We start from the raw sequence: 230686 nt of genomic DNA, 5'->3' as shown, positions 1-230686 counted from the left end.
ATGACTGTCAGATCAGCATGCTGAGCTAGCTCTTTCATCAAGAGCTCGAGCTGTAATTGTGCTGCCTCAATAAAAGCAGGGCGGAGGAGTAAGTCTTCTGGGGGATAGCCGGTGAGCGAAAGCTCAGGAGTTACAACAAGTTTGGCGCCTTGTGAGTAGGCATCTAGAGCGGCTTTGTGAATGAGTTGCGCGTTGCCAACCAAATCACCCAGTAATGGGTTGATTTGGGCTAAGGCAATTTTTTGCGTGCTCACTCCGAATCACAAAGCCTTTTCAATAAACTAAAAATTACTTGTTCTCTTTGTTGTAGCGCTCGATGCCTTCAAGAATTTCTTTATGAGCATCAGCAACACCACCCCAGCCTCTCACTTTTACCCATTTACCTTGTTCGAGATCTTTGTAGTGCTCGAAGAAGTGTTGAATCTGATTCAAGCGCAATGGGTTCATATCTTCTGGTTTTTGCCAGTGTGTATAGATAGGCAAGATTTTGTCTTCTGGAACGGCCAGCAACTTGGCATCTTCACCGCCTTCATCTTCCATTTGCAATACGCCAATAGCGCGGCATGAAACAACTACGCCTGGAATGAGTGGAAATGGAGTAATTACGAGAACGTCAACAGGGTCACCATCACCAGCAATGGTTTTATTGATGTATCCGTAGTTACATGGATAGTGCATTGCAGTGCCCATAAAACGGTCAACGAAAATTGCGCCAGACTCTTTATCCACCTCGTACTTCACTGGATCAGCGTTCATTGGGATTTCAATAATGACGTTGAAGCTTTCAGGGATCTTTTTACCTGGCTTGACTTTTTCGAGACTCATAAATACTCCGAATAGTGATTAGTAAATACCCTGATCCTATCAAGGGAGCGCAGGGGTGATTCTGTTACATACTGATACAGCTTAAAGACCATAGTTTAAAGCTTTCGGAAACCAGGTCTACCTAAGTGCAGTTATACAAAACAATAAAGATTAACTTTAGGGAGTTCAAGCATGAGTAATGTCACTTTAGGCTTGTATTTTGCCTTGGCGTGCGGTGTCCTAGCCGTGATTTACGGTTTTGTGATGCGCGGCTGGATTTTGAAGCAGAGTACAGGCAACGCCAAAATGCAAGAAATTGCCGAGGCGATTCAGCAGGGGGCGGCTGCGTATTTGTCGCGCCAATATAAAACGATTGCCGTGGTTGGGGTAGTTCTGACCATTCTCATGGCGCTCTTCCTTGATTTTGCGACCGCAATTGGCTTTGTTATTGGCGCTGTACTTTCCGGCGCTTGTGGCTTTATTGGTATGAATGTCTCAGTACGCGCAAACGTACGGACAGCGGAAGCAGCAACCAAAGGGATGAACGAGGCGCTCAATGTGGCATTCAAGGGTGGTGCCATTACCGGCATGTTGGTAGTTGGATTGGGTCTCTTGGGCGTTGGCCTCTTCTTTATGTTCCTTGTATCGATTGGCGCTGGACAAGATCTCTCTTCTGTATTGCATCCCCTCATTGGTTTGGCATTCGGTTCTTCCTTGATTTCGATCTTTGCGCGTTTAGGTGGCGGCATCTTTACTAAAGGTGCAGACGTAGGCGCTGACTTGGTGGGTAAGGTTGAGGCTGGGATTCCGGAAGATGATCCACGCAATCCTGCGGTGATTGCTGATAACGTTGGCGACAACGTTGGTGACTGCGCAGGCATGGCAGCAGACTTATTTGAAACTTACGCGGTTACGCTGATTGCAACCATGGTGCTGGGATCCTTAATGGTTTCTAGTGCACCAGTGGCTGCGATTATTTATCCATTAGTGCTGGGCGGCGTTTCTATCATCGCCTCCATCATTGGTTGCTCATTTGTAAAGGCAACACCTGGCATGAAAAATGTGATGCCTGCTTTGTATAAGGGCCTGATCATTGCCGGTGGTTTGTCATTGATTGCTTTCTACTTTGTAACTAACTTCATCATGCCGGATGATGCATTAGGTATCCCTGGTAGCCAATGGCGTTTGTTTGGTTCAACCGTAGTGGGCTTGTTGCTTACAGCAGGTTTAGTATGGATTACCGAGTACTACACCGGTACTCAGTTCAAGCCAGTGCAACATATTGCTGAAGCCTCAACCAAAGGTCACGGTACCAATATCATTGCTGGCTTAGGTATTTCGATGAAGTCAACTGCTTATCCAGTTCTCTTTGTTTGTGCAGCGATTTTTGCAGCGTATTGGTTGGCTGGTTTATATGGCATTGCGATTGCAGCAACAGCGATGTTGTCCATGGCAGGTATTGTGGTTGCGCTTGATGCATATGGCCCAATTACAGATAACGCTGGTGGTATTGCAGAGATGGCAGGCTTGCCACAATCTGTTCGCGATATTACCGATCCATTGGATGCAGTTGGCAACACTACTAAAGCAGTTACTAAAGGCTATGCAATTGGTTCAGCTGGTTTGGCATCACTCGTTCTCTTTGCTGACTACACCCATGCCTTAGAGGGTATGGGCCAACAAGTATCTTTTGACTTGTCCAATCACATGGTCATCATCGGCCTCTTTATCGGCGGCATGATTCCTTACTTGTTTGGTGCGATGGCGATGGAAGCAGTAGGTCGTTGCGCTGGTGCGGTGGTAGAAGAGGTGCGCCGTCAGTTCCGTGATATCCCTGGAATCATGGAAGGTACTGCGAAGCCAGAGTACGGCAAAGCGGTAGATATGCTGACTTCTGCTGCTATTAAAGAAATGATCGTTCCTTCCCTCTTGCCAGTAGTTGCCCCAGTTGTCGTTGGTCTCTTGTTAGGGCCGGCTGCATTGGGTGGTTTGCTCATGGGAACTATCGTGACTGGCTTATTCGTAGCGATCTCGATGTGTACAGGTGGCGGTGCTTGGGACAACGCGAAGAAATATATCGAAGAAGGTCACTTCGGCGGCAAAGGTTCTGAAGCTCACAAAGCTGCCGTAACTGGCGATACCGTTGGCGACCCTTACAAAGATACTGCGGGCCCTGCCGTTAACCCACTGATCAAGATTATTAACATCGTGGCATTACTTATCGTGCCACTCTTGCCAATGGTCTCTCGTTAAGCAATGAGTAGTCATTAAATGCAGTAGCAATCAGACTGCAGCAAATAAAACGCCTAGCAATGCTAGGCGTTTTTTTATGTTGACGCCACTTGACAAAGAGTAGGCCATTGGCCTACTATAGGGTCAATGGATTTTGAATGGGATTTGGCTAAAAGTAACTCATGCCAGATCTCTCGAAATTTTGATTTCGCATATGTGATATCAATTTTTAAAGATCCTACGATAGTTATTGAGCATGACCAAAGATGGGATTACGGGGAAGAGCGGTATCGCGCAATAGGAGCAATTGATAAACGAGTCTTCGTAGTTGTGTTCACCAGAAGAGTTAAGGCCATCAGAATTATTTCAGCAAGGAAAGCTAATAACAGGGAGGTCAAGCGATATGAAAAAAATAGTACGAGTTAGCGTTGATCTAAATAACCCTAAAAGTTTCCCCAAGGGGGTTGTAGATAAGAAGCTATTAGATGCAACTTCTGAGCGCCTCATAAAGCTACACCAACGGCAAGACGATGACGAAGCCATGCAAGATGCTGCAAAATATGCAAAGCGAGTTCGTGAACGGATTGGCTTATCTCAACAAGAGTTCTCAAGTCGTATAGAAGTTTCTTTAGAAACTATTCGAAACTGGGAGCAGGGAAAAAGAAGTCCTACAGGCGCAGCAAAGGCGCTGCTAAAGATATTGGATCGTGCCCCTGAGGTGGCTTTACTGGCCTTGAGCGTATAAGAAAGCTCAAACAAAAACGCCTAGCATTACTAGGCGTTTTTTATTTCATACTTATTTAAAGTTCTAAGCAAATAAAACTTACTCCAAAGTTTCTAAGTAACGCTGCGCATCCAGTGCAGCCATACAGCCTGTGCCAGCACTAGTAATCGCTTGACGATAGATATGATCTTGAACGTCGCCGGCTGCAAATACGCCAGGGATATTAGTAGCAGTGGCGTTGCCTTCAAGGCCTGAATGGGTCTTGAGGTAGCCATTGTTCATATCGAGCTGACCAACAAAGAGTTCGGTATTCGGTTTGTGACCAATGGCAATAAAGGCACCGGTTACGGCAAGATCTTCAGTACTGCCATCTTGTTTCTTGATGCGCACACCAGTAACGCCTTTTTCATCGCCTAGAACTTCGTCGAGAGTGGAGTTCAGTTTCAGCTCCACTTTGCCTTCAGCAACTTTTGCCATGAGGCGATCATTCAAGATTGGTTCAGCACGGAACTTATCGCGACGATGAATCACGGTTACTTTTTTAGCAATACCAGTAAGGTAGAGCGCTTCTTCAACTGCAGTGTTGCCACCACCGACAACGCACACATCTTGATTACGGTAAAAAAAGCCATCGCAAGTTGCGCAACCAGAAACACCGCGACCCATGAATGCTTCTTCACTGGGTAAACCAATATATTGAGCAGAAGCGCCAGTGGAAATAATCAAAGCATCGCAGGTATAGGTTCCGGAATCTCCAACCAAGCGAATTGGTTTTTCTTTCAGGGCTGCCGTGTGAATATGGTCAAAAATGATCTCAGTATTAAAGCGTTCAGCATGCTTTAAAAAACGCTCCATCAGTTCTGGGCCTTGCACACCATCGGCATCCGCAGGCCAGTTTTCGACGTCGGTGGTGGTCATTAATTGACCGCCCTGAGCTAGGCCAGTGATGAGGGTGGGGCTTAAATTGGCTCGGGCTGCGTAGACGGCTGCTGTATAGCCAGCAGGGCCGGATCCGAGGATCAGAACTTTGGAGTGTTTTGGGGTATTTGTAGTCATATTCAAATTATAGATTTGCTTGATTACAATCGGTAGAACATGGCAAGAACCGCATACCCGAAGTCCAAGGCTCCAATGAGCCCCCAGCCCCCAGATAATGGCCCGCAGGGCAGGATGCCCCGCCTCTTATTAGAGGCTCGTTGGTTCATCTCTCTAGGCTTGTGCCTAGGCTTATTTGCCATTTTGCTGACCTATTCCAAGGCTGATCCAGCTTGGTCCCATGCCAGTTTTGAGGCCCCCAAGAACTTAGGGGGTCGTTTTGGGGCCTATTTAGCTGATTTAATGCTGTATATCTTTGGTGTTTCTGCTTTTTGGTGGGTTGCTCTCTTTGGGCGCCGCGTCTTAAATGGCTGGCGTGAGCTTTGGAGCATTCCTTTGCCACCCGACCCGGATGCTAAGCCAGACTCCCTAGTAATGCGTTGGTTGGGCTTTGGCTTAACTCTCATTTGCAGCATGGGCTTGGAGTCTATCCGCATGCACTCCCTGTCCTGGCAGCTCCCAAGGCCTCCTGGAGGCATTTTGGGCGAGTTGATTGGTGATCCATTGCAGATGTCGCTCGGATTTACCGGTTCCACCCTGGTTCTCTTATTTGGTCTTTGTGCTGGGCTCTCCTTGTTTTTGCATTTCTCGTGGCTGGACGTTGCTGAAAAAGTAGGGCGTTTCTTGGAGGTGTCTTATCACCGCATCCGCGAACGTCGTGATAGCGAAGAAGATCGCAAGTTAGGCGAAGCTGCTGCAGAAGAGCGTGAAGAGTTTGTAGAGGAGTTTCGTGGTCGCGTTGAAGTTGCAGCACCAGTGCAAATCGTTCGTGCCCCGATTGAGATTCCAAAGAGTGCTCGTGTAGAGCGCGAGAAACAGCAGCCCTTGTTTGTGGATATTCCGGATTCTGAATTACCACCACTGGCACTACTTGATCCAGTACCTGAAGCAAAAGAAACCATTTCTGCTGACGTGCTGGAATTTACTTCACGCTTAATCGAACGTAAGTTAGCCGAGTTTAATGTTCAAGTGAAGGTAATTGCCGCCTATCCTGGCCCAGTAGTGACTCGCTACGAGATTGATCCAGCGATTGGTGTGAAGGGCAGCCAGATTGTGAACCTCTCACGTGACTTGGCGCGCTCACTCGGCGTTGTCAGTATGCGTGTAGTGGAAACCATTCCTGGTAAGACTTGTATGGCTTTGGAGTTACCAAACCCAACACGCCAGTCGGTTTACTTGTCAGAGATTCTGACTTCGCAGGTTTATAACGACAACCATTCATTGCTTACTCTAGCCTTAGGTAAAGACATCTCTGGTAGCCCAATGGTGGCTGACTTAGCAAAGATGCCTCACTGTTTAGTTGCGGGTACTACGGGTGCCGGTAAGTCTGTTGGTATTAATGCCATGATTCTGTCGCTACTCTTTAAGGCTAAGCCTGATGAAGTGCGTTTGATCATGATTGATCCAAAGATGCTCGAGATGGCCATCTACGACAAGATCCCGCATTTGTTGTGCCCAGTTGTAACGGATATGAAGCAGGCATACAACGCACTTAACTGGGCGGTAAATGAGATGGAGCGCCGTTACAAACTGATGAGTAAGTTTGGTGTGCGTAACCTAGCTGGCTTTAATAAAAAGATTCTGGAAGCAGAGGAAAAAGGTGAGAAGCTCACCAATCCATTTAGCTTAACTCCAGATGATCCAGAGCCAATCTATAAAGCACCAGTCATTGTCATCGTGATTGATGAGTTGGCTGACTTGATGATGGTATCAGGCAAGAAGATTGAAGAGTTGATTGCCCGTATTGCGCAAAAGGCGCGTGCCGCAGGTATTCATTTGGTATTGGCAACACAGCGTCCAAGCGTTGATGTCATTACCGGCTTGATTAAAGCTAACGTACCAACCCGTATCTCATTCCAAGTCAGTAGCAAGATTGATAGTCGTACGATTTTGGATCAGCAGGGTGCAGAAGCATTGCTGGGTATGGGTGACATGCTCTATATGGCACCAGGTACCGGCCTGCCGGTTCGCGTGCATGGCGCGTTCGTATCGGATGATGAAGTCCATCGTGTTGTGGAATGGCTCAAAGAGAAGGGCGAAGCCAATTACATTGATGGCGTACTCGAAGGTGCTGATGAATCCAATGTGGATGCATTAACTGGTGAGGGCGGCGGTGAGGCAGACCCTCTTTATGACCAAGCCGTTGCTATTGTTCTGGAAAATAAACGACCATCGATCTCATTGGTACAGCGTCACCTGCGTATTGGTTACAACCGTGCCGCACGCCTACTCGAGGATATGGAAAAAGCAGGACTTGTATCCAAGATGGGTAATGGTGGCAATCGCGAGATTCTTCATCGCCCTTCAGAGTAAGGCAGTCATTTTGCAAAGATTCCTATCTGTAGTATTGCTTGGAACAGTCATTCTGTTTTCAGGCGCCGCTCATTCGCAAAGTGAAAGCGGTTCAGAACAGTTGCGTCAATTTGTACGGAACTCCAAAACTGCAGAGGGAGATTTTGTGCAGCAGCAGTTACGCGCACCTAAAGCTAATGAATCACAAGACAAGGGCTTGAAAGTCCTCCGTCAAACCCAAGGTCATTTTGTGTTTCAGCGTCCGGGGAGATTTATCTGGGATACCCAAAAGCCTTACGAGCAAAAGTTAATTGCTGATGGCAAGCAACTAGTCTTATGGGATAAAGATTTAAACCAGGCGACTTTTCGTCCAGCGGGTCAGGCCTTAGCTTCGACGCCGGCGGCTATTCTGTTTGGTGAGACTTCACTAGAACAGCATTTTGACTTGGTTGAAGGCGATGAGCGTTTAGGAATGAAGTGGGTGGCTTTGATTCCTAAAAAAGATCCCAATGCCAAAACTAAAAATGACCTGCCTTATACAAAGATCTCAATTGGTATGGCTAATGGCTTACCCAAAGCTTTGGAGTTAACCGATGGGCTTGGAAGCGTGGTCCTGGTGACTTTGGATAAGATCCAACTCAATGTTAATTTGCCCGCCAATCGCTTTACTTTCACTCCGCCAGCCGGAGCCGAAGTCTTGCGCTTAAACTAGAGCCCGTATAAAACTAAAACCTAGAACCCCTAATCTACAGAGCATCACATGATTGATCCGCAATTACTCCGTAAAGACATCGTCGCAGTTGCTGCACGTTTAGCAACTCGCAAATTCCAGCTCGACGTTGAGAAATTCAATACCCTGGAATCAGAGCGTAAATCTTTACAAACCCGTACTGAAGAATTGCAAGCCAAGCGCAATCAATTATCCAAAGCCATTGGCATGAAAAAAGGTAAGGGCGAGGATGCATCTGCCGAGATGGCTGAAGTTGCACAAGTTAATGCTGATATGGAATCTGGTGCAGCCAGATTGGGCACCTTGCAAGCAGAGATTGCTGATTTCTTGATGGGTATTCCCAATCTACCAGATGAGTCGGTGCCTGCTGGTAAAGATGAAACAGAAAACAAAGAGGTAAAGCGTTGGGGTGAAGAGCCTATTTTTGATTTTGAGATCAAAGATCACGTTGATCTCGGCGGTCCACTCGGTTTGGACTTTGAAGTGGCAGCTAAGATTAGCGGTTCACGCTTTGTCGTTCTCAAGGGGCCGATTGCCAGATTGCATCGCGCTTTGGCGCAATTCATGATTGATACGCATGCTACAGATCACCATTATCAAGAGGTATATGCACCTTACATGGTGAATGCTGCTTCTATGCGCGGTACTGGTCAGTTGCCGAAGTTTGAAGAGGATCTATTTAAAGTTCCCCGTCAAATGGGCGGTGAAGACGAGGGCGGTGAAGCGAAGACTGAAAACTTTTACCTTATCCCAACCGCAGAAGTGCCCGTAACGAATTTAGTCCGAGACGAAATCGTTAATGCTGATAGCTTGCCAATGAAGTTTGTGGCTCACACACCATGTTTTCGTTCAGAAGCCGGTAGCTATGGTCGCGATGTCCGAGGCATGATTCGTCAACATCAGTTTGACAAAGTTGAGTTAGTACAAATCACTAAGCCAGAAGATTCCATGCAAGCCTTGGAAGAGCTCACGGGCCACGCTGAGCGTATTCTGGAATTGCTCGAGTTGCCATATAGAAAAGTATTGCTCTGCACGGGTGATATGGGTTTTGGTAGCACCAAGACTTATGACTTAGAGGTTTGGGTGCCTTCACAAAAAGCCTATAGAGAAATTAGCTCCTGCTCCAGTATGGGCGATTTCCAGGCAAGACGGATGCAAGCCAGATTTAAATCAGGTCAAGGCAAACCAGAATTGGTGCACACATTAAATGGTTCAGGCCTTGCAGTTGGCAGAGCATTGGTTGCATTGCTTGAGAATAAGCAGCAAGTAGATGGCAGTATTGCTATTCCGAAGGCACTACAACCTTACTTGGGTGGCTTAGAGGTTCTCAAGCCAGCTTAAGCAAAAACCACAAAACCACCCCAAAGCTATAATTGGCTTTGGTTCGGAGAGGTGGCAGAGTGGTCGAATGTACTTGACTCGAAATCAAGCGTAGGGTCAAACCTACCGTGGGTTCGAATCCCACCCTCTCCGCCATTTAGATTCTATATTTGTTTTATAGAGAAAATATTTAAAGAGCCCCGCGTGACGTGGGGCTTTTTATTTATATTTAGTTTGTAATCCGCAGGTATTGAATAAGACAAGGGAGTATTACTTTTGCAGTCGAGCCACCAAGTTCTTCATGATGTTTTCGGCTTTGATCAATTCCGTGGTGCTCAAGAGTCTATTGTTAGACATGTAGTGGCGGGCGGCGATGCTTTGGTTCTGATGCCCACTGGTGCCGGTAAGTCGCTGTGCTATCAAATTCCCTCGCTTGTTCGACGGGGTGTAGGGGTAGTGGTGTCGCCCTTAATTGCACTAATGCAGGATCAAGTTGATGCATTAACCCAGTTAGGTGTTAAGGCCTCATTTTTAAACTCGAGTTTAGATGCGGCTACTTCTCAAAAGGTTACCAGTCAGTTGCTGGCTGGAGAACTTGACTTAATCTATGTAGCGCCTGAGCGTCTCATGAACCCTGGTTTTCTATCAATCCTTGATAGGCTCAATGCGGGCCCCGGAATTGCCTTGTTCGCGATTGATGAGGCGCACTGTGTCTCTCAATGGGGTCATGATTTCCGCCCAGAATATCGTCAGTTAACTGTTTTGCACGAGCGCTTTCCTAAGGTGCCTCGTATCGCCTTAACGGCTACTGCGGATGCGCCAACCCGAGCAGAAATTGTGGAGCGTCTGTCGCTCGAATCTGCCGAGCAATTTGTCTCCAGCTTTGATCGCCCCAATATTAAATATCGAGTTCTGCAAAAGCAGAGTGCTAAACAACAGTTAGAGCACTTTTTAGATGCTGAGCATGCCGATGACTCGGGAATTATTTATTGCCTATCGCGTCGCAGTGTAGAAGAGACTGCTCAATGGTTGGTAGACCGCGGCTGGGATGCTATGCCTTATCACGCAGGCTTAAGCGTAGAAACACGCAGCGCCAATCAAAAACGCTTCTTGCGTGAAGAGGGCGTCATCATGGTCGCAACCGTAGCGTTCGGCATGGGCATTGATAAACCTAACGTACGCTTTGTAGCTCACCTAGATCTTCCAAAAAGCATGGAGGGTTATTACCAAGAAACAGGGCGTGCTGGACGTGATGGCTTACCTGCAAATGCCTGGATGGCCTATGGATTTGGGGATGTAGTGAGCTTGCGGCAAATGGTAGATTCTGGCGAAGCATCTGAAGACCGCAAGCGGGTAGAGCGCCAAAAACTCAACGCACTACTGGGCTATTGTGAATCCACATCATGCCGCCATCAAACAATCTTGCGCTACTTTGGGGAGGCGCATCCGGGTGGCTGTGGGAACTGTGATAACTGTCTAGAGCCCGTGGCGACTTGGAATGCCACACAGGAAGTACAAAAAGCATTGTCCTGTGTTTATCGGACAGGTCAGCGTTTTGGCGTGACCCATTTAATTGATGTGCTCCTGGGTAAGGTTACTCCCAGAGTGAAGCAGTACTTTCATGAGCAGGTCAGTACCTTTGGAATCGGTGCAGAACTCAATCAGGCCCAATGGAATAGCATTTATCGTCAATTGGTAGCAGGCGGTTATTTAGATGCGGATATTGCCCTGCATGGTGGCTTAAAGCTGGTGGATGAAATCGCGTTACCTGTGCTGCGTGGCGAGCAAGAGGTTTGGTTGCGTAAAGAAACGGGCTATTCCAAGACTAAGGCTACGAAATCGGGAGCAAAGAAAAGTTCTACGCATCCCTTTAGTAATGTTGCAGATGAAAAATTGTGGGAGGCACTCAAAGCTAAGCGCACTGAGCTAGCACGTGAGCAAGGGGTCCCGCCCTATGTGATTTTTCATGACAGCACTTTGCAGGAGATGGTTAGGTCTACGCCAAAGACCTTAGATCAATTTAGCCATATTGGCGGGGTGGGGCAGGCCAAGTTAGAGCGCTATGGCGAACACTTTATTGAAGTCATTCAGGAAAACCTAGCGAATCCCGCATAAATCGCTATATTTACTGGGATTGCTATTAAATGAATTTCATTCATTTAAAGCGCTCGATAGCTTATCTATTAAGTGTCATTTGAGTGATTAATGTCCCTAGGCATGCAAAAAACGCTGTTTTTAGGGTGTCATAGGGCTGTCATATAGCTGTCACATTCCATCCGTATCGTTCTTATATCGCGCTGTTGCGCATATTCAATCTAAGGACCGGTTAAATGAAATCTTTCTTGAAAAAAGCCCTCGTTATTGGCGCTATTTCACTTGCTCCAGCAGCATTTGCAGTAGACATGACAGGTGCTGGCGCAACCTTCCCGTACCCAATTTATGCCAAATGGGCCGAAGCCTTTAAAGCCAAGACCGGTTCGAATTTAAATTACCAGTCTATTGGTTCATCTGGCGGTATCAAGCAGATCAAAGCTAAAACAGTGGATTTTGGCGCAACCGACAATCCAGTGAAGTTTGAAGATTTAGAAAAAGATGGCATGGTTCAGTTTCCAGCCATTATTGGTGGTGTAGTGCCAGTGATTAACGTGGATGGTGTGAAGCCAGGCGAGATCAAGTTAGATGGCCCAACATTGGCTGACATTTTCCAAGGTGTTATTTCTGATTGGGGTGATAAGCGTATTGCCATCATGAACCCAGGCGTAAAGATTCCAAGCGGCCCAATTACTGTCGTTGTACGTGCTGACGGCTCTGGTACTACTGCGATCTTTACTGATTACTTGGCTAAAACTAGCTCATTATTTAAAGATGGTGTTGGTTCTGGTGCATCAGTTAAGTGGCCTGCAGCCTCTACTGTTGGCGGTAAAGGCAACGAAGGTGTTGCGGCAAACGTAACTCGCGTAAAGAACTCAGTTGGTTATGTTGAGTACGCATATGCTAAGAAAAATAAGATGACCTTTATTTCTTTGAAGAACAAAGATGGTCAATTCGTAGCTCCTGATGATCTAACTTTTGCTGCAGCTGCTGCAAGTACTGATTGGGCGGCTATTCCAGGTATGGGTACATTTATTACCAATGCCCCTGGTGCTAAATCATGGCCAATTACTGGCGCATCATTTATCTTGATTTACAAGAACCCAGAAAACAAAGCTAACGTTGCTGAAGTTATTAAGTTCTTTGACTTTGCTTTCAAAGACGGCAAGAAGATGGCTGAAGAATTAGATTACGTACCAATGCCTGACAAAACTACTGAATTCATTCGTAAGAATGTATTTACTAAGATTGCTACAAAGTAAACTTTGCCAATCTACTTAGCTATACCAAAATCAAACAGCTCCACTAAGGTGGGGCTGTTTGGCTGTTTAAATATGTACAAATAATGATAGATAACGCCCAATCCCATTCAGCCCCGACGCCTCAGGCACTCAGAATCGCTAAGATTCAGCGGGTTCAGGATTTCTTATTTCATGGCATTACACAGTTTTTTGCCTGCAGCGTCTTAATTGCCTTGCTGGGAATCATTATTTCTCTGGTAATTAATGCTTGGCCTGCGCTACATACTTTTGGTTTAGGCTTTTTCTTCACCCAAGAGTGGGATATCGTGAATGGTGAGTTTGGTGGCTTAATTGCCATCTATGGCACCTTAGTGACATCAATTATTGCCTTGTCAATTGCTGTGCCCCTAAGTTTTGGTATTGCCGTCTTTTTAACCGAACTATGCCCGGGCCCATTACGCAGACCTCTAGGCACTGCAGTGGAATTACTCGCTGCAGTTCCCTCAATTATTTATGGCATGTTCGGCTTATTCATTTTTGCACCTCTATTTGCCGAATACGTTGAGCCGGCACTTGCGGCAACTTTGGGAAAAATTCCCGGCTTGGGAATCCTATTCTCAGGCGCTTTCAACGGTATTGGTGTTCTTTGTGCTGGATTGATTCTAGCGATGATGATTCTGCCGTTCATCGCCTCAGTAATGCGCGATGTATTTGAAATCGTTCCTCCTGTCTTAAAAGAGTCAGCCTACGGTATCGGCTGCACTACTTGGGAAGTCGTGAAGAACGTGGTGCTTCCTTATACCAAGGCTGGTGTTATCGGTGGTGTGATGCTCGGATTAGGTAGGGCACTTGGGGAAACGATGGCTGTGACCTTTGTAATTGGTAATGCACAGCGTTTATCCCCATCTTTGTTTGCACCAGGAACATCCATTGCCTCTACGCTAGCGAATGAGTTCGGCGAGGCTGAAGCAGGCAACCATCTCTCCTCTTTATTTGCACTTGCTCTCGCACTTTTTATTATTACCTTCATTGTTTTGGCATGCGCTAAGTGGATGCTGAACAATATGGAGAAGAAGCAGGGCTTGAAATCATGAATAGCACTAGCAACATTAATCCAGAGGTGTTTGCTCGTCGCAAACGTGCGAACAAGATTGGCTTAACTTTATCCATGGGTGCTATGGCACTCGGAATGATTTTTTTATTGTGGATCCTCAGCGTATTGGTAATCAAGGGGTTCTCTTCGATTAATTTAGATCTCTTTACCCATAGCACTCCGGCACCTGGATCTGATGGCGGCGGCCTTGCCAATGCGATTGTTGGTAGCTTGATGTTGATTGGCTGTTGCACCTTAATTAGTACACCGGTTGGAGTTCTTGCTGGTCTTTATCTTTCTGAGTATGGGGATCGTAGCAAGGTGGCCGCAGTAACCCGTTTCGTCACTGACATTATGTTGTCGGCACCTTCGATTGTGATCGGCTTGTTTGTGTATGCCTTTGTGGTGGCTCAAGTGCGTCACTTTTCTGGCTGGGCAGGTACGATCGCTTTGGCATTAATTGCAGTACCGGTAGTTGTTAGAACAACGGAAAACATGCTGCGCTTGGTTCCAGGAAGTTTGCGTGAGGCAGCCTATGCACTTGGCACTCCAAAATGGAAAGTCGCTTTCATGATCACATTGCGTGCTGCTCAGAGTGGCGTCATGACCGGTATCTTGCTGGCACTTGCTCGTGTCAGCGGTGAAACAGCGCCTTTGTTGTTCACCGCATTAAACAATCAATTCTTTTCAACGAATATGAATGCGCCAATGGCGAATTTGCCAGTGGTTATTTTCCAATTTGCTATGAGCCCATATGACAACTGGGTTGATCTTGCATGGGGCGGTGCTTTATTGATTACCTTTGCTGTGCTTGGACTAAATATCCTTGCTCGTGTGGTATTCCGAGAGAAGGTGCAGGGATGATGAGTAATATGAAAACAATGTTTGACTTGAATCAGATAGATAGTCAAGGGGGTAGAGTGGATACATTAAATCAAGAACCGCAAAATGCGGCAGTAAATGCCATTGAAGTGCGTAATCTTAATTTTTACTATGGCGCGTTTCAAGGCTTGAAAAAAATTAACCTGGATATCGAGCAAGGTAAGGTAACTGCTTTTATTGGCCCATCAGGTTGTGGTAAATCGACTTTACTCAGAACTCTCAACCGAATGTATGACCTCTATCCAGGTCAACGTGCCGAAGGCGAAATTAACTTCTACGGCCAGAATATTCTCGAGCCAGGCCAAGATCTAAATCTACTGCGCTCCCGAATTGGTATGGTTTTTCAGAAACCAACCCCATTCCCGATGTCCATTTATGAAAACATTGCTTTTGGTGTGCGTCTCTATGAAAAGCTCTCCCGCTCTGAAATGGATGAGCGCGTAGAGTGGGCCCTGAACAAAGCAGCCTTGTGGAATGAAGTGAAAGATAAGTTAAACCAGAGTGGCTTATCCCTTTCTGGCGGTCAACAGCAGCGATTGTGTATTGCGCGTGGCGTGGCAGTGAAGCCTTCAGTCATCTTGCTGGATGAACCAACATCAGCCTTGGACCCTATTTCTACCGGCAAAGTAGAAGAGTTGATCCATGAGCTCAAGAATGACTACACGATTGCCATTGTGACCCATAATATGCAACAAGCAGCCCGTGTATCAGACTACACAGCTTACATGTATTTAGGTAGCCTGATTGAGTACGGCAAAACGGACGAGATATTTATTAAGCCTAAGCGTAAAGAGACCGAAGACTACATTACCGGTCGCTTCGGTTAATTGGAGAAATGTATGCCAGATAAACACCTATCATCACAATTTGATGCCGATCTCAATTCTCTTTCAAGCCGCTTGCTTGAAATGGGTGGCTTAGTCGAATCCCAAATCGCAACAGCGATGCGTGCTTTTACGCAAATGGATCTCGATACCTGCAATGTAGTGATCGAAAATGAAAAGTTAGTCAATGACTTGGAGATTCAGATCGACTTGGCTTGTACTGAGCTGATTGCACGCAGACAGCCAACTGCTCGAGACTTGCGTTTGGTAATGGCGGTATCTAAAGCCATTACCAATCTAGAGCGTGCTGGTGACGAGGCTGAGCGTGTAGCTAAGCGTACTAAGCGCTTAATTGAATCCGGCTTGCCGCACAACATTAACGTTGCGGAGATTCGTCTTTCAGGTCAAATGGCAATTTCCTTATTGCGTCGTAGCCTGGATGCTTTTGCTCGTCTAGATACTATTGCAGCCGCTGATGTGGTCCAGGAAGACCGTCAGATTGACGAAGAGTTCAGAGGCTTTGTTCGTAAGCTCATCACCTATATGTCTGAAGATCCACATATGATCAGTACAGGCTTGGATATGCTGACGATTGCGAAGGCAATTGAGCGTATCGGTGATCACGCCAAAAATATTGCAGAGTTCGTCATCTACATTGCTAAGGGGTCTGATGTACGTCACATCCCGCATGAAGATTTAGTCCGCGAAGCCAACAGACAATAATTAGGGGCCCCTAATAATGACTCACCGCATACTCATAGTAGAGGATGAGCCATCAATTGCAGAATTGATTGCGATTAACCTGTCACATGCAGGCTATGAAGTTGAAAAGGCCATGCAAACCGATCTCGCATTGACGATGATGAAGGATCAGCTACCTAATCTGATCATTCTGGATTGGATGTTGCCTGGCAAATCTGGCGTCCAGTTTGCAAAAGAGCTGCGCTCTAATGAACGCACTAAGGCATTGCCGATTTTGATGCTGACCGCCAAAAGTGAAGAGTCTGATAAGGTTCTTGGCTTGGACTCGGGCGCCGATGATTATGTTACTAAGCCATTTTCTCCAAAAGAATTAGTGGCTAGGGTGAGGGCAATCCTACGGAGGCAGATGCCGATCGAGGATACCGGTCCACTGACTGTTGGTCTATTAAAGCTGGATCCAAGCTCTCATCGTGTACTGACTATCTGGCCGAATCAGGAGCCTAAATCCATCGCTCTTGGGCCAACAGAGTTTCGATTGCTTCAGTATTTCATGGCCAATCCTGAGCGTGTTCACTCTCGGGGCAGCTTGCTAGATAAGGTGTGGGGTAGCGAGGTTTATATCGAAGAAAGAACGGTTGACGTTCATATTAAGCGCTTAAGAGCAGCTCTCGCTCCGTTTGACTGTGACCGCTATATTGAGACAGTGCGTGGTAGCGGCTACCGCATAACCAAGACTCCAACCGAAACTTAAGCCCGTATTTGTTGATTTTATTGGGAATCTCCAAGGATTTTTGGAGATGCTCTAATATTGCATCATGCTATCTGTACTCACCCGTTTCTTTGTCATTATTTGCGTCGCATTTGTATTGGCGTTCACAACATTGTCTTTATGGGGTGCGCAGTGGGCTATCGCAGTGGGAATATCTGTACTCTCCATTCCGCTGGTCTACGCTTACATTAACTTAGCCCGCCTGAGAAAATATACCCTTGCTGATTCTGTTGAAAGCATGCCCTTACCCAGTGGCTTTTGGGAAGAGGTATTTTTTAGGCTTCAGCGTCTAGTCAGAAACCTAAAGCAACATATCCGAAGTATTGAGCAGCAACACGAGCACTTTATTGAGGCATTCCAGGCATCCCCAAATGGAATTGTCATGCTCGATGAGAGCGACCAGATTGAATGGTGTAACGGTATTGCTGAGAGATTCTTTGGACTCATCTTTAAACGCGATGTCATGCAGCGTATTAATTTTTTGATACGACGCCCAGAATTCATACAGTATTTAAATAAGCGTAATTTTGATGAGCCTTTGCTAATGGAGCGCATGGGGCCCGATGGTAGCTTGAGTTTGATGTTGCAAGCTTTCCCCTTTGGTCAAAAGCGCAACCTTCTTTTGATTCAAGATGTAACTGATTTGCAAAAAGCCGATGCGATGCGGCGTGATTTCGTAGCCAATGTTTCTCACGAAATGCGCACACCGATTACTGTGCTGATGGGCTTCTTGGAGACTGTCCAGTCCCTAGAGCTTAAGAAGGATCAGCAGGATCAATACTTTGAAATGATGATGTCGCAGGCACAGAGGATGAAGAGTTTGGTTGAGGACTTATTGACCTTGGCAAACCTCGAGTCAAATGCATTGCCAGCCACAAATACGGTAGTCAAAGTCGAGACTTTAATGGCGCTGCTGAAGAATGATGCTGAAGCGCTTTCTCAAGGCAAGCACACCTTTAATTTTGATGTGCACTCAAAACAGAATTTATTGGGAGATGAAAGAGAAATTCTTTCTGCATTCAGTAATTTGGTATCCAATGCCATCCGCTACACACCAGATATTGGGTCTATCGGCGTTGTGTGGAATGTTAACGAGCAAGGGCAGGGTGAGTTCTCCGTTGCTGATACGGGCCCAGGCATTGCATCTGAGCACCTGTCAAGGTTAACTGAGCGCTTCTATCGTGTAGATCGAAGTCGGTCAAGAGATACGGGTGGAACAGGTTTGGGATTAGCTATCGTGAAGCATATTGCCAATCGGCACCAGGCTCAGCTGATAATAGAAAGCACTCCGGGAAGAGGTAGTAAGTTTATGCTCCGATTCCCTAAAGAGCGCGTTACTTCTTAAGTCTTAATCTTTTTTCTTTTTCTTCTTCTTTTTGGATTCTTTAGGTAGCTTCTCGGCTTTGCCGTTGGCATAAAGACACCAAACCTTAATTTCCTCAAGTAGTTCTACTAGATCTTCATGGGGGAGGTTTTTTAAGTCCGCCAATCCAATGCTGCCAGACTCTTGTAATTGTTTTACAGCGTCTTCGTATAGGTATTTGCTCATATTTTTTCAACTAAGGATCAAGATGGAGCCAATCCTAGCAAACAAATATGACAAAACTATTTTTCTGATGTCTTCAATTGGGCTTTAATCCGACTCCCTAGATACTTCAGAGCCTCGTTTGACGCCTCTCACCCTAGAGACAAGTTTCTCGAGAGGGCCGCCTATTACCAGCGTTAGTAAAATAGCAGCCAGACTAAGTCCGCCTAAAGCAAATTGACCCGCCCCAAAAGCGGCGCCAATTAATGCGCAGGACCATATGCTTGCCGCAGTAGTGAGCCCGTGAATTTTTTGTAATCTCTGCTCGCGAATAATGACGCCGGCCCCTAAAAATCCAAGGCCGGTTATCAGACCTTGTAAAACACGGCTGACAGATTGCGCATCATCTTGAACAAAGTCGCTAATGAGTAAAACAGCGGTTGCCGAACCAATGGCTACTAACGAATGCGTGCGAATGCCTGCTGATTTGTGGTGAAGCCAGCGGTTTAGACCCAGAATGGTACCCACAAGCAAAGCTAGACCCAGTCTTAGGGCAATAGCCCCATACATTTCCCATTCAGTCATATAACTTCCTTTGTAAGAGTAAATCCCTTTAATACCCAGTGTATATCAGACACTTTGCATTTAGAGATCGCAATGATTGCTTAATAAATCTGCATTGACACAATATTGAAATAATTCTGGTTCACTATTACATTGTGAATAAGACCAACTATCTCCAATCTATCGTTACCTGCCCCCATTGCCAGGCTTCCGAGCTTATTAATTCCGAAGAAGGTGCTCAGCACTTGTATCGCTGCCGCTCATGTAGCGCTATCTTGAAGCCAAAATCTGGCGATTGCTGCATTTTATGTAGCTTCGGTAATCGCGATTGTTCTAGCTCAGAGCAAAACTTAGCAGCCTAAACAAGGCTCGTATATCCCAGCCACAAAGGCTTGCTGTTGATTTCATCAGGATGTCATGGTTTTTACATAAAATAGACATAATTGATACAGCATTCCATTTTTGGGGAATATTTTGGCCAGCAATCCCGTAGATCCTTTAGTTCATTCAGAAGACCTTGTGGCTGCGGTCGATTTAGGATCGAATAGTTTTCGCATGTTGGTAGCCCAAGCGGTAAATACCCCCTCTGGCACACAGTTACGTCCTATTGATACCTTGCGTGAGACAGTTCGCTTGGCTGCTGGTCTCACTGAGAACAAGTTACTTGGTAATGACGCCTATCAACGGGGTTTGATTGCTATTCGGCGCTTTGGAGAGCGCATTCGCGGCTTTGATCCTGGCAATGTTCGCGCGGTAGCAACTAATACTTTGCGCGTTGCTAAAAATTCTCAGCAATTTATTGAAGATGCACAAGTAGCCCTAGGGTTCCCGATTGAAGTCATTGCTGGAGTTGAGGAAGCTCGACTCATCTATATTGGCGCAGCACATGAAGTTCAAGCAGTTCAAGGTAATAGATTGGTTATTGATATTGGCGGCGGTTCTACTGAATTCATCATTGGCAAGGGTTATGAGCCAAAGTTGATGGAAAGTCTCTATATTGGTTGCGTATCTCATAGCATGCGTTTTTTCCCCAAGGGAAATATCGATGCCCATGCTTTTAAAGAGGCTGAGTTGGCTGCACGCCGTGAAATACAGGTTATATCAGGAGCTTATTTAAAAAGTGGTTGGAAGCAGGTTATTGGCTCTTCCGGTACCGCTAGAGCTTTAGCTGATCTCATAGGAGCCAATCATTTCAATGGAAGTGGTGACGGCTTAACGATGGGCCGCGTCAATAGCTCGAGTGGAATGATTACCCGCGAAGGCCTTAAGAATCTCAAAAAACACCTTCTCAAGTATGAGCATGTAAATCAAGTAGAGCTAGAGGGTCTGAAGGATGACAGAAGATCTGTTTGGCCAGGCGGTTTAGCGATTATGTTGGCGGCATTCGATGAATTAGGCATTGAAGAGATGGAGGTAACGGACGCTGCATTGCGAAGTGGTGTCTTGTATGACTTACTTGGCCGATCACAACATCACGATATGCGCTATGTGACTGTAGAGCAATTTATGCAACGCTACACCGTCGATCGAGAGCAGGCAGATCGGGTTGGTAAATTAGCTGCAGATTTTTTACAGCAATTGCCAAAACCTGAATCGGAGAGCAGGGCGGATAACGTGGCGTTATTGCAGTGGGCAGCCAATTTACATGAAATCGGCTTATCAATCTCCCACAACGGTTATCACAAACATTCTGCCTACATAGCAGGCAATGCAGATATGCCGGGATTCTCTAAAAATGATCAGGCCAGGCTTGCCGCATTACTCATTGGGCATACTGGCAAGCTAGGCAAGTTGGCGAATAATGCTAGCTTTGAAGATTGGCGCATGCTCTTTTGTTTGCGACTGGCTCAAGTGCTGTGTCGCGGCCGAAATGACACCAATTTTCCTAAAGTAAAAGTTTCTGAACACGATGGTTCGTATTTAGTTAGCCTTCCAAAGGAATGGGTTGCCGAGCATCCCTTGACTGAATTTAGCCTTCTGAAAGAGGCGGCAGAATGGGAAAGGGTAGGGCGTTCTTACCAAGTCAGCTTTAAGTAAATATATGTCTCGGAATAAAAAAGCCACTTCTATTCGAAATGGCTTTTTGTTTTAGGGCTGATCCTAGACTATTGCAAACCTAGAAAATGCTTTGCGTAACGAGGGTTGATTTCTGAAAGGCGGAGCATCGTCAATAAGTCAGCTGTATTGAAGTCTGGATCCCAGGCTGGGGAGCTGCAAATTTTTGCCCCCAGTTTTAGGTAGCCCTTGATTAATGGTGGGGGCTGCACATCTAAACCGCCATTTAATTTATCCAAAGGTAAAGGCAAGCGCGGGAAAGCATGAAACTCTGTTGGAGCCATTTGATCATTTCCTAGGGAGTTATAGAGACTCGCTGCAAAGTGGCCGCCATCTGCCATTGGAATACTGGCACAGCCAAGCATGATTTCGTAACCGTTCTTTTGCATGTACTGAGCTAAGCCACTCCATAGCGCCATGATGACTGCTCCTGAGCGATAGTCTTGGTGTACACAGGATCTGCCAAGCTCAACCAATTTAGGGCGCAGGTGATCAATACGGGATAAATCAAACTCGGAATCAGAATAGAGGCGACCAATTTCTTGTGCCTTATGTGGGGGCAATACGCGATAGGTACCAACTACTTTCAGGCTATCTTGATCACGAATCAATAAATGATCGCAATAGGAATCGAATTCATCAACATCTAAGCCTTCAGCGTTCTTAGGGAGGTTGGCACCCATTTCTTCGGCGAATACTTTATAGCGCAATCTTTGTGCTTCTTTAATCTCGCTCGGTGTGCTTGCCCAAACAATTTGAAAGGCAGGCTTTTTAGGTTTATCAATCTGAACCGCAGGAACAGGTGTTACTTCTCTGAGCTCAGCCCTGGTCTTTGTCACAAACTTCTTGCCAAATAGCTTTTTAGCTAATTTTTTAGAGAGCTTTTTAAGCGGGTTTGGCTTATTTCTTTTTAATGCTTTGACTTTCTTAGGGGTAAAAATCTCAAATGAACCAATTGGATTAGGGATATCAGACATGGCTGGCCTTAGTAGGTAATTAAAGTTTCAGGAGTAAGGGGATGCAAACTGCAGCCCAGAGTAGAGTTGCGACAAATAGCGCAAGCATGACGGCGGCACTACCAAAATCTTTTGCCCTTTTGGAGAGATCATGATGTTCGAAGGAGATTCGATCGATCGCTGCTTCCACGCTGGAGTTCAATAGTTCAATAACCAGCACCATCATCAAAGAGGAAACTAGTAATGATTTCTCTAGCAGTGTGATCGGCAACAAGAGGGCAACTGGTATTAGCAATGCAAATAAAGTCAGCTCTTGTCTAAAGGCACTCTCTTCCTTAAATGCATAAACCAAACCACACCAAGAGTTCTTGGCCGCATGCCATGCTCTGGCAAGGCCTCGATTACCCTTATGGGGGTTCTGATCTATGTGATATGGGGAGTTCAAGATGGGTCTTCTTAGGCTAGAGCCGTTACATGAACTTCTGTTGTTGGGACAGGCTTAAGGTGATTGGCAAATTGCTCTGAAGCCGCTCTCCAGGAGAATTTCTCTGCATGTGCGCGTGCTACTTCGCGAGGAATCTTGAGGGCCTGCATGCAAGCCTCACGCAAGTCTTCGTTCATGGCGCCAGAATTAGAATTTCCCAGTACATCAATCGGACCGGTTACTGGATAGGCTGCTACTGGTGTTCCGCAAGCCATTGCTTCCAGTAACACTAAACCAAAGGTATCGGTCTTGCTAGGAAATACAAAGACATCTGCTGCTGCATACACTTTTGCTAACTCATGCTGCTGAAGCACTCCCAGATAGTTCACTTCTGGATATTTTTCTTTGATTCCAGCCATCGCTGGACCGTCTCCTACCACCCACTTTGAACCTGGTAAATCAATTTCTAAAAAAGCGTTGATGTTTTTCTCAACAGCAACTCTGCCAACGTATAAAAAGATGGGATGCGCGGTATTTAAGGCTTTGGAATCTTGCATCTTAAAGATATCCAGATCAACACCTCTTGACCACAACACCACGTTATTTAGACCATAAGCTTCCAGATCATCCTTTACGACAATCGTTGGCGCCATGACAGCCATTGACGGTTTATGAAACCAGCGAATAAATGCATAGGTAATTGCTAGAGGAATGCCGGTACGGGCTTTGACATATTCCGGGAAGCGAGTGTGATAAGCAGTAGAAAAAGGCAGGCGATTTTTAACTGCGTAGGCGCGAGCAGATAAACCTAGAGGACCTTCTGTTGCAATATGCATTGCATCCGGTGCAAATTCTTTAATGCGACGAGCTACTTCTTTGCCCGGGAAGAGTGAGAGGGCGATATCAGGATAGGTTGGGCAGGGAATCGATTTAAAGCCATTGGGAGTAATCATCTCTACTTGATGCCCCATGGCAGTTAATTCAGCGCGGGTTTGTTTCAGGGTGCGGACAACACCATTTACTTGTGGATCCCATGCATCTGTAATGATCATAATTTTCATAGCGCAGCCTCTTTGATGAGTGATTCGATAGCAGGTTGAAGAGTGATTTGAGGTGACTCAACTGGCTCACCCTTGATCTGTGTCCAGTGAATAATTTGGAGTTCGCCTGTTTGTGTTTCAACTAAGGCAGTAAGGCTCTCGACCCAATCACCATCGTTGCAATACAGCAAGCCATCGATCTCGCGAATTTCTGCTTTGTGAATATGTCCACAAACTACGCCATCACAGCCTCTTAAGCGGGCCTCTCTGGCCATGATGTGTTCAAAGTCTGCGATATAGCAGACTGCATTCTTTACTTGGTGTTTAAGGTATTGCGATAGCGACCAATATTGCAGCCCCATCTTGGCGCGCATCATATTGAAATAACGATTTACGTAAAGAATGAGCGAATAGAGGTTGTCACCAACGTATGCAAGCCACTTGGCGTATTGCATGACTCCATCAAACTGATCGCCATGGGTTATCCATAGCTTTCTACCATCTGCGGTTGTGTGAATGACTTCTTCAACTATCTTGACATCACCAAAAGACATTCCAAAGAACTGTCTGGCGCTTTCATCATGGTTTCCGGGAACATAGATGACTTCGGTGCCCTTGCGCGCTTTACGTAAGAGCTTTTGAACAACGTCGTTATGTGATTGAGGCCAGTAGAAAGACTTCTTCAATCTCCAGCCGTCAATAATGTCGCCAACTAAGTAGAATTTATCTGCTTCGTTGTGCTTAAGGAAATCGAGAAGGTAGTCTGCCTGACACCCTGATGTTCCTAGGTGTACGTCTGAAATCCAGATGGCTTTGTAATGCATCATGAAACAGTATTAAGCCTACTGAGTATGAAACCAGCATGACAGTTCTAAGACAGTTTTATGACGATGCAATTATTTTTAGTAATTGATTTATATTCTTAACCCATATGAGTCAGAATCAGCCTCCGAAACATTCCCCTGTGCAATTTGGTACAACTGCATGGTCGTGGGTTCTGGTGTGGTGTCATGTGATTGCTGGATTGGCGACTCTGTCTTTTCAGTTTCCATTTGCCACTCAGGAAGCTAAAAATAGGCATATTCAGAAGTGGTCAAGAAGACTGCTAGCTATTTTTGGTATTGAATTAAGACTCAGGAATCCAGAAATTCTTCCTGCCACACCCTATCTACTGGCATCAAACCATATCTCTTGGATGGATATCCACGCTATCAATGCTTTTAAACCTATTCGCTTTGTAGCAAAGTCCGATGTAGAGGGTTGGCCTATATTTGGATGGATGGCCAAGCAATTGGGTACGGTATTTATCAAGCGTGATAGTGCTCGTCATGGAAAGCATGTTGCTAACGAAGTGAGTGATGTACTTAAAGCTCAGTCTGTTTGCATTTTTCCAGAGGGCACCTCCACAATAGGTAAGGGCGTCCTACCATTCAAGCCTAATTTATTTGAATCTGCTGTTATTGCTCAGGTGCCGGTCTATTCCCTTGCAATTGCCTATAGATCCTTTTCATCTGGTGAGAGAAGCGAAGTGCCGGCATTTGTGGGTGAGATGGGTTTACTGGAATCCATGGCTAAGATCTTGAAGGATCGGAAACTGATCGTGGAGCTTACCTTTTTGTCACCTTCGGGAGCTAGTCCTGAGGCTTCCAGAGACCGAAAATGGCTGGCATTGCATAGTCAAGAGGCGATTTCTAATCAATTAAAGGGCAATCAGCCTTCTATGTAACAAAAGTGTCATTTTCCCCCGCTATAAGTATTATTAGGGAAACAATATGACATCAAAACATAACGAAATGGCCGAGTGGTATCGCCGTGCACAAGAAGAGATTCTGGACAGCATGGATGAAGAGCTTGAAATGGAGCTCGATGATGATCGCCTTTCTCCTGATGGTGACAGTCACTCACAAATTCCACGTAATGTTTACTTCAGAGAACTCTTTAGACTCCAGGGAGAGTTAGTAAAGCTTCAAGACTGGGTGGTAGAGAACAAGCTTAAGGTGGCAGTCCTATTTGAAGGTCGAGATTCTGCTGGTAAGGGTGGGGCGATTAAGCGCATTACCCAGCGATTAAATCCCCGGGTTTGTAAAGTAGTTGCTTTGCCCGCACCTAATGAACGCGAAAAGACGCAGTGGTACTTTCAACGATATATTTCCCAGTTACCTGCTGGCGGCGAGATCGTTCTATTTGATAGAAGCTGGTACAACCGCGCTGGCGTTGAAAAGGTGATGGGTTTCTGTACTGATGAAGAGTATGAAGAATTTTTAAGAACAGTTCCTGATCTTGAGCGCATGATGATTAGTTCAGGCGTTATCTTGATTAAGTATTGGTTCTCCATTTCTGATGACGAGCAGTACAACCGCTTCATGATGCGTATTCACGATCCATTAAAGCAGTGGAAGTTAAGTCCAATGGATTTAGAGGCAAGAAGGTTGTGGGAGGCCTATACCAAGGCCAAGGAGACCATGCTTGAACGTACGCATATTCCTGAGGCGCCTTGGTGGGTAGTTGCCGCCAATGACAAGAAAAAAGCACGTCTAAATTGCATTACGCATTTATTGGACCAAATCCCGTATAAAGAGATTGATCATCCAGTGATTACCTTGCCAAAACGCGTTCATAACCCGGATTACCTACGAGGGCCAGTACCGCCTGAAATGTATGTTCCCGAGGTTTTTTAAGGACTTATTTTTCGAGCTTAGATAGTTTGCCGTCCCATTTGAAGACGACATCCTTATCAGCCTTCAGCAAGCCTTTATCTTTTCCTGGGTATGAAACTCGAGATAGAAGATCCTGAATCATATTAAGATGAGCAACTTTTTTATCGTTCGCCTTCACAACGATCCAGGGCGCATCTTTAGAGCTGGTTTTTTCTAGCATGTCATTTCTGCACTTGCTATAGGCATCCCAGTTTTTCTGCGCTTGCTGATCAATCGGGCTAATCTTCCATTGCTTGAGTGGATCTTTAGCTCTATCTGCAAGACGAACAGCCTGTTCCTTTTTAGAGATATCTAAATAGTATTTGAGAATCGTTATGCCAGAGCTGGTCAGAATAGACTCAAGTTCATTTACGGTTCCCATGAAGTTGGCGTACTGTTCCTTCGTACAGAAATTCATGACCACCTCAACGCCGGCACGGTTGTACCAGCTGCGGTTGAAGAGAACAAACTCACCTTTTTTGGGTAGTTCGGCTACGTATCTCTGAAAGTACCATTCCGCAGATTCGGTATCGGATGGTTTTCCGAGGGCAACCACGCGAGTTTCCCTGGGGCTTAAGTGTTGGGTGATCACTTTAATAGTGCCATCCTTGCCTGCTGTATCACGACCTTCAAGAATGACCAGTATTTGATCGCCTTTGCTGATCAGACTATTTTGCAGTTTGACCAACTCAATCTGCAATGAGCGAAGCTGATCGTCGTAACTAGATTGCTCTAGCTTATCTTTGCCTTTTTGACCCATTAGCTTGCTTCATTTGTGGTGGCGGGCTTTGGAGCGGCAGCTTTTTTAGCGGGTGCTTTCTTTGTGGGTGCCTTCTTAGCGGCAGCTTTCTTTGCAGGCGCCTTCTTAACAGGAGCCTTTTTCGCCGCAGCCTTCTTGGCTGGAGTTTTTTTGGCGGCTACTTTTTTATCCAGCTTATCCAATGCTTTTCCAAGCTTGTCGATGAGCTTTTCTCTGTCTGACTCTAATTTATCGAGCTTTTTTAATAGCTGCTTAACTAATTTCTTTTGGCTCATGCTGATTCCTGGGTTGATTGTGAATTCGTTGTATTGGCGTATCTTCAATCAATCCTACGTTTAATTTTCTCTATTTTCAAGCAAATATGACACATATATGTCAGTTATGTGACATTGATTGTCACTATTATGAAATATATATTTCGATACAATTGGAAATATGAAAAATACTGATGCCATCAAAGCATTCCTGGCTCTGGGTCAAGAGACCCGCTTGAATATTTTTCGCTTGATAGTTCAGCGTGGTGACACCGGATTAACGCCTAGCGAGATGATTGAAAAACTAGGAGTTGCTAATGCCACACTGAGTTTTCACTTGAAAGAACTGGTAAGCGCTGATTTATTGTCAGTAGAGCGTCAAAGTCGCAATCTCATCTATCGACCCAATGTAGGCTTGGTGCAAGAGTTAAGCGGATTCTTGCTTGAGAACTGCTGTGGTGGCAAATCATGCGCTCCAGTATTAATCTTGAAAAAGGCGAAGGCTAAATGAAGCAATTCAATATTCTCTTTTTATGTACCCATAATTCTGCTCGGTCCGTTTTAGGGGAGGCTCTTGCCTCAACTCACGCTAGCGGAAAGTTTGTAGGTTATTCAGCAGGATCTACTCCGGGCAGTTCAGTAAATCCCTTTGCACGTGAGCTGGCTTTGCAGATGGGTTACGACCAATCTAAGTTACGCTCCAAATCATGGGATGAGTTTAGTTTGCCAGAAGCTCCAAAGATGGATTTCATCATCACCGTTTGTGACAATGCTGCTGGTGAGGTATGCCCATTCTGGCCCGGTAAACCGGCTACCGCCCACTGGGGCTTCCCGGATCCATCACAAGTGCCTGGCACGGATGACGACAAACGCCGCGCATTTAAAGAAGTCATGATTGGCTTAAAAAAACGCATTGATCTTTTGGCGGATATGCCTTTAGATCGACTCAATTCACTCAGTCTTCAAGAAATTCACGCCAAATCATGAGTACAGTTACCAGCAAACTTTCCTTTTTAGATCGATACCTCACAGTTTGGATTTTTACTGCCATGGCTGCGGGCATTGGCTTGGGATATTTTGTTCCTGGCGTAGAGGGGTTCATTAATTCATTTCAATCTGGCACTACCAATATCCCAATAGCCGTTGGATTGATATTGATGATGTATCCACCATTTGCCAAGGTGAAGTACGAAGACTTGCCGGATGTCTTCAGAGACAAGCATATCTTTGGTTTGGCATTCTTGCTCAACTGGATTGTGGCACCTACCTTGATGTTCTTCTTGGCCATCCTCTTTGTTCCCAATCAGCCAGAATATATGGCCGGCTTAATACTCATTGGGATAGCGCCTTGTATTGCAATGGTGATTGTGTGGAACGATATTGCCAAAGGCTCTACAGAGTATGCGGCTGGCTTAGTGGCATTTAATGCGGTATTTCAGGTGTTGTTTTTTAGTGTTTATGCCTATTTCTTCTTAACAGTTCTGCCGCCATATTTTGGCTTTGCAGGCTCTGTTGTCAGCATCACGATTGGCGAGATCGCCAAGACAGTTGCTATCTATCTAGGGGTTCCTTGCGTGGCTGGCTTCCTGACTAGATACATTGCACTCAAATTTGTGTCGAGAGAGTCATATCAAAATACTTTCGTTCCCAGAATAGGCAAGCTCACCTTGGTGGCGCTACTCTTTACGATTGTCGTCATGTTTAGCCTGAAGGGAAAGTTGATCCTTCAGCTGCCAATGGATGTCGTCACCATTGCGATTCCGTTGCTGGTCTTCTTTGTTGTGATGTTCTTGTTGACGTTCTTTATCACCATCAAAATGGGCATAGAGTACAAGCGTTGCTGCACTTTATCGTTTACAGCATCTAGCAACAACTTCGAGTTAGCTATTGCAGTAGCTATTGCGGTATTTGGAATTAACTCTGGAGCAGCCTTTGCAGCAGTGATTGGACCCTTGGTGGAAGTGCCTATTATGGTTGGTCTTGTCTCGGTTGCTCTCATACTTAAAGAGAAGTTCTTTCGGGCTTAATGCAGTAAATTCCCGGTTTTTATAAGTTGGGATAAGATAGAATTCATTCATCTTCTATCTGTTGGGCAGCATTCAAAATGTTAAGTCGCTATTTATTTCTACTAATATGTTTGCTATTAGCAGCCTGCTCCACACCAGTCAGTCAGTTTGGTGTGTACAAGCAATCAGATGGCACGGTTGGGGTTCATGCGCCTAAGGACGCAAAAGAAAATGAAGCGCAGGAGGTTGCGTTGGAGGAGTGCAAAAAACTAGGAAAGAGAACTGCGACGATCCTAGAAAGCAGAAAAACGGTCAATGACCGTTTTCCCTTAACTTATATCTACCTTTGCAGATAGTGGCGACTAGTTCATTCGCCATTGATTGATGCTTAGCTAAGCAACCATTTCTTAATCGACTTGTTGACGCACATCGCATCTAAAGCAAGACCAAAGAACTCAGAACCATTGGTAACCATGCTTTCGATTGCTTCCACCTTGCCAGACTTGATGCCACGCAAATAGGTTGCAGCACGGTAACGCAAGAAGTGCTCAGTTTCACCACTTTCATTCTCGGTTGGGCAGATCTCTAGGCTGCCATAGCGAGTTTCTGGGTTAATGTTGAGAACAGCTAGGCTCAAAGCTCCAACCAATTTCTCGGGCACTGGGATAGGCACATAGGAGTAGAGGGAGATCATCATTTCCTCTTCATCTACTTCAATGATGTGATCAATATCCAGTACATCTTTTTCGGTTAATTCAGTCTCGCCAGAATCACCACCACCAAATGTAGACTCAAACTGCAACATAGCAGTATTGCTTCCCTTGGAGATCTCGATCATGTCAGGGTAGCCAAGCAAACCTTTCCACCAATACATCAGCGAGAAAGTGCAGGGCTTTACTTCAACCAATCCCTTGTTAGTAGACTTGGCAAAGTACAGACCGTAAAACTCATCATCTTGCTCAAGACCATATTGGTCTACTTTAGGTGATTTAGATGAAGCAGGTTTTGCAGTCTTCTTGGCAACTTTCTTCGCTGCTGGCTTTTTGGCCGCAGGTTTCTTTGCCGCTAATTTTTTAACTGCTACTTTTTTGGCAGCAGGCTTCTTTGCAGCCACTTTCTTGGCCGCTGGTTTTTTCACTACCTTTTTGACTGTCTTTTTGCTTGCTACTTTCTTAGTGGCAACTTTCTTGACAGCTTTTTTAACAGGGGCTTTTTTTACCACCTTGGTAGCTACTTTCTTTTTTGCTGGAGACTTCTTTGTAGCCATGGTTTATTACCCTTCTTTCGGTAGTTATTATGCTTGATGCACTATCTGATATTACTGCAAATTCCCTCGGGAATGCGCCTTTCCTATATGGGGTTTTTCCTGCAGATTACAAGGGTTGGGGTGAAATAAATAGATGGACGTAGCCATTGTTCTTGCAATGCAGGGTTGCTACACTAAAAGCGTGAAGTTTTGTGTAACCCAAATATCAAGAGGATCTATGTTTCCTGAATATCGTGAACTCATTACTAAGTTGAAAACGTCTGATCGTCATTTCTCACATTTATTTGATAAGCACAATAATTTAGATCAAAAGATCCAAAGAATGGAGTCCCATTCAGAGCCGAGTACTCCAGAGGAAATCGAGATCTTGAAAAAGGAAAAACTCCTTTTAAAAGATCAGATTTATGCAGTCTTAAAGAAGGCAAGCACCTAAACTTTCGTGGAATGGAAAAGCCTAGATTCCGATAGCACTAGGCTTTTTTCAGGAAGCATGCTTTGAGTAGCATATTGCCCGCTTCTGTTTTGCAGTCAACCTCATGATCGCCTGATACCAGGCGAATCCCTTTAATCTTGGTGCCAACCTTCAGGGTAGTGGATGAGCCTTTGACCTTGAGGTCTTTGATGAGGGTGACTGTATCGCCATCTGCTAGAAGATTGCCATTGGCATCTTTCACAATGAGCCCAGCCTCAGCCTCTTCTGCAACAGCAGCAATAGGCCATTCATGGCCACACTGGGCACAAACGTAATTTTCCCCGTCGGGGTAGGTCATATCTTCCTGGCAGGCAGGACACTTCGGTAGATTATCTGTGCTCATTGCTTCATTTTAATCTAGGGGTGATGAGTCTTGGCCCCGATCTAGCACTCGATTTAGAATGGGTAGGTGAATAAAACCTTGAAAATTTCTCTGATTGCCCTGATGGGCTGTCTTGCCATAATGGGTTTGGGCGCATGGTACGCGTCGTCTTTTGTTAATCCTGCCCAGGTAACTAAGCTCCTGAGTTCTTCGGTCAAAGAGGCTACTGGGCGTGAGTTGAAAATTACCGGGCCAGTCAGCCTGAGTCTTTTCCCATCAATTAGCGTAAAAGCCGAACAGGTATCGTTGAGCAATGCTTCATGGGCAAGCAATCCTGATATGTTTATATTCAAGCACATTGAATTAGACATTAGGATACTCCCACTGCTAAAAGGTAGTGTTGAAATCAGCAGAATTGGCATAAGGGGTTTAGAGGCAAACTTGCAAACCAATAAAGCCGGGGAGGGTAATTGGGATCTCACTCCGCCTACGCTAGTTACCAGTGGTACGGCTATACAGTCTGCGCCCGGCGACTCTTCTAGTAACGCACTTGTCTCCATTAATACTGTTGATGTCGTAGATGCGCATATCAATTATCAGGACGGAGAAAAAGCAACCAGTTCGATTGGTATTCCTAAGCTTTCTTTAGATGGTGGCGATGGTAAGTCTACGTTGCTGGTGGATGTTCAGCATGCTAACTACACCTTAAATCTAAAAGGTAAAACAACTTCACTGCGTAATGCTTACTTCGCTTGGAATCAGTCGCCAGTCAAAATGGATCTCGATTTGGTCCTGAACTTAAACGGTAAGTCGCTTGCGATTACGGGCGAGATTGATAAAAAGCCAGATCTTTTACCAAAATTTAATATCAATCTCAATTCAAAGTCCTTTGATTTGGCGCCCTTATCGGGTTCTGTTGCTGCTGCTGGATCAGCTGGAAAAACTTCCCAAGCATCTACACATAAGGCCCAAGGTAAGTATTTATTCTCCGATGACGCACTGCCTTTTGACCTTTTACCTTTAGCTGATGGCCTTATTCATATCAATATTGCTGAGCTTGGGATTCCCCATCAGGCGCCGTTTACTAACTTCAAAACGACACTCCAATTTCAGAAAGATAGGATTGATGCAAGCGATGTCAGCTTTAATATAGGCAAGGGAAGTGCCCAAGCGCAACTTTTCATTACTCAGTTCACCAGCCCTGCGCCTAAGATTTCTGTGAAGGGTATTGCTAAGGACTTTACTTTAGAGCAAATTATTGCCGTCACCGATTCAAGTGCTAAGGTTTCTGGGGGCGATACAAAAGTGGCCTGGAACTTACAGGGAAGCGGTGTGAGTCCGCATCAAATGGCTAGTCGAGCCAATGGGGCTATTCAGCTTTCTGTGGGGCAAAGTAAATTAGATTCGAAGTTCATCAATAAAGGCGGGGACTTTGTCATCACTGTAATAGATGAAATCAATCCGATGTATAAGAAATCCAATCAAACTATTTTGAATTGTGCTATTGCCTACTTGCCCATCAATAGCGGGATGGTAAATATTCAGAATTCAGTTGGAATTGAGACGGATCGTCTCGATATCACCTTGGCAGGCTCAATCAATCTTGCCAACGAGGCTCTCAATATTAGTATTAATCCAAGAGAAAAATCAGGCCTTACAACGGGCTTGGATCTGGCCGGACTTGTAAAGATTGAGGGAACATTACAAAACCCGAAAGCTGGGGTGAATAAGGCGGGGGTAGTGAACAGCGCCGTCTCTATTGGATTGGGCTTCTTAACCGGCGGCATTAGTATCGCCGCAGAGAATGCTAAATCATTGGCGACCAAGTCGCAGCCATGTAAAACAGCGCTGCACTCTTGGTCTGATATCTATCCTGCAAGTAAGTAAGAGAAACTAAGCCTAAGAAAATTTCTTAGAAAACTAAGCCACTCACAAAAAGGCTAAATAGAGAAATAAAGATGCTGGCAAAAAATGCCGTCCAAAAGCTGGAGATCGTAAAGCCACTTACCACTGCAGAAACCAGCATCAATACCAAGGCATTAATCACGAGCAAGAAGAGACCCATGGTTACTACCGTTAATGGTAGCGTGAAAAGAACGAGCAAAGGCTTAACGATGGCATTGGCAAATCCCAACAGAAGGGCGGCAATTAATAATGAGCCACCATCCGCAAAGCGCAAGCCACTAAAAATATAACTGGCGACCCAAAGGGATAAAGAAGTCAAGCCCCACTGGACTAGAAATAGAGTTAAGTTGCTCATGGATGATTCCTTTGCTGGTGTTGTAAGGGGTTTATGCCTAATGGCTATATTAGCAGTTGATTAATAGTGTGGGGGGATTTCATCTTGAGGGCTTGCGCCGCCGCCTCCGCTACCACTGGCTTGTTCTTTAATTGCCTTTAATTCGCGATACAGAAATTCGATTTGCTGTTGTTGCTTATAGACGGTCTCATTGAGCTTCTCAATGAGGTCTTCTGTGAAGCTCAATTTGATTTCTAGGTTGGTGATGCGTTCTTCTGACATAACTGACTTTCTATTCTGAGATAAGCTCAAAGCGCCCATCTTCCATTTCTATTTTGGGTCTAATCCAAAAATCATGAGATTGCATGGATTCGTAAACGTAGGCTGGCTCGAGGTTTGCCTCAACGTTAGCCAAGAGGATCACTTTATAAAATCCACCAGTTTTAATATGCCGCAATTTGCTGCCTGGCTTAAAGAGGCCATCGTCGGGATCGGCCATTTTGGGTTTACTCATGTCAACAATGCACTTTCTCGGTATGATCTAGCGATGGCAAATTCCATCCCATACTCCATTCTAGATATATCTCCCATTCCCCAGGGTTTTACTGCTGCCGATGCACTTCGCAACTCCTTGGATGTAGCAAGGCATGCCGAAAAATGGGGCTATACCCGCTATTGGGTGGCTGAGCATCACAATATGACGGGCAATGCGAGTTCTGCGACGGCAGTCCTAATTGGCTATATTGCTGCTGGCACCTCTTGTATCCGGGTGGGCTCTGGTGGAGTCATGTTGCCAAATCATGCTCCCTTGGTGATTGCTGAGCAATTTGGCACCCTAGAATCTTTATACCCGGGAAGAATTGAGCTTGGTTTGGGTCGCGCACCTGGAACCGATCAAATGACTGCGAGGGCATTGCGCAGGGATTTATTGGGTAGCGACGATCGTTTTCCTCAAGATGTCCGTGAGTTGCAACATTATTTTGGTCCACTACAAGAAGGGCAATCTGTAAAAGCGATACCAGGAATGGGCACCAATGTCCCCATCTGGATTTTAGGTTCTAGTTTGTATGGTGCTCAGTTAGCTGCTCACTTTGGCTTACCTTATGCCTTCGCTTCTCACTTTGCGCCAGAGCAACTCTTGGAGGCAATGAAGATTTATCGTGAGCTCTTTAAGCCATCAGATCAGCAAGCTAAACCTTATTCAGCATTTGTGATGAATGTAGTTGCTGCGGATACCGATGAAGAAGCTCAACATCTATTTACTACCCTGCAACAAAATGTTGTCAGAATGCGGCGCAATACTCGCGGACAATTACCATCCCCAATTGCTGACATAAATGAATTTTGTGAGCCTCATGAACGAGCAGCTGCAGATCATACCTTGCAGGTTTCAGTAGTGGGTTCGCTAGAGACGGTAAAGAAGGGGATGCGACGTTGGTTGGATCTTACTGGTGCAAACGAAATCATCTTGACTGGACAAATTTTTGATCATCAGGCTCGTCTCAGATCTTTTGAGATTGCCGCGCAGGCTGCGCAAAGCCTATAAGATCGCTGCGTTGTAATCTGCGGTAATGAATACTTGTTCTTTTGCAGCCTGATTCGCAAATCGCAGTACTGCATTGTCTTTGCTGAATAAGATGCATGGCTTTGCAGTGTAAGCAAGATCTAAAAAGACTTGGTCATCCGGATCTTGGCATATCCAAGGCGCGTTGACTAAGTTTTTATCATCCCTCAGCCTCGCTAAACCCTGCCATTGCAGGCGGGTTCGCTCTATTTGAACTTCATCGAGTGCAAATAGGGGGCGAGCAATCACATCGGCAAATTCTTCTAGAGTATTTGGGGTTGCCAGAGCATCTATTTCGCCTTCGATCAGCGCTTGCTTTAAATGAAGCGCTCTAAAGTCGTTGAAGACAAAAAGATCTAGTAAGACGTTGGTATCGAAAACTACTACCTTCATTTTTAATGCCTATTGATTATTTCGCCAAATCTCTGGGGTAATAGTGACCTGCCCTTTATCCGAGGAAACGTAAGCTTCACCATCTTGAACATTGACATGGATCACCATACTGCGCTCAACCAACTTGTTCAGCTCTTCCGCTTGTTCTGCTGGAATGGAGATTACTTGTAAATTGCGAGCACGATTCAGTTTATTGACAATACCATCCCACCAGATTTTGCTGGTATGTCCGCCATAGCAATAGACGATCACTTGATCAGAACGACCACAGGCTTTCAGAATACGACGCTCGTCTGGTTGGCCGATTTCAATCCATAATTTGATTGCGTCGGTAAGATCTTTAATCCAAAGATCGGGTTCGTCGGTATCGCTCAAGCCCTTTGTAAATACTAAGTCCTCATTTGCCTGCAGAGCAAAGGCGATAATGCGGATCATCATCCGCTGCTCGGTCTCAGAAGGGTGCTTAGCAATAGTTAAAGAGTGGCTGCCATAGTAGTGGCGGTCAGAATCTGCGACATGAAGGTCGGCTTTGTGGATAGTTGCGCGTAGAGCCATGACGTATTATCGCCTTTATGAACCAACTCCTGGCCTGAGCTAGCTTATAACCAGTATTATTTGGCTTGGGACTCCTGATGAGCCTCGAAATGCCTCAAATTACTGTGTACCGTAAAAACCCATGATCCGTATTACTGAATTACGTCTCCCAATTGACCATGCTCCAGAAGCTTTGGAAAAGGCGATTTTGAAGCGTCTCAATTTAGACACTAAAGACTTAATTCGATTTGAGGTCTTTAAGCGTAGCTACGATGCTCGAAAAAACGTTGCGCTGTCTTTTATCTACACTGTTGACTTATCTGCAAAGCATGAAGACGTTCTTCTGAAGCAATTTTCTGGAGATATTCATGTAAGACCATCTCCTGATACGAGCTACCACTTTGTAGCAAAAGCCCCTGAAACTATAGATTCTGGAAAAGCACTGCGCCCAGTAGTCATTGGATTTGGCCCATGCGGTATTTTTGCCGCTCTAGTTTTGGCGCAAATGGGTTTTAAGCCAATCGTCCTTGAGCGGGGCAAAAAAGTTCGTGAGCGCACTCAAGATACTTGGGGCTTATGGCGTAAGAATGTTTTAAATCCAGAATCCAATGTGCAATTTGGAGAGGGTGGGGCTGGTACGTTTTCAGATGGTAAGTTGTACAGCCAGATCAAAGATCCTAAGTTTTATGGACGCAAGGTTATTCATGAGTTTGTGAAAGCTGGCGCTCCCGCAGAAATTACCTATGTAGCTAAGCCGCATATTGGCACTTTCCGTCTAGTTGGTGTGGTGGAGAAGATGCGTCAAGAAATTATTGACTTAGGTGGTGAGATTCGGTTCTTACAAAAGGTGATTGGCTTTGATATTGAGAATGAGCAAATTACCGGGGTCAAGATTGAAGGGCAGGAAGATTTACCTGCCAACCATGTCATCTTGGCTTTGGGGCACAGTGCGCGGGATACCTTTGAAGCCTTGCATCATGCCGGCGTCTTCATGGAATCTAAACCTTTTTCTGTCGGCTTTCGGATTGAGCACCCCCAATCACTGATCGATAAGGCGCGTCTGGGACCTCATGCGGGTAATGAGTTAATTGGTGCTGCGGATTACAAATTAGTCCACCATGCCAAAAATGGGCGCTCAGTCTATAGCTTCTGCATGTGTCCAGGTGGCACAGTAGTTGCCGCTACCTCCGAACCTAATCGAGTGGTTACTAATGGTATGAGTCAGTATTCTCGCAATGAGCGAAATGCCAATGCAGGCATTGTTGTTGGTATTACCCCAGATGATTACCCTGGTGGTCCATTAGCAGGCATTGAGTTTCAGCGCGCTATAGAATCAAAGGCTTTTGAATTAGGCGGCAGAACTTATGAAGCACCAGGCCAACTGATTGGCGACTTTTTAGAAGGCAAGCCTTCAACTCAGTTCGGTAGCGTCATGCCGTCATATAAGCCCGGCGTTCATTTAACGGATCTGGCGGAAAGCTTGCCCGCTTATGCCATTGAGGCCATTCGTGAAGCAATCCCTGCTTTTGAAAAGCAAATTAAAGGCTTTTCTATGAAAGATGCTGTTTTAACTGGCGTGGAGACCCGCACTTCCTCACCTTTACGAATTACTCGAGGCACAAACTATCAAAGTCTAAATATCAAAGGTCTTTACCCAGCAGGTGAGGGCGCAGGATATGCCGGTGGAATCTTGTCTGCAGGTGTTGATGGGATTAAAGTAGCAGAAGCAGTCGCGCTAGACTATCTGTCAAAGTAAATATCACATAAGAACCTCATGAACTCTGCAGTAACTCATTCATCGACCGAAGAAAAAGAAGTTCTTTTTCATCCGGAGTTATTGAAGAGGTTTGATATTAATGGACCACGCTATACCTCTTATCCAAGCGCCGATCGTTTTCGGAGTGACTTTTCTGAGGCTGATTATCTTAGAGCATTGGAACGGGTAGCTAAAGCAAACGAGCCGCTATCCTTATATTTCCATTTACCATTTTGTCCTAATATTTGTTATTACTGTGGCTGCAACAAGATCATCACGAAGGATCATGGACGTAGCGCTAAATACATCAAGTATCTCGCTAAAGAAATGGCCATGGTTACTAAAGCCATGGGCTCTCAGAAAAAGATTCCGGTAACGCAATTGCATTGGGGTGGTGGTACCCCCACTTTTCTATCGCATGAAGAGATGACTGAGTTGATGCAGCACACTCGCGAGCATTTTGAGCTGCTGCCTGGTGGTGAGTATTCGATTGAGATTGATCCGCGCCGTGTTGCAGAGGAGGATATTGCGCTCTTGGCTGATCTGGGCTTTAACCGCATTAGCTTGGGTGTGCAGGATTTCAACTTGGCAGTTCAAGAGGCTGTTCATCGCGTACAAACGATTGAAGAGACTCAGGCAGTCATGGATTGGTCTAGGAAGTATGGATTCAAATCCAGAAGCGTTGACTTGATCTATGGTCTGCCTAAGCAAACGCCAGAGACTTTCAAGGAAACAGTCGATGCAGTATTGGCAATGAATCCGGATCGTCTTTCTGTTTATAACTACGCACACTTGCCGCATATCTTTAAGCCGCAGCGCCGTATTGCTGAGACTGATTTGCCGCCAGCGGCAGATAAGTTGGATATTCTCTCTAATACTATTACGCGTTTAGGTGAGGCTGGCTATATCTTTATTGGCATGGATCATTTTGCTAAGCCTGACGATGAATTGGCTATCGCCCAAAAGGAAGGTAAGCTTCATCGCAATTTTCAGGGTTACTCCACCCAGGCAGAATGCGATCTTCTAGCATTCGGAATTTCCTCCATCGGAAAAGTGGATGATTGCTACTCGCAAAACGTGCGTACATTAGACGAATACTATGAAGCCCTCGATAACAGTCATCTACCAGTGCTGCGTGGTTTGCAGCTCGATAAAGACGATCTTTTACGCCGTGAACTCATCGGTGAGTTGATGTGCCAATTTGCCTTAGATACCAAAGCGTTCGCTATATCGCATCACATTGACTTCCTGAGCTACTTTAAGACTGAGATAGAAGAGTTAAAGAATTTAGAGGAAGCCGGGCTTCTCAATTGGAAAGGCGAAAGTATTTTAGTTCCTCCAAAGGGTCGTCTCCTGGCTAGACGAGTGGCCATGACTTTTGATCGTCACCTCCGGGAATCTCAGGCAAAAGGCACTTATTCAAAGGTTCTGTAAGGGTAAGTCAGAGGTAATTTGATCTAGATCAAATAAGCCCAAAAACTCTGTTGCTTTTTAACCAATAAAAAATCTCTAGCCTCAGTCAATTTGATTTACATCAAATTGCACCCCCTTCATCAATTCGAAAATGATTTCATCGAAATTGATAACAAAAAGGGAAACCATCATGCGTATTAAGTCACTCGTAGCAGCAATGGCTGCAGTAGCATCCTTAGCCCCAATCGCGGCTCAGGCGCAAGCACAAGAGAATCCTTGGATGGTGCGTGTACGCGCGGTGGATCTGCTTTGGCAAAATGGACAGTCTGGCTTGGTTCAAGCCGCAAACGTAAAAGCTAAAAATCAAGTTATTCCTGAGTTTGATGTTTCTTACTTTTTCACAAAAAATATTGCAGCTGAATTGGTATTGACATGGCCGCAACAGGTGAATATTACTTATGGCCCAGGTAATGCCAACGCCGGTAAGATTTCAGCTTTGCCGCCATCGCTTTTAGCCCAGTACCACTTTACTGATTTAGGTGCTTTTAAACCTTATGTTGGCGCTGGTATCAATTACACCATCTTTGGAAATCGTCAAAATTTCCCTGCGCTTGGAAATCAGGTACAAGTTGATCAGTCAAGCTTTGGTTTTGTTGGTCAAGTTGGCATGGATTACATGTTGGATAAAAATTGGGGTTTAAACGTTGACGTGAAATATGCAACTATGAGTACCAATGTAACTGGTAGCGGAGCGCTTGCCGGTGCATCTGGCAAGTTGACATTAAATCCTTGGATGCCGGCTGTTGGCGTAACTTACAAGTTCTAAGAATTCAGTTCTTAGGTCTTGAGATAGAGCTCCTTTGGGGGCTCTACTTTTTTTGTCTCCAATTTACCGAGATAAGTCATCAATGAGTTTTTCAAACGCCTCTTCATTAAATGCGAAATTATTAAACCGATGCAATGTAGTGTGGTCTGGAGGCTCTATTCTCCGCTTAGCATATTGATCCCAGTGAGCAAGCTTCCATTCGTCTCTTGGGTCAGCTCGTTTCTCCATCCGCTTTTTGGCTTCAGACTCCTCTAGGTCAATCCAAGCAACCTGAATAGAGGTCTGTGGGGGCACCCCCAGTTTCCGCGCGTCAAACATTTTGCCGCTCTGTATCTCCTTCGAGAATGGGCCTATTAAAATGACATTCACTCCCAAAAGCAAATTCTCCCTGGCTATGTCAATCAGACCTTGATACTCCCAATCACGCAGGTTCTCAAGGTAGAAGGGGCTGTCACGGTCATTGGGGTTCTGGGTAGTGAGCTCCATAACATGGGCACTGAAGGCGCCATATACAGTGTCTTTATCTAAAAAGAAAAAATCTTCTCCAGTTTTCTCAATAATCAGAGGCAGAGCCTTTTCGGCTAAAGTCGACTTTCCAGTGCCGGCATGTCCCGCAAAGAGGATCAGGCGGGGCGCAGAGGGGGTTAATTTACAGACCATAAGTAGCTAGTCTCGCAGAAATAAGAGGAAATATCTCCCCTTTTAGGGAAGTGACGATAATGTCGCCATGGCTTTAATCGTACTCACTGATGCAAAACTGGCTTTTGGCCACGTTGACCTCCTCGCAAACACTGCTTTTTCACTGGAATCTGGTGAACGTGTTGGCTTAATTGGCCGCAATGGCACTGGTAAATCTTCCTTGTTGAAGATATTGGCCGGCATAGAAAAAATGGATGATGGCCTGTTGCAATATCAGCAAGGCCTCAGAATTGCTTATGTCCCCCAAGAGCCTATATTTGAGGCGGAAGAGACTATCTTCGAAGCGGTATCCAAAGGCGTTGCTCAAGCAAAAGCCTTGCGGGAGGAATACGAGGCCCTCAGCGTTGGCGAGTGGGATGATGCCTCCCATGATCGCCTCGACGAGGTGCAATCGCAATTAGAGGCTTTGAGCGGCTGGAATTGGGAGCAACGAGTCCATGAAACATTGGATCGTTTGCACTTAGAAGCTGATCTCAAAATCAATACGCTTTCAGGCGGCACCAAGAAACGGGTTGCCCTAGCGCGTGCATTAGTCGAGATGCCTGAGGTGTTGCTGCTTGATGAGCCAACCAACCATTTGGATTTAGATTCGATTGCTTGGCTGGAAGAACTCCTTAAGGAGTATCAAGGCTCAGTGATTTTGATTACCCATGATCGTGCATTCTTGGATAACGTCTGCACTCAGATTGTCGAACTAGACCGCGGTATTTTGCGCAGCTATCCTGGCAACTTTACGCAATATGAAGTTTTAAAAGAACAAGAATTGAACTCTGAATCCTTGGCCAATGCTCGCGCCGATAAATTATTGGCGCAAGAAGAGGTTTGGATTCGTAAAGGGGTTGAGGCACGCCGCACTCGAAGCGTTGCCAGAATTGCTCGCTTGGAAAATTTACGAAGTAGCCGTGCTGAACGCAGAGATGCGATGGGGCAGGTGAAGCTAGCTGTTTCTGCTGGAGACCGTAGCGGCAAGATTGTGGCTGATCTTCAAAACGTCAGCAAAACCTATGATCGTCCGATTGTGAAGGATTTCACGGCAACGATTTTGCGCGGTGATAAGGTGGGTTTACTGGGTCCTAATGGCGCTGGTAAAACAACTTTACTGAAATTGATTTTGGGAACTATTGCGCCAGACTCCGGTACTGCGACTATGGGTACGCGTATTGAGGTTGCTTACTTTGACCAAATGCGTGAAGGTTTAGATCTGAATGCCTCTTTGGAAGATTACATTAGCCCAGGTAGTGAGTGGATTGAAATCAATGGCAATAAAAAGCACGTTAAGAGTTACCTAAGTGATTTCTTATTTGCGCCTGAGAGAACTAATTCCCCGGTAAGCACTTTGTCGGGCGGCGAACGTAATCGCTTATTACTGGCGCGCCTATTTGCGCGGCCTGCAAACGTCTTGGTCTTGGATGAGCCAACGAACGACTTAGATATTGATACTTTGGATTTGCTTGAGCAACTTTTGCAAGACTATAAGGGCACGGTCTTTTTGGTAAGCCATGATCGTTACTTCTTGGATAACGTGGTCACCAGCATTATTGCCAACGAAGGCGATGGCTTTTGGCGTGAATATGAGGGTGGTTACGAGGATTGGAAAATTCAAAAAGCGCGCTCAGACAAAATTCGTGCTGCCAATGGCAATGCCAACACAAAATCTGTAGATAAGCTTGAGGTCAAAGCAGAGGCAAAGGTAGAAGTTAAGACAGAAGTTAAGCCTGTAGCTAAAAGTGGAGTTCAGAAACTCAATGGCAAAGAGCGCCAAGAGCTAGAAGTTTTACCATTACAGATCGAGACATTAGAAACAGAGCAGGCCGACATTGGCATTGCAATGAGTAACCCCGATCTTTATAAAAATGAACCGGAGTTGGCGGCGAGCATGCAAGCTCGACTCAGTGAAATCACTGCTGACTTAGATCAAAAGCTACAGCGCTGGGAACAGCTTCTAAGTCGTTCAGAGTCTTAGTGGTACAGCCTAGTCGCGCGGTAAACGAGCGCGCAACTGGGCGATTTCATCAAGCAGGTCTAGCGCCAAGGCAACCCCAGGCACATTCAACTCGAGATCATGGGTGAGGTGTGCCGCGGTTTTTGCTCTTCGCAAAGAGTCGCCACTAAAGCGCCAATCTTGAGGTGATGAACCAGCTGGACTTAAGACGCCTTCCGATACCCAAGTCATGATGAGATCTTCTGGTGTGCGCGATGCATGAGCGAGCTCAACAATCGTCATGTGCACCTCATTCTCTACAACGGCACCCTCGATCCAAGTGATATTGGTTTGTTTCATATTCATCATCCCTTCAAGTGAGATCTAGGATTGAAATCAAAAGCCTTTGCAAATGTTTGATAGGCTTCTTTTTGTGATTCAGTGTCGGCAGGTGGTAGGGCGATAGAGGGCACCACATATAAATCACCTGGCTCTGAGCTTGGTATGCCTTTGCCTTTGAGGCGCATCTTACGACCAGCAACAGTTCCTGCAGGGATCTTTAATTCTAAAGTGTTGCCTGCGGGAGTGGGGACGTTGACAGTAGTGCCCAGTGCTGCCTCCCATGGGGTCAAAGGAATGTCTATGAAGACATCTTTTCCGTCTACGCGATAAATAGGGTTAGGATGAAATTCAATTTCGAGATAGAGGTCACCAGCAGGGCCCTCGCCAACACCAGGGCCACCTTGTCCAGAGAGTCGCAGATTTTGGCCAGCCTTAATGCCTTTAGGGACGCTGACGTCTAGCTTGCGTTCTTGGGTGCTGACGTGGCCGCTTGCATCTTGCACGGGCATATGCAATGCAATAGTGCGCTTAGCTCCGTTATATGCATCAGCGAGATCAATCAAAATTTTGGCGTGATGATCTTGGCCTTTGAAATTCATACCCTGGCGAGGATTGCCACCACGACCACCTTGGCGATGTTTGCCGCGACCGAACAGAGATTCAAAGAACTCACTTTGATCACCTTCAAAGCCACCACCATAACCTGGATGACCACCACCAAAACTGTCATCAGAATATTCAAAGCCTTCATTCCAATTTGGGGGAGGGGTGAAGTCTTGACCGTTTTTCCAGTTCTCGCCAAAGCGATCATAGGCGGCACGTTTCTCAGTGTCCTTTAAAACGGCATAAGCTTCGCCGATTTGCTTGAACTGCTCTTCAGCACCAGGCTCTTTATTGACATCGGGATGGAACTTGCGCACCATCTTGCGATAGGCTGATTTAATCTCAGATTCAGTGGCGCCGCGAGCAACACCGAGCGTTTCGTAGTAATCCTTAAATTTCATAAGCCTATTTCAGTCCGGTTTCTGTCTGGGTTGAGCTAATACGATTAATTCTACAGTTCTATTAGCTCATAACCCCAATTTGCCAGGGAACAAATTCATAGTCTCCCAGGCCAAGAAGTTCACTCTTGGAGGCCTCTCCTGAGGCGGTGCGCAGAAACAACTCAAATATCCGTTGCCCCATTTCCTGAACGGAGACAGTGCCATCCAAAATCTCGCCGCAATTAATATCCATATCCTCGGTGAGGCGTTGATACATTGGGGTGTTAGTGGCTAGCTTGATGCAGGGCGCAGGCTTAGAGCCGAACATGGATCCACGGCCTGTAGTGAAGGCAATGAGATTAGCGCCTCCAGCAATCTGGCCGGTGGCAGATACAGGATCAAATCCCGGGGTATCCATAAATACAAAGCCTTTAGTGCTCACGGGCTCTGCATACTTATAGACCTCCATGAGAGGGCCGGTGCCACCCTTCATGGAGGAGCCTAGGGACTTCTCAAAAATATTGGCCAAACCACCAATTTGATTACCGGGACTAACTTGCCCGTTAATTTGCACATCCCTACCAACAGAGTATTCATCCTTCCACCAGCGAATTCGCTTAATGAGTTTTTCACCCACTTCTTTACTAACGGCGCGGCGGGTAAGGGTGTGTTCCACACCATAAATCTCTGGTGTTTCTGAAAGAATGCCAGTGCCCCCATGACGGGACAAAATATCAATCGCGGCACCTAGTGCGGGATTGGCTGTAATTGATGAAAAGCCATCGGAACCACCACACTGCAAGCCAACAGTCAGGTGACTTGCTGACACTGTTTCCCGTTTAGCTTGATTGGCCGCAGGCAGAAGTGCTTTGACAGCTTCGATACCGGCCTCAATGGTTTTGCGTGTGCCACCCGATTCTTGCATGATGAAGGTATGTAAGGTATTTCCTTCGGCCAGGTCTTCCTGCTCCATCAAGCCTTTCAATTGATTGCGCTCGCAACCAAGACCCACAATCAGAGCAGCCGCTAGGTTGGGATGACGAGCATATCCAGCCATAGTGCGGCGAAGCAATTGCATCGGCTCACCACTCATTTCCATCCCGCAGCCGATATCATGACTAAACGCCACGACTCCATCTACATTGGGAAAATCTTTCAATCTTTCGGGGGTAAACCAGTCTGCAATTTTGTTCACAACGGTTGCTGAACAGTTTACTGTCGATAAGATGCCGATGAAATTTCGTGTTCCTACTTTTCCATTGGGCCTTACATAGCCCTGAAAGGTAGCACGTTGTTCTTCAGGCAATAACTGGGTCGGCTTATATTCACTTGCATAAGCATAGTCACGATCAAACTCGCGAAACTCGGTATTGTGACTATGTACCATCGTGCCGGGTTCAATGTCGGTATTCGCAAAACCTACCGTCACGTTATATTTTAGAATGGGCTCGCCCTTGAGGATCTTTTTGGTGGCAATCTTGTAGCCAGCAGGCACTTGGCTGCGACTTGTAAAGTTCTCGCTAGGAACTTCAGCACCAATTCCAACATCAACCCGTGCGACCACAATATTGTCATTAGGATGCAGACGAATGATAGGGCCAGCCAGTTTTTTTTCAGAGATTTCAATCATGAGTTTCTTTCGATTCAATAGTTTAATTATTCAGCAGTTGCGCCAGATTTCTTAACAATAGGGGCCCACTTAGCCACTTCGGACTTAATGTAGTCACCCAGATAGTTTGGTGTACTGGTGACCACTTCAAAGCCCTTGCTATTAATTTGCGCTTTGATTTCTGGATTGCTAAGTACGCTGATGAGTTGCGTATTAAGTTTGTCAATAATCGCTTTTGGTGTCCGTGCTGGTGCGACGATGGCGTATACAAGCTCAACATCAAACTTAGGCAGGTACTCTGAGATCGCTGGAATTTCTGGGGCACTTGGGGAGCGTTTAAGACTGGTAATTCCTAACGGGATCAGTTTTCCAGAGCGCACATAGGGTAAAGCAGCAGGAGTGCCGACGAGCGCAGTTTCAATTTGACCACCAAGTACATCAGTTAATGCTGGAGCAGCACCTTTGTATGGGACATGCAGAATATCGGTTCCTGCTTGAGCATTAAATAGCTCACCACCCAGGTGAAGTGGTGTCCCGGCGCCTGATGAGGCAAAGCTCACTTTATTGGGGTTGGCTTTTGCGTAGGCAATGAGTTCTGGAATTGTTTTAAAAGGTGCTGATGGGTTGGCGACAAATAATAGCGACGAAGATGCGACCAAGCTTACTGGAGCAAAATCTTTAACAAGGTTGTAGTTTAGTTTTTTATAAAGCGTTTCGTTAATCGCTTGGGTGCCTACCATCATCAGAAAAAGCGTGTAGCCATCGGGTTTGGAATTGGCCACATACTCAGCTGCAAGATTAGCGCCCGCGCCCGGTTTGTTTTCAATAATGATAGGTTGACCAAGATTTTCGCCAAGTTTGGGGGTAAAGCCTCTCGCCAAAACATCAGAAGGCCCACCCGCAGCAAATGGAACGATTAACTTAATGGGTTGAGTAGGGTAGCTCTGCGCCTGTATGCTGTTGGTAAAGCCAATGCTAACTAGCGATAATGCAATAAAGATTTTTCTCATGTAATGTTCTCCGTATTCTTATTGTTTATTCTTATATAAATGTTGTGTAAAAAAATGAAAATCACTCAGGTAACTATCTTTCCACTTTCAATTCCACTCATTGAGCCAATCAAGATGGCTAAAGAAGTGATTGTGGACGCTAAAACCGTATTGCTTTGCCTTACTGATGAAGGGGGTCGCCAGGGTTGGGGTGAGGCGTCTGTTGCACCTCTCATGACTGGTGAGACTCTCGAAAGCTTGTTGGCGAGCGTAAAGTATTTGGTAGAAAAGGCGCGCGCAATTGAGTGGGGCGATCCTAAGGATTTTTCTAAACTATTTGATGCAATTTTGTATGGCAATCCATCAGCTAAGTCTTGTTTGGAGATGGCATTACTTGATCTGTATACACAGAAAAATTCGATCGCGTTATGGAAATACTTGCGCTCATTTGCTGTAGGTGTCGCTTCACCGGAGGTGGCCGAGATTCCCTTGCTGCGCATGCTTGGCGGTTCACTAGAAAAAGAAATCGCTGACGCTAAATCATTTCGTGAGGCAGGATTTAAGCATTGGAAAATAAAGATTGGTTCTTTATCGGTTGAAGAGGATTTACGTCGTGTCAAGGCGCTCTCAGATCTGCTAGAGGGTGACGTTATTTCAGTGGATGCTAACGGCGCAATGTCATTAGAAGAGGCTATAGAGTTTTGCACCTCAAAGCAGGCATGCAAACTGTCATTTGCTGAGCAGCTGATTAACGCAGATTCTGCAATGGCTGATTTTGTCTTGCTCAAGCAGCGATCCCCAATTCCAATTGGCTTAGATGAATCTATCCATGGCACAGATGAGATAGAGGAGTTTGTGAAAGCTAAGGCCCTTGATGGCGCTAGTCTAAAACTCATTAAAACTGGTGGTGTACTGGCTGCCTGCAAAAGCGCACAAACCTTGCGAGCAAACAATCTAAAGCTTAACTTAGCTTGCAAAGTGGCAGAAACATCCCTAGCGGGAGCTGCAACAGCATCCATCGGTTTTGCAATAGGGGATGTGCCTTGGGGATTTAGCATGTCAAATCAATATCTACGCTTTGATATCTGCGATCGTCCATTAACGGCAACGCGTGGCCATCTTGACATCGCTCAATTGAGCTCTATTGGCATCGGGATTACTCCCAACCTCGATCGCGTGAAAGATGCTGTAGCTCAAGGTTGCTCAATCATTCAATATTGAGAACGTCAAAAGCCGCTTTCAGCCTACGGGAGTAGGAGTCAGAAACAGTTTTGATTTCTTCCTGGGTCCACTTTCTAAATCCTTCCCCAGCTTTCATGCCTGTTTTCCCATCGGCCATGAGTTGAACTACTTTTGGAGGCAGGGCAGTGATGTTGGAGAGTGAGGGATAAATTTCCTTAGCGGCATTCGCCATTCCATCCCAGCCTGAAATTTCTTTTTGTGTCATCGGGCCTACAGCGGCGTAACGGAAGCCAAAGCTATATCTCACCGCATCATCAATATCGGCTGGCGTAGCAATTCCTTCTTGTACGAGCGAGAGTGCCTCTCTCATCAAAGCATGTTGAATACGATTCGCTAAAAATCCAGGAATATCCTTCTTCACCAGGACAGGCTTCTTTTCAATAGCCCTATAGAGTTCGCAAGCTTGCTCCGCATATTTGAGTTCTGTTTTTTGTCCCATGACAATTTCAACGAGTGGAACAACTTCTGCAGGCATGAAATAGTGCGCACCCATCATGCGGTTTGCAGTTTTGAGCCCCTCTGCAATTTTGCTAATGGGGAAGCCTGAGCTATTGCTGCCAATAGGAATATCTGCTGGCACTACTTGATCAAGGTGTTGGAAAACTTTTTGTTTTAATTCTAAGTTCTCGGCAACAGTTTCAATCACCCAGGAGAATTGGTCCCAGTCTTGCCAATCCTCTAGGATCCCAATGAATTGCTGCTTCTTAATATCAACTTCATCTTTAGTGGCGTTGTCTCCAACCATGCCAATTTTCTTAGCAAGACTGATGGCTTTATCTAAACACGCATCAGCCTTGTCTTTAGTTCTGCCTAATATCACTACGGGTATGTTTTGAGCAATAAATCCGGCTGCAATGCCAGCACCCATGATTCCGGTTCCTATAACAGCTACAGATTTCATATTTTGCAACCTATTCGGTTAAGTTATAAAAAGCTTAAATTAATTTTGATCAACAAGGACTTAAGGTTATCATTATTTATGGTTTAATTGTTTAATAATAAAACATACTTATCCGTATAACTTACCCTAGGAGATCTCCCCATGACGATGCATAACCCTTTCCAGCCCGTTGAGAAAATAAAAACGGAAGTGTTTTCAACCATGCCAGAGAAGTTTCGCAAAAAATCCCGTACCGGATGGTCCGATCCTAATCGTCAAGGTGCAGAGGTTGAGTGCTTTTTAGAGGGGCCTTCATTCGATCGTGAAGGTAATTTATGGTTTGTTGATATTCCCTTTGGCCGCATTTTCCGCATTGACACCAAGGGCGAGTGGGAGTTGATTACTCAATATGATGGTTGGCCAAACGGCATGAAGTTTCATAAAGATGGTCGCGCTTTTATTTGTGACTACAAAGCAGGCTTGCTAGCGCTTGATCCAAAGACTGGAAAAATTGAAACTATCTTAGGGTCAATGTATAGCGAAAACTTTAAAGGTTTGAACGATCTACACTTTGCCTCGAATGGCGATTTGTATTTCACGGATCAAGGTCAGACTGGTATTGCTGATCCAACAGGCCGCGTATTTAGATTGCGCGCCAATGGCCAACTAGATCGCTTGGCACTTAATGTGCCAAGCCCAAACGGCATTACTTTGAATACTCAAGAAAAGCATGTATTCGTAGCAGCCACTAGATCTCAGCAAATCTGGAGATTGCCATTGATGGCTGACGGCTCTGTTTCCAAAACAGGTGTAGCGATACAGTTAACAGGTGGTGTTGCGGGTCCAGATGGTATTGAAATGGACTCAGAGAATGGCTTGTTGGTATGCCACCTCGGTATTGGAATCTGGAGATTTGATAACAATATGTTGCCAACCCACTTGATCTACTCTGAGAACCCACATCATCATCATTTGGCTAATATGTGTTTTGGTGGGGCAGACGGAAAAGATCTCTACATTACCGAGTCTTTATCTGGCGATATTCTTAAAGCACGTCTGCCAGTCGCTGGCAAAAAAATGTTTGGACTTTCTTAAATTGAGTGAACGATCACCGTTATATAAGTCTCTAGCCAAAACGCTAGAGCAGCGTATTTATAACGGTGATTGGCCAGTGGGATCCGTCTTGCCTGCCGAGGCGGATCTTTGTCGGGATTTTCAGTCTAGTCGGCATACATTGCGGCATGCACTACAAATTCTGGAAGCTAATGGCCTGATTTATCGCCATCAAGGCGCGCCTACAAAGGTGGTGTCTAGACAGCGCTTACGCCGTTTCACCCAAAGCTATAACTCTCCAATTGATATTCTGAGTTATTCACGGGATACCTATCGTCAGAACATAGTCGAAGAATTCATTGAGCTAGATAAGTCTCTAAGTCAGATTGTTGGCGCACCGATTGGATCATCTTGGTATCACATTGGCGGAATTCGAAAGCGTCAACAGGCAGAGGAGGTCATAGCCTGGACGGATATTTATATATTGCCCCAGTTTGCTTCGTTGACTAAAGATCCAGAACATACCCAGGTAATGGTGTACGAGCAGATTGAGGAAAAATATGGCGCTCGTATCGAGAGGGCGGAAGTGGATGTATATGCCTCTCAAGTGTCGCCAGAGATTGCAGAAAAACTCCACATCAAGCCTGACACTGCATGTCTGGTCATTATTCGCCGCTATTTTGATGATCAGGATAAGTTATTTGAAGTGACGGTAACGCATCATCCGGAGAATAAATATGTTTACAGCATGGAATTTAAAGCAAGCTCAGAGGCTTAAATCACAATGAATTATTTATCTATATCGGATGCCGAGCAATTTATCTCGAGCGCACTGCAAGCGGAGAAAGTTCCCGCAAGTGATGCAGTCATCATTGCTGGCCTCATGGTGCAGTCTGACCTTGTTGGTGCGGATGGACATGGCATTTTTCGTTTGCCTGCCTATTTAAAAAGAATTCGGGCTGGCGGCGTGAATTTGCATCCCAATATTCATATTGAGCGCGAGCAGGGTGCAACTGCGTTGATTAATGGTGACAATGCCTTAGGGCATTTGGTTATGAATAGAGCTGTAGACCTTGCTATTGAAAAAGTGAAACAGCACAGCGTATGTTGGATTGGCAGTCACTACGGCAATCATTCAGGTGCCGCTTCGGTATATGTTCGTAAATTAGCGGAGCAGGGTTATATCGGTATTTATATGGCTGTTGGTAATGCAAATCATATGGCGCCATGGGGTGGCATTGATTTATTGTTATCAACCAACCCAATTGCAATTGCGGTGCCAGCAGGCGATGGGCCTACAGTGCTTTTGGATATTGCAACTACTGTAGCGGCTTACGGCAAAGTAAAAGTAGCCGCGCAAAAGGGAGAGTCCATTCCAAATGATTGGATGATTGATCGACAAGGTAGGCCAATAACGGATCCTAAAAAATCTGCCGAAGGATCTTTATTGCCCATTGGTGGATATAAGGGTTATGGCTTAGCAGTCATGATTGGCTTGCTTGCAGGCGCACTTAATAATGCGGCAGTTGGCAAAGGAACAATCGATTTCAATGCGCATCACGACTTGGTTACAAACACGGGGCAAACGATTATTGCTGTCGATCCAAGTGCATTTGGAAACACGGAAGAGTTTATTAACAGAGTAATTACTTTAGTTAGTGACCTCAAAAATTCGTCAACATTGCCTGGCGTTAAAGAAATTCGTGTGCCAGGTGAAGGCGCAGCAAAAACAATGGCAGAGAGAAGTGAAAGGGGTATCCCTGTCTCGCCCGAGTTACTAGAGGCATTGAATGCTTGCGCTCAGGAATGCGGCATCCCCGCTTTAACGTTTTAAAAAATACTAAATTACTGGAGGAGACATATGTTTAAAAAACTAATAAAAAACATAGTAATAAGTGCGGTAGTTGTTCCAGTATGTGCGGGGGCAGCTTGGGCTGCCTACCCTGATAAACCGATCAAGATGATGATTGGTTATGCGCCAGGAAGCTCTACTGATATTGTCGGCAGGATGATTGCCAATGATCTCAGTATTGCTTTAAAGCAGCCCATTATTGTTGAGAATCGTGGTGGCGCAGCAGGTAGCCTAGCAGCAGATGCGGTAGCAAAAAGCGCCCCTGATGGCTACACCATCTTGTTCGCACAAAATGGCCTGGCTATTAATGTGGCAGCCAATCCAAGACTGCCGTTCAATGGCCAAAAAGATTTATTGCCAGTCGTTGGGGTCGCGGCAACTCCTCACATTCTGATTGTCAATAACAATTCACCAGCCAAGAGCGTTGCAGATTTAATGGCAATGCTTAAAGCCGAGCCCGGTAAATTGAGTTTTGGCTCTTCAGGAATTGGTAATTCCGATCATATGGCTGGTGAATTGTTTTTAGCTACTACTGGATTACAAGCGATTCATATTCCGTATAAGGGTGGCTCACCCGCTGCTACAGACTTAATGGGTGGGCAGATCGACTTTTATTTTGCAGGCATGCCAGTAGGTCTTCCTTTATATAAAGGTGATAAGGTAAGGGCATTGGCTGTCACCAGTAAAAATCGTTTCAGTGGCGCTCCAGAATTAGTAACAATTCAGGAGGCAGGAGTTAAAGGTTATGAGATGGCTTTGTGGCAGGGAGTATTTGTCCCTGCTAAAACGCCTCAAGGCGTCATCAAGGAGCTGAATAACTCTATTTTGAAGATCCTAGAAACTCCTGAGATGAAAGATCGTTTTCAAAAGGCTGGAGTACAAATTGCCCCAATGAATACTCAGCAATTCTCGGACCTGTATTTCTCTGATATTGCTCGATGGAAAACAGTGATTGAAAAGGCCAAAATTAAGTTAGATTAGCTCTGGCCCTTCAGAAATACGCTAAGCGCTGAGGTCAAATACTAAGACTTCGGCGCTTTTTCCATGAGAGAGTGCTAATTGGTTTTCCTCTTGTATTAAGAGGGCGTCACCGCCATTTAAAACGTGGCCGTTCACATCAAGTGAACCACGAATAAGGTGCACATAGAATTTTCTACTGGGATCTAATGCTAGTTCGAATGATTGATTCTGATCAAAGAGTCCAGCATACACCTTGGCGTCTGCATAAATTTTCACAGCACCATCATTTCCGGTAGGGGAGGCAATGATGCGCAGCTTTCCATCTTTTTCTATTTCTGGGATGGATTTTTGTTCATAGCTCGGCTCAATTTCCAAAACATTGGGCTCTATCCAGATTTGTAAAAAATGAGTAGTTTGATCTTTTGCGTGATTAAACTCGCTATGCGTAACTCCACTACCCGCGCTCATGCGCTGGACATCCCCAGTTGGAATGCCTTTGATGTTGCCAATGCTATCTTCGTGGGCCAACTCTCCCGATAGTACGTAACTAATAATTTCCATATTGCGATGGCCGTGCTTACCAAACCCCATTCCTGCGGCTACGCGATCTTCGTTAATGACGCGCAGATTTCCCCAACCCATAAAGCGGGGGTCGTGGTAGCCGGCAAATGAGAAGGAGTGAAAGCTTTTAAGCCAGCCATGGTCGGCATAGCCGCGATCCTGGGATTTTCTAAGATTTATCATGTTTTAAGGGTGTTAAAAGACCAATTGAAGGAATCAGAATAAGCCTATTATCATTATCTTTAATGATATTTGCCGATCGGTAGCGCATGGGAAGCTTTAAACAAGACATTCAAGAAACGTATCTAGGGCTTTCTGAGAGCGCTCGGGAGAAATGGGATGACTTTACCCAGTTCCTGCAGGAGGCTTGGCCACTTCTCATTCTCTTGCTGACAATACTCATTGGGATCTGGTGGTATGCGGATCCGCCGCCCCCAAGACATGTTCTCATGGCCACCGGATCATCAGGCAGCTCATACGAAGCCCTTGGGAAAAAGTACGTAGAGTTTTTCAAGGAAAAAGGGATTACCCTCGAACTCGTAGCCACTACGGGGGCACAAGAAAACATTGATCGCTTATCTGATCGCGATGACCCCGTACAAGTTGCTTTTGTTCAGGCCGGTGTAGACCATTCCAAGGAAGTGACTGGTATTCAGTCTTTGGGTGCAATCGCCTATGACCCGATTTGGTTTTTTTATCGAGGTTCGGAGTTAAAGTCTACCGAGTCCGATTCGGTTGGTGTTGTACTTCAACATTTTGCCAATAAAAAGATTTCTGTGGGAATTGAGGGCAGCGGTACCTATGCTCAGTCAACCAAAATACTGAAAGCCGCCGGCTATGAAAAAGGAGTGCAAGTCCTTAATCTTGCTGGGCATGACGCAGTTAAAGCGCTACAGGCAGGTGAGATCGATGGAACCTTTATCGTAGATTCTTACGAGGCGCCTAATGTGCAAGCCTTGTTAAACGACAAGTCGTTGCATTTAGTCACTTTTAAACGTGCGGCAGCCTATGTCAAATTAATGCCTTATCTCAATATTTTGGATGTCCCTCAAGGGGCTTTTAATTTGCCGCGTAACTTTCCATCAACTGATATGAAGTTGTTGGCAACGACAACAAATTTATTGATTGATGATCGTATGCATCCAGCAATTCAATTTCTATTTTTAGAGGCCGCCAGAGAAATTAATGGCAAGGAATCGTTCTTCTCTGAGCGCGGAGAGTTTCCATCATTCAAGGATTCCATGTTGCCTGAAAGTCCCGTTGCAGTTCATTACGAGAAAAATAATTACCCCCTATTGGTGGCCTATTTGCCGTTTTGGGTAGCAGAGCTCATTAGCCGCCTCATTTTTGTGTTGCTACCTTTCTGTGTTTTGGGATACCCGCTTTTACAGGCTCTACCAGGATATCGCGCTAAGCGAATGCAAAATAAGATCAATCGCTTATATGGCTCTTTGAAATCTTTGGAGCAAGAATTGCTCAATGGTTTTGACAATCAACAGCGTGATGAGTATTTGAAGAGGCTGAATTTGCTTGAGTATCAAGCTTTGAAAATTAAAGTTTCTAAACGCCTGTCTAGCGACTACTACGCCTTGCGAGCCAGTATTGATTACGTCCGTAATTGCTTAAATAGGGGCGTGCACCCCTATCAATTTGATGAGGGAGGGGGTATCGAGCCCCTCTTATAGGGCTTTATTCACTTTCCCCTTTTCGGCTGGGGAACTTAAATGAAGCGTAACGAACAACAGCATTAGCCAGGGCCAAAATGAGGATGGTCAGGCCCATAAAGAGGATGGCCATATCGGCCTCATGCTTGGTATTAACCAAGTCAATGATGAGGCGAGTAACGGCGGTGATCGCTACATAGATCAAAAAGCGTACTGGCATATGGTTGGTCTTGAAATAAATGCCAACCATGGCTCCAATTTCGAGGTAGATAAAGAGCAACAGCAGATCTTCAATCGAAGCTGAACCTTTGTTGACCATTCCTAAAAATGCAACAGCCGCAGACCAAACTGTTGCTGCGCCGATTCCAAATAAGGCAATCCGATGAAATAAAGAGACAAATAAATTTCCAATGGGGACGGTCCATCTTTCAATGGCATCTTCTAATTTTGATGCATCTTTTGGTGAAGTAGGGGTCATGTTCATTAAGCCTCCGAATTTTTAATCTGTTTTCCTCAGTATAGGTATCTATGCGGCCATGTAAACAAAAAAAGAGGCGTTAAAGCCTCTTTTTTTAGAAGTATTGACTTGGATCAACCCAGGCTGTCTGCCCAAATATTGTGAGCCCAGCCCCAGGCATAAACCCCTTCTAAAGTCGATGGAGCAGGTGATAGGCCACCAGAGCCTGGTACGGGCTTGAAAGTTTTTTCCGCGGCGATGTATTGATGGACGCTAGCAACGTGAACCACTTCTCGGTCATTTACAAAGCTATAGCAGGTATTGGTGAGAACTGGTGCGGGATTTACTTCCCAATTGCTGAGTTCGGCCACAATTGCGGCAGCAGCTACCTTGGCGTGTTGGTTAGCCATATGACCTGATTTAGGCATTGCATAGGCAACTTGAATCGAATCCCCTAAAACATGAATATCTTTTTGTGCGGTAGATTCAAAGTTGAGGAAATTCACATTGACCCAGCGGCCATTAGAATTGGCCAAGCCCGTTTTAACGGCAATCTCACCTGCACTCATGGCGGGAAGTAAATTTAAAACATCCGCTTTAATGTCATCTTGTACTTCTAGCTTAACTGTTTTTGTTTTTGCATCGACAGCTGTGACATTGTGCTTTGGTAGGTACTCAATCAATCCAGGGTATTGCTCAGCCCATACCCTTTTAAATAGAGCCCCCTTTGAGGTGACATCTTGATTGGCATCCAGAATCAGGACCTTAGACTTAGGCTTATTGTGTTTGAGATAGTTTGCGACTTGGCATGCGCGCTCATAAGGTCCTGGGGGGCAACGATACGGCGCTTCCGGAATGCTGATTGCAAAAGTACCGCCATCACGCATAGAAGCGAGCTGCTTATGTAGGGCGGCAGTCTCAGGGCCCGCCTTCCAGGCTTGCAAAGTCACGCCTGCTTTATTAGCTTGCGCTAGTCCTTCAATACTATTCATTATCAAGGTGACGCCAGGTGAAACTACTGCTTTATCGTAGCGCAAGGTTTTGCCAGAAGCGAGTTTGACTGTTTTCTTATCGGGATCCATGCTGGCGACACTATCTTGAATGATCTTGATCCCGTGACGTTTGCTGAGATTGTCATACGAGCTGGTGATATCAGAGAGGGTGCGTGAGCCACCTACAACCAAGTTTGAAAGTGGGCACGAAATGAACGTAGGGTTTGGTTCAATCAAAGTCACCTTGGCGGTGTTATTAGAAAACAGACGTAAATACTTGGCAGCGGTAGCGCCGCCATACCCTCCGCCAATGACGAGGATTTCCGCTTTTTGTAAATTGGCCTTCGCTTGGCCCGAGAAGCCAGCAAGCAAACCGATGCCGGCTGCGCTATTCCTAATAAAGTGTCGACGATCCATGATGTGCTTCCTTATTATTTTTTGCCAAGTTGATTGGCAATGGTTTCGAGTTGCTCGTCTGAGTAGCCTTTAGCTAGTTGAGGCATGATGGTGCCTTCACGTGCGCCAGATTTAAACGCCTTCAGTTGAGTCAATATTTGAGCGCTGGTGAGGTTATTGATCAACGGCATCCCCCCATCAACCACACCCTTACCATCCGTTCCATGACAGTTTGCGCAGGTGGCAGCTAAGCTACTTTTATACAAATTGCTTGCCTCGTTGTTTTGGGCAAGAGCGGTACCACTCCAATGGTTGATGGCAATATAAATTGACAACAAGATTGCGGGTTTTAAAGGCTTAGCTCGCATTAAGACTATCTCCGTTTGGAATATTTCTGGGTAATAAATTGCGTATTGCTTTTTTAGTATCTTAAACAAGAAGGTATAGGAATGGGTTATTCATTTCAGATCCATTTTTCATAAGCTCATTCGAAAATCTAGTTGACACCATTTTTGTTCGAGTTTCTAGTAAGCCCTATAAACTATAGGCATGCGAGCTTCATTTTCTTACCGTTCCACCTTATTGATACTGCTTTTAGGTGTATTTACCTACCTTTATGGTTTGGATAGCCGGTTTGCGCCAAAAAACGGTGATGAGTACCCTTATATGCATATTGTGCGCATGACGGCAGAGTCCGGCCAATGGCTGCCACTGCAGTCTGAAATGGACGGCGTCAAAAATACTAAGCCCCCGCTTATTTTTTGGCAGGGTATTGCTAGTACGCATTGGGCAAGCGAATGGAGTCTGGCTAATTTGCGTTGGCCTAGTGTTTTGTATACCGCGCTTACAGCATTTTTCTTATTTTTAGCGGTCCGACGTTTTAGTGGCAAAACGCAAACTGGAATATTGGCAGCATTAGTTTGGCTTTCCTTTTTTGCAACCTATCGCTATGGTCGACCATTCTTAGCAGATCCCCCGGAAATATTTTGGATATCGCTACCATTTATGGCGATTTTGTATTGGGGTAAGAGTGCGTTTGAATCTAAATTCTTTTTCCCATTGATGGCGGGAGTCTGTTTTGGTCTTGCGCTATTTGCAAAATCTTTTGCCTACATCGTTCCTGCTACTTTTGCTTTGGGACTGTATTACTGGCGCTGGCGGCAGTGGAGTATTCCTCAGGTACTTATCCGCGACCTATATAAATTAATCCTGATTGCCGTACTTGCCCTGGGCGTATTTGCCTTGTGGTTTGCCATGGACCCTTATCCAGAAGCCGTTTGGAAAGAATTTGTAATGGGCGAGAATGCTGGTAAGTTTGCTGCTCGCCAGTCTAGTTATTTCATGGATTTGCTGCGTGGCGGAGACAGTATTTGGCTCTTAATTTTGACGACGATTGCTAATGCGGGCTTATTTAGTTTTGTGTTGATATCGAGTTTGATGCAATGCTGGCGTACACGTCGCTTTCTGGATTTAGAGGAGGTTCTTTTGCTACTGTTGATAGCAGCGTTCTTCATTGTGTTCAGTCTGCCTAGTCAGCGTTCAGGTCGCTACCTTTTGCCAGTGATGCCAGCCTTTGCGGCACTGATTGCCTTGTATTGGGAAAGGTTGCCTTTATGGGGCTTTCGCGTTGCCTTGCTTTTGCAATTACTGGTGTTTTCGCTCTTATTATGGATTGGTATCAATCTTCAGTTCTCACAATTTATGGGTGATGTCGGCGCATGGACTTACTCCTATTGCCATTGGATCCTCATGGCGGCAGGAATATTGCTGACCTTGCTTGGCTTACTGAATCGACGTTTTACTAAAACCATTTCTTTGGCAGCCTGCTTTTTGGTTTATTGCGGGTTGACTAGTAGTCTTGCTCCATTGGAAGGGCGCTTAGGGCGCTACTCGGTAGAAGCGATTTCTCAGCTGCAAGGCAGGGAGGTATGGATTCCTTGTGACTATCGAGCCAAGGATGAAGAGTATCGATTATTGTTGCCAGGTACAAAGCTGCATGGCTATTTAGCTAAAGATGCTAGTGATGTTGCAACTCTGACATCCACCTATCCTCTGGTTGCGGTGCACACTCCTTTAAATATTCGGCCTGTACTCTGTGATGCTTGTCAGATTGTTGGGCAAAGAATGGAGATGAGGGCCCGTCACACTAATGAAGAAATTCAGGAAATGTTGATGGGGCAGGTTGGCAAACATTTATTTGTCAATGAGTACCTAATCTCTACGCCGGTAGCGAACCCAGATTTATCGAACCTAAAGGATGTTTGTAGATGAGTCGTGTCATTGCTCTTTGTTTTTTGTTGCTTGCTGCAGTGATTGGCTTTCTGCATATTGATAGTCGTCCAGTGTGGGCGCCGTTTGCCGCTCCCTCATTTCAGGCAGACGAAGTGCTTGATGAGCCTGCAGTAACGAAGGCAAAAGGTTCAGTCAAGACTAGTATTCCGGCGCCTCAGTCTCATTGGCTTCCTGATACTGGCGCTCCCTCAGTCCATGCAGCCTCAATGATTGCCCTTAAGGATGGTGCAGTGAGAGCGTTTTGGTTTGCCGGTAGTCGCGAAGGAGCTGCTGATGTATCGATCTACAGCTCCGTATTTGACCCCAAGTCTTCTAGCTGGAGTGCGCCTATTGTTGTGATGGATCGCATTAGTGCGGAGAAGGGGCTTTCACGTTATATCGCTAAGTTGGGCAATCCCGTCCCCACTAGATTGGCTGATGGTCGTCTGCAATTGTTCTTCGTCACCGTCTCTATTGGCGGTTGGGCGGGTAGTTCAATTTCTGCAATAACTTCGCATGATGAAGGTTTGACCTGGACCAATCCACAACGCCTCATTAGCTCACCGTTACTGAATTTAAGCACCCTCGTGAAATCCCCTAATGTGATGTTCTCTGATGGTCTACTAGGCTTACCCGCCTATCATGAGTGGATAGGACGTTTTGGCGAGTTCCTAAGAATAGATGCAGGACAAGTAATTGATAAACGTCGTATGAGCTCTGGACGCGGTGCGATTCAGCCACTCGTATTTGTCAATGACGCGCAAGATGCTAGTGCTTATTTTAGGCAAACACGCAGCTCAGGATTGCCAAAGCAAATTCCTGTTAGCCACACCCAAAATGCAGGTCAAACATGGCAACAGTCAGAGGATCTGGCGATTGCCAACCCTAATTCTGCAGTTGCTGGACTCGCCCTCAAAAGCGGCGCTCGGATTTTGGCTTTAAACAATATTGAAAATGGGCGTTATCGTTTGGTCTTATTAATGAGTGATGCCAAATCTGGGCGGTGGCAAATCATTGAGATATTGGAGGACGATGAAGCTTTGCCAGATACTCAACGAAAAGAATTCTCATACCCTTACTTAATTACCGTTGATGGTGATGATGCGCACTTGGTTTATACCTGGGATCGCAAGAAGATTCGGCATCATTATTTTTCTGGCGCTTGGTTGAAGCGCGCATATCAGCAAGTTAACACCGCTGAAGCAGATGCGGCTCATCAGGAGGTGCAGTAATGAACCAGTTTATGCAAATCATAGCTTTGATTGAATTGTCTATTTCTTGTGCGGTAGTGGGTGTTTGGGCCTTGCAAAGGCTTTCTCCAAATACCTTTCCATTTGCTATAAAAGTATTTTTAGTCCTTCTGATTGGAAATATTCTGTTTTGGCCGTTGGGTATGAATTTACCGATGGTTGCCTATGTGCGTGGCTTTACGGGTGATCTGAGTGTCGTCGCGACTTTATTGCTATGGAGCTCATTGTTGCCAGCTAGCAAGACTGTGCCCATTGTTTTCAAATCTGCCATGGCAATCATTTCCGTATGTTTTTATCCATTTGCTTTGGGCTTGGGCATGGTCGACCCTTATACATGGGGTTATGGATCCACTGCATTCTTAGTTGCAGTCCTATTATTTGCCTTAGTGTGCGGCTTGGTAAATTGGACGAAGGGCGTCTGGATTATTGCTGTCGGCATTCTGGCCTGGTCAGTCCATTGGCATGAATCGGCTAATCTTTGGGATTACTTACTAGATCCATTCTTGGCTATTTGGGCAATATATGACTGTATTGGAATGATCTATAGAAGAAAAAAGGACAAAGCTCGCTCTGGATATTTGTTTAGACCAGGTTGATGCCGATTTAAATGTAAAGTAGTAGAGAGAGATTAATACTGGGGCAGATATGAAGCAGAAAAGTCAACAAAGTATTCCTGCGCTGAGCAAGAAGATGGGGTTGTTAACGCTGGCAATAATCACTTTCGGATCTCTTCTCGATGGATGCGTTATGAATCCCGGACCTTATCAAGAAAGTGGGTATTACCCTCAGGGTTATGCTCAAGGCGGGGGATATGGTGGTGAGGGCTACAGTGCGGGCCCACAAACTATTTCATCAGAGCAATTGCAGTCACTAGTCTCGCCAATAGCGCTGTATCCCGATTCTTTGCTTTCATTGATGCTGCTGGCCTCAACGTATCCGTTAGAGGTTGCGGAAGCCTATAACTGGCGAACTAGCCATGCTTCATTAAACGGCGACGATCTGCAAAATGCGCTCAAGGCGCAATCTTGGAATGACAGCGTGAAATCTTTAATGTCATTTCCAAAAGCATTCAATATGATGGGTAGAAAATTAGAGTGGACCCAGAATCTAGGTAATGCATATAAGCTCCAGGCAGCAGACACCATGAAAGCAGTTCAAGCTCTCAGAAAAATGGCTGTTCAAGCTGGTACCCTGAAGTCTAATAAGCAAATTAATGTAACCACTGATGTAAACGGAAATATCTTAATTGGCCCAGCTAATACAAAAGTAGTTTATGTCCCAATCTATAACCCCACACTTGTTTATGGGCCATGGCCTTATCCAGAGTACCCACCATACCCTATCTATGACCCTGCTTGGGGTCTGATGACTTTTGGTGTGGGCTTTATGATCGGCGATGATTTTTGGGCGCAACCCAATTGGAATGATGGCACGATTAATTCTACGAATATCAATGCATCTGGGCGCATACCCTCTCGAGCGATTATCGGGCCAGCAAACGTTGTCAACCAGCAGCGCCTGCTGAACGACTGGAAAAATAAAGCCACCCCAGAGGAGAGGCAGGCGGCCAGGATGGATGGCCAACGCGCCAATAACGCTTTTCAGAAGGACGCAACTCCTGAAGAAAGAAATCAGGCGGCGCGTCTAAATCAAGAGGCGCGTAATGATGCGCAGATGGATAGGGCCAATCCCAATGTATATCGCGAGGCCGCCCAAGAAAACACTTTACGAGATCAAGCCCGCTTTGATGGCAACCAAGATCGCTCACGTAACTTTGATGAGGGTGGGCGAGATGGTGGATTTGGCGGTGGTCATATGGGTGGATTTGCCGGCGGTGGTGGCGGACATATGGGCGGATTTAGTGGTGGCGGCGGCCATATGGGCGGTTTTGGTGGTGGCCACATGAGTGGTTTTAGGCGTTAACTTTTATTTAGAGAAGAGAATCATGAAAATATTCACAACAACATTCATACTCATTGCATCCATTTTTTCCTTCGCTCCAAGTGCATTTGCGCAGAAGGATCTCCCAGTGGATGATGCTAGTACCGCTGCCTTTGTTGAGCTCTGCAAAAATCCCGATGATGAGCAAGGCCGCAGTTTTTGTTTTGGCTTTGGCGAGGGCGTATATCAGGGATACTTGGCGAATCGTCGTCCAGATGCTAAGCCAGCGATATGCTTTGTAAATAAGAGTGAGACCCGCAATGAGGTCTTGCAAAAGTTCCTAGCATGGACCAAGACAAACCCTCAGTTTAATAAAGAGAAAGCAGCCAAAACTTTAATGCGTTTCTTTACAGACAATTACCCCTGCAAATAAGAACTCAGCATAATAAAAAAGCCAGCGAGATGCTGGCTTTTTTATTTCTAAGGTAACTCCTTAATCAGCATAGGCCCCAGCCTTACGAATTACAGGGCCCCATTTGTTAATCTCAGCTTCAAGATGTTCTTGTAAGCCTTTTGGTGTTCTCTTAGCTGGTGAAGCAATTTCAATATTGGACTCTGCTAAACGAGTCTTGACTTCAGGATCATTTAAAGCAACATTAAGCGCCTTATTGATTTTATTGACAACTGCTGGAGGTGTGCCTTTAGAGACATACATGCCGTGCCAAACTTTTACTTCAAAACCTTTCAAGCCCTGCTCATCCAAGGTGGGTATGTTCGGTAAGGCTGGCAGGCGTTTTGGAGTGGTAACACCATAGGCTTTTACTAAACCATCCTTAATATAAGGAACGGTCTGTGTAGTTTGATCGCAGAGTAGGTCAACCTGGCCGCCAAGCAAATCGGTTAATGCGGGACCAGTTCCTTTGTAAGGAACGGTTGTTAATTCCACCCCTTCGCGAGACATAAATAAAAGGCCGCATAACTGAGACACCGCACCAGGACCAGCGTTTGCCAGCGTCACTTTATCTTTATTGGCCTTGATGTAAGTCTCTAATTCTTTAAAGTTGTTTGGTGGGAAGTTCTTGCGACCCAAAAGTACCATTGGCACATCCACGACTTGGCCGATGTATTCAAAGTCCTTCATCGGATCAAAGTTCAATTTTTTATACAAAGCCGGTGCAGTAGCCATACCCATGTGATGAATAAAAATCATGTAACCATCTGGAGCGGAGCGCGCAACACGGGTAGCCGCAATGGTGCCACCAGCACCAACAGTATTTTCAACAATAACGGTTTGGCCCAATTCTTTACCCATAGGCACGGCAATCAGACGAGCAACAGCGTCTGTAGGTCCGCCAGCAGCAAATGGCACAACCAAGGTGACGGGCTTATTTGGATAAGGATCTGCAGCTAACGCATTACCTGCAATAAATCCTAGGGTGGCGATTGCATAGAAACCGGCAAATAGCGATTTACGTAATTTCATTTTAGTCTCGAGTAGTAGTTATAAAAATTATATGAGTGCAAAACAACTCAGAGTTATTTTGCCAGTTTTGCAACTCTTTAGACAGAGGAAACTCTTAGTGTTTACCAGCAATTGCCAGGGTTCTTTTGGCCAGTAATACCACCGGGCGATCAATCATGCGACCATCCAGTTTTACAGCGCCGCCCTTGGAGGCTATATCCGCCTCAACCACCCGTTGGGCCCAGGCTAGTTCTTCTTCAGTTGGCGTAAATGCCTTGATGACGATAGCCACTTGTTTTGGGTGAATACAGAGTTTTCCGCCAAAACCCATACGCTTTGCGCGTTCTGCGTCGTCGGTAATGCGCTCAATGTCGTCAGTGGAGGGTGTAACCCCATCAATAGGAGGGGCAATCTGTGCAAGTCGTGATGCTAAAACGATCTGAAACCGAGCTGTTTGCAATTCAGTCTCTTGGCGATCGCAAACCATGCCCAGATCCGCTTGTAAATCTAAATTACCCAAAGCAAGACGAATCACTTGATTGGAGTTTGCAATTTCTTTTAGTTTATCCAGCCCAATTGCCGTTTCAATCATGGGAATAATTGCGGTATTGGGAAGTATGAGGGCGGCGCCATTAATTTGGTCGAGCGATTCACTCTTGGGAATTAATAGGCAGGCAACTTCAAGTTGTTGAGCAAGGATTAGATCGGCCGAATAAAATTTACTTCCAGGCGAGTTTGTACGAATGACTAGACGCTTCTTTTGCTCAGGGCTAAAGCTAGGCCATGCTGTACGAATGGCATCACGCGCATTTTCTTTATCCTCCTCTGCAACGGCATCCTCTAGATCCAAGACAACGGCGCTGGCACCACTATCGAGGGCTTTCATAAAACGTTCAGGACGAGTGCCTGGTACAAATAGAAAGTTAGTGCTAAAGCCTAATGGTGTATCAAGTGGGTTCATATCAATCTAGAAAATAGGAGGGCGAGTAGTGGGTTTACTTATGCAGACGGCAGTAGAAAGCCTATCTTGGCTTGTTTGCGGATATTCCACAAGAGATCAATTGCGTTGCTCATCTCTGTTGGGCTAGCACCCCCGCTAAAAGCGGCTAAGCGCATTGCTTTATCAGTAATCTCTGCGCGAGATAGGGTATTGCCAGGGTCGCCTTTAGGTTCATCTACCCGACCATCCAGAATTTGCCCATTGTTCAAGTGAACTTTGACTTTGCCAATCCAACGTTGCGGATAAGCGCCATCCACCTCTGGATCTAGCGTCATAGAGACGCGCTCACGGAAGGCACAGATTGCATCATCATGAAAGTGCTGATCAAATTCTTGTAAGCCAGCAAATTGGTAATGTGCAACCAAAGCGAGTACCGTTCCCATAGAGAACTTAGACTGATGAACGGTAGTAGGGTCAGTTACCGGGCCCAATACATCAATAGCTCCTTGGTGAACCAAGGTTTCCACTTTAGCAATATCGCTTGGCGATAGTTTGTTTGCCAATATGACTTGAAGTAGGGCATCCGCGGCGGGGTGAGTATGACGACAGGAGGCGTAATACTTAAAGCTTGTTTCCGCTAAAGCCCAGCGAGTACCTAAACGATCAACCAATTTACTGGGGTCACTATCGCTTGACATACCTGCCGCTAATCCCTGCTTGCCTTCCAGGATATGTTCAGCGCCTGTAAAGCCGGCTTGCGAAATATAGGCAGACATTAAGCCAGTAGAAGCTGCGTGTGCCGTATGCAATTGCTTGGAATCTGCAGCATCGTGCAGAAACTCCCAGAGGCCCGCTGACTGCGTGCCCGCAGAACCGAAGGCATGAAGCATCTGATCTGGGTTTAGTTTGAGAAGGTGACCAACTGCCGCAGCTGCAGCTAATGTGCCAGCCGTTCCGGTGGTATGAAACACTTTGTAATGAGAACGCCCTAAAAATTCACCGACTCGAATACCTACCTCGTAGCCTGCTACTGCGGCAACCAATAAATCTTCACCAGATGCGCCAATAGCTTGAGCGCATGCAAGCGCAGATGGAAATACTACCGTGGCCGGATGAAAAACTGAACCATTGTGGACATCGTCTTGTTCTGCAACATGTGATGCTGCGGCATTGGCCATTGCCGCTAAAAATGGGCTAGAGGTTTTTCGAGAAACTAAAACTTCAGAGGGGCCAGCGTGTGTTGCATCAAACCCACTCATATTTTGCGCAAACTGAGTAATGAGTTCGACTGGGCGTGAACCCTTACCGGCAATAGTAGAACCAAACCAATCGACTAGTAGGTCCTCGGCTCGGTTCATGACATCACTTGGAATATCTGCAACTTGTAAATTGGCAGCAAAGCTTGCTAGCTCGCGAGAAAGGTGTTGAGTGGTCATCAGTAAACCTTCTTGTGTTTAGGCTAGAACAGCGGTTGCTTGCATAGTGAGCCAGCCTTCATGATCCTCAGCCCAAATGGAAATGGTTTTTCCACTCGGATCTTTTTCTAGCTCAGGCTTAGCATTGACTTTAAAGATATTGATATCAAACGTAGGGCGAATCGCGCGGAACTCAAAACTCTTAAGTTTGCATCCTGGAATGCTCTGGCGCACTAGATCAACTAATAGAGTCGCAATCAAAGGGCCGTGCACTATTAAACCGGGGTAGCCTTCAACCTCAGTGACATATTTACGATCGTAGTGAATGCGGTGACCATTAAAAGTCAGCGCTGAATAACGAAACAGAAGTACATCATCTGGCGTAATCGTTTTGCTCCACTGAGCATCCGTAGGTGCGGGGGTGGGGGCAACAGGCTTATCGTCTGGCCCTGGTGCATCGCGATACACAATGTCATGCTCTTCAATAATTGCTAGACCGTTCTGATTGGAGATTTTGTGATTGACCAACACGAAAATTAAATCGCCAGTGCGACCTGCTTTATGCGTGACGGATTCAATCGTGGAAACGCGTTCAATTTCATCGCCAACACTAAGTGGTTTTAACCATTCAATGCGGCTACCTGCCCACATACGACGCGGCAGTGGAACTGGCGGAAGAAAGCCGCCACGTTTTGGATGACCATCAGGTCCGATTTCGGATTCACGAGCGTGAGGTAGAAAATACAACCAGTGCCACAGCTCAGGCAAGAAAGTACCCTTACTTGGGGCGGCATCATCGCGATCCAAGGTTGCGGATAGTGCGCGCACGGGGGCTACTGTGACAGTGTCTTGCAGAGACTCGGTTTTACCAAGCCATTCTTGCAGGTGGGTGATAGTTTGAGGTTCGATTCGCATAAGTTCCATTATGCCAATCTTGTGAAAAAACTCACCCTATCAAAATAGAGATGTAATAGAAGAGCAATCCAGCCAAGGCTGACCCACTCAATACCGAAAGAACACCCTTTTGAAACTTAAATAAAGCTAAACCAGCTAAGGCGCAGATCAAAATCGAGATCCAAGAGATCGAGCCGCCAAAGCCTCTTGGTAAAAAGACGTGATAAGCAAAGAAGAGGCCTAAATTAGCAATGACGCCAACCACCGCTGCTGTGATTGCTGTTAGCGGAGCTGTAAATCCGAGTTTGCCATGCGTTGATTCAATTAACGGACCGCCTACTAGGATAAAAAAGAAGGAAGGTAAAAAAGTAAACCAAGTAGCAACACAAGCACCCAGCACCCCAAACCAAAATGGATTGGTATAGCCAATGAGGTGTTGGATATGTCCTGCAAGGTAGCCAACAAAAGCCACCACCATGATCAATGGGCCTGGCGTAGCTTCGCCAAGTGCTAAACCATCAATCATTTGGTTGGCGCTGAGCCAATGAAAGTGCTCGACTGCTCCTTGGTATACGTAGGGCAGAACTGCGTAAGCTCCTCCAAAAGTCAGAAGGGCGGCTTTGGTAAAGAACCATGCGATATTTGGGTACAAGGTCTTCCAGTCAAAGATAGCTATCAATGCACCAATAGGAAGTAGCCAGAAAGTAAATGCTACAAGGCTATGATGGACTGCTTTTGAATAAGTAAATTTGGCGTGTTCGGGAGTAGGGGTGTCATCATCAATGACGGCGCTACCAAATTGTTTTGCTTCTTTCGTGCTATGACCGCCAGCTTGTTGGAAATGTTCTGGATAGCGTTTACCACCCCAGTATCCGATTCCTGCTGCAATAAGCACGATGATTGGAAAAGCGAGATTTAGAATAAAGATGGCAAGAAAAGATCCAAGGGCGATCCATTGGAGTGCTTGGTTATGAATTGTGCGTTTACCAATTCGCACTGCAGCATGCAATACGATCGCAGTCACTGCAGGCTTGATGCCAAAAAAGATTGCAGCAATCCAAGGGACTTGTCCGAAGGTGAGATATACCCATGACAAGCCAATTAAAATGAATAAGGAAGGTAGCACAAAGAGCGTGCCAGCCAGGATGCCACCCCAGCTGCGATGCATCAGCCAGCCAATATAGGTCACTAATTGTTGGGCTTCGGGCCCAGGCAATAGCATGCAGTAGTTCAGTGCATGTAAAAAGCGCCGCTCAGAAATCCAGCGACGCTTTTCAACTAACTCTTGGTGTAGAACGGCAATCTGTCCTGCGGGCCCACCAAAACTGATGAAGCCTAGCTTAGCCCAAAATTTCAGGGCCTCGCGTAGTGGAATGCTCAAACTTCATCCATTCCGCCAACCACTTGACTAAAGCCGTTATCAACGTAAATGATTTCAGCAGTAATACCATTGGCTAAGTCAGACAATAAGAATGCCGCGGTGTTACCTACGTCATCAATAGTCACGTTGCGACGCAGGGGCGCAGTTTTTTCAACCGCTTCTAAAATTTTGCCAAAGCCTTTGATGCCAGAAGCGGCTAAAGTTTTAATTGGGCCAGCAGAGATACCGTTAGCGCGAATGCCTTTAGGGCCAACTGAGCCAGCGAGATAGCGAACAGAGGCTTCAAGCGATGCCTTTGCTAAACCCATAGTGTTGTAGTTAGGAACATTCTTCATAGAGCCTAAATAGGTCAATGTGAGCAATGACGATTTGTCGCGCAACATTGGAAGCGCTTCTTTTGCCATTGCTGGAAAGCTGTAAGCAGAAATATCGTGAGCAATCTTGAAGCCTTCGCGAGAAAGACCATCCAAGAAATCGCCGGCAATTGCCTCGCGTGGAGCGAAGCCGATGGCATGTACAAAACCATCAAATTGGGGCCAGGACTTGGCTAAATCCTTAAAAAGGCCGCTGATTTGCTCGTCACTACCTACATCGCAGTCAAAAATCAGTTCGGTGTTGAATTCTTTTGCAAAATCAACGATACGGTCCTTAAAGCGTTCACCTACATAGGTAAAGGCTAGTTCGGCACCTTCGCGGTGGCAGGCCTTGGCTATGCCATAGGCAATAGAACGGTTAGAGAGGAGGCCGGTAATGAGGATTTTTTTGCCGGTGAGAAAGCCCATGTTTTGTCCTTTACTTCAAATATGATTAGCTATCTACAATTGTTGCATATATGCCCACCCTAAAGCCCATTCGACAAATTGCCTATTTCTTGCTGCTAGCCCTGCTAGCGGGCCTTGGGGCCAATTTAGCTCATGCAGGACAGGGAATTGCACAATACGGCAAACCCAAATATCCCGAGGGATTTGCTCATTTTGATTATGTCAATCCCAGCGCCCCCCGTGGTGGAACCCTGGTCTTGCCCAATCCAGGGCAGAGAACGAGCTTTGATAAATTCAACCCATTTACTCTGCGCGGCATTACAGCGCCAGGTATTGATCTCATGTTTGAGTCCTTGGCAGAAGGAAGTGCGGATGAGGTCTCTAGTATTTACGGCTTATTGGCAGATGATATTCAAGTAGCCAAAGATCATAAGTCGGTTACTTTCCATATTCGCTCTGAGGCAAAATTTTCTGATGGCAGTCCAGTTTTGGCTGCTGACGTTAAATATAGTTTTGATACCTTGATGAGCGGTAAGGCGCATCCGCGCTATAAAACCACTTTTGCGGATATTAAAGAAGCGGTTGTTTTGTCTGATCGATCCATCCGCTTTGATTTTAAAAATGACAATGCTGAACTACCAATCTTGGCAGGAACCTTCCCAGTGTTCTCGCGTAACTGGGGTAAGCAAGCGGACGGGTCGGTCATTCCGTTTGAGAAGCTTGCCTTTGAAGCGCCAATCGGTAGTGGGCCTTATTTGATTGAATCGTTCAAAGCGGGCAAATCGATTGTTTTTAAGAAGAATCCAAACTACTGGGCTGATCAACTCGGCAAACCGTTAAATGTCCGCGTTGGCTTTTATAACTTTGATCGTGTTCTATACAAGCTTTATAGCGATGATGCTGTTAGGCTGGAAGCCTTTAAAGCGGGGGAGTTTGATGCTCTGGTTGAGTATCGCGCCAAGATCTGGGCTAAAGGGTATGTAGGCTCTAAGTTTGATCAAGGTGTTCTCTTAAAGAAAGCGTTCTTAAATCACAATGGCGCTGGCATGCAAGGTTTTGCCATGAATGTACGGCGTCCTATTTTTAAAGATGCGCGTGTACGTGAAGCATTAGGCTATGCACTCGATTTTGAATGGCTCAATCGCCAAATATTTTTTGATCAGTACAGCCGCATTAATAGTTATTTCACCAACAGTGATTTGAGTGCAAACTTTGATGGCCCTCGTAAACCAACTGAGTCAGAGTTAAAGCTACTCAAGCCCTTGAAAGCAAAATATCCGCAGTGGGTTCCGGATGCTGTGTTTGACCCAATGCTGGCAGCGCCATCGACAAAACCACCCGGTAGCTTGCGTCAAAATTTGAAGAAAGCCCGTGAGCTTCTTCTTCATGCGGGCTGGCAATATCGTGACGGTGCATTACGCAATGAAAAGGGTGAGCCATTTCGCTTTGAGATAGTCGAAGACGGTGGATTCTTCTTAAGGGTGATTTCTGCTTATGTACGCAACTTAGAAAAGTTGGGAGTGCAAGTAGACATTCGGACCAGTGATTTTGCTTTGCATCAAAAGCGTATGAATGAATACGACTTTGACATGACTACTGTCAGGTTTCAGGACTCCCAAAATCCAGGCAATGAACTCTGGGACCGCTTTGGCAGTCAGGCCGCTAGAGAAAAAGGCTCTGATAATGTGATTGGTGTGCAGTCTCCCGTGGTAGATGCTTTGATTGATGAAATTACCAAAGCACAAAATCGGGAACAGTTAAGAACCGCAACGAGAGCCCTAGACAGAGTTCTGTGGAATAGTTATTACGTTGTGCCGCAGTGGTACAACCCAACCCATCGCGTTGCCTTCCGCCACGAGATGCGCTATCCGGAGCCTCCTTTGTATTACTCAGCCGAGGCATGGATCATGCAAAATTGGTGGAAAGAAGAGGCCAAATAATGCAAGGTCAAATGCGCGCCTATATTTTTAAACGTTTGCTCCTAATGATCCCGACAATCTTGGGGGTGCTAACTCTTACCTTTGCAGTGGTGCAATTTGTTCCGGGTGGTCCAGTAGAGCAAATGGTGTTGGAATTAAAAGGGAAGGGTGGCGCTGCAACAGGCGGCTCAGAATCCTCAGGCTCTGGATCAACCTATCGCGGTCGTCAAGGCGTCGATGCGCAGCGTTTAGAGGAAGTCAAAGCTTTATACGGTTTCGATAAGCCGCCACTCGAACGCTATTTCATGATGTTGGGCCGCTTTGCCAGATTTGACTTGGGTGAAAGCTACTACCAACACGAAAGCGTTTGGACTTTAGTGGTCTCTAAGTTGCCAGTCTCAATCAGCATTGGACTGTGGACCTTCTTCATCACGTATTTGGTTTCGATTCCCTTGGGTATTGCCAAGGCAGTCCGTGATGGCTCACGCTTTGATGCCGTCACCAGCAGCATGATCCTAGTGGGTTATGCGATTCCTGGATTTGTGCTGGGCGTCTTATTGCTTGTTCTCTTTGGTGGCGGTAGTTTCTTACAGCTATTTCCGCTAAGAGGGCTTACCTCAGACAATTGGAGTGATCTGAGTTTAGTTGGCAAAGTCATGGATTACTTGTGGCACCTAGTGTTACCGATTACTGCTTCAGTATTAGGTAGCTTTGCCGTAGTCACGATGTTGACTAAGAATTCTTTTTTGGAAGAGATTCGTAAGCAGTATGTTTTGACTGCGCGCGCAAAGGGCCTTACTGAAAAGCAAGTCTTGTGGAAGCATGTATTCCGTAATGCGCTCTTACCTTTGGTGACTGGATTCCCGGCTGCATTTATCGGCGCATTTTTTACTGGCTCACTATTAATTGAAACGCTTTTCTCATTAGACGGACTTGGTTTGCTTTCATACGAGTCCGTAATGCGTCGCGACTACCCAGTAGTCTTTGGCACTCTGTATTTATTCACTCTGATTGGCTTATTTACCAAGTTAATCTCGGATCTTTGCTATGTTTATGTAGACCCACGCATTCAGTTTGGTGCAGGAGGCGGCTCATGAGTCGTTGGCAGCGCTTCAAGAATAGTCGCATGGGGTATGCAAGCCTATGGATCTTCATGGTCCTGTTTGGTTTATCGATGTGCGCCGAATTGATTGCGAATGACAAGCCTTTGGTGGTGCGCTATGAAGGTCATTTCTATTTTCCGATTGTGAAGAGTCAGCCAGAAACTGTCTTTGGTGGTGACTTTGCGACTCCAACTGATTTCTTAGATCCCGATATTCGCCAAAACATTACTAGCAATGGTAATTGGGCTATCTACCCGCCGATTCACTATAGCTATGAAACACTCAATTACTTTTCACAAGCACCCAATCCAGCGCCACCTTCTTGGGAAAACTGGCTAGGAACCGATGATCGTGGGCGCGATGTTTTGGCGCGCCTGATCTATGGTTTCCGCTTATCCATTCTTTTTGGTCTTGCGCTAACGATCGTTGGTGTGAGTGTGGGCATCATCACTGGATCCTTAATGGGTTTCTTTGGTGGCAAGTTTGACTTAGTCTCGCAGCGCCTTATAGAGATCTGGTCAGCTATGCCGGAGTTATATTTGCTGATTATTTTTGCTTCGATCTTTAATCCCAGCGTTTCCCTGCTGATTATTTTGTTGGCTGCTTTTGGTTGGATGGGTTTATCAGATTACGTCAGAGCTGAGTTTTTCCGGAATCGTGCCTTGGAATATGTACGTGCAGCACGAGCCTTGGGCTTAACCAATTTGCAAATTATGTGGCGTCACATCTTGCCTAATAGCTTGACGCCAGTGATTACCTTTTTGCCATTTCGCATGAGTGCCGCTATTTTGTCGCTAACCAGTTTGGACTTTTTAGGATTAGGTGTACCCCCGGGCACTCCAAGTTTGGGCGAACTACTCTCTCAAGGTAAAAGCAATCTTGATGCCTGGTGGATCTCTCTATCAACCTTTGTTGTCTTGGTCGCAACTCTGTTGCTATTAACTTTTATGGGTGAAGCACTGCGTAATGCTTTTGATTCTCGCAAGGCTAGTGTGATGAGCGGAGGTCGCTCATGAGCTTGCTCCGTTATGAAGATCTGTGCATTTCATTTGGTACGGGTCGTCGTGAAAAGTTTGCGGTCAATCATCTTAATTTGGAAATCGGTATTGGTGAGCGTGTGGCATTAGTTGGGGAATCTGGCTCAGGTAAGACGCTGACTGCATTGGCGCCGTTACGTTTAGAGCCAGAGGGCGCCAAAGTCTCTGGAAAGATTCTCTGGAATAAAAAAGATGGGAAGGGCACTGTAGACTTGCTCTCGATGTCTATCCAAGATATTCGGGAGATTCGCGGTCGTGAAATTGCAATGGTGTTTCAGGAGCCGATGACGGCCTTGAACCCACTCTTTACTGTTGGCAATCAAATCATCGAGGCAGTACAAATCTATCAACCTTTGATATCTAAAGCGGATTCGATTGATGCTGCAATTGATTTACTCAGAAAGACGGGCATTCCAGAGCCTGAGCGCCGCTTTCATTCTTATCCGCATCAACTCTCAGGGGGCCAAAGACAGCGCGCCATGATTGCAATGGCTTTAGCATGTAAGCCGCGACTATTAATCGCCGATGAGCCTACGACAGCTTTAGATGTGAGTTTGCGTTTGCAAATCTTGGATTTACTCAAAGAGCTCCAAGAAGAATCCAAAGATCATGGCGGGATGGGTATTTTGTTGATTACCCATGATCTCAATTTGGTGAAGCATTTTGCACAACGTGTGGCCGTGCTCAATCAAGGTAACTTGATGGAGGCAGGGCCGACCAAGCAAGTATTTGAACACCCAGAGGATCCTTATACGCGCGCACTGGTCAATAGTGAGCCAGTGCGTGATCTGGCACCTCCGATGCCCTTGGCTCCAGTGTTGTTGAAAACAGAGGACCTCTCGGTTGCTTACCCGAGCTCAGAATCAGTCTCTTGGTTTAAAAAAGCGCCATCACATAAAGTGTTGAAAAAAGTCAGCTTTGAACTAAAGCAAGGGCAGACCATTGGTGTGATTGGAGAATCTGGCTCTGGCAAAACTACTCTAGGCATGGCTGTGCTCGGCTTACTGGGTGATTCAATGGCGGAAGTGACTGGCAATGTTGATGTGCTTGGTAGCGACTGGCAAACACTCAAGCCCATTGAACGACGTGCTATGCGTTCTAGCTTGCAGGTGATCTTTCAGGATCCCTTTGGCTCGCTGTCACCGCGCATGAACGTATTGCAGATTATTTCTGAAGGCTTGGATGTGCATTTTCCAAAACTGTCTACTGCGGAACGCGAGAGTCGCGTAATGGATATGCTGAAAGAAGTTGGTCTAGATCGTTCTGCGCTTCTGCGCTACCCCCACGAATTTTCTGGAGGACAACGCCAAAGAATTGCGATTGCGCGTGCCTTAATTTTGCGCCCACAAATTTTGGTATTGGATGAGCCCACCTCGGCATTGGATGTCTCTATTCAAAAGCAGGTGCTTGCCTTATTAACCGAGCTGCAAAAAAAGTACAACTTGGCCTATCTTATGATTAGTCATGATCTGGCGGTGATTAGGGCAATGTCTCACGAGGTGATGGTTCTCAAGGGGGGCAAGGTAGTGGAATTTGGCGATACCGAAACCCTGATTAAGCACCCCCGTCAGATCTATACGAAAGAGCTATTTGCGGCTGCTGAGCTGACTTAGATGGTGGGCCAAAACCCCCTGGAATGGGCTAATTTGGTGCATTTGCCCTGATTTAAAGCAAATTTATCTTTATAAACAATGACTTAAGAATAGACTCAAGACTTGGTTAATTAGGGGTTCTTTGTTAAACTGATCCGATGTCATTGAAAAAAGTACTACTTTTAAAACTACTGGGCCTGAGTTTAGGTGCCATCATCTCTGTATCCGCCTATGCGGCTGATGCGGCGGTAGAGACATCCTCGGATGCGGTAGTTCCTAAAGAAAGTATGTTCCAGGCCGGTCGCTCCTATATCGCCCGAGTATCGGACCGCTTGGCCGATACCGTGACTGGCAAATCAGAGGAATTAATTAACCGCGCTATGGAAGTCATTGGTGTGCGCTACCGCTGGGATACGGAATTGCCGCAGTCTGGATTGGATGGCAGTAGCTTTGTTGGCTACGTCTTCAAAGATAAGTTGGGATTCTTGTTGCCGCGTAAGTCAACGCAAATGAGCCGTGTTGGTAAACCGATTACCCGCGAAGAATTACAACCAGGCGATCTCGTATTTTTTAATACGATGCGCCTCACTTTTTCGCACGTCGGAATTTATGTGGGCGACAACAAATTCATTCACTCACCTTCTAAAGGTACCAATGTTCGAGTGGATGATCTCGGTAGTCTCTATTGGGATAAACGTTTTGACGGAGCGCGCCGTTTGGATGGTAGCGACAATCTCGATGACTCTGAACGGCAAGAACTTCTTAACGAAGTCAAAAATCTCAAGCGTAACTCACGCAGCCTTTAATCAAGCGCTCTGCAGCCTGATGGTTGCTAGCCCTTTAACTTCTCTTTAATTAAACCCATTTGTTCCTGCGCCGCAGCTTCACCGGCGAGTATGGCGGCATTTCTGGATTTGAAATCACCACTACCCATTTGCTTTAACTGCGGCTGAATCACGATATCGGCGCTTTTGAGTTCGTACTGATTAATGCTTCTCTGCATGATGGAAATAGTTTGCTGCAAAACGCCTAAGGTTCCGCTGGCATCTTGATGAACCGGCTCGGAAGAAATATTTACTGCAATGACTAAGGTTGCCCCCATCTGTCTTGCATAGCTTACTGGTACTGGCGCTACTAAACCACCATCGACATATTCTTTGCCGCTGATCACTGCTGGCTGAAATACTCCGGGTACGCTACAAGATGCACGAACGGCTAAACCGGTATTGCCCGTTCTAAATAGAACCCCTTTGCCAGATTGCAATTCAGTAGCAACAATTCCTAAGGGGATGCGCATTTGTTCAATCGATTTGTTTTGCACTTCTCGATTCACCATATTTTGCAGGGCATCACCCTTGATGAGTCCGCCAAATCGGCCGGCAAATGGGAGGCCCCAGTCGGCAATCGTGGCCTCATCTAGATTGAGAGCTAAGCGATTGAGATCATTCCCAGTGGCACCAGATGCGAGTAGGGTGGCAATCACGCTGCCAGCGCTACTACCAACAACAATATCGGGTCTGATGCCCTGGGCTTCTAATGCTTTAATGACGCCTACGTGAGCAAAGCCTCGGGCTGCTCCAGCACCTAGAACCAGGCCAACGACCGGTTTTTTACTCCCAACAAGGCTGCAAGAGCTCAAACCTACGCCCCCAAGGAGGGCGCCCATGCCAATTCCGAGGCTGAGGAGTCGACGTCGCTCCATGGAATCTATGTCCTTAGGCAAGGATAAAGGGGGTTTGGTGGAATTCTTATGCATGTGGCTATTGTATTGAGCCTACCTTATAATGGGGGTAAGGTGAACGAAAAGTACTTCGTTTCAGCGCGGGCATTTCCCAAGAAGAATTGATGAGATGGATTGTCCGTAGTAGCTTGAGAACACCAAAACCCATTACTAAATACCTTTTAAAGCCTAGTCAGGATTACTCCTGGTAGCCCGAATTTTATGGACGATCACAATAAGCGCGTCATTGAAACAGCCCTCCTGTGCGCACAGGAACCACTCACCGTTGCTGATTTGTCTCGCTTATTTATAGAAGACATCACTACGGCAGATATCGATGAAGCATTAGTCGAGCTGCAACGCGCTTGGGATGACAAGGGTATGGAATTGGTCCATATCGCAACTGGTTGGCGTTTTCAAAGCCGTCTTTCAATGCGCGAGTACCTTGATCGCCTGACTCCAGAAAAGCCGCCGAAGTATTCGCGTGCTGTCATGGAAACTTTAGCCATCATTGCTTACCGTCAACCTGTCACCCGTGGTGAGATTGAAGAAATTCGTGGTGTTGCAGTGAGTAGCAACGTAATGAAGCAGTTAGAAGATCGTGGTTGGGTTGAGGTGATTGGGCATAAAGAAACCGTTGGCCGCCCAGGCTTGTATGCCACTACCAAGCAATTTTTAGACGATCTTAGTTTGACCAATTTACAAAGCTTGCCGATTTTGGAAGATGCTGCGCCAATGGCTGCTGCAGCACAACTAGGCCAAGCGGTAATGGAGTTTGACCCATCTGCCACGGTAGAGACAGTAGTAATTGATGCTGATGCTCAAGAGGTGAGTGAGATTGAAGAAGAGACAACTGAGGTTACTGTAGAAGAAACCAGCATTGAAGTTTCTGAACAAGATGCTGAAGAAGTTACCCCCGAGTCTGAAGACAACCCAGACGAAACAAAATAATAATTAATGACAAGCTCTAACGAAAACGATTCATCCCCGGTAGTAAATCCATCGGCAACCCCTTCTAATGCAGACGCTGCACCATCGAACTCTGATGGCCAAAAGTCTGAAGGCGGAGAGCGTGGTGAACGTCGCCCGCGCCGCCAAGGTTCCGGAGGCAGTAAACACCCATTTAATAAGAAGCGCCCATTTAATAAAGATCGGCCACGCCGTGAAGGTGGTGATGCCAATGGTCCGCGCGAAGGTGGTAATAATCAAGGCAATAATCAATCTTCTAAATTAGCTCCCAATCCAGCTGAGAGTGAGGCTTTGTTTGCTTCAGTTGTCTCTGGTGAGTTTGATGCTGCTTTAGATGCGCCTGAAGTTGAGGAATTAAAAAATCCTGATGGTGTGAATGAGAATGAGGTGTCTCATCAAACTGGCGCTGAGCGTCGTGCGCAGCGCGCACAACGCTCACGCGAAGATGAAGATTCAGATGCACCAACAGAAGAAGAGATGAGTAGTTTGCAATTTGCAAACGTTGATGACCTCCCACTCAGTTTGCGTGATGAAGTGTGGTCTGACCTCGATGGTTTAGATGATGATGCTGACGATGAAGATACTGTTAAGTTGCACAAAGTATTGGCTGACGTTGGCATGGGCTCTCGTCGCGATATGGAAGACTTGATTATTCAAGGGCGGGTATCGGTTAATGGATTGCCAGCTCATATTGGTCAGCGCATTGGACCAACCGACCAAGTGCGCATTAATGGCAAGCCAGTACATCGCAAGATCCAGACTAAGCCGCCGCGCGTGATCATGTATCACAAGCCTGCAGGCGAGATCGTTAGCCAGTCAGACCCAGAGGGTCGTCCAACCGTATTTGATCGTTTGCCAAAGCCGCGTCAAGGACGCTGGATTGCAGTAGGTCGCTTGGACTTTAATACTGAAGGTCTTTTGTTGTTTACCACTTCTGGTGAGTTAGCAAATCGTTTAATGCATCCCCGTTACGGTGTCGAGCGTGAATACGCCGTGCGTATCTTAGGTGACTTGAGCCAAGAAAATACTTCGCTATTAAAGAGCGGCATTACGCTCGATGATGGCCAAGCTAAATTCTTGCGCCTAGCGATGGGTGGTGGCGAAGGCGCTAACCGTTGGTATCACGTTGCATTAAGCGAAGGTCGGAATCGCGAAGTGCGTCGTATGTTTGAGGCGGTTGGTCATGTGGTATCTCGCCTGATCCGAACCCGTTATGGCATTTTCTTGCTGCCCCCACGCTTAAGACGCGGCAAATGGGAAGAGATTGAGGCCGGTGGCATCTATAACTTAATGAAGTCTGCTGGTTTAAAAATGCCACAGCCTCAAGATAAGGGCCGTAACCCTAATTCGAACAATCGAGATCGTCGTCCAGTTGGGGAAGATTTCCAGCCGGATCCAATGCAGACCTCCGTTTCTTACTGGGGATCCCGTGATGCTTTAACCCTTGCTAGTGGCCATAACGGCCTAACGCATCAGGGCAGGGGTGGAAAACCTGGTGGCGGCAGTGGTTCTGGCGAAGGGCGTGGACCTTTCCGAGGTCGCACCCAAGGCGGAAGACCTGGTCAAGGCCAAGGCGGTCGAGGTGGTCAAGGCGGACAGGGTAGCCAAGGTGGTCAGGGTCAAAACCGTAGCAAAGGCGGCAAAGTTCATCACGGGCAGTCTGCTTTTGTGACCGGCAATCCTCAGACTCCTGGGAATGGCCCTAAACGTAGCGCACCAAAAGGACGCAAACCCTTTAATAAAGGACCTAGAAAACCCCGTAATCCGGGCGAAAGCTTCTGATTTGTATCAGTTTTCTGCCAAATAGGCTATAATTTTGGTCTTACGGCAGGATCCTGCTGTTTTTAGTGGTTACCGACTGATGTTGCGATCAACGTAAGTCGGCCTGTTCTGAATTTCGAGAATATGGGCTTTGAAGCCCATTTTTTTTTGCCATTTTGGTATGAAGGGGTGTCGTGAAGGATCAGCAGGTTATTTCTGCAGAGCTGGAAAACTTGGGTTACACGCTAGTTGAGATAGAGCGTGAAGCCGGAGGATTGCTGCGCGTCACGATTGAAAACCCAGATTACGAACGCTTGATTTCTGTTTTGGATTGCGAGAAGGTGAGTCATCAGCTGAGCTACACCTTGCCAGTTGAAAATATTCCTTATGAGCGTTTAGAGATTTCATCTCCAGGATTGGATCGTCCGGTAAAAAGTGCCGCTGATTATGAGCGCTTCGCTGGAATGCAAGTGGATTTGAAGCTGCGTATTGCCGTTGGTAATCGCAAGAATTTTCGTGGTGAGTTGCAAGGTTTGCTGAGTGGTGAATTGAATTCACCGGATGCAAAGTTTGGTTTGGTATTTGAGGGTGCTGATGGTCAGCCCTCTCAATTGGAGTTCTCTTTAGCCGAGGTCGATAAGACTCGGTTGGTCCCCGTTATTGATTTCAAAGGAAGAAAGTCATGAGCCGAGAAGTTCTCATGTTGGCAGACGCGTTAGCGCGTGAAAAGAACGTTGATCAAGCGATCGTATTTGAAGCGTTGGAGATGGCTTTAGCCTCTGCGACTAAGAAGCGCTACGCTACAGAAGACGTGGATATCCGCGTTTCGATTGACCGTGAAACTGGTGAATACGAAACCTTCCGTCGCTGGTTGGTTGTGCCCAATGAAGCTGGTTTGCAAGAGCCGGATAAAGAGATTCTTCAATTTGAAGCCCAAGAGCAACTCGCTGACATGGAAGTTGGTGACTACATCGAAGAGCAAATCGAATCTTTAGCGTTTGGTCGTATCGGTGCACAAGCTGCTAAGCAAGTGATCTTGCAACGCATCCGTGACGCTGAACGCGAACAGATTTTGAACGACTACCTTGAGCGTGGCGAAAAAGTCATGACCGGTACCGTGAAGCGTGCTGACAAGAATGGCCTCATTATTGAATCTGGTCGGGTTGAGGCATTGCTCCGTCGCGATCAAATGATTCCAAAAGAGAACTTACGTTCTGGCGACCGTGTTCGCGCATACATCCTTAAAGTGGACCGTGAAGCACGTGGTCCACAAATCGAACTCTCCCGTACTTGCCCAGACTTCTTGATTAAGTTGTTTGAGAACGAAGTTCCTGAGATGGAGCAGGGCTTGTTAGAGATCAAAGGCGCTGCCCGCGATCCTGGTATCCGCGCAAAAATTGCAGTAATTACTTATGACAAGCGTATTGACCCAATCGGTACCTGCGTTGGCGTACGTGGTACACGGGTTACTGCAGTTCGCAATGAGGTTGCTGGTGAAGCAGTAGACATCGTGTTGTGGTCTGAAGACCCAGCTCAGTTTGTGATTGGTGCTCTGGCTCCAGCTCAAGTGTCTTCTATCGTGGTTGACGAAGAGCGTCATGCAATGGACGTAGTGGTTGACGAAGAAAACTTGGCAATCGCGATTGGCCGTAGCGGACAGAACGTTCGCCTGGCGAGTGATTTGACCGGTTGGCAGATCAACATCATGACTCCTGAAGAGTCTGCTGAGAAAACAGAAAAAGAAGCTTCCTCTGTACGTCAATTGTTTATGGACAAGTTGGACGTAGACCAAGAAGTGGCTGATATTTTGATTGAAGAGGGTTTCAACACATTGGAAGAAGTGGCCTACGTACCATTGTCTGAAATGTTAGAGATTGATTCATTTGATGAAGATACCGTGAATGAGTTGCGTACACGCGCTCGTGATTCTTTGTTAACCATGGAGTTGGCAAAAGAAGAGCGTATTGGCGAAGTGTCACAAGACTTGCGTTCCTTAGAGGGAATGACCACAGAACTGATTGCCAAGCTTGCTGACAATCAAGTACATACCCGTGACGACCTTGCTGAACTAGCTGTTGATGAGCTAGTTGAGGCGACACAAATTGACGAAGAAACTGCGAAAACGCTCATCATGAAAGCGCGCGAACATTGGTTTACTTCATGAGAGGAAGTAGTGCATGGCAACAACAGTAAAAGTACTCGCTAAAGAATTAAAACGTACCGCGCCAGACCTCTTGGAGCAGTTGAAGGCGGCCGGTATCGAAAAAGGTTCTGAGGACGATAGCATTACCGAAAAGGACAAAACCGTCCTGCTTGAGCATTTGCAAAAAGAGCATGGCAGCGCAGATACTGGCGCGCGCAAAAAAATCACCTTAATCAAGCGTGAGAGTTCAGAAATTCGTCAAGCGGATTCTGCTGGACGCACTCGTACCGTGCAGGTTGAAGTTCGCAAAAAGCGTGTGCTCGTTAAGGCCGGTGATAAGGCGTCTGAAGAGACTCCAGTTCCAGCGGCTAAAGAAGTTGCTCCAGCAGCGCCAGCTAAGCCCGTTATTTCTGAAGAAGAATTAGAGAAGCGCGCGGCAGAAGCAACACGCCAGGCTGAGCTGTTGGCTCGTCAAGAAGCGGAAATGAAGGCCGCTGAAGAAGCGCGTCAAAAAGAAGTAATAGCTCCAGTAGTTGCTAAAGAAGAAGCGCCTGTAGATCAGGCGCCAGATGCTGCTGTAGCTGCTGCAGAGAAAAAAGCAGCGGCGGATAAAGCTGCAAAAGATTTGGCTGCCAGCAAAGAAAAAGAGTTGGCTGATATTCGTGTTCGTCGTGCTGCTGCTGAAGCTGAGGCTTTGGCGATTCGTGACATGATGAGTGCCCCTGCACGTGTTCTTAAAGCGCCAAGTGAAATTGCTGCTGAAGAAGCGAAAAAAGGTACTTTGCACAAGCCTGCGAAAGTTGAAGGTGCCGATGATAAGAAGAAGGCTGTTGCCAAAGTTGGCGGCAAGACTATTAAATCTTCTGAGACATCATCCACTTGGCAAGAAGAAGGCGCCAAGAAACCTGGCGGCCTAAAGACTCGCGGTGATTCCTCTGGTGGTGTTGGTGGTTGGCGTTCAGGCGGTGGTCGTAAGAAGCAACGTCAAATTGCTGAGGCGAACGTAGATACCAACTTCCAAGTACCAACAGAAGCTATAGTGCGTGATGTTCACGTACCAGAAACCATTACTGTTGCTGAGTTAGCTCATGCAATGGCGGTGAAGAGTGCGGAAGTGATTAAGTTGCTGATGGGTATGGGCCAAATGGTCACCATTAATCAAGTGCTTGATCAAGATACTGCCATGATTCTCGTAGAAGAAATGGGTCATAAGGCCTTTGCTGCGAAATTAGATGATCCAGATTTAGATCTTGGTACTGATGGTCACGATGCAGAGTTGTTGCCGCGTCCCCCAGTAGTTACGGTGATGGGTCACGTTGACCACGGTAAAACTTCCCTGCTCGATAAGATTCGTGCTGCCAAAGTGGCTACCGGTGAAGCTGGTGGTATTACTCAGCACATTGGTGCATACCATGTGGAAACTCCACGCGGCATGATTACCTTCTTAGATACTCCGGGTCACGAAGCATTTACGGCAATGCGTGCTCGCGGTGCTAAGGCAACGGACATTGTGATCTTGGTTGTTGCGGCAGATGACGGTGTAATGCCGCAAACGAAAGAAGCCATTCACCATGCGCTTGCAGGTGGCGTTCCAATTGTTGTGGCAATTAACAAGATTGATAAGCCAGAGGCCAATTCTGAGCGCGTCAAAACTGAGTTGGTGGCCGAGCAAGTGGTTCCTGAGGAATACGGTGGTGATGTGCCATTCATTCCGGTGTCAGCAAAAACTGGCGAAGGTATTGATGCTTTGCTAGAGAACGTACTCTTGCAGGCTGAAATCTTGGAGTTGAAAGCGCCTAAGGATGCGCCGGCTCAAGGTTTAGTCATTGAAGCGCGTTTGGATAAAGGTAAGGGCCCTGTAGCAACCATATTGGTTCAATCAGGCACGCTCAAGCGTGGAGATATGTTGTTGGCGGGTTCAACTTATGGTCGCGTCCGCGCCATGCTGGATGAAAACGGTAAGCCATGTAATGAAGCAGGCCCATCTATTCCTGTGGAAATCCAAGGTTTAGGGGATGTTCCTGCAGCTGGTGAGTCAGTACAGGTGGTTCCTGATGAGCGTAAGGCTCGCGAAATCGCATTGTTCCGTCAAGGCAAGTTCCGTGATGTGAAGTTGGCGAAACAGCAGGCATTCAAACTTGAAACCATGATGGAAAACATGGAAGAAGGTGCAGTTGAAGCTAAATTGTTACCGCTGATCATTAAGGCTGACGTACAAGGCTCTCAAGAGGCTTTGGCACAGTCATTGATGAAGCTTTCTACGCCAGAGGTTAAGGTTCAAATTGTTCATGCAGGTGTTGGTGGCATTACTGAAACTGACGTGAACTTGGCTGTTGCTTCTAAGGCGGTTATTTTTGGCTTCAACTCCCGTGCGGATGCGGCAGCTCGCAAGTTAGCTGAGAACAATGGTGTAGATATTCGTTATCACAACATCATCTATGACGCAGTGGATGAAGTGAAGTTGGCTCTGAGCGGCATGTTGACCCCAGATAAGAAAGAAGAAATCACTGGTCTCGTTGAGATTCGTCAAGTCTTCTTAGTATCCAAAGTTGGCGCTATTGCGGGTTGCTTGGTGGTTGATGGAATTATCAAGCGCACATCTAGTGTTCGTCTCCTGCGTGACAACGTCGTTGTTTGGACTGGTGAGCTGGACTCTCTCAAGCGCTTCAAAGATGATGCCAAAGAAGTTCGAGCTGGTGTTGAGTGCGGCCTGTCATTAAAAGGCTACAACGACATTAAAGAAGGCGACCAGCTTGAAGTGTTTGAAGTTACTGAAGTTGCACGTTCACTCTAAGCAATATGCATAAAACTAGCCCGCATCGTAACCAGCGTCTCGCCGATCAAATTCAGCGAGACCTGGCCGAACTTATTCCTCGTGAATTGCGTAGTCCGAGTTTGGGTTTGATTACTTTGCAAAGTATTGAGCTCACACCGGACTTAGCCCATGCCAAAGTGTTCTTTACGGTTTTAGGTGCTGAGCCTGAGCATGCCTTAAAGGCGCTTCAAGAAAAAGCTGGGTATTTACATTCACTATTGTTTAAGCGTTTGCATATTCATACTGTTCCTACCTTACATTTTCACTATGACAGCTCGGTTGAGCATGGCATTGAAATGTCTCGATTGATCGATCAAGCAGTAGAGAGCGATCATAAAGACGAGACTAAGTAATTCATGTCAATACGGATCGACGGCGTAGTGCTACTAGATAAACCTGCTGGAATGAGTTCACAGGGTGCAGTTACCGCTGTTAAGCGTGCCTTTAATGCCGACAAGGCTGGGCATACCGGCACTTTGGATCCAATGGCGACAGGTCTATTGCCCATCTGCTTAGGCGAAGCAACCAAGTATTCACAGGATCTACTTGAGGCTGATAAGACCTATATCGCACAAGTAAAGTTTGGCTCGCGGACCGATACCGGCGATGCTGAGGGTCTCATTATTGAAGAATTACCTTTACCGGCATTTACCAGTGAAGTTGAACTACAGTCTGCATTAGATGCTTTGCTCACAAAATTTTCGGGGCCTATTTCTCAAGTGCCGCCAATGTATTCCGCACTCAAGCGTGATGGTAAGCCTTTGTATGAATATGCTCGTGCTGGTGTTGAGTTAGAGCGCGCTCCACGGGATATCACCATACATGCCATTCGTTGGACTGATATTACTTGGCCCGAGGCTACTTTAGAAGTTAGCTGCAGTAAAGGAACATATATTCGTGTTCTGGCCGAAGACATTGGTAATGCTTTAGGTTGTGGTGCCCATTTAGTTGGCTTACGTCGTACCGAAGTAGGGCACCTGAATCTGGAGCAGTCCTTTACGATTGAAGCGATTCAAAGTGGACTTCAAAATAGCGCCGACTACATATTGCCTGTTGATTCTTTACTGCAAACATTGCCTCACTTAACGGTGGATGAGCAACAAGCTAAACGTCTTGAAATGGGGCAGCGTGTTCCCTTGAACCTGCCTTCTATTGAAGCATTGGTACGCATTTATCGCGCGACTGCTGCTCCGCATAACTTTATTGGTACTGCTGATTGGCGTTCTGGTGTTTTGCATCCAAAACGCTTAATTTCGCAGGCTCATTAATTAATCATTATTTATAACCCTTTTACTTATCTTTAACTCAAGAAGCTTCACATGACTAAACGCGCACTTCGTAACATCGCCATCATCGCCCACGTTGACCACGGAAAAACTACTCTGGTTGACCAACTCTTGCGCCAATCTGGCACATTCCGTTCAAATGAAAAAATGACCGAACGCGTCATGGACTCAAACGACTTGGAAAAAGAGCGTGGTATTACTATTTTGTCCAAGAACTGTGCGGTGGAATATGACGGCACACACATCAACATCGTTGATACTCCAGGACACGCGGACTTTGGTGGTGAAGTAGAGCGCGTCCTCTCGATGGTTGACGGTGTATTGCTCTTGGTTGATGCGGTTGAGGGGCCAATGCCACAAACCCGCTTCGTTACCAAGAAAGCCCTGGCATTAGGTTTGAAGCCAATCGTTGTGATTAACAAAGTTGACCGTCCAGGCGCACGTTGCGACTACGTGATCAACGCAACCTTTGAACTGTTTGACAAACTAGGCGCCACTGAAGAGCAGTTGGATTTCCCAGTGATCTATGCATCAGGCTTGAATGGTTATGCGGGAGAATCAGAGGATGTGCGTGAAGGTACTATGCGCCCATTGTTTGATGCTGTTCTGAAGCACGTTCCTGTGCGTGATGACGACGCAGAAGGCCCCTTGCAATTCCAGATTTCTTCAATTGACTACAACAGCTATGTTGGCAAGATCGGTGTTGGCCGTATTAGCCGGGGACGCGTTAAGTCAGGCATGGAAGTAGTCTGCATGAATGGTCCTGATGGCACGCCATTCAAGGGTCGTATCAACCAAGTATTGAAATTTAAAGGTCTTGAGCGAGAAATCGTTGACGAGGCAGTTGCTGGTGATATCGCCCTTATCAATGGTATTGAAGATTTGGCTATTGGCACAACAGTATGTGCAGTTGATAAGCCAGATCCATTGCCAATGCTCAAGATCGATGAACCTACTTTAACCATGAACTTCATGGTGAACACCAGCCCATTAGCTGGTCGCGAAGGTAAGTTTGTAACTAGCCGTCAAATTCGTGAGCGTTTAGACCGCGAATTAAAAGCCAATATGGCTCTGCGCGTAAAAGAAACTGATGATGACACCGTATTTGAAGTATCAGGTCGTGGCGAGTTGCATCTCACCATCTTGGTAGAGACTATGCGTCGTGAAGGCTACGAGATGGCCGTTTCCCGTCCACGCGTTGTCTTTCATGAAGAGAATGGCGTCAAAATGGAGCCGTATGAGAACTTAACGGTGGACGTTGAGGATGCTACTCAAGGTTCTGTGATGGAAGACTTGGGTAAGCGTAAGGGTGAGCTGCAAGATATGGTGAGTGATGGCAAAGGCCGCACCCGTCTTGAGTACCGCATTCCTGCGCGTGGTCTGATTGGCTTCCAGGGTGACTTCATGACCATGACTCGCGGTAATGGTTTGATGAGTCATACATTTGATTCTTATGCTCCAGCGAAAGATGGCATCTTGGGTGAACGTCATAATGGCGTATTGATTAGTCAAGACGATGGCGAAGCAGTTGCCTACGCTATTTGGAAGTTACAAGATCGTGGTCGTATGTTTGTTAGCCATGGTGATCCTGTATACGAGGGAATGGTTATTGGTATCCATAGTCGTGACAATGACTTGGTTGTTAACCCAATCAAGGGTAAGCAACTAACCAACGTTCGCTCTTCAGGTACTGACGAAGCAGTTCGCTTGGTAACACCAATTGATTTGACCTTGGAATATGCGGTTGAATTCATTAGTGATGATGAGTTGGTTGAAGTAACGCCGAAAAGTGTACGTATCCGTAAGCGCCACCTGAAAGAGCATGATCGTAAGAAAGCATCTCGCGAGTAAGCTCTTTCCAGTTACACAACAAAAGTCACCTCCGGGTGGCTTTTGTTCTTCATTGAAATCAAAACTATAAATTAACCATTTGTAAGTTAAATAAATAAAACTAGATATACATGCTGCCATCAATTGAACAACGTCTTGCCCAAGAACTTGCTGCTAAACCTGCTCAAGTAGCTGCTGCTATAGCTCTGATGGATGAGGGGGCCACCGTGCCATTTATCGCTCGTTACCGTAAAGAAGCTACCGGTGGCTTGGATGATACGCAGTTACGTTTATTAGAGGAACGTCTTAGCTATCTTCGTGAGCTAGAGGATCGACGCAAGACAATCGTTGCTTCTATCGAGGAGCAGGGCAAGATGACGCCAGAGTTGCTGAAGGCCATCATGTTGGCAGAGGATAAGACTCGCTTAGAGGATCTTTATCTGCCGTATAAACCTAAGAGAAGGACTAAGGCGCAAATTGCCTTAGAGGCTGGCTTAGAGCCATTGGCAAATGATCTGCTCAATAACCCCAGGCTCGATCCTGAAACAGAGGCTGCAAAGTATCTTAAGGAATCGTTTCAGGTGGATGGCACCGATAATCCTGGTGTAGTAGATACCAAGGCGGCACTTGAGGGTGCACGTCAAATTTTGATGGAGCGCTTTGCAGAAGATGCAGCATTGGTGCAATCTCTTAGAGAGTACTTACAAGATCATGGTGTAGTCGAATCTAAAGTGATTGCTGGTAAAGAGCAAGAGGGAGAGAAGTTCGCTGATTACTTTGATTATTCTGAGCCGATTAAAGCCATTCCATCTCATCGCGCCTTAGCTTTATTTAGAGGTCGTCGGGAACAGATGTTAATGGTGAGCCTGCGCCTAGATACTGAAGAAGAAAAGCCAAAATGGGATTCTCCTCACAATCCTTGTGAAAACCGGATTGCCAATCATTTCAAGATCAAAAACGAGGGGCGACCTGCCGATGCGTGGTTGGCGGATACAGTGCGCTGGACTTGGCGTATTAAGTGCTCACTGCATTTAGAGTCAGAGCTGATGACAGCGCTTCGTGAGCGCTCTGAAACCGAAGCAATTAATGTATTTGCCCGCAATCTTAAAGCCCTCTTGCTGGCAGCGCCTGCTGGCCCAAGGGTAACTATCGGTCTCGACCCCGGAATGCGCACTGGTGTGAAAGTAGCCGTAGTGGATGCTACTGGAAAAGTGGTGGATACCGAAGTGATTTACCCGCATCAACCAAAAAATGATTGGGCTGGTTCACTGCATACCCTGGCTAAATTAGCTGAGAAGCACAATGCCACCTTGATCTCGATTGGTAACGGTACCGCATCTCGCGAGACTGATAAATTAGCCCAAGAACTGATTAAAGCTAAGCCAGAACTCAAACTCACCAAGATTGTTGTTTCTGAAGCGGGTGCTTCTGTTTACTCTGCATCTGAATACGCCTCAAAAGAATTGCCCGGCATGGATGTATCGCTTCGCGGCGCAGTATCGATTGCACGTCGCTTACAGGATCCCTTGGCTGAGTTAGTGAAGATTGATCCTAAATCGATTGGCGTAGGTCAGTACCAGCATGATGTCATGCAAACCCAGTTGGCTAAATCATTAGTCGCAGTTGTAGAGGATTGTGTGAATGCTGTCGGCGTTGATGTGAACACGGCCTCAGCCCCATTGCTAGCAAGGGTTTCCGGCTTAAGCTCTACTGTGGCTGAAGGCATAGTGGCCTATCGCGATAGTAAGGGAGCATTTAAATCTAGAGCAGATCTCAAAAGTGTGCCGCGTCTCGGCGATAAAACATATGAGCAGGCTGCCGGCTTCTTACGCATCATGAATGGCATTGATCCACTAGATGCTTCAGCAGTTCATCCCGAATCATATCCTTTGGTAGAAAAGATTCTGAAGGACATCAAGAAAGGCGTGAAAGAAGTGATTGGTGATGCCAGCTTGCTGAAGTCGCTTTCACCTGAAAAGTATGCTGATGGCCAATTTGGTTTGCCTACTGTTACTGACATCATTAAAGAATTAGAAAAGCCAGGTCGCGATCCGCGTCCAGAATTTACTACCGCTACATTTAAAGATGGTGTCGAGAAAATTAGTGATCTTAAGACGGATATGATTTTAGAAGGCGTAGTGACTAACGTTGCCGCCTTTGGTGCTTTTGTGGATATTGGTGTACATCAAGATGGCTTGGTACATATCTCCGCTTTATCTAATACCTTTGTAAAAGATCCTCATAGCGTGGTGAAAGCAGGGCAGGTAGTAAAGGTCAAAGTGCTGGAGGTAGATGAAAAACGCAAACGTATCGCGCTAACGATGCGTTTAACAGATGAAGCCCCAAGAGAGGGTGTCAAACCTGAGCAAAGAGCTCCTAATCGCCCTAGAGCGCCTGAAAACAGAAAGCCGCATGAAGATAGAAGGCAAGCGCCCCCAATGAATAGTGCTATGGCAGCTGCCTTTGGCAAGCTTAAGAAATAATTATTTATTAGAGATTTTCTCCCCATTGGGGTGTCAAATTCTCTAAACTATTACTTTGTATGTTTAACCACGAATGACAAGGATTTCCGTGAAAATGTCTCGATCAATTTTCCGTATTGCGGCGATTTCGCTGTGTGCACTAGGCGTAAGTATTTCTGCTGCAAAAGCGGCTGATTTTCCTGGTGATCGTCCGATTACTTTAGTGGTCCCATTCTCAGCTGGTGGTCCAACCGATAAGGTGGCTCGTGAGCTGGCCTTAGCAATGGGTAAGCAACTCAAAGGTCAGGTCATTGTGGATAACAGTCCTGGTGCTGGTGGCACGATTGCGGCTAAACGTGTCATTAACTCCAAAAATGATGGTTACACATTACTAATTCACCATATTGGCATGTCTACAGCCCCGGCTTTGTATAAGAATTTGGGTTTTGATCCAATGACTGATTACGAATACGTTGGTCAAGTTGCCGACGTTCCGATGATTTTAGTTGGCAATAAAAATTTGCCGCCTAAGAACTATCAAGAACTTCTGCCGTATATGAAAGCAAACGTAGGCAAGATTGCGTATGCCAATGCGGGCGTAGGTTCTGCTAGCCACTTGTGCGGCTTGCTTTTTATGAGTCGTATTCAGTTGGATTTAACCACTGTGCCATACAAAGGTACTGCGCCTGCCTTGACTGATTTAATCGGTGGCCAAGTGCAATTGATGTGCGATCAAACAACTAACCTTTCAGGTCAGTTGGCAACTAATGCAGTAAAGCCTTACGGCACAACCACCATGCAGCGCATCAAAGCCTTTGAAAAGATTCCAACTCTCAATGAGCAGGGCTTGAAGAACTTCGAAGTGAAGGTGTGGCATGGTGTTTATGCTCCTAAGGGCACTCCAAAAGCGGAGATGGATAAGTTAGCCAAAGCGCTGCAAGGAGCTATCCAGGATCCCCTTTACAAGCAGCACATGGCGGAGTTGGGCGTTGAAATTCCATCTCAAGCAAGTGCTACTCCAGAAGGTTTGAAAAAGCATCTGAAGGCACAGATTGATTTATGGACACCAATCATTAAGGCTGCAGGTATCTACGCAGACTAAGATGTAAGTAGTGCACTCTTCAAGTAATAAAACCGCCTTCGGGCGGTTTTTTATTGGGAAAAAAGGGCGCCTAAGAGTTAATAGGCATTACCGTTACAGCTACCTCTAACGTATGGTCTGCTCCACCATGGATCACCCCGCGAATAGGGGAGACATCTGAGTAATCTCTTCCTTGAGCCAAGTGAACATAATCTTCCCCAGGAGTTCCGTAGCCCCAGCGATTATTGGTTGGATCTAGATCACACCAAATGCCCTTACCTAAAATACTGCTTTCATCCATGCTAGGAACATAAACCGATACCCAAGCATGCGAAGCATCTCCGCCAATCAGTCTTGCTTGACCGGGTGCAGGATTGGTCAGAATATAGCCGCTCATATATTTTGCGGGGATGCCGATACTGCGGAGCGATGAAATCAAAATATGTGCAAAGTCCTGACATACCCCCTCTCGCTTATTCAGCGCCTCTAGTGCAGGGGTGTTGATATCGGTACTTTTGCTAACGTAATGAAATTCACTATAGATGCGTTTCATCAAATCAATTGCCGCATCCAATATAGGTCTACCAGCTGTGAAATTGGCCCTCGCAAATTCTGCGAACTCTGGTCTCAAAGTAATGAATGGAGATGTAAATAGAAATTCTGAGGCAGCATCCCATTGGGTATTGGAGTGATAACGGAAATATTCTCGTACCAGCTCCCAGGGTGCAGTTTCCTGGGGCTTAGGGCCATATTCAGTAGCTGTAGTCTCGATCAGTGATTTGGCTGTAATGAGTAATTCACTGTGCCTATTCTGCAAAGAAAAGAAGGTGCAAACATTTCCATGGCTATCTCGATTTTCTTCGCTCCAAGAAGGCCTCGGGCTCACCTGAACTTCGGACTTTAATACTCGTTGTGTTTCTAGATCTGCTGGTTTGAGGTGAGCAAAATGCTGCGCAATCTCTACATCAGGATCGTAAGAGTAGCGGGTATCGTGGGTAATTTCTAGCAACATCATTGGCGCATTACATTTGGATGCTGTATTCATTAGAGTGAATCAGATTGAAATAGCGTGCGCTAATTTCATCAGAAACATTCCAGGCAGACTGCGAGCAATTGCGCAAACAATTTCTGAGATCCGAGAGGTTGCCAAATCCATCAGCTGTGGATAGTGAAAACAAGTCGTAATCCAGCAAGTTAATGACGCTGCGTGTCAGCTCATCAGGATTATTGCGTTCGGTACCCGCTAGCTTTGATAGGCGAGCTCTAAGCGCCTTGCTAACCCAAGCAAGTGATCGTGGATTTTCATCATCCATGACTAGTAAGCTAATTAAAGGGGCTATCTCGCGACTTTGTTGGTGCTGTGCATGAAAGGTGATCGTGCTATCAAATAAATTGAGTAGAGCGGTATAACCTGAGCTGTCTGCATTTGGATTATTAAGTAAGCCAGAAACGATAGCTGAATCTAATGCATTTGTCAGAAAGGCCAGCCTCTCAATATGTCTTCCAATGGAAAGTAGTTGCCAGCCATCATCACGTGTCATACGGTCAGTTTGAGCGCCGGTTATCGCCGCCAAGCAGCTACTCGCGCCATTTAAAGCATCGATAGCGAGCGAAGCGGAAAAATCATTAAAGGTATTGGCTTTATGGCAATCAGACTGAAATTGCTCAATGCAATGATTGATGGTGCTCCATTGTTCCGGGGAGAGTCGCTCTCTCACATTAGAGGCAGTGCGTTTCATGGCGTTCAGGTTGTAGCCCACGCTGGTGACGCTGTCGCTGGCATTGAGAGAGTTAATTAAAGTACGCTCAAAAATTCGGTGACGCATATCACTCTGGTCAAAATTACTTGGTACACCTTCAGGCACAAGCCCGTAGTGGTGACATAGGTTTTCTAACCAAGACCATAATGACCGGGAAGGGGTGTATTCACTATTAATATTTTCAAGATAAAGCTTGGCTAAGCGCAGAATATTTTCACTACGCTCGGTATACCGTCCAAACCAATAGAGATTCTCAGCTGCGCGGCTGGTAACTAAGCGCTTACGCATCACTTTTTCTGGGGTTTGCATTGGATGCTGTGGTTGTTGCCCTTGCTCTTGGGAGGGCTGTGGGCTTTGAACCCAAACATCTGCACTACTACCGCCTCGTTGCATAGAAGCTATGCCTGAATCAGTGCTTGCGATACGGGCAAGTCCACCAGGCAATACTTGCCAGCTGTTAGAGCCATCACTCAGTGCAAAGACGCGCAACATATATGAGTGGGGCTCAATCAAAGAAGCATCATTGAGGTTGAAGGCATTTAACCAGGTTGGCATTTGTGCCAATGGAATGTAGGTTTGCACAGTATGCTCATCAGGCTGCCTAGTAATACGTCCAACCCATTCATCTAGCTGAGCCTGATTTAGATCGCAACCTAAAGTAGATTCGTAACTTTGATGACCTGTGCCATTCGGAAAGGTTGGCTTAATGGCGCTATGCCCTAAATTCGGAATAGCAGCTTCTAGTGCGGCGCGTTCACCGCACCACCAGGTATCCATTGCTGGAAGCTGAACTTTTTCATTTAAAAGTCTCTCGCTAATCGACGGCAAGAATCCTAATAGTGCAGGTGATTCTAGGAAGGCCGAGCCAGGAGCGTTTGCCAAAACGACGTTACCGGCGCGTATCACTTGTAATAGACCGGGGACGCCTAGAGTGGAATCGGAGCGCAGTTCTAGTGGATCTAAAAACTCATCATCCAAACGCTTCAGCAAAATATGTACAGGCTCTAAACCACGTACCGTTTTCAAAAATAAGTGTTGATCGCGTACCGTTAAATCACCACCTTCAACCAGAGTTAGGCCGAGATAACGAGCTAGATAGGCGTGCTCAAAGTAGGTCTCGTTATAAGGTCCCGGAGTAAGCAGGGCGATATGGGCATTAGCACCTGCCGGGCTTTCAAGCTTCAATGCATCGATTAAGTCTCTATAGGCATTGGCTAGTGGGGCAATCTGCATGAGCTCATATGCTTTGGGAAATTGTCTTGCAATCAGATTACGATTTTCCAAAAGATAACCAAGACCAGAAGGTGCTTGGGTGCGCTGAGACAGTACTGACCATGATCCATCAGGCGCTCTTGCTAAATCAAAAGCCATGATGTGAAGATGTTTTTTGTTATTAAGCTCGATACCATGCATAGAGCGTAAATAACCAGGATGTCCATGGATTAATGCCGGAGGAATCCATCCTTCCTTCAGCAGGGTTTGGGGCCCATACACATCCACCATGATGGCTTCAAGTAAACGCGCACGCTGTAAAACTCCGGACTGAATTTTTTGCCAAGAATCAGGGCTAATAAGGAGGGGAAATAAATCTACTGACCAAGGGCGCTGTGGACCAAACTCATCGGCATAGACGTTATAGGTAATGCCGTTATCCCGAATCTGCCTATTGAGTTCTTGGGTGCGTTGATCAAGATCGCTTAAACCAGAGGGGCCAAGGGATTCAAAAAAAGTTTGCCATTGGGGTAGTAGAGACTCTGATTCCCCTCGTAACTCATCAAAGTGCCCCTCTTTGGGTGTGGGTGATAGACGGTTGATATCCTCCACCAGCGTAGGGTTGCTGGCGTCTTTCAAGGAATGAGTCTGAGGGTTGTCCACAAACTATTGTCTCACCGCCGCATATCCAGCGTAAATGGAAATTCCTTACTAGCCGGGAGGTCAATGTTTGCCTGAACCCCTTCAACAGTTCCTGGGGTATGACCCATCCTAAAGAAGCGAGAAAGTCGCCGACTCTCTGCCTCATAGGCATTGATAGGGAAGTTGTCGTAGTTTCGGCCACCAGGGTGGGCAACGTGATATTGGCAGCCCCCCACAGAGCGTTTATTCCAGGTATCGATCACATCAAAAATCAATGGAACATGAATACCAATACTCGGGTGCAGGCTAGATGGAGGATTCCAAGCCTTATAACGAACACCTGCTACATACTCTCCTGCAACTCCTGTTGGTTGAAGTGGCAAAGGCTCGCCATTGCAGGTGATGGTGTAGCGACTTTGGTTTAGGCCGGTAACACGTAATTCAATTCTCTCTAATGAGGAGTCAACATAGCGTGCAGTTCCGCCTGCTGCATTTTCTTCACCCATAACATGCCATGGTTCAAGTGCGTTGCGTAAGGTAATTTCTGTGCCCATCGTTTGCACTTGTCCAATGAGCGGGAAGCGGAACTCAAGGTGAGGTGCAAACCACTCAGGCTTAAAGTCGTAACCGTACTTTTGCATCTCTTGAATGACATCATCAAAGTCCATTTTGATAAATGTTGGCAAGAGACAGCGGTCATGGAGTTCAGTTCCCCAGCGCGTCATTGGTGCCTCATAAGGCTTATCCCAGAAACGAGCTATCAAGGCGCGAATGAGTAATTGCTGAACGATGCTCATATGTGCATGCGGTGGCATTTCAAAAGCGCGTAATTCTAATAAGCCTAAGCGACCTGTTTGACTGTCTGGTGAATACATCTTATCAATACAGAACTCGCTGCGATGCGTATTGCCGGTGACGTCAATCAGGATATTGCGTAGAGTTCTATCTACCAGCCACGGCGGCATGCTTTGGCCAAACTTCTTACGATTCTCATGAATTTCTTTCAGCGCGATTTCTAACTCGTAGATTTGGTCATTGCGCGCTTCATCTACTCGAGGCGCTTGACTGGTTGGTCCAATAAACATACCGCTAAATAGATAGCTCAAGCTCGGATGGTTGTGCCAATACAAAATCAGACTGGCCAAGAGCTCAGGTTTACGTAAGAACGGACTATCAATCGGTGTCGCACCACCCATTACAAAGTGATTGCCACCACCTGTACCGGTATGACGACCATCTGCCATAAATTTCTCAGCAGAAAGGCGAGATTCAAAAGCAGCTTGATATAAGAATTCCGTATGCTCAACTAGCTCGCCCCAGTTATGGGCTGGATGAATATTGACTTCAATAACGCCTGGATCTGGTGTCACCTGTAATAACTTCAAGCGTGGGTCGCGTGGTGGGGTATATCCTTCCAGCACAATTTGAAACTGAAGTTCTTCAGCGGTAGCTTCTACCGCCTCCAATAAATTGAGATAGTCTTCAAGACGAGCGAGTGGGGGCATAAAGACATACAGTACGCCCGACTTACCACCATGCTCATTCTCAGCCTTAGGTCCATTGGAGCGCATTGGATCACGCGCTTCTACGCACATCGCTGTTCTGGTAACCCATGCAGCTGATTCTTGACGTTTTGGATGTCTTACTTCTTGCGACTGACTCCAAATCGTTTTACCAGACGCTGTAAATTCTTTGCGAGTTGGTTGTTGTTGGTGAACAATTGACGCTTGACTGTTTAATGGCGGTCTAGGAGTAAATGGATCTTGCTCAATGAGATAGGGATAATCTGCTTTACTAACCCAGGGTAGTGACTCCAGGGGGAGTCGATAGCCCATTGGCGAATCGCCTGGTAGCAGATAAAGACGATCATCACGACATTCCCAAGGACCCGTCTTCCAAGCGGTATCTAGGTAATTCTTTCCTTCATTCGCTTCGATAGGGAGGACATAACCCACCACAGAATCTAATTTTTGGGTGAAGACCCGCTTTAAGCGAGTGCGCTCCATCTCATCGTCTAGGTTTGATTTGAAGGGATCAACGTTGACTGGTAGCTTGGATTCCCGCCAGAGGTAATAGAAAACATCCTCATAAGCGGGTTCGATAAATTTATCCGCTAAACCTAATTTTTTAGAAAGTGTGTAGACAAATTTCTCAGCATCTTTGCTGGTGTAGTTCGTAGGGTGGCGTTCATCGGCAAATAGTTTTGGGTTTTTCCAGATAGGCTGTCCATCAGCCCTCCAGTAGATTGACAAAGCCCAACGAGGGAGTTGCTCTCCTGGATACCATTTGCCTTGACCGAAATGAAGGAAACCACCATCGCCGTATTCCTTGCGAAGTTTTTCTACTAAATCGGTTGCGTAACCCCGCTTCGTTGGCCCTAATGCATCTACATTCCATTCACGTTCATCACGTCCATTAACGGATACAAAAGTAGGCTCACCACCCATGGTCAAGCGAACGTCGCCCGCAACCAATTGCTTATCAACTTGATGGCCTAGATCAACAATCGCTTGCCACTGTTCTTCGGTATACGGTTTGGTTACTCGGGGCGCTTCATAAATGCGAGTGACTTCCATGGAGTGAGCAAATTGCACTTCACATTCGTCAACACCACCTTCAATCGGGGCTGCACCTGAAGGTTCGGGGGTGCAGGCAACAGGAATATGGCCTTCGCCAGCAAATAGGCCGGAAGTCGGGTCTAAGCCAATCCATCCCGCACCTGGCAAATACACCTCACACCAGGCGTGCAAGTCTGTGAAATCTACCTCTGTTCCACTTGGTCCATCTAGCGCTTTGACATCTGGTTTAAGCTGAATGAGATAGCCTGAAACAAAGCGCGATGCGAGTCCGCAAAGACGCAAGAGATTCACCATTAACCAAGCAGAATCTCGACAAGAACCACTGCGAAGTTTTAATGTCTCTTCTGGGGTCTGTACTCCAGGCTCCATGCGAATGGTGTAGCTAATATCCTTGTGAACTTTTTGATTGATCGCAACTAAAAAATCGATCGTGCGCATCTTGCTGCGATCAACCGTTTTAAAATATTTGTTGATGCCGTCATTGCGCTTTTTACCTAGGTAAGGGCGCAACTCTTTCTTAAGATCTTGGCTGTAGGTAAAGGGGTAGTCTTCTGCATCTGGTTCTAGAAAGAAATCAAATGGGTTGTATACGGCCATTTCCGTAACAAGATCGACCGTTACTTTAAAGTGCGTCGTAGGTTCAGGAAAAACCAAACGAGCTTGATAGTTTGAAAATGGATCCTGTTGCCAGTTAATGAAATGACCTTCAGGCTCAATTTTGAGAGAGTAAGAAAGAATATGGCTGCGGCAGTGAGGTGCCGGTCGCAAACGAATTACCTGTGGCCCCAGTTTGACTGGGCGGTCATATATGTATTCGGTGACGTGGTGTAGGGCGGCGTGTATAGACATGACTCAAAGTCTATAAGTTCACCACAAGGGTGCATTATTACGGCGCACAAGATGGGTGCGTAAAGGTGAGGTATGCCCAGATTTGGGTAGAACATGTCAAAAATAGGGCATTTGGCTACCAATCCTTATTTCAGGGGGAATAAGTTGTAGTTGTACCTCATTTGAAAGTTCTTATGCCTAAGCAAACTACCTTGACGATTAGTAGCAAAAATTATTCTTCATGGTCATTACGCGGTTGGCTGATGCTCAAGCTTTCTGGCTTACCTTTTCAGGAAGTGCAGGTTCATCCGGATGATGTGGATAACCGAGCAGAACTCTTGCTCTTGTCACCCTCCATTCTGGTTCCGCGATTAGATCATGATGGTTGCAGGGTTTGGGACACCATGGCTATTGGTGAGTATCTGAATGAATTAAATCCCAAAGCGCATCTGCTACCAAAAGATCCAGCAGCAAGAGCCCATTGCCGCTCCATCTGTGGCGAGATGCATTCCGGCTTCTCTGCCTTGCGCGCTTCTTTGCCTATGAATGTCAAAGCCAAATTTGAGTCATTCAAGGTTTGGTCAAAAGCACAAATCGATATTAATCGTGTCCTAGTCATCTGGCAGGACTGCTTAACAACATACGGTGGGCCTTTCTTATTTGGCAAGGAACCCACTTTAGCTGACGCTATGTTTGCGCCAGTGGTCACAAGATTCTTGACGTATCACGTAGAGCTGGACAAGGCGAGCAAGGATTACTGCACGCACATCATGGCGATGCCTGAGATGAAGGAATGGGTGATGGGCGCCCTCGAAGAACCCGATGACATTGAAGAACTTGAAGTGGAGTTTTAAAAATGAACGCACCCGTAAAATTTAAAAGTGATACCGAGTTTTCTCATGTAAAACCTGCCGATACTCAGTTTTTACCAGGCGGCCTTAGGGATTTTTTTCTCTATAAAGATTTGGGTGTCGCTAAGGCAACCAAAGGTAAGGTCATTGCCCATCTCGTGAAGGCCAATAAACCCCCAGAGAATGGTACCGGCTGGCACTATCACGTAGCAGAGTTCCAGATTGTCATCATGACCAAAGGCTGGGCTAAGTTTATGTATGAAGATAAGGCTACCTTGGTTGAGGCGGGTGATGTTGTTCATCAAATGCCGGGCATCACCCATTTCCTCTTCGACTATTCACCCGACATGGAGTATCTCGAGATAGTGGGCCCTGCGGACTTTGAAACTATCCCGGTTTCTGTTGCTCCAGCCGAGGTCCCAGGGGTAACTCCATGGAAGTAGTCAAAAACAATGCGCTGGCATCAGACTTTGCGGTCTTGTTTCAGCGGATTATGACAATTGCTGAGGAGCTCGATGGTATGAGGAGTTACTACCGCGATCTTTATCAAAAGATAGAGGCTGGCGAAGTTGCTTCAGGCGATGAAGAGCTGCCAGATCTTCTCAAAACTTTTAATGTTGCTGGTTTTGTGAATTTATCCATCGTGGCAGCACGTGCAGCGCAAACCGCAGCCATTATTGCCAATGATGTGTCTTTGAGTAGGGTATTTGACCCAGCACTCAGAACTACAGAACGAGCATTGCGTCACATAGAAAGCGGTGCCCATAGATGATGTACAAAGCTTATCAAACCTTTGCTAATTTGCATAATCCGGTTCGGATGTTTGCAAAAGCGTCAGAGCGCGTCTCTACTAATTGGTTTGGAAACTTTTCCCTAAATCCTATGCAGCGATTAGCTGCACACTATGAGCAAATTTCTTTGCTTGGATTTACGCATACAAGACCTGATTTTAAAATTCAATCTGTCATGGATTCATTTGGGGTGGAGCAGCCCGTTACAGAGGAATTAATTTACTCAACGCATTTTTGTAACTTGATTCGATTTTCAAAGCCCAATATTTCTGGTCAACCTAAGATTCTCTTGGTTGCTCCAATGTCAGGACACTTTGCTACTTTGTTAGCGGGAACCATTAAGACACTTCTAACTGATCATGAAGTTTATGTAACTGATTGGTTGAACATTCGTGACATTCCATTGAGTTGTGGCGACTTTGACTTTGATGCTTATGTCGAGCACATCATTAACTTCTTGCGGGTGATCGGACCTCAAACCCACCTGATGGCGGTATGTCAGCCAACAGTAGCCTGCTTAGCAGCCACAGCCATCATGTCTGAAGACAAGAGTCCCTATGTCCCGGCAAGCTTGACCTTGATGGCTGGGCCGATTGATGTCAGTCAAAGCCCAACAAAGGTCAATGAATTAGCTACCAGCAAACCCATGTCTTGGTTTGAAGAAAAGCTCATCGGGGTTATTCCAAATCAATTCAATGGCACTGGTCGAAAAGTCTACCCAGGTTTCTTGCAGCTTATGGCATTTATGAGTATGAATCCCGATCGCCACGCAGAGTCCTTCAGAAAGCTATATGAGTATCGCGTTAATGGTGACGATGAGAAGGCGGATGTGATTCATGATTTTTATGAAGAATATTTTGCAATTATGGATTTGTCAGGACCTTTCTATTTAGAAACCATTAAAAAAGTATTTATGGATCGCGATCTAGCTAATGGAACTTTGACATACCAAGGTAGGCTAGTGAATCCAAAACTGATTAAGAAAACATTTCTGCTCACCGTTGAAGGTGAGCGAGATGATATCTGTGGCATTGGACAAACTTTAGCAGCGCAAGATCTCTGTTCTGGTCTCCCTGGATACAGGAAGTCACATCACTTACAAGCGGGCGTCGGCCATTACGGGGTATTTAATGGGAAACGCTGGGAAAGCCAGATTTATCCAGTAGTTCGCAACCACATTCAGTCAGCACTTTAACCAGGAGGAAATATGGTCGTCTATATCACTCGAAACATCATTGCCAGAATGCGTCGTAATGACGGTACGGATAATGGCTGCAGACCTCTAAATCCTGGAAAATATGAGGCTAACAAGACCAATGATGGTGCGCTGGAAATTCTTCAGGATGCTGGGGAGCCGGTCTATCTTTTACCCTTTATCTGGTGGGAGAAGATGGAGCTAGGTGATATTTTGATTGCGGCTTAATACGCAGACAACCAAAAATAATAAATAAAGAGACAGCGCATTGAACTATCAATACATCAAAACCGAACAGGCAGATTTAATTGCCACAATTCGCTTTAATCATTATGAAAAGCGTAATGCATTAAGTGAGTGCTTAATCGAAGAAATGCATCACGCCTTGGAAGAGTTCGGTAAACAGGATGTGCGCGTATTGGTTTTGCGTGCCGATAAGAAAAATAAAGTTTGGTCTGCAGGTCATGATGTGATGGAATTACCTAGATCAGAGCGGGATCCCTTGCCCGCTGATGACCCTGTTATGGTTTTGCTTCAATCTATCAGGGCGTTTAGAGCGCCAGTGATAGCCATGGTAGATGGTTCGGTATGGGGCGCTTCGACTGATTTAATTATGAGTTGCGATATTGCCATTGGTGATCACGACTCGACCTTTGCGATTACACCGGCCAAGTTGGGACTCCCTTATACCGCGAGCGGAATTTTGCATTTCATGTCACGCATGCCCTTGAACGTTGTTAAAGAGATGTTCCTGACTGCCGATCCTATAGGCGCTGATCGTGCCTTGCAGATTGGCATCCTGAATCATCTCTACGTCTCTGGTGAATTAGAGTTAAAAACTTACCAAATGGCTCGAACTATTGCTTCGCGTTCACCTCAGGCTAACTCTGTGCTCAAAGCCCAGGCACAAATGCTCTCTGATGCCGCAGTCATGAATCCCGCCGTTTTTGAACACTTGCAATCCTTGCGTAAGAATGTGTATATGGGAAGCGACTACCGAGAGGGGATTACCGCCTTCCTAGAAAAGCGCGACCCAGTATTTGGTCAGGCCAAATAAAGCGACGCCAATTACGCTCTGGCAAAAGCATAAAATAGAGCTCCAAACTATGGGGCACTATGAGCACACAAGTTAATTCAGAAGGAGTCTCAGCATCGCGGGTGTATTTGCCTGCAAATCAAACCCATCTGAATTTGCTGGCCTTTTTCATAGCGCAATTTCCCCATATACAAGCTACTGAGTGGGAGCTTCGTTTTAATGAGGGCCTTATTCTAAATATGGAAGGACGGCCTCTTAATGTGGCTGATCCATATCAACCGAATACTCATCTGATGTACTTCAGGAGGCTGACTCGCGAGCCAGAGATTCCATTTGAAGAGCAGATTCTCTATCAAGATGAGCATATTCTGGTTGCAGATAAACCGCATTTCTTGCCAGTAACGCCAAGCGGACTTTACCTGCATCAAACCTTATTAAATCGACTCAAGAAAAAAATAGGCATACAAACGCTCAGTCCCATTCATCGAATTGATCGTGATACAGCGGGGCTAGTTATCTTTTCAGTTAATCCAAATGAGCGAGCTCAATACCAAAATTTATTCAGGGATAGAGCGGTCAAAAAAGTCTATGAAGCGATAGCACCATACTCTGAAGAATTAGAAAAAAAACTTCCAATGACTTATCAAAGTCGAATTCAGGAATCAGAACATTTTCTGCAGATGCAGGAAGTTACAGGCGAACCAAACACGGATACCTTGATAGAGCTCATACAAGCAAAACAGCCATGGGCTAAATACAGACTCACTCCCGGCAGCGGGAAGAAGCATCAACTGCGTTGCCATCTCAATGCCCTCAATATCCCCATGAAGCATGATCAGATCTATCCCATTCTTACGCCTTATCAAGAATATGACTTGGATTTTTCAAAGCCATTGCAGCTGCTTGCAAAAGAAGTGGCATTTATTGATCCTATTGATGGGGTAAAGAGGGCCTTTAGTAGCTCTCAAAACCTAGTGCTTTAGTTCTAGACTCCTTGATTATGAGTGTTGGGAGTGCTTTAGGCACTAAAAATAGGCATAAAATCTAGCACGATATTAGCTCTTAAGCTAATATGCCACTCATGACGTCCAAACCCCGTTACCGCTGGCTATTGAATCGACTAAGACACCAGCCGACAGGTTTGGAAGAGTGCAGCCCCGATCTGATAGTGGAATATGCAAAAGCAACTGGCGCAAAAGTGTTTTACCGTTCGAATGAGTATCCACGCTGCCCACAATTAAGTCGTGACCTTAGTAAGTTGGTTAAACATAATTTAGCGGCCCGGAGAAGATCTTTTCTTTATGACCTCAACGGATTTATGGTGTCTCCACGGGCGACCTATGTATATCGTTTAACACCTGTAGCTGCAAAATCGCTTACTTGGGTTGATCGAGAATGATGCAAGACAATAATATTTATGGGCTATTTGGCATTAAACCAAAAATAGCAGTCCAGTTTGGGTTTGGTTTGCTCTTCTTGATTTTAATGATCGATGTTTTTTCGCCTGATGATTACCGATTAGTTTTGCTCTATCTATTTCCTGCGGCAATCATTGCATTAAATGCAAAATCAATTAAGGTTGTTATCGTAGCGCTTGTTTTGACGACGCTATTTGAAAATTATTTTCTCCTTAGAGAGGATTATTTCTCCCTCTATCAAGTAAAGATAGAAGTACTTAATTTCCTTATACGTTTTTTGGCGACCCTATTAATTATGTGGCTTGCCAGGTCACTTCGACGAAGTCAGTTGCGGGTAAACCTGCTGGCAAATACGGATTCATTAACAGGGTTGTGGAACAGACGCTGGGCCCGAATTGTTATAGAGCAGGCTATTGCAAAACTTGACGAATCACGGGAAGTTTTTTCTGTTGCGCTGATCGACGTGAATGACTTTAAAAAGATTAATGATATTCGAGGGCATTTAGTGGGCGATCAGGTGTTGACAAAGATTGCCCATACCTTGATGGCATTCTCATCTGAGAATGCCATGTTTTTCCGTTTGGGTGGCGACGAGTTTTTGATCGTTGCATTGAAGGTAAATAAGAAAAGTATGCATCAGATGTGCGGTGATATTGTTAAAACAGTCAATCAGACGATGAGTGATTCAGGGTATCCAGTTACCTTAAGTATTGGTATGGCAACATATAGCGAGGCACCAAGAACCGTCTCGGAAATCTTGCATCAAGTAGATCTAGAGATGTACCGCCACAAAACTGAACTCCGAGCTTCTCAATAAATTTCTCTTATCGCGAGGCTCTCAAGGCCTAACTTTTAAGAGCGCTAAAGCTTTGGGCTTGGGACCGGTGCCAATAAAGCTCAAATACTCTTGGCAAATTCAGGCTCGGATCTATATGTTCTGCGTTTAGTAACAGTCCAGCGGGCATTTCAGGGAGTAAGAAGGATAAAAGACGTACTTCATGCTTATTAATGCGTCGGATGATGTGAGGGGCATCAATTTCACCGGGGTGATGTAATCCAGCAGCCTCTACCAGCTCTTTTAAGGTCTTCAGGGTTTCATTGTGGAAGTTGTACACGCGCTCAGCTTTATTCGGCACTACCAATGCTTTCTGGCGCAATGGATTCTGTGTAGTGACGCCAGTAGGGCAGTTGCCCGTATTGCAAACCTGCGCCTGAATACAGCCAATGGAGAACATAAAGCCACGCGCACTATTACACCAATCGGCACCTAAAGCAAAAGCTACAGCCATATCAAAGGCGCTAATGATCTTTCCGGCACAACCAATTTTGATTTGATTTCTTAGGTTTACACCCACAAGGGTGTTATGAACCAGGCGCAGGCCTTCTTGTAGTGGTGTGCCCACGTGATTAGTAAATTCCACTGGCGATGCACCTGTCCCGCCTTCAGAGCCATCCACTACGATGAAGTCCGGATGAATGCCAGTCTCTAGCATGGCTTTGACAATGCCAAACCATTCCCATGGATGGCCAACGCAGAACTTAAAGCCAACCGGCTTACCGCCAGATAGATCACGCAACTTCTTCACAAAATGAATCAGCTCAAGCGGTGTCGAGAAAGCGCTATGCGAAGCAGGGGAGATGCAGGCTTCCCCTTCCTTGACGCCACGTGCTGCAGCTATTTCAGCCGTCACCTTAGAGCCCGGCAAGATGCCGCCATGACCAGGCTTGGCGCCTTGGCTCAATTTAATCTCGATCATCTTGACCTGAGGATCTAAAGCATTCTCCTCATATTTTTTCTCATTAAAACTACCGTCGGTATTGCGGCAGCCAAAGTAACCAGAGCCAATTTCCCAAATGAGATCGCCACCATGTATGCGGTGGTATTGAGAGATCGAGCCTTCGCCAGTGTCATGAGCAAAGCCACCCTTTTTGGCACCAAGATTTAAAGCCAAAATAGCGTTAGCACTAAGGGACCCAAAGCTCATGGCTGAGATATTAAAGATGCTGGCTGAATATTTTTGTTTGCAATCTTTGCCGCCAATCTCGACTCGGAAATCATGGCTGGGCAGGCGGGTAGGGGCTAATGATTGATTAATCCATTGGTAGCCAGGGGCCATGACATCCAGAGTGGTGCCAAAAGGAATTTGATCCGGTACAGCTTTAGCGCGTGAATAGACTAATGTGCGCTGTTCTTTTGAAAAAGGGGTTTCATCATTGTCGCCCTCGATAAAGTACTGGCGAATTTCTGGGCGGATAAATTCAAGCATGAAACGCAAATGTCCAATAACGGGGTAGTTTCGAAGAATGGCTATTTTGGTTTGCGTGATGTCATACATGCCTACAAATGACAAAAAGCCAAATAGTAGGAAGAAATTCCAAGCCTGTGGATGCAGCTGTAAAGAGGTAAAACTGGCAATGGCCCCCAGGATGCATAGAGAAAATGGAATATATCGTATGGGTAGGTATTTATTGGGGGACATGGCCGTAACGAGCTTAAATGTGGATGGTCTGAGTATACGAATTTAATACTAATACAAACAATTTGACATAAATCAAACCTAATAGCGCTTCCACAGTGATTTTTCAGTAATCCTTAAGCATTGCTGGAGTATTCTGAAGGGGTAGTTAATACTAATCATAGGAAGAATATGTCATTAAATCACGCAGTAATTTGGATCGACCATAAAGAAGCTCACGTAATGTTCTTGAGCGAAGAGGCTAGCGAAGCCGAAGTGATTCGCAGTAAAAGTACCCACACTCATCTGCATCACAAAGCCAATGAAGTCGGTAGCGGTAAAGTCGCTTTAGATTCAAAATATTTACATTCAGTTATCAATGCCGTGAATGAGTCCAAAGAAATCTTGATTCTTGGGCCTGGATCTGCAAAATTAGAGCTCATCAAACACGCGCACAAACATGATGCCAATATTGCAGAAAAGATTGTTGGCGTAGAAACGGTTGATCATCCTACTGATAAAGAAATTCTTGCCTATGCACGCAAGTTTTTCTATAAAGTGGATCAAATGCTATAAATAAAGACTTCATAGGACGACACAAATGACTAAAGAATTAAACAAAGAAGCTTTAGGGCCAGATGGCCTCCCAGGGCATGATTATTTTCTGGATGCGGTAAATCATATTGATCAAGCAGTAGCAAACAATACGATTGCCGCGGGCGCTGCTAAAGGTTTAGTTTTTAGCCTTGTAGAGACCTTGGGCGCTATGGTTGGTGACCCCGATCTACCGAATCATCTGAAGTCCGGTTACATGGGTGCCTTGGATCTTGCGGTTGAGTTAGAGGCGAAGCTATCTAAATAAGCTAACTATCAAGTGCATCTTCAGTAAGGGCAGCTTCGGTTGCCCTTATGCATTTAAAATGGCGGTCAATCGCCATTTAATCGAAGTTCATGACCAATACTCCAAAGAAACGCTTAGCAGTCGCCCCCATGATGGAGTGGACGGACCGCCATTGCCGTTCGTTTCATCGCACGCTCACTAAAGAGGCTGTTCTTTATACAGAGATGGTCACTTCTGGTGCGCTCATGCATGGGGATGTGCCACGTCATTTAGATTATTCACAAGAGCAACATCCTGTTGTTTTGCAATTAGGCGGCTCAGAGCCCGGCGACTTAGCAAGGTCTGCCGAACTAGCTCAACAGTGGGGTTACGATGAAATCGATCTCAATTGCGGTTGCCCCTCAGAGCGCGTGCAACGTGGTGCCTTTGGCGCCTGCTTAATGGCTGAGCCTAATTTAGTTGCAGACTGTGTGCGCTCTATGAGGGGAGCGGTTGATATTCCGATCTCCGTAAAGCATCGTCTGGGCTTGGACTCGATGGATGCCGCAAATTCTGAAGCTGATTACCAATTTGCGCTGAACTTTATTCTTGCTGTTGCCGATGCTGGTGCCAGTCAGGTAACCATTCATGCACGTAATGCAGTGCTTAAAGGTTTATCGCCAAAAGAGAATCGCAGCAAACCACCGTTGCGTTATGAAGTAGCTGCAAAGCTCAGAGTAGATGCGCAGAAGCAATTTCCGAATCTCAAAGTATTGCTTAATGGTGGTTTGGAAACTAATGAACAAATTGCTGGCCACTGGGATGACTTTGATGGTTTCATGGTGGGAAGGGCTGCATATCATTTTCCTGCGTTGCTCTTAGGTTGGGATGACATGATCAACACGGATGGCGATGCTGCTGGATATCTTTTTAGTGAAACCGAGTGGCACCGCATTCAGATTGCCTTGGTTAAACAAGTGCAAGCTTGGTTTGATGAATGCCAAGCCAAAGGCAAGCCTTTTTATATTGGGGCTTTTACAAGACATATCCTCGGCTTGGCTCATGGCCGGGCGGGATCACGGTATTGGCGTCAACGTCTCTCAGATCATCACGCCTTGGCCAAAGTTCAGAGCAAGGCCGCCATCTTGGATTTCTTTATCGATGCGAGCTTATGTCTTGGGGATTGGGCGGCCTTTGAGTTCGAAAGCGCCTAATAGCGGGCCTTAAAAGGGTGTTTTTGACAGTATTTTGAGCAAAAAGCTATAATCTAGGTCTTCAGTGGCGGACGTAGCTCAGTTGGTAGAGTCCCAGATTGTGATTCTGGTTGTCGCGGGTTCGAGCCCCGTCGTTCGCCCCACAGCATTAAAGTAAAAAAGCTCCTCAACGGGAGCTTTTTTACTTTTCGCTACCCATATCTCTTTTGCTCTTATCTCTTACCTCTGGCCGATCTAGCTGATTCAGCGGCAAGGTTAGACATTTTTACAGCTTCGGCGGCGGCCATAGCTGCGCGCTTAGTGGCTTCAGCAGCTTCAGCTGAGGCCAATATGGAGGACTCCTCGGCTTGATGGGCAACAGCTGCAGCGGCTGCAGCGGCAGCAGCAGAGGCAGCAGCAGCGGCTTCAATGGCAGCTTCGGCAGAGGCAGCAGCGGCATCGGCAGCCGCCTCTGCGGCATCCACCACCGCTTCTGATGCGGCTAGCTTGGCTGCAGTTGCGCAATTCTTGGCTGAGAGGGAGGCTTTTTCAGCAGATATGGCAGCTCTCTTAGCAGCTTCAAGTGCGCTCGAGGTCAAAGCCTTGAGGGTATCTATCGCATCAGCGTAGCGAGCATTAACGGTGATGTATCCCTGACGTAGGTTGCTCACCTCGGTTTCCAGGCCGATCAGCTTTGCATAGATTTTTTCAATATCTTCTTTCATATTCCCTTGTCAGTAGTTTACGTTTTCATACTCTGCCTATTTATTAGTAATTGCAAGCCTTTTAGGGCGATTTAGAGCCATAATAAAAACATGAAAACAAAGCCTGTAAATCAGCATAACTTCTCTTCCGAATTAGTCATTCGTGACGAGTTAGAAAAGCGAGGCTGGGCTTTATCCGCACTTTCAGAAGCAGCTGCTGCACTGGCACGTGCAAACTCTACTGAGTTATTGATTCAAGAAGTTTGTCAGGCGATTGCTGCACAAGGTCCATATGTTCTTGCTTGGGTGGGACAAGCTGAGGGTGACGCCTTCAAGACAGTCAAAGTAGTTGGGGTTGCTGGGGCTGCCTCTGGCTATATAAAAGATATTGTAGTGAGCTGGTCTAATTCCGAAGTAACCGGGCGCGGACCTGCAGGTAGTTGCATTCGAAACAATAAAACGAGCGTAGTTATCGATGGTGAAATCGATCCTGGATTTGTTGCTTGGCGCGAGCGTGCAAAGGGGTTTGGAATTCGTTCGGCAATCGGTTGTCCAATTCCTGATGGTATTACTGGGATACCCTTTGGTGTACTGATGGTGTATTCAAAAGTTCCGAATACATTTGGAGCTTCTGAAGTTCAGTTATTTGAAAGTCTTGCTAAAGAGATTGGATTTGGACTGCGCTCCATTGAACGTCAACATAAGTTGGATGACCAAATTCATGAAAAAGAACTAACGCAAGAACGCCTGGCAACTGCATTACGCGCAACTATTGAGGCTATGTCCAAAACCATGGAGTGGCGCGATCCCTATACTGCCGGTCATCAAAAGAGGGTAGCCAGTATTGCGATGGCTATTGGCCGTCAATTAGGTTGGGACAATGAGCGTATTCAGGCTATCTATATGGCAGCAATGGTGCATGACATTGGCAAGATGGCAGTACCGTCGGAAATTTTGACAAAGCCCTCGCGATTGACTGACCTGGAAATGCAAATGGTGCAAGGGCACGTAGAGGCTGGCTATCAAATTCTGAAAGATATCCCATTTCCCTGGCCAATCGCCGATATGGTGCGCCAGCATCATGAGCGTTTAGATGGTAGTGGTTATCCGCTGGGCTTGAAAGACGAGCAAATTAGCCAGGAGGGAAGGGTGTTGGCCGTAGCCGATACGATCGAGGCAATGGCAACTCATAGGCCCTATCGGCCTGCTAAGGGATTGAATTCAGCAATGGATGAAATTCAAGCTGAGGCAGGCACCAAGTTAGATGCGAAAGTTGTCGAAGCTGCATTCAAGTTGCTTAAAAATGAAAATGAGCTGCAAAAGATATTAGATGTGCATTAAAGATGATGATTAAATTGATTGCACTCGGCGCATATTATTTGGCATTGCTTGCGCAAGTTTTTGCAATGATTTTTGCGCTCAAGATATTTTTTAAATCAAAAGCGTATCGTCTTGCTAGCGGTGCATTAGCCCTCGGTTTTGGTTTGATGATAGGAAGGCGGATTACTCCTCTTCTGCATTTTTATCTAGATGGCTACTACAACCTCTTAGACGCAGTCTTGGCCTTTTCTATTTCAGTACTGCTTTTTCTAGGCCTGATGCAAATCAAAAAAATTATTTTAGAGTTAGAGGAAAAGAATTTCCTGCTTGACCATATATCAAAGACAGATTCATTAACTCAAGCTTTAGGCCGATCAGAAACTTTCCATCAAGCAGAATTAGAGATTGAGAGATCTTTGCGCAATGGGGAGCCGATAGCTTTTCTCATGCTGGATATTGACCACTTTAAAAATATCAATGATGAGTATGGCCATCCACTAGGCGACATAGTTCTGACAAATCTTGTAAAGCACTGTCAGAAAGAACTTCGTGTTATTGACATCTTCGGGCGTGTAGGGGGCGAGGAATTCTTCGTTGTTTTGCCAGGCAATGATCTTGGCAGTGCTTTTGAGGCGGCTGAGCGCCTACGAAAAAGGGTGGCCTCCACCCCTTCGGCTTATGTGGCCGGCAAAGAGATCTATATATCGATCAGCATTGGGGTTGCCAGCTTTAGCCCTAAGGAGGCTGGAGAGACCAAGGCCAGTCTGGTTTTAAGGGCTTTTTACGCCAAAGCTGACCAGGCCATGTATATGGCCAAGTCTAAAGGCCGGAATCGAACGGAGCTTTGGACTCAATAGGCTAATAAAATAGCCAATATTCCTAATAAATCTAATGGTAATGTCAAAAAAGCGAAATATTATTCATGCGACTATCAATGCAATTGATGGTGCCAAAGAACTCATCCTTCAAAAGGCAGCTCGTAGAGAGTCAATTCTTGCGGTAATTACTATTGGATTTTTTTGTTATCGCCCAAATGTATATACCGTATTAATAGCTGTTCTATCCCTGGTTTTGCTAGCGGTTGAAGCTCTTAATACAGCCATTGAAAAGATCTGCGATCTCATTACCTTGGAAGAGCATCCTGAGATTAAGAAGATCAAAGATCTTGGTGCGGCAGCAGTGATGATTATCGTGTTGGCTATTGTTCTCATCTTTATTCGCTACTTATCACCATTTTTCTGATGAGCAACTTTTTAAGTGCCTTTCATATACATATCATTCCTAGGGGTGATGTGGAGTCACCGGATGAATCATCTCATCAAGTCATTCGCGAGAAGCTGCTTCTTTTGATTGCAAGAATTTGTAAAGATTTTCGCGGCACAGCATTTGAAGAGTCTCGCGGAAAAATCATTTATTCATTTGAGCAAATCAGTTTTGCAGCTCAAGCGGCTATGGCTATTCAAATAGAGGCCGATGCATTGAATGCAAAAAATCATTCAGACCCCATATGTTTAGCCTCGATTGGGATTGTTGCTCTGATTAATCCATTTACTGGACTCAGGGAGGAGGAGCGCTCGATTCAATTGGCCTCGTTCATGGCTGAGGCTGCTGGCCCTGGAGAGCTTTATCTATCTGAGGGCGCTCACGATTCCTTAAAAAACCCAGGCTCACTTCTATGTCGCTTTACAAGACAGTTGCTAAGAACGGGTGAAGATAGAGCTCTCAATGCCTATGAAGTGTTTTGGAGCCCAACAGAGGTTGATCCGGGAAAGCTCCATAAAGATCCCAATGCCATCGATTTGGAGCTTCAGCCGATTCGCTCCTTTGGTCTGAAATTGGCTGCCGGAATTCTGCTACTGTTCTTTGGGGTGCTTTTACTTACTGTAGGCTGGGAAGCACTTTGGGTCTGGTTTATTGCGGTGGTGAATCGCTAATGTTTATGCGCGATCGTCATTTTAGAATCACTGCAAGCTTATGCATGTTTGCCTTTGGTGTTGGCGTCATGATTTACTTCGCCGAGGAATTGCTTAATCTTGGTGGCCAGCTCTATTTAGGTTGGGGCTCTTTCTTCATCATCTTCTTAATGTCGAAGGTGAAGTATTTCCGCAATCAACCTTGGCGTTCCTTATTTATTGTTCTAGCGCTATTTGTTAGCTGTCGATATATTGCCTGGCGGATCTATGACACCTTAACGTATACCGGTTTCTTTGATTTTATCGGCACCGCCTTGTTGTTCCTGGCAGAGCTGTATGGCTTCACCTTATTCCTGCTAGACATGTTTGTGAACTTCTCGCCAATGTCTAGTGAAATTATTCCCCTATCTCAAGACGAGTCTTCTTATCCCTCTGTGGATATCTTTATCCCTACTTACGATGAGTCTGAAACCATCGTTCGCATGACGGTGACGGCAGCGACTCAGATTCAATACCCCAAAGAAAAGCTCAATATTTACATCCTGGATGATGGTGGCACGCATGCCAAGCGCCGCAGTAAGGAAACAGGTCATCAAGCCTGGAGGCGCCATTACAACTTAAGAAAACTCGCTAAAGAGTTGGGCGTGAAATACATTACACGTGATACCAATCAAAAAGCTAAAGCAGGCAATATCAATCACGCTTTGCAGCATAGCAATGGCGATCTCATTTTAATTTTAGATTGCGATCAAATACCAACCAAAGATATTTTGCACAACACGGTGGGGCAGTTTTTAAGCGATCCCAAAATGTTCTTGGTCCAAACGCCGCATTTCTTTATCAATGAAACTCCAGTGAATAATGTCATTACTGGGGTCTCTAATCGCCCCGATGAAAGTGAGATGTTTTATCGAAAAATTCAGCCGGCTATGAATTTTTGGAACTCGGCCTTTTTCTGTGGCTCCGCAGCGTTGCTACGTCGTCAGTACCTCATGGAAATTGGAGGTATTGCCATTAAGACCATTACCGAAGATTGTGAGACCTCACTCATTCTCCATGCGCATGGCTATAACAGTGGCTACATTAACAGGCCCATGGTCTGCGGTCTTTCCCCAGAGACTCCGTCTGACTATCTCACTCAGCATTCTCGCTGGGCCAAGGGAATGCTCCAGATCTTGATGCATTACAACCCCTTATTCATGCGTGGGCTGAGCCTGCCACAACGCTTGGCTTATTTTTCTTCGTCGTACTCTTGGCTTTTTGGATTTGCACGTTACATCTTTTTCTTGGCACCATCAGCCTTCTTAATTTTGGGTCTTAATGTGTATTCGGCCAATTGGCATGAGATGGTGGATTTCACCGTTCCTTATGCATTGAGTATTTTGGTGGTGATCTCATACTTCTTTGCTGGTTCGCGTCAACTCTTCTTCTCTGAAATTTATGAGACTGTCAAAGGCTTCAGAATGATTCGAGAGCTCATGCCTGTTCTCCTAAATCCTTGGAAGCAAAAGTTTCTCGTAACACCAAAAGGCCTTACATTAGAAAAAGAGCAGCTCAGCTGGGATGCCTTCCCATTATTTATTCTGGTAACTATTAATGCAGTTTCTATCGCTATTGCGATTATTCGCTGGCATTACGAGCCAATTTGGCATGACAACATCGTTATCACCGCAATATGGTGTTGCATCAATATTTGGTTGGGCCTAATGTCCCTAGGCGCCTTTTGGGAAAAGCGTCAAGTCAGAGCTTATTACCGAATTGGTGGTGGTGGAACGGTCACAGTGCTTCGTGGTAATGGCCTACCTGGCATTGAGGCAAATTTGGAGGATGTTTCGGTAAGCGGCATTGGGTTCGTTCTTCCATTCAATACGGACCTGAAAGTTGGCGAATCCATTCAATTGGCCGTGAATGATAGTTATGGAAATCACTATACATTTAGGGCAAAAGTGGTTCGTATGCAAAAAGAGGCTGACCATTATTTTTGTGGCACACAGTTTGTTGCAGAGCAAATTGGAAGTCCTGGCGCTATTGCATTTGTATATGGAGATAGTGGTCGTTGGCAGCATATTTGGGATGCTAGCGCGGAACTCAAGCATTCAAAACTCCAGTTGTATTTGTTAACGAAGTTGGGGCTTAAGGCCGTACGCGAAAACTTTGCGAGCTATTTTGCTTACATTGCAAAAAGCGTAGGCACTTTTATAGTGATGCTTTTTAATCCCTATGTTTGGTTTTACGCGATCACTGGCCTAGCAAACTGGGCTATTTACTTGCTCTATTTATTTATCGTCTACACCATTGGTTTAGTCGATCATGAGCAGGCGAGAACCTTCCCTCGCTTACAGGCTGGGGAAAAGATGACAGTATATTTTCCTAAGTTGAACGCCACGCTAGAAGGGTGGGTCTTTGATATTTCCTTAACCGGCATCGGCATCAAAGTGAATCTACCGTTCTTAATTGACGATAATGAACTAATCGAGGTTTCTGTATCTGGCGTATTGAAAACGCAACAGCGCATGGATTGCATCATTCGTCGGGTCATCAAGGACGGCGATGAAGTTATTTTGGGCGCTGAATTTATTGTGGATAACAGTAATTTCTTCAAGATCGTGAGCTTTGTCTACGGCCAAGGATCCAAAATGGTATTTTCATTGGCGATTCAAAATTTAAGAAGAATTTTGTCGTATCTCTTTTTCACCGGTGAGTTGTCGGAGGAGCGTAAGAAACTTACATCCTCTAAGTCTTTGGGTAAATAACGACTTTGAAAATAAAAGCCCTTCATCTCTGCCTAGGTTTTGCATTGCTCTCATCGGTTGGCATAGTTGAGCTTGTCCATGCTTCGGATGGCACCCTTAGTAGGCAGGAGATTTCAGAAGCTAGAAGGGTATTAACCCAAGCTACGATTCTTCAAAAGAGTGGCAAGTCAGCCGAGGCAAATGCATTTCTAAAAGAGAAGTTCCCAAACGGACCACCTGCGGGTGATCTGGCGGTGGGCTATTACAAAATTATTGCTAGCTTGCCTGGGGGGTGGAACGAGGCACGCTCAGGATTAGAGGGCTTGGTTAAATCTGATCCTAAAAACTTGCAATACACCTTGGCTTTAGACGCTTTATTAGGCTCAAAGCCTGAAACCCGTAACCTTGCATTTCAAAATTTGGCTGCGACATATCAAGTTCGCAAGGTGGATAAGCAGAGAGTGCTTCAAGTTTGGAGAGAGGTGCTCAATGCTCAACAAATCGGCCCAGATCTGATCCCCCTTTATGAGCAGTATCTAAAGTTAGATCCCCATAATCAAGAAATAACCGGTCGCTGGATTCTGGAGAAGGATGCGCTTGAAGAGCGTAAACGTATTGCAAGCGATCCTTTGCTTAGACGTCGTCAGGTAGGTTTGGATCTATTGGATAAAGGTGACATCGTAGGTGCAGAGGCGCCGCTAATGGATACCCTTAAGGATAGGCCAAATGATTATTTGGCATTGGGTGGCATGGGCTTAATTCGGATGAGGCAAGGCAATTATCAAGAAGCTGTTGCTTACTATCAGAAAGCCTTAGCGCTCAATCCTGAAAACAGTGGCAAGTGGAAGAGTCTCATATCCACAAGTCAATATTGGGGTCAAATTCATCAGGCCGAGGACGCAAGAGATAAAAAGAACTATCCCTTAGCGATGGAGAAAATCCGCGCAGCTATTCAGTTGGAGCCGCAGGGTGCAGAGGGGATTGCTGTTTTGGGCACTATTGAAGCTGAGCGAGGAAATAACAAAGAAGCCGAAAAGCAATTCCGAGAAGCTTTGGCCATTGAATCTGATAACGGCATTGCATTACGGGGATTAGTTCAGCTATTAATTAATACTGGTAGGCGAGATGATGCTCTGGCATTAATTAATGCGCAGGCACCTGCAAATAGCCCTGCTGGTAAGGGATATGATTATTTGCGTATCAAGATTTTGAGTTCACAGGCAGATGATTTAGTAAATAAAGGGCAGGGTGAGGCCGCTATTCCCTATCTTCAGAGCGCATTAAAGCTTGATCCACTCAATCCTTGGTTGCGCTTTCAGCTGGCTGGAGTTTATGAGGGTCTGGGCTCGGTCGACAAGGGTTTGGCTGTAATTAAAGAGGGCTTGAGACTTGCTCCCAATGATCCTGAGATGACCAATGCGAATGTTCTATTTTTATTAAGTGCAGATAAAACTGAGGAAGCTTTAAGCCTGATGCGCAGCGCGCTGGCCAAACCCTCTTCTGATGCAATATCTCTCCGCTTAACGTATGCCAATGTTCTCAATCGCTTACAGCGTGATGATGAGCTAGGTCCGGTATTGCAGCAGCTTGCCAAAGCCCAGCTATCACCAAGCGATAAGCTGAAATTGACTCAGATACGACTCGATTTTGATATTCGCCAGGCACTCCAAGCGGGCGACATCCAAAAAGCCATTGTTCTTTTGAAACAGGCAATAGCACTCGATAAGGATGAGATTTGGCTGCGCTTAGATTTGGCGCGCTTATATGCAAAGCTGCACCGCCCTAAAGAAGGTATTGCAATATTTGATGCCTTTCTAAAAACGCACCCTAATAGTATTGAAGGTTTGTATGCCTATGCTTTGTACTTATCTGGTCTAGATCAAAATCAACCAGCCCTCAAAATCTTGGAGCGTATTCCAGCGTCTGAACGTACTCCTAAAATTACGCGCTTCCAAAGAGGCGTTTGGGTTGATTTGCAGCTAACTCAGATAAATAGACTCAATGCCCAGGAAAATCATGAAATGGCTATCGCCCAGCTAAGCGTGCTTGAGGATGAGGTATCCAACGATCCCGACCTTTCTTCCCTGGTTGCGCTGATGTGGGGAAAAATAGGCAAAGTAGAGCAAGCCAATGCGCTCTTTCAGAAGATAGAGCAAAGCACTCCAAATCTTTCGGTTGAATGGCATTTGCGTTATGCCAATTACCTCCTCAATAATGACCAGCCAGAGGCATTCCAAAGAGAGATGGCACTCGTCTCAGGGCAAAAGTTAAGTCCAGGTCAAAAGCAGGATTATGCTGATCTTCAAGAGGCAGCAGAGCTTAGGGCGATTGGTCAATTCATTCGGTCTGGCGATATTCAAGTGGCTAAAGAAAAGCTACAGCCGCTGATTTCTGCGAAGCCCAATAATTACAAGATGATGTATTTGGATAGTCAGATCCAAAGAAGAGAGGGGTATCTGGATAAGGCGATCGATATTGAACAACGCGCCCTTGTTCAATCTCCAGTGCCACTCTCTAGTTACCACAGTCTGTCTACACTCAAGCCAGTAGCAAGCTCGTCCGGAGTTTCTGTATTTCAGATTGAACCACCAATTCTGGAGCCATCAGCCGTTCCATCAGGAAGTGCATATCAATATAAACAGATGGCTGACATGATTGACATGCGCACTAATTGGCTTGATTCAGCGGTCGACTATTTATCCCTCAATGGCACCCCAGGACAGTCTTATTACCGTGCTACAGAGATTCCGCTGGAGTGGAAGATGCCAATGCGTTCGGATGAAAGGATGACATTCCGTGTAGATCAGGTCAATATTAATGCAGGCACCATCGATGCTGGCAATGCATATCAAGTAAGTACTTTTGGTTCGATGGCTGCTTGTAAAACTAATTGCCCAACAACATTTTCAAACCAATCTGCATCAGGAACTGCTCTGAATATTGGGTATGAGAAGCAAAACTTCAAGGCTGATATCGGTACAACCCCATTAGGCTTCCTTACCCAAAATTGGATTGGTGGAGTAAAGCAGAAACTGGATGCGGGCCCTGTTGGTATCTCATTGGAATTAGCGCGCCGTCCCATGACCAGTACCTTACTTTCTTATGCTGGTACTCGTGATCCTGTGACTGGTTCCGTTTGGGGCGGTATGGTTGCTACTGGCGGAACGGTTGGCTTGAGCCTAGATCAGGGTGGTACCTTGGGCGGATGGACCTACTATCGCGCGCGCAGCCTGACGGGTACCAATGTGCAGAGCAATAGTGACAATCAATTTATGGCCGGTCTGAACTGGCGTATCGTCAATGAAACTGATCGTCAGCTCTCTAGCGGTCTCACGGGCATGCTCTGGGGCTTTAAAAGAAATGCCGGAGAGTTTACTTATGGGCAGGGTGGTTACTATAGTCCGCAAAGCTATCGCTCTGTAACCCTTCCTTTAAATTACTCGCAACGTTTTGCGCGCTTCTCCTATGTTGTTGGTGGCTCGGTATCAACCAACTGGTCTCGTACTGATGCGGCACCATACTTTCCTACCAATTCAGAATATCAAGCCGCCTCGAATAATGCCACGTATTCAGGAAGCTCTGGACCTGGTAGCGCCTATTCTTTCTTGGCAGCTTGGGAGTATCAAGTCACACCATCCGTCTTTGTTGGTAATCGCTTAAAGTTAGAGCGTTCGCCTTACTATGCTCCAAATAGTTTTGTGCTGTACGTCCGGATTGCGCTTGATGGTACTGCGCCAAACCCTGTACCTTTGCAAACGCAGCCGGTAATCCCGACGTCCCGCTTTTAATAAATTTTAGATAATGAACAAACCTATCTCATCCTCTATCTTGCTTCTGGTGATGGGTTTGGTCGCATGCTCAATGCTCAGCGCTCAGCCCTTGAGCGGTGCCCCTGAGTTTGATCCCTATCTTCCCGGAGAGCTTAATGAACGTGCACTGTATGCGTTGAAGGAGCAGGATATCTCTACCGCAGTCATCCTATTGGAGAGGGCGTATCGCTTAAATCCGCATAGCCCTGACATTAAGGCTAACTTAGAAGTGGTTCGAAAGATTGCTCAAGAAAAGACTCCGATTGAAATCAATGGCGAGGTTGTTTACTTGGATGCACTTGGCAATTCTGTCAGCACTGATAAAGTGGTAGATATTCCTGCGCTATGGCAGGAGTCTACAGCTAAGCCGAAGCCTTAGTTATTGGTTTCGAATAAATTCCAATTGATATCGTTGGAGCGGAAATAGTACGAGGCTCCAAACTTCATAATCACTGAATCTTCATTCTCAGCCACAAAGCGTGTACTCGGCAGGTTCTTTAGATAAATCTCTGGACTTGGAGTATTGGCGCCAAAAGGTGCCTTACCCACAAACTTAGAGATTAAGTCGGAAGCAGCCAGGTAGCTAGTCGGCTGTTCGATGATATTTGTCTTGACCGGCGCATCTGCTTTACCAGTAAACATGATTCCCACAGGAATATTCGTCACGTTAGGGCTTGGGATTTCACGCATACCCACGATCTCATTTTTGTTTCTGCGAATCGCTGCACCATGCTCAGGGATGAACATAATTACCACTTGTCGGCCAGAGCTATTGACCTTGGCATAAAAGCGATCAATATCACTCAATAATTTACGTGCTCTGCGAGAGTAGGTTTCGACGCTGTTTTCTAGCTTGCCACCATCCAGCGCACGATTGCCGTCATGTAAAGAGATCGTGTTGTAAAAGAGTGCAACTCGCTCATTTGGGGACTTCATGCGGGCATCCCACCAATTGGATAGCACGGAGAAGTCATCATAGACTTGCGAGCCATCAAAACCCCTCAAGTAAGGTGCGGCATTCGTGTTATCGAATAGCGGGGCAGACATACCGCCCTCATTACGGATTTCCTTCAGGAGGTCACCGTATTTACCATCATGATTCAAAGCCAACTGTACTTGATAGCCCGTTTTATTGAGATTACTAAATATCAGAGAATCTTCGATGGCCGGTTTGTATAAATCCCGTTGGTCTTGCTGGCCGCGACTGCTGCGTAATAGGCGAATGATCGAAGGTCCGCTATAGGAGGATGCTGAATTAAAGTTGGTAAATAAGTAATGGAAGCGCTGGAAGAGTGGATTGTTATCTTCTTTGATATATTTCAGGTCATCCCAAGCCAGGGAGCAGACATTGATTACCAGGACATCAAATGGGGCTCCACTAGCCTTTTGTGAGCGGTTGAAGGCGGTACGAGACGATTCTTCAATAAAGAAGCCGTCAAGGGATTCGGTGAGTTCTAAATCGCTAGGCAGACCAATGACTTGACCATCTGAATCGTAGGCTAAGGAAGGCATAGTCACCCCCAGTGGAAGCAAGGTACTAAAGATGGCCAGGGTGGCTATTGTTGTCATTCTGATCTTCTTAGAAAGAAGGAAGTAAACAATATAGAGTCCCAACAAGATGGCTATAACTCGCCAATCCAAAATTCTGGTTAAGAGCTCAAGATAGTACTGAAAACTAAAGTCGAGTAGCTGGCTAATTTTAGGAATGATATTGCGCAGAGGTGGCAGTGGACTATCAAAATACAGAATAACAATGGCAATGGGCAGTGCTATCCATTTACGAATCCGTAGCAAGGTCGGATTAACATGGGAAAAAATCAGAAATAGCGCAAAAGCAGCATTAACAAAAAAATGGAACTGGATATAGCCTGTATAGAACAGGATTATTTTGATAATGAAATAAAAGCTCCAAATTCCCATATTACTTTTTGGCATCCTCTAAAGCTATTTGGGTGAATAAAGAAAGCATGGAAGAGTAATAGCCTTCGGACGGATTAAAGCTGGGCAAGGGGGTTGAATGTACATTGGGGTAAGCAAGTGTTATTGCTGCAACACTATGAAAGCCTGTAGATGCATTGTACGTTGCTATTTCACCAGAATTCACATTTACCCAAGGCGGTAAAAGCGGTTTCCCAGCAAAAGAGCTCCAGAATTTTTGAAAGGGCTTAATTGTGTTGGGGCTGGCTTGCTCCCCCCAAATGAGGTAAAGAGGTATACGAACAGCGTTGTATCCAAATTGATCGCCATCTATTGGGGCAATAACCTCGCCGTCCAATGTCACCCAATCAGATGGTAATTGCCATTTACCAAAGCGGGCTTCTTGAATGAGCTGCAAACCCGTTGTTCTTAACTCCTCCCATTCCGGTGCTGGGTCAAGCATGGCAAGATCGTTAATTGCCGGGAAGACCCAGTAGGAGAGGTTAAGCTTCAATCCTTCTGGCTTTTCAAAGCCCAATGCTCCAGGAAGTAAAACTGTTCCTTTGCTAGTTTTACGTACAAGCTTAGCTCTAATAGATTGACTTACCTGAATGGCTGCAAACAAATAACTAGGCTCGTTCCATTTTTTATATGCTCGCGATAAAGCCCAGGCAATAAACAAGTCACCATCGCTGGCATTGTTCAGATCATTAATGCCCACCCTTGGAGACCAACTCCAAGCAAACAATTTATCGTCACGCACTTGAAGATTACGTTGTGTCCAGGTCCAGATTTGAGCAAAGGCGGCCGGGTCATTATTTTGTACTGCAAGTAGCAATGCCATCCCTTGACCCTCGGTGTGGCTGATACCGTTCTGGCCGACATCGATCACTCTGCCATTTTCAATAAATGCAGATTTAAATTGAGCCCAGTTTTCGCCACCAACAGCATTTGCTGGAGAGTGCAGCACAAGGGCAATGCTCAAAAGCCAAAACCGGAGAAGGGTATGCCAAGTCATTGAGCGATTGAAGTTAGGTGAGCAATGGGCTGGCAATTGATTATGATTTGTAATGCTGACTAATAGGGTACATTATGTATTACCGGCATTTAATTGGCCTATTTTATTTAGATATTTCATGCAGTTAGCAAATCAAACCTTTTACTTTGCCATATTCATCGTCTTAGTTGGCTTGATGGGCCGTTTCTTAGCAAACCCGGATGACGACCGCGCTCAATTTAGGATTATTTATTGGCCAATCGGCCTGAGCTTTTTAGCGGCCTCCATGTTGGGTTATGCGACCGCCCCATGGGGTGGCAAGATGGTGTTGGCCTTGGCCAATATCTTCCTGATTGCAGGCGTCGCTAATATTTCTTTACTGTTCAGCGTTTGGAACGGTGTGTCAATGAAGTCGAGCAGGCTGGTTGCTCTCGCCTTATTTGTAAGCGCTTCCTTAATTTACGTCTATCTGCACTTTTTTGGAGAAACACAAGACCGCATTCATTTAATGAATGTTGTGCTCAGTATCTTTTGTATTTGGCAGATCGTATCTTTAAGTCAGCTATTAAAAAAAGACAATGCTTATCAAATTAAATTAATGATTGGGGTTGAGTTTTTCCAGCTTGGAGCTCGCATCATTCGCTCGCTTTTATCGCTTGAAGAAATGACTCACCCTGGAACCTTGTATCAAGAGGGTGGCCTGGCTTTTGCAATGCGCATAGCTGCAATACTCTCAATTGTCACGATTTGTATATTAATTACTAATTACTATATGGAAAAACTCTGGCATGAATATCGTAAGAGCTCGAACGCCATTGAAGATGGAATGCTCAATAGCCTAAATGCGCTATCGATGGTTCGAGATAACGAAACCGGTAATCACATTCTGCGAACTAAAAACTATGTGCGTGCTTTGGCAGAAAGGCTGCGGTCAATTGGAGCATATACAGATGAGTTAACCCTTAAGTCAATAGAAAACATTGTTAAAGCTGCCCCATTGCACGATATTGGGAAGGTAGGTATTCCGGATACCATCCTGCATAAGCCGGGCTCACTGACTGAAGATGAGTGGGTAGTGATGAAAACCCATGCCAATTTGGGTAAAGATGTTCTCAGTGCTGCCAAACTCAAAGATGCAAAGAATACCCATGTCTTGGATGCCGCAATTAATATTGCTGGCGGCCATCATGAGAATTGGGATGGCACGGGTTATCCGCTGGGCCTAAAGGGCGAGGAAATTCCATTGGCAGCGCGATTAATGTCATTGGCAGACACCTACGATGCCTTAGTCAACGAGCGGGTTTATAAAAAGCAGTGGTCCCATCAAGAGGCTTGTTTGGAGATTACTCGGCTAAAAGGAATTCGCTTTGACCCGCAAATTGTCGAAGCATTTATTCTGGAAAAAGACAATTTCTTGAAAATCTCCAAGCTATATGGAGATTCTAAATGACGATTAGTTTTGAGCCCAGCTCTAATGTTCGACGTAACTCTCGCCTTATTTTGGGCGCTTCCATTATTTTGGCGATCATCTTCGTCATTAATGCGCTAATTTCTGGTTATTTGCTACGCCGTAACACAACAGATGATCGTGCAGATCAGCTATCTACCTTGACATTAATATTGGCTGAGCACACTTCGCAAATTATTTTTGCAGCAAATACGGTTCTAAATAGCATTGATGATGTGGTTTATGCGGAAAAAATTGACGATGAGAAAAGCTATCGCAAGTACGCGTCCAATAAAAATCAATTTGAACTATTGAAGGAAAAGACAAAATCGAATTCCATTTTAGATGTCACTACTTTTGTGGCCAATGACGGTAAAGTGCTTAATTTTTCTCGCTCTTACCCAGCGCCTGAAATTAATCTGGCGGATCGAGATTATTTTATCTACTTGAAAAATCACAATGATCTTGAGACCTTCTATAGTGCTCCCGTCCAGAATAAGGGAAACGGTAAATGGGTTTTTTATTTAGCCAGGCGCGTCAATGGAGCGCATGATGAGTTTTTGGGCATCATTTTGGTGGGCGTCTCTGTAGAGGTCTTTTCCTCTCTGTACGAGAGGTTGGGTGCTAATTTGGGCGATGGTGCAGCGATAACCCTGTATCGCCAAGACAAGACCTTATTAACTCGTTGGCCACTAGTTGAAAACCTAATAGGTCGTGTCAATACTAATAGCTTGATTGAGCAATCTTTAGGCGCAGCAGCAGACGGTAACGGTGTGATCTTTACATCCAAGACCGGCTTTACTCGGCAAAATACGTCTCCAGTCGAGCGCATGATTTCCTATAGAAAGGTTACTGGTTACCCATTCATTGTCGGAGCCGTAGTCCCCGAGACTTTGTATTTAGCCAACTGGTATAAAAATGCGACTGGCGGTCTAATTGCTACCATTTTGAGCATCATCATTTTATTTATTGGAACCTATTTTCTGCTAAGGACTTATCGGCGTAATGCTGAGAACCAATATCGTGCGCATCATGATGTTCTTACCAGACTGCCCAATAGAACCTTATTCTCTGACCGACTTTCTTATTCCCTGGCGAATTGCAAGCGTAACCAAACTAAATTGGCGCTTCTTTTTATTGATTTAGATAATCTTAAAACGATTAATGATGTCTACGGCCATCTCGTGGGGGATGCAGTCCTGATGCAGGTTGCCGAAAGAATACGAACCTGTTTACGAGACTCCGATACTGTGGCTCGTCTAGGCGGAGATGAATTTATTGTGCTCCTGCCGGGTGTTGGTGATGAGAAGAATGCCCTGATGGTTGCTGAAAAAATTCGATCCACCCTCATGGTGCCGATAACAGCCGATGGCATCTCTGTGAGTACAAGTGCGAGTATTGGCGTGGCCTTATATCCCGATCACGGATTAAATGAGTCTGATTTAATGAACAATGCCGATATGGCGATGTATGAGGCTAAATCTAGAGGTCGAAATGCTATTGAGATCTTTGGCGAGAAAGTTGTTCAGGCGGTTTTTAAAGATATTTCATGAGCCCAAAGTATTGGGGGGCGATTGTTTATGAAAAAATTTAATATCTCCAAAATTCTTTTAATTCCATCGATTAGCCTTGGGTTTTTGTTCATAGCGCTTGGATCAACCCCAAGTCAAAGCGCGCCCACTTCAACTATTCCCACTGTGCAAATTGGAAATTTGATTTGGGATCAAACGGAGATGAATATTGCCGACGTGAAGACGTACGCGTTACTCACTGGTTTTGTGAGTGCCGCAGAGCAGAAGGGTGGCGGCTTATCTTATGAGGCTGGCTTTGTTCAAAAGCCAGGCTGGACTTGGAAAACTCCCTATGGCATATCTGCAAAGGATGCTGAGCCAGCAACGCATCTCAATCAAAAAGAAGCTGAATCTATTTGTCGCTATTACGGTAAACGTTTGCCAACAGATGCCGAATGGACGAACGCTGCATTCTTAGAACAAAGAACTAATCCTCCAGTTGGATACATAAAGGGTCAGCGTTATCCCTATCCAGGTGGCGCAAATCCCTCGGCTTCTCATTGCCTTAGCGGATGCGGTGACTATAAAGGTCTTGCACCAGCTGGCGCTTTGAACCGTGGAACTGGGCACGTGATTACTGGCTCAACCAAGCCTGGCGTCAATGGCTTGTTTGATATGGGCGGTAATGTTTGGGAGTGGACTGCTACTGAGCGCAATGGCGGCTACATCACTCGTGGAGCATCGTGGTGGTATGGCCCTAATAGACAGCAAGAGAGCGATGTGGAATCAAAGCCTGGTGATATTGCCGTGGTTTATATCGGATTTCGTTGTGTAGCTGATGCCGTGAAACAATAGGGAATGACTAATTCCGTAGTAGATTCTTCTGAAATTGAAATTACCCCCGATTACCAAGCGGTAATTGAGGCTATTGAGCGTCAAGATCCTTACATCTTCGTTAGCGGTAAAGCGGGCACTGGTAAAACGACCCTCATCGGCTATTTACGAGAAGCCATACCCGGTAACGTCGTGGTAGTTGCACCAACAGGGGTTGCCGCGCTCCAGGTTAAAGGAGTGACCATTCATTCCTTCTTTAGATTGCCCCCACGACTCATTTTCCCTGAGGAAGATATCAAGCCGCTGCGCGATAAACGCCTTTATAAAGATATTCGCTTACTCATCATTGATGAGATCTCGATGGTGCGAGCTGATGTCGTGGATGCAATGGATTTATTTCTGCGCGAGAATGGTCCGCAAAAAGGCAAGCCCTTTGGCGGCATTCAGGTGATGTTTGTGGGGGATTTGTTTCAGCTGCCGCCAGTGGTGTCTAGTGCTGATATGCAAGTCCTAGCAGAGCGTGGTTACGAGGGGCCTTATTTCTTTTGCGCTATGGCCTTGCATCGCAAAGATGTCACGATGGTAGAGCTCTCTAAGATCTTTCGTCAAAAGGATGAGCACTTCGCAGGCTTATTAAATCGCATTCGAATTAATCATGATATTGATGAGGCTCTTGATACTCTGAATGCACAGTGCTATCGCAAAGATGTTGAGATGGATGAACAGACCATTACTCTGACCACTACAAATGCAAGAGCGGATCAAATCAATGGGGCTGGCTTGCGCGCTATTACCGTTGAGGGCAAGGTCTACGCAGGTCAGTCGACGGGTAAATTTAATATCGACGAACGCAATTTACCTTCACCCAATAATTTAGTGCTTAAGGTAGGCGCTAAAGTCATGTTCACCGCAACGGATCCTGGATTTCCTAAGCGTTGGGTCAATGGCACTATTGGTGTAGTGCGTGAGTTGCTGCCAGATAGGGTGAAGGTGATGGTGCAAAACGGGCCTTATGCAAATACAGTGGAAGTAACAGGCCATCAGTGGGAGTCTTATCGCTATGACCATGACATGATGTCAGGGAAGATCTCCCCCAGCATCATCGGCACCTATCTTCAGATACCGCTCATGCTGGCTTGGGCTGTAACGATTCATAAGAGCCAGGGCAAAACGCTCGATAAAGTGAAGGTTGACCTATCCTCAGGCGCATTTGCCTCGGGACAGGTTTATGTTGCCCTAAGCCGTTGTAAAACAATTGAAGGTATTTCTTTACAGCGGCCGATTGAGCCCAGAGATGTCAGCTGCGATCAGGAGATCAAGCGTTTCTATCTGAATTGCTTGCCTTCTAAATAAGGCTATTTTTTTTCTTATTTGACGTCTGCCGACTTATGTAATAACATTGTTATTACTATGAATAAGAACCATAAATCCAATGCTGAAAGTAGAGCACCACTGCAGGTAGCTATTCGAGCTATTGGCAACTCTAAAGGCGTGGTTATTCCAAAGATTATTCTTGAACAATCTGGAATAAAGGAGATTGTTGAGATGTCGGTCGACGGAGAAAAAATTATTTTAAGTAAGCCTAAAAATACTGTGAGAGAGCTTTGGGCTCAAGATGCCCAAAGCCTTGCAAAGGTTGGCGAGGATAAGTTGGTGCTTGGAGATTTTGCAGACGAAGAAGACGGGGATTGGGTTTGGTAAAGAGCATCGTTTCTCGTGGAGAAATTTGGCTTATCAATTTAGATCCTACGATCGGAAGTGAAATTAAAAAAACACGTCCTTGTATTGTTGTATCACCTCAAGAGTTAAATGATCATTTGCGCACTGTAATTGTTGCGCCCATGACTAGCAAGGGTAGACCTGCGGGCTTTCGGGTTCCTATTACGCACGATGGCAAGAAGGGACTAATTCTTTTAGATCAAATCAGAGCTGTTGATAAAGCGCGCTTGGTCAAGAAAGTGGGCAAGAGCAATCCAAAAACCCTATCTGCCAGCCTTGGCGTGCTACAAGAGGCTTTTGCTATTTAGCTTCTTTATTAGAAGCCAGCTGCCAATCCATCTCTACGGTGATCGCTGCCAGCAATAAAAGCAGAGTCGGCATCTTCTGAGAGCTTGGCAATTGCTTGTGCGCTACCAAAGTCCAAGCTGTTTGCTGGTTGTACAGCAACCTCATGTCCTAGTGCTTTCAATCCATCAACGACACTTTGGGGCATCGCTGCTTCAACGGTTAACTTGCCTACATCATCAATACGCCAACGGGGCGCATCAGAACAGGCTTGTGGATTGAGGTATTCATCTACAAAGCGCATCACAAATTGAATATGGCCCTGCGGTTGCATATTGCCACCCATGACGCCGAATGCCATAGTAGGTTTGCCATCCTTGGTGAGGAAGGCGGGAAGAATCGTGTGAAAAGGTTGCTTGCCTGGCGCGACTTGATTGGGGTGTCCATCCTCTAATCTGAAGCTCATGCCGCGATTATGAAAAGCAATACCGCCTGGAGCGACTACTCCAGAACCAAAGCCTTTGAAGTTCGATTGAATGTATGAAATCATCATGCCGGATTCATCGGCGGCGCACAAGTAAACAGTGCCACCAGAATGCGGATCTCCGGGTCCATAGCTACCAGCCTTATTGTGATCAATCATGGCTGCGCGACTGGCCAAGTAATCTCTATTTAAAAGAGAGCTCACTGGCATTTGCATAGAACGTGCATCTGAAACGTAGGCATAGACATCTGCAAAAGCCATCCGCATAGCTTCAATTTGTAAGTGAATACGTTGCGCTGAATTAGCTGGGTACTGCTTCACATTGGCTGCCTGCAAAATACCTAAGGCAATTTGAGCGGCAATACCAGATCCGTTTGGTGGAATTTCATGGAGAGTGTAATCACCATAATCGAAGGCTAAAGGCTCAACCCATTCCGGCTGGTTATCAGCGAAGTCTTGCATAGTGAAGCAACCGCCAGTAGCTTGAGCAAAGTCCACCATACTCTGTGCAAGCGGACCTTTATAAAAAGAATCGCCTTCTGTAGCGGCAATTTCTTTCAGAGTTTTGGCTTGTGCGGGATATTTCCAGATTTGTCCCGCTTGAGGTGCTTTGCCATCAATTAAAAACGACTCTACAAAACCAGGTTGGTTCTTCAGGATTGGAATGGCTTCACGCCACTGACGGGCAATCACAGGCGAAACCGGAAAACCATTTTCCGCATAGTCGATCGCACGTTTAAACAATTGAGCAAAGGGCAGCTTGCCAAACTTTCTGGAGAGCTCGATCCAACCAGCAACCATGCCGGGGACAGTGACTGTATTCCAGCCAATGAGATCCATTGCGGATTTACCAGCAAAATACTCCGGCTTCCAAGCGGCAGGAGCACGTCCTGAAGCATTTAGGCCATGTATCTTCTGACCATCCCAAAGAATTGCAAAACCATCTCCACCAATGCCGTTCATTGTAGGTTCAACAACGGTGAGTGTGATTGCAGTTGCAAGTGCCGCATCAACTGCATTGCCGCCACTCTGAAGAGCTTCAATACCAGCCTGAGTGGCCAGTGGTTGAGAGCTCGCAACAGTGTTTTTGGCTAAAACAGGTGCGCGACTACCAAAAGGAGGGGATATCAACATAAGGACTTATCTATTTAACGGCTTAATCAACTTTAACATTCGCTGACTTTACTACCTTCTCCCATTTACTAGCTTCGCTTGCAGTAATTTCAGATAATTTCTCAGAGTTTGCAAACTGAGGGTGAATACCTTGTGCTGCCATACGCGCTTTGAAATCGGGATTCGTGAGAATTTTACGGATTTCTTTTTCTAATTTTGCAATGATTACTGGAGATGTTCCTTTGGGAACATAAATCGCATAGAAGTTTTCTACATCAAACTGCTTCATGCCATCTTGTCCGAGAGTGGGAACATTGGGCATTAAAGGAGAGCGTTCTGCTGCAGCGATAGCAATCGGGCGTAGCTTGCCACTCTGAATGTGGGGCAATGAAGCGGTCACGCTGTCAAACATCATGAGGGTGTTGCCCGCAATCAAATCAGGCAAAGCAAAGCTGCTGCCCTTATAAGGGATATGCGTTCCCGTTGCTCCAATACGCTGCATAAACAAAGTGGATTCTAAGTGGGAGAGGCTGCCATTACCTTGGGATGCGTAATTAAAGTCACCCTTTTTAGACTTGATGAATGCAATGAGTTCAGGAAGATTTTTGGCTGGTACAGATGGATTCACCACGATTAGGTGGGGGATTGTTCCAATTAATGCCACCGGAACAAAATCTTTCTGCAAGTCAGCCGGCGGATTTTTAAATAGGGCTGAAGAAATCGATTGATTTGTCAGCGCACTAATGTTGATGGTGTAGCCATCCGGAGCGGCTTTAGCAGCGGCTTGTAAGCCAATCATTCCACCAGCGCCTGGTTTGTTTTCGACAACGATGGATTGACCCAATGCTTCCGCCAGTGGGGCCGTCACGCTGCGCGCAAAGATATCAGTAGATCCGCCTGCAGGAAAGGACACAATCGCAACAATCGGTTTTTTAGGCCAATCTGTATCGGAGGCGGCAAGAGCCGTGTTACTTAAAGTCAAAAGTCCTAAGGAGCCAAGGATGAGAGATTTGAAATAGTGCATTTAATGATCCGATAGTGAGATGAGTAATATAGTATTGGAAATTCAGAATCTAGTTTTAAAAAGATCAAATAGAGAAACGCATGACAACAATGAACAAAACAACCAGCGGAATTGATATGTCAGCTTATTGGCTGCCATTTACACCTAACCGCTACTTTCAGCACCATCCGAAGATCATGCAGTCAGCTAAGGGAGCTTACTACTTTGATGATCAGGGTCGTAAGCTATTTGATGGTTTATCTGGGCTGTGGTGCTCTCCATTGGGGCATGCTGATCCACGTATTGGTGCAGCTATTCAAAAGCAGTTTGAAACGATGGATTATTGCCCTGCATTTCAGATGGCCAGTGAAACAACTTTTAGCTTGGCTAGTCGAATTGCGAAGATGGCGCCAGAGGGATTGGACAAGGTATTTTTTACCAACTCTGGTTCTGAGGCGGTTGATACTGCATTGAAGATCGCCATTGGTTATCACCGAGTAATGGGCAATGCATCCCGTATTCGACTAATTGGACGAGATCGCGCTTATCACGGCGTTGGTATCGCTGGTATATCGGTGGGTGGTATGGTCGCCAATCGCAAGATGTTTGCCAGCATGATGATGCCCGGTGTAGATCATTTGCCTCATACATTAAATCTCTCGCAGATGGCTTTCTCAAAAGGGCAACCAAAGTGGGGGGCGCATTTGGCAGAAGAGTTAGAAAAGATTGTTGCTCTCCATGATGCCAATACGATTGCCGCTGTCATCATGGAGCCTGTGCAGGGATCAACCGGAGTAATAGTGCCACCGGATGGCTATTTACAAAAGATTCGTGAGATCTGTACTAAGCACGGTATTTTGCTGATCTTTGATGAGGTGATTACCGGCTTTGGTCGCTTAGGCGCAAACTTCGGCGCAGATCGTTTTGGCGTGATACCCGACATGATTACATTTGCTAAAGGGATTACGAATGGTGTGATTCCAATGGGTGGCGTGATTGTGCGTGGAGATATTTACGACAACATTATTTCGAATGGTGGGCAAGAGCAAGCGATTGAATTTTTCCATGGCTATACCTACTCAGGTCATCCGATACCTGCGGCTGCAGGCCATGCAGTGCTCGATATCTTTGAGTCTGATGATTTGGTCAATCGGGCTCGAGCACTAGAACCTGTTTTAGAAAATGGACTTCATGCCCTAAAGGGTAAGTCTGGCATTTTGGATATTCGCAACTTTGGTTTATCTGGCGCTGTTGAGCTTGACCCTGTTCCAGGAAAGCCTGGTCTTCGTTCCATGAAGGTGCTGGAGGCCTGCATCGAAAGAGGTGCTTTGGTAAGGGTGGCGGGTGACGCTATTGCCGTAGGCCCCCCATTTATCTCCAAGCCTGAAGAAGTGGAATTTCTGTGTAGCGTTTTAGGCGATGCTATTGATGTAGCGATGCAGATTACATAAGCGGATTAAAAAAACAGAGATCTATCACTTGTTAAATAAGTGATAGATCACAGGAATTGCTACTGCGCTGACAACGCCATTCATGCCCATCGCCAGACTGGCGTATGTTCCTGCTTCAGGATGAATGCTAAATGCACGTGAGGTGCCGATGCCGTGAGCACCAATGCCAATGGCAAAACCTCTTTGCCACCAAGCTTTCATACCCAATGCGTTCAATACAAAGGGTGCCAAAATAGCACCTAGTATTCCGGTGCTCACGGCAAAGATGGCCGTTAGAGTGGGTGAGACGCCAATACGTTCTGCAATACCCATGGCAATTGGTGCTGTGACTGATTTGGGATACATTGCTCCAGTAATGCTGGAGTCCGCCCCGAGCACAGTAGCAATGCCTACCGCACTGATGATTGACGCCAATCCACCCGTGCATAGCGAGGCAATTAAAGGGAGCGATCTTCCTTTAAGGCTACTCAACCCTCTATAGATGGGGATAGCTAAAGATACTGTCGCCGATCCTAATAAAAAGTGAATAAACTGAGCTCCCTCAAAATAGGTTGAGTAGGGCATTTCAATAAATTGAATCGTGCTTGCCACAATCAGAATGGCAATTGCTACTGGATTGGCCAATGGATTCTGATGGCTGGCCTTATAAATACTGAGCCCAATTTGATAAGCCGCCAGCGTAATGAATAAGGCAAAAAGCGGGCTACCCGATAAGTAAACCCAAATCTCGACGATAGAGTGCTTTTCACTCATGAGATTCTTTCTTACTCAATAAACGAGCGACTAATGCGCTAGAGGCAATAGTGAGGATGACGCTACCAATGAGGGCGCTAATAATGGCCCATGCATTTGCTTTGAGCTGGGGCAAGAAAAGCACCACGCCAACGGCAGCTGGAACAAAGAGAAGCCCAAGGTATTGACTAAAGCCATCACCCACCATAGCTAGGTCGGAATTAATTCCTTTGCGCAAAACAAGCCACAGCACCAAGAGAACTAATCCAATGACCGGACCAGGGAGCGTCGGCAAAAGGAACTTAGAAACAAGTTCACCCAGGCTTTGAAAGAGAAGGATTTGTACAAGGCCAAAAATCATGCTCCTATCTTACCGCCTGCGTGAATAGAGTGCTCATATAACCATCTCAGTGCCTGAGGCACCAAAGGAGGGGTTTTTCTGGGGTCTCACCATATCTTCTTGAGTTAAATTTGATTTGTACAAAGATATCCTAATGATCCCAGTCAATATCTTGTATACAAAACCTTGCTACACTGGTTTGAAAATAGCAGTTCATACTAATAAATAGGAGATTCAACATGAAGTCACTTGTATCTGGCTTGCTTCTTGCTTTGTGTTCCAGCCTTTCTTTTTCTGTATCGGCTAAAGATACGGTCAAGATTGCCTACATTGGGCCATTGACCGGAGGTGTTTCCGCAAATGGTATTGGTGGTCGTAACTCTGCTGATCTAGCGGTTCGCCTCAAAAACCAAGACCCGAATGCTAAATATAAGTATGAATTGGTTACTGCAGATGATGAGTGCAAGCCAAACGTTGGCGTTCAAGTTGCTACCAAAATTGCGTCAGATAGCTCCATCATCGCGGGTGTAACTCATTACTGCTCAGCAGTCGCAATGAGTACTGTCGACGTTTATCACAAGTTTGGATTGCCAGTCATGGTGTGGGGTGCCGTTCTACCTGAAATCACTTATGGCAATGACTATAAAGAGATTCATCGTGTAAACGGTACGATGATTAATCAAAATGAAGTGGCAGCCAAATTCTTAACTGGCTTAGGCTACAAGAAGTGGGTCATCATTCATGACACTACCGATTACGGCAAAGGTCACAATAAGTATTTCTCTCAGTTCCTGACTAAAAATGGCGGCCAGATCTTAGGTACCTTTGGCGTCACTGCTGATCAGCAAGACTTCACTGCCGAATTAACCAAAATTAAGCAATTGAACCCTGAAGTGGTTTACTTTGGTGGCCTCACACCAATTGGTATTCGTATCCGTACACAAATGGATCGCTTGGGTATCAAGGCGGTATTTGAAGGAACCTCCGGAATTAAGTCTGATGCTTACATCGAGGGCTTAGGTAAATTATCTGAAGGCTCTTTGTCTTTCATTGAGGGTGCGCCATGGGAAAAACTCCCAGGTGGACTTGAGTTCATTGCCAAGTATTCACAACAAAAGTATCCAGATGCGCCTGAAGCTTACGGTCCTTTTGCCTATACCGCGACTAATTTGATCATGGCTGCAATTGAAAAGGCAGGCCCTAATCGCAAGAAGGTCATGGATCTTTTAAATAACACCCAAAACGTAGAAACGATTATTGGCAAAGTCAGTTTTGATGATCATCGTCAAAACATTGTTCCTTTGATCTCTAAGTATGTTGCGCAAGATGGCAAATGGGTTCTCTGGGAAGATAGTCTCTATGCTAAGAAGCAGCGTAAGTTAGGGCAGTAATTGAAATCGTAGTAGAAGAGGGTAATTTTGCATGTCATTTGATATTTTTTTGCAGTACCTGCTCAATGGTTTGATGTTAGGCGTCATTTATGCAATCGTGGCAGTTGGATTTACCCTCTACTTCGGTGTTTTAGATGTCATTAAGTTTTCTCACGGTGACATCCTCATGGTGGGGGCCTTTGCTGGCCTCACCGCCTATATTGGTATAGCCGAGACTTTTACTTCTCCTTGGCTACAGCTTTTAGTATTAATAGTAGTGAGTCTGGCTGTTGCAGCCTTTCTTGGGGCAGTCATTGCGCGCTACCTCATTCTGCCATTGCAGAAAGCACCCCCAATCAACACCTTATTGGTAACCTTGATGTTGGGCTTGGCGCTGCGTGAATTAGTCCGTTTGTTTTATCCAAATGGATCCAATCCCAAACCTTTTCCAAAGTTGCTACCGGTTGATGGCATTGTTCTTGGCGAATTTACGTTGCGCTCTGACAGCCTCATCTTGCTCATTACCGGAGTCTTAATCATTGTTGCGGTTCAGCGCCTGATCACCAAGAGCAAGATTGGCTTAGCTATTCGTGCGGTTGCACAAGATAGTGAAACAGCACGCATTATGGGCATTAACTTCCACCGAATTGTCTTGATCACGTTCATGTTGGGTTCAGCCTTGGCTGCACTTGCTGGCCTAATGAACGGCCTGTATTACAACGAAGTCAACTTCAGCATGGGTTTATTGCTAGGCGTGATTGGCTTCTCGGCTGCGGTAGTGGGCGGCTTGGGAAATTTCTATGGGGCGATTGTGGGAGGATTCTTATTTGCGGGACTCCAAACGATTGGCGCTGTTTTATTACCGGCCATCATGCCGAGCGTTCCAAGCGCTTACAAAGACGTCTTTGCCTTTGCGGTAATTATCATCATCATGGGATTGAAGCCTACGGGCTTGATTTCTGAAAAATCCAGCGAGCGAGTTTAAGTATGAAGTTATTAATATCTGCCTTCATTGCCTGCTTGGTCTATTGCATTTTATTGTTGGGCTCTGAAAACCAGTTAGAAGTTGGCGCTCTCGTAATCCTCGCGTTTGTAACCAGTTTGATTGGTAAAAAATTAGGGTTGATGGATAAGCTTACGATTGCTGTAAGAGAGCATCCACAGTTTCCTGCTTTTGCGTCGATTACTGGTGTGCTGATAACCATGCTGGTGTTCCACAATTCACACTTTGCGCTATTGATGCTCGCTACTGTGCTGATCTATTCCATTGTTTGCCTTGGCTTAAACATTCAATTTGGTTATGTCGGCATCGTGAACTTTGCAGGCGCCGCTTTCTTTGGTATCGGCAGTTATACCGCTGCAATATTGGCAACCCACACCGCGATCCCGCATTTGCTGGTTCTATTTATCGCCGCAGGCATCTCTGCCCTGATTGGTTCCATATTGATCTATCCCGTGTTGAGAACACGTGGGCACTATGCGGCTTTAGTCACCATTGCATTTGGCATCCTATTCCGTAATTTCTTGGAGGTGAATGACACCTTGGGAGGTCCGCAGGGGTTAAAGATTCCTCCGCTGACTATTTTTGGCTGGAATTTATCGGATGGTTTGGACATTGGCGGTTTTGAGCTGTCTTTCTACATCCCATACCTCCTGATCGCATTAGTTCTGCTAATAGCTAGTTTTAGGATCACCCGCAATCTAGAGCGTTCATGGATTGGTCTCAGTATGGATATGGTCCGTACAGATGAAATTGCAGCCTCTACTTTTGGTGTGAATATTGCGCACTGGAAGGTAGTGGCATTTACATTGGGTAACTTTATTGCTGGTATGGCGGGAGCACTCTATGGAATGATGACGGCCTATGTTGCTCCTAATAACTTTACCTTTGCTGACTCCTTGATATTGGTATCAATTGTGATTTTGGGTGGTATTGGTAATCCTTGGGGAATCATTCCTGCGGCAGCTATTGTGGTAATTCTTCCTGAGAAACTGCAGTTCATTCAGGAATATCGTTTCTTGCTCTATGCCATTGTGGTGATCTTGATCTTGCTATTCCGTCCTGATGGTTTGCTACCAAGGCGGATTCGAGAGTATTTCCCGGGCAACAAAGCGGGAGGTCAAAAATGAGTTCATTGACATCATCAAAGAAGCAAATTCTAGTTTCCGAAAAACTCACCATGCGTTTCGGCGGCGTGACAGCATTGGATTCATTAGATCTTCATGTGAATGAGGGGGAGGTATTGGGGTTGCTAGGTCCAAATGGTTCAGGCAAAACTACTTTCTTTAATGTGATTACCGGTCTGTATCGGGCAAGCTCAGGAAGTGTTTCATTTCGCGGTGAGAATTTAACTGATGCTACTGCTCAGCAAGTGTATTTGCATGCGATTACTCGTACGTTTCAACGCTCGCGTTTGTCTTTGCCTCTAACGGTCTTCGATAACATCGCCATTGGTGATAACCGTCGATTAAATTCTGGGCTTTTCTTTAATTTGTTTCAAAGGGAAAAGTTCAAGCAAGAATACGAAGGCTTGGTTGAGCAGGTAAGGCAGCTGCTCCTTACATTTAATCCTAAGTTAGCTGACAAAATATTTGAGCCAGTGGCAAGCTTGCCAATGATTGATCGCCGCCGCATTGAAATCTGCAGAGCCTTGATCAGTCAACCTGATTTACTTCTTCTAGATGAGCCTTCAGCCGGCATGACTCATGATGAGACCGCTGAAGTAATGGATGACATTTTGCAAGTACGCAGCAAGATTAAGCCATTCACCATTATTTTGATTGAGCATGAAATGGGTTTGATTCAACGAATGACGGAGCGTTGTATTGTTCTGAACTATGGCAAGAAGATCGCTGAGGGCACTTACGATGAGATCGTGAACAATCGCGAAGTGCAAGTCGCTTATTTGGGGCAGGAATAATCATGGCCTTATTAGAGATTGAACACATTTATACCGCGTACGATCGGATTGATGTACTAGAAGACGTATCAATTAAAGTCGAGAAGGGTGAAATCACCTGCATTCTTGGCGCCAATGGAGCCGGTAAATCCACCTTAATTCGATCTGTCTTGGGATTGACCCCAGTGAATCGTGGAAAAATTATTTTTAATGGTGTGGATATCGCCCACTTACCAACACATCGCATTATTGAAGCAGGGATTGCATGTGTTCCAGAAGGGCGTCGCGTGTTTCCGCGTATGACGGTGGATGAAAATCTATCTGCTGGAGCATATTTGGTAACCGACAAAAAGGTCATTGAAGAGCGTCGCGAGCATGTGAAGCATTTATTTCCGCGCCTTGCGGAGCGCTCTAATCAGTTGGCAGGGACTATGTCTGGTGGCGAGCAAGCCATGCTGGCTATTAGCCGCAGCCTAATGAGTTCGCCTGAGTTGCTGATATTTGATGAGCCTTCACTCGGCCTGTCACCTTTGTTTGTAAAAGAAAACTTTAAAATCATTAAAGAAATTAATCAAATGGGGACCACGGTCTTATTGGTTGAGCAGAATGTTCGACAAACTTTGGCAATCGCCCATCGTGGCTATGTCATCACCAAAGGTCAAGTGGTAGCCGAGGGAAGCGCTACTGGATTGGCTGAGAACGCCGAAGTTCAAGCCGCTTATTTTGGATAAATGATGATGACAAATAGCATTCCTGATCCAATTGAATTAACTCAAGAGCTGATTCGTTTTAATACGATCAATCCCCCGGGAAATGAAGATCAAGTTTGTGAATATCTAGCCAAACTTTTAGAGTCGGTGGGCTATGAATGTCGCAAGATTGAATTTGCTCCACATCGAATGAGTCTGGTGGCCAAAATTGGCACCTGTTCCGATCAAAAGCCAAGCATCTGCTTTACTGGGCATGTAGACGTTGTTCCTTTGGGTGCTCGCACTTGGAAATACGAACCCTTTGCCTGCATTATTGAAGATGGCAAGCTATATGGGCGCGGCTCTAGTGATATGAAGAGTGGCGTCGCTGCTTTTGTTGTTGCAGCTATGAAAATGGCTGACTCCGCAAAGCAAGGCGCTGGCGTGAGCATGATCATTACCGCAGGAGAAGAGACGGGCTGCGAGGGCGCATTTCATTTGGCAGCCAACCAAGAGATTTTGGATTTTCTGGGCCCTGCTGGATGCTTTATTGTGGCTGAGCCAACTGCCAATGAACCTTTGCTGGGTCATAAAGGGGCTTACTGGTTAAAAGCCTCCACCGATGGAGTCACAGCACATGGCTCGATGCCTGAGCGTGGAGACAATGCGTTCTATAAGCTAGCTAAGGCGGCATTAACGCTGGAGAAATTTACCTTCGATACTCCGGCTCATGAGTTAATGGGGCAGGGCACTCTTAATGTAGGCACTGCTAAATCAGGCATCAATATCAACTCGGTTCCTGATGCAGCAGAAATGACGCTGGATATTCGCACGGTTGCAGGGCAAAGTCACAAACATATTTACGGCTGTCTATGTAAAGCGCTAGGCCCCACCGTTCGCCTGGACACTATTATTGATATTGAAGGGGTGTTCACGCCCGCTGCAGATCCCTGGATGGCAAGCGTGTTTGATTTTTGTGAAAAGATTAATGGGGTTCGCCCAATCGAAAAGACCGTGTCTTACTTTACCGATGCATCAGCATTAAAGCCCGCTATCGGCAATCCACCTACGGTGATTCTGGGGCCAGGCCAGCCAGAAATGGCCCATCAAACTGACGAATTTTGTTATGTCGACAAGATTACAGACGCGACCCAGTTATTTTCTGAATTAATCCTTGATTGGCAGGCTCACTAGTCCTTCGCCCTCGATGTATATGTTGCATTGCAATATATTAATTCTTAGTTAAGATAAGCACACGATAAGAAGGGGTAATGAAGTTGCCCCTGAAACCATAAAAAGAATTTATAGGAGAGCACTCATGGCTGAATTGAATGTCAATGGCAAAAAATATAAGGTGGACGTAGATCCAGAAACCCCATTGCTTTGGGTAATCCGCGAACAGGTGGGATTAACCGGCACTAAGTATGGATGTGGAGTTGGTCAATGCGGCGCATGCACAGTGTTATTTGAAGGCCAAGCTATGCGTAGCTGCTCTATTCCAGTAGCTGCAGCTGAGGGTAAAAAAATCGAGACCATTGAAAGTTTAGAGAAGAGTGGTCAGCTTTCTAAAGTTCAAAAAGCGTGGGTAGACAATCAAGTGCCTCAGTGTGGTTACTGTCAGTCTGGCATGGTGATGGCAACCACCGCTTTGTTAAGAAATAATCCAAAGCCTACCGATGCGCAGATCGATGAATCCATTACTAATATCTGCCGCTGCGGCACATTCCAGCAAGTGCGTGCAGCGATTCATGCAGCTAGCAAGGCTTAAGGGGAAAGACATGACTACAAATACAAATACTTCCCGTCGCCATTTTGTTATTGGCTCTAGCGCCATTGCCACTGGCTTAGCTATTGGCTTTGATCTCTCATTCATGTCTGCTGCAAATGCAGCGGTTGGTTCGGGCGCATCCGCTATGGCCCCATTAGCCACTCCAGAAATTGGTGTGTGGGTAGTGGTAAAGCCAAACGATGATGTTGTTGTGCGTATTGTGCGCTCCGAAATGGGTCAGGGCACGATCACAGGTTTAGCTCAGATGGTTGCAGAAGAGTTGCAGTGTGACTGGAAAAAAGTGTCTTATGACTATCCATCCCCTGGCGAGAATTTAAAACGTAACAAAGTGTGGGGTAGCTATTCCACTGGCGGTAGCCGTGGCATTCGTACTTCTGAGCAATATGTTCGTAAAGGTGGAGCTGCTGCGCGCATCATGTTGATTCAGGCTGCAGCTAACCAATGGAATGTTCCTGCCTCTGAATGCGTAGCAAAAGATAGCGTGATTACCCATACACCGTCTGGCAAAAAAACGACTTTCGGTAAAGTATCTGTAGCAGCATCACAGTTGGAAGTGCCAAAAGACGTCCCATTGAAAGATCCCAAAGAGTGGACCTTGATTGGTAAGCCTGTCAATCGTATCGACGGTGTTTCTGACAAGGTGACTGGTCGACAGGTCTATGCAATTGACTTGAAGATGCCAGGCATGCTGGTAGCTAATATTAAAGAGTCTCCAGTATTTGGCGGTAAAGTGAAAAGCTACGATGCGGCTAAAGCGCAGAGTATGAAAGGCGTTAAGAAAGTAGTTCAGGTAGGTGATTCAGCAGTGGCCGTTGTCGCTGAAACATTTTGGCAGGCTAAAACTGCGTTAGACCAAGTGAATATCGTTTGGGATAGCGGCGATAACGTCAATGTCTCCAGCGCTTCTATTAAGAAGATGTTGGAAGAGGGTCTGAACGCTGATGATGCTTTTGTACATAACACCAATGGCGATGTCAAAGCAGCCATGTCTGGCGCATCTAAGAAATTAGAGGCTACTTATTTCTACCCATTCTTAAATCATGCCACCCTAGAGCCGCAAACAGCGACTGCAAAATGGACCGCTGACTCTTGTGAGGCTTGGGTTCCTACTCAAGACGGTGAAGCTTCATTGGCGGCTGTGATTGCTGCATCTGGACTTCCTGCGGAAAAATGTAATGTCTATAAGGTAAACCTTGGCGGTGGCTTTGGTCGTCGTGGAGCCTTCCAGGATTACACAACACAAGCGGTGAATATTGCCAAGCAAATGCCAGGTACTCCTATCAAGTTGATTTGGACTCGTGAAGAGGATATGACCCAGGGTCGTTACCATCCCGTAATGATGTGTAAGATGACTGCTGCAATCGATGACAAGAAAAACGTCACTGGTATCAATATGCGCTTGTCAGGTCAGTCCATCTTGGCTGCAGTACGTCCAGCAGTAGTTGCCGCAAACAAAGGTAAGGATCCGCTAGCATTCCAGGGTCTCGAGGATAGTGGTGAGCATGGCATTACTTATAGCTTCCCTAATCTTACTATTGACCACGCTATGCGTAACACCCACGTGCCACCAGGATTCTGGCGTGGTGTGAACGTTAACCAAAACGCCATCTTTATTGAAACGTTTATGGATGAGTTGGCTGAAGCAACCGGCATGGATGCAGTAGAGTTCCGTCGCAAGCATATGGAAAAGTACCCGCGTGCAATTGCAGTATTGAATGCAGTGGCTGATGGTATCGGTTGGACTAAACCAGCTGCCCCAGGCGTCTATCGTGGTGTTGCGCAAATGCGCTCATTCGGCAGTTATGTTGCTGCAGCTTGTGAACTGTCTGTTACTAATGGCAATGAAGTGAAGATTCATCGCATTGTTGCTGCTACAGATCCAGGTTATGCAGTGAACCCTGCGCAAATTGCCCGTCAAGTGTCTGGTTCGTTTGTTTATGGCTTATCCGCTTTATTTGAAGAAGAGATTACGATCGAAAAAGGCGCCGTTGTGCAGAAGAACTTCGATACCTTTAACTCGATTCGCCTTTTTCAAATGCCAAAAGTGGAAACCATCATCATTCAAGGTGGCGGTAAAGAATGGGGTGGGGTAGGTGAACCAACGATTGCTGTAGCTGCTCCAGCGGTTCTCAATGCTATTTATCGTGCAACAGGTAAACGCTTGCGCACCGTGCCTTTGAAAAACAGCGGCATCAAGTTGGTTTAAGACTTAGCTCACAGTGAAATTGTGTCGATGAGAAAGAGGATTGCACTAGCGTTTTTATTGCTAGTCATCCTCAATCTGAATGCTGTGCGTGCTCAAGTAATTACGGGGGATTCGATTTTCGAATCCCTTTCTTCTGAGGCGGGCAATCCAGTACGTGGCAGGGCAATCGTGGCAAGTCGTCAAACGGGTTTATGTTTGTTATGTCATAGCGGCCCCTTTCCAGAAGAGCGCTTTCAAGGGAACTTAGCCCCTGAATTGAAGGCGAGCGTAGCGAGGTTAAATGCACCTCAATTAAGAGCGCGTATTGTGAATGCAGCACATTTCAATCCACAAACGATCATGCCGGCCTACTATCAAACAAGCCATCTCAATCGTGTAGCCCCTAAATTCGTTGGTCAAAACATACTGAGTGGCCAAGAGATTGAAGATGTGGTCGCTTTTTTAATGACTTTAAATAATCAAAACTAACTGAACTCTAGATGAAAAATATTCAGTATCGCCGGCAATGGCTTAAGCAAGTTCAAGGTCTTGGACTGATAGCCCTAGGCTTGTTAGCAAATCCTTTAACAGTCTTTGCTAAAAAAGAAGAGGCTGATGAGGCCATTAAAAAGATTGTTGGTGGTGCAGCTATTCGGGAGGGTAAGGTAACCTTAACTATTCCTCCGCTGGTGGAGAACGGTAATCTAGTGGTCTTGAAGGTCAGTGTTGATAGTCCCATGACCACCAATGATTATGTCAAGACCATACATGTGATTGCCGAGGGCAATCCTTTGCCTAATATCTTTACCGTTTACCTTACTCCACGTTCGGGCACTGCAAATATTACGACGCGCGTTCGTTTAGCCGATAGCCAGAAGGTATGGGCTATTGCACAGATGAGTAATGGTAGTTTTTGGCAAGGCTCTGCTGAAACTCTGGTAACCCTTTCAGCATGTACGGAGATGGTATGAGTAAAACTTCCCGCACATCCATTACGATGCCCGCTACGGCCAAAAAAGATTCCATTATTGAGATTCGCGCAATTGCGCAGCATGATATGGAGTCAGGTTTTCGATATACCGAAGGCGGCAAGCTCATTCCTCGCGACATCATTCGCACCTTTACCTGCACCTACAACACTGTCGAAGTGTTTAAAGCAGATTTCTATTCGGGGATTGGGGCCAATCCCTTAATCATCTTTACGACGATCGCTGTGGAGTCCGGAACTCTTGAATTTAGATGGGTTGGGGATGATGGGTACGAGGCGGTAAACCAGTCTCACATTACTGTTTCGTGAATCAGCAGACATCTTTATTCCTAAGCAGTATTTATTTAATACTTGCTAACCTCATACCTATGGGGGTAGCAAAAGCAGTGCAGCCTTCCCAGCAATCGAGTTATGAACTAATGTCTGCTGAGAACAAGGCGATGCAGGATGACCCCTCACTCAATCCAGCAATGTTTTGGGTTGGTGATGGCGAAAGTCTTTGGCAACAAAAGGTAGGTCCGCAGAGCAAATCTTGTAGCACCTGTCATGGTGATGCAAAAAAATCTATGCGGGGTGTAGCGACACAATATCCGAAAGTAATTAAAGGCAAACTCCAGACCTTAGAGGGGCAAATTAATCAGTGTCGAGTTGGCGCTCAATCAGCCCCCGCTTTGGCTTACGAGAACAGAGACCTGCTAGCTTTAACAGCCTTCATTGCGTTTCAATCCAAAGGGATGCCAATTGCAGTCAGTGAAAATTCTGCTAACGCAACTTTCATGAAAATGGGTAGGCAGACCTTTAATGAGCGTATGGGGCAGCTCAATTTATCTTGTGCGCAATGCCATGAGGATAGGGCAGGTCTTAAGCTTGGTGGCAGCCCAATACCGCAAGGACATCCCAATGCCTACCCAATATATCGTTTGGAATGGCAAACCTTAGGCTCATTGCAAAGGCGCCTTCGGAACTGCATGAGCGGTGTAAGGGCGCAACAATTTGAATATGGTTCGCCAGAGATGGCGCAGTTAGAATTATTTCTGATGTGGCGAGCTAGAGGCCTACCCCTAGAGTCCCCAGGGGTGAGGCCTTAACAAAGGGCTTTCTAACTTAGTCGGAAAAGACCACTGAAGTAGCGCCATTAATTAAAACACGATCGTGCAGGTAGTAGCGTAATGCCCTGGAAAGAACGGTGCGCTCTAAATCCCGACCCTTGCGAACTAAATCATCTGGGGTATCACCATGAGTTACGCGAGTCACGTCTTGTTCGATGATCGGACCTTCATCCAAATCGCTCGTTACAAAATGGGCAGTGGCGCCAATGAGTTTGATACCGCGCGCATGCGCTTGGTGATAAGGCTTGGCACCCTTAAAGCTTGGTAGGAAAGAATGGTGTACGTTAATACAGCGACCGGATAGTTGGGTAGATAGATCATCCGATAAGATTTGCATATAGCGCGCCAGAATCACCATATCAACCTTAGACTCGGCAACGATTTCTAGAAGTCTGGCTTCTTGTGCTGGCTTGGTTTCAGGTGTGACTGGTAAGTGATAGAACGGGATATCTGCAAAATCAATGCTGGCATAGACATCACGAGGATGGTTGGAGACGATGCCGCAGATAATCATCGGCAATTCACCAATGCGCCACCGATAGAGAAGGTCGACCAGGCAATGATCTAACTTAGAAGCCATGATTAATACTCGCTTAAGATCTTTTACTGCACGCAAATCCCAAGTAAGTTCAAATCGCTTTGCAATATCCAAAAAGCCCGCTCTGAGTGAATCTACATTCGCAGGGCAACTAAAGCTAACGCGCATAAAAAATCGCTTCGAGGCTTTGTCATCAAACTGTTGGGCTTCTTCAATATCACCACCCAATTCAAATATATAAGTGGAGACCGCAGCAACAATTCCAGGTTTATTGGGGCAGGTGAGGGTGAGGTAATAGTTTTCAGTGGTCATATTAAATCGTTGGTTAATTGCTAATAAATGACAATTTTAGTCTGTTATCCCGCTGGTTTGGGCTAAGTGACCTAGTTATTGCTGAGCGGATTTTTGGGTGGAATCCGCGGGCCCCATTAAGAGCTCGCTATTGTCAGTAATCCTTGGCAGGATCACTTCGATGCAGATAGGCTTTGAGTCGATTACATTAAAAAAGCTACATTCTTTTTTGGTAGCGGCAGATGCAGCATGCTCCAGAGGGGACTTACCTGTAGCGGCGGTTGAGGCAAGGCTAACCGCTGTTCCGGGATTGGCTACAGCAGCAGTTCCAACTGCGCTGGCAGCTGCCGTACTGGAGCTGCTTAAAGCGGCTAAAGGCGCAGCACATCCGCTAATAAAAAAAACTGATACACCTAGGGCCGATAAGACAATCGGCTTTGACGTTAGTAAACCGGCTTTACTTTGTCCGGCAAGCAACGTTAAATACTCCGGCTGGCCAAGATCCATTCTCAATGGTTTCAAAAGAGCTATCTGGAGTTTTTTGTTCTTCTACCACTTTGCCTTTGCCCATGTTCCCGGAAAATACTTTAAATTCGATGGGGCGATATTTCATAGTGCTGCAATCAAATTCGTTAAGGCCAATAAGGGAGTTTGCAGTCTCTTTAGTTTTTGGATTTTGCCCTGGCTTTTTGAAATCCAACAAAGACATGATTTGCACTTTATCACCTTGCTTTTGAATCGTAGCTGCATCTACGTAAAGAGTAAAAGCATCAGGTTTGCCGATCTCTTGCCATTCTGCAAATGCGTTGGGAGAGCACATTACGGCAGCGAATAGAATAAGTAGGGAGGATAATTTTTTCATGAAAGGCCCTTTGAAATTACTGGTCACAATAAAGTTATTTTACTCGCCATGATAGGCGGCAGTGAGATTTTTAGCATTTATCGAAATGCTTATTTATTCATTAATTCAAGCTGTCGACTGGTCTTTTCTGGCTTCATCTGCAGAGGTAAATATTCATTGTTGGCCCACAGCGAGTTCATATTGCGATAGAGCTTGCTTTGTACCCATCCAGATTGACCCGTCTGATATACAAAAAGTGATTTCTCCAGATCGGATAAATCATAGACTGTCCGCAAACTTGGTGCCTGCAGTGTTTCATAGGGATTGTCGGATTGTAAAAGCTCAAGGCGTCCCACGTTGACTGAGAAGCTATCACCCGGAAAAGGCGTTTTGATATTAAACAAACTTCCAAGTAGCGGTACCTTGCTAAATGGGCGATGTTCAGAGATCGCGATATGTGCCTTACCCCAAAGCCATGACTTGGGGTCATTGCCATACTCCTTGCTTAGGTAATCTAAAGCTTTATCAAGCGCCTTATTGGATGACTCTTGACAGGATTCAACCTTCTCAGTTTTTGGATCATCACACCAGGGGCTGTTGGGATTTTTCACTTGCTGTATTAGTGGAGCGCGGTAGTTGCGTGCCCCATAATTTTCAGTAAACAGGTAGCCCAATCTAGAGAAGAGATTGCGGGTTAACTGGTCTGCCCAGGCGTTAAATAGAAGTGCGCCTGCGCTATCCACTTTCATATTGCCGTCAAAACTTTTACCAATTGCCATCGCTTGTGCGCTTAGGGGATGAGAACCTTGGCTGGTCTTAAATAGTTCTAATAATGGTGTTGCCCCAAGCGATAGGGTATCGCCTTGCATGATTTTCATATCATCAGTCGAATGGCTGCTCTTAGATTTGATGAGATCAACTATGCGGTCATAACGGGTTGGTAAGTCCCAGTCGCTCGTTAAAGGGTTGGGATTATTGGCAGCAATAACTTTTTGATTGGCAGTTGCTATCCAGCCTTGCTCAGGGTTGTTGCTGGCGGGGAGCTGCTCAAAGGGGACATAGCCATTCCAGTCATACTGCCGTTCCCAGCCAGGCGCTGGCGCAACGCCATAGAGCCCCTGGTGCAGAATTCTTTTAGGGGCGATCCCCGCTGCCTGATAAGCAATATTGCCCTCTGTGTCTGCCATCACCACGTTTTGCATTGGAGCGTAATTTTTTCTTAGCGCTTGCTTGAGTTGATCTAGGTCGGCTGCGCGATTCATATCCATTAAGCCAGCAACGGATTGATTTTCAATATCGAGGGCTGTCCAGCGCAACGCAAGAGCAAAGCGATCGGTATTAATCGTACGCTTGGCTTTTGCATAGGAATCCGAGATGACAGGACCATGTCGAGTTTCTTTTACCAAGAAAGTTAGAGAGGGGGATCCTTTGATGTCAATAATCTCTTGATGCACTTTGAACAGAAGTGGTCCATCAGGACCTCGATACATGCCTGGATTCTTCGAGTCAATTTGCTCAATGTATAAATCTTGAACATCTGGCCCGGTATTGGTAAAACTCCATGCAAACTTATCTGTTCTACCCAAAACAACCGCAGGAATTCCAGGAAGGGTCCCACCGATGACATTTAAACCAGGGGCTTCAAGGTGAGCAAAGTACCAGACAGCCGGAGCAGAAAGTCCCAGATGGGGATCATTGGCCAATAAGGGCTTGCCGGAAGTGCTGAGTTTGCCGCTCAAGGCCCAGTTATTAGAGCCGATGCCATCCCTGGCCCCCATTTGATCTAACTGACTCAACTCGGTTGAAGGCAAATTCTGAGGCTTACTTTCTGCTGGACCAGGAGAGGGAAGAAAGACCTTCAACTCTCTATACAGCTTGGAAAAATCTACATTGCTGACAGGCTCTTCATTTTCATATGGCTGGACCACTTCCCATACTTCTTTGGTGCTCAGGAATTGAGAGAGCTCAAGCCTTTGTAATTCTTTCTGCCAATTTCCACCCAAGTCATAAGCCATCATTAACATCCAGGCTACGCTATCTGTTGGCGACCAATGACCTGGTTTTGAGCCTGTTAAGAAATACTCAACTGGGAGAGCCCAGCCTAATTGCGCATTACCAGCATTGACGCCATCAGCATAGGCTTGCAGTAGACGCTTGGCAGAAACAGGGTAACGATCAAATTGGCGTTCAGCTGCACGCTTGATGCCAAGTGTGCGTACAAAGCGATCAATTTTTACGGTGTCATTACCCAAGATTTCTGAAAGTCGACCGCTCGCAATGCGTCGATTCATTTCCATTTGCCAGGAGCGTTCACTAGCATGTAGATAACCTAAGGCAAAGTAGGCATCTGCTTGGCTTTTTGCGCTGATATGTGGAATGTCGGATGCATCAAAGGTGATGGCAACAGAATCGCCTAGACTTTTAATCTTGCGTTTCCCAGAGATATTCGATTGGGCGCAATATAAATAGGCAAGAGTGACTGCTAATCCAATAATGAGGCAGGGCCCTATTAGCCATAGGCCAGCCTGTACAAGCTTGCTCAGCCCCGATGATTTTGCCGGTAAATTCATGGAGATATTTTAGATGTTTTATCTAGTGCACCCTTGGGCAGAGGGGCAAAAGGGCCCCTAGAGGCCTTGCATGCTAAAATTTCAGTTGTCTTGGTTTGTTTAGCACTGCTTTACTGTCAGTGCGGGCCCGAGTGGTGAAATCGGTAGACACAGCAGATTTAAAATCTGCCGACTCAAAAAAGTCGTGCCGGTTCGATTCCGGCCTCGGGCACCACCTCCAAACCACAATTTCCCCTATTCCTCCTTCAGGATGTATTTTTTAGGCTTTTCTCGTACCACTTTTATGGGAAATCCCAGTAAAATCAGGGCTCTAACCTACTATATAAAAGTTTTTGATTAATCCGCTGAGGATTTCATCCTCAAACTCTTCCTTTGGGTTTATCTCAACTTCTTCCTTTGGGATTAAGAAGGTAATAACACTTTCTTTTTTTATTGGAGGGTTTGCTAGTTTCATTCAAGCCGCCTCAGCTGCTCCCCCGGTAAATGCGCTCCCAATCAATGGGCAGGTTGTCGCTGGTTCCGCCTCCATTTCCCAAGCCCAAACTCCCACTTCAGCATCCATGACGGTAAACCAAACTTCACAACGTGCAGTGGTGAACTGGGATAGTTTTAATGTGGGTAAAAATGCATCTGTTACATTTAATCAACCCAACGCCAATGCAGTCACTTTAAATCGAGTTACTGGTGCAACAGCATCATTGATTAATGGCGCCATGAGTGCAAACGGCCAAGTGATTTTGGTGAACAGCAATGGTGTCACCTTTGGTAAGGGCGCAGAAATCAATGCTGCTGCAGTAGTAGCTTCTACCCTGAACATTGCCGATAAAGAATTTATGGATGGCAAAGCCAGCTTTAAAGATGATGGCACTGGGATTGGTAACCAAGCAGGAAAAATCATCAACAAAGGTACCATCCGCACCAACCAAACAGATCCGACTGCTACTGAGGGTGGCTTTATTGCGTTACTTGCTCCAGAAGTGCGTAATCAGGGCTACCTCCTTGCTCAAAAAGGCGGCGCCGTAGCTATTGGTTCAGGCAATCAAATTTCGCTGACTATTCAGGGTCAGTCACTCATCGCGATCAAAGTAGATGAGAGCGCCTATAACGGACTGATATCAAACAAGCACATCATTGAAGCCCCCGGTGGTTTGGTAGTCCTAGCTACTGGTGTCGCTAACCAGCTCATGGCGGGCGTAATTAAAAATACTGGCCGCATCTCAGCGAATTCAGCAATCAATAATGGTGGCGTGATTGAGTTAGTGGCTAAGTTTGTAACGCAATTCGGAGCACTCTCATCTAATAGTCAGACTCAAGCAGGTGGGCAGATTAACCTGATCGGTAATGAGATCGTCGTAGCCAAGAGCTCCAGCACCACGGCAACCGGCGCAACTGCTGGCGGGCAGGTGAATATCGGTCTAGCAAATACAGCAGTATCTGGCGGTAGCCAGGTAAATCCATCGGCAGGCAATCCAATTCAAGCTGCCCAAAATGTGAAGGCTAATGCAGATGCTGCAGCCAAAAATAATCAACTCGCTCAAACAGTCGCTATCCAAGAGAATGCGTTGATCGATACATCTGCCACTCAAGCCGGGAATGGCGGCGTGATTGCTATCTGGTCACAAGTTCAAACCACGGTCGCAGGTATCTTGAAATCCATGGGTGGCGTCTTGTCAGGTAACGGTGGGTTTATTGAAACTTCCTCTAAGGGATCCGTCTCCTTAGTGCCAACAGTGAGTATCAATACCAGCGCAGTGAATGGTAAAGCGGGAACCTGGTTATTGGATCCAGTTGATCTGATGATTGATGCTTCAACAGCAAATACTATTTCTACGGCTTTATCTACTGGCAACGTCACTATTGCAGTAACTGCCAACACCACTGCTTGTAGTGTGGGCGGCTGTATTGTCAATGGTACCGGTTCGATAACCGTTGACAGCGGGGCACATATTCTCAAGGCTGGAGCTAGTTACACCACCTTAATCATGAGCGCGGCTGGTAACTTTGTTCTGAATGGCAGCATTGAAGGCCAAAACTTAGATGTGATTATTAGTTCTTCAATCGCCTATCTCGGTGCAGCAGGATCATCTATCAATGCATCCAAGATAACAATTCAAGCACCCACGATCACGATTGCCAGTAATGCAAGGGTTTTGGCAAATAACTACTTATTTAGTGGGGGCGCTGGTACTCTTGGCAATGCAATTGAGTTATTAGCGCAAGCTATCTATATATCGGGCGCTCTAAGGTTGAGTGCTGGCCTGCCAACAGTGCCTGCGGCACCCCTTACGGCTGCGAATCTGATTACCCTTAACGCTGTCGGTAGTGCTAACACGATTTTCTCTAGCGTGGCGGCAAATGATCCCACCTTGCTTGTTGTTAACTCAACAACGCAAGCTGCAAGTAATGTCATTTATTTGACGGCTACTCAAATAATTCCAACTAACGCTGCGATAGTGAGTTTGGAGTCTGGTTCTCAGGTTCTGGCAAATGGAACCACGGGCGGAGCTATTTACCTAGCGGGTACGGATATCTACACCAGGGGCGCCTATACCGACCCCATTACCAATCTAGTTACGCCTGGAAGTCAATTACAGGCCAATGGGGTGGCTGGCGATGGCGGCATGATTGGTATAAAGGCGGATGCGATCACTATAGCTGGGGAAGTATCTGCAGGAGGATCGGTTAATGGCGGTTCAATAAATCTGATTGCTAATACTGGTACTCTGAATCTCCATGGCGGCATCATTCAAGCCAATGGTGGAAGTGGTAATGGTGGAAGTATTAGCGCTCTAGTGACGGCCGCCGCATCTTTTACTGCGGATAATCATTTTGGAGTCGCTCTCGCAGGGTCAAGCTTTGACTTAAGTAACGCTCTGTTCATTACTGAAAATACAGCAACAGCCACATCGGGATCTTTGAATCTTGGCTATCAACTAATGAATGCCTCTGGCACTACTGTCACTCTTGGTGCTGGTTCTTATACAAATCTTTCCATTACAGGGACACCAAGTTACTTAAGTAATACCAGCACCATTACGAATTCAGTGGGTGCTGGCACCTACGCTAATCTCATTGTCAAGGGTGTGAGCTTGAGTGGAGCAGACTCCGGTCACTTTATGCTGGTAGCTATGCCTATGAACCTTACGGTGACGGCAGCAGCATCTACTGCGGGTTCGGTTCAACCCATTATTACAGCATCGCAAACGGTTGCTGTAGTTACGCCTCCACCGCCTCCACCTCCACCGCAGGCGATGTTTAGCTCACCATTGCCCGCTCCTGCCCCAGCTAAATTGGAAGTGGCATCAATACTCGCACCGATGGTTGCTCCTGCCCCTCCAGCGCCGGCAAACTCTCCTCCGCCATCTGCTGCTGGTGGAGAGGTATCTATGCTTGCCCCAGTAAAGGTGGCGCCTTTGATGGTGATGGCTGATGGAAGTATTCAGCTCACACCACCACCTCCTCCTGGAGCGGCTCCGCCACCAGTAAATACTTCATCTACTCAAGCACCTCCACCAGCACCCCCACCACCGGCTGCTAATCGGGCAAGCTCCACCAAGGAGAGTAAGGATGCTAGGAATGGCAGCATTAATTCCGAGACAAGAAAGTATGGAAGTGCTAAAGACGGTGTGGAAAAAGCAGATGCAAAAGATCAGAGTGTTAAGCCTGCTAATGGACTACCTAAGTACGTTAGCAAATATGCCAATGGATTTAAAAATACTGATAAGTCTGCGCCTAAACTCGTCGCAGCTAAAGCCTTAGCCGCCAATAAACCAGGCGCTACTCGAGAAGGCAAATACGAAAGCCGCCTAAGGGCCATGAACAATAATCCAGCCGCATTTACTCCTGTGAATCAAAATCTGTTTGCCGGGAATATTTCTCCATTCCCTCCGGGGGTTCCGCATGCCGATGTAACGCCATTAGTTTTGAGGGGTGGGGATAGCTTGGCACAGTCCTATGATGATGTACCATCGATACGTAATTCTGGGGTTGCCAATGCGGCGCGTTCACGGAACTCAGAAAATTTCCATGAAAGTCTTGAGTCGGTTAACCTGATGTCGACTTTGAATTTATTTATCATCCACTAAATAGTCTTAGGATTGGCAATTCATGATTAACTACTTACATACACTTCCCAATATTGTTATTGGCCTTAGCATTATGTGTGTTGGTTTATTGCTGTCTACTGCAATTCCTTTTTATATTCGCTGGAAGTGCAAACTGAACCCGGATGAGCATCTTGCTAAAGGTGCTGAAGAGGGTTTTAAACTCTTTACTTCAATCACCTTGTTATTAATTGCGTTCTCATTAGTGCGTGTGCAGGGCGACCATCGCAATGTCGAGGATTTAGTCTCGCGTGAGGCTGCATTGATGTTCAAACTAAATCGCTCGCTTGCTGCTTTTGGCGGTGCGAATGCATCAGAACTTCAGGGTGATCTCAAAAGTTATGCCGATGCAGTCGTAAATGATGAGTGGCCACTCATGGCTAAAAATGAAAGAAGTGAAGAGGCTTCTAATGATTTAACGGATCTTACTCAAGGCATTAGGCTTCTAGACCCCCGAAATTCGGTGCAGCAGATGGCTAGGGCAGAAATCGTCACAACCTTAAATCAATTATCCGATGTTAGAGAGGCGCGTTTGTCGGCCGCTAGGCTGCAGTTGCCTTCTTATTTATGGGATGCATTAGCCATCTCGGTTGCATTGCTGATTGTGTTCGGGTGGCTGCAAAATCCTCTGCCAAAAATGGTTGCATATGTTGGGGGTGTGACGATTGGTGTTTCTGTGTTGTTCACCTTGGTGATTGCATTAGAAGGATTGTTTGTTGGTGAAAGTAGAGTCACCCCAGAAGCCATTGTTCACATCCTACCGTCTTTGGGTTCTTGACGATGTCCAGTAAGCCCGTTGATCTATCTCAGTTGCAATTTATCCAGCTGCGCGGGTCAACAACTGTTTTAAAGTTGATGCAGCGGATTGGCATGCGCTATATGGATGAGCATCCTCACGTTCATTTGCCACTGGTTGGTGGCGGAACGGCAATGGGTTACAAGTCAGCGTTAGATGGCACCTGCACTATCGGCATGGCATCTGGGCAGATTCCACCAAATATTGAGGTATGGGCCCATAAACACAAACTGAAGATTGAGGAAGTGACGATTGCTACCGACGGTATTGCTGCCATTGTTAACCGCGCCAACCCAATTAATGATCTTACGCTTGAGCAATTGCATGATGTATTTACTGGCAATATCACGGACTGGAATTCCTTAGGAAAATACTCTGGTCAAATTAATGTCATAAGTCATGATCCGCAGCTAGGAACATACGAGCCATGGAAAAGGCAGGTTGCAGGAAAGGATCACATTACCTTGAGGGCAAAAGTGGTGAGAAGCTTGAATGGTTTGATACAGGCTATTACAGCGGATCCTTTTTCTATTGGGTATATAGGCACAACCTTCTTAAATAAAGAAAAAATGAAACCCCTGTCTATTGATGGTGTATTTCCGACCTATCTCGATATTAAGCAGCGTCGCTACCCAATACGAAATGAATTACAGCTCCTAACCAGACCATCTGCCAGCAAAGAGGCTAAAGACTTTATTGCCTATTGCCTGGATAAAAACGCAGGGCAGGCCATGATTAAAGAAATGGGCTTAGTTCCGGTGTTGGGCGAATAGCGATGGAGCGTCGTCAATTTCTCCGTAATGTTGGCATTGCTGCCGGGGTGGGTGCTGCAACCCTTACTGGCTTGATATCCTATCCATACATCATTGCAAGAGCCAGAAAAGAGCTCATGATCTCGGGATCAATTGCAGTGTCTCGCTTTGTTGCTCTATTGGCTGCACCATTTATTGAAAAACATCCTCATGTAAAGATCGCTATTGAGGGTGGAGGATCTGTTGCTGGTCTGGTTGCCTTGGAAAACGGGGGGATTGATTTAGCGATGATGTCTAGAGATCTTAATTTTGAAGAATTCAATCTTGATTTACATAGCAGTCTTGTGGGGATTGAGGGTGTTGCAATTGTTGTGCACCCAAGCATGGACATCAGCAATGTTTCAATAGATCAATTAAATGGAATATTTGAAGGCGCGATTACTAACTGGAAGCAGTTAGGCGGACCTAATGCAAAGATTAGTATCTGCAGTCGAAACGAAGGCTCAACTACTCGTGCCTTTGCTGAGGACGTCATACTAAAGGGTGCTAAATTTGCGCGAGATGTGAAGGTGTTCGATAGTGCAAATGAGATGTCAGATGCGATTGCAAATGATCCCTATGGCATCGGTTATTTAACCAATAAAAACCTCAGTACCAAGGTAAAGGCTATCTCGATTGATGGTGTAGAGATTAGCGATAAGACACTGTTGCTAAAACTCTATCCTTTAAGTCGAGATATGTTTTTGGTAAATAAAAATTCTGGCAGTGCTGTTGCTAAAGATTTTGTGCGTTTCAGTTTGAGTGCTGAAGGGCAGGATGTATTTGTGAAGCATGGCTTAACTCAAGTTTCGATATAGAGGTGTGAGCTAATGGAAAATGCATCTAACGAAGTCGAAGAGTTGCTATTCAAGGGTTTGGATTGGCTCAGAAGTAAGCATCACATTCGTAAAGGTCTGGCGCTCATCGTCATAGCGCTTTTGCTAGGGCTGGCCGGTAAATTTGCCTATGAACTTTACCCGCGTCATTACGAATTATCTATAAGCGGTGGTGGGATGCTTACCAAAAGCCATCAATTGGCAAAAGTATTGCAAGAAGAGGCTACCCGCAAAAATATTTCTTTGATGATTACACCCACCAAGGGTTCATTTCAGGCTTTGAATGACTTAAATGATGGAACATTAGATCTTGCATTTGTGCAGGGCGGGATCGATGCGGTGGGCTATGAAAATGTGCGTCAGGTTGCATCGATTGCGCCACAGTTAATTCATTTCTTGGTTAAGGGTGATGTCAAAACTATTCATGACATCCGCGGCAAGACCGTGAATTTAGGTGAGAAAAATGGCGGACCTAGCATTGTCTCGAACCAGATTTTGCGTTTTTCAGGACTGGTCCCAGAAGTTGATTACGTTGAGACGAACTTTAGCGATGAACAACTGTTGGGTATGAAAACCGATAGATTGCCCGATGTCGTTGTTCAGGTTTCATATGCGCCGTCTGCCACCGTGGATTTTCTGGTGCAAAAGCGCGGGTACCAACTTTTGGAGATGTCCTTCCCGCCTTCATTAGCGATGCGCATGGGTTGGGTGGCTGATGCCAAGATCTTGGCCTACATGTATCAAATCTCTCCGCCAGTACCAGCCAAAGATATTCAGGTAGTGGGTGTTAATCTGAATCTTTTAGCAAACAAGGATGTCGATCCTCATGCGATTGCTGCGTTGTTGCCAGTGTTATATGGCCCTCAGGTTGCCTCACAATTTAGCTTTCAAATTACAGAAGACAAAATGCTTACCCCCTCTGGATTTCCTATCTCTGATGGAACGGAGGTTTATATTGCCAGCAAACAACCCTTTATAACCGCTCAGACCATTGATCAAATTAAGGGAATCTTTGGTCTGGTGATGTCGCTTTTATCGGTTGCCTTGGTGGTATTTAAATGGTTCAGGGCACCAGATGAAGTCAATGAAGTTAATTTGGTGGAAGCAGATCCTGAAGGAGAGCCTGTAGTTTCTGATAAATTAAATTCGATTACGGCAAATATTTCTAAATTAGAATAGCGCCTTTGACTCCAGGTTACGCTTTTATCGCAGTGGTATTGCCATCATTATGAATTTATCTAAAATCCTACTTTGCTTTTGTTTAGCTATTGCCTCTCTACCTAGCCGGGCTGTAGATGTTCTAGAATTTAATTGCAAGCGCACAGAAAAAGGCTACACCGAAGAGTATGAAATGAAAATGACTCTTGCTTCGGGTGCCCAAAAAGCCAAGATCTTTTTAGATGATCGTGACCTAGATCAGTCAGATATGTATGGAACACAAGTTGTCAAAAGCATCACCTTGGCGCGACCCAATATCTTGATATTGATCGAGGCAAATTTTCAGCCTGAAGAAATTATGGGAGTTTCTTATCCCGCAGGTAACGTCATCACCAACATTACGCTTGACCCGGTTACTGGCAAGTTTAAGAAGGTCGAGAAAATACAGGGCGGTATCTTGGGTGCAACTATTGGAAACGGCACGCACACCAGTGAAGAGACTTGCTTCCCTTCTAAAGCTCCATACAGGACTAAATAAAACTTAGTTTGGCTCCGTCACAAATCCTAGCTTAGTTAAGCCAGCGCGGCGCGATGCAGCCAAGACCTGCGCAACATATTCATACTTCACAGACTTGTCAGCTCGCAGATTAATTTCTGGTTGAGGATCTTTTTGGGCGGCTTTTTCAGCATAGCCATCAAAGGTCTTTAAATCGATCGGAGTGCTATTCCAAAAGATTTGACCATTAGCATCAATTGAAAGTTGAACTGACTCAGGCTTGACTTCATTGCGAACGCTATTAGCCTTTGGAAGTTCTACCTTCACCGCCTGCTGTATTACCGGTAGGGTGATGATGAAAATAATCAGCAGCACCAGCATGACGTCCACCATCGGCGTCATATTGATTTCCGACATGATGTTATCGTCGTTTTGGTCGTCTTGGATATGAAAAGACATGACTATTCTCCGGAATTAACGCGGGCACCAGTAACAAAGTAGGCTAATAGATCATTACCAAAGCGATTGAGGTCGGCGACAAATAACTTATTGGCGCGATTAATGGCGTTAAAACTCAATACAGCAGGGATAGCAACCGCAAGACCAAGGGCAGTCATGATGAGCGCTTCGCCAATGGGACCAGCTACTTGATCCAGTTGTGCGCTTCCTGAGCTGCTGATGGCAATCAGGGCGTGATAGATGCCCCAAACGGTACCAAACAAACCAATGAATGGAGCGATAGCGCCAGTAGATCCTAAGAAGGTCAAGCCCTTCTGTAATCCGGCCGCAATGCTGTCAACGCTATTTTTAAGGCTTCTTGCCATCCACTCAGAGTAGTTCAGTGTTTGCAGTAATTCACGGTGGTTGTTCGATTGACTTTGATGATGCGCGGATGCTTTAGTCGCAGACTTGGCAATTTGATAGTAAGGATTGACGGCATGATTGCTAAATGCTTGTAAGCCTTGATCAAATGAAGTGGCGCGCCAGAATTGCTCAAGTTCAGGCTTAAGTTTGCGTAGATTACGTAAATCCCAAAGTCGAGTGAGCAAAATGACCCAAGTCACAATAGAGCAGATGAGCAGGGCAATTGCTACAAATCGAGTAATCGCATCGCCTTCAAGCCAGAGATTTGCTATGCCAAATGGTGTATTCATATTGATTAATTCTTGAGATTAAATTTGATTAAAAGATTAGTGGAAATTCTTTGGGGTGAACCATTTACTAAAAAAGGTTTAAAGCGATAACGTTTACCGATATCAGTTGCAGCGCGATCTAGTCTAGGGAAGGTGCTCGATTGAAGCAGCGCTACCTCTTCCACGTTTCCGCTTTCGTCAATAATCAAACGCACTACCACTGCACCTTGTTCCCCGGAGCGCTTTGAGAATGATGGGTAATAGGCATCTGCATCGGGCTGGTAAACCACAACTAGTTTACCAATGTCAGTCTGAATCGGCGTGCCGCTAGCACCCCCACTGGTAGCGGGGGCAACAGCAGCGTTTTGGGTCTGCGATTGAGCTGGCGACTGAGACTCAGACTTGCTCTGGGTCTGGTTTTGTTGTGGTGTCTGCTGTGCCTGAGTTGGGCTGGGCTTATCTAAGGGCTTTTCTTTAGCCTTTTCCTTCACCTTTTTCTTCTCTTCTTGGGGTTTTGGTGGAGTGGCTGCAGGGGGTTGCTGGGTTTTGGAAGCTTCCGGACTAACCAAGTTCGCCATGACGCGCTCATCATCCATTTGCGGTGGGCGCTGACTAAAGTGTAAAAACTCAAGCGCAGGCAGGGCATGCAAGAGCACCACAATGCTAATAATGATGCGTTCAGTTTTATTGAACGGTAAAAAATCGTCTAACTTTTTCAGAAGGGCGCTCATCTTCTTTCACCCAAGATGCGCGCTTCAACTGCATGCGAAGTTAAATCGGCAGACATTAAATCTTGCGCCATGAGCAATAGTGACTCTTCATTCTTGCTGCTCAGGAATAGTATTGATCCATGTTCATTGCTAGAGCTTGTAGCTTTAAGCTTCTCAAGCTGTCTTTTGAGCTGTCTAACCACAGCATCGCTGGTGTCAATCAGCGTAATAGATTCGCCTAGCAGCTTACGAATAGCTTTCCTCAAGAAGGGGTAATGCGTGCAGCCCAGCACTAAGGTATCGGCGCCGGCATCCTGAATGGGCTCAAGATGTTTTGCTAGCAACTCTAAGGTTTCTTCGTTATCCGCTTTACCAGACTCTATCAACGGCACCAATCCTGCGCCAGCTTGCTTGATGAACTGACAATCATTTGGCAAGGTATTTAATAAGGCATTGAACTTATCGCTCTTGAGAGTCGCCTCAGTAGCCAGGACACCCACAATATTGTTTTGCGATTGCATGGCTGCTGGCTTAATGCCTGGCTCAACACCAATAATTGGAATAGAAAGCGTTTCCCGAATTTGCTTTATCGCTTCAGCTGTTGCGGTATTGCATGCAACCACAATCGCATCACACCCTTTGCTGGCCAGATAACTGCAAAGAGCAAGGCTGCGCTCGGCAATCCAGTCGCTCGATTTTTCGCCATAAGGCGCGTTTGCTGAATCAGCAAGATAAATGAAGTCGTGCTGGGGCAGCTGACGCAGAGCCTCATCCAAAATGGATAAGCCTCCAACGCCAGAATCGAAAACCCCGATGAGTGCCAATGTTGACTATGCTTGCTCAGTAATTGCTCATTAAGCAATCTTGACTGGAATGCCAGCAATCTTCGCTTGCCATTCACGTGGACCTTCATTGTGCATGGAGATACCTTCTGAGTTCACCGCAACAGTGACTGGCATGTCTTTGACATCAAACTCGTAGATCGCTTCCATGCCTAGATCGGCGAAGCCAACTACCTTAGAAGTTTGAATGGCTTTAGATACCAAGTAAGCAGCGCCACCAACAGCCATTAAGTAAGCTGACTTATGTTTCTTAATTGCTTCAATCGCCTCGGGTCCGCGCTCAGCTTTACCAATCATCGAGATCAAGCCAGTTTTAGCAAGCATCATTTCAGTAAATTTATCCATACGAGTTGCAGTAGTAGGGCCTGCCGGGCCAACTGCCTCCTCACGTACCGGATCAACGGGACCAACGTAATAGATCACACGGTTTTTAAAGCTCACTGGCAATTCTTCGCCTTTGGCGAGCATATCCTGAATACGCTTATGAGCGGCGTCACGACCAGTCAAAATCTTACCGTTCAGTAATAGTGTTTCACCTAGTTTCCAACCGGCCACTTCTTGAGCAGTGAGGGTGTCTAAATTCACGCGCTTGGATTTTTGAACGTCTGGTGTCCAAGTTACATCTGGCCAATCTGAGAGTGAAGGGGCTTCGAGTTTTGCAGGACCATCGCCATGTAAATGGAAATGAATATGACGAGTTGCTGCGCAATTTGGAATCATGGCAACTGGCAATGAAGCAGCATGCGTTGGGTAATCCAAGATCTTGATATCGAGCACAGTGGCTAAACCACCTAGGCCTTGAGCGCCGATGCCGAGTTTGTTCACTTTTTCATAGAGCTCGAGACGCAGTTCGTCAACGCGATTTTGAGGACCACGCTCAATGAGTTCTTGAATATCAACGGGACCCATCAAGGCTTCTTTGGCCATGAGCATAGCTTTTTCTGGTGTGCCGCCAATACCAATGCCGAGGATGCCAGGAGGGCACCAGCCTGCGCCCATGGTAGGCACGGTCTTCAGAACCCAATCCGCGATTGAGTCTGAAGGATTTAGCATGACCATCTTGGCCTTGTTTTCTGAGCCACCACCTTTGGCCGCACAAATCACTTCAACATCATCCCCTGGAACGATTTCATAATGGATGACTGCAGGAGTGTTATCGCCAGTATTTTTGCGTTTGCCTGCTGGATCTGCCAACACTGAAGCGCGCAACATATTGTCGGGATTAAGGTAAGCGCGACGCACACCCTCATTCACCATATCGGTGACGCTCATAGTTGCATCAGGCCATTGAACGTTCATACCAATCTTTAGGAATACCACGGCAATACCAGTGTCTTGGCACATTGGCCTGTGACCTTCGGCGCACATACGGCTGTTGGTCAAAATTTGGGCAATTGCATCTTTAGCACCATGACCCTGTTCCAAATCATAAGCCTTGCCCATGGCGGTAATAAAGTCCTTGGGATGGTAGTAGGAAATGAATTGAAATGCGTCCGCAACGCTTTGAATCAGGTCGTTTTGTTTGATATTGGTCATGGTTATCTGCTTATTTCCACATTATTAGTAAGGTTTGCCCTATTTTAAGGGTTTGCCATAGAGCAAATCCCAAGTGTTTTCACTTATCTTCTAAGGTCTTGAGAGTCTAAATAGGTCATTTTGCGACATTTTCTCGCATTTGTTGTTGATTTTAGATTATTGATTATTAGATAGAGGGCTGTGAAGCATGGAACCATTAAAGCAAGAAAACCGCGTTTTTAACCCACCTGCAGACTTTGTAAAGGGTGCGGCAATTCCAGGTATGGAGGCGTATAACAAGCTCTGTGCTGAAGCTAATTCAGATTACGACGGTTTCTGGGGTCGCCTTGCTAAAGAGAATCTTTATTGGAAAAAGCCATTTACTAAGGTTTTAGATGAATCCAAGGCGCCTTTCTACAAATGGTTTGAAGATGGCACCACCAATGCTTCATACAACTGCTTAGATCGTCAAGTTGAAGCTGGTTTGGGTGATAAGACTGCCATCATTTTTGAAGCGGATGACGGCACAGTTACCAAAGTAACTTACAAAGAAATGCTTGAGCGCGTTTGCAAAATGGCAAACGCATTGCGCAAGATGGGGGTTAAGTCTGGCGACAGCGTCATCATTTACATGGCAATGACCATCGAAGGCATTGTTGCTATGCAGGCATGTGCGCGTATCGGCGCAATTCACTCTGTAGTGTTTGGTGGTTTCTCAGCCCAAGCATTGCGTGATCGCATCATGGACGTGGGTGCAGTTGCGGTGATTACTGCCGATGGACAGTTCCGCGGTGGCAAGGCATTGCCACTCAAAGCAATTTGTGATGAAGCACTATCTACTGGTGAGTGCCCTAAGGTTAAGCATGTCATCGTGAGCAAGCGTACTGGTACTGATGTCACTATGCAAGCAGGTCGCGATGTTTGGATGCAAGAGATCGTAGCTAATGAAGCAACGACTTGCGAGCCAGAGTGGGTGAGCGCTGAACATCCATTATTCATTCTTTACACATCTGGTTCCACTGGTAAGCCAAAGGGTGTGCAACACTCAACAGGCGGCTATCTCTTGTGGGCCATTCTCACAATGAAGTGGACCTTTGACATCAAGCCTAATGACGTGTTCTGGTGCACTGCCGACATTGGTTGGGTAACGGGTCACTCTTATATTACTTATGGCCCACTCGCTGTAGGTGCCACTGAGATTGTGTTTGAGGGCGTTCCAACTTATCCAAATGCTGGCCGTTTCTGGGATATGATCCAAAAACACAAGGCATCCATCTTCTACACGGCACCAACAGCAATTCGTTCATTGATCAAAGCATCCAGTAATGATGAAGCAGTGCATCCAAAGAGCTACGATTTGTCATCACTGCGCCTCCTAGGTTCTGTAGGCGAGCCAATCAATCCAGAAGCATGGATGTGGTACTACGAGCATGTTGGTAATTCAAAATGCCCAATCGCAGATACGTTCTGGCAAACAGAAACTGGTGGTCACATGATTTCACCATTGCCAGGCGCAACCCCAATGATTCCAGGTTCATGCACATTGCCATTGCCAGGTATTCAGGCGGCGATTGTGGATGAGGCTGGTGTAGACGTTCCTAATGGCCAAGGCGGTATCTTGGTTGTGAAACGTCCATGGCCTTCCATGATTCGTACGATTTGGAATGATGCAGATCGTTTCGTGAAATCTTATTTCCCAGAAGAGTTGGGTGGCACCTTGTACCTTGCTGGTGACGGCGCAATCCGCAATAAAGATACTGGCTATTTCACAATTACTGGTCGTATCGATGATGTCTTAAACGTTTCCGGTCATCGTATGGGCACGATGGAAATTGAATCTTGCTTAGTGGCTAATCCTTTAGTTGCTGAGGCAGCAGTTGTGGGTCGTCCTGACGAGCTGACTGGTGAAGCCATTTGCGTATTCGTTGTTCTGAAAGGTGGTCGCCCAACTGGTGATGAAGCCAAGAAGCTTGCTACTGAGCTGCGTAACTGGGTAGGTAAGGAGATCGGCCCAATCGCTAAGCCTAAGGACGTTCGTTTCGGTGATAACTTGCCTAAGACCCGTTCTGGCAAGATCATGCGCCGTCTCTTACGTGTGATTGCTAAAGGCGAGGAAGTGACTCAAGACACCTCCACCCTGGAAAACCCACACATCTTGGACCAGCTCAAAGAGTCTCTGTAATAAGCTAAATCAAGATTTAGACCAAACCCCTTCGGGAATCGTATAATCATCGGTTCCGGAAGGGTGGATGAGCGGTTTAAGTCACACGCCTGGAAAGCGTGCGTAGGTTAATAGCCTACCGCGGGTTCGAATCCCGCCTCTTCCGCCAAGTATCAAGAAAACCACCTTCGGGTGGTTTTTTCTTTGGAACTTACCGTAATATCTTGCTAATTAAGATTTAAAAATAAAACCAATTAAATGATGGAGAAAACATGATCTTTGCAATTTTGTTGATGGATAAGCCCGGTACTGCTGACTTGCGTGTACAAATTCGACCAGAGCATCGCGCTTACTTGGCGCAACTTTCTGACCGCATGGCTTTTGCTGGACCGATGACTTCTGATGACGGTAAGACTACAGTTGGTAGCTTGCTCGCAATCGACTTTCCTAGCAGGGCAGATGTGGAAGCTTGGTTAAAGGATGAGCCCTATACCAAGGCAGGTGTTTATGAAAAGCCAATCATCCATGTATTTAATAATATGTGGGAGCAAAAAGCAGGCTTTCCGCCAGCGTAAGACCCTTGATCTCGAGAGAATTAAAAAAGCCGCTTGACAGCGGCTTTTGATTTATTTGGGCGTCAAAGCTTATAGAGGCTTTATTTGCAACTTCTTAAATTTAATGACGCCACCAGCAGATTGAAGGGCAATGGGGCCTTCAGAATATTTACTATCTTGGCCATTCGCTACTGTGACTACACCATTCATCATGACCTTAAAGTTGGAGCCATTTGCAATAATTTCCATGGTGTTCCAGCGTCCACCGGCCTTAGGTACCGGGTCAACTTTGGCAACATCCACAATAGCGCCGGTTGCGTATGCTTGTTCAGGGCGGGTATCCCAAATATTGATTTCATAACAAGTGGATTGACTCACCTTGTTAGGGTCTTGGCAGCGAATGAAAATGCCGCTATTCGTATTAGACTCGGCATAAAACTCAGCCTTGATGACAAAGTTTTTGTAAGTCTTGGTGCTGACTAAAAAACCATTGGGCTTATTGCCTTCGACAATGCCGTTACCAATGACCCAGTTGGCGCTACCAATAATGTTCCAGCCACTTAAGCTAACGCCATCAATCAGATCGGTAAAGCCATCAGAGTTTTGGGCGTAAGCAACACCACCAATCGATAGGGCGGCAAGGTACGCAATAGATAAGGTCAGTTTTTTGAGGAATGTTTTCATGGGGTCTCCTAAAGGGTATATTTATTATTCTGCGTTCATTTTCATTGTTACTGATATTGGCCTATAAAGACAAGTAGATGCTTTCCCTCACATACCCCCGAATAAAGCGATGGTCTCTGCGTTTGGCGGGATTTTGTATTCTGATAGCCGCCTTATTTTGGTTGGGAAGCCATTTGTTGCTGCCTGGCTTGATTAAAAAGTCCCTGGCCGAATATGGTGAAAATATCGGTTACGAGATCTCCTATCAAGACCTTAGCCTTTCTCCATTACGGCTGAAGGTGGAGCTTGATGGCCTTCACTTGGCAAAAGAGGGTGGTTCTAAATTATTGGAATTCAAAAAGTTAGTCATTACCCTCAAGTGGACGAAGCTAGTTTTAGGGGAGCTGGGCTTTGATGAGATTTTGCTGGAAGAGCCCAAGGTATTGGTCGAGAAGAGGTTGGCTAAGGGTATGCATGCAGGGGCATGGAATTGGCAGGAATTGATTGCTGCCGTTGAAAAGGCGATACCTCCTTCAGATCCCAAAGAACTCAAGAAGCCTCTCAAAATATCGATTGATGAATTTATCGTCAGTTCAGCTTCTTTAAGTTTGGTAGACGATTCGAGCAAATTAAAAGAATCACTCAACCCGTTTACGATGAAGTTGCTTGATGTAGCCAATTACGATAAGAATGGTTTAGTGACTGGGGTCCGTGGTCAATACGACTTTAATCTTGGTGCCTTGCAGTTATTAATACCTGGAATCAATAAAACCATTGCGTATCGCCATGTTGCTATTACAGGTGGATTGGATAATCCTCAGCCAGGTAACTTAGGCGCGCAGCTCAACTTGAGGTTGGATGAGGGTGAGATACGCTCACACTGGGATTTCAATACCGGCTCGAAGTCAGTTAATGGCAAGTTAGAAATTCACAGTCTTGCAACCTCGCCAATCGTCGCTCTATTGCCAGCTAATAAAGAACTCATCGGTACCAGTGGCTTGATGAATGCCGATCTAGTCGTGAAGATAGGCGGTGAGACTGATTCGGTTAAGGGCGATATTCATATTGCAGATTTAGCAATACTAGAGAAAGGTCAAAAAAATCCACTGATTGTTTGGGGGATGGCAGATATTCGTCAGTTTGAATATCAATCAGTTAAGTCAAAACAGGGTTCCAACAATAGTCTCGCAATAGATGAGTTGACCATTGATGCGCCAACCCTGCAATTTGAAATTAATGAAGAAGGGTTCTCAAACTTTAGAAGGTTATTTGCTAAGTCAACAACAGAATTAAAGTCCGAGCCTGTAACTGGGTCAAAGGTAAGCGCTCCCTCCACATTTAATTTAGATATTCGATCCACTCTTCTGAAGAATGGAGAGGTCTACTTTTCAGATATGGCGATGCGCCCTAATTTCAAGGTGGATGTGAAGAGGTTCAATGCCACTCTTTTGGGGGTCAGCAATACTCCTGGTCGATTTGCCACTGTGGCGATGGATGGCATTGTTGCTGGCTCGGGAAGTATGCGAGTAAAAGGTCAAGCAGCATTTGATGACCCACGACGCAATCATGACATCTTGATGAGTTTTAGAAATCTCCCGCTGACTGCCTTCAATCCTGCAGTCATGACATTCGCAGGCTATCAAATTACTGGCGGACGACTAAACCTCAATCTAAATTACAAAGCTAAAGATGGCGAACTTAATGGAAGTAATCAGATCATTATTAAGAAGGTGGTGCTGGGTGATGAGGTGCCGGACTTTACTGGCAAAAAATTACCACTAGGCTTGGCAATTGCTTTGTTAGAAGACTCTGATGACACGATTGACGTCACGGTTCGCATCGCAGGCAATGTTGACTCTCCAGAATTTAGTGCCAGCGGTTTGGTTTGGCAGGCCATTAGTAATGTTCTAACAAACGTAGCAACAGCACCATTTAGAGCTCTTGCATCTATTTTAGGAATGGGTGGCGAAGAGGGCGTTAATGCAGTACCTGGAGAAGCAGTCTTCCTTGTTGCGGATCAAGACCGCCTAGAAAAATTTGGCGAGTATCTAGTGAAGCGCCCGAACTCGAGCTTAGAGATCATTGGTGCTTATGATCCTGTGCAGGATAAGAAGGCGCTTGCAAGAGCTAAGGCGGATGGCGCCATTTTTCTAGATGCTGGATTTAAGTTGGCGCCTGGAGAACCAGTGCCCACCCCAACATTTACAGACCCGAAAGTGCAGTCAGGCCTGAAGGCGGCATATGCCCAATACATAGGGCGCATCAAGCTTGGGCAACGACTTTTGACACTTCCAGATGGAGAGAGTCGCAATGAGCAACTGCATGAGGAATTGCTTGCTGGAATAGAGATCACTGATGCCGAGCTTAAGGAATTGGCGAAAAATAGGGCGAAGACGGCCTATGGCTTCATGGTGAAGGCTGACCCCAGCCTCAAGGATCGTATTCAGCTGGGAGATGTGAAGACAGTAGAGGCAGGAAAAGAGGGTATACCTCTCGATGTTGAGATCAGAATCAAGTAGACTTAAGGCCATGAATTCAACAAAATTGCGCATTATTTCCGTCGTATCATTGATTGCTAGCCTTGGCTTGGTGGGTTGCGGGTCTATTGAATCAGCGGCTCAGGACGACTGTACTTCGATTGGCTGGCAAATCGGTAGTAAGGGCTACCAAGATTGCTACAAAGCCAGGCTGTATGAGCGCAAGTTGGACTACTCACTGCCTCCCGGCGACAAGCCTTCCCCATCCCTAATTTAATAGGGTAAACCCTTAGTTAAAGTCCTTGAGCGCCGTCAAGGACATGAGGCCTTAAATAACCCAAAATAAAGCGTTATTTTGCGTATAAATGACCAGCTAAGTATTTGGCTTAGCAGGGTTTTTTATCTGCAAAGTGGGATAACGCTCTGCATTGGTGCTGAGCACAAAATAGCAGTAAATAGAAAATTAGAGACTACGAACTATGAATCATCCAAAGCCTTCTGGAGAAGTCAAAGCAGTTGCTGTTGCAACCGCAGATGATTTGAGGGAAACCATTCGCCGTAAGAGTAAGTTAAAAGGTCGACAAGCTGATGATATTTCCGTTGCGGAAGTTCGCCAACTCATTGGTAACGCGCCACATCGCCGCGATCTTTTGATTGAAAATCTTCATAAGCTCAATGATGAATATCGCGCTTTGCATGATCGTCATTTAGTGGCGCTTGCAAAAGAAATGAATCTGCCGATGGCGGAGGTGTATGAAGTAGCTACTTTCTATCATCACTTTGAAGTGGTGCGTGGTAACGACCCAGTGGCGGATATCCTGATTCGTGTTTGTGATGGCATCGCTTGTGAATTGGCTGGCGCACAAAATCTTTTGGCCAAGTTGCCAAGTATCTTGGGCAATCCGAATATCAAAGTCGCTGCAGCTCCATGCGTAGGACGTTGCGAGCAAGCTCCTGTTGCAGTAGTTCATCAATATCCAGTCTTGTTTGCCACAGTGGACAAGGTATCGGCCGCTGTAAAAAATAACTTAACCACTCAGCCAATGGCTAAAGACGATGCCGTCTTTGAGCCTGCTGCTCTAGCAGAGCAGGGTGTATCTCCTCAAGGTGGGATGCAAGCAGTATCTCCTGATTACGTTGGCTACGAGTCTTATCGTGCCCAAGGTGGTTACGTTTTGGCTAAAGAGATTTTTGAAGGCAAGAAAGATGCCGAAAGCATCATCAAGGCGATGGAAAGCTCTGGCTTACGTGGTTTAGGTGGCGCAGGTTTCCCAGCGGGTCGTAAGTGGCGCATTGTGAAAGATCAAGTGGCTCCTAAGCTGATGGCAGTGAACATCGACGAAGGTGAGCCAGGAACATTTAAAGACCGCACTTACTTAGAACGCGATCCACATCGTTTTTTAGAGGGGCTTCTCATTGCCGCAAGCGTGGTTGGTATTGATGCTTGCTACATCTATTTGCGTGATGAGTACCACGGCTGCCGCGAGTTGCTTGAAGCTGAATTGGTAAAACTCAAAGCCAATCCGCCATTCAAATTACCGAATATTGAACTACGTCGTGGTGCAGGTGCTTATATATGTGGTGAAGAATCCGCCATGATTGAAAGTATCGAAGGTAAACGTGGTGAGCCGCGTATGCGTCCTCCATATATTGCACAAGTCGGTTTGTTTGGTCGCCCGACCCTAGAGCACAACTTTGAGACCCTCTACTGGGTGCGCGACATTGTTCAGCGTGGACCTGAGTGGTTTAGTTCATTCGGTCGCCACGATCGCAAAGGCTTACGTAGCTTTAGCGTGAGCGGGCGCGTTAACAAACCCGGTGTGAAGTTGGCTCCTGCAGGCATCACTATTCAAGAATTAATTGATGAGTACTGTGGTGGCATGCAAGACGGCCACAGGTTCTACGGTTATTTACCTGGTGGCGCATCCGGCGGTATTTTGCCGGCGACGATGAACGACATCCCGCTTGATTTTGATACTTTGCAGCCTTACGGTTGCTTCATTGGTTCTGCTGCAGTCATGGTGTTCAGCGACAAAGACAAAGCGCGCGATATGGCATTGAATGTGATGCATTTCTTTGAGCATGAGAGCTGTGGACAATGTACGCCTTGCCGTGTTGGCACAGGTAAAGCGGCTAAGTTGATGCAGGCTAAATCTTGGGACCAAGAAACCTTAGAGGACTTGGCCACCGTGATGGTGGATGCTTCTATTTGCGGTTTAGGCCAAGCGGCACCAAATCCTATTCGTTGTATTCATAAATATTTCCCTGAAGAAGTTCAATAAGGAAGTACCTTAATAAAAATTCAGGGAATAACGAGACAAACATGAACGCACCAACAAATCCAAAAGAACTCGAATTACAAACCGTTGAGTTCAAGCTAGACGGCAAGACGATCGTTTCGTATGAAGGCGAAACGATTCTCAAGGCTGCCAAACGACACGGCATTGATATTCCACATCTGTGCTTTAAAGATGGCTACCGCCCTGACGGCAACTGCCGCGCTTGCGTAGTAGAGATTAATGGCGAACGGACTTTAGCTCCAAGCTGCTGTAGAAGTGCTACTCCAGGAATGGAAGTTAAGGCTAATAGCGAGCGCGCTGTTAAGAGCCAGAAGCTTGTTCTGGAGATGTTGCTCTCCGATATGCCTGATGAAGGTTTTAAGTGGGTTGGCGATAGCAAAGAGGAAGAGCAAAAGAGCCAGCATGGTGAGCTGAGTACTTGGGCTGCCCGCATGGATGTGACTGTTCGTCCGGAACTCAAAGCATTGCGTCGCGAAAAAGTTAATGGTGATATTTCACATCCAGCGATGGCTGTGAATTTGGATGCGTGTATTCAATGTAACCGTTGTGTACGTGCTTGCCGCGAAGAGCAAGTAAATGATGTGATCGGATACGCCATGCGTGGCGGTCATAGTGAGATCGTATTCGACTTAAATGATCCAATGGGCGACAGTACGTGCGTTGCCTGTGGCGAGTGTGTACAAGCTTGCCCAACTGGCGCATTGATGCCTAAGGGTTTGATCGGTTCCCAAACGGTGGATCGCAAAGTAGACTCCGTTTGCCCATTCTGTGGCGTTGGTTGCCAAATTACTTACAACGTCAAAGACGAAAAAATTGTGAGTGTTGAGGGTCGTGATGGCCCTGCCAATCACAATCGTTTATGCGTTAAAGGCCGTTTTGGTATGGACTATATCCATAATCCACAGCGCTTAACTAAACCATTAATTCGTAAAGCGGGTGTTGCGAAAGATGAGGCCATGCTAGAGGGTAAGCAAGACTGGTCTGACATCTTCCGTGAAGCTACTTGGGAAGAGGCTTTGGAAGTTGCTGGTGGCGGCCTGAAGAAACTCAAAGATCAATACGGCAATAAAGTATTGGCAGGCTTTGGTTCCGCAAAAGGCAGTAACGAAGAAGCCTATTTATTCCAGAAGCTGGTTCGTACTGGTTTTGGTAGCAATAACGTAGACCACTGCACACGTCTTTGCCATGCATCATCTGTTGCTGCGCTATTAGAGGGCGTTGGTTCAGGTGCAGTAAGTAATCAAGTTAATGACGTTGAGCACTCGAGCATGATTTTCCTGATTGGATCCAATCCAACTGCTAATCATCCTGTTGCTGCTACCTGGTTCAAGAACGCCGCGAAACGTGGTGCAAAAATTGTTCTGTGTGATCCTCGTAAGACCGAGATTAGTAAACACGCTTGGCGCACAATGCAGTTCAAGCCAGATACCGACGTGGCTATGCTCAATGCCATGATCTTCACAATCATTGAGGAAGGTTTGGTTGACAAAGAATTTATTAAAGACCGCTCTAATAACTTCGAGGCTCTTAAAGAAAACATCAAGGGTTATAGTCCTGAAGCAATGGCGCCAATCTGCGGAATTCCAGCAGAGACTTTGCGTGAAGTAGCGCGCGAGTTTGCAACTACGAAGTCAGCCATGATTTTGTGGGGCATGGGTGTAAGTCAGCACGTGCATGGCACAGACAATGCCCGCTGCTTAATCGCTTTAGTCAGTATCACCGGGCAAATTGGTAAGCCTGGATCAGGATTGCACCCATTGCGTGGTCAAAATAACGTGCAGGGCGCTAGTGATGCTGGTTTGATTCCGATGATGTTCCCGAACTATCAGCGCGTTGATAACCCAGAAGCGCATGCATGGTTTGAGAAATTCTGGGATACGCCATTAGATAAAAAACCTGGATATACCGTGGTAGAGATCATGCATAAGATCACCGCCCCCGATTCCGATCCGGATAAGATTCGTGGCATGTATGTCGAAGGTGAAAACCCGGCGATGAGTGACCCCGATTTAAATCACGCTCGCCATGCTTTGGCTACCTTGGATCTCCTCGTAGTTCAAGATATCTTTATGACGGAGACTGCGCTCTTAGCGGACGTAATATTGCCGGCCAGCGCATGGCCAGAAAAGGCTGGCACTGCTAGTAACACTGACCGCATGGTTCAGATGGGCAAGAAAGCAATCAATCCTCCTGGTGATGCAAAACCTGACTTGTGGATTATTCAAGAGATTGCCAAGCGCATGGGCCTAGGTTGGAATTACCAAGGTCCTGATGCTGGTGTTGCTGAGGTTTATGACGAAATGCGTCAAGCAATGCATGGCGCGATCAACGGCATTACTTGGGAGCGCTTGGAAAAAGAATCTAGCGTTACCTATCCATGCTTGTCTGCTGAAGATCCGGGTCGCCCAATTGTCTTTAATGACAAGTTTGATACCAAAGATGGCAGAGTGAAGTTAGTACCAGCCGATATCATTCCTGCGAATGAGCGCCCTGATGCTGAGTACCCATTTGTATTGATTACTGGTCGTCAGCTAGAGCATTGGCACACTGGCAGTATGACGCGTCGTGCCACAGTGCTCGATGCCATTGAGCCAATGGCAACCGTATCAATGAATGGTGAAGATATGACCCAGTTAGGTGTTTCGGCTGGTGATGTGATCAAGGTTCAGTCTCGTCGTGGTGAAGTAGGTATCCACGTGAGAAGAGACGACGGCACACCAAGAGGGGTGATCTTTATTCCGTTCGCCTACTATGAGGCTGCCGCTAACTTGATTACCAATTCAGCGCTAGATCCATTTGGCAAGATTCCAGAGTTTAAGTATTGCGCTGTGAAGCTGGTTAAAGGTGGGGAAGCAGCGAAGATTATGGGGTACGGTACGAATGCCCCAGGCGGATCTAAGGTAATGTCTAACGTCTAATTACCGTTCTAGTGAGACACAAAAGGGCTCCCACAAGGAGCCTTTTTGCATTTAGAACGGGGAAGTTCATTGCCCTTTAGAATGAACCCTCTATGGCAAGCTCTAAACCCTCCCAAAACACCACCGCAAACGCCGAGCTTCCCGTCCTGATTATTGGGGCTGGATTAGCTGGGCTGACTGTCGCCTTGCATATGGCCGAATCTCAACCGGTCATTTTGATGGCTAAGCGGGGCTTAGGTGAGGCTGCTACAGCTTGGGCCCAAGGCGGTATTGTTGGGGTGGTCGACAAAGAGCATGACAGTATTGATTCTCATGTGGCCGACACCTTGGATGCGGGTGCCGGTCTCGTGGTGGAATCTACCGCTCGCTATATCGCTGAAGAAAGCGCTGATGCGATACGTTGGTTGGTCGAGCAGGGCGTTCCATTTACAGAAGATAAATCTGGTCCCATGGGTTTGCATTTAACTCGCGAGGGCGGGCATAGCCATCGTCGTATTGCGCATGCTGCAGACGCCACTGGTAAAGCGATTCATGAGGTGCTCTTAGATAAAGCCAGGGCACATAAAAATATTCAGATCTTGGAGCATTGGATTGCGCTTGATCTCATTACCAATCGTCAGCTCGATGCTAAGACCCAGCGCACCAAGCCAAATCGTTGTTACGGGGTCTATGCACTTGATATTAAAAATAATCGCGTAGAGACGATCGAAGCCAAGTCAGTGGTTTTAGCTACTGGCGGTGTTGGCAAGGTTTATCGCTACACCAGCAATCCCGATACTGCTACAGGCGATGGTATTGCCATGGCCTGGCGCGCAGGTTGCCGAGTAGGCAATATGGAATTTATTCAATTTCATCCAACTTGCTTGTATCACCCCAGTGATCGCACCTTCCTCATTACGGAAGCCATGCGGGGTGAGGGCGGTCTCCTCAAACTGCCTGATGGCACACGCTTTATGCCGGAGCATGACGAACGTCATGAGCTAGCACCACGCGATATCGTTGCCCGTGCCATTGACTTCGAAATGAAGAAGCATGGCTTAGATTATGTTCATCTTGACGCCACGCATTTAGGCGAAGCATTTATTAAAGAACATTTCCCGATGATCTATGCACGCTGCATGAGTCTTGGTCTAGATATCACTAAAGAACCCATTCCGGTTGTTCCTGCTGCGCACTACACCTGTGGCGGTGTAGTGACAGATCTCAAAGGGCGCACTGATTTGCCAGGACTCTATGCAGTTGGGGAAGCTACTTACACCGGTCTGCATGGCGCTAATCGTTTAGCAAGCAACTCCTTATTAGAGTGCGTAGTCATTGGTAAGGCGGCAGCAGAAGACATATCCAATCTCAAGACCCCAGTAATGCCCGCTCTTCCTTTATGGGATGAGAGTCAGGTTGAGGATGCGGATGAACAGGTAGTCATCGCCCACAACTGGGATGAGCTGCGTTCTTTGATGTGGAATTACGTAGGCATCGTTAGAACTAACCGCCGGTTAGAGCGAGCGCTTCATCGCATCAAACTGCTGCGTTACGAAGTGCAAGAGTACTACGCTAACTTTAAGGTCACCCGTGACCTCATTGAGCTCAGAAACCTATTGGAATGTGCCGAGCTCATCGTGCGCTCAGCCTTAATGCGCAGGGAAAGCCGTGGACTGCATTACAGCCGGGACTACCCTGGTACTTGGGCGGTGTCTTACCCAACCATCCTGACCCCTCAAGCAGAGGGTGCAGAGAGTGATGCAGCCTCGTAGGCTTTCGAAGCTATAAAACCCCGTTTATTGGTGATAAGCTAACTCAATATCACGAGGAATAACATGGCCAGTTTTAAAGAAGAAGTCAGCGAACATATCTCTGCGGTCTATCAAACGGCAGCTGATGAGATTAAAAATTGGGTTAGTGCTTTAAGAGAGGTCTGGCCACTTGTTTTCTTATTAATTCTTGCTCTATTTATTCTGGTTTGGTTTGCAAAGCCTGCACCACCTAACAAAGTATTAATGGCAACCGGTACCGGTGGCTCCTACAAAGTATTGGGTGAAAAATATAAGACCTATTTTGAGAAAAAGGGTATTGAGCTAAAGTTAGTAGAGACCCATGGTTCGAAAGAAAATCTTCAGCATCTGATTGATCGCAAAGATCCAATCCAAGCAGCCCTAGTTCAGGGCGGAATGATTGCTGTTGACAATCTTTCTGGCGTGGAATCCCTCGGCAGCGTTGACTATGAACCATTTTGGATGTTTTATCGTAAGAATGCGTTTAACGAAAGTATTCACGTATCCGATAGAGATATTGCCAAACTAAAAATCAATATTGGCCCGGTGGGGAGTGGAACACGTACGCAGGCTCTCGGAATATTTAAACTCAATGGCTTAAATGGGGATGCCCCTAATTTACTGAGTCTTGGGAATGCCGAAGGTGTATATGCCTTAGAGCGTGGCGAAATTGATGCTGTTATTTTGGTGGATGGTTTTGATTCACCAAACGTACAAAGACTTATTAAAAACCCAGGAATTAGGCTGGCTTCATTCACGCGCGCAGACGCCTACACCCGTTTGTTGCCTTACTTCGAGGAAGTAAGTGTGCCCATGGGCGGTTTTGATCTTGGGAAAAACATTCCGGATCATCCGATTCAATTGATTTCTACTACAACCAATCTCTTAATCGATGATCGTCTCCACCCAGCAATCCAAGTTTTATTTCTAGAGGCGGCCCGAGAAATTAACGGTAACAAATCCTATTTTTCTAAAGCTGGAGAATTCCCTGCTTACATGAACACTGAGGCCCCTTTGAGTGAAGAGGCTAATTTTTTCTATGAAAAGGGTACTCCGACATTGATGAAGTATTTGCCATTCTGGCTTGCAGAGTTCTTGGAGCGTATGTTCTTTCTATTGCTTCCTTTTGCTGCATTTGCTTATCCCGTTATCAAATCGATCCCCACTTACAGAACCAATTTGGCCAAGAAGCAAATTAACTCAATCTATAAAGAGCTTGATAACTTTGAGAAAAATACGATTGAAAACTTTGATCCAGCCCGTCGTGTTGAATATATTGAGGTACTCAATGAGATGGAGCGCAGGATACTCCGATCAAAAGCAGCAAAACTAGCAACTGCTGAATGCTATAGCCTACGAAACAATATTGAATTTATTCGTAATGCGCTAGAGAAGCAGTTGATTTACAAAGGCAGGGGAGCTTAAGGCCAAAGAGGCTTAACCCAAGATTCTCATTGAGAAATCAACCGCATACACATCCTTGGTGAGCTTACCAAGAGAGATGCGGTCAACGCCAGTAGATGCAATGGCGCGCATTTGATCTAAATTGATGCCGCCAGACGCTTCCAGCAAAGCCCGGCCAGCAGTGATTGCAACAGCTTGTTTCATTTGATCGGCATTGAAGTTGTCGATCAGGATGCTCTTTGCCCCGGCCACCAAAGCTTCATCAAGTTCGGCAAAGTTCTCTACTTCAATCTGAATATCTACCCCAGCATTAAGATCTTGTGCATTCTTTAATGCAGCGGTCACGCTGCCAGCAGCAGCAATATGGTTCTCTTTAATCAGGATGCCATGCCACAGGGCTAGACGTTGATTCTTGCCGCCACCCACTAGCACAGCATACTTCTGAGCCTGACGTAATCCCGGGATAGTCTTGCGTGTATCTAACACGGCACACCCCTTAGGATTGGGGCTAGCACCTGCAATTGCATCAACATGCTGACGGGTAATGCTCGCTGTCCAAGAAAGCGTTTGTAAGAAATTAATACAAGTACGTTCAGCAGAGAGCAGGGCTTGGGAGTCAGCCTCGATATCGCAAACCTTGGTATCAGGCTTCATGAGATCGCCTTCCATGTAATGCCAGGTAACTTTCGCATTGGGATCGAGCTTCTTGAGTGTTCCTTCAAACCAATCTACGCCACAAAGAACAGCCTCTTGACGAACAATGAGTTGCGCCTTGACTGGTTTGCTAGGAACGAGTTTGGCTGTCCAGTCGCCAGTGCCGATATCCTCCATCAGCGCATCAGCAATATTACGTTGACGAGCTTGCTCTAAGGTTTCGTTGTATTCAAACATAATTAAGCGGCACCAATATTCTTTACAAAGCCATGTTGCGCTTTGGTCAAAAGATCTGGATGAATTTTAGTGAAGTCGAGCATGCGCTCAATACAACCTAAAGCCTCAACACGAATAGGCTCATCAATGAAGATTTCACCAGAGGCATGTTCCAAGCAATTTAAAATTCCTTGCAAACCATTCATAGCCATCCATGGGCAGTGCGCACAACTCTTACAGGTTGCACTGTTGCCAGCGGTTGGCGCTTCGATCAATTTCTTATTCGGAGCGAGCTGACGCATGCGATGCAAGATGCCATTATCAGTTGCCACAATATATTCAGTTGCAGCGCCTTCCACTACTGCCTTAATCATGGCTGAGGTAGAGCCTACAACGTCTGCAAGGTCAACTACTGCTTGCGGAGATTCGGGGTGAACCAAAATCATGGCGTTAGGGTGAGCCGCTTTAAGCATTTCTAACTCAACTGCTTTAAATTCATCATGAACAATACAAGCGCCATTCCATAACAACATATCGGCACCAGTTTGCTCCTGAATATATCTACCCAAGTGGCGATCGGGTGCCCATAATATTTTTTTGCCCTCTACTTTGAGTTGATGAACAATAGCTAATGCACATGAGCTTGTCACCATCCAATCGGCTTGGGCTTTTACTGCAGCACTGGTATTTGCATAGACCACAACAACGCGATCAGGATGCGCTGCTCTAAATGCAGCAAAGTCAGTAGCATCGCAACCTAAATCAAGCGAACAGGTGGCATCGAGGTCGGGCATGAACACCCGTTTTTCTGGGCTAAGGATCTTTGCGGATTCACCCATGAAGCGGACGCCAGCAACAATCAGATTTTTGGCGGAATGGTTTTTGCCAAAGCGTGCCATCTCAAGTGAGTCAGCTACGTAGCCACCAGTCTCTAATGCCAAGTCTTGAATATCGCCATCAACGTAATAGTGAGCAACAAGTGCGGCATCTTTCTCAATCAACAATTGCTTGATGCGGGAAATAACGGTGGCTTTTTCTGTGCCATGAAGCTGAGGAGGGGTTTTTGCCCAAGCTTGGGAAGTACAGGTGGCTCCCGCAGCATTCTGCTGGGGGTAGTCAAACGAAATGCGTGAATTTAGGGCTGAAATTGGCATGCCAAATATTAAACTGCTAGTGGTTATTTGTCTTAAAAGACTAAATTACGGTATTCAATAAATTTATGTAACTTATTGAATAATATAGGCTTTTAATAATTTTAAATGAAGCTCGCAAATATAATTTATTTCAAATTAATGACATTTTTGCACCTAAAATGTATAATCGCCCGAGAGCTAATTTGAGGTTTTTAATATAAAAATCAATCAGTTAGGAAATAATTAATAGCAGGTTTTAGGAAGCTTCATGCAAACTGTGTCTAAAGCACGTAAGTCAGGTGTTTTTTGGTTTTTAATAGCAGCCGTATTGCTGTTAGACGGTTGTTCCATCCTTCCCAAGCCTATTACTCAAGATGAGCAGCAAAAACTCCTTTATCAAGACAGAATTAAAGCTCAGAAAGAGGTTGAGCCGGTAGGCAAGTCTCTGACATTGCATGAGGCGGTTGCTCGAGGTATCAAGTACAACCTTGATTACCGCTCAAAAATGATGGAGCAGGCTATAGCGATGGGCGTATCAGACCTATCGAATTACGATATGCTGCCTAAGGTTGTAGCTAATGCAGGTTACAACTATCGCAATAACTACTTCATCACTACTGCTACCGGCGCTTATTCAGGTAATCCGTCTTTAAATGAGCCTTTTGTTTCATCGGCTAAGACTTATGACACAACCGGTTTGATGCTGAGTTGGAATTTATTGGACTTTGGCGTCAGTTATTTTAATGCGCGTCAAAATGCAGATCGAATCATTGTTGCCTCAGAAAAACGCCGTAGAACGATGCACGTGTTGGTTCAGGATATTCAGGTTGCCTATTTAAGAGCTGCCTCCGCACAGAAATTGAAGTCTGATTTACAAAAGACAGTTAAGGAAGCTAATGAAGCTTTGGAAAATTCCAGGAAGACTGATTCCCAAGGCTTAAAGGCTCCTATTGATGCATTGAAGTATCAAAAATCTTTATTAGATAACGTCAAGATTTTAGAAACGATTGATCAAGAGCTTACATCTGCCAAGATTGAGTTGAATCAATTGATCAACTTGCCCGCAAGTACAAGCTATACCTTGGAAGATCCGGACAAAATTACAGCTCCAAACTCCTATGCTCATGCGGATGTTCGGGAGTTCGAAGTAAGGGCGCTTGCACACAATGCCGACTTGAAAGAAGGTATTTATAACGCTCGTATTGCTGTTGAGGAAACGCATAAATCAATTTTGAAGTTGCTACCAGGCATCAGCTTTAATTATGGTCCTCAAGCAACGAATAACAGTTTTTATATTAATAAAAATTGGGTGGAGGGTGCGGCGCAGATCAGCTTTAATCTCTGGAACATCCTCACGGCACCTGCCACCATAAAGCTTGCTGATGCAAATCAAGATTTAGCTCAGCAAAAGCGCATGATGGTACAGATGGCAGTAATCGGTCAGGTTTACTTATCTAAACAGCAATTAGAAAATGCATTGCAGTTGTATCAACGCTCCGCTGAGATTGATAAAGTCGATTCGAAGATTGCAAAAATTACCGCAGATAAAGAAAAAGAGGGCGCAGCAAGTCAAGCTGAAAAAGTTGCGGCAAATTCATCTGCGATCGTTAGCAAACTCAGAAAATATCAAGCGCTGTCACAGCTGTTCGCAGCCAGCGGAAAGATGCAAGCTACCTCTGGTATGGAGCCTGATATTGGTAGCGTCAATGACATCTCTTTGGGTGATCTCACCAAGATTGTGAAGAAATCTTTCGAAGAGTGGAACTCAGGCAAGTTGCCACCAGTTGAGCTGCAGCCCCAACCAGTATCTGAGACCTCAAAATCTAGCGATGCGGTTGCGGTGAATTCTAGTTCAAGTTCTGCTACCCGTTAATTAGCATTCATGCGTAAGCCATCGTCTGCTGCTGTACTAGGAGCTTTTGTGCTTTTGGTATTGGTGCTGATTGAATGGCGCCCATGGCATAGCTTGACTGAAGATAAGTCCGTTGAGGTTGAGAGCTCCCTTTCAAAAAATGAGGCTGTTATTGACGATAATGCCGGGCTAGGTGATCAGTCTATTAGGGCGCAATTAAGTCCAGTGACCTACACCACGGTCGCTTCAGAACTTGCTGCAAAAGTAGATAAATTTGATTTCAGAGAGGGTGAGTCATTCAAGGCTGGACAGACTCTTGTCACGTTTGACTGCAAAACCCAACAGGCCCAGTTTCAGAAGAGCAAAGCCTCCATGATGATTGCTGAAAGAAATTACGTTACCAATAAAAAGTTATTGGACCTAGGATCTGTAGGGCGTATTGAGTATGAAAATTCTCAGTCTGAATATCAAAAGGCAAAAGCTGAGGCCGATGAATTGGGTGCTGTAGTAGCTAAATGCAAAATTCTTGCACCATTCAATGGTCGCGTAGCGGAGCAAAAAGTCCGTGCCCAGCAGTTTGTTCAAGCAGGCCAACCGCTGTTAGATATTTTAGACAATAGCGCATTAGAGCTTGAATTTATAGTCCCCTCAAAGTGGTCTACCTGGTTGGTAAATGGCTATGACTTCCAAGTGAAGGTTGATGAGACTGGGAAATCTTATCCCGCAAAAATTACTCGAGTGGGTGCTCGCATTGACCCCGTAAGCCAGACATTTAAGGTTGCAGCAATCGTGAATGGTGAATTTGCAGAGCTCACACCAGGTATGAGTGGCACGGTAGAAATAAAGTCGCCAAGCGATACGCCGGATAAACAAGTGACCCAGCAAGGGGTGGTGAAATGAAGCAAAGTCAAAAACTAAAACACGCTTGGTTTAAAAGCAATCAACCTAGCATGATTGCTCTTGAGCAGCGTATGTTGTTTGATGGTGTTGTTGCTGCGCCAGTTGCCGCAACAAAATCTGCGCCAGCGCTCCAGCCTGAGGCAAGCGCATTGCTTGCTTTGACAAAAAATTCCCCCGTAACTGCTCCATCTGCAGTAAATCAGGTTGTCTTTGTGGACTCTCGTTCTGGCGCCTTTCCTGCGTTTGATGTGGCACCTTCTTCATCCGTCGATGTAGTGTGGGTGGACTCTACTAGCAATGGAATACAGCAAATAACTGATTACTTGGCCTCACATCAAAATGTTAGCTTGTTAGCCCTAGCTGGTGAAACAGACCTCTCGGGTCAGGTCTGGTTGGGAACTTCTCAATTCAGTGCCTCTGCATTATCTTCTGAAATTGATCGGATCTCTCAATGGGGTTCTAAATTAAGCGCATCACCACAAATTGATTTGGTGCAACTCGACTCTAATTTGGACATAAGTAGTGCAGAAGGCGCCTTGTCTGATGCCTCAGGAATTAATGTCAAGGTCACAGATTTGTCCATTGATCAAAACTCCATCTGGCATTTAGCTACCATCACAAATAACTCGCAGGCAGATTCCGTTTCAGAACTCATTTTTGCTGATGCTAATGCGATTAATGCCATGCAAATTGCAGAACTCTCAAAGCCGGGGGTTGAAGTTGTTCTTTTGAATCCCGGTGAGGATGGTTTGTCGCAGATAGCAAGTATCTCAAGCGCTTATGCTGATCTTGCTGCCATACACATCATTGCTTCTTCTTCTAATGCTAGCTTTAACTTAGGTTCCACCAATTTTGTTGGAACTGATTTATCTAGTCGTTCTAATGACGTTGTTGCGATTGCCCAAACCCTTCAACCTGATGGCGTGATCGATCTATATGTTTCGAAATCAGATACCCTGAGCGCTGAACGGCAGCTATTAGAAAAGGTGGCCGCTTTTGATAGTCAAGGCCGTTATGAAGCACGTCAACTGGTTGCTGCAGATCCCGCATTGGATGGCGGACTTCATGAAGTTGTTTTCTTGGATTCCAATGTTGCTAATTGGGAGCAGCTCGCAAGTTTTGTGAGACCTGGTGTTGAGGTTGTCTTGATCGATGGCCAGGGTGATGGCTTGCGAGAGATGGCCGATTATCTTGGCGGCCAATCCAACATCAATGCGATTCATATAGTTAGTCACGGTAACCCAGCAGAACTTTTCTTTGGCTCCCTTGATCTCACTATTGATTCTTTATCTAATTATGCCGATGATCTATCTGCAATCGGAAACTCCTTGGTCCAAGGTGGTGGAGATATTCTGCTGTATGGATGTTATGTGGGTGAAGGCGTTCAAGGACAATCTTTTATTAATGCTTTTGCTTTGGCAAGTGGGGCGCATGTCGCCGCCTCCGCCGACTTAACCGGTCCCTCTAATCTGGGGGGTAACTGGACGCTTGAGGCAAGCTCTGGCGTGGTTTTATCTGCAGCCGCTTTTGATGTGGTGGCGATCAATGGTTACGTTCATGATTTAGGTGGTTCATACACCGCTACTACCGGTACCAACGTGGATACCTCCGGATCTACCTCAGGTCTCATTGGCGCTGGCAAGCTCATCACATTTAATGCCGTCACCATAACTGCTGCAAGTAGCTCCGCATTATTAGTTCTTAAAGCATATGACGTGGATTACGGGCTATTAAGCAATGGAGTCCCATACGCAATTGGTAATGCCAATTCAGAATGGGATGGCGTCTATATACAAAAGAGTGGCGCAGCGTCTTGGCAATTTGTTGGATATCTAAACGGTACAAACAATACCTGGAGCACCACTACTTTAGATATCACCACTTTCATCAAGGCCCAAGGAGCTGGAGACTACATTGTTCGGGTGGTTCCTGATGATAATGGTACCCAGACACAAGCAAATAATGGCGGACGTTGGGTTGTAGGGGTTTCTTCAGCTCAAATTCTCATCGATGGTGGTTCTGGAACCTATACCTTAACTTCTATTGCTGAAACTAATGCAGCCGTGTCATCGGTAGTTACCGTTCCTACAACTGGAACCTATACCGTTGAGTACAACCTAATTAATAGTGCTGGGCAGGATATTGCATCTTTAACTAAAACCGGCCCAATTACACAAGCCGTAGGCACAACTGTTGCTGGAAATCTTATATTAAATAGTAATTTCTATAGCTCATCAGCAACTTGGTCTTCGGTGCCAAGCGGCACCTACTCACTGCAAGTTACTTTGCTTGATGCAAATGGAGTGGTGCGTGCAAGCGCGACGCTCCCTTATAACGTTGTTACAGCCGCAAGCATCCCAAGTAGCGGTATTGCTGCACTTGTAACTGGCCTAGACGCAGCATCCTGGACGGGATCTTCTGTAGCCGACTTGCAACATACAGCTACTACCGATACATCACCCAATATAGTCGGCCAAATTTCTGCCGTAGCTTCAACTACTGCAACTACTTACGTGGATGTCTATGCAGATGGCTCCTACGTCGGAACCGCCAGTGTTGCCGCAAATTCAAAAGCTTGGTCGATGCAATTTGGGGCGGCTTCTAATTTAATTAATCAAACTACTCGATTATTGGATCCAGGCAATCATACCTTTAGAGCGATTTATTCAACTACCGCAGTTGCTTCAACGGCTGCTAGTTACACGGTTGGCGGATCTTATGCTGTTTTAGACGCAGCCATATCCATAGTGGGGTCTACTACGCCTTCCGCAGTATATGTTTCGATCAACTCTGGGGTTACGGGGGATATCCTGGCGGCAACCACCGGATCTAAATTTACATTTACTGCATCTCCAACCGGTTACTACACTTTAACTGCTGCAAGTGGTCAAACGCCATCTATTGCCGATTATCAGGCAGCATTGCGCTCCATTACTTTTCATTCGTCAGCAACAGACCCCACTAATGCTGGTGCCAACTTAAGTAGAACAATTTCATGGCAGATTAAAACTGGTACGACTTCGGCTCTTTATAGCGCAGTAAGAACTACTACTGTGACGGTAATTCCAGTGATCACAGCACCAGTGCTAACAAGTGCCTCCTCTCCATCCACAACAGATTACAACAATAGTGGCGCTATTTCAGCTACTGGTGGAATGGCAATTAAGGTTGCAGATAACAAGACCACGCTTGCATCGGCTACTGTAGGCATCACCACTAATTTTGTTTCTGGCGTAGATCAGCTTGGATTTACAAACAACAGCAGCTCCCTCTACGGGAATATTACATCTACCTACAATTCGGGCACAGGTGTACTTTCATTAGCATCTTCTGGCGGTACTGCAACTTTATTGCAGTGGGCAAATGCGCTCTCAAGCGTGACGTATTTGAACTCCGATACAAGCGGTAGTCGGTCAACCGCTACCAGAACCCTTAGTTTTCAGGCAAATAATGGTGAGGCAAGTTCTAATTTATCAACAGTGCTGACGGCTTCCATAGCAGTATCAAGGTCTAGCCCCAGTTTAGCGCCAATACTTGCGGGCGCTAACCAAACGACCGTTGCATCCTCAGGCGTTTTGTATCCAGTTGTCCCCAGCTTGATGATTTTTGATGGCGACAGTACGCATTTCGCATCCGCAACAATGACTGTTGCATCAACCAGCTCAAGAAATGTACTGGCATTTACCAATACATCTGCTACTACATACGGAAATATTGCAGCATCTTATAACTCCTCGTCGAACGTTTTAACTTTGACCTCTAGTGGATCTACCGCAACCACTGCGCAATGGCAGGCTGCTTTAAGGGCCGTTACCTACTCGCGGACTAGCACAAGTACCTCTACCAGAACCGTTAGCATTGTCTTGAATGATGGGGCAAATAACTCAAATACCTTTGTTTCTACATTTCAGTTTGGCTCATCTAGCAGCACTTTTACATCCACCACCCACTCGGTTTCATCTTCATACCCAGATACGATTGATATTGGGTCGGGTTCAGTTGTATCTCAAACTACTTCATTCTCAACTGCAGCACCTTCATATGCTTTATTAATTGATAGCGCCAGTTCGGTCGCGCCTAATATCATTGCTGTGGATGGTGATAGTGGCTTAACCACCACAGCTGACCGATCGCCCGTACTTTCAGGCACGGCAGCAGCAGGGGTGGTCTTAGAAATTAAAAATGGCGCTACTGTGATAGGTTCCGTTACCACTAATTCAGATGGTACCTGGTCATTTTCTTTGGTGGGCGTGCAGTCTCTTGTGGATGGTAATTACACATTTACTGCTAGAGATACCATTAATAACTTAACGGATACCTTTAGCTTCGCAGTCCTTTCTCCGTTACCCACAATTACTGTTAGTAATATTGGAATATCTGCTGATACCGGAAGTTCACCCTCGGACTTTGTGACTGCAACTGCAGTCCAAACCATTACCGCAACCCTTAGTGCAACTTTGCCATCAGGATCCTTCTTGCAAGGATCGGTTGATGGTGGTCTGACGTGGACTGATGTGACCAATAAGGTGAGTGGTACAGCAATTAGCTGGAATGGAGCAACCCTAACAACGGGATATGCTGACTCTAACTACAACAAATACACTATTCAATTTAGGGTGGGCAACACCTCTGGCTTTGGATCGGTTGCTATGCAAGATTACCTTTTGTATGGATCGCTTGGGAATGTTTCAATTACTAGCGTTGCCTATCCTTCTGCCAGTCAACCTACTGTAATTGGTACTGCAGATCCACATGGGGTGGTTACTATCAGCTACGTTGTATCTGGGGTAACGCATACCGGAACCGCCACTCCTGATACAGGCGGAAACTGGAGCTTTACGACCCCAACCCCGCTTGCAAATGGTACGTACACCTTCACCGCTACAGAAACCGATCCTGTAACTGGCGCAAATGCAACCCCTGTAAGTAATACAACAACCATCACAATTGATACTACTTTGCCGACGATTAGTGGAATCGGAATTTCTGCCGATACCGGCGTTAATGCTACCGATATCATTACTTACACATCTTCCCAAACTATTACAGCAACCCTAAGCAAAGTTTTGATTTCTGGGCAGGCTCTGTTGGGCAGTGTGGATGGGGGTATCACTTGGACAGATGTCACCAATAAAGTTAGTGGCGTTAATGTCAGCTGGAATGGCGTCACATTAACTGGAGGAGTCACTGGTGCAACGACCATAGATGGCTCTAATCTTATTGAGTTCCAGGCAAAAACCCTATCTACCGGAGCACAAGGCTCTTTAACTACTTTGTCATACGTATTGGATACCACCGCTCCACTAGATTATTCTGCTGTTTTAGATCCTATTAACAATACGATTACATTAACATTTACTGAGACAGGATCGGGCTTTAATACTACAGTTGTACCCGCTACATCAGCATTTACGATTACTGACCTTTATAACGGCGGCGCCGCTAATTCTGCTAACGGTGGTGCCACATATACGATCACTCCCAGCGCGGTATCAATCGCAAGTCCAACAACTGTTGTTCTGAGTTTTGCCGGTATAAGTATTAGCGCACTGGATTCATTAAGTGTTGACTATGTTCAGCCATTATCTGGAAATCAACTGCAAGATATCGCTGGAAATAAAGTTGTCACGTTTGACCCTCCTGTATATAACCCTATTTCAATACTTGCGGTTGCTGATACTGCAGTTGCTTTAGAGGCTGGTGGGGTAAATAATGCAACGTCTGGTACAGATCCAGTTGGGAATGTCCTTTCCAATGATGCTGGAGCATCATTGACCGTAAATCAAATAACTGCGGGCGTTACTTCAACTGCAGTAAATCCAGGCACCTCTTACCAGAGTGGCGCTGCAGGTGCAGATGGTACTTACGGCATCTTGTCTATTGGATCTGATGGATCCTTCCAATACGTTGTAGATAATACGCTTGCAGCAGTTCAGGCACTTACTTCGCTAACGCACCTAACGGATACCTTTACCTATCAAGCTATAGATGGATCGGGTAACGTCTCCACCGCAACCCTCACCATCACCATTAATGGCGCTAATGATGCCGCGGTAGTGAGTGGCGCTACTACAGGCTCCGTTACAGAAAAGAGTGGAGTCAGTAATGGCACAGCAGGCACCGCCACTGCTACCGGTACTTTGACCGATACCGATGTTGATAACACCGCCAATACCTTTGCTGCCGTTGCGAGTGCAACCGCCTCTTCTGGTGGCTATGGTACATACACCATTGATGCTAGCGGTCATTGGAGCTACACCTTAGATGACACCAATGCTGCAGTACAAGCACTCAATGTTGGCCAAACGTTGACCGATACCTTCACAGTCGCTACTGCTGATGGCACGCAACAGGTGGTCACCATCACCATCAATGGCGCTAATGATGCTGCAGTGATTAGCGGCACCAGCACAGGTTCTGTAACAGAGGCTAGCGGGGTAAGCAATGCGATTACTGGAACGCCGACTGCAACTGGCACCTTGACTGATACCGATATTGATAACACCGCCAATACCTTTTCAGCTGTTTCTAGTGCAACCACTTCAACCGGTGGCTATGGCACATACACCATTGATGCCGGTGGTCATTGGAGCTATACGGTTAGTAATAGCAATGCCACAGTACAGGCTCTTAATGTTGGACAAACCTTAACCGACACCTTCACAGTCGCTACTGTTGATGGCACGCAAAAAGTAGTGACCATCACCATCAATGGCGCTAATGATGCCGCAGTAGTGGGTGGTACAAGTACGGGTTCTGTTACAGAGAAGGGTGGAGTAAGTAATGGCATATCAGGTACCGCAACTGCCACTGGTACCTTGACCGACACTGATGTTGATAACACTGCCAATACATTCACGGCAGTTGGAAGTGCAACTACATCAATTAGTGGTTATGGCACCTACACCATTGACTCTGGTGGCCACTGGAGCTACACCTTAGATGACACTAATGCTGCAGTACAAGCACTCAATGTTAGCCAAACGTTGACCGATACCTTTACAGTTGCTACTGCTGATGGCACGCAACAGGTGGTCACCATCACCATCAATGGCGCTAATGATGCACCGGTAGGTTCCGTCATTACCAGCTTGTCAGCTTCTGAAGGTACTGCTATTACTCCTAAAGTGATTCCTGCATTCACCGACGTAGATAACACAGCAGGGCAGCTAACATATTCGGCAACATTGAGTGGTGGCGCTGCGCTTTCGACAATTGGTCTGAGTTTTAATGCTAGCACTCGAACCCTTAGTGGTACACCAACTGCTGGTTCTGCAGGCACTCAGACAATTGTTGTGACGGGTACCGATTCAGGATCATTAAGCGCTACAAGTAGCTTCACAATGACTATTGTTGCTGCTGGTACGGTGATGTCCTCTGATGATTCTGCTTCTGCTACTGAGGCATCTGGTCTTTTAAATGCTATCGCGGGTACAAATCCGTCCGGAAACGTATTAACGAATGACACTGGACCAAGTTTAAGTGTTGATAAAGCAGCCGTTGGATCTTCATTGGGTCTGACCCCAACAGTGGTAACTAGTGGTGGCGTAACATTAACAGGTGCTTATGGCAGCTTGCTAGTTGCTGCGGACGGCTCATATACTTATTCTGTAGACAATGCGAACAGCACTGTTCAGGCTTTAAACGCTGGAAGTTCACCTCTTACTGACGCCTTTACCTATGAAGCTTTAGGTAATACAGGGCATGTCTCCACCGCAACCCTCACCATCACCATTAATGGCGCTAATGATGCCGCGGTAGTGAGTGGCGCTACTACAGGCTCCGTTACAGAAAAGAGTGGAGTCAGTAATGGCACAGCAGGCACCGCCACTGCTACCGGTACTTTGACCGATACCGATGTTGATAACACCGCCAATACCTTTGCTGCCGTTGCGAGTGCAACCGCCTCTTCTGGTGGCTATGGTACATACACCATTGATGCTAGCGGTCATTGGAGCTACACCTTAGATGACACCAATGCTGCAGTACAAGCACTCAATGTTGGCCAAACGTTGACCGATACCTTCACAGTCGCTACTGCTGATGGCACGCAACAGGTGGTCACCATCACCATCAATGGCGCTAATGATGCTGCAGTGATTAGCGGCACCAGCACAGGTTCTGTAACAGAGGCTAGCGGGGTAAGCAATGCGATTACTGGAACGCCGACTGCAACTGGCACCTTGACTGATACCGATATTGATAACACCGCCAATACCTTTTCAGCTGTTTCTAGTGCAACCACTTCAACCGGTGGCTATGGCACATACACCATTGATGCCGGTGGTCATTGGAGCTATACGGTTAGTAATAGCAATGCCACAGTACAGGCTCTTAATGTTGGACAAACCTTAACCGACACCTTCACAGTCGCTACTGTTGATGGCACGCAAAAAGTAGTGACCATCACCATCAATGGCGCTAATGATGCCGCAGTAGTGGGTGGTACAAGTACGGGTTCTGTTACGGAATCTATTAATTTAATGACAGTATCAACTTCAGGAACTCTGGCTGATTCTGATGTCGACAATACCGCCAATACGTTTACTCCGGCATTAGTTGAAACGATGTCGTCTAATGGTTATGGAACCTATACGATTGATGCCTCTGGAAATTGGAATTTCACTTTAAGTAATAGCAACCCAACAATACAAGCGCTTAATGTTGGACAGTTCTTAACGGATACTTTTACCGTTACTACTGCTGACGGCACACAAAAAGTAGTGACTATTACTATCAATGGGGCTAATGATGCCGCAGCGATTAGCGGTACAGTAGCTGGTTCTGTATTGGAGGCTGGCGGCGTCAACAATGCTACCGCAGGTATCGCTACTGTTACTGGTACCTTAACCGATACCGACATTGATAATACGCCCAACGCTTTCACCGCAATTTCGAGCGCTGCTAGTACACATGGAACATATTCGATTGATTCATCGGGTCATTGGAGTTACACCCTTAACGACAGCGACTCCCAAGTCCAGGCCTTGAATGATCATCAGACCTTAGCCGATACCTTCACAGTAACTACTATTGATGGCACACAACAGGTGGTGACAATCACTATTAATGGCGCTAATGATGCAGCAGTAGCACCAAATATTTCAAATGAAACCGGTATTGAGGATGTTGCTATTACTCCTAAAGTTATTCCCGCATTCATGGATGTGGATAACTCAGCAGGGCAGTTAACATATTCGGCAACATTAAGTGGTGGCGCTGCGCTTTCTACCATAGGCTTGAGTTTTGACTCTGCAACAAGAACTATTAGCGGTACCCCGCTTGCAGGATCTGCGGGTGTTTATCACATTGCCGTTACCGCAACCGATCCAGGTGGAGAAAGTGCTACTGCTACCTATACAGTTACGGTGAACTCTGCGGATTCAACTACTACAACGGTTGCAGTAGGCCCTCAAACTTACCCAATTTTCTACCCGCAAGTCGTCCCACCAAGCTCAGGCCCTAATACGTTCGATGCCTTAATGCAAGTTGAGTTTATTGATCTCTCTGGGGAAATGGATGCATGGGGCAGACCAATTCTGAAGGATAAAGATAGGCTTAATTTGAGTGTCACTCCTAGTCAAGCTCAAAAGTCTCAGTTTGTGAAAGCGTCTTTGGCCAATACTGCACTTAATGGCCCAATACCATTGCCGGTTGCATCTCCTCAAGCGCCAGATAGGCCTGCAGAGAAAGCGACAGTAGTAACGCAGGCTGGTCTTCGTAATACCTTAACTCCACCTGATGCGGTTCCATCTGTATCTGGCCAGGTAAATTACGACCTCCCGCGAGGCACTTTTACTGGCGGCCATGGTGCGCTGACCTTAGTTGCAACTCAGAAAGATGGCGCACCATTGCCAACATGGGTAAAGTTTGATGCCGCTACTGGCAAGGTAACTGCTGATGTTCCAGCGACGATGCAAACTCCATTGGATATTAAGATTCATGCAACTGATAGCAAAGGTGATAAGGCAGAAACAAATCTGAAAATCAAACCTCTTGCGCCGCGCCCTCAAAGCTTCACTGGAAAACCACCTTTATCCGCTCAAATTGAATCGATTGTGCGTCTCGTTGCTTAATGACTGAATCCATAGCGCAACCTCAGCAAAAACCGCCAGTACTAGTTCTTTTGGATCTGGCGCGGCGTGCGCGGCATGCTGAAAGCGCAGCGTCTCTCCAATTCATTCTGACGAATGAGACTTATGCGCTTGCACCATATCAACTCGCCGCTTTTTGGGTAAGGGAAGAGGGTGTTCTGAGTCAATCAAGCGTTTCTCAATTAGATAGAAATTCTCCATTTATATTATGGCTCTCTCGGGTTTGTAAATCGCTTTCAGCCCAAGAGAAACCGGTTTCTGTAACTCCTTCCATGATTGAAGCGGAAGACTTGCCGGAGTGGGGCGAGTCTTTGCCAAGTCAGGCACTATGGTTGCCAATTGGTAATGAAAATCTCTCGGCCGGCCTTTTACTTTGCCGCGAAGATCCTTGGCAAGAGCAAGATATGGGTTTGCTGGCTGAGTGGATGGATATTTGGTCCCATGCCTGGATTAAATTACATGCACCAACAATCCATGGCGAGCTGAGCAAGTGGTGGTTGAAGTTTTTCGCCGTGCTTCCAGGCCAGGAAGAGATTAAAAAATACCACAACGACTTAAGTGCTGGTATTGATGGCGTTGTTCATAATGTTGTTAAAAAGCCAAGCACCTGGTTTGGTCTGATTAAAAAAGGTATGCAGTTTGTTGGTGGAAAAATTAAATCCGCCTTATCTTTTTTGAAAGCAAAAGGACTACACGGGACATTCGAAACTATTGAGTCGGAAATCAAGGCAATTTGGCAGGATAAAAAGCGTCGCATCAAATGGCTTATTTGGATTGCGATTCTATTTCCGGTGCGCCTGACGATATTAGCGCCAGCAGAACTTGTTCCCGCTAATCCTGCCATCATTCGAGTGCCCATTGAAGGTGTAGTCGATGAGTTTTTTGTCACCCCCAATCAAAAAGTTGTGGAAGGGCAACCTTTATTCAAATTAGACCTCACTTCTTTGAATAGTCGCTTGCAGGTTGCTCAGCAAGAGATGCAAATTGCCACCACAGAATATCGTCAAAGCTCACTTCAGTCCTTATCTGATTCGAAGAGCCGTGGGCTGTTAGTGCCACAAGAGGGCAAGGCAACCGAAAAGCGCCTAGAGGCTGACTATCTCAAAGAATTATTGGCCAAGGCGCAAATCAAGGCCCCAAGATCTGGAGTTGCACTTTTTGATGAGCCTTCAGAGTGGATTGGCAAACCAGTAGTTGCGGGTGAAAAGATTATGGTGATTGCAAATGAAAACCAATCAGAAATTGAAGCCTGGATACCGCTAAATGAAGCAATCCAACTGCCAGATGAAGCTTCTGTAACCCTCTATTTAAATGCCAGCCCTTTATCCCCAATAGATGCCAAGATGCGCTATCTAGGTCATGAGGCAATGCAGCGCCCCGATGGCACTTATGCCTATCGCTTAAGGGCTACTATCGATTCTGGTGAGTCACCGGCTCGAATAGGATTAAAAGGTACCGCAAGAGTCTCTGGACAATTTGTACCCTTGTCCTATTGGGTGTTGCGTAAGCCAATCGCATTTGTACGTCAGTATCTAGGACTGTAATTCATGTTTAGCCAGGAGAAACCGTGGCCTAGTCTGCGCGAAGACCTGACTATTCATGCTGGGCCGGCTGATCCTTCCGGGGCGCCTACCTGGACACTGCATGATCCTGCGCGAAACCAGTACTTCTCTTTAGATTGGATTGCCTTTGAAGTGATTTCCCGCATTAAGATGGGTAATGCAGCGCAAATTACTGAAGCGATTAATGATGGCACTACATTGCATGTTGATGAAGAGTCTATCGGAGTAGTTCTCCAGTTTTTAGAAGAGAATGAGCTCGTTCAACGCAACGACTTTGCCGGTACATCCTGGCTAAATGCCAAAAATAATGCGCGAGAGAAGGGTATTTTTCAACATCTTTTGCATGGCTATTTATTTTTTAGGGTGCCCCTCTTTAAGCCTGATAAATATCTAGGTAAAGCCTTAGGACAACTCCAATTCTTATATAGCCCCCTGTTCTTCAAGGTAACAGCTTGTGCGTTCTTATTGGGTGTGTGGGGTGTATTTAGGCAGTGGCAGTTATTTAGTGCAACTTTAGTGGATACGTTTAGTTGGGATGGCTTGATCGGATATTCCGCTGCATTACTGCTGATCAAAATCTTGCATGAACTAGGTCATGCCTTAACTGCAAAACGCTTTGGCTGTCGGGTTCCTACAATGGGTGTTGCATTCCTTGTGATGATGCCAGTTGCTTATACGGATGTGACTGAGTCATGGAAGCTCAATTCTCATCACAAGCGTTTAGTAATTGCTGGCGCTGGAATTATGACGGAAATTATATTAGCGGCCTGGGCTTTATTGGCCTGGACACTCATGCCTGATGGCGCGCTGCGGGGGGTTTGCTTTTTTGTGGCCACCACTTCTTTGGTGGCAACCTTTGCTGTAAATGCCAGTCCTTTTATGCGCTTTGATGGTTATTTCCTCTTATGTGATGCAGTAGGCATTCCAAATCTTCACGCCAGGAGCTTTGGATATGCTCGGTGGTGGCTGCGTGAAAAATTATTTCATTTGGGTGACCCTAAGCCTGAAGAATTTTCACCAAAGTATGAAACCTTTATTTTGCTATTTGCTTTTATTACTTGGGTTTATCGCTTGGTGGTATTTTTTGGTATTGCTTTATTGGTTTATCACTACTTCTTTAAAGCCCTAGGCATTATTCTTTTTGGCGTGGAGCTTTGGTATTTTTTAACCAGACCCATTTGGAATGAATTCATTGTTTGGAAGAAACGTTGGTCTGAAATTGGGCCGGTAGTGCGGCATCGGCCAGCCTATTACGTATCACTTATTTTGTTAGGCTTAATTGTCATTCCCTATGATGTGACCATTAATACCCAAGGCATGCTAAAGCCAGAGAGAAGCTTTTCAGTCATCGCCTTCCAGGCTGCTCAAGTATTGGTTTTGCCACCCCCAATTGCAAGCAATGTTAAATCTGGTGAGTTGATTATGAAATTAGACTCCCCTGAGTTGGATGTCAAATTGCTTAAAGCGCGAGCTAAAGTTCAAACCCTTACAAAGCAATTTGGGGCGGCTGGTTTTTCTGCGGACACAATCACGCAGCAACCCATTTTTCGTGATCAACTTCAGTCAGCCACAGAAGAATTAAAAGGTCTCGTAGCAGAACGTGGTCGTCTTTATGCTACAGCTCCTTTTACAGGCTCAATTGTCGATGTTGAGCCCGATCTATTTGTTGGTGAATGGGTTCCCAAGGGAATGCAATTGGTAACGCTGATTGATGATGAACACTGGGTGGTTGATTGTTATATCGACGAATCAGACCTGCACCGTATTGACTTGGGTAACTGGGGTAGATTTGTGCCTGAAGCGCCTGGTTTGGGGTCTGTGGGTTTAAGTGTCATCGCTATAGATCGAGACGCCAGTAAAAGCTTGTTAGATGGTTCCTTGGCCTCTTCAGCTGGCGGTCAAGTATTGGTCAGACAGCAAGGCAGTAAATCTATTCCTGAGCGATCCATCTATCGAGTCCGCTTGAAGGTTGATGGGAGCCCAGGGAAGATATCTACCGGATACCTACGAGGTGCTGTCACTATCTTTGCTTGGCCCAAGTCAGTCCTGGGTGACGTGTTACGTGGCGGCTTAGCAACATTTGTGCGTGAGGCGGGTTTTTAACAGCACTAGTCAAAAATTATCTATAAAATCAATCATTTATTGATTCACTTAGATCCTTTGCCTCCATTTCATGAATAACTTGCGACAGATGTTTTTTAAGCAAATTGGCCCACTAGCCATTCTTATAGCCGTAATTGGTGCTTTTCCGTCAGTTGTATTTGCACAGGTTGATGCTGGAGCCCTGCAACAGGGCCTAGAGAAGCAGTTGCCAATGCCATCACCTCTAGCGTTGCCGGAGCCAACAGCAAAAGAACCATTACGTCAAACTCAGCCAAGCCAAGGTGAGGTCACTTTTGAGGTTAAATCTTTCACCTTAGAAGGCGTCAATTTGCTGCCAGAGTCAAGCGTGCAAGAGGTGCTGAAAGCTTGGGTAGGACGCCCCGTTAATTTTGATGACTTACAAAATGCTTGTAATGCGGTAATGGATTTCTATCGCAAGAGTGGTTATACCGTTCAAGCTATTTTGCCCCCACAAAAAATTGCCAACGGTGTAGTCAAAATCTTGGTGACAGAAGCAAAGCTCAGTAGCGTAATAGTGGACACTCCGAATGGCCCAACACGCTTTGGCAAAGATCGGGCGGCTGAATATATTACCTATGCAAATCCGATTGGTCAGCCATTAAATACAAAGGCAGTTGAACGTGCCTTGTTAATTTTGAACGAAACCCCAGGCGCCATTGTTGCAAGTCAGCTAGAGCCAGGTGATAAGGATGGCGATACCGCATTAAGACTGCAGCTTACTGAGCCGCAATGGTATCAAGGCAAAGTTGAGGCAAATAACTACGGCAGTAGAACTACTGGTGCAAACCAAGGGGTGGTTGTCTTGAATGGCATTAATCCTTTAGGTATTGGCGATCAGGTATCTATAAATGGTATTTATTCCGAGGGCTCTCAGTATGTGCAGGGCGCTTATTCATTGCCAGTTTCTCCAGATGGTTTGCGTCTAGGTGTATCTGGTACTTATCTGAACTATAAGAATGTCAGTAATTATGCGCAAAGTGCTAGTGCTGGCTATGGTGATGCCTGGACCGGTGGCGTATCACTTGCTTACCCCTTGGTGCGTGAGCAAGGCACGAACGTAAACATTAACGCCAATTACGATGTCAAAAGTTATATGAATAAAAACTTATTGACGATGCAAACAATGAGTAGCTACAACATCAACAATGCCACGCTTGGACTGTCGGGGAATCATTATGATAGTTTTGGCGGCGGCGGCGTTAGTGCGGGCTCTGTATCGGTTGTACACGGCTATCTCGATATCATGGCGACGAGTTTGCAGGGTTACGGTCAGTACACGCCAGCCAACTTTACAAAATTTAATTTCTCTGGAAATCGTACGCAGCAATTAAGTGAGAGTGGTGAAACTTCTGCGTATGTTGGCGTGACCGGTCAATTGTCGACCGTGAACTTAAATTCAGCCGAACAAATCTATATGGGCGGTCCATACGCTGTGCGTGCTTATCCAGTTGCACAGGGTGGCGGATCACAGGGCGGCATTGCAACTGCAGAGTTGCGCCATCAATTTCCAGGGCGGATTACTGGTACCATGTTTTATGACCTAGGATTAGTTCAGCAATACAAAAATACCTACCCCAACTGGCAGGGCCTGACAAACGCTAATAACTTCTATTCTTTGCAAGGCGCAGGATTTGGCGCTAAGTGGGATTGGGAAGGTTGGAACTTGGGGGCAATGGTTGCCTGGCAGATTGGCAAAAATCCTCTCTATAGCTCTACAGGACAGCCCGTCAATACAGATGGCTCGACCACTAATCCCCGCGGCTGGTTTACTGGAAGTTATCAGTTCTAAAAAATTATTAATTTTGTGAGTTGTTCGCCAATGAAAAAAAATGCTCTTATCAGTTTATTAACATTGGCCGCAACAGCCATTGTTACCAATGTATATGCGCAAGCAAAGTCTGAATCTAATTTGGCTTATGAGTTTGTTGCCACAGTTAATGGAACAGCCATCACTCAAGGTCTTCTTAATCTCAATGTAAAGGCTGTTACGAGCCAGGGGCAAAAAGATAGCCCAGAACTGCGTCAGGCAATCAAAGAAGATCTCATTAATAAAGAATTGATTGCGCAAGAGGCAACGAAGCTGGGTCTTGCTAAGGAAATTGATTTCCCCGATCAAGTGACGCAGCTAAAACAAAACTTGCTGCTACAAGCATTCCTTGAGGACCATTTCAAAAAAGATCCTATTACGGATGCCAAGATGCGAGAAGAGTATGACCGCCAGCGCAAACTCATGGGTGAGGGTGGCAATGGCACCCAATACCGCTTGAGTCAAATTTTGGTCTCTAATGAGACTGATGCGATCGACCTGATCCGCCGAATTCAGAAGGGTGAGTTATTTGGCAAGCTCGCGCAAGAGTATTCAATTGATCAAGCCTCTAAGGCTCAGGGTGGCTCTTTGGGCTGGGTGATGCCTGGCCAGGTAATAGCCCCGGTTGCCAGTGTTATTCCTAACTTATCTAAGGGTGCAATTACCCAAGCCCCCATTCAGACTCAAGCGGGTTGGGTGATCCTCAAGCTGGACGATAAGCGGGCTTTTAAGATTCCCAGCTTCGATGAGGCTAAGCCGCAGATCCGCCAAGCAATTGTTCAGCAGTATGTTGCCGAAACCGTTAAAAACCTACGTGCGAATGCAAGGATTGTGCAATGACCTTCATAAAGAACCTCATCGCCATGGGCTTGCTATTGCTTGCCTTGACCGCTCAAGCTGAGAAATTAGCCTCCCAGAACTGGGTTGTAGACCTTAATGGGCAAACAAATGAGGCATACACAGCTAATGACTCCAAATCCTCGTTTGGGGTCTTCTGTTCGGGTGAGAAGTGTTTGTTTTACCTTCACCAGGCCCTTAAATGCGATCCAGGGACCAAATACTCTGTTCTGATGAATAGCCAGAGCATATCTACGGCCCTGAGCATGGAATGCACCCAAATTGGGGGTAATCTATTCCAGATTCTGGACCCATTTGATGCTGTTTTAAAGGCTACCCAGACAGGGGAAATGATCGGTTTTGCAGTAGCCCTCCAGTCCGGTGCATTTGCCGTCACCCGCTTCAGTTTGGTGGGGGCAAAACCCGCTATTGAAAGGGCACTTTTGGAGGCTGCAAAAAGCAAATTTCGGGACCAAAAACCACCCCCTGAAAACACCCCAAAATCGACCCTAAAAGATATCTCCATTTGAGTTCTATTTGCATCCTATTTTAGTCAACAATCAATACAAAAATAATGCGTGTAATTCATTTATGCAATCAATCAATTGAAGTGTACTCAAAGCAAAATTCTTGTGTGGAGAGAGTGGAAACGATGTTTTGTGAGTGTGATGCAAGCTAAAGTTAAAGTAAAAAATCACATAGCCATAGCGCAATTTTCAAATACTTAAAGTAATACATGAACTCAAAATAGTTCATTAACGGGCCAAAATTGACACCCGCCAAGGATCAGAAATTTCCTAAAAATGATCATCCAGAATTGGGAAATTTAAGCAGGGGATAAGCTAAATTTTGGGTGCAAAATCCGCTGTCAAAATGACCTGAAATTGACATCAAAAAAGCGTGTTTGATGGGGCAAATTTTTGACTACCACTGGATCCAAAATTGTTAAAAACTGACCCTCCAATTTGACCTCATTTTTACCCAAATTCGAAGGTATATTTGTAGCAAAATTTCTTAAAAATTCGTCAAGCATTCAGCTTCAAAACCACGTTAATTTTGAAGTAATCCGTTTACAAAATTCACTGAAAAATTTAATCAAAATTGCAGTAAAAAATACTCAAAAATTCACTGTAAAAATAGTCCAAAATTGACCCTATTTTGAGCTTAAAAGAGGGTAATTTTTAGCCCTGAGGAGTAGCTCAAACTGCTGCAAAAAATCCAAAACTGAGGATTTTGAGTGTGCACAGAAGTAGGGCATGTCAATTCAGGCGCCTTCAGACCCTTGTACTAACAGGGTGTCATTTATGCAGAAAATTGATCTACATCAAGGTTAGCTTTAAGGCTAATTATTGTGTATCCTGATTACTCCCTAAGCCATATAAACAGGGCTTTCCAGGGTGATCTGTAGTAAATAAAAAGTAGTAAAAAATTTGTCTTATCAACAGTTGTTAATTAATAACTGATTGCGTATTTTTGCAATCAAACAGTACGTAATTTTTTTGAAAAAACTAGTAGCAAAAATTCTCGATCAGCATGCATTTTTCTTTGCGAAAGCGAAGAGGAATTTTGTCGCGAAAAATTCGCACAATAAGACACGCTACGCAGTTGGATTTTTGATTCTCAGTCAGTTCAATTTTGCGATCTCACAGACCGCTCCAAATGCACTTCCAACTGGTGGAAAAATAGTCTCCGGAAGCGCCTCCATTTCGCAGACCCAAACGGCTAATTCTGCGACCATGAATATCAATCAAACTTCACAACGTGCGGTTGTGAATTGGGATAGCTTTAACGTTGGAAAAAATGCTACGGTTAACTTTAACCAGCCAAATGCCTCTGCAGTTACTTTAAATCGAGTAACGGGCACTACTCAATCGATGATCGATGGTGTTGTGCGTGCAAATGGACAAGTGGTGCTGGTAAATCCAAATGGTGTGACCATCAGTAAGGGCGCAGAAATTAATGCAGCCGGTGTTGTTGCGACAACAATGGACATCGCAAACAAAGATTTCATGGATGGAAAATCCACCTACAAAGGCAACGGCAAAGGCGCGGTTGTTAATGAGGGAAAAGTCAGTGCAAATGACCCCAATGGATACATCGCCCTTTTGTCCCCAGAAATCCGTAATGAAGGCTACCTTTTAGCCCGAAAAGGGGCCAATTCTGCGGTCGCTATGGCTGCTGGCGAGCAGATTACCCTCGATTTCCGGGGTGACCAGCTCATTTCGGTCAATGTGGACAAGGCGACTTATGGCGCCCTGATCGAAAATAAGCGGGTTGTAGAGGTCAAGGGTGGTTTGATCGTGGTAGCTGCAGGCTCAGCAAATCAGCTCATGGGATCGGTTATTAAGAACACCGGCCGTATTTCAGCATCTTCAGTGGTCAATAGCGGGGGTGTCATTGAATTGGTCGCCTCTAACGTTACCCAGGCAGGCACCGTATCCGCAAACGGTAAGGGCGCCAACTCTAAGGGTGGTCAGGTCTATATCGTTGGTGAAAACATCACCTTGGCCCAAAACTCCAAAACTACGGCTACTGGTAAAGCAGGTGGTGGTAGTGTCGAGGTAGGTCTTGGCAGAACTCAAGTTACCAATACAAACCAAGCGCCTGTCCAAGAAGTGGCAAAAGCAGCAACCGCGCTTACCACCACTGCAAGCATCGATACTCGTCAAGCAGCTGCGCAACAAGTTGCTACTGTAGCAACTCAGACAAAACAAATTGCTAAAACTGTCACGGTTCAAGATAACGCACTGGTAGATGTCTCATCTACTAAAAAGGGTGATGCTGGAAACATTGTGATTTGGTCTGAAGTGAAAACGACTGTGAACGGAATTCTGAAAGCCGTTGGTGGATCACTTGGTGGTAACGGTGGATTTGTTGAGACCAGTTCAAAAGGAATTGTGAATGTTGGTAAACAACTAGTCATTGATACGAGCGCTGCAAAAGGTAAGTCTGGTTTGTGGTTCTTAGATCCAATTGATTTGATCATCGATGCTAGCGCGGCGAATGTTATTTCATCTGCGTTAACAAACAACAACGTAACGATTGCTGTGAATGGCAATATCTGTCCGAGCCTTGGCAGCTGTACTCAAAACGGTAGTGGTAGCTTGACACTTGCAAGTGGCGCAGATATCTTGAAGCAGGGTGGCTCACTCACGACATTGAAATTAATTTCCTCTGGAATCTTTAATCTCAACGCAAATATTTCTGGCGCAGATCTGAATGTCATCATCAATAGTTCAATTGCATATCTGAACGTTGGTACTACGATTAACGCATCACAAGTAACAGTGCAAGCGCAAAGTATTTATTCGAATGGAACGATCAATGCATACGGTGTAAGTAATGCATCAACACCATTGGGCGCTGCAATTCAATTGCTTGCGCAAGCAGTGTATGTATCTGGTCGCCTGAACGTTGCAACCAATACCAACACAAGCAACAACACAAATACAAACAGCAATACGATTACGTATAACGGTAATGTGATTCGTAAGGAAGACATCCCAACGTTCTTGACGGCGCAAAACAATGCAACAACCGCACTTGATGTGGTGTATTCAACGACTGCGGCGAACGATTCGGTCGCGGATCGCATTAATACACAGACCAATGTCATCTATTTGAATGCGGTAAGAGAGATCAATCTCTACAGCACAGCAGAAATCAAGGCTAACGGTACTACCGGTGGCGCTATCAATATCACTGCGCAGGCATTTAATGCCGAAAGCGGTTCATTAATTCAAGCCAACGGCAACAACGGCCCCGGTGGTGTAATCACTCTAACAACTAGCGATGTACACCTTTCAGGAGCGATCAGTGCTAACGGCACAACGGGTGGCTCTTTTGCGCTTTCTGCAAATTCTGCCCAATTTGACGGCACTGCGACCATTCAGACCAATGGCTCAAGCGGCCCTGGAGGCACCATATCTATTGATGTTTCACAAGATTCGGTGTTTGTCAATAGTGGTTTATACGCAAACGGTTTAACAGATGGCGGAAGCATCCGAATCCTCTCTCGAGCAGGGAATTTAAGTCTTTTTGACTCATTAATTCAGACTAATGGCGGCAATGGTCGCGGCGGTAGCATTCTGCTTTCCGCAAATAATGGCAGTACCAGCATCTCTAGCGCAATCGAATCCATCGGCGTAACCCAAGGCGGCAATATCCTCATCACCGCCAACGACATCACCCTAGAAAACAACTCAAATATCACCGTAACAGGTAACACTGGCGGCGGAACTGTGCTCGTCGGCGGCGATTGGCAGGGTAGCAATGGCGTTTATCAAGCCACAACAGTCACGATGAAGCAAAGCGCAGTGATTGATGCCAGCGCATTGGTCAACGGAGATGGCGGTAAGGTGGTTTTGTGGAGCGATGTTCAAAATCACAACTCGCGCACAGAAGCCCACGGCTCAATCTATGCAAAAGGCGGCGTCATCAGTGGACGCGGCGGTAATGTAGAAACTTCTGCTGGCACTCTTAACGCTGAAAATATATTTGTAGATACAAGGGCGGCCGATGGTACTGCAGGTAACTGGCTACTAGATCCATATAACTATGTAATCAGAGGAACAGCAGCGGCCAATATTGCAAGCGCACTTTCTACATCTAACATTACTATTGATACAAGTGCATCTTTATCATCTTCCTACTACAACGACATAGGAAATTGCACTACATGTGGCGATATCACCGTCTATAACGCCATCACCTATACGGGCTCAGGCGCGAGAACACTAACCTTAAAGGCAGATAGCTCAATCTCGATTTACGCCAATATCACTTCTACTAATGCTGCACTCAATGTGATTTTATGGTCTGATCAGCAACAGAAGGGTGGTAATGGCGTTGGCGGATGGATATATCTAGATTCTGGCGTAACCATCTCATCTAATGGCGGCAAGATTGTTCTAGCAGGTGGTAGCGATAATGGCGCAAACGGCGGCACGTCTGGAGACGGAATTCCGGATAACTTTGCTTGGAACGCCTTAACAAACGATAAAGCCGGTATTCAGTTTGGACCTATCGGTGGAGCTAGCGCTATTAGCGGAAGCTCAATTAACCTGCTGAGTAATGGCGGCGATATTATTATGCGCGGATACACATCCGGCGTAACTCCATACCCTGGCATGACCACGCAAAAGACGTTCAAGATTGATTCTGGAGTTGGAACGATTTCAATTTTTGGCGCAAGTAATGTTGGACATGGATTTGAGTGGGTATATGGAATCGATGCGGCTGATTTTGTTATTACGTCAGCCAGCACAAGCTCCAATGCAATCTCTATTACTGGCTCAACAGCAAGATCTGGGTATACGGCCGGAATTGTTGCATTAAGAAGCGGAAACTATCTCATTCAGTCAACAGCATCTACTGGTGGCGGCATTCAATTTGTTGCTGATAACCAAACTGCGTCTGGCGATCAGATGATTTTCAGTGGTGCTGGTGGCACAGCATATATTTTGTCTGCAAATGGCCCAATTAATTTTTCTGGTTCTGGTGGCGCCTCAGGGTTCAACGCTAACGGGGGCGCAATTAAGTTGGGCAGTAATTCTGCGGTGACCGTTAATGGCGTCACTTCAAGCGTTGCATCGTCAACCAGTAACATCATATTGACCACTAATCATTTTTCATTTGGCGCTAGCTCAGCTATCAATACCACTGGTTCATTGACCATCCAGCCTTTTGGAACTTCATTCAGTGACGTCACTTTATCGAATCTTAGCTTTGCCTCAAGTTTCAGCCAAGTTACCCTTGGTAAAGCGGGTAATGCAGGTCGATTGACGATCAGTAGCAATATTGCATCAGCTGGTGCGTTCACCATTTATAGCGGTAGGCTACTTATTAGCACCAATATCTCTGTTACTTCAGTTGGCAATATGTCCGTAACGACGGTTTTCCCTACAAACGAGATCGGTCTTTATCTTTATAGCGGCGCATTGCTAGAGTCCACTGGCGGCACGATGAATATCACTGCCGGCTCCGGTGGCTCATATGATATTTACACAACCAATGCCACAATCCGGTCATATGGCGATTTAACAATCACTGCTAACGCTACAAGTAATAGAGCTATCACACTAGATCCGAGCAGCTTGATTCGATCTACCAATGGCGCCTTAACTATTACAACAACATCAACGGCTGAGATTGCTCTCTGGCTGAATACTAGTACCCAGATTTTGGCATCAGGTGCAATTTCGATTACAGCGAATTCCTCCACTAATGAAGGATTGTTTTTAGAGGCAAATTCAAAGATTCAATCTACTGGCAGCACATTGGATATTTCAGCTTCAGGCGGAATCCTTTTAAAAACTGGAACCCAGCTTTTATCAAGTGGCAACTTAAATATCTTTAGCAATGGAACTGCAACAAGTAGAGAGGGGCTCGATATTTACGAAGGCGGCTCTGTCGTAGTTCAATCCAGTGCCGGCAATGTCAACATTAATGCAATTGGTTATCACGGCATTTATTTGAGTAATGCCTCGACGACGATTCGTGCGTATGGCGATTTAAATATCAATGCGCTTGCTAATACAGAAATTGCTATTTATGGTTCAGCATCCGGAACTTGCGCAACAAGTCAGTGCGGATTAATTTCCGATACTGGCAACATCACAATCAATGCTATTTCAAAAGATAATAGCGTTAATGGCTACTACGCATACTATTTGCGTAACCCGATAGTGGCTAATGGAACTGATAGCGGCAAGGGAAATGTTTATATCAGCGCTACTGGTAAATATGGCGGTATCTATGGTGATGGTGGAACTTATGCCTATCTTAAAGCGCAGGGGAATATTGATGTAATTGCTTATGGTGGCGCATCAGGCGGTTATGGTTACTACAGTAACGCGGCGGGTCCATCTTTAACTTCAAATGCTGCTGGTGGATTGATGCGCTCCACAGCTGGCAACATTACTATTTCCGCATATAGTGCATGGGATGTAGGATATGCCTCTGACAGTACTAGTGCGAACTATGTGGCATTAGCTGGAAATATTGCTATTCAAGGATCCACGCTATCTAGCAATTCTGGAGATGCCGTTTCAACTGCAAATGCGGCAATCCTTGCCGCATATAACTCGATTTACTCGACCCTTACTGGCGCCGCCAATCCACGTACTGCAACGGCAACCGGATATGCAACTGCTAGCGCCGGTAGTGCGGCAACTGGACAGTATTGGGGGGTTGGACTTAAAGGAAAATTCTTTGCTCTTAATAATCCATACACCGTAACCTCTGGAACTGCACCCACATCAGGGGGGGCGATTACGATCCAGGGAAGAAATTTATATGCCGTCACTCCAGGTACCGTTGATACGGGATCAGGTTTAACAATTTGGGATGGTGGAAATATCTATTCCTATGGTGCATTAAGCATTACTGGCTACGCAATTGGTGGCCGAACTGTTGCTGATGGTGTCAATGCCAGCACTGGTGCCAATCATGGCATCAACATCTGGTCCACCACAACAACACTACGCAGCTATGCCTCTTCAGTAACGCTCGCAGGATATGCTAACGGACAGAGGACTGCCAGTAATTATCAAGCAAATCTAGAGTCTGCGGGCATTTTCATTTATTCAGACGCTAATATTATTAAGGCGTATACCAATGTCAGTATTACTGGCATCGATATGAGTGGAATTGGACTTTATATTGGTAATTTCTATGCTGGATCGAATGGCATAGTTGCTGATACAGGTTCAGTAACCATTAATAGTATTAACAATAATTCAAACTGGTATTCGACTTATTTGCGCCAATCAGTAACAGCTACGGCCGGCGCAGTCACAATCAATGTAGCCGGTCAATTTGGCTTGTCCATGGATGATGGTCAAGGTGTAATTACCGCAGCAGGGAATGTCAATATCAATGCCTACACTAGTTTGTATACCTCGTTTTATCTGAGCACGGGTGTAAGTAACACCATCCAATCATCTGGAGGCAGCATTATTATTTCTGCCACGAATGCTGGTAGCAATACTGATAATTACGCCGTCAATGAAGGCTCCACAACCAGCATTACAGCAAACCAAAATATTATTTTCCAGGGTGCTAGCTTAGCTTCGGCTACCCCAGGAAGTCTTACTAGCGCCGCTGGAGCTGCAACACCAGTATTCGCTTCCGCAAATTCTGGTTCGGTGATGACTGGACCAAATGCAACGCGCACACTTTCATGGGCTGGTGCCATGACAGCCACTAATGGCTATATCTCCCTGAGTGGTAGCTCAGTAGTTAGTGGCTTAATGACTGCAAGCAACGCTAGCGGCGGCTTGGTATTAAGCGGTACAGGAACCTATAACCTTTCCAATACATCAAATGCTATTTCCACCATTGGTGCAAGCATTGGTAGCTCAAGCCTCACATTTGTTGATGGAAGCTCTTTAAAGATTGGTACCGTCAATAGCGTAACTGGTATTACTGCAGGCGCCTTGACTCTAACTGCAGCAGGGTTGACTGGATCTTCTAACATCACCCCGAGCTCAGCAAGCACCATCACCATTAATAATTCCAGCGGTAGCCCTGAATACAGTGGCATTATTTCTGGATCTACGGCTGTAACGAAGTCTGGTAACGGCACTCAAATATTCTCAGGAGCTAATTCCTATAGCAGTGGAACTACTGTCAGTGGCGGTACGCTTCAGGTAAATGATGGCGGAACATTTGGTAGTGGTACTGTTGCCGCAACTGCAACAGTCAAATTTAACCTCACAGCCGATGCATCGTTTGCCAATGGTTTTAATTTAACCAGCAACGGTACGATCATGAATATTGGTACGGCAGTGCCTACCTTTACTGGGGTAATTAATACTGCCGCTACGTCTACAACTTTGCTAGATGGCGGTACAGCTGGTTTGATCGTTTCTGGTAATGCAGCGCCAACAGCCTCGGGCGCTGGTTACTGGGTCAAGGGTAACGTCACTTTCATGGGTAACGCCTTAAATACACTGGTAATTAGGGGTGTAAGTAGTGGGGTGGCAACCGTCACATTTGCATCCTCGAATGGGGTGACGACCTTTACTCCTTGGTTCGTCGGTACAAGTGAATCCACCGCCCCAATGAATATTGTGGTGAATTCTGGTGTGACAGTCACTGAAGATGCCTCGCAGGGAGCGGGCTCTTTGTATTACGGCAGCCTCAGTGGGTTGGGTACGTTAAATCTTCGCGGTTCAAGTGCTACAGCCTATATCTTAGGTGCTTCATCTATTGACACATTAACTGCAACTTCAAATATCGCATTGAACGTCGGCAATAACACGACATCCGGTTCCATTGCCTCTGGAAACATTACGGCTAATGGAGGAATCACTTTAGATTCCTCGTCAGCATCTTATACGTATTCAGGAAGATTAAGCGGCACAACTTTAACTAAAAACGGTTCTGGTGCAGTGACCTTGAGTGGCGCTAATGACTACACTGGTTTAACTACCATTTCTGCCGGAACTCTCAAGCTGGGTAATGCTACCGCCTTAGGAACCACAGCAGCCGGAACAACTATTACTGCTGGAGCGGTGCTTGATTTAAATGGCCAAACTATTGCTAATGCTGAGGCATTAACCATTAACGGTACTGGTATTAGTAGTGGTGGCGCAGTGATCAATAGTAGCGCTACAGCAGCTTCTTATTCTGGCCTTGTTACTCTTGGAAGTGCAAGCTCAATTGTTGCTGGCACGGGAACAATTGCACTAACTCATAGCGGAACTATTTCTGGAACTTACGGATTAACCTTAGGTGGTGCTCAAGGCGGAACAGTGAGTTCTATCATTGGCACATCCACAGGAACATTAACAAAAGCGGATGCTGGTACTTGGACGCTTAATGGCGTAAACACCTTCACTGGTGCCATCACCATCAGCGCTGGTAACTTAACAATTGGTGGGTCTGGTTCTTTGAATTCTGGTTCCTATGCTGGAAACATCTCTGTTGCCAATACAAGTAGCGGTAAGCTTCAGTTTGCATCCAGTGCTACACAAACCCTCTCGGGCATTGTTAGTGGAGCAGGAGCGGTAACGATTTCCGGAACGGGAGCGCTTACCCTTACTGGAAACAATACTTACACTGGAACCACTACTGTTAACCTGGGAAGTACGCTGAATTTAACCCCGGCTTCTGCCTTTACAGAAACCTTGAGTGGTGATTTCGTCAATAACGGAACAGTCAATTTTGACGGTTCCAATGGATATGGCGCTGGTCTTACAGCCTCCCCGATCAATATTGGAAATGCTTCCGGCTCAGGCGCATGGAACATTACAAGTTCAGTAAATCCAGGACTATGGAATAACCGCCTCGTATTTCAGGGAACCTTAACAACCAGCGGTCTAATGACTGTAAGCAATTACGGTAATCTCTGGATTGTTGCCTCGACTACATCAGGCATTAACTCCACATCAGCAATCTATTTGAATGGTGTCAATACTTATCTGCGTGTTTATGGCGTAGCCAACGCAGTCTTAAAGGTTGGTACGCTTACCGGAAGCGGTAAGGTAGATTTTGCCGATGGCGGCGGTGGCAAGGCACTCACTTTATCTATTGGCAATGACAATGGTACTGGTGCCTTCACAGGAACTATCTTAAACTCAGGCGCCTCATCTCCAACAACGGTCCTTGGTTTAACCAAGGAAGGCAGTGGCACTCAAACCCTATCAGGAACTAATACCTACACTGGTGCAACTGCAGTAAATGGTGGAACACTAACATTTGGCATTGCTGATTCGATTGCCAATAGTGCAAGCGTCACATTGGCAAATACTGCAGGTGTTGCCTTCAATTTGGGTGGATATAACCAAAGCATTAAAAACTTGAGCGGTGGCGGTGCAACAGGTGGAAATATCACCTTAGGTGATAAAAAGCTCACTGTGACACAAACTTCTGGTGCTAGCTATGACGGTGTTATGTCAGGTACGGGCGGTCAACTTACAAAAGAGGGTGGTAGTCAACTTACGCTAACGGGCTCAAATACTTATACAGGTGCAACCACTATCAACGGCGGAACTCTCAAGGTTGGCGCATCGGGTGGCGTTCTTTCAGATTCAACAGCAGTCGTGCTTGGTGGCAGCGGAACCCTCGATGTGTACTACAGCGAAACTGTTGGGTCAATTGCTGGTTCTGGAACTATATACACACAAAATCCAGGTAGTGGCGTAGTGCTGACTATGGGTGGAGATAATTCCTCAACAAGCTTTAGCGGTAACTTGTCTTATGGAATGACCGGTCTTGGCTACATTAAAAACGGATCTGGCACGCTCACACTATCAGGCACCAGCACATTCACTAACTTTAGCGTTACAGTGGGTATCGATATTAATGGCGGTGTAGTTTCACTTGGCTCATCCGCTGCACTGGGCAACATGTCAGGCACTGCATATATTGGATTTGGTGGCGGAACATTACAGTACTCATCAAGCAATACAACAGACTACTCCGGTAAATTCAAGTCCAGCCCAACACAATCATTTTCGATTGATACCAATGGTCAGGATGTGACCTTTGCTTCTGCCTTAGGCGGTGCAAGCTCTACGCTTACTAAGTTAGGTACAGGAAAACTGACGTTGACTAATGCCAATACCTACGGTGGCATTACAACAATTTCTGCAGGAACCCTGGCAATAGGGGGTTCTGGATCTTTGGGATCTGGTGCTTATGCAGCCAACATTACTAATAATGCGGCGTTGTTGTATTCCTCTAGCGCTGCTCAGACCTTATCCGGAATCATCTCTGGCAGCGGAACAGTAACAAAAGACACATCGAGCAGCAGCACCTTAACACTATCTAATACCAATACCTATAGTGGTCTTACCAGTCTTAATAGCGGTGTTATTAGCGTTGCGGCTGACGGCAACCTAGGTACAAATGCCGGCCTGGCATTTAACACCGGAACTTTGACTATTACTGGATCTAGTTTCAGTTCAGCTAAGAACATCACCTTAAATGGTGCCGGTACTATTACTAATAACAATAGCGCTGGCGCTACCTTGAGCGGAAGCGTAACCAACGGCTCTAACTTACTTACCGTAAATGGCACAGGTAATACCACTATCTCCGGAGTAATTGGTTCTGGTTCAGGTGGTTTGACTAAGGCAGGCGCAGGTACCTTAACTCTATCTAATACCAACACCTATAGTGGTCTAACCAGCATTAATGGTGGAGTTATTAGCGTTGCGGCTGACGGCAACCTAGGTACAAATGCCGGCCTGGCATTTAACACCGGAACTTTGACTATTACTGGCTCTAGTTTCAGTACAGCAAAGAACATCACTTTAAATGGCGCTGGCACCATTACTAACAACAATAGCGCTGGTGCTACCTTGAGTGGCAGCATTACCAACGGCTCTAACTTACTTACCGTAAATGGCACAGGTGATACCACTATCTCTGGAGTGATTGGTTCTGGTTCAGGTGGTTTGACTAAAGCAGGGGCGGGTACTTTAACCCTATCCAATACCAATACTTATAGCGGCGATACCGCCATCAGTGCAGGTACCTTGGTAATTGGTAGCGCAGGAACACTTGGTTCAGGCGCATACGCCGGGGCTATTCTCAATAACGGCATCTTTAAGTATTCATCTAGTGCAGATCAGACGATCTCCGGCGCAATCTCTGGTACGGGCGATCTATATAAAGACACTAATTCAATCTCAACGTTGACCCTGTCATATGCCAATACTTATGGAGGTAGCACCACCATCTCCGCTGGTACTTTGGCGTTGGGCATTAATAATGCATTACCTACCGGAACAGCATTAACAGTGAACGGTATCTTGAATCTCAGTGGTTACGCTCAGACCGTTGGCTCTCTGACTGGTTCAGGAACAATTGCCAACGAGATTAATGTCTCTAAAGTTGGTTTAGTTCTGTATTTGGATGCAGCAAACGTGTTGTCATATACAGGTTCTGGATCAATGACCTGGACAGACTTAAGTAGCTCAGGCTACAACGGTACCTTTACTGGTACTCCTACTTATGATGCTGTTAATAAGGCAATCGTATTCTCAGGCGATGACTATGTGACGCTGCCTTCCGGATTTGCCAACTTTACTAACGGTATCACCATTGTCTCCAAGGCAAATCTTGGAACAGCAAATATCTGGGAACGCATCATTGACCTTGGCGGCGGCGGTGAAGTCAATAACATTCTGTTCTCAAGAGGTGGCACTACAACCAACTTGATGTACCAGCTCTACAACACCAATTTGCCGACATCTTATAACGGTGGAAGTAGGATAGTTGACAGTACTTTTGCGAACTACGCAGCTAGTCAAAATCTCTCTGGTACTCCAGCGCTGTATGTGAATGGTTCGGTTGTTAGTGGCACAGTAGATGGTGGTACTTGGAATGCACTCCCTAATAATGTCACTCGTACCAGCAACTTTATTGGTAAGAGTAATTGGAGTGCTGATGCCTTATTGCAGGGATCTTTAGGTTTAGTGACTTTGTATAACCGTACATTAAGCGCTGCAGAAATTAGCGCCTTAAATACACAGATCAATCGTAGCGCTAGCCTAGCATCATCAACTCTGACTGTTGGCGGATCTGCGACAACTTCATTCTCTGGTTCTATTAAGGATGGCGGGGCAACAATTGCGCTAGCGAAGTCTGGCTCCGGAACTCTAACCCTTTCTGGCACAAACTCCTACTCTGGCGGCACATCAATTAATGCTGGCACTTTATTAGTCTCTGCAGATAACAACCTTGGAACTGCACCAAGCTCAGCTACCGCCGGTAACATTACTTTTAATGGTGGCACTTTAAAAACTACCAGCACATTTACTCTGGATGCTAATCGTGGCATAGCCATGACTGGTAATGGCGGTATTAATGTCGATGGTTCAACAACATTAACTTACGGCGGCATCATTTCTGGCGCCGGTAGCTTTACTAAATCCGGTACAGGTGCATTGCTCCTGTCAGGCAACAGTACCTTTACTGGTGCAACCAATATCAATGCTGGTACTGTAGCTGTAAGCCATAGCAATGCGTTAGGTACTTCTGCTGGTGGAGTGGTTATTGCTAGCGGTGCAACCTTGTCTCTTTCTGGTGATATCACTATTTCTGATGCAATCAGCGTAGCTGGCACCGGCGTTGGAGGTAATGGCGCAATTGTGAATACCTCAGGTGCTAACAGCATTACTGGTGCGGTGACACTTACAGCGGCAAGTACAATCAAGACTACCTCTGGAACGCTTATTTTTGATGTAGCAAGTGGCAATGGTTTCACTGGAAACTTTGATCTCACCATTGATGGATCGGGTAACACTACTATTACCGATCCTATTGCTACAGGTACGGGCGGTGTGATTAAGAATGGTTCTGGCACACTAAACATGACTGGTGCCAATACCTACACTGGTGATACCACCCTAAATGCTGGTGCCCTAAGTTTTAATACCATTACCTCGAATTCTTTAACTATTAATTCTGGTACTACAGTGATTTTGGGTACGTCTGGTGTGATTTCAGATACAGCAGCCGTGACTGTTAATGGTACGTTTGATCTGAACGGCTACTCAGAGACAGTTGGCTCTATCGCTGGCACTGGCTTGATTACTAGCTCAAGAGTGGGTACTCCAACCTTAACTGTGGGTGGCGATAACTCTACAACCACATTTAGCGGCGTCTTGGAAAATGGCTTATCAACAGTTTCCTTAACCAAGCTTGGAACCGGCATATTGACGCTCGGTACATCCAATACCTATACCGGCGTAACCACTGTTGGCGGTGGTGCAATAGCGATTGGCGCTGATACTAGTTTGGGCGTTGCGCCTGGCTCAGCTACAACGGGCCAATTAGTATTGGATGGCGGTAGCCTGAATGCCACCAACAGCTTCACATTAAGTGCTAATCGCGGTATTTCATTAACTGGCGCTACATCTATTGATGTAGCTAGCACGAAGACTCTGACCTATAACGGCGTGATGGCTGGTGCAGGTAATTTCACGAAATCTGGTGCGGGTACTTTAATTCTTGGCGGCGCAAATCAAAATAACGGAACCTTTGCGGTTACTGCTGGAGCAGTTACTCTGAACGTGGCCGATGCTATTAGTGCTGTTAGTTCTGTTTCGTTAACCAATGCTGCTGGAGTTGCTATCAACCTGGGTGGTAATAACCAAACCTTTACTGCGCTGAGTGGCGGTGGATCAACTGGTGGCAATATTTCTCTCGGTAGTGCAGTGCTCACTATTAATAGTGGTGCAAATGCAACCTATGCAGGTGTAATTTCTGGTGTTGGCGGCTCTGTAATCAAAACTGGTTCTGCAGCACTCACTCTTTCTGGTGCCAATACATTTACTGGCGGTATTACTGTTAACGCGGGTTCTATCAAGGCAGGAGCAGCGACTACCGGCTCCATAACTAATGGTCCATTTGGTACGGGGACCGTCACCATCACCTCTGGCACTAGTCTTGATCTCAATGGCAATGCGATTGCAAATGCCTTAAGTATTGCCGGTACAGGCGATGGCACTACTGGCGCACTCTATAACAGCAGTGCTTCTGCAGGTTCCGCTAGCGGCGCAATGACATTAACAGGTGCTACTACGATCAAAACAACGGGTGCAATGACGCTCGGCACTATTAATGGTGCATATGCATTGACGGCTTACACCACCAGCACTGGGGCTATTACTTTTGGCGGTGCTATTGGCGGATCTGCAAACTTAGTAAGCCTTACTACAAACGCATCAGCAGGTTCCGCTGGAATCGTATTATCTGGTGGTGCAATCACAACTACTGGTGACTTAAGCTTGGGTAACACCATCACCTTGGCGGCCAACACAACCTTATCTAGTGGTAATACGATTACATTGGGCAATGCGCTCACCGGATCGGGCTACTCAATCACTATTACCAATAGCGCCATTATTAATGCGGCTCTATCGGGCCTATCTTCGATCTCCGTTGGTGGCACCACTAGCTTGGGCGGTAATGTCACCACTACTGGTACGCAAACCTATAGCGGTGCAGTCACACTCACTGGCGCTAATCGAACCTTGACTTCTAGCTCTAATGGCGCAATTAGCTTAGGCACATCCGATGGTGCATACGGCTTAACAATCAGTAATGGTAGCGGCGCAATTACTTTGGGCGCTGTCGGTGGCAGCTCACCGTTGACTACCTTGACCTTGCAAGGTACTGGCCTCAATACTCTGAACGGTGATATCAACACTAGCGGAGCCGTTGATCTTAAGGGCACATCACGTCAGACAGCCTTTGCTGCTAATCGCGCTATTACAACAACGAATAGCAGTGGTAATGGCAATATCACCTTAGGTACTTCCAATAGTGCCTACAGCTTGACGCTCAATGCAGGCAGTGGCGCAGTATCTTTGGGCGTTTTGGGAAGAACTGCTGATGGCCAAACTGGTGTCCCATTGGCAGCTGTCACTATTACTGGTACTGGCACTAATACACTTGCAGGCAATATCAGCTCAACAGGTAACGTCAATCTTGGAACTGGAAGAGCAACGAGCATCACCAGCTCACTCACCATTGGATCCGGTTCTGGTGCGATGACTTTGGGTGATCTGACTTTGGCTAATGGCATTAGCTTAGTTTTGGGTGATGCTGGATCCGGCAATATCTCTGTTACGAGCATCACCGGTCAAAGTGGAGGCACCTCAAATGTCACATTCAGTAATAGCGGCACCGTTAACGTTAGCGGTGACCTCAAAACTGGTATTGGCACCCTCTGGCTCAATAAGGTTGCTGGTAACGTCACTTTTGCTGGCTCAACACAGGTCACTCAGCTTAGAACTGATGGTAGCGCTACTTATAACATTAGCCTGACTGGTGCAAGCAATAGCATTGCCAGTTTCTATACCTCCACTCCATTTGAGACCACTGGTACTGTCACCATTGGAGATGAGGCAACAGATAGCTTTACGTATTCAGGCGGTGCATTTAATCCAAGTAGCCCAGCAACCCTTAGCTTGGCCGGCTCGATCATCACCAGTAATGTGACTGCTGGCAATGGCGCTGTGACTCTAGGAGATGCTAATACTGCCGTTACATTGGGTGCAGGCTTAACCGTTAATACCAGCGCAAGTAATTCCAATATCACTATAGCTAGCTCTGCAACCATTGCTGGAGCAGGTAAGGCCTTGACCCTCAATGCCGGCACAGGATCAATTTCGATTACCTCAGCCTTGAGCGGAATGGGTAACCTCATCTTTACCGGCAATGAAATTGATTGGTCTGCAGCTATTGCTGGAACTGGCACATTGACACTTAAGCCAACTACGGCAACCAACGTGATTAACGTTGGAGCCTCAAGCGATGCTGGCGCACCTACATTGGATCTCACTTCTGCTGAGTTGGCCCTTTTAGGCGGCACATTTACTGGCGTAACGATTGGCGGCGGCTCACAAAGCGGCAACATTAGTATTGCAGCCGCATCTTCATTTGCTAATCCAGTGACATTTACAACATCGGGTTCAACCATCTTGTCTGGCAATCTCACTGCAACTGGTTCTGCTGGCATAACAGTTACTAACGGATTGCAAGTTTCTGGCGCCGCTCGCACGATCACGAGCTCAACTGGCGATATCACTTTGGCTGCGGTAGATGCTACTGGTACTGCTTATGGCTTAACCCTGACAACAACCAGCGGAACGATTAATGTTGCAAGGGTAGGTGGAGTTGCTGCTTTAGCTTCATTAACCACTTCTGCTGGCGGAACAACTAACTTTACAGGCGCAGGTGTTACGACTACCGGCGCACAAACCTATAACAATGCAGTTACATTAGCGGCGGATAATGCTTTCGCTACAACAAATAGTGCTATTCAGTTCGCTGGCACAGTGAATAGCGCCACATCAACACCGCGTGCATTAACCGCAAATGCTGGAACATCTACGATCACCTTTACTGGTGCAGTAGGTGGTTCCCAAGGCTTGGGCAATATCTCTTTAACTAGCACTGGCACAACTACCATTAGCAGCACCGTAAATGCAGCAACATTTACTCAAAATTCCGTCACAGGAACAACCGCAATCAATGGCGGCAGTATTATCACCACAGGTGCACAGGCCTACGGAAATGCAGTAACCCTTGGCTCAGCCTTGACTACGCTATCCACCACAAATAGCAACATCACTTTCAGTAACGCGTTAAATAGCACCACATCAGCTAGGGCGCTTACATTAACTGCTGGATCAGGAGCGGTAAGCTTTAACGGAATCGTTGGCGGCACTCTTGCTTTGGGCGCAGTTAACAGCACTGCAGCAACAACTACTAATAGTGCCAATATTTCAGGTGCTGGCGCCTATGGCGTGACTGGTGCTGCAGCATTTAATGCGATAGTCAGTGGTGTGGCGAGTATTTCCGTATCTGGTGCTACAACCATTGGTGCAAATATCACCACCATCGGTGCTCAGACTTATAACGGAAACACCACCTTAACCGCCAATACCACGCTGACAACTACTAATAGTGATGTGAGCTTTGGTGGAACACTCAATGGCAATGCCGCAGGCAGGACATTAATCATTGCCGCTGGTACTGGCGCAGCAACCTTCACTGGTGCGGTTGGCGGCTCTTATGCCTTAGGTGCAACAAGCATTACTGCAGCAACAGCGACTAATAGCGCTACTTTTGCTGGTAACAGCACCTTAGGTATTACTGGTAACGCCGTGATGAATGGCGCTATCTCTGGCATCACTACTTTAAGTGTCTCTGGTACTTCTAGTATTGCCGCCAATATCACTAGCTCTAGCAACCAGACTTACACAGGCGCAGTGACGATCACTGGCTCATCCGTCACTCTCAATAGCTCTTCTAGTAACGGCACTGTACTCTTTAGCTCTACAGTCAATAGCGCTGCTACTGCTGCAAATCCGCTTACGGTATCTGCTGGATCTGGCAACATCACCTTTACCGGTGTAGTAGGCGGTGCAACCGATGGTGCACTGGGTGCCTTGACTGTCAATACCACTGGTACAAGCACCTTTAGTGCTGCAGTGACTGCCGCTTCAGTAACGACTGATGCTGGCGGTACTACTGCGATGAACGGTGGCACCATTATTACTACTGGTGCACAAACGTATAACGATGCGGTTACCTTGGGGGCTGCAACAACCCTGACTAGCAGCAGCTCTGGCGCAATCAATCTGGCCTCAACAGTTAATGGCGCTCAAACCCTAGCAATTAATACTGCTGGTGCTACTACCTTTGGTGGTGCAGTAGGCGCTAGCACGAACTTAACTAGCATTACAACCGATGCAGCTGGTACGGTGGCGATTAACGGTGGCACGATCACTACTACGGGTGCACAAACTTATAACGAAGCCGTGAGTTTAGGCGCTGCGACTACCTTGTCAGCATCAAGCATTACTACTAGCTCGACGATGGCCGCTGGCAGCAATGCAGTGACCTTCACAACCGATGCTATTGCCTTGGGTGGCAACCTGTCTGGTAGCTCCACCTTAACCATCCAGCCTAAGACTGCTGCAACTACGATTGCGATTGGTAGCGCGGCGACTGGCGCACTCAAACTCGATGATGCCGAGCTTGCTTACTTGGTAGATGGCTTTACCAATATCTACCTAGGTAGCACTACTGGCACTGGCGCGATTGCGGTGAACTACACCACGCCATATACCTTTACTGATCCACTGACGATCCGCAGCAATACCAGCGGCGGCGGTGCAATCACTGCTACGAGTGCGCTCAATACTGGTACTAATGCCTTGACCGTGACTAGCGGTGGTGCGGTATCTGTTGCCGGTATTACTTCTGGCAATCTAGCAATCACTGGTACTGGCATTACCCTAAATGGTGATATCACCACTAGCGGTACGCAAACCTATACCGGCGCAGTGACTTTGGGTAACTCGATCACCTTGGCTGCTACGAATAATGCTGTGACATTTAGTGGTAGCGGTTCTACTATTAACGGTGCTAAAGACTTCACAGTGAGCGCTGGTTCAGGTGCAATTAGCTTTGGTGGTGTAGTAGGGGGCTCAAGTGTTCTGTCTTCACTCACACTAACAACTACACACGCTACTGGTATTACCTTAAGTGGCAACATCACCACCATCGGTGCTCAGACTTATAACGGAAACACCACCTTAACCGCCAATACCACGCTGACAACTACTAATAGTGATGTGAGCTTTGGTGGAACACTCAATGGCAATGCCGCAGGCAGGACATTAATCATTGCCGCTGGTACTGGCGCAGCAACCTTCACTGGTGCGGTTGGCGGCTCTTATGCCTTAGGTGCAACAAGCATTACTGCAGCAACAGCGACTAATAGCGCTACTTTTGCTGGTAACAGCACCTTAGGTATTACTGGTAACGCCGTGATGAATGGCGCTATCTCTGGCATCACTACTTTAAGTGTCTCTGGTACTTCTAGTATTGCCGCCAATATCACTAGCTCTAGCAACCAGACTTACACAGGCGCAGTGACGATCACTGGCTCATCCGTCACTCTCAATAGCTCTTCTAGTAACGGCACTGTACTCTTTAGCTCTACAGTCAATAGCGCTGCTACTGCTGCAAATCCGCTTACGGTATCTGCTGGATCTGGCAACATCACCTTTACCGGTGTAGTAGGCGGTGCAACCGATGGTGCACTGGGTGCCTTGACTGTCAATACCACTGGTACAAGCACCTTTAGTGCTGCAGTGACTGCCGCTTCAGTAACGACTGATGCTGGCGGTACTACTGCGATGAACGGTGGCACCATTATTACTACTGGTGCACAAACGTATAACGATGCGGTTACCTTGGGGGCTGCAACAACCCTGACTAGCAGCAGCTCTGGCGCAATCAATCTGGCCTCAACAGTTAATGGCGCTCAAACCCTAGCAATTAATACTGCTGGTGCTACTACCTTTGGTGGTGCAGTAGGCGCTAGCACGAACTTAACTAGCATTACAACCGATGCAGCTGGTACGGTGGCGATTAACGGTGGCACGATCACTACTACGGGTGCACAAACTTATAACGAAGCCGTGAGTTTAGGCGCTGCGACTACCTTGTCAGCATCAAGCATTACTACTAGCTCGACGATGGCCGCTGGCAGCAATGCAGTGACCTTCACAACCGATGCTATTGCCTTGGGTGGCAACCTGTCTGGTAGCTCCACCTTAACCATCCAGCCTAAGACTGCTGCAACTACGATTGCGATTGGTAGCGCGGCGACTGGCGCACTCAAACTCGATGATGCCGAGCTTGCTTACTTGGTAGATGGCTTTACCAATATCTACCTAGGTAGCACTACTGGCACTGGCGCGATTGCGGTGAACTACACCACGCCATATACCTTTACTGATCCACTGACGATCCGCAGCAATACCAGCGGCGGCGGTGCAATCACTGCTACGAGTGCGCTCAATACTGGTACTAATGCCTTGACCGTGACTAGCGGTGGTGCGGTATCTGTTGCCGGTATTACTTCTGGCAATCTAGCAATCACTGGTACTGGCATTACCCTAAATGGTGATATCACCACTAGCGGTACGCAAACCTATACCGGCGCAGTGACTTTGGGTAACTCGATCACCTTGGCTGCTACGAATAATGCTGTGACATTTAGTGGTAGCGGTTCTACTATTAACGGTGCTAAAGACTTCACAGTGAGCGCTGGTTCAGGTGCAATTAGCTTTGGTGGTGTAGTAGGGGGCTCAAGTGTTCTGTCTTCACTCACACTAACAACTACACACGCTACTGGTATTACCTTAAGTGGCAACATCACCACCATCGGTGCTCAGACTTATAACGGAAACGTTTTCCTGGCTGGCGCCAACATTAATTTGGTTACCACCAATAGTGACGTCAACATTACAGGTAAGGTCGAGGGCGGCTCTGCTTCTGTAGATATGATCTTGCAGTTCTTGGGCGGTGGCACATATCTATATAACGGCACTTCATACACTGCTGGAAGTGGTTCCCAGCCAGCCGGTATTACTGTTTCATATAACTCTGGAACAGCCGCATATTCATGGACTCCATCAGTAACAACAACAGCCACAGTGTTGGTTGTTGGTGGCGGCGGTGGTGGTGGCTACGATGGCGCCGGCGGTGGCGGCGGTGGCGGCGTCATTTACACAACTTATGCAGTGTCATCTGGTTCCGCTTTGGCTGTTAGCGTTGGCGGTGGTGGTTTATATTCAAGCGCACAGGGTGGTCAAGCGAGCAATGGTGGTTCCTCAGCTTTCGGTACATTAACAGCGTTAGGCGGTGGTGGTGGTGGATCTAAACAGGCTAATGGCGTAGCTGGGGCTTCCGGTGGCGGCGGTGGTCATAACAATTCCACCAGTGGACAAACTGGCGGAGCTGGATCCTATGCAACTGATGGCTTAAGTTATACCTACGGTAACGCAGGCGGTACTTCTTATAACAGCGCAGGCGGTGGCGGTGGCGGTGCTGGAACTGCTGGTTCAAATGCCACAGATACTTTGGCCGGTAATGGAGGCCAGGGATATTACACCAATATCAGCGGGGCTTATGACTACTATGGTAGCGGCGGCGGCGGCGGTACATGGAGTTTATCTGCTGGAGGTAACGGAGGTACTAATGCTGGTAATGGTGCAGCAGCTAGTAATGTAGCGGTTACCAATCCAGTTGCCAATCGTGGCGGCGGCGGTGGCGGTAGTGGTAACTTGGGTGGCTCTCCACCAACACCGAGTTCTGGTGCTTCTGGGATTGTGATTGTTAATGCCAGCTCGACAGGAACTGGGTTAACAATCAATGCTGGATCCGGTGTAATTAGCCTGGGATCCACCGTTGGTGCAACTAACGCTTTATCGACACTGAGCTTAACCTCATCTGTTGGCATTAACCTCGGTGGCAATATCAGTACGGCTGGAACACAAACCTATACAGGTCCGGTAGTTGTTAAAGCCTCTACAACTGCTACTACAACCAACAGCGCTGTTCTCTTCTCCTCCACAGTCAATAGCTACGCTACTGCTGCTAATCCACTGACAGTTTCTGCTGGCTCTGGTAACGTGACCTTCACCGGTATCGTCGGTGGTGCAACAGATGGCGCTCTTGGTGCCTTGACTGTCAACACTACTGGCGCAACCACCTTTAGTGCCGCAGTCACAGCTGCTTCTGTAACAACCAATGCGGGCGGTACCGTAGCTCTCAATGGCGCTACAGTCACTACCTCTGGTGCACAAACCTATAACGATGCCGTTATTTTGGGTGTTGACACCACCTTAGCTGCAACTACAGCAACCTTCAAAGATACGGTGACTGGTGCTTATGGTCTTACCATTACCGGTAACGCAGTATTTGGTGATGCAACAGCCGATACCGTAACCTTAACTGGTGCTAATAAAGCCTTATCTGTATCAGGCACTTCAACCATTAACGCTAACATCACTACCAGTGGCGGTCAGACCTATGCCGGCGCTACTACCGTAGGCGCTGCATTAACACTCTCCGCTTCTAGCATTACTACAGGCTCTACCTTAGCGGCTAGCGGCAATGCATTGACCTTAACTACTGATGCGATTAGCTTAGGTGGCGCACTCTCTGGTAGTGCAGCGCTCGTAATTCAGCCAAAGACCGATGCAACGACGATCGGTTTAGGTAGTTCTATTACCTCAACCTCATGCGGTGGCGCTGCTTGTGCATTAGCGCTTGACGATACTGAGTTAGGTCGCTTGACTGATGGCTTTGCTTCAATCACGATTGGCAGCGCAACAGGTACTGGCGCAATTGCGATTAACTACACGACGCCTTATACCTTTACTGACCCAGTCACCATCCGTAGTAAAGCCACTTCAGGCGGCGGTTCAATTACTGCAAGTAGTGCATTGGCTAGCGGCACAAATAGCCTCACATTAAGTACTTATGGAGCAGTCTCCGTAGCGGGCATTACTTCTGGCACTCTAGCAATTACCGGTAACGGCATCACCTTAAATGGTGATATCACCACTAGTGGCACACAAACCTATACCGGTGCGGTGACTTTGGGTGCAGCTGTAAATACCTCATCTAAAGGCGCATCTTCAACTGGTAATGCCATCAGCTTTGGAAGCACTATTAATGGTGCTCAGGCATTTACAGTGGATGCTGGAGTAGGGGCTATTACCTTTAGCGGCGCTCTTGGTAATTCAACTGGCCTGGCTTCAATCTCATTAACAACAAGTCATGCAACTGGCATTACATTGACTGGTAATGTAACGACTACAGGAACTCAGACATATACCGGCGCAGTGAGATTGGCAACCAATATCACCCTGACTACTACTAATAGCAACGTAGGATTTGGCGGCACGCTGAATAGCGATGCTACTACCCGTACACTGAATATTGCTGCGGGTAGCGGAGCGGTTACCTTTACAGGCGCGGTTGGCGGTTCAGCTGCGCTAGGAGCAACAGCGATTACCGCAGCAACAACAACGAATAGTTCAACTTGGGTTGGTAATAGTACCTTGGCTATCACTGGTAACGCTGTAGTGAATGGCGCTATTTCTGGCATAACTACTTTAAGTGTCTCCGGCACTTCGAATATTGCTGCCAATATCACTAGCTCTAGCAATCAAGCTTATATCGGAGCCGTAACAATTACTGGCTCTGCAGTAAATCTGAATAGCTCCTCTAGTAACGGTACAGTCGCCTTCTCCTCCACAGTCAATAGCTACGCTACTGCTGCTAATCCACTGACAGTTTCTGCTGGCTCTGGTAACGTGACCTTCACCGGTATCGTCGGTGGTGCAACAGATGGCGCTCTTGGTGCCTTGACTGTCAACACTACTGGCGCAACCACCTTTAGTGCCGCAGTCACAGCTGCTTCTGTAACAACCAATGCGGGCGGTACCGTAGCTCTCAATGGCGCTACAGTCACTACCTCTGGTGCACAAACCTATAACGATGCCGTTATTTTGGGTGTTGACACCACCTTAGCTGCAACTACAGCAACCTTCAAAGATACGGTGACTGGTGCTTATGGTCTTACCATTACCGGTAACGCAGTATTTGGTGATGCAACAGCCGATACCGTAACCTTAACTGGTGCTAATAAAGCCTTATCTGTATCAGGCACTTCAACCATTAACGCTAACATCACTACCAGTGGCGGTCAGACCTATGCCGGCGCTACTACCGTAGGCGCTGCATTAACACTCTCCGCTTCTAGCATTACTACAGGCTCTACCTTAGCGGCTAGCGGCAATGCATTGACCTTAACTACTGATGCGATTAGCTTAGGTGGCGCACTCTCTGGTAGTGCAGCGCTCGTAATTCAGCCAAAGACCGATGCAACGACGATCGGTTTAGGTAGTTCTATTACCTCAACCTCATGCGGTGGCGCTGCTTGTGCATTAGCGCTTGACGATACTGAGTTAGGTCGCTTGACTGATGGCTTTGCTTCAATCACGATTGGCAGCGCAACAGGTACTGGCGCAATTGCGATTAACTACACGACGCCTTATACCTTTACTGACCCAGTCACCATCCGTAGTAAAGCCACTTCAGGCGGCGGTTCAATTACTGCAAGTAGTGCATTGGCTAGCGGCACAAATAGCCTCACATTAAGTACTTATGGAGCAGTCTCCGTAGCGGGCATTACTTCTGGCACTCTAGCAATTACCGGTAACGGCATCACCTTAAATGGTGATATCACCACTAGTGGCACACAAACCTATACCGGTGCGGTGACTTTGGCAACTGGCAATATTACCCTCTCAGGCACGAGCGCTACCTTTAACTCAACAGTAGCTGGTGGCACCAATGCTTTGGCCATTACCGGTAATGCAGTATTTAACGGTGCACTCTCCAATGTGACCAATCTATCTGTTTCTGGGACCACCACTATTAATGCTGCCAGCATTACTACTACAGGTTCTCAAACATATACAGGCGTTGTTACCGTTGCAACACCTGCGACTATTACAGCAAATACGCTGACCACAAGCTCAACTGTGGCTGCTTCTGCTAATAACTTAACGTTGTCTGTTGATGTCATTACATTAGGCGGAAATTTATCTGGTACAGGCGCTTTGGCAATTATTCCGAAGACTCTGACTAGAGGTATTTATCTAGGTTCCGCAGATAACACTATATCTACCGTCCTAAATCTGAAGACTGCAGATATTGCCTATCTGGTTGATGGCTTTAGCGGCATCACGATAGGTGGAGTTGGCTACTCAGGTGCTATCACCTCACAATCCAACCTTAGCTTTAAAGACCCAGTGACCTTTACCTCCAGCAATACGATGACATTGAGTCACGATCTTGCCGCTGCAAGTTCTACAAATGCGGCATTTACAGTTGGCGGTCCTTTAACCTGGAATGCAGGAAGCATCACAACCAGTTCTGGTCCAGTAACTCTCAATGGTGACATCGTATTGGGTGGTAGCGGTACTCGCGCTATTACTACCGCAAGCGGAATTATCACGATTGGCGCATCAACATCCAATACGGTAACTGGTAACAGTACAAACCTGACATTGAATAGTGGTTCTGCAGCAATCAATGTGAATTCTGCATTAAATGGTATTGGCGCTCTTGGGCTTGGAACCACTGGTCAAGCAGGTTTAATAACAACGAATGGTGTCATTACTGCTACAAGTTTGGTAACAGGTAATACTGCCTACAACATTATTCTGAATAATGGCTCAAACGGCACTAGTGTAATTGGTACAACAGGTTCGAATTCTTATAGCTTGGTATTTAACAATACCGGCACCTTAACAATTAATAGTCAAACTGGCGATACATTTGCTGTATTAGGCTCTTTGACAATTTCTGCACCAAGCGCCTTGAATGTAATGGGCACAGTTCAAACATCTGGTGATATGACTATTGGAAGCTCAGTCAATATGGCCGGCAACGTTTCGCTTGATACAACCGGAAATACATCCGGTATTTCCGGTTTAGGTACAGGTGGCAATGCGACAGTAAACGGCAGTATTTCAGCAAATACAGCCGGGTTAACGCTTTCTATCAAGACGGGTGCCGGAAGCTTTAATGCTGCAGCAGACGTAGGCAATGGAAATGGTTCATCTACTAGTTATATATCCGGTGGCACTACGTGGGTAACTACATCTAACGGCACCAATCCTTACCAGATGACTATTAACTTGGGTCAAACTTGGACCTATCAGGCTGATTACATGGTTAATTCTGGCGGCCTTGATTCGGGTGGATTAAATACCATCTTCTCTTACGGAAACTACACTGACGGCATTCTAGTAAGAACTTTGCGTGGTGACAATTTATATCTGAAAAATGTACAGCCTGGGGGCTCCAGTGGTGTGGATTTATTTGGTTGCGGATCATGTGGATCAGGTAGCGCGTATGTCACCATCAAAATTACCTATAGTTATGACGGTACAAACGGTACTCTCAATATCTATTCAAATAATGTACTCAAAATGTCTGCTACAGCTGCAGGCCAATTGACGCCATCATCTAATTTATTGAGTATTGGTAGCGCATATCATGCTCATAATGAAGGCTTAAATGCCACTATCAAGAACCTATCAATCTCTTCAACTGCATCTGTTGCGAATACTTTAGGCACGATTGCAATTGATGCGTCCCAAACTGGTGCTGTGAGTTTTGGTGGCCAAGTCGGTGTACAAAGCTTAACCACTGGATCAGGCGCCTATAACCTTGCTTTTACTGGGGCCTCAACAGCGATCTCCAATGCAACAGCATTTGGTAATACAGGCTCGTTGACTCTGGGAGATGCAAGCACTGATACATTTGCCTTTAGCGGTGGATTTACCGCGACTGCGCCAAGCTCAATTTCTTTAGCTGGAGCATTTACAAGTAGTGGCCCAACTACTATTGGTACATCAAGCACCTCTATTGGATTGACGGCCGCTACAACTATTAATACTTCTGGCGGTTCTAGCACATCTAATAGAGCGTTGACTCTAGCGGCGCCTTTGACTGGTGACAATATTGCCTTGACCTTAACTTCTGGTACTGGTGTGATTACTACCGCAGCAATGGGTAGTAGTGGTCATGGTCTGGGTGCATTAACTTTCTTTGGCGATGAGTTCAACCCAACAGCCGATGTTTATGGTCAATCGACATTGGTGATTAAGCCATATACCAGCGGTAATACGATTGTGGTTGGCGGCTCTAATAACAATACCGATACTGTTTTAAATATCACAGCTACCGAGCTTGCTTATCTGAAGAATGGCTTCACTGGCATGACTATCGGTTCACCAACTACTGGTCAGATCACCATCTCCACCAACATGAATGTGGTTGATCCATTGGTATTGGATACCAATGGTGCCAATATCTCGGTTGGTGCAGACATGATTGCGGTTGGGGATGCAACATTTACCTTTAATGACCCAGTAGTCATCTCTGGTAGCGTCACCATGATTACTGCTAACCAGGCCTTGTCATTCTCGAGCAATCTAAACGGAACTACGGCCGGGGCTGAGAATTTAAATCTTCAAACTGGAACAGGTAACATTACATTTAGCGGCTTGGTAGGTAACGTAGTGCCGTTGAATGTGGTTTCATTGGATAGCTCCGGAACCATTACTATTAATCAGCCTATTACTAGCACCAGTTTCTTAACTGGCTCAGCTGGTACAACTGTTATTGATACACCCACCGTAACTACGGTTGGTACTCAATCGTTTAATAACTCAGTATTAATTAAACAAAATACTGTTTTCTCAACAACGAATAGCAACATCACCTTTAATGGCACTATCAATAGCTATGACAATACTTCTGCGCGTACGGTAGGTATCAATGCCGGTACAGCAACGGTAGCTATTAATGGGGCAGTGGGTGGCTCGAATGTGTTGGGTGCAACCAGCATCACTGGCGGCACCGTAAATATTGGCGCTAGTGGCACTATCAACATGGGGGCTAATGCCTTAACCATTACAACTAATGCCTTAGATATTGGCGCGTCAATTACCGGCACTTCAACTCTAACGATTGCGCCAAAAACAGCGACAACTACAATCGGTTTGGGTACATTAGCTACGGGTGACCTGCATTTAAATGACACTGAGCTTGGTCTCCTGACAAACGGTTTCTCTTCTATTACCTTTGGATCAGCCACGGCAACTGGAAAAATTACTGCTGCTGAATACACTTACCTAGATAACATTAAGTTATTGAACTATGGTGTAGGTAGTGGTGGTATTGAGTTCATTGCTCCAGTAAGCGTTGGAAGCAATAACCTCACTCTCTACACAACGGGATCAGTGACGCAAGCAAGTGGTGCGCCTATTATCGCGGCCGGACTTGAGCTTCTTGGTACTGGTGGTATCTACACCTTAACCAACACTGGTAACGCTATTACTACCTTGGCAGGTAATACCGGCACTGTTTCCTTCTTGGAAAATAGTGGCTTTGCGATCGGTACAGTCAATACTGTTGGATTTACTGCTGCTACTAGCTTGACATTAAGCTCTACTGGAACAGTTACTCAGTCTAATTTGATTAGCAGCCCAAGTCTTTTACTCTTGGGTTCTGGCGGTACTTACACCTTAACCAATACCTCTAATGCCATTACAACCTTGGCAGCCAATACCGGTACTGTTTCATTCTTGGAAAATAGTGGCTTTGCGATTGGTACAGTCGGTTCAACAAATGGTGTGACTGCAACGACCTTGACATTGAGCTCAACTGGTACGGTGACTCAGTCACAAGCATTAACACTCACCAATCTAGAACTCCTCGGTACTGGTGGTATCTACACCTTAACCAACACTGGTAACGCCATTACTACCTTGGCAGGTAATACCGGCACTGTTTCTTTGGTTGATAACGGCGGATTTGATATTGGCACCGTCAATACCATTGGTTTGACAGCTAGCACTAGTGTGACGCTGAACTCCACTGGAGCAGTTACTCAGTCTAATTTGATTAGCACCCCAAGTCTCTTGCTTCTAGGTTCTAGCGGTGCTTATACATTAACCAACACTTCTAATGCCATTACCACTTTGGCAGCTAATACCGGCACGGTTTCCTTCTTGGAAAATAGTGGCTTTGCGATTGGTACAGTCGGCTCAACAAATGGTGTGATTGCAACGACCTTGACATTGAGCTCAACTGGATCGGTTACACAAGCTCAGGCATTGACCGTTACCAATCTTGAGCTCTTAGGCACCAATGGTAATTACACCTTAACCAACGCTGGTAACGCCATTACTACCTTGGCAGGTAATACCGGCACTGTTTCCTTCTTGGAAAATAGTGGCTTTGCGATCGGTACAGTCAATACTGTTGGATTTACTGCTGCTACTAGCTTGACATTAAGCTCTACTGGAACAGTTACTCAGTCTAATTTGATTAGCAGCCCAAGTCTTTTACTCTTGGGTTCTGGCGGTACTTACACCTTAACCAATACCTCTAATGCCATTACAACCTTGGCAGCCAATACCGGTACTGTTTCATTCTTGGAAAATAGTGGCTTTGCGATTGGTACAGTCGGTTCAACAAATGGTGTGACTGCAACGACCTTGACATTGAGCTCAACTGGTACGGTGACTCAGTCACAAGCATTAACACTCACCAATCTAGAACTCCTCGGTACTGGTGGTATCTACACCTTAACCAACACTGGTAACGCCATTACTACCTTGGCAGGTAATACTGGTACTGTTTCCTTCTTGGAGAACAGTGGCTTTGCGATCGGCACTGTGAATACAGTCGGCCTCACCACTACAGGCAACATCACCCTAAGTTCTACCGGTACCGTAACCCAGTCACAAAAAGTAGCAGCTGTTGGTTTGGAATTGCTTGGCGCCAATGGTATTTACACCTTAACTAACACTGGTAATGCCATCGCTACATTGGCAGGTAGCACTGGTACTGTTTCCTTCTTGGATAACGGTGGATTCGATATTGGTACCGTTAATACAGTTGGCCTGACTACTAGTGGCAATACCACTTTAAGTAGCGCTGGAACAGTAACCCAATCCAATTTAATCGCTGCTGCCGGATTAGAGCTCCTCGGTTCAGGCGGCGCTTATACCTTCACAAATACCTCTAATGCCATCACGACTTTGGCAGGTAACACTGGCACTGTTTCCTTCTTGGAGAACAGCGGCTTTGCAGTTGGTACCGTGAATACGGTTGGTTTGACAACCACTGGCAATTTAACGCTCAGTAGCACGGGCGGCATCTCATTTGGCGCAAATATTTCAAGTGGAGCTGGTAATCAATCCTATACCGGCCCAATCACACTGACTAATGCGGTGACCCTATCGTCAACAACTGGCTCAATTGAGTTTGTTGGCAATACATCCACAATTAATGGTGCTCAAGCCTTCACTATTAGCTCAACAAGCGGCCCCGTCACTTTTGCTACTGCAATTGGTAATTCGACAAACCTGAGCAGCTTGAGTATTACCACTGCGGGTGATATTTCAATTGGCGGAAACATTACTACTATAGGTACTCAAACCTATTCTGGTCCTGTGGTAATAGCTGCCGATGCGACTCTGAATTCAGTTGGATCTAGCGCATTAAATACAACTTATAACTATTCTGGGTCTGTGCAAACTGTAACGATTGCCGGAAATTCAGTAACTGTAGAGTTGGTGGGTGGTGCGGGTGGTAAGGGTGGCGATGACGGTCAAATAGGCGCAAGCACGGGTGTTTCAGGCCGTTATATTGCGACCCTTTCTGTAACACCAGGTACGGTATTGCAACTTGCCCCTGGTGGCGGCGGGACAACCAGTGTTTCAGCCCCTAGCGGATTAACTGCCGGAGGCACTAATGCTCTAGGCGTTGGTAATGGTGGAACCGGTGGTGACGATGGCCCAAGTGGTTGGTCGGGCGGTGGCGGTGGCGGTGGCGCTGCTTCAGTTATTCGTATTGGCGTAAGTGGTGCCGATTATATTTTTGCTGGCGGCGCAGGTGGCGGTGGCGGTACAGGTCAAGCTGCAGGGGTGACAGCAGGTGCGGATGCAGGTCGTTATCAATCTGTTGGTACTTATGCCGGTGCAGCTGGTCCAAGCACGACTAGTGGCGATGGTGGTGGATCTGGTGGTGGCGGTGGCGGTCTTCGAGGCGGTTTGACAACTTCGCCGCTCGCATATAGCGAATGGACTGGTCAGGGTGGTAACCGTGGTCTGAATGGCGTCACATCTGGCGTTAGTGTCAGCAGCGTAACAGATACGACAACTTTGTTATCGAACAGCGCTAATGGCTACATCATTCTGACTACAACAGGAGTTACTCCTGGCATTACCTTTGGTGGAACCGTCAATGGAAATAAAGCGCTTACCGTTTCAGCTGCTGGAGGTAACGTCACATTTAGCGGTGCCGTCGGATCAAGTCAGGCACTGGGTGCCTTGGCCGTTAACTCTACGGGTACTACAACATTTAGTGCTGCGGTATCAGCAGCATCCGTAACCACCAATACTGGCGGCACGACTGCAATTAACGGTGGTTCTATAACTACTGCTGGTGCGCAAACGTATAACGATGCAGTTACCTTGGGTGCTGCAACAACACTCAATACTACTGATAGCAATATTGTTTTTGCTACAACCTTAAATAGCTCTAGCTTAGCTAAGGCGCTGACGATAGGTGCTGGTACAGGTAGTGTTACTTTCACTGGTACTGTAGGTAACTTAGTTGCTCTGGGCGCTACAAATATCACGGCGGCTACAACAACTAATAGTTCGACCTTGGTTGGCGCTGGTGTCTATGCTATTACAGGTAATGCGGTTGTTAATGGTGCGATTTCAGGAGTTACTAATCTCTCAGTATCTGGCACTACTAACATTGGCGCCAATATCACTACAACTGGCACCCAGCTTTATAGTGGTGCGGTAACCCTTACTGCAAATACTGCATTAGCAACCACCGATAGTAATGTGACATTTAATGGCACATTAAATAGCAATAACAGTACCGCTAAAACACTTTCGATTAATGCTGGTAATGGCGCTGTAGCCATGAACGGAGTAGTCGGCGGCACATCTACTACTGTTTTGGGTGCTACAACTATTACTGCTGGTACCTTTACTACTGGAGCTTCAGGCTCTATTGCGATGGGTGCTAACACATTAACCATCAATACTGATGCCATTAACCTTGGTGCTGCAATCTCAGGTACTTCTACGCTCACGATTGCACCGAAGACCGCAACTACAACCATTGGTTTGGGTAGTGCTGCAGCCGGTACATTAAACCTCGATGACACTGAATTGGGTTATCTAAGCAATGGATTTAGCAGCATTACCTTTGGATCAGCCAGTGCAACTGGAAAAATCACAGCAGGCACATTCACCTATAGTGATTACATCAAGCTCTACAACTATGGAGCAAGCAGTGGCGGCATTGAGTTTATCGGTGCATTTAATACTGGCTCAGATAATTTAACTCTCTATACAACAGGCTCAGTCACTCAGGGCGTTAGTGGATCCATTAGTGCTGCAGGTCTTGAACTGCTTGGTACAGGTGCGAGCTACACGTTGACTAACACTAGCAACGCTATTACTACTTTGGCGGGTAGCACTGGCAGTGTTTCTTTCCTAGAAAATAGTGGCTTTGCGATCGGCACGGTTAATACAGTAGGCCTCACTACTACAGGTAACACCACATTGAGTTCTGCCGGTACCGTTACCCAGTCACAAAAAGTGGCTGCGTCTGGTTTGGAGCTCTTGGGTAGCGGTACATTCACCCTGACTAATACAGGCTCAGCAAATGCCATTACTACCTTGGCTGCTAATGCTGGCGTAGTGTCATTTACCCAAGGAACTGCATATACAGTAGGTAGCGTAAATTCTGTCGGCATTACTACTACGGGTAATCTTGCGCTGGTTGGTTCTGCGGGCATGACGATTGGTGCCAATATTTCTTCTGGGGTGGGTACTCAGACCTATACCGGTCCAATAACACTTTCTACTGGCGCCATAACTCTGACTTCAGTTGATGCAGCAATTGTATTTAGCGGTTCTACAGCTACTATTAATGGCGCACGTGACCTGACTATCAACAGTGGTACAGCACGCATCACCTTTGGTGGAACAGTAGGGCAATCAACTGCTATTAGCAGTCTTACATTGCAGGGTACAGGTGATAACTATCTACCATCCGCTATTACTGCTACTGGCAATATTGACTTGAAGGGTACTTCTCGTACTAATCCGTTGCAAGTCAATTCCAGCATTACAAGCTCTAGCAACGGTAACGTAACGCTGGGTGATACCACCGGCGTGTTTAGCCTTGGAATTAGCAATGGCTCTGGCTATATTAGTTTGGCTGCAGTCGGATCATCTTCATCTAAATTAACCACCTTCACGCTTTATGGCACAGGTATCAATAAGTTATATGGCGCCATTAATACTACTGGGGCAGTTGATCTGAAGGGCTCATCAAGAACAACCCAATTGTTCTCTGATGTCACTATCAATACGACAAACTCAGACGTTACTGCTGGAACAATTAATGGTGGAACTGGAACCGCTGATGGCACTTATGCCTTTAATGTTAACAATGGCACAGGCAATATCGTTGCTGGTAATGCCGGCCTAGTTATTAAGCTCAAATCATTGGCATTTACTGGTACAGGTAATACCAATATTGGCACGGTAGATCCTACCAACGGCTATGACTTGGGTGCTGATCGCGGCCTAACACTGAATGCTGATACTTCCTATTACAACCCGAACGTTGATGTCATCTTGGGTGCAATTACCTTAGGCGATAACGTCACTCTGACATTGGGTAATGGTGGTCCGGGCCTGATATCAGTGAAGTCCATCTCAGGTACAGCAACCAGTACGCCTGGAGTCCTATCTGGCGCATCCAATATTGTGGTTAACTCAGTTGGTACAGTGCGCGTTCTAGGTAATGTTGGCACAGACATAGGAACCATCACCATTAGTAATTCTGGTGGCACAACGTTCAGCGGTACGGTAGATGCAGCCACACTAGCGATTACTAGTACAACTGCCAGCAATACTGTTGCCTTTAGTGGCAACCTCACTCTCACAACCGGTATGACAGTTGGGGCAGGATCAGCGGCCTATAACGTTGCAATTAATGGTGGCACAAATACTATTGCCGGCACTACGACCTTTAATAACACCGGCACGCTAGCTTTAGGAAACGGCAGTGACACGATAAACTTCACTGGCGGTGTTGTAGCTACTGCGCCTAGTGCAATTAGCGTCAACGGCACAGTCACTGCAGCCGGTACCGGCGTCATTACATTGGGTGATTCAGATACGGCTGTAACGATTGATGGCATTTCTACTATTGGCGGCACTTCTACCGGTCAGATTACTGCCGGCGCCATTAACCTCAATAACAGCTTAACGCTCGGAACATTGTCTACACGTTCTAATGCCATAAGCCTGTCTAGCATTACTGGCCCTTCTACAGGTACGGCAGACCTCACGATTGTTACGGCTGGCACTGTTACCGTTGGCGGGGCAGTGGGCACCAATATCGGGACACTGACTATTACTAACTCTGGTGGTGCTACATTTAACGGCACCGTTTCAGCAGGAACTATTGCTCTTGCCGACAGCACTGATGCAACAACGATTGCCTTCAATGACAATCTGAGCGTTGCAACTGCATTGACTGTAAACGCTAGCGCGGGTGCAAATGCATTTAACGTTGCAATAAACGGTTCTAGCAACACCATCGCTGGTGCCACAACATTTGCAAATACCGGAACGGTTGCTTTAGGTAACGGCAGTGACACGATCAACTTCACTGGCGGTGTTGTAGCGACTGCGCCAAGTGGTATTGCTGTGAACGGTACTGTGACTGCTGCAGGTACTGGCCTCATCACTTTGGGTGATAGCAATACTGCTGTAACGATTGGTGGAACATCTACTATCGGTGGCACTTCTACCGGTCAGATCACAACTGGTGCAATTAACCTTAATAACAGCTTAACTGTAGGCGCTACTGCAGCTACCCCAATTACTTTAACTACTGTCACTGGTCCAAGCAGTGGTACTGCCGACCTGACGATTAATACTAGCGGTGCAGTAGCCGTAGGTGGGGCAGTGGGCACCAATATCGGCACACTCACCATTACCAACTCCGGTGGCACAACCTTTAGCGGTGCAGTCAGCGCGGCTTCCTTAGCAATTAGCAATGGCGTTGCGACAACTGCTGTGACCTTTAACGGCAACCTCACATTAACTACTG

174 protein-coding genes and 4 tRNA genes (1 of these 178 only partly in view) are annotated in these 230686 nt (G+C 46.1%); 119 read left to right on the top strand and 59 right to left on the bottom strand.

Features of this window, described 5'->3' with window-relative positions; translation table 11 throughout:
• On the bottom strand, window positions 1-254 hold the beginning of the coding sequence (locus tag FD963_RS07070) for an NAD+ synthase (protein ID WP_215361441.1). It extends 1366 nt beyond the left edge of the window; only the first 254 of its 1620 coding nucleotides appear in the window; the start codon lies at window positions 252-254; its stop codon lies beyond the left edge, outside the window.
• A gap of 34 nt (window positions 255-288) precedes the next feature.
• Window positions 289-825: an inorganic diphosphatase gene (gene ppa, locus FD963_RS07065; RefSeq protein WP_215361440.1), complete on the bottom strand. Its 537-nt coding sequence runs from the start codon at window positions 823-825 to the stop codon at window positions 289-291.
• A gap of 171 nt (window positions 826-996) precedes the next feature.
• Here ppa and FD963_RS07060 point away from each other — a divergent pair, with 171 nt between their 5' ends.
• The 3 genes from FD963_RS07060 to FD963_RS07050 all read left to right on the top strand — a co-directional run bounded on the left by FD963_RS07060 (window position 997) and on the right by FD963_RS07050 (window position 3781).
• Window positions 997-3057, top strand: coding sequence for a sodium-translocating pyrophosphatase (locus tag FD963_RS07060; RefSeq protein ID WP_215361438.1), 2061 nt, complete (start codon window positions 997-999; stop codon window positions 3055-3057).
• A gap of 126 nt (window positions 3058-3183) precedes the next feature.
• Window positions 3184-3462, top strand: a complete 279-nt coding sequence (locus FD963_RS07055) for a BrnT family toxin (RefSeq protein ID WP_215320280.1) — start codon at window positions 3184-3186, stop codon at window positions 3460-3462.
• A complete protein-coding gene (locus FD963_RS07050) occupies window positions 3440-3781 on the top strand; it encodes a DNA-binding transcriptional regulator (protein WP_215357328.1) in 342 nt (113 codons plus the stop codon). Before FD963_RS07055 ends, FD963_RS07050 begins: the two co-directional genes overlap by 23 nt.
• A gap of 78 nt (window positions 3782-3859) precedes the next feature.
• Here FD963_RS07050 and trxB read toward each other — a convergent pair whose 3' ends face one another.
• The gene (gene trxB, locus FD963_RS07045; protein WP_215361434.1) at window positions 3860-4816 is read right to left on the bottom strand and encodes a thioredoxin-disulfide reductase; all 957 of its coding nucleotides are present in this window, start codon (window positions 4814-4816) and stop codon (window positions 3860-3862) included.
• Window positions 4817-4891: 75 nt separating this feature from the next.
• Here trxB and FD963_RS07040 point away from each other — a divergent pair, with 75 nt between their 5' ends.
• The 12 genes from FD963_RS07040 to phoR all read left to right on the top strand — a co-directional run bounded on the left by FD963_RS07040 (window position 4892) and on the right by phoR (window position 18144).
• Complete coding sequence (locus FD963_RS07040) at window positions 4892-7168, top strand: DNA translocase FtsK (protein ID WP_215361432.1); 2277 nt, start codon at window positions 4892-4894, stop codon at window positions 7166-7168.
• A gap of 10 nt (window positions 7169-7178) precedes the next feature.
• Complete coding sequence (locus FD963_RS07035; RefSeq protein WP_215361430.1) at window positions 7179-7859, top strand: outer membrane lipoprotein carrier protein LolA; 681 nt, start codon at window positions 7179-7181, stop codon at window positions 7857-7859.
• Window positions 7860-7907: 48 nt separating this feature from the next.
• Window positions 7908-9218, top strand: coding sequence for a serine--tRNA ligase (gene serS / locus FD963_RS07030; protein ID WP_215361425.1), 1311 nt, complete (start codon window positions 7908-7910; stop codon window positions 9216-9218).
• A gap of 45 nt (window positions 9219-9263) precedes the next feature.
• Window positions 9264-9353 (top strand) — tRNA-Ser (locus FD963_RS07025).
• A 120-nt stretch (window positions 9354-9473) separates the two neighbouring features.
• Window positions 9474-11312, top strand: coding sequence for a DNA helicase RecQ (recQ, locus tag FD963_RS07020; protein WP_215361423.1), 1839 nt, complete (start codon window positions 9474-9476; stop codon window positions 11310-11312).
• Between the two features lie 215 nt (window positions 11313-11527).
• Window positions 11528-12550: a phosphate ABC transporter substrate-binding protein PstS gene (gene pstS / locus FD963_RS07015; RefSeq protein WP_215361420.1), complete on the top strand. Its 1023-nt coding sequence runs from the start codon at window positions 11528-11530 to the stop codon at window positions 12548-12550.
• A gap of 83 nt (window positions 12551-12633) precedes the next feature.
• Window positions 12634-13623, top strand: coding sequence for a phosphate ABC transporter permease subunit PstC (gene pstC, locus FD963_RS07010; RefSeq protein WP_215361419.1), 990 nt, complete (start codon window positions 12634-12636; stop codon window positions 13621-13623).
• The gene (gene pstA, locus FD963_RS07005; RefSeq protein WP_215361415.1) at window positions 13620-14486 is read left to right on the top strand and encodes a phosphate ABC transporter permease PstA; all 867 of its coding nucleotides are present in this window, start codon (window positions 13620-13622) and stop codon (window positions 14484-14486) included. The genes pstC and pstA overlap by 4 nt, the downstream gene beginning before the upstream one ends.
• Window positions 14487-14503: 17 nt before the next feature.
• Entirely contained in the window at window positions 14504-15331 is an 828-nt protein-coding gene (gene pstB / locus FD963_RS07000) for a phosphate ABC transporter ATP-binding protein PstB (RefSeq protein ID WP_371818501.1), read from the top strand.
• Between the two features lie 12 nt (window positions 15332-15343).
• The gene (gene phoU / locus FD963_RS06995; RefSeq protein WP_072583832.1) at window positions 15344-16051 is read left to right on the top strand and encodes a phosphate signaling complex protein PhoU; all 708 of its coding nucleotides are present in this window, start codon (window positions 15344-15346) and stop codon (window positions 16049-16051) included.
• A gap of 16 nt (window positions 16052-16067) precedes the next feature.
• The gene (gene phoB, locus FD963_RS06990; RefSeq protein WP_215361413.1) at window positions 16068-16781 is read left to right on the top strand and encodes a phosphate regulon transcriptional regulator PhoB; all 714 of its coding nucleotides are present in this window, start codon (window positions 16068-16070) and stop codon (window positions 16779-16781) included.
• Window positions 16782-16845: 64 nt separating this feature from the next.
• Window positions 16846-18144, top strand: a complete 1299-nt coding sequence (gene phoR / locus FD963_RS06985) for a phosphate regulon sensor histidine kinase PhoR (RefSeq protein WP_215361410.1) — start codon at window positions 16846-16848, stop codon at window positions 18142-18144.
• Between the two features lie 3 nt (window positions 18145-18147).
• Here phoR and FD963_RS06980 read toward each other — a convergent pair whose 3' ends face one another.
• Both FD963_RS06980 and FD963_RS06975 read right to left on the bottom strand, forming a co-directional pair.
• The gene (locus tag FD963_RS06980) at window positions 18148-18348 is read right to left on the bottom strand and encodes a hypothetical protein (RefSeq protein ID WP_072583835.1); all 201 of its coding nucleotides are present in this window, start codon (window positions 18346-18348) and stop codon (window positions 18148-18150) included.
• Window positions 18349-18432: 84 nt separating this feature from the next.
• Entirely contained in the window at window positions 18433-18909 is a 477-nt protein-coding gene (locus tag FD963_RS06975) for an MgtC/SapB family protein (RefSeq protein WP_215361408.1), read from the bottom strand.
• A 134-nt stretch (window positions 18910-19043) separates the two neighbouring features.
• Here FD963_RS06975 and FD963_RS10395 point away from each other — a divergent pair, with 134 nt between their 5' ends.
• Together FD963_RS10395 and FD963_RS06970 are read left to right on the top strand one after the other, a co-directional pair.
• Window positions 19044-19250 (top strand): GDCCVxC domain-containing (seleno)protein, encoded by a 207-nt coding sequence (locus FD963_RS10395; protein ID WP_305848937.1) that lies wholly within the window; start codon window positions 19044-19046, stop codon window positions 19248-19250.
• A 193-nt stretch (window positions 19251-19443) separates the two neighbouring features.
• Window positions 19444-20925 (top strand): Ppx/GppA phosphatase family protein, encoded by a 1482-nt coding sequence (locus tag FD963_RS06970; RefSeq protein WP_251367357.1) that lies wholly within the window; start codon window positions 19444-19446, stop codon window positions 20923-20925.
• Between the two features lie 68 nt (window positions 20926-20993).
• On the opposite strand, the gene FD963_RS06965 is transcribed toward FD963_RS06970, so the two are convergent.
• Genes FD963_RS06965 through FD963_RS06950 form a run of 4 tightly spaced genes read right to left on the bottom strand, consistent with a single transcriptional unit; the run spans window position 20994 to window position 24190 of the window.
• Entirely contained in the window at window positions 20994-21920 is a 927-nt protein-coding gene (locus FD963_RS06965) for a GNAT family N-acetyltransferase (protein WP_371818472.1), read from the bottom strand.
• Between the two features lie 19 nt (window positions 21921-21939).
• On the bottom strand, window positions 21940-22344 hold the full coding sequence (locus FD963_RS06960) for a diacylglycerol kinase (protein ID WP_215361406.1): 405 nt from the start codon (window positions 22342-22344) through the stop codon (window positions 21940-21942).
• Between the two features lie 11 nt (window positions 22345-22355).
• Window positions 22356-23384, bottom strand: a complete 1029-nt coding sequence (locus FD963_RS06955) for a glycosyltransferase family 1 protein (protein ID WP_072583842.1) — start codon at window positions 23382-23384, stop codon at window positions 22356-22358.
• Window positions 23381-24190 carry a UDP-2,3-diacylglucosamine diphosphatase gene (locus tag FD963_RS06950; protein ID WP_371818471.1) on the bottom strand — a complete coding sequence of 270 codons (810 nt, stop codon included), beginning with the start codon at window positions 24188-24190 and terminating at the stop codon, window positions 23381-23383. The genes FD963_RS06955 and FD963_RS06950 overlap by 4 nt, the downstream gene beginning before the upstream one ends.
• A 104-nt stretch (window positions 24191-24294) precedes the next feature.
• Here FD963_RS06950 and FD963_RS06945 point away from each other — a divergent pair, with 104 nt between their 5' ends.
• Both FD963_RS06945 and ppk2 (FD963_RS06940) read left to right on the top strand, forming a co-directional pair.
• Window positions 24295-25089 carry a 1-acyl-sn-glycerol-3-phosphate acyltransferase gene (locus FD963_RS06945; protein ID WP_215361404.1) on the top strand — a complete coding sequence of 265 codons (795 nt, stop codon included), beginning with the start codon at window positions 24295-24297 and terminating at the stop codon, window positions 25087-25089.
• Between the two features lie 46 nt (window positions 25090-25135).
• Entirely contained in the window at window positions 25136-26041 is a 906-nt protein-coding gene (gene ppk2, locus FD963_RS06940) for a polyphosphate kinase 2 (RefSeq protein WP_215361402.1), read from the top strand.
• A 4-nt stretch (window positions 26042-26045) separates the two neighbouring features.
• Here ppk2 (FD963_RS06940) and ppk2 (FD963_RS06935) read toward each other — a convergent pair whose 3' ends face one another.
• Together ppk2 (FD963_RS06935) and FD963_RS06930 are read right to left on the bottom strand one after the other, a co-directional pair.
• Complete coding sequence (gene ppk2, locus FD963_RS06935; protein ID WP_215361400.1) at window positions 26046-26819, bottom strand: polyphosphate kinase 2; 774 nt, start codon at window positions 26817-26819, stop codon at window positions 26046-26048.
• Window positions 26819-27094, bottom strand: coding sequence for a serine/threonine protein kinase (locus FD963_RS06930; protein ID WP_215361399.1), 276 nt, complete (start codon window positions 27092-27094; stop codon window positions 26819-26821). Before FD963_RS06930 ends, ppk2 (FD963_RS06935) begins: the two co-directional genes overlap by 1 nt.
• 160 nt (window positions 27095-27254) lie before the next feature.
• Between FD963_RS06930 and FD963_RS06925 the strand changes: the two genes are divergently transcribed.
• Genes FD963_RS06925 through arsB form a run of 3 tightly spaced genes read left to right on the top strand, consistent with a single transcriptional unit; the run spans window position 27255 to window position 29100 of the window.
• A complete protein-coding gene (locus FD963_RS06925; RefSeq protein WP_215361398.1) occupies window positions 27255-27584 on the top strand; it encodes a helix-turn-helix transcriptional regulator in 330 nt (109 codons plus the stop codon).
• Complete coding sequence (locus FD963_RS06920; RefSeq protein WP_215361395.1) at window positions 27581-28060, top strand: arsenate reductase ArsC; 480 nt, start codon at window positions 27581-27583, stop codon at window positions 28058-28060. The genes FD963_RS06925 and FD963_RS06920 overlap by 4 nt, the downstream gene beginning before the upstream one ends.
• On the top strand, window positions 28057-29100 hold the full coding sequence (arsB, locus tag FD963_RS06915) for an ACR3 family arsenite efflux transporter (RefSeq protein WP_215361393.1): 1044 nt from the start codon (window positions 28057-28059) through the stop codon (window positions 29098-29100). The genes FD963_RS06920 and arsB overlap by 4 nt, the downstream gene beginning before the upstream one ends.
• Window positions 29101-29467: 367 nt before the next feature.
• Here the strand turns inward: arsB and FD963_RS06910 are convergent, their stop codons facing one another.
• Complete coding sequence (locus FD963_RS06910; RefSeq protein ID WP_215361392.1) at window positions 29468-30346, bottom strand: hypothetical protein; 879 nt, start codon at window positions 30344-30346, stop codon at window positions 29468-29470.
• 217 nt (window positions 30347-30563) lie between these two features.
• Between FD963_RS06910 and FD963_RS06905 the strand changes: the two genes are divergently transcribed.
• Window positions 30564-30779 carry a YdcH family protein gene (locus FD963_RS06905; protein ID WP_215363922.1) on the top strand — a complete coding sequence of 72 codons (216 nt, stop codon included), beginning with the start codon at window positions 30564-30566 and terminating at the stop codon, window positions 30777-30779.
• Window positions 30780-30816: 37 nt separating this feature from the next.
• Here FD963_RS06905 and FD963_RS06900 read toward each other — a convergent pair whose 3' ends face one another.
• On the bottom strand, window positions 30817-31161 hold the full coding sequence (locus FD963_RS06900) for a zinc ribbon domain-containing protein YjdM (RefSeq protein ID WP_215361390.1): 345 nt from the start codon (window positions 31159-31161) through the stop codon (window positions 30817-30819).
• A 66-nt stretch (window positions 31162-31227) separates the two neighbouring features.
• Here FD963_RS06900 and FD963_RS06895 point away from each other — a divergent pair, with 66 nt between their 5' ends.
• Complete coding sequence (locus FD963_RS06895) at window positions 31228-33027, top strand: AsmA family protein (RefSeq protein ID WP_215361389.1); 1800 nt, start codon at window positions 31228-31230, stop codon at window positions 33025-33027.
• A 25-nt stretch (window positions 33028-33052) separates the two neighbouring features.
• Here the strand turns inward: FD963_RS06895 and FD963_RS06890 are convergent, their stop codons facing one another.
• From FD963_RS06890 to FD963_RS06880, 3 genes are read right to left on the bottom strand one after another with little or no spacing between them, the layout of a single operon-like run.
• Window positions 33053-33400, bottom strand: a complete 348-nt coding sequence (locus FD963_RS06890; protein ID WP_072583858.1) for a phage holin family protein — start codon at window positions 33398-33400, stop codon at window positions 33053-33055.
• Between the two features lie 60 nt (window positions 33401-33460).
• Complete coding sequence (locus FD963_RS06885) at window positions 33461-33661, bottom strand: SlyX family protein (protein WP_215361387.1); 201 nt, start codon at window positions 33659-33661, stop codon at window positions 33461-33463.
• 10 nt (window positions 33662-33671) lie between these two features.
• Window positions 33672-33893 (bottom strand): hypothetical protein, encoded by a 222-nt coding sequence (locus tag FD963_RS06880; protein ID WP_215361384.1) that lies wholly within the window; start codon window positions 33891-33893, stop codon window positions 33672-33674.
• 33 nt (window positions 33894-33926) lie between these two features.
• Here FD963_RS06880 and FD963_RS06875 point away from each other — a divergent pair, with 33 nt between their 5' ends.
• Entirely contained in the window at window positions 33927-34925 is a 999-nt protein-coding gene (locus tag FD963_RS06875; protein ID WP_215361383.1) for an LLM class flavin-dependent oxidoreductase, read from the top strand.
• Here the strand turns inward: FD963_RS06875 and FD963_RS06870 are convergent.
• On the bottom strand, window positions 34920-35336 hold the full coding sequence (locus tag FD963_RS06870) for a putative toxin-antitoxin system toxin component, PIN family (protein WP_215361382.1): 417 nt from the start codon (window positions 35334-35336) through the stop codon (window positions 34920-34922). The genes FD963_RS06875 and FD963_RS06870 overlap by 6 nt on opposite strands.
• 9 nt (window positions 35337-35345) lie before the next feature.
• Window positions 35346-35891: a YaeQ family protein gene (locus FD963_RS06865; RefSeq protein ID WP_215361381.1), complete on the bottom strand. Its 546-nt coding sequence runs from the start codon at window positions 35889-35891 to the stop codon at window positions 35346-35348.
• Between the two features lie 121 nt (window positions 35892-36012).
• Here FD963_RS06865 and FD963_RS06860 point away from each other — a divergent pair, with 121 nt between their 5' ends.
• From FD963_RS06860 to FD963_RS06850, 3 genes are all read left to right on the top strand, one after another.
• The gene (locus tag FD963_RS06860; RefSeq protein WP_215361380.1) at window positions 36013-37626 is read left to right on the top strand and encodes an NAD(P)/FAD-dependent oxidoreductase; all 1614 of its coding nucleotides are present in this window, start codon (window positions 36013-36015) and stop codon (window positions 37624-37626) included.
• Between the two features lie 18 nt (window positions 37627-37644).
• On the top strand, window positions 37645-39060 hold the full coding sequence (gene hemN, locus FD963_RS06855; RefSeq protein ID WP_215361379.1) for an oxygen-independent coproporphyrinogen III oxidase: 1416 nt from the start codon (window positions 37645-37647) through the stop codon (window positions 39058-39060).
• Window positions 39061-39229: 169 nt separating this feature from the next.
• Window positions 39230-39865 carry an OmpW family protein gene (locus FD963_RS06850; protein ID WP_215361378.1) on the top strand — a complete coding sequence of 212 codons (636 nt, stop codon included), beginning with the start codon at window positions 39230-39232 and terminating at the stop codon, window positions 39863-39865.
• Window positions 39866-39928: 63 nt separating this feature from the next.
• On the opposite strand, the gene FD963_RS06845 is transcribed toward FD963_RS06850, so the two are convergent.
• Window positions 39929-40525, bottom strand: a complete 597-nt coding sequence (locus FD963_RS06845; RefSeq protein WP_215361377.1) for an ATP-binding protein — start codon at window positions 40523-40525, stop codon at window positions 39929-39931.
• Window positions 40526-40592: 67 nt separating this feature from the next.
• Between FD963_RS06845 and FD963_RS06840 the strand changes: the two genes are divergently transcribed.
• On the top strand, window positions 40593-42527 hold the full coding sequence (locus FD963_RS06840) for an ATP-binding cassette domain-containing protein (RefSeq protein WP_215361376.1): 1935 nt from the start codon (window positions 40593-40595) through the stop codon (window positions 42525-42527).
• 9 nt (window positions 42528-42536) lie between these two features.
• Here FD963_RS06840 and FD963_RS06835 read toward each other — a convergent pair whose 3' ends face one another.
• The 4 genes from FD963_RS06835 to FD963_RS06820 form a co-directional block, all read right to left on the bottom strand.
• Window positions 42537-42845: a chaperone modulator CbpM gene (locus FD963_RS06835; protein WP_215361375.1), complete on the bottom strand. Its 309-nt coding sequence runs from the start codon at window positions 42843-42845 to the stop codon at window positions 42537-42539.
• A 5-nt stretch (window positions 42846-42850) separates the two neighbouring features.
• Window positions 42851-43831, bottom strand: a complete 981-nt coding sequence (locus FD963_RS06830) for a DnaJ C-terminal domain-containing protein (RefSeq protein WP_215361374.1) — start codon at window positions 43829-43831, stop codon at window positions 42851-42853.
• Between the two features lie 61 nt (window positions 43832-43892).
• Complete coding sequence (locus FD963_RS06825; RefSeq protein ID WP_215361373.1) at window positions 43893-45440, bottom strand: UxaA family hydrolase; 1548 nt, start codon at window positions 45438-45440, stop codon at window positions 43893-43895.
• 26 nt (window positions 45441-45466) lie between these two features.
• Window positions 45467-46429 carry a tripartite tricarboxylate transporter substrate binding protein gene (locus FD963_RS06820; protein WP_215361372.1) on the bottom strand — a complete coding sequence of 321 codons (963 nt, stop codon included), beginning with the start codon at window positions 46427-46429 and terminating at the stop codon, window positions 45467-45469.
• A 54-nt stretch (window positions 46430-46483) separates the two neighbouring features.
• Between FD963_RS06820 and FD963_RS06815 the strand changes: the two genes are divergently transcribed.
• On the top strand, window positions 46484-47629 hold the full coding sequence (locus FD963_RS06815; RefSeq protein ID WP_215361371.1) for a mandelate racemase/muconate lactonizing enzyme family protein: 1146 nt from the start codon (window positions 46484-46486) through the stop codon (window positions 47627-47629).
• Here the strand turns inward: FD963_RS06815 and FD963_RS06810 are convergent.
• Entirely contained in the window at window positions 47616-48551 is a 936-nt protein-coding gene (locus tag FD963_RS06810) for a 3-hydroxyacyl-CoA dehydrogenase family protein (RefSeq protein ID WP_215361370.1), read from the bottom strand. The two genes, FD963_RS06815 and FD963_RS06810, sit on opposite strands and share 14 nt — an antisense overlap.
• 141 nt (window positions 48552-48692) lie before the next feature.
• Here FD963_RS06810 and FD963_RS06805 point away from each other — a divergent pair, with 141 nt between their 5' ends.
• Genes FD963_RS06805 through FD963_RS06790 form a run of 4 tightly spaced genes read left to right on the top strand, consistent with a single transcriptional unit; the run spans window position 48693 to window position 52416 of the window.
• On the top strand, window positions 48693-49625 hold the full coding sequence (locus FD963_RS06805) for an SMP-30/gluconolactonase/LRE family protein (RefSeq protein ID WP_072583457.1): 933 nt from the start codon (window positions 48693-48695) through the stop codon (window positions 49623-49625).
• Window position 49626: 1 nt separating this feature from the next.
• Window positions 49627-50361 (top strand): GntR family transcriptional regulator, encoded by a 735-nt coding sequence (locus FD963_RS06800; RefSeq protein WP_215357228.1) that lies wholly within the window; start codon window positions 49627-49629, stop codon window positions 50359-50361.
• Between the two features lie 6 nt (window positions 50362-50367).
• Complete coding sequence (locus tag FD963_RS06795) at window positions 50368-51417, top strand: Ldh family oxidoreductase (protein ID WP_215361369.1); 1050 nt, start codon at window positions 50368-50370, stop codon at window positions 51415-51417.
• Window positions 51418-51444: 27 nt separating this feature from the next.
• Window positions 51445-52416, top strand: a complete 972-nt coding sequence (locus tag FD963_RS06790; RefSeq protein ID WP_215361368.1) for a tripartite tricarboxylate transporter substrate binding protein — start codon at window positions 51445-51447, stop codon at window positions 52414-52416.
• A gap of 21 nt (window positions 52417-52437) precedes the next feature.
• On the opposite strand, the gene FD963_RS06785 is transcribed toward FD963_RS06790, so the two are convergent.
• Window positions 52438-53139 carry a pirin family protein gene (locus tag FD963_RS06785; RefSeq protein ID WP_215361367.1) on the bottom strand — a complete coding sequence of 234 codons (702 nt, stop codon included), beginning with the start codon at window positions 53137-53139 and terminating at the stop codon, window positions 52438-52440.
• A gap of 86 nt (window positions 53140-53225) precedes the next feature.
• Here FD963_RS06785 and FD963_RS06780 point away from each other — a divergent pair, with 86 nt between their 5' ends.
• On the top strand, window positions 53226-54641 hold the full coding sequence (locus tag FD963_RS06780; RefSeq protein ID WP_215361366.1) for a TAXI family TRAP transporter solute-binding subunit: 1416 nt from the start codon (window positions 53226-53228) through the stop codon (window positions 54639-54641).
• Window positions 54642-54645: 4 nt separating this feature from the next.
• Here the strand turns inward: FD963_RS06780 and FD963_RS06775 are convergent, their stop codons facing one another.
• The 3 genes from FD963_RS06775 to FD963_RS06765 all read right to left on the bottom strand — a co-directional run bounded on the left by FD963_RS06775 (window position 54646) and on the right by FD963_RS06765 (window position 56833).
• On the bottom strand, window positions 54646-55104 hold the full coding sequence (locus tag FD963_RS06775; protein WP_215361357.1) for a phosphate-starvation-inducible protein PsiE: 459 nt from the start codon (window positions 55102-55104) through the stop codon (window positions 54646-54648).
• A gap of 107 nt (window positions 55105-55211) precedes the next feature.
• Window positions 55212-56486: an NAD(P)/FAD-dependent oxidoreductase gene (locus FD963_RS06770; RefSeq protein WP_215361355.1), complete on the bottom strand. Its 1275-nt coding sequence runs from the start codon at window positions 56484-56486 to the stop codon at window positions 55212-55214.
• 14 nt (window positions 56487-56500) lie between these two features.
• Window positions 56501-56833 (bottom strand): c-type cytochrome, encoded by a 333-nt coding sequence (locus FD963_RS06765; protein WP_215361353.1) that lies wholly within the window; start codon window positions 56831-56833, stop codon window positions 56501-56503.
• A 181-nt stretch (window positions 56834-57014) separates the two neighbouring features.
• On the opposite strand from FD963_RS06765, the gene FD963_RS06760 reads away from it, so the two are divergent.
• The 5 genes from FD963_RS06760 to FD963_RS06740 are packed head-to-tail and all read left to right on the top strand — an operon-like array spanning window position 57015 to window position 62300.
• Window positions 57015-58736: a glycosyltransferase family 39 protein gene (locus FD963_RS06760; RefSeq protein WP_215361351.1), complete on the top strand. Its 1722-nt coding sequence runs from the start codon at window positions 57015-57017 to the stop codon at window positions 58734-58736.
• Window positions 58733-59968 carry an exo-alpha-sialidase gene (locus FD963_RS06755; protein ID WP_215361346.1) on the top strand — a complete coding sequence of 412 codons (1236 nt, stop codon included), beginning with the start codon at window positions 58733-58735 and terminating at the stop codon, window positions 59966-59968. The genes FD963_RS06760 and FD963_RS06755 overlap by 4 nt, the downstream gene beginning before the upstream one ends.
• Before the next feature lie 11 nt (window positions 59969-59979).
• A complete protein-coding gene (locus FD963_RS06750) occupies window positions 59980-60582 on the top strand; it encodes a hypothetical protein (protein ID WP_251367205.1) in 603 nt (200 codons plus the stop codon).
• Window positions 60583-60631: 49 nt separating this feature from the next.
• Window positions 60632-61909 carry a DUF3300 domain-containing protein gene (locus tag FD963_RS06745; RefSeq protein WP_215361337.1) on the top strand — a complete coding sequence of 426 codons (1278 nt, stop codon included), beginning with the start codon at window positions 60632-60634 and terminating at the stop codon, window positions 61907-61909.
• A 22-nt stretch (window positions 61910-61931) separates the two neighbouring features.
• A complete protein-coding gene (locus tag FD963_RS06740; protein WP_215361335.1) occupies window positions 61932-62300 on the top strand; it encodes a Rap1a/Tai family immunity protein in 369 nt (122 codons plus the stop codon).
• Between the two features lie 60 nt (window positions 62301-62360).
• On the opposite strand, the gene FD963_RS06735 is transcribed toward FD963_RS06740, so the two are convergent.
• From FD963_RS06735 to fabI, 6 genes are all read right to left on the bottom strand, one after another.
• On the bottom strand, window positions 62361-63350 hold the full coding sequence (locus FD963_RS06735) for a tripartite tricarboxylate transporter substrate binding protein BugD (RefSeq protein ID WP_215361333.1): 990 nt from the start codon (window positions 63348-63350) through the stop codon (window positions 62361-62363).
• A gap of 94 nt (window positions 63351-63444) precedes the next feature.
• On the bottom strand, window positions 63445-64290 hold the full coding sequence (locus FD963_RS06730) for a CoA ester lyase (protein WP_215361332.1): 846 nt from the start codon (window positions 64288-64290) through the stop codon (window positions 63445-63447).
• Between the two features lie 38 nt (window positions 64291-64328).
• Entirely contained in the window at window positions 64329-65705 is a 1377-nt protein-coding gene (locus FD963_RS06725; RefSeq protein WP_215361331.1) for an MmgE/PrpD family protein, read from the bottom strand.
• Window positions 65706-65723: 18 nt separating this feature from the next.
• Window positions 65724-66608 (bottom strand): MaoC family dehydratase N-terminal domain-containing protein, encoded by an 885-nt coding sequence (locus FD963_RS06720; RefSeq protein WP_215361330.1) that lies wholly within the window; start codon window positions 66606-66608, stop codon window positions 65724-65726.
• A 22-nt stretch (window positions 66609-66630) separates the two neighbouring features.
• Window positions 66631-67959 (bottom strand): chromate efflux transporter, encoded by a 1329-nt coding sequence (chrA, locus tag FD963_RS06715; RefSeq protein ID WP_215361328.1) that lies wholly within the window; start codon window positions 67957-67959, stop codon window positions 66631-66633.
• A complete protein-coding gene (gene fabI, locus FD963_RS06710; protein ID WP_215361326.1) occupies window positions 67956-68741 on the bottom strand; it encodes an enoyl-ACP reductase FabI in 786 nt (261 codons plus the stop codon). The genes chrA and fabI overlap by 4 nt, the downstream gene beginning before the upstream one ends.
• A gap of 50 nt (window positions 68742-68791) precedes the next feature.
• Between fabI and FD963_RS06705 the strand changes: the two genes are divergently transcribed.
• The 5 genes from FD963_RS06705 (at window position 68792) to FD963_RS06685 (ending at window position 75177) form a co-directional block, all read left to right on the top strand.
• Window positions 68792-70660, top strand: coding sequence for an extracellular solute-binding protein (locus FD963_RS06705; RefSeq protein ID WP_215361325.1), 1869 nt, complete (start codon window positions 68792-68794; stop codon window positions 70658-70660).
• A gap of 11 nt (window positions 70661-70671) precedes the next feature.
• Window positions 70672-71736: a microcin C ABC transporter permease YejB gene (locus FD963_RS06700; RefSeq protein ID WP_215363920.1), complete on the top strand. Its 1065-nt coding sequence runs from the start codon at window positions 70672-70674 to the stop codon at window positions 71734-71736.
• The gene (locus FD963_RS06695; protein ID WP_215361323.1) at window positions 71733-72758 is read left to right on the top strand and encodes an ABC transporter permease; all 1026 of its coding nucleotides are present in this window, start codon (window positions 71733-71735) and stop codon (window positions 72756-72758) included. The genes FD963_RS06700 and FD963_RS06695 overlap by 4 nt, the downstream gene beginning before the upstream one ends.
• Window positions 72755-74392 carry an ABC transporter ATP-binding protein gene (locus FD963_RS06690; RefSeq protein WP_215361322.1) on the top strand — a complete coding sequence of 546 codons (1638 nt, stop codon included), beginning with the start codon at window positions 72755-72757 and terminating at the stop codon, window positions 74390-74392. The genes FD963_RS06695 and FD963_RS06690 overlap by 4 nt, the downstream gene beginning before the upstream one ends.
• Before the next feature lie 137 nt (window positions 74393-74529).
• A complete protein-coding gene (locus FD963_RS06685) occupies window positions 74530-75177 on the top strand; it encodes a C40 family peptidase (RefSeq protein WP_215361320.1) in 648 nt (215 codons plus the stop codon).
• Window positions 75178-75203: 26 nt separating this feature from the next.
• Here the strand turns inward: FD963_RS06685 and FD963_RS06680 are convergent, their stop codons facing one another.
• On the bottom strand, window positions 75204-76127 hold the full coding sequence (locus FD963_RS06680) for a patatin-like phospholipase family protein (RefSeq protein ID WP_215361318.1): 924 nt from the start codon (window positions 76125-76127) through the stop codon (window positions 75204-75206).
• A gap of 186 nt (window positions 76128-76313) precedes the next feature.
• On the opposite strand from FD963_RS06680, the gene scpB (FD963_RS06675) reads away from it, so the two are divergent.
• From scpB (FD963_RS06675) to FD963_RS06630, 10 genes are all read left to right on the top strand, one after another.
• Window positions 76314-77042 (top strand): SMC-Scp complex subunit ScpB, encoded by a 729-nt coding sequence (gene scpB, locus FD963_RS06675; protein ID WP_215361316.1) that lies wholly within the window; start codon window positions 76314-76316, stop codon window positions 77040-77042.
• Between the two features lie 6 nt (window positions 77043-77048).
• On the top strand, window positions 77049-78842 hold the full coding sequence (locus tag FD963_RS06670) for a pseudouridine synthase (RefSeq protein ID WP_215361314.1): 1794 nt from the start codon (window positions 77049-77051) through the stop codon (window positions 78840-78842).
• Window positions 78843-79015: 173 nt separating this feature from the next.
• Window positions 79016-79507: a ribosome maturation factor RimP gene (gene rimP, locus FD963_RS06665; RefSeq protein WP_215361313.1), complete on the top strand. Its 492-nt coding sequence runs from the start codon at window positions 79016-79018 to the stop codon at window positions 79505-79507.
• Complete coding sequence (nusA, locus tag FD963_RS06660; protein WP_215361312.1) at window positions 79504-80985, top strand: transcription termination factor NusA; 1482 nt, start codon at window positions 79504-79506, stop codon at window positions 80983-80985. Before rimP ends, nusA begins: the two co-directional genes overlap by 4 nt.
• A gap of 13 nt (window positions 80986-80998) precedes the next feature.
• Window positions 80999-83758, top strand: coding sequence for a translation initiation factor IF-2 (gene infB, locus FD963_RS06655; protein WP_215361310.1), 2760 nt, complete (start codon window positions 80999-81001; stop codon window positions 83756-83758).
• Between the two features lie 5 nt (window positions 83759-83763).
• Window positions 83764-84132, top strand: a complete 369-nt coding sequence (rbfA, locus tag FD963_RS06650; RefSeq protein ID WP_215346622.1) for a 30S ribosome-binding factor RbfA — start codon at window positions 83764-83766, stop codon at window positions 84130-84132.
• Window positions 84133-84135: 3 nt separating this feature from the next.
• Window positions 84136-85047 carry a tRNA pseudouridine(55) synthase TruB gene (gene truB, locus FD963_RS06645; protein WP_215361308.1) on the top strand — a complete coding sequence of 304 codons (912 nt, stop codon included), beginning with the start codon at window positions 84136-84138 and terminating at the stop codon, window positions 85045-85047.
• A 51-nt stretch (window positions 85048-85098) separates the two neighbouring features.
• Window positions 85099-86916: a translational GTPase TypA gene (typA, locus tag FD963_RS06640; protein ID WP_072583488.1), complete on the top strand. Its 1818-nt coding sequence runs from the start codon at window positions 85099-85101 to the stop codon at window positions 86914-86916.
• A 110-nt stretch (window positions 86917-87026) separates the two neighbouring features.
• On the top strand, window positions 87027-89378 hold the full coding sequence (locus tag FD963_RS06635) for a Tex family protein (protein WP_215361306.1): 2352 nt from the start codon (window positions 87027-87029) through the stop codon (window positions 89376-89378).
• 94 nt (window positions 89379-89472) lie between these two features.
• Window positions 89473-90459, top strand: a complete 987-nt coding sequence (locus FD963_RS06630) for a tripartite tricarboxylate transporter substrate-binding protein (RefSeq protein WP_215361304.1) — start codon at window positions 89473-89475, stop codon at window positions 90457-90459.
• A 70-nt stretch (window positions 90460-90529) separates the two neighbouring features.
• Here FD963_RS06630 and FD963_RS06625 read toward each other — a convergent pair whose 3' ends face one another.
• The 3 genes from FD963_RS06625 to FD963_RS06615 are packed head-to-tail and all read right to left on the bottom strand — an operon-like array spanning window position 90530 to window position 97480.
• Complete coding sequence (locus tag FD963_RS06625) at window positions 90530-91483, bottom strand: transglutaminase family protein (RefSeq protein ID WP_251367204.1); 954 nt, start codon at window positions 91481-91483, stop codon at window positions 90530-90532.
• Window positions 91461-94049 (bottom strand): circularly permuted type 2 ATP-grasp protein, encoded by a 2589-nt coding sequence (locus tag FD963_RS06620; RefSeq protein WP_251367203.1) that lies wholly within the window; start codon window positions 94047-94049, stop codon window positions 91461-91463. Before FD963_RS06620 ends, FD963_RS06625 begins: the two co-directional genes overlap by 23 nt.
• Before the next feature lie 35 nt (window positions 94050-94084).
• On the bottom strand, window positions 94085-97480 hold the full coding sequence (locus FD963_RS06615) for a DUF2126 domain-containing protein (protein ID WP_215361301.1): 3396 nt from the start codon (window positions 97478-97480) through the stop codon (window positions 94085-94087).
• 173 nt (window positions 97481-97653) lie between these two features.
• On the opposite strand from FD963_RS06615, the gene FD963_RS06610 reads away from it, so the two are divergent.
• The 9 genes from FD963_RS06610 (at window position 97654) to FD963_RS06570 (ending at window position 103567) form a co-directional block, all read left to right on the top strand.
• The gene (locus FD963_RS06610) at window positions 97654-98313 is read left to right on the top strand and encodes a glutathione S-transferase family protein (RefSeq protein WP_215361294.1); all 660 of its coding nucleotides are present in this window, start codon (window positions 97654-97656) and stop codon (window positions 98311-98313) included.
• Between the two features lie 2 nt (window positions 98314-98315).
• Complete coding sequence (locus FD963_RS06605) at window positions 98316-98753, top strand: cupin domain-containing protein (RefSeq protein WP_215361292.1); 438 nt, start codon at window positions 98316-98318, stop codon at window positions 98751-98753.
• A complete protein-coding gene (locus tag FD963_RS06600; protein WP_215361290.1) occupies window positions 98744-99082 on the top strand; it encodes a hypothetical protein in 339 nt (112 codons plus the stop codon). The genes FD963_RS06605 and FD963_RS06600 overlap by 10 nt, the downstream gene beginning before the upstream one ends.
• On the top strand, window positions 99079-100296 hold the full coding sequence (locus FD963_RS06595; protein ID WP_215361288.1) for a polyhydroxyalkanoate depolymerase: 1218 nt from the start codon (window positions 99079-99081) through the stop codon (window positions 100294-100296). The genes FD963_RS06600 and FD963_RS06595 overlap by 4 nt, the downstream gene beginning before the upstream one ends.
• Window positions 100297-100308: 12 nt before the next feature.
• Window positions 100309-100524, top strand: coding sequence for a hypothetical protein (locus tag FD963_RS06590; RefSeq protein WP_215320092.1), 216 nt, complete (start codon window positions 100309-100311; stop codon window positions 100522-100524).
• 40 nt (window positions 100525-100564) lie between these two features.
• Window positions 100565-101353, top strand: coding sequence for a methylmalonyl-CoA decarboxylase (gene scpB, locus FD963_RS06585; RefSeq protein WP_215320090.1), 789 nt, complete (start codon window positions 100565-100567; stop codon window positions 101351-101353).
• A gap of 59 nt (window positions 101354-101412) precedes the next feature.
• Window positions 101413-102315 carry a pseudouridine synthase gene (locus FD963_RS06580; RefSeq protein ID WP_215361287.1) on the top strand — a complete coding sequence of 301 codons (903 nt, stop codon included), beginning with the start codon at window positions 101413-101415 and terminating at the stop codon, window positions 102313-102315.
• 98 nt (window positions 102316-102413) lie between these two features.
• Entirely contained in the window at window positions 102414-102731 is a 318-nt protein-coding gene (locus FD963_RS06575) for a hypothetical protein (protein ID WP_215361285.1), read from the top strand.
• Window positions 102728-103567 carry a GGDEF domain-containing protein gene (locus tag FD963_RS06570; protein ID WP_215361282.1) on the top strand — a complete coding sequence of 280 codons (840 nt, stop codon included), beginning with the start codon at window positions 102728-102730 and terminating at the stop codon, window positions 103565-103567. Before FD963_RS06575 ends, FD963_RS06570 begins: the two co-directional genes overlap by 4 nt.
• Before the next feature lie 28 nt (window positions 103568-103595).
• On the opposite strand, the gene FD963_RS06565 is transcribed toward FD963_RS06570, so the two are convergent.
• Window positions 103596-105230 carry an FMN-binding glutamate synthase family protein gene (locus FD963_RS06565; RefSeq protein WP_215361277.1) on the bottom strand — a complete coding sequence of 545 codons (1635 nt, stop codon included), beginning with the start codon at window positions 105228-105230 and terminating at the stop codon, window positions 103596-103598.
• A 168-nt stretch (window positions 105231-105398) separates the two neighbouring features.
• On the opposite strand from FD963_RS06565, the gene FD963_RS06560 reads away from it, so the two are divergent.
• The 4 genes from FD963_RS06560 (at window position 105399) to FD963_RS06545 (ending at window position 107383) form a co-directional block, all read left to right on the top strand.
• On the top strand, window positions 105399-105782 hold the full coding sequence (locus FD963_RS06560; protein ID WP_072583501.1) for a translational machinery protein: 384 nt from the start codon (window positions 105399-105401) through the stop codon (window positions 105780-105782).
• 25 nt (window positions 105783-105807) lie between these two features.
• Window positions 105808-106068 (top strand): hypothetical protein, encoded by a 261-nt coding sequence (locus FD963_RS06555; protein WP_215361276.1) that lies wholly within the window; start codon window positions 105808-105810, stop codon window positions 106066-106068.
• 89 nt (window positions 106069-106157) lie between these two features.
• The gene (dusA, locus tag FD963_RS06550; RefSeq protein WP_215361271.1) at window positions 106158-107240 is read left to right on the top strand and encodes a tRNA dihydrouridine(20/20a) synthase DusA; all 1083 of its coding nucleotides are present in this window, start codon (window positions 106158-106160) and stop codon (window positions 107238-107240) included.
• Window positions 107241-107307: 67 nt separating this feature from the next.
• A tRNA-His gene (locus FD963_RS06545) sits at window positions 107308-107383 on the top strand.
• A gap of 69 nt (window positions 107384-107452) precedes the next feature.
• Here FD963_RS06545 and FD963_RS06540 read toward each other — a convergent pair.
• Entirely contained in the window at window positions 107453-107944 is a 492-nt protein-coding gene (locus tag FD963_RS06540; protein WP_215361269.1) for a hypothetical protein, read from the bottom strand.
• Between the two features lie 90 nt (window positions 107945-108034).
• Here FD963_RS06540 and FD963_RS06535 point away from each other — a divergent pair, with 90 nt between their 5' ends.
• The 7 genes from FD963_RS06535 to FD963_RS06505 are packed head-to-tail and all read left to right on the top strand — an operon-like array spanning window position 108035 to window position 118076.
• Window positions 108035-109264: an HD domain-containing phosphohydrolase gene (locus FD963_RS06535; protein ID WP_215361267.1), complete on the top strand. Its 1230-nt coding sequence runs from the start codon at window positions 108035-108037 to the stop codon at window positions 109262-109264.
• 2 nt (window positions 109265-109266) lie between these two features.
• A complete protein-coding gene (locus tag FD963_RS06530) occupies window positions 109267-110100 on the top strand; it encodes a GGDEF domain-containing protein (protein WP_215361265.1) in 834 nt (277 codons plus the stop codon).
• Between the two features lie 40 nt (window positions 110101-110140).
• Complete coding sequence (locus FD963_RS06525; protein ID WP_215361264.1) at window positions 110141-110485, top strand: diacylglycerol kinase; 345 nt, start codon at window positions 110141-110143, stop codon at window positions 110483-110485.
• Window positions 110485-111177 (top strand): hypothetical protein, encoded by a 693-nt coding sequence (locus FD963_RS06520; protein ID WP_215361262.1) that lies wholly within the window; start codon window positions 110485-110487, stop codon window positions 111175-111177. Before FD963_RS06525 ends, FD963_RS06520 begins: the two co-directional genes overlap by 1 nt.
• 5 nt (window positions 111178-111182) lie before the next feature.
• Window positions 111183-113909 (top strand): UDP-forming cellulose synthase catalytic subunit, encoded by a 2727-nt coding sequence (gene bcsA, locus FD963_RS06515; RefSeq protein ID WP_215361260.1) that lies wholly within the window; start codon window positions 111183-111185, stop codon window positions 113907-113909.
• 5 nt (window positions 113910-113914) lie between these two features.
• The gene (locus FD963_RS06510) at window positions 113915-117676 is read left to right on the top strand and encodes a cellulose synthase subunit BcsC-related outer membrane protein (RefSeq protein WP_215361258.1); all 3762 of its coding nucleotides are present in this window, start codon (window positions 113915-113917) and stop codon (window positions 117674-117676) included.
• 13 nt (window positions 117677-117689) lie between these two features.
• Complete coding sequence (locus FD963_RS06505) at window positions 117690-118076, top strand: tetratricopeptide repeat protein (RefSeq protein WP_215361256.1); 387 nt, start codon at window positions 117690-117692, stop codon at window positions 118074-118076.
• Here the strand turns inward: FD963_RS06505 and bcsG are convergent.
• Both bcsG and FD963_RS06495 read right to left on the bottom strand, forming a co-directional pair.
• Complete coding sequence (gene bcsG / locus FD963_RS06500; RefSeq protein WP_251367355.1) at window positions 118073-119617, bottom strand: cellulose biosynthesis protein BcsG; 1545 nt, start codon at window positions 119615-119617, stop codon at window positions 118073-118075. The two genes, FD963_RS06505 and bcsG, sit on opposite strands and share 4 nt — an antisense overlap.
• Window position 119618: 1 nt before the next feature.
• Window positions 119619-120632: a glycosyl hydrolase family 8 gene (locus tag FD963_RS06495; RefSeq protein WP_215361252.1), complete on the bottom strand. Its 1014-nt coding sequence runs from the start codon at window positions 120630-120632 to the stop codon at window positions 119619-119621.
• Window positions 120633-120750: 118 nt separating this feature from the next.
• Between FD963_RS06495 and FD963_RS06490 the strand changes: the two genes are divergently transcribed.
• From FD963_RS06490 to FD963_RS06465, 6 genes are read left to right on the top strand one after another with little or no spacing between them, the layout of a single operon-like run.
• Window positions 120751-122061 (top strand): HD-GYP domain-containing protein, encoded by a 1311-nt coding sequence (locus FD963_RS06490; protein ID WP_215361250.1) that lies wholly within the window; start codon window positions 120751-120753, stop codon window positions 122059-122061.
• Window positions 122058-123611 (top strand): sensor domain-containing diguanylate cyclase, encoded by a 1554-nt coding sequence (locus tag FD963_RS06485; RefSeq protein WP_215361248.1) that lies wholly within the window; start codon window positions 122058-122060, stop codon window positions 123609-123611. Before FD963_RS06490 ends, FD963_RS06485 begins: the two co-directional genes overlap by 4 nt.
• 27 nt (window positions 123612-123638) lie before the next feature.
• On the top strand, window positions 123639-124424 hold the full coding sequence (locus FD963_RS06480; protein ID WP_215361246.1) for an SUMF1/EgtB/PvdO family nonheme iron enzyme: 786 nt from the start codon (window positions 123639-123641) through the stop codon (window positions 124422-124424).
• A gap of 3 nt (window positions 124425-124427) precedes the next feature.
• Window positions 124428-125756 (top strand): ATP-dependent RecD-like DNA helicase, encoded by a 1329-nt coding sequence (locus tag FD963_RS10390; protein ID WP_215361245.1) that lies wholly within the window; start codon window positions 124428-124430, stop codon window positions 125754-125756.
• Between the two features lie 57 nt (window positions 125757-125813).
• Window positions 125814-126104, top strand: a complete 291-nt coding sequence (locus tag FD963_RS06470) for an AbrB/MazE/SpoVT family DNA-binding domain-containing protein (RefSeq protein ID WP_215361243.1) — start codon at window positions 125814-125816, stop codon at window positions 126102-126104.
• A 5-nt stretch (window positions 126105-126109) separates the two neighbouring features.
• Window positions 126110-126430: a type II toxin-antitoxin system PemK/MazF family toxin gene (locus FD963_RS06465; protein WP_215363916.1), complete on the top strand. Its 321-nt coding sequence runs from the start codon at window positions 126110-126112 to the stop codon at window positions 126428-126430.
• Between the two features lie 8 nt (window positions 126431-126438).
• Here FD963_RS06465 and FD963_RS06460 read toward each other — a convergent pair whose 3' ends face one another.
• Both FD963_RS06460 and FD963_RS06455 read right to left on the bottom strand, forming a co-directional pair.
• Window positions 126439-128025, bottom strand: a complete 1587-nt coding sequence (locus tag FD963_RS06460; RefSeq protein ID WP_215361241.1) for a gamma-glutamyltransferase family protein — start codon at window positions 128023-128025, stop codon at window positions 126439-126441.
• Between the two features lie 22 nt (window positions 128026-128047).
• Window positions 128048-129028 (bottom strand): tripartite tricarboxylate transporter substrate binding protein, encoded by a 981-nt coding sequence (locus FD963_RS06455; protein WP_215361238.1) that lies wholly within the window; start codon window positions 129026-129028, stop codon window positions 128048-128050.
• Between the two features lie 89 nt (window positions 129029-129117).
• Between FD963_RS06455 and FD963_RS06450 the strand changes: the two genes are divergently transcribed.
• On the top strand, window positions 129118-130458 hold the full coding sequence (locus FD963_RS06450; protein ID WP_215363915.1) for an aspartate aminotransferase family protein: 1341 nt from the start codon (window positions 129118-129120) through the stop codon (window positions 130456-130458).
• Window positions 130459-130482: 24 nt separating this feature from the next.
• Here the strand turns inward: FD963_RS06450 and FD963_RS06445 are convergent, their stop codons facing one another.
• Both FD963_RS06445 and FD963_RS06440 read right to left on the bottom strand, forming a co-directional pair.
• Window positions 130483-131211, bottom strand: coding sequence for an LrgB family protein (locus tag FD963_RS06445; protein WP_215361236.1), 729 nt, complete (start codon window positions 131209-131211; stop codon window positions 130483-130485).
• Complete coding sequence (locus tag FD963_RS06440; RefSeq protein WP_215361235.1) at window positions 131204-131551, bottom strand: CidA/LrgA family protein; 348 nt, start codon at window positions 131549-131551, stop codon at window positions 131204-131206. The genes FD963_RS06445 and FD963_RS06440 overlap by 8 nt, the downstream gene beginning before the upstream one ends.
• A gap of 218 nt (window positions 131552-131769) precedes the next feature.
• Here FD963_RS06440 and FD963_RS06435 point away from each other — a divergent pair, with 218 nt between their 5' ends.
• The 12 genes from FD963_RS06435 to soxA all read left to right on the top strand — a co-directional run bounded on the left by FD963_RS06435 (window position 131770) and on the right by soxA (window position 142539).
• Window positions 131770-132921, top strand: coding sequence for a branched-chain amino acid ABC transporter substrate-binding protein (locus tag FD963_RS06435; RefSeq protein ID WP_215357072.1), 1152 nt, complete (start codon window positions 131770-131772; stop codon window positions 132919-132921).
• Between the two features lie 31 nt (window positions 132922-132952).
• Complete coding sequence (locus FD963_RS06430; protein ID WP_215361233.1) at window positions 132953-133885, top strand: branched-chain amino acid ABC transporter permease; 933 nt, start codon at window positions 132953-132955, stop codon at window positions 133883-133885.
• A gap of 2 nt (window positions 133886-133887) precedes the next feature.
• Complete coding sequence (locus tag FD963_RS06425) at window positions 133888-135030, top strand: branched-chain amino acid ABC transporter permease (protein ID WP_215361231.1); 1143 nt, start codon at window positions 133888-133890, stop codon at window positions 135028-135030.
• Entirely contained in the window at window positions 135027-135821 is a 795-nt protein-coding gene (locus tag FD963_RS06420) for an ABC transporter ATP-binding protein (RefSeq protein WP_215361229.1), read from the top strand. Before FD963_RS06425 ends, FD963_RS06420 begins: the two co-directional genes overlap by 4 nt.
• Window positions 135822-135823: 2 nt before the next feature.
• Complete coding sequence (locus tag FD963_RS06415) at window positions 135824-136531, top strand: ABC transporter ATP-binding protein (RefSeq protein WP_215361227.1); 708 nt, start codon at window positions 135824-135826, stop codon at window positions 136529-136531.
• A complete protein-coding gene (locus tag FD963_RS06410) occupies window positions 136532-137683 on the top strand; it encodes a M20 family metallopeptidase (protein ID WP_215361225.1) in 1152 nt (383 codons plus the stop codon).
• Window positions 137684-137807: 124 nt separating this feature from the next.
• Entirely contained in the window at window positions 137808-138257 is a 450-nt protein-coding gene (locus FD963_RS06405; RefSeq protein ID WP_215361222.1) for a (2Fe-2S)-binding protein, read from the top strand.
• 10 nt (window positions 138258-138267) lie between these two features.
• Entirely contained in the window at window positions 138268-140484 is a 2217-nt protein-coding gene (locus FD963_RS06400; protein WP_251367202.1) for a molybdopterin cofactor-binding domain-containing protein, read from the top strand.
• A 27-nt stretch (window positions 140485-140511) separates the two neighbouring features.
• A complete protein-coding gene (gene soxX / locus FD963_RS06395; RefSeq protein WP_215361219.1) occupies window positions 140512-140952 on the top strand; it encodes a sulfur oxidation c-type cytochrome SoxX in 441 nt (146 codons plus the stop codon).
• Between the two features lie 11 nt (window positions 140953-140963).
• Entirely contained in the window at window positions 140964-141434 is a 471-nt protein-coding gene (locus tag FD963_RS06390; RefSeq protein ID WP_215361218.1) for a SoxY-related AACIE arm protein, read from the top strand.
• Window positions 141431-141760: a thiosulfate oxidation carrier complex protein SoxZ gene (locus FD963_RS06385; RefSeq protein ID WP_215361217.1), complete on the top strand. Its 330-nt coding sequence runs from the start codon at window positions 141431-141433 to the stop codon at window positions 141758-141760. The genes FD963_RS06390 and FD963_RS06385 overlap by 4 nt, the downstream gene beginning before the upstream one ends.
• Before the next feature lie 59 nt (window positions 141761-141819).
• Window positions 141820-142539 (top strand): sulfur oxidation c-type cytochrome SoxA, encoded by a 720-nt coding sequence (gene soxA, locus FD963_RS06380; RefSeq protein WP_215361215.1) that lies wholly within the window; start codon window positions 141820-141822, stop codon window positions 142537-142539.
• 16 nt (window positions 142540-142555) lie between these two features.
• Here the strand turns inward: soxA and purU are convergent, their stop codons facing one another.
• From purU to FD963_RS06360, 4 genes are all read right to left on the bottom strand, one after another.
• Window positions 142556-143410, bottom strand: a complete 855-nt coding sequence (gene purU, locus FD963_RS06375; protein ID WP_215361213.1) for a formyltetrahydrofolate deformylase — start codon at window positions 143408-143410, stop codon at window positions 142556-142558.
• A gap of 75 nt (window positions 143411-143485) precedes the next feature.
• Window positions 143486-143896 carry a hypothetical protein gene (locus tag FD963_RS06370; RefSeq protein WP_215361211.1) on the bottom strand — a complete coding sequence of 137 codons (411 nt, stop codon included), beginning with the start codon at window positions 143894-143896 and terminating at the stop codon, window positions 143486-143488.
• A complete protein-coding gene (locus FD963_RS06365) occupies window positions 143847-144251 on the bottom strand; it encodes a surface-adhesin E family protein (RefSeq protein WP_215361210.1) in 405 nt (134 codons plus the stop codon). Before FD963_RS06365 ends, FD963_RS06370 begins: the two co-directional genes overlap by 50 nt.
• Before the next feature lie 89 nt (window positions 144252-144340).
• Window positions 144341-146800, bottom strand: a complete 2460-nt coding sequence (locus FD963_RS06360) for a penicillin acylase family protein (RefSeq protein WP_215361209.1) — start codon at window positions 146798-146800, stop codon at window positions 144341-144343.
• A gap of 125 nt (window positions 146801-146925) precedes the next feature.
• Between FD963_RS06360 and FD963_RS06355 the strand changes: the two genes are divergently transcribed.
• Window positions 146926-147014 (top strand) — tRNA-Leu (locus FD963_RS06355).
• A gap of 96 nt (window positions 147015-147110) precedes the next feature.
• Here the strand turns inward: FD963_RS06355 and FD963_RS10350 are convergent.
• Window positions 147111-147254: a hypothetical protein gene (locus tag FD963_RS10350; RefSeq protein WP_251367201.1), complete on the bottom strand. Its 144-nt coding sequence runs from the start codon at window positions 147252-147254 to the stop codon at window positions 147111-147113.
• Between the two features lie 106 nt (window positions 147255-147360).
• On the opposite strand from FD963_RS10350, the gene FD963_RS06350 reads away from it, so the two are divergent.
• From FD963_RS06350 to FD963_RS06325, 6 genes are read left to right on the top strand one after another with little or no spacing between them, the layout of a single operon-like run.
• The gene (locus tag FD963_RS06350) at window positions 147361-150885 is read left to right on the top strand and encodes a filamentous hemagglutinin N-terminal domain-containing protein (RefSeq protein WP_251367200.1); all 3525 of its coding nucleotides are present in this window, start codon (window positions 147361-147363) and stop codon (window positions 150883-150885) included.
• A 22-nt stretch (window positions 150886-150907) separates the two neighbouring features.
• The gene (locus FD963_RS06345) at window positions 150908-151681 is read left to right on the top strand and encodes a DUF4239 domain-containing protein (RefSeq protein ID WP_215361205.1); all 774 of its coding nucleotides are present in this window, start codon (window positions 150908-150910) and stop codon (window positions 151679-151681) included.
• 2 nt (window positions 151682-151683) lie between these two features.
• The gene (locus FD963_RS06340) at window positions 151684-152472 is read left to right on the top strand and encodes a phosphate ABC transporter substrate-binding protein (RefSeq protein ID WP_215361204.1); all 789 of its coding nucleotides are present in this window, start codon (window positions 151684-151686) and stop codon (window positions 152470-152472) included.
• A 2-nt stretch (window positions 152473-152474) separates the two neighbouring features.
• Window positions 152475-153308 carry a phosphate ABC transporter substrate-binding protein gene (locus FD963_RS06335; protein WP_215361202.1) on the top strand — a complete coding sequence of 278 codons (834 nt, stop codon included), beginning with the start codon at window positions 152475-152477 and terminating at the stop codon, window positions 153306-153308.
• 12 nt (window positions 153309-153320) lie between these two features.
• A complete protein-coding gene (locus FD963_RS06330) occupies window positions 153321-154505 on the top strand; it encodes a TAXI family TRAP transporter solute-binding subunit (RefSeq protein WP_215361200.1) in 1185 nt (394 codons plus the stop codon).
• A 49-nt stretch (window positions 154506-154554) separates the two neighbouring features.
• Complete coding sequence (locus FD963_RS06325; RefSeq protein WP_251367199.1) at window positions 154555-155022, top strand: hypothetical protein; 468 nt, start codon at window positions 154555-154557, stop codon at window positions 155020-155022.
• Between the two features lie 3 nt (window positions 155023-155025).
• On the opposite strand, the gene FD963_RS06320 is transcribed toward FD963_RS06325, so the two are convergent.
• From FD963_RS06320 to FD963_RS06300, 5 genes are read right to left on the bottom strand one after another with little or no spacing between them, the layout of a single operon-like run.
• Window positions 155026-155439, bottom strand: coding sequence for a biopolymer transporter ExbD (locus FD963_RS06320; RefSeq protein ID WP_215361198.1), 414 nt, complete (start codon window positions 155437-155439; stop codon window positions 155026-155028).
• 2 nt (window positions 155440-155441) lie between these two features.
• Entirely contained in the window at window positions 155442-156134 is a 693-nt protein-coding gene (locus FD963_RS06315) for a MotA/TolQ/ExbB proton channel family protein (protein WP_215361196.1), read from the bottom strand.
• Window positions 156135-156139: 5 nt separating this feature from the next.
• Window positions 156140-156844, bottom strand: a complete 705-nt coding sequence (locus FD963_RS06310) for an energy transducer TonB (protein WP_215361195.1) — start codon at window positions 156842-156844, stop codon at window positions 156140-156142.
• Window positions 156841-157647, bottom strand: coding sequence for a glutamate racemase (gene murI, locus FD963_RS06305; RefSeq protein WP_215361194.1), 807 nt, complete (start codon window positions 157645-157647; stop codon window positions 156841-156843). The genes FD963_RS06310 and murI overlap by 4 nt, the downstream gene beginning before the upstream one ends.
• A gap of 30 nt (window positions 157648-157677) precedes the next feature.
• Window positions 157678-159201 (bottom strand): fumarate hydratase, encoded by a 1524-nt coding sequence (locus FD963_RS06300; protein ID WP_215361193.1) that lies wholly within the window; start codon window positions 159199-159201, stop codon window positions 157678-157680.
• A 187-nt stretch (window positions 159202-159388) separates the two neighbouring features.
• Here FD963_RS06300 and acs point away from each other — a divergent pair, with 187 nt between their 5' ends.
• The 3 genes from acs (at window position 159389) to FD963_RS06285 (ending at window position 161916) form a co-directional block, all read left to right on the top strand.
• Complete coding sequence (gene acs, locus FD963_RS06295) at window positions 159389-161362, top strand: acetate--CoA ligase (protein ID WP_215361189.1); 1974 nt, start codon at window positions 159389-159391, stop codon at window positions 161360-161362.
• Between the two features lie 57 nt (window positions 161363-161419).
• A tRNA-Ser gene (locus FD963_RS06290) sits at window positions 161420-161510 on the top strand.
• Window positions 161511-161613: 103 nt separating this feature from the next.
• Window positions 161614-161916 carry a YciI family protein gene (locus tag FD963_RS06285; protein WP_215361188.1) on the top strand — a complete coding sequence of 101 codons (303 nt, stop codon included), beginning with the start codon at window positions 161614-161616 and terminating at the stop codon, window positions 161914-161916.
• A gap of 69 nt (window positions 161917-161985) precedes the next feature.
• Here FD963_RS06285 and FD963_RS06280 read toward each other — a convergent pair whose 3' ends face one another.
• Window positions 161986-162579, bottom strand: a complete 594-nt coding sequence (locus tag FD963_RS06280; RefSeq protein WP_215361187.1) for a DUF1080 domain-containing protein — start codon at window positions 162577-162579, stop codon at window positions 161986-161988.
• 77 nt (window positions 162580-162656) lie between these two features.
• On the opposite strand from FD963_RS06280, the gene FD963_RS06275 reads away from it, so the two are divergent.
• From FD963_RS06275 to FD963_RS06250, 6 genes are all read left to right on the top strand, one after another.
• Window positions 162657-165077, top strand: a complete 2421-nt coding sequence (locus FD963_RS06275; RefSeq protein ID WP_215361184.1) for a DUF748 domain-containing protein — start codon at window positions 162657-162659, stop codon at window positions 165075-165077.
• 10 nt (window positions 165078-165087) lie between these two features.
• Window positions 165088-165312 carry a hypothetical protein gene (locus FD963_RS06270; RefSeq protein ID WP_215361182.1) on the top strand — a complete coding sequence of 75 codons (225 nt, stop codon included), beginning with the start codon at window positions 165088-165090 and terminating at the stop codon, window positions 165310-165312.
• Between the two features lie 202 nt (window positions 165313-165514).
• Window positions 165515-167317 carry an NAD(P)H-dependent oxidoreductase subunit E gene (locus FD963_RS06265; protein ID WP_215361180.1) on the top strand — a complete coding sequence of 601 codons (1803 nt, stop codon included), beginning with the start codon at window positions 165515-165517 and terminating at the stop codon, window positions 167315-167317.
• A 41-nt stretch (window positions 167318-167358) separates the two neighbouring features.
• Entirely contained in the window at window positions 167359-170253 is a 2895-nt protein-coding gene (gene fdhF, locus FD963_RS06260) for a formate dehydrogenase subunit alpha (RefSeq protein WP_215361179.1), read from the top strand.
• A gap of 92 nt (window positions 170254-170345) precedes the next feature.
• Window positions 170346-172004 carry an L-aspartate oxidase gene (nadB, locus tag FD963_RS06255; protein WP_215361178.1) on the top strand — a complete coding sequence of 553 codons (1659 nt, stop codon included), beginning with the start codon at window positions 170346-170348 and terminating at the stop codon, window positions 172002-172004.
• Between the two features lie 63 nt (window positions 172005-172067).
• Window positions 172068-173447: a TAXI family TRAP transporter solute-binding subunit gene (locus tag FD963_RS06250; RefSeq protein ID WP_215361177.1), complete on the top strand. Its 1380-nt coding sequence runs from the start codon at window positions 172068-172070 to the stop codon at window positions 173445-173447.
• Between the two features lie 12 nt (window positions 173448-173459).
• Here FD963_RS06250 and nadC read toward each other — a convergent pair whose 3' ends face one another.
• On the bottom strand, window positions 173460-174317 hold the full coding sequence (nadC, locus tag FD963_RS06245) for a carboxylating nicotinate-nucleotide diphosphorylase (RefSeq protein WP_215361176.1): 858 nt from the start codon (window positions 174315-174317) through the stop codon (window positions 173460-173462).
• Between the two features lie 2 nt (window positions 174318-174319).
• The gene (nadA, locus tag FD963_RS06240) at window positions 174320-175450 is read right to left on the bottom strand and encodes a quinolinate synthase NadA (RefSeq protein ID WP_215361174.1); all 1131 of its coding nucleotides are present in this window, start codon (window positions 175448-175450) and stop codon (window positions 174320-174322) included.
• 247 nt (window positions 175451-175697) lie between these two features.
• Between nadA and FD963_RS06235 the strand changes: the two genes are divergently transcribed.
• The 9 genes from FD963_RS06235 to FD963_RS06195 form a co-directional block, all read left to right on the top strand.
• Entirely contained in the window at window positions 175698-177302 is a 1605-nt protein-coding gene (locus tag FD963_RS06235; RefSeq protein ID WP_215361172.1) for a TolC family protein, read from the top strand.
• 9 nt (window positions 177303-177311) lie between these two features.
• Window positions 177312-178181 (top strand): efflux RND transporter periplasmic adaptor subunit, encoded by an 870-nt coding sequence (locus tag FD963_RS06230; protein WP_215361170.1) that lies wholly within the window; start codon window positions 177312-177314, stop codon window positions 178179-178181.
• On the top strand, window positions 178178-188257 hold the full coding sequence (locus FD963_RS06225; protein ID WP_215361167.1) for a VCBS domain-containing protein: 10080 nt from the start codon (window positions 178178-178180) through the stop codon (window positions 188255-188257). Before FD963_RS06230 ends, FD963_RS06225 begins: the two co-directional genes overlap by 4 nt.
• Window positions 188257-189819 (top strand): efflux RND transporter periplasmic adaptor subunit, encoded by a 1563-nt coding sequence (locus FD963_RS06220; protein WP_215361166.1) that lies wholly within the window; start codon window positions 188257-188259, stop codon window positions 189817-189819. The genes FD963_RS06225 and FD963_RS06220 overlap by 1 nt, the downstream gene beginning before the upstream one ends.
• A 3-nt stretch (window positions 189820-189822) precedes the next feature.
• Window positions 189823-191940 (top strand): site-2 protease family protein, encoded by a 2118-nt coding sequence (locus FD963_RS06215; RefSeq protein WP_215361164.1) that lies wholly within the window; start codon window positions 189823-189825, stop codon window positions 191938-191940.
• Between the two features lie 88 nt (window positions 191941-192028).
• Complete coding sequence (locus FD963_RS06210; RefSeq protein WP_215361162.1) at window positions 192029-193750, top strand: ShlB/FhaC/HecB family hemolysin secretion/activation protein; 1722 nt, start codon at window positions 192029-192031, stop codon at window positions 193748-193750.
• A 30-nt stretch (window positions 193751-193780) separates the two neighbouring features.
• Window positions 193781-194608: a peptidylprolyl isomerase gene (locus tag FD963_RS06205; protein ID WP_215361160.1), complete on the top strand. Its 828-nt coding sequence runs from the start codon at window positions 193781-193783 to the stop codon at window positions 194606-194608.
• A 23-nt stretch (window positions 194609-194631) separates the two neighbouring features.
• On the top strand, window positions 194632-195135 hold the full coding sequence (locus tag FD963_RS06200; protein WP_215361158.1) for a hypothetical protein: 504 nt from the start codon (window positions 194632-194634) through the stop codon (window positions 195133-195135).
• A gap of 1206 nt (window positions 195136-196341) precedes the next feature.
• A partial coding sequence (locus FD963_RS06195; protein ID WP_215361157.1) for an autotransporter-associated beta strand repeat-containing protein occupies window positions 196342-230686 on the top strand: 34345 nt, incomplete at its 3' end.

Origin of the sequence: Polynucleobacter sp. JS-JIR-II-50 (assembly GCF_018687895.1) — a bacterium.
In the GTDB taxonomy this organism is placed as follows: Bacteria; Pseudomonadota; Gammaproteobacteria; order Burkholderiales; family Burkholderiaceae; genus Polynucleobacter.
Note: the sequence above shows the minus strand (reverse complement) of the source record. Positions and strands in the feature narration are given on the sequence as shown.

Bases quoted from the DNA above. Each gene is read 5' to 3' on its own strand.
- ppa (WP_215361440.1), bottom strand. From the start codon at position 825: ATGAGTCTCGAAAAAGTCAAGCCAGGTAAAAAGATCCCTGAAAGCTTC.
- FD963_RS07060 (WP_215361438.1), top strand. From the start codon at position 997: ATGAGTAATGTCACTTTAGGCTTGTATTTTGCCTTGGCGTGCGGTGTC.
- FD963_RS07055 (WP_215320280.1), top strand. From the start codon at position 3,184: ATGGATTTTGAATGGGATTTGGCTAAAAGTAACTCATGCCAGATCTCT.
- FD963_RS07050 (WP_215357328.1), top strand. From the start codon at position 3,440: ATGAAAAAAATAGTACGAGTTAGCGTTGATCTAAATAACCCTAAAAGT.
- trxB (WP_215361434.1), bottom strand. From the start codon at position 4,816: ATGACTACAAATACCCCAAAACACTCCAAAGTTCTGATCCTCGGATCC.
- FD963_RS07040 (WP_215361432.1), top strand. From the start codon at position 4,892: ATGAGCCCCCAGCCCCCAGATAATGGCCCGCAGGGCAGGATGCCCCGC.
- serS (WP_215361425.1), top strand. From the start codon at position 7,908: ATGATTGATCCGCAATTACTCCGTAAAGACATCGTCGCAGTTGCTGCA.
- pstS (WP_215361420.1), top strand. From the start codon at position 11,528: ATGAAATCTTTCTTGAAAAAAGCCCTCGTTATTGGCGCTATTTCACTT.
- pstC (WP_215361419.1), top strand. From the start codon at position 12,634: ATGATAGATAACGCCCAATCCCATTCAGCCCCGACGCCTCAGGCACTC.
- pstA (WP_215361415.1), top strand. From the start codon at position 13,620: ATGAATAGCACTAGCAACATTAATCCAGAGGTGTTTGCTCGTCGCAAA.
- pstB (WP_371818501.1), top strand. From the start codon at position 14,504: ATGTTTGACTTGAATCAGATAGATAGTCAAGGGGGTAGAGTGGATACA.
- phoU (WP_072583832.1), top strand. From the start codon at position 15,344: ATGCCAGATAAACACCTATCATCACAATTTGATGCCGATCTCAATTCT.
- phoB (WP_215361413.1), top strand. From the start codon at position 16,068: ATGACTCACCGCATACTCATAGTAGAGGATGAGCCATCAATTGCAGAA.
- phoR (WP_215361410.1), top strand. From the start codon at position 16,846: ATGCTATCTGTACTCACCCGTTTCTTTGTCATTATTTGCGTCGCATTT.
- FD963_RS06980 (WP_072583835.1), bottom strand. From the start codon at position 18,348: ATGAGCAAATACCTATACGAAGACGCTGTAAAACAATTACAAGAGTCT.
- FD963_RS06975 (WP_215361408.1), bottom strand. From the start codon at position 18,909: ATGACTGAATGGGAAATGTATGGGGCTATTGCCCTAAGACTGGGTCTA.
- FD963_RS06970 (WP_251367357.1), top strand. From the start codon at position 19,444: ATGTTGGTAGCCCAAGCGGTAAATACCCCCTCTGGCACACAGTTACGT.
- FD963_RS06965 (WP_371818472.1), bottom strand. From the start codon at position 21,920: ATGTCTGATATCCCTAATCCAATTGGTTCATTTGAGATTTTTACCCCT.
- FD963_RS06955 (WP_072583842.1), bottom strand. From the start codon at position 23,384: ATGAAAATTATGATCATTACAGATGCATGGGATCCACAAGTAAATGGT.
- FD963_RS06950 (WP_371818471.1), bottom strand. From the start codon at position 24,190: ATGATGCATTACAAAGCCATCTGGATTTCAGACGTACACCTAGGAACA.
- FD963_RS06945 (WP_215361404.1), top strand. From the start codon at position 24,295: ATGAGTCAGAATCAGCCTCCGAAACATTCCCCTGTGCAATTTGGTACA.
- ppk2 (WP_215361402.1), top strand. From the start codon at position 25,136: ATGACATCAAAACATAACGAAATGGCCGAGTGGTATCGCCGTGCACAA.
- ppk2 (WP_215361400.1), bottom strand. From the start codon at position 26,819: ATGGGTCAAAAAGGCAAAGATAAGCTAGAGCAATCTAGTTACGACGAT.
- FD963_RS06930 (WP_215361399.1), bottom strand. From the start codon at position 27,094: ATGAGCCAAAAGAAATTAGTTAAGCAGCTATTAAAAAAGCTCGATAAA.
- FD963_RS06925 (WP_215361398.1), top strand. From the start codon at position 27,255: ATGAAAAATACTGATGCCATCAAAGCATTCCTGGCTCTGGGTCAAGAG.
- FD963_RS06920 (WP_215361395.1), top strand. From the start codon at position 27,581: ATGAAGCAATTCAATATTCTCTTTTTATGTACCCATAATTCTGCTCGG.
- arsB (WP_215361393.1), top strand. From the start codon at position 28,057: ATGAGTACAGTTACCAGCAAACTTTCCTTTTTAGATCGATACCTCACA.
- FD963_RS06910 (WP_215361392.1), bottom strand. From the start codon at position 30,346: ATGGCTACAAAGAAGTCTCCAGCAAAAAAGAAAGTAGCTACCAAGGTG.
- FD963_RS06905 (WP_215363922.1), top strand. From the start codon at position 30,564: ATGTTTCCTGAATATCGTGAACTCATTACTAAGTTGAAAACGTCTGAT.
- FD963_RS06900 (WP_215361390.1), bottom strand. From the start codon at position 31,161: ATGAGCACAGATAATCTACCGAAGTGTCCTGCCTGCCAGGAAGATATG.
- FD963_RS06890 (WP_072583858.1), bottom strand. From the start codon at position 33,400: ATGAGCAACTTAACTCTATTTCTAGTCCAGTGGGGCTTGACTTCTTTA.
- FD963_RS06885 (WP_215361387.1), bottom strand. From the start codon at position 33,661: ATGTCAGAAGAACGCATCACCAACCTAGAAATCAAATTGAGCTTCACA.
- FD963_RS06880 (WP_215361384.1), bottom strand. From the start codon at position 33,893: ATGAGTAAACCCAAAATGGCCGATCCCGACGATGGCCTCTTTAAGCCA.
- FD963_RS06875 (WP_215361383.1), top strand. From the start codon at position 33,927: ATGGCAAATTCCATCCCATACTCCATTCTAGATATATCTCCCATTCCC.
- FD963_RS06870 (WP_215361382.1), bottom strand. From the start codon at position 35,336: ATGAAGGTAGTAGTTTTCGATACCAACGTCTTACTAGATCTTTTTGTC.
- FD963_RS06865 (WP_215361381.1), bottom strand. From the start codon at position 35,891: ATGGCTCTACGCGCAACTATCCACAAAGCCGACCTTCATGTCGCAGAT.
- FD963_RS06860 (WP_215361380.1), top strand. From the start codon at position 36,013: ATGATCCGTATTACTGAATTACGTCTCCCAATTGACCATGCTCCAGAA.
- hemN (WP_215361379.1), top strand. From the start codon at position 37,645: ATGAACTCTGCAGTAACTCATTCATCGACCGAAGAAAAAGAAGTTCTT.
- FD963_RS06850 (WP_215361378.1), top strand. From the start codon at position 39,230: ATGCGTATTAAGTCACTCGTAGCAGCAATGGCTGCAGTAGCATCCTTA.
- FD963_RS06845 (WP_215361377.1), bottom strand. From the start codon at position 40,525: ATGGTCTGTAAATTAACCCCCTCTGCGCCCCGCCTGATCCTCTTTGCG.
- FD963_RS06840 (WP_215361376.1), top strand. From the start codon at position 40,593: ATGGCTTTAATCGTACTCACTGATGCAAAACTGGCTTTTGGCCACGTT.
- FD963_RS06835 (WP_215361375.1), bottom strand. From the start codon at position 42,845: ATGAAACAAACCAATATCACTTGGATCGAGGGTGCCGTTGTAGAGAAT.
- FD963_RS06830 (WP_215361374.1), bottom strand. From the start codon at position 43,831: ATGAAATTTAAGGATTACTACGAAACGCTCGGTGTTGCTCGCGGCGCC.
- FD963_RS06825 (WP_215361373.1), bottom strand. From the start codon at position 45,440: ATGATTGAAATCTCTGAAAAAAAACTGGCTGGCCCTATCATTCGTCTG.
- FD963_RS06820 (WP_215361372.1), bottom strand. From the start codon at position 46,429: ATGAGAAAAATCTTTATTGCATTATCGCTAGTTAGCATTGGCTTTACC.
- FD963_RS06815 (WP_215361371.1), top strand. From the start codon at position 46,484: ATGAAAATCACTCAGGTAACTATCTTTCCACTTTCAATTCCACTCATT.
- FD963_RS06810 (WP_215361370.1), bottom strand. From the start codon at position 48,551: ATGAAATCTGTAGCTGTTATAGGAACCGGAATCATGGGTGCTGGCATT.
- FD963_RS06805 (WP_072583457.1), top strand. From the start codon at position 48,693: ATGACGATGCATAACCCTTTCCAGCCCGTTGAGAAAATAAAAACGGAA.
- FD963_RS06795 (WP_215361369.1), top strand. From the start codon at position 50,368: ATGAATTATTTATCTATATCGGATGCCGAGCAATTTATCTCGAGCGCA.
- FD963_RS06790 (WP_215361368.1), top strand. From the start codon at position 51,445: ATGTTTAAAAAACTAATAAAAAACATAGTAATAAGTGCGGTAGTTGTT.
- FD963_RS06785 (WP_215361367.1), bottom strand. From the start codon at position 53,139: ATGATAAATCTTAGAAAATCCCAGGATCGCGGCTATGCCGACCATGGC.
- FD963_RS06780 (WP_215361366.1), top strand. From the start codon at position 53,226: ATGGGAAGCTTTAAACAAGACATTCAAGAAACGTATCTAGGGCTTTCT.
- FD963_RS06775 (WP_215361357.1), bottom strand. From the start codon at position 55,104: ATGAACATGACCCCTACTTCACCAAAAGATGCATCAAAATTAGAAGAT.
- FD963_RS06770 (WP_215361355.1), bottom strand. From the start codon at position 56,486: ATGGATCGTCGACACTTTATTAGGAATAGCGCAGCCGGCATCGGTTTG.
- FD963_RS06765 (WP_215361353.1), bottom strand. From the start codon at position 56,833: ATGCGAGCTAAGCCTTTAAAACCCGCAATCTTGTTGTCAATTTATATT.
- FD963_RS06760 (WP_215361351.1), top strand. From the start codon at position 57,015: ATGCGAGCTTCATTTTCTTACCGTTCCACCTTATTGATACTGCTTTTA.
- FD963_RS06755 (WP_215361346.1), top strand. From the start codon at position 58,733: ATGAGTCGTGTCATTGCTCTTTGTTTTTTGTTGCTTGCTGCAGTGATT.
- FD963_RS06750 (WP_251367205.1), top strand. From the start codon at position 59,980: ATGCAAATCATAGCTTTGATTGAATTGTCTATTTCTTGTGCGGTAGTG.
- FD963_RS06745 (WP_215361337.1), top strand. From the start codon at position 60,632: ATGAAGCAGAAAAGTCAACAAAGTATTCCTGCGCTGAGCAAGAAGATG.
- FD963_RS06740 (WP_215361335.1), top strand. From the start codon at position 61,932: ATGAAAATATTCACAACAACATTCATACTCATTGCATCCATTTTTTCC.
- FD963_RS06735 (WP_215361333.1), bottom strand. From the start codon at position 63,350: ATGAAATTACGTAAATCGCTATTTGCCGGTTTCTATGCAATCGCCACC.
- FD963_RS06730 (WP_215361332.1), bottom strand. From the start codon at position 64,290: ATGAACCCACTTGATACACCATTAGGCTTTAGCACTAACTTTCTATTT.
- FD963_RS06725 (WP_215361331.1), bottom strand. From the start codon at position 65,705: ATGACCACTCAACACCTTTCTCGCGAGCTAGCAAGCTTTGCTGCCAAT.
- FD963_RS06720 (WP_215361330.1), bottom strand. From the start codon at position 66,608: ATGGAACTTATGCGAATCGAACCTCAAACTATCACCCACCTGCAAGAA.
- fabI (WP_215361326.1), bottom strand. From the start codon at position 68,741: ATGGGCTTTCTCACCGGCAAAAAAATCCTCATTACCGGCCTCCTCTCT.
- FD963_RS06705 (WP_215361325.1), top strand. From the start codon at position 68,792: ATGCCCACCCTAAAGCCCATTCGACAAATTGCCTATTTCTTGCTGCTA.
- FD963_RS06700 (WP_215363920.1), top strand. From the start codon at position 70,672: ATGCGCGCCTATATTTTTAAACGTTTGCTCCTAATGATCCCGACAATC.
- FD963_RS06695 (WP_215361323.1), top strand. From the start codon at position 71,733: ATGAGTCGTTGGCAGCGCTTCAAGAATAGTCGCATGGGGTATGCAAGC.
- FD963_RS06690 (WP_215361322.1), top strand. From the start codon at position 72,755: ATGAGCTTGCTCCGTTATGAAGATCTGTGCATTTCATTTGGTACGGGT.
- FD963_RS06685 (WP_215361320.1), top strand. From the start codon at position 74,530: ATGTCATTGAAAAAAGTACTACTTTTAAAACTACTGGGCCTGAGTTTA.
- FD963_RS06680 (WP_215361318.1), bottom strand. From the start codon at position 76,127: ATGCATAAGAATTCCACCAAACCCCCTTTATCCTTGCCTAAGGACATA.
- scpB (WP_215361316.1), top strand. From the start codon at position 76,314: ATGGACGATCACAATAAGCGCGTCATTGAAACAGCCCTCCTGTGCGCA.
- FD963_RS06670 (WP_215361314.1), top strand. From the start codon at position 77,049: ATGACAAGCTCTAACGAAAACGATTCATCCCCGGTAGTAAATCCATCG.
- nusA (WP_215361312.1), top strand. From the start codon at position 79,504: ATGAGCCGAGAAGTTCTCATGTTGGCAGACGCGTTAGCGCGTGAAAAG.
- infB (WP_215361310.1), top strand. From the start codon at position 80,999: ATGGCAACAACAGTAAAAGTACTCGCTAAAGAATTAAAACGTACCGCG.
- rbfA (WP_215346622.1), top strand. From the start codon at position 83,764: ATGCATAAAACTAGCCCGCATCGTAACCAGCGTCTCGCCGATCAAATT.
- truB (WP_215361308.1), top strand. From the start codon at position 84,136: ATGTCAATACGGATCGACGGCGTAGTGCTACTAGATAAACCTGCTGGA.
- typA (WP_072583488.1), top strand. From the start codon at position 85,099: ATGACTAAACGCGCACTTCGTAACATCGCCATCATCGCCCACGTTGAC.
- FD963_RS06635 (WP_215361306.1), top strand. From the start codon at position 87,027: ATGCTGCCATCAATTGAACAACGTCTTGCCCAAGAACTTGCTGCTAAA.
- FD963_RS06630 (WP_215361304.1), top strand. From the start codon at position 89,473: ATGTCTCGATCAATTTTCCGTATTGCGGCGATTTCGCTGTGTGCACTA.
- FD963_RS06625 (WP_251367204.1), bottom strand. From the start codon at position 91,483: ATGAATACAGCATCCAAATGTAATGCGCCAATGATGTTGCTAGAAATT.
- FD963_RS06615 (WP_215361301.1), bottom strand. From the start codon at position 97,480: ATGTCTATACACGCCGCCCTACACCACGTCACCGAATACATATATGAC.
- FD963_RS06610 (WP_215361294.1), top strand. From the start codon at position 97,654: ATGCCTAAGCAAACTACCTTGACGATTAGTAGCAAAAATTATTCTTCA.
- FD963_RS06605 (WP_215361292.1), top strand. From the start codon at position 98,316: ATGAACGCACCCGTAAAATTTAAAAGTGATACCGAGTTTTCTCATGTA.
- FD963_RS06600 (WP_215361290.1), top strand. From the start codon at position 98,744: ATGGAAGTAGTCAAAAACAATGCGCTGGCATCAGACTTTGCGGTCTTG.
- FD963_RS06595 (WP_215361288.1), top strand. From the start codon at position 99,079: ATGATGTACAAAGCTTATCAAACCTTTGCTAATTTGCATAATCCGGTT.
- FD963_RS06590 (WP_215320092.1), top strand. From the start codon at position 100,309: ATGGTCGTCTATATCACTCGAAACATCATTGCCAGAATGCGTCGTAAT.
- FD963_RS06580 (WP_215361287.1), top strand. From the start codon at position 101,413: ATGAGCACACAAGTTAATTCAGAAGGAGTCTCAGCATCGCGGGTGTAT.
- FD963_RS06575 (WP_215361285.1), top strand. From the start codon at position 102,414: ATGACGTCCAAACCCCGTTACCGCTGGCTATTGAATCGACTAAGACAC.
- FD963_RS06570 (WP_215361282.1), top strand. From the start codon at position 102,728: ATGATGCAAGACAATAATATTTATGGGCTATTTGGCATTAAACCAAAA.
- FD963_RS06565 (WP_215361277.1), bottom strand. From the start codon at position 105,230: ATGTCCCCCAATAAATACCTACCCATACGATATATTCCATTTTCTCTA.
- FD963_RS06560 (WP_072583501.1), top strand. From the start codon at position 105,399: ATGTCATTAAATCACGCAGTAATTTGGATCGACCATAAAGAAGCTCAC.
- FD963_RS06555 (WP_215361276.1), top strand. From the start codon at position 105,808: ATGACTAAAGAATTAAACAAAGAAGCTTTAGGGCCAGATGGCCTCCCA.
- dusA (WP_215361271.1), top strand. From the start codon at position 106,158: ATGACCAATACTCCAAAGAAACGCTTAGCAGTCGCCCCCATGATGGAG.
- FD963_RS06540 (WP_215361269.1), bottom strand. From the start codon at position 107,944: ATGAAAGAAGATATTGAAAAAATCTATGCAAAGCTGATCGGCCTGGAA.
- FD963_RS06535 (WP_215361267.1), top strand. From the start codon at position 108,035: ATGAAAACAAAGCCTGTAAATCAGCATAACTTCTCTTCCGAATTAGTC.
- FD963_RS06530 (WP_215361265.1), top strand. From the start codon at position 109,267: ATGATGATTAAATTGATTGCACTCGGCGCATATTATTTGGCATTGCTT.
- FD963_RS06525 (WP_215361264.1), top strand. From the start codon at position 110,141: ATGTCAAAAAAGCGAAATATTATTCATGCGACTATCAATGCAATTGAT.
- FD963_RS06520 (WP_215361262.1), top strand. From the start codon at position 110,485: ATGAGCAACTTTTTAAGTGCCTTTCATATACATATCATTCCTAGGGGT.
- bcsA (WP_215361260.1), top strand. From the start codon at position 111,183: ATGCGCGATCGTCATTTTAGAATCACTGCAAGCTTATGCATGTTTGCC.
- FD963_RS06505 (WP_215361256.1), top strand. From the start codon at position 117,690: ATGAACAAACCTATCTCATCCTCTATCTTGCTTCTGGTGATGGGTTTG.
- bcsG (WP_251367355.1), bottom strand. From the start codon at position 119,617: ATGGGAATTTGGAGCTTTTATTTCATTATCAAAATAATCCTGTTCTAT.
- FD963_RS06495 (WP_215361252.1), bottom strand. From the start codon at position 120,632: ATGACTTGGCATACCCTTCTCCGGTTTTGGCTTTTGAGCATTGCCCTT.
- FD963_RS06490 (WP_215361250.1), top strand. From the start codon at position 120,751: ATGCAGTTAGCAAATCAAACCTTTTACTTTGCCATATTCATCGTCTTA.
- FD963_RS06485 (WP_215361248.1), top strand. From the start codon at position 122,058: ATGACGATTAGTTTTGAGCCCAGCTCTAATGTTCGACGTAACTCTCGC.
- FD963_RS06480 (WP_215361246.1), top strand. From the start codon at position 123,639: ATGAAAAAATTTAATATCTCCAAAATTCTTTTAATTCCATCGATTAGC.
- FD963_RS10390 (WP_215361245.1), top strand. From the start codon at position 124,428: ATGACTAATTCCGTAGTAGATTCTTCTGAAATTGAAATTACCCCCGAT.
- FD963_RS06470 (WP_215361243.1), top strand. From the start codon at position 125,814: ATGAATAAGAACCATAAATCCAATGCTGAAAGTAGAGCACCACTGCAG.
- FD963_RS06460 (WP_215361241.1), bottom strand. From the start codon at position 128,025: ATGTTGATATCCCCTCCTTTTGGTAGTCGCGCACCTGTTTTAGCCAAA.
- FD963_RS06455 (WP_215361238.1), bottom strand. From the start codon at position 129,028: ATGCACTATTTCAAATCTCTCATCCTTGGCTCCTTAGGACTTTTGACT.
- FD963_RS06450 (WP_215363915.1), top strand. From the start codon at position 129,118: ATGAACAAAACAACCAGCGGAATTGATATGTCAGCTTATTGGCTGCCA.
- FD963_RS06445 (WP_215361236.1), bottom strand. From the start codon at position 131,211: ATGAGTGAAAAGCACTCTATCGTCGAGATTTGGGTTTACTTATCGGGT.
- FD963_RS06440 (WP_215361235.1), bottom strand. From the start codon at position 131,551: ATGATTTTTGGCCTTGTACAAATCCTTCTCTTTCAAAGCCTGGGTGAA.
- FD963_RS06435 (WP_215357072.1), top strand. From the start codon at position 131,770: ATGAAGTCACTTGTATCTGGCTTGCTTCTTGCTTTGTGTTCCAGCCTT.
- FD963_RS06430 (WP_215361233.1), top strand. From the start codon at position 132,953: ATGTCATTTGATATTTTTTTGCAGTACCTGCTCAATGGTTTGATGTTA.
- FD963_RS06425 (WP_215361231.1), top strand. From the start codon at position 133,888: ATGAAGTTATTAATATCTGCCTTCATTGCCTGCTTGGTCTATTGCATT.
- FD963_RS06420 (WP_215361229.1), top strand. From the start codon at position 135,027: ATGAGTTCATTGACATCATCAAAGAAGCAAATTCTAGTTTCCGAAAAA.
- FD963_RS06415 (WP_215361227.1), top strand. From the start codon at position 135,824: ATGGCCTTATTAGAGATTGAACACATTTATACCGCGTACGATCGGATT.
- FD963_RS06410 (WP_215361225.1), top strand. From the start codon at position 136,532: ATGATGATGACAAATAGCATTCCTGATCCAATTGAATTAACTCAAGAG.
- FD963_RS06405 (WP_215361222.1), top strand. From the start codon at position 137,808: ATGGCTGAATTGAATGTCAATGGCAAAAAATATAAGGTGGACGTAGAT.
- FD963_RS06400 (WP_251367202.1), top strand. From the start codon at position 138,268: ATGACTACAAATACAAATACTTCCCGTCGCCATTTTGTTATTGGCTCT.
- soxX (WP_215361219.1), top strand. From the start codon at position 140,512: ATGAGAAAGAGGATTGCACTAGCGTTTTTATTGCTAGTCATCCTCAAT.
- FD963_RS06390 (WP_215361218.1), top strand. From the start codon at position 140,964: ATGAAAAATATTCAGTATCGCCGGCAATGGCTTAAGCAAGTTCAAGGT.
- FD963_RS06385 (WP_215361217.1), top strand. From the start codon at position 141,431: ATGAGTAAAACTTCCCGCACATCCATTACGATGCCCGCTACGGCCAAA.
- soxA (WP_215361215.1), top strand. From the start codon at position 141,820: ATGGGGGTAGCAAAAGCAGTGCAGCCTTCCCAGCAATCGAGTTATGAA.
- purU (WP_215361213.1), bottom strand. From the start codon at position 143,410: ATGACCACTGAAAACTATTACCTCACCCTCACCTGCCCCAATAAACCT.
- FD963_RS06370 (WP_215361211.1), bottom strand. From the start codon at position 143,896: ATGGATCTTGGCCAGCCGGAGTATTTAACGTTGCTTGCCGGACAAAGT.
- FD963_RS06365 (WP_215361210.1), bottom strand. From the start codon at position 144,251: ATGAAAAAATTATCCTCCCTACTTATTCTATTCGCTGCCGTAATGTGC.
- FD963_RS06360 (WP_215361209.1), bottom strand. From the start codon at position 146,800: ATGAATTTACCGGCAAAATCATCGGGGCTGAGCAAGCTTGTACAGGCT.
- FD963_RS10350 (WP_251367201.1), bottom strand. From the start codon at position 147,254: ATGAAACTAGCAAACCCTCCAATAAAAAAAGAAAGTGTTATTACCTTC.
- FD963_RS06350 (WP_251367200.1), top strand. From the start codon at position 147,361: ATGACGGTAAACCAAACTTCACAACGTGCAGTGGTGAACTGGGATAGT.
- FD963_RS06345 (WP_215361205.1), top strand. From the start codon at position 150,908: ATGATTAACTACTTACATACACTTCCCAATATTGTTATTGGCCTTAGC.
- FD963_RS06340 (WP_215361204.1), top strand. From the start codon at position 151,684: ATGTCCAGTAAGCCCGTTGATCTATCTCAGTTGCAATTTATCCAGCTG.
- FD963_RS06335 (WP_215361202.1), top strand. From the start codon at position 152,475: ATGGAGCGTCGTCAATTTCTCCGTAATGTTGGCATTGCTGCCGGGGTG.
- FD963_RS06330 (WP_215361200.1), top strand. From the start codon at position 153,321: ATGGAAAATGCATCTAACGAAGTCGAAGAGTTGCTATTCAAGGGTTTG.
- FD963_RS06325 (WP_251367199.1), top strand. From the start codon at position 154,555: ATGAATTTATCTAAAATCCTACTTTGCTTTTGTTTAGCTATTGCCTCT.
- FD963_RS06320 (WP_215361198.1), bottom strand. From the start codon at position 155,439: ATGTCTTTTCATATCCAAGACGACCAAAACGACGATAACATCATGTCG.
- FD963_RS06315 (WP_215361196.1), bottom strand. From the start codon at position 156,134: ATGAATACACCATTTGGCATAGCAAATCTCTGGCTTGAAGGCGATGCG.
- FD963_RS06310 (WP_215361195.1), bottom strand. From the start codon at position 156,844: ATGAGCGCCCTTCTGAAAAAGTTAGACGATTTTTTACCGTTCAATAAA.
- FD963_RS06300 (WP_215361193.1), bottom strand. From the start codon at position 159,201: ATGACCAATATCAAACAAAACGACCTGATTCAAAGCGTTGCGGACGCA.
- acs (WP_215361189.1), top strand. From the start codon at position 159,389: ATGGAACCATTAAAGCAAGAAAACCGCGTTTTTAACCCACCTGCAGAC.
- FD963_RS06285 (WP_215361188.1), top strand. From the start codon at position 161,614: ATGATCTTTGCAATTTTGTTGATGGATAAGCCCGGTACTGCTGACTTG.
- FD963_RS06280 (WP_215361187.1), bottom strand. From the start codon at position 162,579: ATGAAAACATTCCTCAAAAAACTGACCTTATCTATTGCGTACCTTGCC.
- FD963_RS06275 (WP_215361184.1), top strand. From the start codon at position 162,657: ATGCTTTCCCTCACATACCCCCGAATAAAGCGATGGTCTCTGCGTTTG.
- FD963_RS06270 (WP_215361182.1), top strand. From the start codon at position 165,088: ATGAATTCAACAAAATTGCGCATTATTTCCGTCGTATCATTGATTGCT.
- FD963_RS06265 (WP_215361180.1), top strand. From the start codon at position 165,515: ATGAATCATCCAAAGCCTTCTGGAGAAGTCAAAGCAGTTGCTGTTGCA.
- fdhF (WP_215361179.1), top strand. From the start codon at position 167,359: ATGAACGCACCAACAAATCCAAAAGAACTCGAATTACAAACCGTTGAG.
- nadB (WP_215361178.1), top strand. From the start codon at position 170,346: ATGGCAAGCTCTAAACCCTCCCAAAACACCACCGCAAACGCCGAGCTT.
- FD963_RS06250 (WP_215361177.1), top strand. From the start codon at position 172,068: ATGGCCAGTTTTAAAGAAGAAGTCAGCGAACATATCTCTGCGGTCTAT.
- nadC (WP_215361176.1), bottom strand. From the start codon at position 174,317: ATGTTTGAATACAACGAAACCTTAGAGCAAGCTCGTCAACGTAATATT.
- nadA (WP_215361174.1), bottom strand. From the start codon at position 175,450: ATGCCAATTTCAGCCCTAAATTCACGCATTTCGTTTGACTACCCCCAG.
- FD963_RS06235 (WP_215361172.1), top strand. From the start codon at position 175,698: ATGCAAACTGTGTCTAAAGCACGTAAGTCAGGTGTTTTTTGGTTTTTA.
- FD963_RS06230 (WP_215361170.1), top strand. From the start codon at position 177,312: ATGCGTAAGCCATCGTCTGCTGCTGTACTAGGAGCTTTTGTGCTTTTG.
- FD963_RS06225 (WP_215361167.1), top strand. From the start codon at position 178,178: ATGAAGCAAAGTCAAAAACTAAAACACGCTTGGTTTAAAAGCAATCAA.
- FD963_RS06220 (WP_215361166.1), top strand. From the start codon at position 188,257: ATGACTGAATCCATAGCGCAACCTCAGCAAAAACCGCCAGTACTAGTT.
- FD963_RS06215 (WP_215361164.1), top strand. From the start codon at position 189,823: ATGTTTAGCCAGGAGAAACCGTGGCCTAGTCTGCGCGAAGACCTGACT.
- FD963_RS06210 (WP_215361162.1), top strand. From the start codon at position 192,029: ATGTTTTTTAAGCAAATTGGCCCACTAGCCATTCTTATAGCCGTAATT.
- FD963_RS06205 (WP_215361160.1), top strand. From the start codon at position 193,781: ATGAAAAAAAATGCTCTTATCAGTTTATTAACATTGGCCGCAACAGCC.
- FD963_RS06200 (WP_215361158.1), top strand. From the start codon at position 194,632: ATGGGCTTGCTATTGCTTGCCTTGACCGCTCAAGCTGAGAAATTAGCC.